Origin of the sequence: Gardnerella bivia (assembly GCF_049262715.1) — a bacterium.
GTDB classification, from domain to species: Bacteria; Actinomycetota; Actinomycetes; order Actinomycetales; family Bifidobacteriaceae; genus Bifidobacterium; species Bifidobacterium vaginale_A.
On sequence record NZ_CP058399.1, the window covers coordinates 115,343 to 346,028 of the forward strand.

General features: G+C 38.9%; 180 protein-coding genes, 7 tRNA genes, 4 pseudogenes and 3 riboswitches (2 of these 194 cut by a window edge). Of the genes and pseudogenes, 29 read left to right on the forward strand and 162 right to left on the reverse strand.

Annotation, left to right across the window (positions count from 1 at the left end; genetic code table 11):
• Both HXT27_RS00670 and HXT27_RS00675 read right to left on the reverse strand, forming a co-directional pair.
• On the reverse strand, positions 1–2,414 hold the 5' portion of the coding sequence (locus tag HXT27_RS00670) for a S9 family peptidase (RefSeq protein WP_103043549.1). 235 nt of this gene lie to the left of the window's left edge; 2,414 of the gene's 2,649 nt are visible here — the first part of the coding sequence; it begins with the start codon at positions 2,412–2,414; its stop codon lies beyond the left edge, outside the window.
• Positions 2,415–2,479: 65 nt separating this feature from the next.
• Positions 2,480–3,829 (reverse strand): sensor histidine kinase, encoded by a 1,350-nt coding sequence (locus tag HXT27_RS00675; RefSeq protein ID WP_103043504.1) that lies wholly within the window; start codon positions 3,827–3,829, stop codon positions 2,480–2,482.
• 202 nt (positions 3,830–4,031) lie between these two features.
• Between HXT27_RS00675 and phoU the strand changes: the two genes are divergently transcribed.
• Positions 4,032–4,712 carry a phosphate signaling complex protein PhoU gene (gene phoU / locus HXT27_RS00680; protein WP_103043503.1) on the forward strand — a complete coding sequence of 227 codons (681 nt, stop codon included), beginning with the start codon at positions 4,032–4,034 and terminating at the stop codon, positions 4,710–4,712.
• A gap of 100 nt (positions 4,713–4,812) precedes the next feature.
• On the opposite strand, the gene HXT27_RS00685 is transcribed toward phoU, so the two are convergent.
• Together HXT27_RS00685 and lysS are read right to left on the reverse strand one after the other, a co-directional pair.
• Positions 4,813–5,553, reverse strand: a complete 741-nt coding sequence (locus HXT27_RS00685; RefSeq protein ID WP_103043502.1) for a phosphoglyceromutase — start codon at positions 5,551–5,553, stop codon at positions 4,813–4,815.
• Between the two features lie 53 nt (positions 5,554–5,606).
• Positions 5,607–7,280, reverse strand: a complete 1,674-nt coding sequence (gene lysS, locus HXT27_RS00690) for a lysine--tRNA ligase (RefSeq protein WP_103043501.1) — start codon at positions 7,278–7,280, stop codon at positions 5,607–5,609.
• Between the two features lie 113 nt (positions 7,281–7,393).
• On the opposite strand from lysS, the gene HXT27_RS00695 reads away from it, so the two are divergent.
• Positions 7,394–7,467: transfer RNA gene (locus HXT27_RS00695), tRNA-Pro, on the forward strand.
• A gap of 177 nt (positions 7,468–7,644) precedes the next feature.
• On the opposite strand, the gene HXT27_RS00700 is transcribed toward HXT27_RS00695, so the two are convergent.
• From HXT27_RS00700 to HXT27_RS00775, 16 genes are all read right to left on the reverse strand, one after another.
• Positions 7,645–8,190: a low molecular weight protein-tyrosine-phosphatase gene (locus HXT27_RS00700; RefSeq protein ID WP_103043500.1), complete on the reverse strand. Its 546-nt coding sequence runs from the start codon at positions 8,188–8,190 to the stop codon at positions 7,645–7,647.
• 12 nt (positions 8,191–8,202) lie between these two features.
• The gene (locus tag HXT27_RS00705; protein WP_075523997.1) at positions 8,203–8,811 is read right to left on the reverse strand and encodes a dihydrofolate reductase; all 609 of its coding nucleotides are present in this window, start codon (positions 8,809–8,811) and stop codon (positions 8,203–8,205) included.
• A 47-nt stretch (positions 8,812–8,858) separates the two neighbouring features.
• Entirely contained in the window at positions 8,859–9,731 is an 873-nt protein-coding gene (locus HXT27_RS00710; RefSeq protein WP_103043499.1) for a thymidylate synthase, read from the reverse strand.
• Between the two features lie 605 nt (positions 9,732–10,336).
• Positions 10,337–11,335 (reverse strand): lipid II:glycine glycyltransferase FemX, encoded by a 999-nt coding sequence (locus HXT27_RS00715; RefSeq protein WP_075523563.1) that lies wholly within the window; start codon positions 11,333–11,335, stop codon positions 10,337–10,339.
• Between the two features lie 154 nt (positions 11,336–11,489).
• Positions 11,490–13,166 carry an energy-dependent translational throttle protein EttA gene (ettA, locus tag HXT27_RS00720; RefSeq protein WP_075523564.1) on the reverse strand — a complete coding sequence of 559 codons (1,677 nt, stop codon included), beginning with the start codon at positions 13,164–13,166 and terminating at the stop codon, positions 11,490–11,492.
• 353 nt (positions 13,167–13,519) lie between these two features.
• Complete coding sequence (locus HXT27_RS00725; protein WP_199172746.1) at positions 13,520–15,172, reverse strand: hypothetical protein; 1,653 nt, start codon at positions 15,170–15,172, stop codon at positions 13,520–13,522.
• A gap of 15 nt (positions 15,173–15,187) precedes the next feature.
• Entirely contained in the window at positions 15,188–16,114 is a 927-nt protein-coding gene (locus HXT27_RS00730; RefSeq protein ID WP_075523566.1) for an ABC transporter ATP-binding protein, read from the reverse strand.
• Positions 16,115–16,591: 477 nt separating this feature from the next.
• Positions 16,592–17,818 (reverse strand): glycosyltransferase family 2 protein, encoded by a 1,227-nt coding sequence (locus HXT27_RS00735; protein WP_103043497.1) that lies wholly within the window; start codon positions 17,816–17,818, stop codon positions 16,592–16,594.
• Positions 17,815–19,653, reverse strand: coding sequence for an AI-2E family transporter (locus tag HXT27_RS00740; RefSeq protein ID WP_103043496.1), 1,839 nt, complete (start codon positions 19,651–19,653; stop codon positions 17,815–17,817). The genes HXT27_RS00735 and HXT27_RS00740 overlap by 4 nt, the downstream gene beginning before the upstream one ends.
• A 548-nt stretch (positions 19,654–20,201) precedes the next feature.
• Positions 20,202–21,638: a type I glutamate--ammonia ligase gene (gene glnA / locus HXT27_RS00745; RefSeq protein WP_075523568.1), complete on the reverse strand. Its 1,437-nt coding sequence runs from the start codon at positions 21,636–21,638 to the stop codon at positions 20,202–20,204.
• Between the two features lie 234 nt (positions 21,639–21,872).
• Positions 21,873–23,639: a ribonuclease J gene (locus HXT27_RS00750; RefSeq protein WP_230955913.1), complete on the reverse strand. Its 1,767-nt coding sequence runs from the start codon at positions 23,637–23,639 to the stop codon at positions 21,873–21,875.
• A gap of 499 nt (positions 23,640–24,138) precedes the next feature.
• Positions 24,139–24,309: a hypothetical protein gene (locus HXT27_RS00755; protein ID WP_155642894.1), complete on the reverse strand. Its 171-nt coding sequence runs from the start codon at positions 24,307–24,309 to the stop codon at positions 24,139–24,141.
• 178 nt (positions 24,310–24,487) lie between these two features.
• The gene (locus tag HXT27_RS00760; protein WP_103043495.1) at positions 24,488–25,909 is read right to left on the reverse strand and encodes an MFS transporter; all 1,422 of its coding nucleotides are present in this window, start codon (positions 25,907–25,909) and stop codon (positions 24,488–24,490) included.
• 142 nt (positions 25,910–26,051) lie between these two features.
• Positions 26,052–26,741, reverse strand: a complete 690-nt coding sequence (locus HXT27_RS00765) for a GNAT family N-acetyltransferase (protein ID WP_075523571.1) — start codon at positions 26,739–26,741, stop codon at positions 26,052–26,054.
• Positions 26,742–27,007: 266 nt separating this feature from the next.
• Complete coding sequence (locus tag HXT27_RS00770; protein WP_422113165.1) at positions 27,008–31,774, reverse strand: UvrD-helicase domain-containing protein; 4,767 nt, start codon at positions 31,772–31,774, stop codon at positions 27,008–27,010.
• A gap of 9 nt (positions 31,775–31,783) precedes the next feature.
• Positions 31,784–37,231: a 3'-5' exonuclease gene (locus HXT27_RS00775; protein WP_103043493.1), complete on the reverse strand. Its 5,448-nt coding sequence runs from the start codon at positions 37,229–37,231 to the stop codon at positions 31,784–31,786.
• Between the two features lie 640 nt (positions 37,232–37,871).
• On the opposite strand from HXT27_RS00775, the gene HXT27_RS00780 reads away from it, so the two are divergent.
• The 3 genes from HXT27_RS00780 (at position 37,872) to HXT27_RS00790 (ending at position 41,872) form a co-directional block, all read left to right on the forward strand.
• Positions 37,872–38,561, forward strand: a complete 690-nt coding sequence (locus tag HXT27_RS00780) for a hypothetical protein (RefSeq protein WP_369803171.1) — start codon at positions 37,872–37,874, stop codon at positions 38,559–38,561.
• A gap of 29 nt (positions 38,562–38,590) precedes the next feature.
• Positions 38,591–38,682: riboswitch (TPP riboswitch) on the forward strand.
• Positions 38,670–40,196, forward strand: coding sequence for a hydroxyethylthiazole kinase (thiM, locus tag HXT27_RS00785; protein WP_075523574.1), 1,527 nt, complete (start codon positions 38,670–38,672; stop codon positions 40,194–40,196). (Overlaps the previous riboswitch by 13 nt.)
• A 5-nt stretch (positions 40,197–40,201) precedes the next feature.
• Positions 40,202–41,872: a bifunctional hydroxymethylpyrimidine kinase/phosphomethylpyrimidine kinase gene (locus tag HXT27_RS00790; RefSeq protein ID WP_082266267.1), complete on the forward strand. Its 1,671-nt coding sequence runs from the start codon at positions 40,202–40,204 to the stop codon at positions 41,870–41,872.
• A gap of 370 nt (positions 41,873–42,242) precedes the next feature.
• Here the strand turns inward: HXT27_RS00790 and HXT27_RS00795 are convergent, their stop codons facing one another.
• The 5 genes from HXT27_RS00795 to HXT27_RS00815 form a co-directional block, all read right to left on the reverse strand.
• Positions 42,243–43,259: a class C sortase gene (locus tag HXT27_RS00795; RefSeq protein WP_422113166.1), complete on the reverse strand. Its 1,017-nt coding sequence runs from the start codon at positions 43,257–43,259 to the stop codon at positions 42,243–42,245.
• Positions 43,260–43,305: 46 nt separating this feature from the next.
• Positions 43,306–43,378 (reverse strand) — tRNA-Arg (locus tag HXT27_RS00800).
• Between the two features lie 49 nt (positions 43,379–43,427).
• The gene (locus HXT27_RS00805; protein ID WP_075523575.1) at positions 43,428–44,945 is read right to left on the reverse strand and encodes a nitrate/sulfonate/bicarbonate ABC transporter ATP-binding protein; all 1,518 of its coding nucleotides are present in this window, start codon (positions 44,943–44,945) and stop codon (positions 43,428–43,430) included.
• An 80-nt stretch (positions 44,946–45,025) separates the two neighbouring features.
• Complete coding sequence (locus HXT27_RS00810; RefSeq protein ID WP_422113167.1) at positions 45,026–46,774, reverse strand: ABC transporter permease; 1,749 nt, start codon at positions 46,772–46,774, stop codon at positions 45,026–45,028.
• Between the two features lie 360 nt (positions 46,775–47,134).
• Positions 47,135–47,269 (reverse strand): hypothetical protein, encoded by a 135-nt coding sequence (locus tag HXT27_RS00815; protein WP_255408297.1) that lies wholly within the window; start codon positions 47,267–47,269, stop codon positions 47,135–47,137.
• 166 nt (positions 47,270–47,435) lie between these two features.
• Positions 47,436–47,593: riboswitch (M-box (ykoK) riboswitch) on the reverse strand.
• Between the two features lie 478 nt (positions 47,594–48,071).
• Between HXT27_RS00815 and HXT27_RS00820 the strand changes: the two genes are divergently transcribed.
• Complete coding sequence (locus HXT27_RS00820) at positions 48,072–50,834, forward strand: hypothetical protein (RefSeq protein ID WP_103043491.1); 2,763 nt, start codon at positions 48,072–48,074, stop codon at positions 50,832–50,834.
• A gap of 118 nt (positions 50,835–50,952) precedes the next feature.
• The gene (locus HXT27_RS00825; RefSeq protein ID WP_082266269.1) at positions 50,953–51,579 is read left to right on the forward strand and encodes an HNH endonuclease family protein; all 627 of its coding nucleotides are present in this window, start codon (positions 50,953–50,955) and stop codon (positions 51,577–51,579) included.
• A 148-nt stretch (positions 51,580–51,727) separates the two neighbouring features.
• Here HXT27_RS00825 and HXT27_RS00830 read toward each other — a convergent pair whose 3' ends face one another.
• From HXT27_RS00830 to HXT27_RS00880, 11 genes are all read right to left on the reverse strand, one after another.
• Entirely contained in the window at positions 51,728–53,968 is a 2,241-nt protein-coding gene (locus HXT27_RS00830; protein ID WP_422113168.1) for an ABC-F family ATP-binding cassette domain-containing protein, read from the reverse strand.
• A gap of 108 nt (positions 53,969–54,076) precedes the next feature.
• Positions 54,077–55,192, reverse strand: coding sequence for a LacI family DNA-binding transcriptional regulator (locus tag HXT27_RS00835; protein ID WP_422113169.1), 1,116 nt, complete (start codon positions 55,190–55,192; stop codon positions 54,077–54,079).
• 27 nt (positions 55,193–55,219) lie between these two features.
• Positions 55,220–56,044: a ribonuclease HII gene (locus tag HXT27_RS00840; RefSeq protein WP_075523580.1), complete on the reverse strand. Its 825-nt coding sequence runs from the start codon at positions 56,042–56,044 to the stop codon at positions 55,220–55,222.
• A 61-nt stretch (positions 56,045–56,105) separates the two neighbouring features.
• Positions 56,106–56,915, reverse strand: a complete 810-nt coding sequence (gene lepB / locus HXT27_RS00845) for a signal peptidase I (protein WP_103043488.1) — start codon at positions 56,913–56,915, stop codon at positions 56,106–56,108.
• Positions 56,916–57,127: 212 nt separating this feature from the next.
• Positions 57,128–57,493: a 50S ribosomal protein L19 gene (gene rplS / locus HXT27_RS00850; RefSeq protein WP_075523582.1), complete on the reverse strand. Its 366-nt coding sequence runs from the start codon at positions 57,491–57,493 to the stop codon at positions 57,128–57,130.
• A gap of 297 nt (positions 57,494–57,790) precedes the next feature.
• A complete protein-coding gene (locus tag HXT27_RS00855; protein WP_422113170.1) occupies positions 57,791–60,394 on the reverse strand; it encodes an ATP-binding cassette domain-containing protein in 2,604 nt (867 codons plus the stop codon).
• A gap of 25 nt (positions 60,395–60,419) precedes the next feature.
• On the reverse strand, positions 60,420–61,019 hold the full coding sequence (locus HXT27_RS00860; protein WP_103043486.1) for an ECF transporter S component: 600 nt from the start codon (positions 61,017–61,019) through the stop codon (positions 60,420–60,422).
• Between the two features lie 44 nt (positions 61,020–61,063).
• Positions 61,064–61,166, reverse strand: a riboswitch (TPP riboswitch).
• 161 nt (positions 61,167–61,327) lie between these two features.
• On the reverse strand, positions 61,328–62,695 hold the full coding sequence (locus HXT27_RS00865; protein ID WP_103043485.1) for a dipeptidase: 1,368 nt from the start codon (positions 62,693–62,695) through the stop codon (positions 61,328–61,330).
• 83 nt (positions 62,696–62,778) lie between these two features.
• Entirely contained in the window at positions 62,779–63,585 is an 807-nt protein-coding gene (locus HXT27_RS00870; protein ID WP_103043484.1) for a DUF4191 domain-containing protein, read from the reverse strand.
• A gap of 79 nt (positions 63,586–63,664) precedes the next feature.
• Positions 63,665–64,282 carry a DUF3043 domain-containing protein gene (locus HXT27_RS00875; protein ID WP_075523587.1) on the reverse strand — a complete coding sequence of 206 codons (618 nt, stop codon included), beginning with the start codon at positions 64,280–64,282 and terminating at the stop codon, positions 63,665–63,667.
• Between the two features lie 343 nt (positions 64,283–64,625).
• Positions 64,626–65,723, reverse strand: coding sequence for a hypothetical protein (locus HXT27_RS00880; protein WP_103043483.1), 1,098 nt, complete (start codon positions 65,721–65,723; stop codon positions 64,626–64,628).
• A gap of 554 nt (positions 65,724–66,277) precedes the next feature.
• On the opposite strand from HXT27_RS00880, the gene sufU reads away from it, so the two are divergent.
• Both sufU and HXT27_RS00890 read left to right on the forward strand, forming a co-directional pair.
• On the forward strand, positions 66,278–66,943 hold the full coding sequence (gene sufU, locus HXT27_RS00885) for a Fe-S cluster assembly sulfur transfer protein SufU (RefSeq protein WP_103043482.1): 666 nt from the start codon (positions 66,278–66,280) through the stop codon (positions 66,941–66,943).
• Between the two features lie 31 nt (positions 66,944–66,974).
• A complete protein-coding gene (locus HXT27_RS00890) occupies positions 66,975–67,436 on the forward strand; it encodes a metal-sulfur cluster assembly factor (RefSeq protein WP_103043481.1) in 462 nt (153 codons plus the stop codon).
• A 572-nt stretch (positions 67,437–68,008) separates the two neighbouring features.
• Here the strand turns inward: HXT27_RS00890 and HXT27_RS00895 are convergent.
• The 46 genes from HXT27_RS00895 to HXT27_RS01120 all read right to left on the reverse strand — a co-directional run bounded on the left by HXT27_RS00895 (position 68,009) and on the right by HXT27_RS01120 (position 108,549).
• Positions 68,009–69,358 (reverse strand): SufS family cysteine desulfurase, encoded by a 1,350-nt coding sequence (locus HXT27_RS00895; protein ID WP_199172754.1) that lies wholly within the window; start codon positions 69,356–69,358, stop codon positions 68,009–68,011.
• Positions 69,359–69,493: 135 nt separating this feature from the next.
• Positions 69,494–70,270: a Fe-S cluster assembly ATPase SufC gene (sufC, locus tag HXT27_RS00900; RefSeq protein WP_103043479.1), complete on the reverse strand. Its 777-nt coding sequence runs from the start codon at positions 70,268–70,270 to the stop codon at positions 69,494–69,496.
• A gap of 30 nt (positions 70,271–70,300) precedes the next feature.
• Positions 70,301–71,593, reverse strand: coding sequence for a Fe-S cluster assembly protein SufD (sufD, locus tag HXT27_RS00905; RefSeq protein WP_103043544.1), 1,293 nt, complete (start codon positions 71,591–71,593; stop codon positions 70,301–70,303).
• A gap of 59 nt (positions 71,594–71,652) precedes the next feature.
• Positions 71,653–73,167, reverse strand: coding sequence for a Fe-S cluster assembly protein SufB (sufB, locus tag HXT27_RS00910; RefSeq protein WP_103043478.1), 1,515 nt, complete (start codon positions 73,165–73,167; stop codon positions 71,653–71,655).
• A 403-nt stretch (positions 73,168–73,570) separates the two neighbouring features.
• Positions 73,571–74,383, reverse strand: coding sequence for a DeoR/GlpR family DNA-binding transcription regulator (locus HXT27_RS00915; RefSeq protein ID WP_103043543.1), 813 nt, complete (start codon positions 74,381–74,383; stop codon positions 73,571–73,573).
• 157 nt (positions 74,384–74,540) lie between these two features.
• Positions 74,541–75,734 carry a quinone-dependent dihydroorotate dehydrogenase gene (locus tag HXT27_RS00920; protein WP_103043477.1) on the reverse strand — a complete coding sequence of 398 codons (1,194 nt, stop codon included), beginning with the start codon at positions 75,732–75,734 and terminating at the stop codon, positions 74,541–74,543.
• Positions 75,735–75,773: 39 nt separating this feature from the next.
• Complete coding sequence (locus HXT27_RS00925; protein WP_103043476.1) at positions 75,774–78,122, reverse strand: transglycosylase domain-containing protein; 2,349 nt, start codon at positions 78,120–78,122, stop codon at positions 75,774–75,776.
• A 245-nt stretch (positions 78,123–78,367) separates the two neighbouring features.
• Positions 78,368–78,790: a 50S ribosomal protein L17 gene (gene rplQ, locus HXT27_RS00930; RefSeq protein WP_075523697.1), complete on the reverse strand. Its 423-nt coding sequence runs from the start codon at positions 78,788–78,790 to the stop codon at positions 78,368–78,370.
• A 79-nt stretch (positions 78,791–78,869) separates the two neighbouring features.
• The gene (locus HXT27_RS00935; protein WP_103043475.1) at positions 78,870–79,865 is read right to left on the reverse strand and encodes a DNA-directed RNA polymerase subunit alpha; all 996 of its coding nucleotides are present in this window, start codon (positions 79,863–79,865) and stop codon (positions 78,870–78,872) included.
• Between the two features lie 79 nt (positions 79,866–79,944).
• Positions 79,945–80,343, reverse strand: a complete 399-nt coding sequence (rpsK, locus tag HXT27_RS00940) for a 30S ribosomal protein S11 (RefSeq protein WP_075523699.1) — start codon at positions 80,341–80,343, stop codon at positions 79,945–79,947.
• An 84-nt stretch (positions 80,344–80,427) separates the two neighbouring features.
• Entirely contained in the window at positions 80,428–80,805 is a 378-nt protein-coding gene (gene rpsM, locus HXT27_RS00945; protein ID WP_075523700.1) for a 30S ribosomal protein S13, read from the reverse strand.
• A gap of 169 nt (positions 80,806–80,974) precedes the next feature.
• Positions 80,975–81,088 carry a 50S ribosomal protein L36 gene (gene rpmJ, locus HXT27_RS00950; RefSeq protein ID WP_082266282.1) on the reverse strand — a complete coding sequence of 38 codons (114 nt, stop codon included), beginning with the start codon at positions 81,086–81,088 and terminating at the stop codon, positions 80,975–80,977.
• 22 nt (positions 81,089–81,110) lie between these two features.
• Positions 81,111–81,329 carry a translation initiation factor IF-1 gene (infA, locus tag HXT27_RS00955; RefSeq protein ID WP_075523701.1) on the reverse strand — a complete coding sequence of 73 codons (219 nt, stop codon included), beginning with the start codon at positions 81,327–81,329 and terminating at the stop codon, positions 81,111–81,113.
• A gap of 127 nt (positions 81,330–81,456) precedes the next feature.
• Positions 81,457–82,017, reverse strand: a complete 561-nt coding sequence (locus HXT27_RS00960) for an adenylate kinase (protein WP_075523702.1) — start codon at positions 82,015–82,017, stop codon at positions 81,457–81,459.
• Between the two features lie 50 nt (positions 82,018–82,067).
• A complete protein-coding gene (gene secY, locus HXT27_RS00965) occupies positions 82,068–83,435 on the reverse strand; it encodes a preprotein translocase subunit SecY (RefSeq protein WP_103043474.1) in 1,368 nt (455 codons plus the stop codon).
• Between the two features lie 220 nt (positions 83,436–83,655).
• The gene (gene rplO / locus HXT27_RS00970; RefSeq protein ID WP_075523704.1) at positions 83,656–84,111 is read right to left on the reverse strand and encodes a 50S ribosomal protein L15; all 456 of its coding nucleotides are present in this window, start codon (positions 84,109–84,111) and stop codon (positions 83,656–83,658) included.
• A gap of 2 nt (positions 84,112–84,113) precedes the next feature.
• Complete coding sequence (gene rpmD / locus HXT27_RS00975) at positions 84,114–84,296, reverse strand: 50S ribosomal protein L30 (protein WP_075523705.1); 183 nt, start codon at positions 84,294–84,296, stop codon at positions 84,114–84,116.
• On the reverse strand, positions 84,296–85,024 hold the full coding sequence (gene rpsE, locus HXT27_RS00980) for a 30S ribosomal protein S5 (protein ID WP_075523706.1): 729 nt from the start codon (positions 85,022–85,024) through the stop codon (positions 84,296–84,298). The genes rpmD and rpsE overlap by 1 nt, the downstream gene beginning before the upstream one ends.
• The gene (gene rplR, locus HXT27_RS00985) at positions 85,021–85,392 is read right to left on the reverse strand and encodes a 50S ribosomal protein L18 (protein ID WP_075523707.1); all 372 of its coding nucleotides are present in this window, start codon (positions 85,390–85,392) and stop codon (positions 85,021–85,023) included. Before rplR ends, rpsE begins: the two co-directional genes overlap by 4 nt.
• 1 nt (position 85,393) lies before the next feature.
• A complete protein-coding gene (gene rplF, locus HXT27_RS00990; protein ID WP_075523708.1) occupies positions 85,394–85,933 on the reverse strand; it encodes a 50S ribosomal protein L6 in 540 nt (179 codons plus the stop codon).
• Positions 85,934–85,949: 16 nt separating this feature from the next.
• Complete coding sequence (gene rpsH / locus HXT27_RS00995) at positions 85,950–86,348, reverse strand: 30S ribosomal protein S8 (RefSeq protein ID WP_075523709.1); 399 nt, start codon at positions 86,346–86,348, stop codon at positions 85,950–85,952.
• A gap of 85 nt (positions 86,349–86,433) precedes the next feature.
• Positions 86,434–86,619 (reverse strand): type Z 30S ribosomal protein S14, encoded by a 186-nt coding sequence (locus tag HXT27_RS01000; protein ID WP_004114370.1) that lies wholly within the window; start codon positions 86,617–86,619, stop codon positions 86,434–86,436.
• Position 86,620: 1 nt separating this feature from the next.
• Positions 86,621–87,193 carry a 50S ribosomal protein L5 gene (rplE, locus tag HXT27_RS01005; RefSeq protein ID WP_075523710.1) on the reverse strand — a complete coding sequence of 191 codons (573 nt, stop codon included), beginning with the start codon at positions 87,191–87,193 and terminating at the stop codon, positions 86,621–86,623.
• The gene (rplX, locus tag HXT27_RS01010; protein ID WP_075523711.1) at positions 87,190–87,525 is read right to left on the reverse strand and encodes a 50S ribosomal protein L24; all 336 of its coding nucleotides are present in this window, start codon (positions 87,523–87,525) and stop codon (positions 87,190–87,192) included. The genes rplE and rplX overlap by 4 nt, the downstream gene beginning before the upstream one ends.
• Before the next feature lies 1 nt (position 87,526).
• Positions 87,527–87,895: a 50S ribosomal protein L14 gene (gene rplN / locus HXT27_RS01015; RefSeq protein WP_075523712.1), complete on the reverse strand. Its 369-nt coding sequence runs from the start codon at positions 87,893–87,895 to the stop codon at positions 87,527–87,529.
• Between the two features lie 92 nt (positions 87,896–87,987).
• Positions 87,988–88,254 (reverse strand): 30S ribosomal protein S17, encoded by a 267-nt coding sequence (gene rpsQ, locus HXT27_RS01020; protein WP_075523713.1) that lies wholly within the window; start codon positions 88,252–88,254, stop codon positions 87,988–87,990.
• A gap of 2 nt (positions 88,255–88,256) precedes the next feature.
• Positions 88,257–88,508, reverse strand: coding sequence for a 50S ribosomal protein L29 (rpmC, locus tag HXT27_RS01025; RefSeq protein ID WP_075523714.1), 252 nt, complete (start codon positions 88,506–88,508; stop codon positions 88,257–88,259).
• The gene (rplP, locus tag HXT27_RS01030) at positions 88,508–88,927 is read right to left on the reverse strand and encodes a 50S ribosomal protein L16 (RefSeq protein ID WP_075523715.1); all 420 of its coding nucleotides are present in this window, start codon (positions 88,925–88,927) and stop codon (positions 88,508–88,510) included. The genes rpmC and rplP overlap by 1 nt, the downstream gene beginning before the upstream one ends.
• Before the next feature lie 4 nt (positions 88,928–88,931).
• Positions 88,932–89,750, reverse strand: a complete 819-nt coding sequence (gene rpsC / locus HXT27_RS01035) for a 30S ribosomal protein S3 (protein WP_075523716.1) — start codon at positions 89,748–89,750, stop codon at positions 88,932–88,934.
• A gap of 2 nt (positions 89,751–89,752) precedes the next feature.
• Positions 89,753–90,112 carry a 50S ribosomal protein L22 gene (gene rplV, locus HXT27_RS01040; protein WP_004114358.1) on the reverse strand — a complete coding sequence of 120 codons (360 nt, stop codon included), beginning with the start codon at positions 90,110–90,112 and terminating at the stop codon, positions 89,753–89,755.
• Between the two features lie 15 nt (positions 90,113–90,127).
• On the reverse strand, positions 90,128–90,406 hold the full coding sequence (gene rpsS, locus HXT27_RS01045) for a 30S ribosomal protein S19 (RefSeq protein WP_004114357.1): 279 nt from the start codon (positions 90,404–90,406) through the stop codon (positions 90,128–90,130).
• 15 nt (positions 90,407–90,421) lie between these two features.
• Positions 90,422–91,252 (reverse strand): 50S ribosomal protein L2, encoded by an 831-nt coding sequence (gene rplB / locus HXT27_RS01050; protein WP_075523717.1) that lies wholly within the window; start codon positions 91,250–91,252, stop codon positions 90,422–90,424.
• A gap of 35 nt (positions 91,253–91,287) precedes the next feature.
• Positions 91,288–91,584: a 50S ribosomal protein L23 gene (gene rplW / locus HXT27_RS01055; RefSeq protein WP_075523718.1), complete on the reverse strand. Its 297-nt coding sequence runs from the start codon at positions 91,582–91,584 to the stop codon at positions 91,288–91,290.
• Positions 91,585–91,589: 5 nt separating this feature from the next.
• A complete protein-coding gene (gene rplD, locus HXT27_RS01060; protein ID WP_103043473.1) occupies positions 91,590–92,255 on the reverse strand; it encodes a 50S ribosomal protein L4 in 666 nt (221 codons plus the stop codon).
• Positions 92,256–92,260: 5 nt separating this feature from the next.
• A complete protein-coding gene (gene rplC / locus HXT27_RS01065) occupies positions 92,261–92,911 on the reverse strand; it encodes a 50S ribosomal protein L3 (RefSeq protein WP_075523720.1) in 651 nt (216 codons plus the stop codon).
• 16 nt (positions 92,912–92,927) lie between these two features.
• Positions 92,928–93,236 carry a 30S ribosomal protein S10 gene (rpsJ, locus tag HXT27_RS01070; protein WP_003808013.1) on the reverse strand — a complete coding sequence of 103 codons (309 nt, stop codon included), beginning with the start codon at positions 93,234–93,236 and terminating at the stop codon, positions 92,928–92,930.
• Positions 93,237–93,767: 531 nt separating this feature from the next.
• A complete protein-coding gene (adhE, locus tag HXT27_RS01075; RefSeq protein ID WP_103043542.1) occupies positions 93,768–96,542 on the reverse strand; it encodes a bifunctional acetaldehyde-CoA/alcohol dehydrogenase in 2,775 nt (924 codons plus the stop codon).
• A gap of 398 nt (positions 96,543–96,940) precedes the next feature.
• Complete coding sequence (gene rpsI / locus HXT27_RS01080; protein WP_075523721.1) at positions 96,941–97,429, reverse strand: 30S ribosomal protein S9; 489 nt, start codon at positions 97,427–97,429, stop codon at positions 96,941–96,943.
• Positions 97,430–97,449: 20 nt separating this feature from the next.
• Positions 97,450–97,899 carry a 50S ribosomal protein L13 gene (gene rplM / locus HXT27_RS01085; RefSeq protein WP_075523722.1) on the reverse strand — a complete coding sequence of 150 codons (450 nt, stop codon included), beginning with the start codon at positions 97,897–97,899 and terminating at the stop codon, positions 97,450–97,452.
• 390 nt (positions 97,900–98,289) lie between these two features.
• Positions 98,290–100,455 (reverse strand): 4-alpha-glucanotransferase, encoded by a 2,166-nt coding sequence (malQ, locus tag HXT27_RS01090; RefSeq protein ID WP_199172745.1) that lies wholly within the window; start codon positions 100,453–100,455, stop codon positions 98,290–98,292.
• 228 nt (positions 100,456–100,683) lie between these two features.
• A complete protein-coding gene (locus HXT27_RS01095; protein WP_103043541.1) occupies positions 100,684–101,301 on the reverse strand; it encodes an AbrB family transcriptional regulator in 618 nt (205 codons plus the stop codon).
• A 324-nt stretch (positions 101,302–101,625) separates the two neighbouring features.
• On the reverse strand, positions 101,626–102,267 hold the full coding sequence (locus HXT27_RS01100) for a YigZ family protein (protein ID WP_103043470.1): 642 nt from the start codon (positions 102,265–102,267) through the stop codon (positions 101,626–101,628).
• Positions 102,268–102,342: 75 nt separating this feature from the next.
• Complete coding sequence (locus HXT27_RS01105; protein WP_075523726.1) at positions 102,343–102,636, reverse strand: metal-sensitive transcriptional regulator; 294 nt, start codon at positions 102,634–102,636, stop codon at positions 102,343–102,345.
• Between the two features lie 475 nt (positions 102,637–103,111).
• Entirely contained in the window at positions 103,112–107,092 is a 3,981-nt protein-coding gene (locus HXT27_RS01110) for a hypothetical protein (protein WP_103043469.1), read from the reverse strand.
• Positions 107,093–107,432: 340 nt separating this feature from the next.
• Positions 107,433–107,519: transfer RNA gene (locus HXT27_RS01115), tRNA-Ser, on the reverse strand.
• A 97-nt stretch (positions 107,520–107,616) separates the two neighbouring features.
• On the reverse strand, positions 107,617–108,549 hold the full coding sequence (locus HXT27_RS01120) for an EamA family transporter (RefSeq protein WP_103043468.1): 933 nt from the start codon (positions 108,547–108,549) through the stop codon (positions 107,617–107,619).
• Between the two features lie 256 nt (positions 108,550–108,805).
• Between HXT27_RS01120 and dinB the strand changes: the two are divergent.
• A pseudogene (dinB, locus tag HXT27_RS01125) lies at positions 108,806–109,879 on the forward strand (DNA polymerase IV); the annotation flags it as partial.
• 623 nt (positions 109,880–110,502) lie between these two features.
• Here dinB and fdxA read toward each other — a convergent pair.
• The 6 genes from fdxA to HXT27_RS01155 all read right to left on the reverse strand — a co-directional run bounded on the left by fdxA (position 110,503) and on the right by HXT27_RS01155 (position 118,111).
• Positions 110,503–110,820: a ferredoxin gene (gene fdxA / locus HXT27_RS01130; protein WP_103043466.1), complete on the reverse strand. Its 318-nt coding sequence runs from the start codon at positions 110,818–110,820 to the stop codon at positions 110,503–110,505.
• A 192-nt stretch (positions 110,821–111,012) separates the two neighbouring features.
• A complete protein-coding gene (locus HXT27_RS01135) occupies positions 111,013–112,680 on the reverse strand; it encodes an APC family permease (protein ID WP_103043465.1) in 1,668 nt (555 codons plus the stop codon).
• Between the two features lie 603 nt (positions 112,681–113,283).
• Positions 113,284–114,174, reverse strand: coding sequence for a hypothetical protein (locus HXT27_RS01140; RefSeq protein WP_103043464.1), 891 nt, complete (start codon positions 114,172–114,174; stop codon positions 113,284–113,286).
• Between the two features lie 406 nt (positions 114,175–114,580).
• The gene (locus tag HXT27_RS01145; protein WP_422113171.1) at positions 114,581–115,963 is read right to left on the reverse strand and encodes an FAD-binding protein; all 1,383 of its coding nucleotides are present in this window, start codon (positions 115,961–115,963) and stop codon (positions 114,581–114,583) included.
• A gap of 259 nt (positions 115,964–116,222) precedes the next feature.
• Positions 116,223–116,516, reverse strand: coding sequence for a co-chaperone GroES (groES, locus tag HXT27_RS01150; protein ID WP_075523734.1), 294 nt, complete (start codon positions 116,514–116,516; stop codon positions 116,223–116,225).
• A gap of 158 nt (positions 116,517–116,674) precedes the next feature.
• Positions 116,675–118,111, reverse strand: coding sequence for a hypothetical protein (locus HXT27_RS01155; protein ID WP_422113172.1), 1,437 nt, complete (start codon positions 118,109–118,111; stop codon positions 116,675–116,677).
• Positions 118,112–118,611: 500 nt separating this feature from the next.
• Between HXT27_RS01155 and HXT27_RS01160 the strand changes: the two genes are divergently transcribed.
• Positions 118,612–118,788 (forward strand): FmdB family zinc ribbon protein, encoded by a 177-nt coding sequence (locus HXT27_RS01160; protein ID WP_082266286.1) that lies wholly within the window; start codon positions 118,612–118,614, stop codon positions 118,786–118,788.
• A 93-nt stretch (positions 118,789–118,881) separates the two neighbouring features.
• Here HXT27_RS01160 and HXT27_RS01165 read toward each other — a convergent pair whose 3' ends face one another.
• The gene (locus HXT27_RS01165; RefSeq protein WP_422113173.1) at positions 118,882–119,052 is read right to left on the reverse strand and encodes a hypothetical protein; all 171 of its coding nucleotides are present in this window, start codon (positions 119,050–119,052) and stop codon (positions 118,882–118,884) included.
• Positions 119,053–119,347: 295 nt separating this feature from the next.
• Between HXT27_RS01165 and HXT27_RS01170 the strand changes: the two genes are divergently transcribed.
• Positions 119,348–119,890, forward strand: coding sequence for an SAF domain-containing protein (locus HXT27_RS01170; protein ID WP_422113174.1), 543 nt, complete (start codon positions 119,348–119,350; stop codon positions 119,888–119,890).
• Between the two features lie 88 nt (positions 119,891–119,978).
• On the opposite strand, the gene HXT27_RS01175 is transcribed toward HXT27_RS01170, so the two are convergent.
• The 25 genes and pseudogenes from HXT27_RS01175 to HXT27_RS01295 all read right to left on the reverse strand — a co-directional run bounded on the left by HXT27_RS01175 (position 119,979) and on the right by HXT27_RS01295 (position 156,825).
• Positions 119,979–120,179, reverse strand: coding sequence for a hypothetical protein (locus HXT27_RS01175; RefSeq protein WP_422113175.1), 201 nt, complete (start codon positions 120,177–120,179; stop codon positions 119,979–119,981).
• A complete protein-coding gene (locus HXT27_RS01180; RefSeq protein ID WP_422113176.1) occupies positions 120,179–124,129 on the reverse strand; it encodes a helicase in 3,951 nt (1,316 codons plus the stop codon). Before HXT27_RS01180 ends, HXT27_RS01175 begins: the two co-directional genes overlap by 1 nt.
• Positions 124,095–125,564: an FHA domain-containing protein gene (locus tag HXT27_RS01185; RefSeq protein ID WP_422113177.1), complete on the reverse strand. Its 1,470-nt coding sequence runs from the start codon at positions 125,562–125,564 to the stop codon at positions 124,095–124,097. The genes HXT27_RS01180 and HXT27_RS01185 overlap by 35 nt, the downstream gene beginning before the upstream one ends.
• Positions 125,565–125,765: 201 nt before the next feature.
• Complete coding sequence (gene rpmB, locus HXT27_RS01190; RefSeq protein ID WP_075523740.1) at positions 125,766–125,960, reverse strand: 50S ribosomal protein L28; 195 nt, start codon at positions 125,958–125,960, stop codon at positions 125,766–125,768.
• 101 nt (positions 125,961–126,061) lie between these two features.
• Positions 126,062–128,773, reverse strand: a complete 2,712-nt coding sequence (gene fni / locus HXT27_RS01195) for a type 2 isopentenyl-diphosphate Delta-isomerase (protein ID WP_422113178.1) — start codon at positions 128,771–128,773, stop codon at positions 126,062–126,064.
• A 113-nt stretch (positions 128,774–128,886) separates the two neighbouring features.
• Positions 128,887–129,966, reverse strand: a complete 1,080-nt coding sequence (gene mvaD, locus HXT27_RS01200; RefSeq protein ID WP_103043459.1) for a diphosphomevalonate decarboxylase — start codon at positions 129,964–129,966, stop codon at positions 128,887–128,889.
• 219 nt (positions 129,967–130,185) lie between these two features.
• A complete protein-coding gene (gene mvk, locus HXT27_RS01205; RefSeq protein ID WP_297642921.1) occupies positions 130,186–131,319 on the reverse strand; it encodes a mevalonate kinase in 1,134 nt (377 codons plus the stop codon).
• Positions 131,320–131,774: 455 nt separating this feature from the next.
• A complete protein-coding gene (gene rplL, locus HXT27_RS01210) occupies positions 131,775–132,155 on the reverse strand; it encodes a 50S ribosomal protein L7/L12 (protein WP_075523744.1) in 381 nt (126 codons plus the stop codon).
• 98 nt (positions 132,156–132,253) lie between these two features.
• Positions 132,254–132,775, reverse strand: a complete 522-nt coding sequence (rplJ, locus tag HXT27_RS01215; RefSeq protein ID WP_075523745.1) for a 50S ribosomal protein L10 — start codon at positions 132,773–132,775, stop codon at positions 132,254–132,256.
• Positions 132,776–133,272: 497 nt separating this feature from the next.
• The gene (locus HXT27_RS01220; RefSeq protein WP_075523746.1) at positions 133,273–134,676 is read right to left on the reverse strand and encodes an NCS2 family permease; all 1,404 of its coding nucleotides are present in this window, start codon (positions 134,674–134,676) and stop codon (positions 133,273–133,275) included.
• Positions 134,677–134,999: 323 nt separating this feature from the next.
• Positions 135,000–138,257 carry a right-handed parallel beta-helix repeat-containing protein gene (locus HXT27_RS01225; protein ID WP_422113179.1) on the reverse strand — a complete coding sequence of 1,086 codons (3,258 nt, stop codon included), beginning with the start codon at positions 138,255–138,257 and terminating at the stop codon, positions 135,000–135,002.
• 1,131 nt (positions 138,258–139,388) lie between these two features.
• Entirely contained in the window at positions 139,389–140,168 is a 780-nt protein-coding gene (pstB, locus tag HXT27_RS01230; RefSeq protein ID WP_103043454.1) for a phosphate ABC transporter ATP-binding protein PstB, read from the reverse strand.
• A 122-nt stretch (positions 140,169–140,290) separates the two neighbouring features.
• Positions 140,291–141,376 carry a phosphate ABC transporter permease PstA gene (gene pstA, locus HXT27_RS01235; protein ID WP_369803170.1) on the reverse strand — a complete coding sequence of 362 codons (1,086 nt, stop codon included), beginning with the start codon at positions 141,374–141,376 and terminating at the stop codon, positions 140,291–140,293.
• Positions 141,377–141,421: 45 nt separating this feature from the next.
• Positions 141,422–142,402, reverse strand: a pseudogene (pstC, locus tag HXT27_RS01240) (phosphate ABC transporter permease subunit PstC); the annotation flags it as partial.
• An 83-nt stretch (positions 142,403–142,485) separates the two neighbouring features.
• Entirely contained in the window at positions 142,486–143,697 is a 1,212-nt protein-coding gene (locus tag HXT27_RS01245) for a phosphate ABC transporter substrate-binding protein PstS (RefSeq protein ID WP_369803164.1), read from the reverse strand.
• Positions 143,698–144,004: 307 nt separating this feature from the next.
• A complete protein-coding gene (gene mtnN, locus HXT27_RS01250) occupies positions 144,005–144,706 on the reverse strand; it encodes a 5'-methylthioadenosine/S-adenosylhomocysteine nucleosidase (protein WP_103043453.1) in 702 nt (233 codons plus the stop codon).
• 51 nt (positions 144,707–144,757) lie between these two features.
• Positions 144,758–145,939, reverse strand: a complete 1,182-nt coding sequence (locus tag HXT27_RS01255) for a 3-deoxy-7-phosphoheptulonate synthase (RefSeq protein WP_103043452.1) — start codon at positions 145,937–145,939, stop codon at positions 144,758–144,760.
• 485 nt (positions 145,940–146,424) lie between these two features.
• Positions 146,425–147,729, reverse strand: coding sequence for a C1 family peptidase (locus HXT27_RS01260; protein WP_369803169.1), 1,305 nt, complete (start codon positions 147,727–147,729; stop codon positions 146,425–146,427).
• Positions 147,730–147,944: 215 nt separating this feature from the next.
• On the reverse strand, positions 147,945–149,444 hold the full coding sequence (locus HXT27_RS01265; RefSeq protein WP_075523314.1) for a cell division protein: 1,500 nt from the start codon (positions 149,442–149,444) through the stop codon (positions 147,945–147,947).
• Between the two features lie 161 nt (positions 149,445–149,605).
• Entirely contained in the window at positions 149,606–150,277 is a 672-nt protein-coding gene (locus HXT27_RS01270; RefSeq protein WP_103043450.1) for a pyroglutamyl-peptidase I, read from the reverse strand.
• 12 nt (positions 150,278–150,289) lie between these two features.
• Positions 150,290–151,255, reverse strand: a complete 966-nt coding sequence (locus HXT27_RS01275; RefSeq protein WP_075523316.1) for a polyphenol oxidase family protein — start codon at positions 151,253–151,255, stop codon at positions 150,290–150,292.
• A 40-nt stretch (positions 151,256–151,295) separates the two neighbouring features.
• Positions 151,296–152,159: an aldo/keto reductase gene (locus HXT27_RS01280; RefSeq protein WP_199172742.1), complete on the reverse strand. Its 864-nt coding sequence runs from the start codon at positions 152,157–152,159 to the stop codon at positions 151,296–151,298.
• 177 nt (positions 152,160–152,336) lie between these two features.
• The gene (locus HXT27_RS01285) at positions 152,337–155,165 is read right to left on the reverse strand and encodes a polyribonucleotide nucleotidyltransferase (protein ID WP_103043449.1); all 2,829 of its coding nucleotides are present in this window, start codon (positions 155,163–155,165) and stop codon (positions 152,337–152,339) included.
• Between the two features lie 379 nt (positions 155,166–155,544).
• Positions 155,545–155,814, reverse strand: a complete 270-nt coding sequence (gene rpsO / locus HXT27_RS01290) for a 30S ribosomal protein S15 (RefSeq protein ID WP_004109774.1) — start codon at positions 155,812–155,814, stop codon at positions 155,545–155,547.
• 342 nt (positions 155,815–156,156) lie between these two features.
• Positions 156,157–156,825, reverse strand: a complete 669-nt coding sequence (locus HXT27_RS01295) for a teichoic acid transporter (RefSeq protein ID WP_103043448.1) — start codon at positions 156,823–156,825, stop codon at positions 156,157–156,159.
• A 300-nt stretch (positions 156,826–157,125) separates the two neighbouring features.
• Between HXT27_RS01295 and HXT27_RS01300 the strand changes: the two genes are divergently transcribed.
• Positions 157,126–157,806 carry a DedA family protein gene (locus HXT27_RS01300; protein WP_075523320.1) on the forward strand — a complete coding sequence of 227 codons (681 nt, stop codon included), beginning with the start codon at positions 157,126–157,128 and terminating at the stop codon, positions 157,804–157,806.
• A 93-nt stretch (positions 157,807–157,899) separates the two neighbouring features.
• A tRNA-Ala gene (locus HXT27_RS01305) sits at positions 157,900–157,972 on the forward strand.
• Positions 157,973–158,253: 281 nt separating this feature from the next.
• Here HXT27_RS01305 and rplA read toward each other — a convergent pair.
• From rplA to HXT27_RS01395, 18 genes are all read right to left on the reverse strand, one after another.
• Entirely contained in the window at positions 158,254–158,949 is a 696-nt protein-coding gene (rplA, locus tag HXT27_RS01310) for a 50S ribosomal protein L1 (RefSeq protein ID WP_075523803.1), read from the reverse strand.
• Positions 158,950–158,964: 15 nt separating this feature from the next.
• Positions 158,965–159,396 carry a 50S ribosomal protein L11 gene (gene rplK / locus HXT27_RS01315; RefSeq protein ID WP_004118588.1) on the reverse strand — a complete coding sequence of 144 codons (432 nt, stop codon included), beginning with the start codon at positions 159,394–159,396 and terminating at the stop codon, positions 158,965–158,967.
• A gap of 484 nt (positions 159,397–159,880) precedes the next feature.
• Entirely contained in the window at positions 159,881–160,732 is an 852-nt protein-coding gene (gene nusG / locus HXT27_RS01320) for a transcription termination/antitermination protein NusG (protein ID WP_103043446.1), read from the reverse strand.
• Between the two features lie 24 nt (positions 160,733–160,756).
• The gene (secE, locus tag HXT27_RS01325) at positions 160,757–160,984 is read right to left on the reverse strand and encodes a preprotein translocase subunit SecE (RefSeq protein ID WP_075523806.1); all 228 of its coding nucleotides are present in this window, start codon (positions 160,982–160,984) and stop codon (positions 160,757–160,759) included.
• Between the two features lie 37 nt (positions 160,985–161,021).
• Positions 161,022–161,097, reverse strand: a tRNA-Trp gene (locus tag HXT27_RS01330).
• Between the two features lie 139 nt (positions 161,098–161,236).
• A complete protein-coding gene (locus tag HXT27_RS01335) occupies positions 161,237–162,451 on the reverse strand; it encodes a pyridoxal phosphate-dependent aminotransferase (RefSeq protein WP_075523807.1) in 1,215 nt (404 codons plus the stop codon).
• Positions 162,452–162,611: 160 nt separating this feature from the next.
• Positions 162,612–163,763, reverse strand: a complete 1,152-nt coding sequence (gene proB / locus HXT27_RS01340; RefSeq protein WP_075523808.1) for a glutamate 5-kinase — start codon at positions 163,761–163,763, stop codon at positions 162,612–162,614.
• Between the two features lie 53 nt (positions 163,764–163,816).
• On the reverse strand, positions 163,817–165,481 hold the full coding sequence (gene obgE, locus HXT27_RS01345; RefSeq protein WP_075523809.1) for a GTPase ObgE: 1,665 nt from the start codon (positions 165,479–165,481) through the stop codon (positions 163,817–163,819).
• A 183-nt stretch (positions 165,482–165,664) separates the two neighbouring features.
• Positions 165,665–165,916: a 50S ribosomal protein L27 gene (gene rpmA / locus HXT27_RS01350; RefSeq protein ID WP_075523810.1), complete on the reverse strand. Its 252-nt coding sequence runs from the start codon at positions 165,914–165,916 to the stop codon at positions 165,665–165,667.
• 37 nt (positions 165,917–165,953) lie between these two features.
• Positions 165,954–166,262 (reverse strand): 50S ribosomal protein L21, encoded by a 309-nt coding sequence (gene rplU, locus HXT27_RS01355; protein ID WP_075523811.1) that lies wholly within the window; start codon positions 166,260–166,262, stop codon positions 165,954–165,956.
• 227 nt (positions 166,263–166,489) lie between these two features.
• Positions 166,490–170,638 carry an Rne/Rng family ribonuclease gene (locus HXT27_RS01360; RefSeq protein ID WP_369803163.1) on the reverse strand — a complete coding sequence of 1,383 codons (4,149 nt, stop codon included), beginning with the start codon at positions 170,636–170,638 and terminating at the stop codon, positions 166,490–166,492.
• Positions 170,639–171,061: 423 nt separating this feature from the next.
• Positions 171,062–171,733, reverse strand: coding sequence for a DUF4417 domain-containing protein (locus HXT27_RS01365; protein ID WP_103043445.1), 672 nt, complete (start codon positions 171,731–171,733; stop codon positions 171,062–171,064).
• Positions 171,726–172,058 (reverse strand): hypothetical protein, encoded by a 333-nt coding sequence (locus HXT27_RS01370; protein ID WP_103043444.1) that lies wholly within the window; start codon positions 172,056–172,058, stop codon positions 171,726–171,728. Before HXT27_RS01370 ends, HXT27_RS01365 begins: the two co-directional genes overlap by 8 nt.
• The gene (locus HXT27_RS01375) at positions 172,058–172,432 is read right to left on the reverse strand and encodes a hypothetical protein (RefSeq protein WP_103043443.1); all 375 of its coding nucleotides are present in this window, start codon (positions 172,430–172,432) and stop codon (positions 172,058–172,060) included. Before HXT27_RS01375 ends, HXT27_RS01370 begins: the two co-directional genes overlap by 1 nt.
• Positions 172,432–172,809, reverse strand: coding sequence for a hypothetical protein (locus tag HXT27_RS01380; protein WP_103043442.1), 378 nt, complete (start codon positions 172,807–172,809; stop codon positions 172,432–172,434). The genes HXT27_RS01375 and HXT27_RS01380 overlap by 1 nt, the downstream gene beginning before the upstream one ends.
• The gene (locus HXT27_RS01385; protein ID WP_103043441.1) at positions 172,809–173,294 is read right to left on the reverse strand and encodes an EndoU domain-containing protein; all 486 of its coding nucleotides are present in this window, start codon (positions 173,292–173,294) and stop codon (positions 172,809–172,811) included. Before HXT27_RS01385 ends, HXT27_RS01380 begins: the two co-directional genes overlap by 1 nt.
• Before the next feature lie 218 nt (positions 173,295–173,512).
• Positions 173,513–174,115 carry an ImmA/IrrE family metallo-endopeptidase gene (locus tag HXT27_RS01390; protein WP_103043440.1) on the reverse strand — a complete coding sequence of 201 codons (603 nt, stop codon included), beginning with the start codon at positions 174,113–174,115 and terminating at the stop codon, positions 173,513–173,515.
• Positions 174,108–174,428, reverse strand: a complete 321-nt coding sequence (locus tag HXT27_RS01395) for a helix-turn-helix domain-containing protein (RefSeq protein ID WP_103043439.1) — start codon at positions 174,426–174,428, stop codon at positions 174,108–174,110. The genes HXT27_RS01390 and HXT27_RS01395 overlap by 8 nt, the downstream gene beginning before the upstream one ends.
• A gap of 295 nt (positions 174,429–174,723) precedes the next feature.
• Here HXT27_RS01395 and HXT27_RS01400 point away from each other — a divergent pair, with 295 nt between their 5' ends.
• Complete coding sequence (locus HXT27_RS01400; protein WP_103043438.1) at positions 174,724–175,665, forward strand: AEC family transporter; 942 nt, start codon at positions 174,724–174,726, stop codon at positions 175,663–175,665.
• 183 nt (positions 175,666–175,848) lie between these two features.
• Here the strand turns inward: HXT27_RS01400 and HXT27_RS01405 are convergent.
• The 21 genes and pseudogenes from HXT27_RS01405 to HXT27_RS01505 form a co-directional block, all read right to left on the reverse strand.
• Positions 175,849–176,709: pseudogene (locus tag HXT27_RS01405) on the reverse strand (KilA-N domain-containing protein).
• A 316-nt stretch (positions 176,710–177,025) separates the two neighbouring features.
• The gene (locus tag HXT27_RS01410; RefSeq protein WP_103043437.1) at positions 177,026–178,462 is read right to left on the reverse strand and encodes a Maf family nucleotide pyrophosphatase; all 1,437 of its coding nucleotides are present in this window, start codon (positions 178,460–178,462) and stop codon (positions 177,026–177,028) included.
• A 30-nt stretch (positions 178,463–178,492) separates the two neighbouring features.
• Positions 178,493–179,449, reverse strand: a complete 957-nt coding sequence (gene thrB, locus HXT27_RS01415) for a homoserine kinase (protein WP_103043436.1) — start codon at positions 179,447–179,449, stop codon at positions 178,493–178,495.
• Between the two features lie 130 nt (positions 179,450–179,579).
• Complete coding sequence (locus tag HXT27_RS01420) at positions 179,580–180,923, reverse strand: homoserine dehydrogenase (RefSeq protein WP_103043435.1); 1,344 nt, start codon at positions 180,921–180,923, stop codon at positions 179,580–179,582.
• A 198-nt stretch (positions 180,924–181,121) separates the two neighbouring features.
• Positions 181,122–182,123, reverse strand: a complete 1,002-nt coding sequence (locus tag HXT27_RS01425; protein ID WP_082266313.1) for a CPBP family intramembrane glutamic endopeptidase — start codon at positions 182,121–182,123, stop codon at positions 181,122–181,124.
• Between the two features lie 71 nt (positions 182,124–182,194).
• On the reverse strand, positions 182,195–183,340 hold the full coding sequence (locus HXT27_RS01430; RefSeq protein ID WP_103043434.1) for a D-alanine--D-alanine ligase family protein: 1,146 nt from the start codon (positions 183,338–183,340) through the stop codon (positions 182,195–182,197).
• Positions 183,341–183,494: 154 nt separating this feature from the next.
• Positions 183,495–184,490: an NAD(P)H-dependent glycerol-3-phosphate dehydrogenase gene (locus HXT27_RS01435; protein WP_103043433.1), complete on the reverse strand. Its 996-nt coding sequence runs from the start codon at positions 184,488–184,490 to the stop codon at positions 183,495–183,497.
• Between the two features lie 203 nt (positions 184,491–184,693).
• Positions 184,694–185,578 (reverse strand): lysophospholipid acyltransferase family protein, encoded by an 885-nt coding sequence (locus HXT27_RS01440; RefSeq protein WP_075523819.1) that lies wholly within the window; start codon positions 185,576–185,578, stop codon positions 184,694–184,696.
• Between the two features lie 198 nt (positions 185,579–185,776).
• On the reverse strand, positions 185,777–186,646 hold the full coding sequence (locus HXT27_RS01445) for an anchored repeat-type ABC transporter permease subunit (RefSeq protein ID WP_075523820.1): 870 nt from the start codon (positions 186,644–186,646) through the stop codon (positions 185,777–185,779).
• The gene (locus HXT27_RS01450) at positions 186,647–187,510 is read right to left on the reverse strand and encodes an anchored repeat-type ABC transporter ATP-binding subunit (RefSeq protein WP_230955929.1); all 864 of its coding nucleotides are present in this window, start codon (positions 187,508–187,510) and stop codon (positions 186,647–186,649) included. It abuts the gene before it with no gap.
• Between the two features lie 36 nt (positions 187,511–187,546).
• On the reverse strand, positions 187,547–189,307 hold the full coding sequence (locus HXT27_RS01455; RefSeq protein ID WP_230955937.1) for an anchored repeat ABC transporter, substrate-binding protein: 1,761 nt from the start codon (positions 189,305–189,307) through the stop codon (positions 187,547–187,549).
• A gap of 106 nt (positions 189,308–189,413) precedes the next feature.
• A complete protein-coding gene (locus tag HXT27_RS01460) occupies positions 189,414–191,546 on the reverse strand; it encodes a choice-of-anchor M domain-containing protein (RefSeq protein WP_075523822.1) in 2,133 nt (710 codons plus the stop codon).
• 17 nt (positions 191,547–191,563) lie between these two features.
• Positions 191,564–192,718 carry a choice-of-anchor M domain-containing protein gene (locus HXT27_RS01465; protein ID WP_103043534.1) on the reverse strand — a complete coding sequence of 385 codons (1,155 nt, stop codon included), beginning with the start codon at positions 192,716–192,718 and terminating at the stop codon, positions 191,564–191,566.
• Between the two features lie 194 nt (positions 192,719–192,912).
• Positions 192,913–195,285, reverse strand: coding sequence for a choice-of-anchor M domain-containing protein (locus HXT27_RS01470; protein WP_103043432.1), 2,373 nt, complete (start codon positions 195,283–195,285; stop codon positions 192,913–192,915).
• A 319-nt stretch (positions 195,286–195,604) separates the two neighbouring features.
• Complete coding sequence (locus HXT27_RS01475) at positions 195,605–196,159, reverse strand: cysteine hydrolase family protein (RefSeq protein ID WP_422113180.1); 555 nt, start codon at positions 196,157–196,159, stop codon at positions 195,605–195,607.
• Between the two features lie 178 nt (positions 196,160–196,337).
• A tRNA-Gln gene (locus HXT27_RS01480) sits at positions 196,338–196,409 on the reverse strand.
• Between the two features lie 40 nt (positions 196,410–196,449).
• Positions 196,450–196,522, reverse strand: a tRNA-Glu gene (locus HXT27_RS01485).
• A gap of 307 nt (positions 196,523–196,829) precedes the next feature.
• The gene (gene gltX / locus HXT27_RS01490) at positions 196,830–198,392 is read right to left on the reverse strand and encodes a glutamate--tRNA ligase (protein ID WP_075523926.1); all 1,563 of its coding nucleotides are present in this window, start codon (positions 198,390–198,392) and stop codon (positions 196,830–196,832) included.
• A 104-nt stretch (positions 198,393–198,496) separates the two neighbouring features.
• Positions 198,497–199,447 carry a hypothetical protein gene (locus tag HXT27_RS01495; RefSeq protein WP_103043430.1) on the reverse strand — a complete coding sequence of 317 codons (951 nt, stop codon included), beginning with the start codon at positions 199,445–199,447 and terminating at the stop codon, positions 198,497–198,499.
• A gap of 178 nt (positions 199,448–199,625) precedes the next feature.
• A complete protein-coding gene (locus HXT27_RS01500) occupies positions 199,626–200,318 on the reverse strand; it encodes a histidine phosphatase family protein (protein WP_103043429.1) in 693 nt (230 codons plus the stop codon).
• Positions 200,319–200,323: 5 nt separating this feature from the next.
• On the reverse strand, positions 200,324–200,845 hold the full coding sequence (locus tag HXT27_RS01505; RefSeq protein ID WP_103043428.1) for a GtrA family protein: 522 nt from the start codon (positions 200,843–200,845) through the stop codon (positions 200,324–200,326).
• 80 nt (positions 200,846–200,925) lie between these two features.
• Between HXT27_RS01505 and HXT27_RS01510 the strand changes: the two genes are divergently transcribed.
• Entirely contained in the window at positions 200,926–201,273 is a 348-nt protein-coding gene (locus tag HXT27_RS01510) for a phenylpyruvate tautomerase MIF-related protein (protein ID WP_103043427.1), read from the forward strand.
• Positions 201,274–201,293: 20 nt separating this feature from the next.
• On the opposite strand, the gene brnQ is transcribed toward HXT27_RS01510, so the two are convergent.
• Entirely contained in the window at positions 201,294–202,778 is a 1,485-nt protein-coding gene (brnQ, locus tag HXT27_RS01515; RefSeq protein ID WP_296156697.1) for a branched-chain amino acid transport system II carrier protein, read from the reverse strand.
• A gap of 296 nt (positions 202,779–203,074) precedes the next feature.
• Complete coding sequence (argS, locus tag HXT27_RS01520) at positions 203,075–204,871, reverse strand: arginine--tRNA ligase (protein ID WP_103043425.1); 1,797 nt, start codon at positions 204,869–204,871, stop codon at positions 203,075–203,077.
• A gap of 112 nt (positions 204,872–204,983) precedes the next feature.
• On the opposite strand from argS, the gene relB reads away from it, so the two are divergent.
• Positions 204,984–205,226, forward strand: coding sequence for a type II toxin-antitoxin system RelB family antitoxin (gene relB / locus HXT27_RS01525; protein WP_075523830.1), 243 nt, complete (start codon positions 204,984–204,986; stop codon positions 205,224–205,226).
• A 106-nt stretch (positions 205,227–205,332) separates the two neighbouring features.
• On the opposite strand, the gene valS is transcribed toward relB, so the two are convergent.
• The 4 genes and pseudogenes from valS to HXT27_RS01545 form a co-directional block, all read right to left on the reverse strand.
• On the reverse strand, positions 205,333–208,095 hold the full coding sequence (gene valS, locus HXT27_RS01530; protein ID WP_422113181.1) for a valine--tRNA ligase: 2,763 nt from the start codon (positions 208,093–208,095) through the stop codon (positions 205,333–205,335).
• 57 nt (positions 208,096–208,152) lie between these two features.
• Positions 208,153–209,715, reverse strand: coding sequence for an ABC transporter substrate-binding protein (locus HXT27_RS01535; RefSeq protein WP_103043533.1), 1,563 nt, complete (start codon positions 209,713–209,715; stop codon positions 208,153–208,155).
• A gap of 300 nt (positions 209,716–210,015) precedes the next feature.
• Positions 210,016–210,624, reverse strand: a complete 609-nt coding sequence (gene nth, locus HXT27_RS01540) for an endonuclease III (protein WP_233186154.1) — start codon at positions 210,622–210,624, stop codon at positions 210,016–210,018.
• 415 nt (positions 210,625–211,039) lie between these two features.
• Positions 211,040–211,747, reverse strand: a pseudogene (locus tag HXT27_RS01545) (winged helix-turn-helix transcriptional regulator); the annotation flags it as partial.
• A 297-nt stretch (positions 211,748–212,044) separates the two neighbouring features.
• Here HXT27_RS01545 and HXT27_RS01550 point away from each other — a divergent pair.
• A complete protein-coding gene (locus HXT27_RS01550) occupies positions 212,045–212,779 on the forward strand; it encodes a beta-carotene 15,15'-monooxygenase (RefSeq protein ID WP_103043422.1) in 735 nt (244 codons plus the stop codon).
• Positions 212,780–212,931: 152 nt separating this feature from the next.
• Here HXT27_RS01550 and HXT27_RS01555 read toward each other — a convergent pair whose 3' ends face one another.
• A complete protein-coding gene (locus HXT27_RS01555; protein ID WP_075523834.1) occupies positions 212,932–213,426 on the reverse strand; it encodes an inorganic diphosphatase in 495 nt (164 codons plus the stop codon).
• A 301-nt stretch (positions 213,427–213,727) separates the two neighbouring features.
• Here HXT27_RS01555 and HXT27_RS01560 point away from each other — a divergent pair, with 301 nt between their 5' ends.
• From HXT27_RS01560 to pgl, 4 genes are all read left to right on the forward strand, one after another.
• Positions 213,728–216,322, forward strand: a complete 2,595-nt coding sequence (locus tag HXT27_RS01560) for an acyltransferase family protein (RefSeq protein ID WP_233186139.1) — start codon at positions 213,728–213,730, stop codon at positions 216,320–216,322.
• Positions 216,323–216,853: 531 nt separating this feature from the next.
• The gene (zwf, locus tag HXT27_RS01565; RefSeq protein ID WP_233186138.1) at positions 216,854–218,446 is read left to right on the forward strand and encodes a glucose-6-phosphate dehydrogenase; all 1,593 of its coding nucleotides are present in this window, start codon (positions 216,854–216,856) and stop codon (positions 218,444–218,446) included.
• A complete protein-coding gene (locus HXT27_RS01570) occupies positions 218,443–219,378 on the forward strand; it encodes a glucose-6-phosphate dehydrogenase assembly protein OpcA (RefSeq protein ID WP_103043421.1) in 936 nt (311 codons plus the stop codon). The genes zwf and HXT27_RS01570 overlap by 4 nt, the downstream gene beginning before the upstream one ends.
• Positions 219,379–219,504: 126 nt before the next feature.
• Entirely contained in the window at positions 219,505–220,326 is an 822-nt protein-coding gene (pgl, locus tag HXT27_RS01575; RefSeq protein WP_422113182.1) for a 6-phosphogluconolactonase, read from the forward strand.
• A 344-nt stretch (positions 220,327–220,670) separates the two neighbouring features.
• On the opposite strand, the gene gndA is transcribed toward pgl, so the two are convergent.
• Positions 220,671–222,131, reverse strand: coding sequence for an NADP-dependent phosphogluconate dehydrogenase (gene gndA, locus HXT27_RS01580; protein WP_422113183.1), 1,461 nt, complete (start codon positions 222,129–222,131; stop codon positions 220,671–220,673).
• A gap of 417 nt (positions 222,132–222,548) precedes the next feature.
• Between gndA and HXT27_RS01585 the strand changes: the two genes are divergently transcribed.
• From HXT27_RS01585 to nrdF, 4 genes are all read left to right on the forward strand, one after another.
• Positions 222,549–222,818 carry a glutaredoxin domain-containing protein gene (locus HXT27_RS01585; RefSeq protein WP_075523838.1) on the forward strand — a complete coding sequence of 90 codons (270 nt, stop codon included), beginning with the start codon at positions 222,549–222,551 and terminating at the stop codon, positions 222,816–222,818.
• Position 222,819: 1 nt separating this feature from the next.
• Entirely contained in the window at positions 222,820–223,320 is a 501-nt protein-coding gene (gene nrdI / locus HXT27_RS01590; RefSeq protein ID WP_075523839.1) for a class Ib ribonucleoside-diphosphate reductase assembly flavoprotein NrdI, read from the forward strand.
• A 117-nt stretch (positions 223,321–223,437) separates the two neighbouring features.
• Complete coding sequence (nrdE, locus tag HXT27_RS01595; protein WP_422113184.1) at positions 223,438–225,690, forward strand: class 1b ribonucleoside-diphosphate reductase subunit alpha; 2,253 nt, start codon at positions 223,438–223,440, stop codon at positions 225,688–225,690.
• Positions 225,691–225,848: 158 nt separating this feature from the next.
• The gene (gene nrdF / locus HXT27_RS01600; RefSeq protein WP_082266300.1) at positions 225,849–226,958 is read left to right on the forward strand and encodes a class 1b ribonucleoside-diphosphate reductase subunit beta; all 1,110 of its coding nucleotides are present in this window, start codon (positions 225,849–225,851) and stop codon (positions 226,956–226,958) included.
• A gap of 234 nt (positions 226,959–227,192) precedes the next feature.
• Here the strand turns inward: nrdF and HXT27_RS01605 are convergent, their stop codons facing one another.
• Entirely contained in the window at positions 227,193–228,443 is a 1,251-nt protein-coding gene (locus HXT27_RS01605) for an ATP-binding protein (protein WP_075523840.1), read from the reverse strand.
• A 247-nt stretch (positions 228,444–228,690) separates the two neighbouring features.
• On the opposite strand from HXT27_RS01605, the gene HXT27_RS01610 reads away from it, so the two are divergent.
• The 3 genes from HXT27_RS01610 to HXT27_RS01620 form a co-directional block, all read left to right on the forward strand.
• Complete coding sequence (locus HXT27_RS01610) at positions 228,691–228,960, forward strand: type II toxin-antitoxin system RelB/DinJ family antitoxin (RefSeq protein ID WP_075523841.1); 270 nt, start codon at positions 228,691–228,693, stop codon at positions 228,958–228,960.
• Positions 228,953–229,228 (forward strand): type II toxin-antitoxin system YafQ family toxin, encoded by a 276-nt coding sequence (locus HXT27_RS01615; protein ID WP_012913985.1) that lies wholly within the window; start codon positions 228,953–228,955, stop codon positions 229,226–229,228. Before HXT27_RS01610 ends, HXT27_RS01615 begins: the two co-directional genes overlap by 8 nt.
• 177 nt (positions 229,229–229,405) lie before the next feature.
• A protein-coding gene (locus HXT27_RS01620) for an ATP-binding protein (RefSeq protein WP_103043414.1) crosses the window boundary here: on the forward strand, positions 229,406–230,686 show its 5' portion. The gene runs 171 nt beyond the window's last position; the window shows 1,281 of its 1,452 coding nt (coding positions 1–1,281); its start codon is at positions 229,406–229,408; its stop codon lies off the right edge, out of view.

A 230,686-nucleotide genomic window follows, 5' to 3' on the forward strand; every position in this document is an offset into this window, starting at 1 on the left:
CCACAATTCTCACTCTTAGAATTACTTGAAAATTCAGGAATATTTTCGTAAGGAGAATAAGATTTCATATATTTATAATCTTCAACATTGTCTAAAGGATCTCCCCATTCATCCCATTCAGTTACAGTCAAAGGCAATGAAGTATCCAACATAGTTGTAAGAGAATCAACAAAAGGCACATCGGCTTCTATTCCAGAATAAAGATTAGGAGCCATATTTGCCACAGCTCCCATAAGAAGACCGCCAGCAGAACCTCCATTTGCAACAGTTTGTTCACAAGACGCATATCCTTGTTCTTGTAATGAATAAGTTGCATCAATAAAATCTTCAAAAGTATGCTTTTTATTACGTCGTCTACCTTGTTCATACCAAGCTCGACCCATTTCTCCACCGCCACGCACATGTACTTGCGCATACAAGACTCCGCGATCCAATAAACTTAATCTAGAAACACAAAACGCTGGATCTGAACTTATTTCATAAGCACCATAAGCAGTTATAAACATAGCGTTTGTATTAGCTACAGTATCGCGATTCCACACCAACGAAACAGGAACACGCTCACCATCTCTAGCAATAATCCAAACTCTGCGTTCAGCATAGCGATTCTCATCAAAATCGCCAAGAATTTTACCTTTTTTTAAAAGTCTATCTTCACCTGTTATTGGATTTAATTCACGCAATTGACCTAAAGTAGCATAACTAGAAAAAGCATAACGTAAACATGGAGCTTCGTAAGAGGGGTTTCCAACAGGGTAAATAGAATACAACCTATTAGCATTTACATCTTTTTGCGAGATTGTTTGAAGTTTTACTCTTGTTTGAAAACTAGAAGAATCTTTAGCAGAAGAGTTAGCAGAAGAATCTTTAACAGAAGAATTAGCATAACTTTCAGTTGAAGATTTATTGGAATCAAAGCATTCAGCGTCAAATGAAGAACACTCAGCAAAGTCAGAACACTCAGCAGAATCTAAAATATTATTTACACAAATTTCTCTAAAATTCCACGGTCTTGCGTCAAGAAAATCTTTAACAGCTTCAGCCTTAGACACAACAGCCAAATGAGGCAAGCCATTTGCACGATAAGTTATCAATGCATAATTTTTATACATAGATAATCCATCAATACTTAAACCTACGCATCCTTGCATAATACTTGGATTTTCAGCAACAAAATAAGGAGTGCTAATTGGCATATTAGAAGCATCATGAATGACTTCATCACCTTTTTCGCATCCGTAAGGAGATCCAGAAGCAATACAAACTCCATCTCCAATATCGTATGGCATATTCTTACAAATAATGTCAAAATTATTTGAGTAAGAATTATTTACAGGATTGCGCATATCAATAACATCAATCTCAAAATTAGGATTACGCGCATTATGGTTAATAATAACTAAAGGAATATCTTCACCATCTTCGCCACCATGCTCAAAACAAGCAAAAGATACATCGTACTCAACTCCATCAATAGGATTAACAACCATGCGAAAATCGTCTTCTGGAGAACTTAAAGGAGTTATAAGCACTTTAGAAGTAGTCTTGGAATCACTACAAATTACTACATACCTATCATCAAAACTAATAGATGCATTTACCCAAAATCGCTCGTCTAATTCCTCATAAACTTTTACATCACTACTTGTTGGTTCTCCTACTTTATGCCTGAAAACTTGATATGGACGCCATGCATCATCTAATCGCACATACCACACCCATTTTCCATCAGGAGAAAGAGATGCAGAAGAAATACCTTTCCAAGAATCATCTAATTGAGTATAAGTGACAGTTCTACGCTTTGAGGATGCAAATTCTTCAATGTGAAGATCGCGAATATAGTAGTCATATCGCTCGTCTCCATGAACATCTATTCCATAGAGCATGCGCATACCGTCTAAACTTACATCCATCCCACCTAGTCTAAAAAACGATGAATTAGTAATATTGGCTTCTAAATTTGCATCAAAAATAACTTCTTCATAATCTGTAGTTCCAGGTTCTGCTTTTTCATCAATTACAGGTGCAACCCAATCATCATCTTTAATAACTGGAATTCTGCACTGAATTGCATACTGACTCCCTTCACAAGTTCGCACATAATACCAATATCCATTCATTCGAGTTGGTACAGACATATCTGTTTCTTGTACTCTTGACTTCAATTCTTGAAATAATTTTTTACGCAATCCACTTAAATGCGCGACTTTAGACGAAGTGTACTTATTTTGAGCATCAATATATTTACGAACAACAGGATTATTACAATCCTTCATCCAAGCATAATTATCTATAAAAATATCACCATGATATTCACGTTTTTCTGGAATTTTTTCAGCCACAGGAGGATTAACAGAATTATTTTCATCACATTTGGCACTAGAGTCACAATCGCAAGTATTAAAAATATCCATATTTTCTTCCACTCTTAATCCCCAACAACTTAAACTTTCAATATTTTGACCTATAAAAGAGCATTTTACAATAAATCAGCACCAATCGGAGCTATAGGCAAAACAAAATTTACAGTTGTACCTTGATTAGGCTTACTCCACAAAGTAATCCAACCATTATGTGTTAATGCAACATGCTTCGCAATTGCCAACCCTAGACCAACACCGTCTTGACTATTATCGTTTTGATTACTAGAACGATAAAAACGTTCAAAAATACGCGATTGATCGCATAGCGGAATTCCAACACCGCAATCTACTACTTTAATAAGAGCATATTTTCCACTCCCTGACACAGATGTTTTAATAGAAACAACGCCATTCTTATGAGAATAAACAATAGCATTTTCGACTAATTTACGAATAGCAGTACAAATCTGATTTTCATAACCTAAAACTTTCAAAGAAGACTCAGATTGGACTCTAATTTTCACACAACAATTTGCAGCTAAAGAAACAACCTGATTTTTAACTTCATCAATAATATCTTTAACAGATAAAATACTTGAATCATTAGGATTTATAGGATCTTGAGCGCTGATTAAAAGCAACAAATCTTCTAACATATGTTCAAGACGCTTAGACGATTTATTTGCGAGCGCAGCTACATTTTTTATTTTCTCTTCGCTTACATCACTTACACGCTCAAATTGCAAAACTTTAGTCAAATTTGAAATCATGCGAGTAGAACTTATAAGCTGATCAGAAACATTAGATATAAAATCTTCACGAGTTTGAGCAAAACGATGAGCAGCACTAGTATCTTCAATAATTACAACAATCAAGCCATTTCCAATACTTCCAACCGTAACATTAAGCCAATTAGGTCTAGTTACTGTTGATAAAGCAGATGTTTTACAATTCTCACAATTATCTCTAGACTCATAAGAATCGTGATCTAAGCTAAAAACATCATCTTGAACATCAATATATCTGTCAGGAGTAGAAGTAACTAAATTAAAACGCTCACATGTTCCAGAAGAACGAACATTATTAACTGCACGTATTACTTTTGGCTCAACAATCGAATCATCATCAGCAACAACTCCAAGCATATAAGCTTCAAAGCTTGCACGAATCACATCATTTTCAGAATCAATTACAATAGTTGGAGAATTGAGCATAGCCAAAACTTTAGAAGCATCTTCGCTAATATCATCTGCGTTCGAGGAAGAATCATAAGGAATATTATTTAGATTTGCTTTAGAAAATCTAAAAGATTTTAATATAAAACACTTAAATCTAGAAAAAAATTGAATAATGCAATTAGAGAGGGGCAAAAACCAATCCGATATAAGCATAAACAAAGCTAACAAGACGCATACAACAACAACGCCAAATACTATAAACACAACAGTTGAAGAATCTTGAGGCATATTTTTATAATCTCATATTTCTCACGTTTTAGTAACACTAAATAAAATATATTGTAATTCTTGTATCTCAGTTAATAAAATCCTAAGACAAATTAGAAACTTTTAACAATTCACTCTAAAAAATCACAATCTTAGTTGTAAGCGTCACTTATAATTAGATAGAGCGCTTGCAAACAATTACGCGAACAAGAAAGGACACACCATGAGAGTGATTTTCAACGAAGAGATGAAAGCCGTGGCTAAAGACTTAGAACGCATGGCTGAGCTTGTAGCAAAAGCCATGAACGATTCTGGAAACGCGTTAGTTAAAGCAGATATAGATCTTGCACAAGAAGTCATAGACCAAGATATAAAACTTGATGCACTAGAAGATAGAGTAATTGACCAATGCTTAACTTTGCTTGCAAGACAAAATCCAGTTGCAACAGATTTGCGAGAAGTTGTAGCAACAATGCGACTAGCAACTACATTCGAACGCATGGGAGATCTAACAAGCCACGTAGCACAAATTACAAGACGAACTTGGCCTGATTCAGCAATACCTGAAGAAGCTAAAGATACTGTCACTTCGATGATCGATTTTCTGCACGTGCTTTCTGGACGACTAACAGATATGCTTTCAAAGCATGATGTCGAAATTGCAAATGCAATAATAGATAGTGACGATACACTTGATAAGTTGCACGAGAAGATTTTCTCAACTGTTGAAAGTGATTCTTGGCATGGAACGCGTAAACAACTTATTGATTTAGTTTTACTAAGCAGGTTTATTGAGCGTATTGGAGATCATTGCGTAGCTGCAGCAAGGCAAGTAGTGTTTATTGTTTCAGGTTTCGATCCGTCTAAGAAGCCAGAGCCAGATAAAGACACGATTGTTGAATAAAGAGTTAATTACTAAATAACTAAAATACAAGCAAAATACAAAAAAGTAGGTCTGCAAAGCTTGTTTTACAGACCTACTTTTTTAAAATAATAACAGACTATTACTTTTGACCTTGAGCAGCAACAGCAGCAGCGCCAGCAGCAGCAGCTTCTGGATCCAAGTATTCACCACGAGGCTTAATTGGCTTAAAGTTTTCATCCAACTCGTAAAGCAAAGGAATAGCTGTAGGAATATTAACCTTTGAAATCTCTTCCTCGCTCAAGCCATCAAGCATCTTAACAATAGCGCGCAAGCTATTGCCATGAGCTGCAATCATTACAGTCTTGCCTGACTTAAGTTCTGGAATAATATCGGACTCCCAATAAGGTGTCACTCGAGTTACAACATTTGCCAAAGCCTCAGTTTCTGGGACTGGCTCCCCTGCATAACGAGGATCATTAGATTGAGAATATTGATCGTTTGAATCAATCTCAGGAGGTGGAGTTGCGTAAGAACGACGCCAAATCATAAACTTCTCATCGCCATATTCTTGACGAATTGCAGACTTGTTCTTACCTTGCAAAGCACCATAGTGACGCTCATTCAAACGCCAGCTCCTGCGAACTGGAATCCAAAGGCGATCTGCTGCATCAAGAGCATAATTTGCTGTATTGATAGCTCTACGAAGCAAAGAAGTGAACACGATGTCTGGAAGAACATTCTTCTCTTTAAGAAGCTCGCCACCATGCTTAGCTTCCTCAACACCTTGCTCAGTCAGCGGTACATCAACCCAACCAGTAAACTGATTGGTTTTATTCCATGCGCTCTGACCATGTCGGAGCAATACTAATTTATATGTCATAATTACCTAGTCTATTCGTTTCGTACGACTACTTGCATTAAATTTTGCATCAACTAGCGCAATGGCTTTACAAGTGGGAATGTAATAGTTTCGCGAATAGTTGCACCAGTAAGCGCAATAAGCAAACGATCAATACCCATGCCCATTCCGCCTGCAGGAGGCATACCAACACCAAGAGCTTCAATGAAGTCCTCGTCAATATCCATTGCTTCAACATCTCCAGCCAAAGCATCCTTAGCTTGAGCAACAAAACGTTCTCGCTGAACAACAGGATCATTAAGCTCTGAATAGCCGGTTGCAAGTTCGAATCCACGAACATACAAATCCCACTTCTCAACCATTCCAGGCTTCGTACGATGACCCTTAACAAGCGGGCTTGTTTCAACTGGGAAGTCGCGCACAAATGTTGGCTCATAAAGCTTATCCTCGTAGAAATGCTCCCACAAGTGCTCAACCAACTTGCCGTGATTCTCAACTTCATCGCGCTCAACGCCGAGTTTATCTGCTAGTCTGCCTAAATGCTCAACAGAAGTTTCAGGAGTAATCTCTTCACCCAAAGCCTCGCTAAGCGAACCATACATTGTAATTTGCTTCCACTCGCCACCGAAATCATATTCTTCGCCGTTAAGCAAAGTAACTTTAGTAGATCCGAAAGCGTCAATCGCAGATTTTTGAATCAATTCTTTAGTAAGTTCTGCAATCGTATCGTATGTTCCATAAGCTTGATAAGCCTCAAGCATCGTAAACTCTGGAGCGTGAGTTGCATCCACACCTTCATTTCTAAAATCACGATTGATTTCGAACACTCGCTCAATGCCACCAACCAAGCAACGCTTCAAGAAAAGCTCAGGAGCAATTCTCAAATAAAGATCAATATCAAAAGCGTTCATATGAGTAGTAAATGGTCGAGCTGCAGCGCCACCATGAACAGTTTGCAACATTGGAGTTTCAACTTCCAAGAAGTCATGACTGTCGAAGGTGCGACGAAGAGAAGCAACAGCGCGAGAACGCTTGCGAACCATATCGCGAATCTTCTCATCTGCAATCATGCCAATATAAGGCTTACGTGTGCGAGTATCATCACTCAATTCCTTATGCAAAGCAGGAAGAGGTTGTAAAGCCTTAGCAGCAATCGCCCATTCGGTTACAAATACTGACAACTCGCCTGTTTTTGAAGAAATCACACGACCACGCACATACAAGTGATCGCCTAAATCAACTATCTGCTTGAAGCTTTTAATGGATTCATCGCCAATTTCCTTCTTAGAAACCATAGCCTGAATCGTAGTTCCATCTCCAGCAGAAAGTTTCACGAAACACAATCCACCTGCATTACGCAAGAAAAGAACACGACCTGCAATACCAACCTCGGTATCAGTTTCTTCGCCAGCTTGAAGCTTACCGTCAAACTGCTTACGAACATCATCAATAGTGTCCGTAACATTAAGATGAACTGGATAAGGCTGCACACCTTCCTTAAGCATCATCGCACGCTTAGCAACACGCATTTGCACTTGCTCAGGATGCGCAAGTGGACCAAATTCCTTGTTACTTGGGTCTATTGCTTCATCAAGCGTTGCACCTTCATCAACTCGCTTAGCAATTGCTTCATCTTGTGCAAGCAGCATCTCAGCGCGCTCAACGGTGCCCATTTCATTTGTGTTATCTGTTTCTTCGTCTTCTGCAGCGTTTTGTACGGCAGGCATTGCAGTATTCGTGTCAATCATAATCGTTAAGTGTAGTCAAAAGGGAATACAGCATGAAAATATAGAAATAAATTGTATGTGCCAACCTGTAACATTGCGGACGTTGTTGAAACATTCATATGATTTTTCAACATCGGGCTGTAGCGCAGTTTGGTAGCGCGCTTCGTTCGGGACGAAGAGGCCGCGGGTTCAAATCCCGCCAGCCCGACTTTTGTCATAAAGTTGGTATATCAACGTTTTTGGCTTGTTTTATCGTTCAAAAATAGGTCGAATATGCAACTAATGTGCAAATAACTCACATTTACACAACAAATAAATGAACTCTGCTTTATGTAAATAAACTAAAACAAATCAACACTTAAAACTAGCGATTTAACTACGAAACTTATTGACGAGTAATTTGGCTCTCCACCCAATCGACAATATAAGGAGCGCATTGTTCAACTTGATTCATAGCTACTTCAAACTCTAGAGGACCTCCGTACCACGGATCAGCTAAATCAAGAAGCATTTCACGCCCTGGGGCAGGCTTTTGAATAGATGGATCAAAAGAACGATACATATGCACAAGAGAACGCTTTTCAACTGGCAATAATCTAATCAACGAGCGCATATGCGAAGCTGTCATTGGCAAGAATAGGTTTGTTTCCGCGATCTCACTTGCATCAATACGGTGAGCAAAATGAGTTCTAGGCAAATTGTAACCACGCTTAATTAACTCTCTTTTAGCGCGATTATCAATAGGATTACCATATTCTTCATCGCTAACACCACTCGATTTAACAGCTACAACATCACCCAAACCTCTTAACTGAAACTCGTTTCGCAAAACAATCTCCGCCATAGGAGAACGACAAATATTACCTGTACAAACAGTCATAACAACATAAGGATTCTTAGCATCTACGTGAATTTTATTATCACAATTCATAATTCTGCCCCATTATCTAACTGGTTTATAAACCATAAATTTATATTTTGCGAAAACTTTCTTTCCATCGACTTTCATTTCAGAAGTAATCCACTCGCCTTCGCGATCAACCTTCCACAAACCTTCATCTACGAGATGCATAATATTTGGAGCAAAAGTATCAGCATTCACTCTAAAATCAATTTGTGTTACATAAGCAGCATCAACAATATTAGAGTTAATTATCTCCTTAAATATTGACCCTCCTCCAATAATCCAAATCGCTACACCGTCTTTAGGTAAATCAATGCAATTTGGATGATTCTTATCTTCAATCCATTGATAAGCATAAGAAATAGCATCATTTATACTCGTAAAACTTTTTGCTCCATCAGGCATAAAATCAGGATTTCTAGACACAATAATATTTTCACGTCCCGGAAGAGGACGGAATTTTTCTGGCATAGAATCCCATGTTCCACGACCCATAATCACAGGGCAACCAATTGTCATCTCCTTAAAATAGCGCAAATCCGGAGAAAGTCTCCAAGGCATACCACCATTTACTCCCATTGCACCAATGTTGCCTTCTAAATCTAGAGCTTGTCCCCAAATTAAACGTACTGGAATACCATTTAGCATAAAAACTCCTAGGCGACTCAAATTCGCTAAAAATCAACAAATAATAATCAAACAGCAACTGGCGCTTTAATAGTAGGATGATGCTTATAATCAACAACCTTAAAATCACTGTATTCGTAGTCAAAAATCGAAGAAGCCTTATGAATTTCAAGATGCGGATATTGATATGGAACGCGAGAAAGTTGTTCTAAAACCTGTTCAACATGATTATCGTAAATATGACAATCACCGCCAGTCCACACAAATTCTCCAGGCTTCAAACCTGCTTGCTGAGCCATCATCATAGTTAAAAGAGAATATGAAGCTATATTAAAAGGAACGCCAAGGAACATGTCACAAGAACGTTGATACAACTGACATGAAAGCTTTCCATCTGCAACATAAAATTGGAAAAGCGAGTGGCACGGAGGCAACGCCATATTCTCAACTTCAGCAGGATTCCAAGCGCTAACAATCATTCTACGAGAATCAGGATGATTTTTCATAAGATCTAAAACATTAGCAATCTGATCAATCGTGCGATTAGGATTTTCTTTAGTCGCAGCTGGCCAACTCCTCCACTGCACACCGTAAACAGGGCCTAAATCACCATTTTCATCAGCCCACTCATCCCAAATATGAACTCCATTTTCTTGAAGCCATCGCACATTACTTGAGCCTTTAAGAAACCAAAGTAATTCGTAAGCAAGACCTTTGAAAAACACTGTTTTCGTAGTAATAAGCGGAAAATATTCACTTATATCAAAACGAATTTGCTGTCCAAAAAGCGAAATTGTACCTGTACCAGTACGATCTGATTTTAACGTTCCTTCCATCAAGATTTTTCGCACTAAATCTTCATATGGAGTAGGTATATCTGATATTGGTTTTTGCGGTACACGCGCGCGAATTGCTGCAAGTTCATCTTTTGTTAAAGCCATAATGCCATTTTAACAAAATGCTAATAAATTTTAGAAGATAAAATTGTCAAAATTTTAATAAGACACTATCAAATTTACTAAAATATTTCTAATAAACATAAAAATTTTATTGTAAACAATTGTATACAATTGTTGATAAAATTTACTGTTTTTTGACTGTGTTTGTGAGGTGTGGGAATTACTTACCTCACAGGAGCTTCAACTTTTTACGCATGTTTAAATGTTGTTGCTTGTAGTAGTAAAAGTTAGATTTTAGATTACTTTAGTTTTATAAAGAGTTTGGATTAGGTGTAACTTTTTTAAATACCGTTTCGCTTTTTATTGTTCGTTAAGTAATTTCCACGCCTCACTAGTACACAATCTATACTTAACTTTCTTTGTAAATAATCCTATAGGATTATTTACATAAGTTATTGGAATTAAATATCAGCGAAGAATGCTTAACAATATTAAAAGTGGTGTTTTGCTAGAATACAACAGTTTTCATAACAAAACACCACAAAAGATGCGTATATCACTAAATGATTTCAAATTAAACTAAGCTAAATACACAAGCTGAAAAATACTAAACAAACCTAAACTCATAAAATAAATAACAAGTTCTGCTATCTACTTATGAATTTACTGTAAGCATCATCATCTAGCACAACATCCAATTCACCGATCCACATAGAAGGCTCATTAGACTTGCAGAATCCATACTTAAAGAAATAAAGCCCATCACTAATATCAAAAGAGTAAACTGCACCCATATTGAAATACTTCATGCCGAGTTCTTTACCCCATAGAATTAAATCCCAGATAGAAAGATACCCTGGGCTAACTTTGCCCTTCACACTCTCAGTGGCACCGTAAATATACCACATCATATCTTTGTAAGGAAAACCAATCATGCAAGAAATAGGTTCTCCTTCATACTCAGAAGTATAAATTCTAATATCTGGATATGCAGCTAATAACCTTTCAAAGTACTCTTTAGGTCTGTGCGTAATACCATGCCTATCTGCCATAATTTCTGTAAGCTTATAAAAAGTATCTATATCTTCTTGAGATCTTCCCCACCTGGAAGTAACACCAGCTTTTATTGAAGCACGTATATGTCTTCTAGTCATAGCGCTAAAGCCAGCCATTAAGTCTTCTTCAGACTTGCCTTCCATATTAAGAATCATATCGCAACGAGGATTAGAGAAAGAATGAGGATTTTCACCTTCACTTCTAAAAGTAAAACCTTCATCCCTATACTTTTTAACAAGATCTTGATCGTCTTTTACACAAGGATCCATTCTTAGAAGAAATGCATTATATTTTGCAAACAGAGGTTTTGCTTCATCAATAAGCTTTTTAGTAGTTTCAATATTATAAAAATCAGATACCGGACCTCTAGGAGCATAAAGAAACACTTTATTATCTACAGCTTTAATGCCAAGAACAGACATAGCTGCTGTAATTTTCCCATTCTCTTCAAGATAAACATACTCACTAATCCAATTGCTTTTAACTTTTGCCCACTGCATATCTTGAGTAGCATATCCAAATGGAGAGTTTTTTACAAAATCCTCATATTCTTGAACTTTAGCAGAATCGTTTTTATCAAGTATTGGCATTTATTCTCCTTTTTAGTTCAATACGTGATTTTAATACACACATCGAATCAATTAAGCGCTAAGCAATATGATTTAATTTCACAATGCCTAGCGCATAAAACTTAAGATTTTACGAAAAAATCAAACAAATTATAACGATTGAAAATCAAAAAAGTTATCTAGTAAGCTTCCTATGCAAGCGATGCGGACGAGCAGCTTCCTCACCCAAACGTGCAATCTTATTTTCTTCGTAAGCTTGGAAGTTACCTTCAAACCAATACCACTTAGCTGGATTATCGTCATCGCCTTCCCAAGCAAGAATATGCGTTGCAACACGGTCTAAGAACCAACGATCGTGAGAAACAACAACTGCACAACCAGGGAAATCAAGTAAAGCATTTTCTAAGCTTTCCAAAGTTTCAACATCCAAATCGTTAGTAGGCTCATCGAGAAGAAGTAAGTTTCCACCCTGCTTAAGCGTTAAAGCCAAGTTCAAACGATTACGTTCACCACCAGAAAGCACACCTGTAAGCTTCTGTTGATCCGAACCTTTAAATCCAAAGCTTGCAACGTATGCACGAGTAGGAATTTCAACGCCTGCAACTTCAATAAAATCAAGTCCGCCTGAAACAGCTTCCCACAAGTTCTTATTAGGATCCAATCCTGCACGATTCTGATCAACGTAAGAAATCTTCACAGTATCTCCAACTGTAAGCTCACCTCCAGAAAGTGGTTCTAAGCCAACAATCGTTTTGAAAAGCGTAGACTTTCCAACGCCGTTTGGACCAATCACGCCAACAATACCGTTACGAGGTAAAGTAAATGACAAGTCGTCAATAAGCACTCTATCGCCGAAAGCTTTGTGAATATGCTTTGCTTCCAAAACTTGTGAACCCAAACGTGGACCTGCTGGAATCTGAATCTCAGAGAAGTCAAGCTTCTTGGAATTACGTGCCTCTTGCTCCATCTGATCGTAACGTTCCAAACGAGCCTTGTTCTTAGCTTGGCGTGCCTTCGGCGAGCTACGAACCCAATCCAACTCATTCTTCAAACGTTTAGCAAGCTTAGCATCCTTAGCGCCTTGTATTTCCATACGCTTAGCTTTTGTTTCCAAATAAGTAGTGTAGTTACCTTTGTATGGGTAAAGCTGACCGCGATCCACCTCGCAAATCCATTCTGCTACGTTATCCATAAAGTAACGATCGTGCGTAACTGCAATAACAGCACCTTTATAGTTATGCAAGAACTGTTCAAGCCACAAAATAGACTCAGCATCTAAGTGATTCGTAGGCTCATCTAAAAGCAATAAATCAGGAGCTTCAAGAAGAAGCTTACACAATGCAACTCGACGTCTTTCACCACCAGAGCATACAGATACTGGAGAATCTGGATCAGGGCATTGCAAAGCATCCATTGCCTGCTCAAGCTGGGAATCCAAATCCCAACCGTTAGCAGCATCAATATCCGTTTGCAACTTTCCCATTTCTTCCATCAAAGCATCAAAATCAGCATCCGGATTAGCCATTTCTTCGCCAATTTGATTAAAGCGCGCCACTTTTTGCGCAATCTCACCAAACGCCATTTTAATGTTTTCGCCAACTGTTTTAGTTTCATCCAGCGGCGGCTCCTGTTGCAAAATTCCAACAGTGTAACCTGGAGTAATATAAGCCTCACCATTAGAAACATTCTCTAAGCCAGCCATAATTTTAAGCAGAGTAGATTTACCCATGCCATTAGGTCCAACTACACCAATTTTTGCACCTGGGAGGAAGCTTAAAGTAACATCGTCAAGAATTACGCGATCTCCATAAGACTTACGCGCTTTAATCATTTGATAAATAAACTCAGCCAAAGTAATATACCATCCTTAAAACGTTGGAATTCCAGCGTTTGCTACAGCTTTACGAAAAATATCGCTTTGAAGAAAGCGTACTAACTTCACGGTTGATTGTTCGCAAACTACTACAAAATCTACGCTAACAAACACCACAATTTACAAGTAAATTACGTGCAAATAAGTAAAATCGCAAGAAGCAGCAACAAAAGTACCGTTGGCTATTATCTCATGCGATAGATACATTAACACTCACAAATATTTAGTACATAAAAGCATTAACTATCAACAATCAACAAAATCAACAATACTTATTAAAAGCTGATTGTGATCAAAGCGATATCTATTAGCTTTTAGCAAGTTATATAAACCTACGCTGTAATCGAGTCGAATCTGTGTAAGTTTTCTACAATGCGAATTATGCGCTTGTCCATTACTTTGCCGCCAAGAATTACGCCAACAACCAGTACGATTGCACCGTTCACTACGAACATAATGCTTGCAATCCACAAAAGATTCGTGTTAATAGCCAAAAACGCCATAGCTGCAGCAATAGATGGAATCATGCATACTGCAGCAAGAAGCGCAAAACCTATTGGAGCAAAAGATCTAGCGCCAGCACTTCCTTGCGGCCTAGAAAATGGCTTTTCGATTGATGCTACAGGGTACATTGCTATGCACGAAGAAACTAAGCCAATGCCTATGTATGCAAAAGCTACTCCGATTGGAGAAAGAGTTTGGAACATAACTGCATTCACATTTTGCTGAACATTTGCTACGAAGAAAAGGAAAACGTAAACTCCTACTCCAAGAATTGCAAAATAAACAGCGCAAAGCACGGACCAAACTATTGCGTGCGCTAAGCGATCGTGCACGCCTTTTACGCCAATAATCGCGTGCATAGTAAAAGCTGTTCCATCGTATGCAATATTGTTTCCAACAACCATTCCCATAAGCATCGCAGCATATGTAAGCCATCCAGAAACGCCTATATCCTGTGCTATAGAACCAAATCCTTTAGTATTAAAACTAGTTCCTCCTGCAACTACCAGAATAAAAAGCGGCGCAATAAGCAAAAACAGTTGACGCATATCTCTTCTCATAACGCTAATAATTCGCGCAATAATTGCACCGACTGTGTTGTCTGGAACTGCTGCAAAGAAGCCAATTCCTTTAGTTTTAACAACTGTTTTTTGTTCACCGCGAAGTAGCTTCGGCTCTAATTTTGCGCAAAATACAGAGATTGCAAAGCAAGCAGCAATTGTTACAACGCAAATAAGGAAGCGAGTAGCAAGGGCAAGCCAATTTCCATTAATAGCATCGAGCGGCAAAGCCATAGCTGCACTTAATGGCGTAAAAGCAGATACTGCGCAGAAACTTGATCCGAACACAATTTCATTTGGTGAACTACCATGCCTGTTCATTGATGCAACAAAAATCATGTACGCTATAAAAATAGCAAAGTAAAAAATGTTTCTTGAATGCTTGTTTATTAAAATAGTGTCTAAAAGTTCAATAAGCATTTTGCTTAAAGACACGATTGTTGCAACGTAAAGCGGAGCCGCGATTACGCTTACTAAAACTGGCACAATTCCAAAGCTTCGGTACGCTAAAGACCACAAAACAAGCGCGATTGTGCTGCTTATAGAAAGCGCTCCAAAAAGAGAGCCAAGAAGCATACCAGCTTGCTGCTTTACGCAAGGAATGCCGTAAAGCGCAAAACTACGCGACTTTAGTGTTGTGTCACTTCCAAACATAAACAGGTTTATAAAAAGCGTAAAAATTGACACAATAGACGCAACCATTATTGGAAGAGCTTGGAATTCCTGCCAATTTTTAGTATCTGGAAGCATGCCTGGATCAAGATACTTTCCTGCTTCCCAGCCTGCAAAACCAAGAGCGCATATAAGCGCAAGTCCAAAAACAATTGCTATGCCAAAGCCGATTTTTTGCCAAATCGACTTTCGCATAACAGAAAAAGTAAGCGCCCAGCGAAGGCGAACCATTGTAAAAATCATAGACATTATGGCTCTCCTTATTTAAGCGTTGAAATTGGTCGAAGATGCAGAAGATTCAGGAGATACAGAAGGCGCAGAAGATGCAGGAGCGTTATTAGACTTGCCACCATTAAGCCAATCAATGCGCGCAGCCGCGTGACGTCCGCCAACAAGCTCCATGAATCGATCTTCAAGATCTTTGCCTTGAGCAACTTCCGCAAGAGTGCCAGCAGCTGCAACATGACCTTCGTTAATAATCGCCACGTGCGAGCACATTTTTTCAACTAATTCCATAACGTGCGAAGAAATAATCACCGTTCCGCCAGTAGAAACATACTCGGCTAAAATATCCTTCAAATTCGCGCTAGAAACAGGGTCTACTGCTTCAAAAGGCTCATCGAGCACAAGCACTCGAGGGCTATGAATCATTGCTGTTGCAAGGCAAATCTTCTTAGTCATACCAGTCGAATAGTCAGAAACAATAGTGTTTGCAGCTTCTGTTAAGTCAAAAGCTGAAAGCAAGTCATTTGCGCGCTTTACGGATTCCGCGCGACTCATATCGCGAAGCATGCCAGCGTAAGTTAAAAGCTGAAGTCCGGTAATCGTCTTAAAAATCTCGTCAGCTTGAGGCATTAAACCGATTGCGCGCTTAGCACTATTTACGTCACTCCAAACGTCATTGCCAAAAATCGAAGCCGAGCCAGAATCTGGCATAAGCAAGCCCGTAAGCATCTTAATCGTAGTAGTTTTACCAGCACCATTAGGACCAACTAAGCCGTAGAAAGACCCTGCTGGAATGCTCAACGAAAGATTATCTACAGCAACTTTCTTGCCAAAAGTCTTAACAAATCCGCGAATAGAAACCGCTGGAACTTCTGCACTATTATCACTCAAATCACTCGAATAAGTGTTTGCACCAAAAACTGGAACACTGCCAGACATATTTGCAGATGGAACAGAATCTACCATAGAAACCTCGCAATATACATATAAACGCACGCATTGCGCCACATTATTGCACAATCGCACGTTTACACCAAGGCTTCCATTATCTCATATCTTGCGTATAAACACACTACGAATTCGTTAGATTCGTCTCGTGCTTGAGACATTTGTAACGCTTTTTGGCTGATTTTAGTTATATTTGTCTCACTAGTGAGGCATTTGTAACGCTTTTATCCTAAACTCGTTATATTTGCATCATTGATGAGACAAATCTAACGAATCTGAGACAAAACGAAAAGGCAGGTCATCGTTAGCGCAGATTAGCTGCGCTATTCCTCGCGGCTATTAGTAGCTGCTCGGCTGATTTGGCATGTAAAGTCCACTGGACTTTACATTTAAGCCAAATCACGCTTTGAAGGAGCTTGAAATGCGTTATGCAATTTCAAGCTCAGTCAAAGCGCTTCTCGCGCTACGCTCCAAGCGCTCCGGCAGATTGGCGCGCTAATGTCCAGTGTGATGAATTGGCTTCCATTCACTTTTAGAGAAAACAGCTTGGAATGAAATCGGTACGTATGAAAGCATAAAGATTGGGAAACTTAGAGCATATGCGAACAACTCCTTACTAGTTGCTCCAAGCTTACGATGCTCTACAATAACAGTAAGCGAAACGAAAATCATCATACCAATAACACTGCTAAAAGTAGTAATAATGAAATTACTAACTGCTTCAACCTGACTCATCCAAGTCACGAATCCGCATGCAGCAAATATGAATCCTAAAATAAGTCGAATAATTGCAAGTACCATGAACGGGCAAAGAACAAGCGAAAAATCAACTGACGAAAAATCGCGCTCTTGAATACCATGCTTTATTAAAGCAGAACCATAATATCTAAATACTTGCAAAAAGCCTTTACTCCAGCGCAATCTCTGACGCCAACTTTGACTAAACGACACAGGTTGCTCGTCATAAAGCACAGCTGAACCACAATATCCAACGCGATCCCCATGAAGAATAGAATCCATTGTAAATTCAAGATCTTCCGTAAGAAGGTGGAACTTCCATCCACGGTTTCTATGCATAATCTCGCGAGAGAACATAAAACCAGTACCGCCAACATGGCAACTAGAGCCAAAAAGCATACGAGAATTATTAGTAAATCGCGATTCTCGTATAAACCATAATGCAGAACCAGAAGACACCCAATTATCTGAAAGATTAACTGAATTTCTATAACTTGTAAGTATTTGGAATCCAGCATGGAATCCTTTATTCATCTCTTCAAAGTAATGCTTATCTAAACGATTATCTGCATCGAACACAAAATAAGCGTCATATATTTGATCTTTTCCTTTTTCCATAATGTGATCAAGAAGGAAACTCAAAGCATATCCCTTACCAATATGCTTCTTATCAAATCTTTCTAACACATTACATCCAAGATCTCTGCCTACTTTAGCAGTGCTATCAGTACAATTATCTGCAACTAACCAAATATCTATAAAATCTTGATTGTATGTCTGCTCTTTAATTGAATTTATAAGATTGCCTATTACAGCTTCCTCATTACGAGCAGAAATCAATACAGCATAATGCTTATCCATAGGAGCATCTGGAAATTCAATTGGTTTTGCAACAAGCGAAGCTACAGCACATACAGCTTGATACAGCACATTCGCTACGCCAATTAGTATAACGAGTACGTCAAAAACAGATAATAATATCATTTCTTCCAGTTGCTCCGTGGATTGTTATGTGTAATATTTTTAACACTATCGCAAAAAGTAGATTTTTTAGCACGAGAACCGCTTATTTTACGAGAAGAATTTACTCCTGAACTATCTACAGGCGATTCGGTTTCTTCCATGTTGTCAATAGATGCATCGCCATTACTTTCATTATCACTTTCGCAACTACTCTCGTTATTATCTTCTCTACTATTTGAATCGTTATTATTGTCACTAGCTACATCATCGTTATTGCTTACTTTATTGCTTACACAATTATTTACTTCATCATTAATTGTATTGCTAACTCTATTAAGCATTTCTCGAGATATTACCATCGTAGATAATTCAACATCGTTAGAATCAACACTTTCATTAGAGTTTAGAAGATTTGACGAATTTGAATTTATATCATCTACAGATACAGAATTTTCTTCACTATTACCAGCATTACCAGCATTACCAGCACTACCAGCATTATTATACGTTATCGAATCATTACTAGAATCGTAAGCTTGCTTATACCAATAAAGCAAATCGTCATTCATAGTCACACGAGAAGTAGATCCTTTAAGCACGCGAGATACACTATCTCGAACAGGTTTAACTATGTTGTTTCCAATAGCTTCAGCACCTGTAACAACGATTGTTTTACGATCAGGCTTAGGATCTTGCATCAAAGGAGAATCAATAATCTCATATCTTTTCGTATAAACTTTGAAAATCGACTGAAGACTTGCACTAATAGGTAAAGCTAAGAAAGCTCCTAACGCGCCAAAAATTGCACCAAAAACTAAAACGGAAAGAAAAGCTATTGCAGGATTCAAATCCATAGTTTTTTCTGAAATTTTAGGAGAAATTACCATATTTTCAATCTGCTGATAGATTGTTACAAAAACTAAAGTAGCTAAAGCAGTACCAAATCCATTCGAACTCCAAGCGAATATAATTGGCAAAGCTCCACCTAAATACGTACCTATAGTTGGAACAAATTGTGAAACAATTCCACAGAATAACGAAAGCGGCAACCAATACGGAACTTTCATACAGATAAGAAATATTGCAGTTCCAACAGCATTTATTAGCGCAAGTATAATTCTTGAAAAAAGAAAACTCGAAATCTGTTCTTGAACAATCGACCAAATAAACACAAAACGACGCTGAGATTTAGGATTCAACCAGCAGCACAAACTACGGCGCATCTTAGGACCTGCAGCAGAAATATAATATGTGACCATAACTATAGTGAGTAAATCAAGCAAACTTGTAAACAAGCCCCAAGTAGTGTTAAGAGCAAAACCACCGAAATCAACAACCCATGAAGTTTGTATATTTTTCAATACTTCTACTATTAGTTGCTCAATATTAGGAAGTCTTACATGTGTTACATTTAATACTACTTTCGCAACTTGCTCATAAAGCTTAGGAAAACCACTAACCATAGAAATAGCCTGCTGAACAAACAAATTCCCAAAAAGACCTAAAAGTAAGCCAGCAGATACTATTAAACTGAATAATGTAACGCCTGCAGCAGCACCGCGTTTCCAACCATGTTTTACCAATTTAATTACTAGCGGTTCCATAGCTAGTGCAATGAACATTGAAACTACAACATCGAACACAACAAACGATATATTTGCCCACGCAAACCATATAAAAATAGCTATAAACGCAAATATTACAACATATAAAAGCGCACGAGATAGCCAATCAGGAGGTCTTCTATCATCGCCTTTTACAGGAAACAACGATGCTAAATCTAGTTTCTCACTACTAGCGTTTTGATCGCCACAATGATTTAGACGATTATCTAAATAAGATTTGCGATTACTCATAGGCTCTATTGTAATGGAATACACTATTTTGACCTAACTAGACACGACCTAACTAGACACGAATTATTAAAATACTTCTTAATATTTTTAATAAATGTGCTAAAAAACGAATTATAGTTTAATTTACAACGTATTCTTTGCTATTAGTTAGGCAGAGATTTAAGATTTTTCGCCCTGAATGAGATCTTTATTTCAATTTTTTATCGCGCACGCAGTAACACCTCAACACTTCGCTGGCGGGGAAGTCCACTGGACTTCCCCTCTGTGTCAGCTCACTCATCGAAGGAGCTTAAAGCGCACCATGCAGCTTTAATCTCAGTCGATTCGCAGCCCGATGGTGATTCATCGAATGAAGAAGAAAAATCGAAAAATCTCAGTGATTAACCGAAGACTAAAAGACTAAACATGCAAAGAGATCTCGGAGTTTCTCTTAGAGCAATGTAAAAATCTTGCGATGAGAGAAACTCCGAGAGCTCAGCAACAACAAATAGAATGATTCTGTAAAATTCTACTTTTCTAGCACGCTTAAAAGCAAAATTTATATAAAATCAGATGTGGAAGTAAAGCTCATACTCGAGAGGAGTTGGAGCTAAACGAGCCAAATCCATTTCACCATGCTTTAGATCAAGCCAAGTATCAATTAAATCACTTGTGAACACATCACCTTGTTGCAAGAAGTCATGATCTTCTTCCAAAGCTTGCAAAGCTTCACCAAGCGAAGAAGGAACTTGTTTAATACCTTCATGTTCCTCAGGAGGTAACTCATATAAATCTTTGTCGATTGGAGCTGGTGGCTCAATATGATTCATAATTCCATCTAAACCTGCCATAAGCTGTGCTGAGAAGGCTAAGAATGGATTGCAAGAAGGATCTGGAGCACGGAATTCAATGCGCTTAGCTGAAGGAGCTGTACCAGCTAGTGGAATTCGGATTGCAGCAGAACGATTACGAGCTGAGTAAACCAAATTCACAGGAGCTTCGTATCCTGGAACCAAACGGTGATAAGAGTTCAATGAAGGGTTAGTAAACGCTAACACAGAAGAAGCGTGCTTAATTAAGCCTCCAATATACCAACGAGCAATATCTGAAAGTTGAGCATAACCTGTTTCAGAGTAGAAAAGCGGCTTACCATCTTTCCACAAAGACTGATGGCAGTGCATTCCAGTACCATTATCTCCTGCAATTGGCTTTGGCATAAAGGTTGCAGCTTTACCAGCTAATGCAGCAGTTTCATGAACAACATACTTATACTTCATCAAATCATCGCCAGCATGCACAAGCGTGTTATAACGATAGTTGATTTCTTGCTGACCTGCACCGCCAACTTCGTGGTGAGATCTTTCAAGAATCAAGCCAACTTTTTGCAAATTGGCTACCATATCATCTCTCAAATCCTGATTGTGATCAATTGGTGGAACTGGGAAGTATCCGCGCTTGACGCGATTCTTAAATCCAATATTGTTACTTCCGTCATCTTCCGTATCAACTCCAGAATTCCAAGGAGCTTCGTTAGAATCAACTTCATAGAATGAGCATTGCATATCGTTAGCAAAACGCACTTTATCGAATATAAAGAATTCAGCTTCAGGTGCAAAACTTGCTGTATCTGCAATACCTGTTGATTTCAAATATGCTTCAGCTTTGAGAGCAACTTGACGAGGATCGCGCGAATATGGCTCATTCGTAACAGGATCAACAATCGAAAAAGCAACATTCAAAGTCTTATGCTTACGGAAAGGATCAATATAAGCAGTATCAACATCTGGGACTAAGTTCATATCAGATTCGTTAATAGCTTGGAATCCTTGCATTGAAGATCCATCAAAAGGCATACCGTCTGTGAAAGCTCCATGCAAGAATTCGCTAGCTGGAACAGTGAAATGCTGCTGTACGCCAATCAAATCAGTAAATCGCACGGATACGTATTCAATGCCTTCTTTTTTAATCAAAGCCTCGGCATCTTCTTTAGTTTGCAAAGTGGTCATGCCACAATCCTTTCATAAAATAGTCATTAAATAGTTTAGATGCCTGTACTATATTTTTGATTTCAACAACTCTACTATCACGTTACTTTTTTGTTTCATATTCCTGAAAATTTATTTTTATGTAATTTTTTATGTAATTTTTTACGCAATTTTTATTCTTATTTTTTTAACTTTACGTAACTTTGGTTTTATTACATGCATTTACATATAGGAATTATTAACAAACTATTTTATTTACTTAAGAAAATTATCTTTACAATCTTCTGACGCAACATCTGCAACAACAGGAACTATCATTGGCTTCCTACGCAAAGCGCGCGCAATCCAACCTCCAAGAACTCGTCTCATAATTTGTTGCAACTTATAAGTATCGCGCTCTCCATGAATCATAGCATCTTCTAATTGTTGAACTATTTGATGACGAATCTTTTCAAAATCAGACTCATCCTCAGCCATAGCATTAACAAAAATCTTTGGCCCGCTTACAACATCACTTTTGTTAGTATCTACTACAACAAAACTAGAAACAAAGCCTTCTGTACCAAGAATCCTACGCTTTTCAAGCTCTTCGTCTGTAAGCTCACCTACAGAATCGCCGTCAACATAAACATAACCGCATGGAACTGAACCAACTACAGCAGCGTTTCCATGATATAAATCAACCACGTCACCGTCTTCAGCTAGAACAACATTTTGCGGATCAACACCAGTTTTAACAGCAATCAAACCATTTGCAACTAAATGTCTATGTTCTCCGTGAATTGGCATAGCACACTTCGGTTTAACAATGTTATACAAATAAAGCAACTCACCTTCATTACAATGACCAGAAACATGAATTGCAGCATTATCTTTGTTAATAACACGAGCGCCCATCTGCACAAGTTTGTTAATAACCTTATAAACTTCATGCTCATTACCAGGTATAAGCGAACTTGCAAGAATTACAGTATCAAATTCATTAACTGTAATATCTCTATGGCTTCCGTCTGCAATTCGCCCAAGAGCAGCCATAGGCTCACCTTGAGAGCCTGTACACATGTAAACAAGCTTATCGTCTTGAATATCTTTAGCCTGTTTCAAATCAACAACAGTATTTTCCGGAATATGCAAATAGCCTAAATCTGCTGCAATAGACATATTACGAACCATAGAACGGCCAACAAAAACAACTTTTCTGCCGAATTTATGTGCAGCATCAACTACTTGTTGCACTCTATGAACATGGCTTGAGAAGCTTGCAACAATAATTTTTCGAGTAGCTTCAGAAAAAGCACGATCCAAAGCTGGTCCAATAGTAGTTTCAGGTTTAACAAATCCTGGAACTTCAGCATTCGTAGAATCAGCCATAAGCAAGTCAATACCTTGCTCACCTAAACGTCCAAACTCAACTAAATCAGTAATACGGTGATCTAGTGGGAGCTGATCCAGCTTAATATCACCAGTATCAATAATCGTACCGGCAGGAGTTTTAACACATACAGCAAGAGCATCTGGTATAGAATGCGTTACAGTAATAAATTCCAAATTAAAAGGTCCAATTTTAATTTTTTCTCGACCTTCAACTTGAATCATCTTAGGTTCTATTTTATGTTCATTGCATTTAGCTTCAACAAAAGCTAGAGTCAGCTTTGAACCAATCAATGTGATATCTGGACGCATTTTAAGCAAATATGGCACACCACCAATATGATCTTCATGACCATGCGTTAATACCAATGCTTCTACTTTATCTAAGCGATTTTGAATATAGTGAAAATCAGGTAGGATTAAATCAACACCAGGCTGCTCTTCTTCAGGGAACAAAACACCACAATCTATTAGCAGAATATGGCCGTTATACTCTATAACGTTCATATTGCGACCAATTTCACCGAGTCCGCCTAATGGAACAATTCGCATAGAACCTTTACGATATTTTGGCGGAGCAATTAAAGAGCCTTCACGCTGATCGTTTACAACAGGAGGAAGAATATTAGCTCGAGATGTTTTACTTTGCATACGCAATTTATTTTTATTGGATTTAGCACTTTCACTTTGCATAGATTTCTTATCTTTTTTCACTAACTTACTCGCATTTTTCTTATTTTTTGTCTTATTGCTTTCTTTCACAATTTGCGATTCAAGCTCAGCAACTGCTTTATTAGCTAATTCATCAACTTTAGCCTTACCAGTCGCAAATAAATCATTTACAGATGATTGCTCATCTGAAAGCATATAAGATTTCAATTGATTTTCTCACTTATCACTAAATGAAAATCCACATTATTTCTAGCTATCCAAAAGCAAATCGCCAAAACAAGTTTCCAACTCATAACCTTTTAACAACAAATCATGGCTTAAATTTTTGCATCATAACACTCACACACGCAATATTTACTAGAAATAAATAACTATTTTATAAAAAGTAAATAATTCTAAACGAGCGCTTCGTTAATGGATCAGCTCTATAAAACGTTATAAATTCCGGATTAACAAAAATATTGTATTAAGAACAAAACTAATGGCGATTTTTGAACCAGATTTCAACTCCAATACCAATAGCAACTATAACAATAGCGAAAATAAAAATACCAATAACTGCAGCTCCAGTTGTAACTAATGAAGACTGACCAGTTGAAAAGTTCGCTGCCGACAAAACCTGATCCACTAAATTATTATGCTCAAACATAATATACCCCCTGTTTATAAAACAGTATCAAATCCATTAAATCACACACATATGCTCACAATTAACAAATCTATATTTTGCGTGTGAACATATTCAAGCATGAATCTACACTTACATCTAATTATAAGCACAAATCAAATTTTGTTGCTCCAGATATTACAATGATTCCACAAAATTATTATTTTTGTTTTCTTCGCTTAAGAATTATCACAATAAACCATCCAAGAACAGCAAACGGAATAGCTACAAGAGTTGCAATCCAAGGAACAGACATTCCAACGTGTATATTCCAAGTATCAATAACCCAGCCAGCAACCATAGAACCGAGCGATGAACCGACAGCAGAAGCCGTAGGAAGCCATGAAAGACCTTCTGTAAGAGAATATTCTGGAATCGTTGCTTTAACAATCAAATTTGCTGTGGCAAAAATTGGAGATACGCATAATCCTGAAAGAACTTCAAAAATACTCAACACTAGCAAACGATCTAAATTGATACACATAAGAATGTATCCGAGAGTAAGCAAAGTTAGGAACACTATTAAATGAGACCAATTCGATCCGCGGAATTTATGAGATCCAAAAATCATCGCACCTACAAGCGAGCCACAAGCGAATAACGCAAGCTGCAAACCGATATGATCTTCTAAACCTTGAGATTTCAATGCTGCTGTAACAGAAAGATCGAAAGCACTAAAGCTCATGTTAAAAATCAAGAACATAACAAGTAACGGTATAATTCCTCTATAAAGCAATACGTTCTTAGTTTTTCTATTAGATTTAGAAGTATGTAATTGTTTTAAGCTCAATTTATCTATTAAACTGTTATTTTTACTATTAGCGTTCGCACTAGAATTGCCAATGGACGCAGCATTTCGAACATTATCAGGATTTGCATAAACATCTTTAACAGCTTCTCTTACATCTTCATCATATGAAGAAGCAGATTCTATTTGCACAACTTCCATAACAGTAGGCTGAGTATTACGCAAAGAAAAGAACCAAGAACCGCCGATTCCACTAGCTAGAACTGGAATAAATAATTGAGATACAGGATGTACAGAAGTAGCTAACCACGCAGAAAGAATAGGTCCAAAAATAAAAACTATTTCATCAATTCCTGATTCAAGTGCATATGCAACATTAAGTAAAGAATCATCCTTTTCTGAGCGCAATGTATATGCCCATCGAGTACGAACAAGAGCACCAAACGCGAATTGCGTAACACCCATAACAATTGCGAGCGCAAATAATAGAGTTAAAGGCACATGGAACAGAACTGCAATAGCAAATCCTAACATAGCAATGATTTGTACAGAAAGTGCTATTGTTCCAATCTTCTTTTGACCAAATCTATCAAAAAGTTTTGCATAAAGCGGTGTTACTGCAGCTTGAGCTAACACATATGATGCTGCCATAGCTCCAGCAACAGTCCAATTTTTATAAAGATTGTTTATAGCTAGAACTATTCCTAAACCCATCATTGACATCGGCAATCTCGCAAGAGCGCCAGATATACAGAACGACTTAACACCTTTATGCGCAAAAAGGCGCGCGTATTGTGTAGCCGCTGTAGGCTTCTTTTGCAATGATGACGACATACATTAAACTCCCAATATCAACTAAAATTGTTTTATGTTTTCAAATTAAATAATCAAGTAATTAAATAATTAAATAATCGAATACACTTTATTATTTTTATATTTTTATATTTTTCTATAACTTGTTTTATTTTCTTTTTCTTTAAGCGCGAGTATTAGAACGAGCTCTAGAACGAGAAGATTTAATTCTTGGTTCACCAGAATAAATAAACAAATCACTCACTAAATTTTTAACTCGTTCAGCATCTTTTGGATGATTTTGATGCATCCATTGTGCATCTCTTTTTAAGCCATGATAATCATAAAAACTCACATCACAAGCAGTATCTGTATGCAAATAATAACGGTTCACTCCGCGATGACGCAAGTGTTGCATAGTTCTAGACCACAATCCACCGCCTACTCCATGCCCACGAGCTGCAGGAGATACTAAAAAGAGTTCTAATTCAGCTTGAGTTAAATCATTTATGTGAGATTTTGCCTCTAGTTTAGTTTCAATAGAACGCATGCTTTTAGCGCTATCTAAAGCGTCAACATAATGAATATCATTTGAAGTGCCCATCAATAATTCCTGCTTATGCAACATTTTTGCAACTTCAGGAAATATTAAATCATCGCCAAATACGCGTGTTAGAAGCAATCCTAAGAATTTATCATTATCGCATGCAATAACGCTATGTGTACAAGGCGCTAAATAGTGCAATACGAATCTTTTTGAAAGTTCTTTAGATGCATCAGATCCAACAGAATCAGAAATCCCCCATGTACGTTCATACTCATCAACTACAGCATCGAGATCACCCAGATTCATTGGGCGAAATTCAACAGCCATTTTACATCCTCAACTTTTTCTTAATACGTTTCTTGGCAGAACGCTATTCGTATATTATTACACAGTTATTATTCATGAATATTACTTCTATTATGCATAAATTTTCTATTATAGAACAGGCTTCACAAGCAAATTTTATACATATTTACATATTATTCATACATTTTGCATGATTGAACCATACTCACTCACACAAATATCATTTACTTCTCAGAGTATCAAATACCCACTATGTATGCATATTTTAAAGATTTTTAAATTATTCTTTAAGATAATTCAGACCGAATCTGTTGCTCAGTTTTTAATAGAGCGTGAATTTCGCGAGATTCTTCATTCTCCTCACTTACATAATATAGAGTTGCGTTAATTTCATCGAGTTTTGCGGAAGTCAAAGCAGAAAGCATAAGACGATACCAATCTAATTGCACTAATTTTCTTTCTATTTCTTTTTTAACAGTAGGTTTTTTACCAGTCTTCCAATCAACTACAGTAAAACGTTTAGAAGTATCTTTAGGATTTAATCCGCCTAAGAAAACTGCATCCAAAATGCCATTTAATACACGAGGATTATTCCCATTTGATTCCAAAGCATAAGAAATAGGCAATTCTGCAGCCAAAGAAACTCTTTTAGCCCAACGAGATTTAACTAATCGAGTCTTCCAAATGTTCAATAAATCTTCTCTGTCGTCTAGTTTTAAGGAGCTAATATCGCAATTGACTAAATTAGTATTATTTTCATTGTTTAATGCAATATTTTTATTTGCTAACGAATCTGCTAACGAATTTGCTAAAGCTTGCTGAGAATCAGTTAAATTATTGCGCTCAGCTAAAGCACAAACTTTTGATTCAGAGACCAAGTGTGCAAATATTGAAAGTTGCACATCAATACGAGAAATCATACTATTTGAAAAATCATCATAAGAATCTAAAATCGCACTTGAGTTATAAGTAGATGAGTCAAACTCAGAAGAACTAGAAAAGTCATAAGACTTAGAAGACTCATCAGACACAGAAGACTCATTTTTTGCGAAATTACTCATCTCTAAATTGCCAGCATTTACAAAGCTTTCAGCCCATTCATGGAATTTCGTTCCCATATCTGAATTTATAGTAGAAACTGATGGAATAGGACGTATATACGCGAGCATACGCCTGTCAATATCTCTAGAATTACTTTTATTAGAAGAATTAGAAATTTTCGCACTACGTTGCAATGTAGTAATACTTAATGCTTTAGAATTATTTTTTTCAGAATCTTCAGCTTTTTGACGTACATATTCCGCAAGATCTTTATTAGAATTATAATTTTTTAATCCAAAATCTGAATCACTAATAAACATCTTTACTCTATTCGTAAGAGAAAGATTTTCTAGATTACAAGAATTAGAGCAAGAAGAATCAGAACTAGAATTCAAGTCAGAACTAGAGCACAAACTAGAATCACTAGAAGAATCACTAGAAGAATCACTAGACGAATCACTAGACGAATCACTAGACGAATCACTAGACGAATCATCTATATTACTTTTCATCAAACGAACAGACTCATTTAAAGTATCTTCTAAATCTTTGCTCAAAGTAATAGGCCATGGCAACACAATATTTCCAATAGATGCAGGCTGATTTGTACGCTCTTGCAAAACGTCAGCCAATTTAGAAGCATATTCACCAACAGCAATTCCAAAATTAGAACATGATTCATCGCATACTTCATCTTCTACATCAGCAGACTTCACATCATCTGACTGCATATCATCAGACTTAACATCATCTGACTTAACATCAGCAGACTTATTCAAAATAATCTTTTTATATTCACTAGTTTTATCATTAAAAGTATCAGATTTTAAATTCTCACAATCAGATTCCATATTATAAAGAGAATTTAAAGCTTCTTTCATAAAAACAGAAAGTTTCATATCAGACTTTGCGTCATCGCTAGCCATTTGTGTTGTTCGAGCACAAGTTAGCATAGTAGCAAATTGAGCACGAGTCATAGCAACATAAAGCAAATGCCTTTCTTCCATATGAAGTTGATTGCCACGTTCTTCAGATTGAGTCAAAATATCACAATTATTTCTATATATTTCTTTAGTATCATCAGACAAAAACTGATCAAGATCTACTCCGCTTTCAATAGCATCACTTTCATATACATACTTAGCTAAAGAACGCAAAGCAACACGGCGATTAGTTTTAATCTCATCATAAATTTTTTCTACGCTATCATATTTTTTCAATGACTCAAGAGGATGCATACCAGAACTCAAACTAGCATCGTGAGGAAAATGCGGTAAATTACCTGAATCAACTCGCAAAGGCACAGGTACAGACGATGCATATTCGATCGGAACATGCGCAGAAGACGCCAGCAAAGAAGAATCAAATATTAAATCAGCTCCACTGTTTTTAAGATTATCTATATATTCAACATCATCATCACTATCTAAAGCAAAACTAAGATTATCACCTTGACTACTAGGGAATTTTTTAGCATTAAGACCCACAACAGCAACTGCAGGCCATTGCAAACCTTTAGATTGATGAACTGTCATCATCACTACTTGAGCATTATCATCTTCTATAGAATCTGCAGAATCAAAATCATCACTTGATTCAATCCAAGACATAAGACCCTTTAAAGAAGGTTTTTGCCACTCACCCATCTCTTGAATATAAGTATCTGTAATAGAATTCAAAGAATCTAGTGTGGAATGCATAGCGTGCAATACGTTTTCACGGTTTATACAATCGTCTTTTATGCATGACGCAACAGCTGAATCAATATCCACATTCAACGCTTCAACTGCAACACGCATAACATCATTCAAAGAATTATTACAAGCACGAGTAACAGTTTGCAACATATCGCTTACTCGCCTAACAACAGCATAACCATGTTTACTTAATTTATTGTATAATTCACAAACAGTATTATTTGAATCACTTGACTTTTCGCTACTGCTATTATATTTTATTTCACTCTTGTTTTTATATTTAAAAGGATTTTCTGGAATATTTTGCATAAATATATCTGCTAAAAATACTCCATTATCAATGCTATTTTGTGAGGAAGTATTAGAGGAATTAGCACGCTGATTTTTCACAGCTTTAATCATTTCAGCTCCGCTAAGACCGCAAGGAAGCAATCCAGCTTGCACGTAAATATCGTATTTGTATTTAATATTTGCGTCATTCGCAATATTTGCAAGAGTTTTCAAATCTTTTGCAGACAATGAAAATCTTGGAGTTGCGAGCAATCGCATAAGAGAGGAAGAGCAACTGTGATCATTTACAACATTCAATAAAGCAAGAACGTCTTTTACACAAGGATCTTCTTTTGCTGACGAACAACCAACTACACTAACTTTTAAGCCAGCAGATCGTAAAGCATCTGCATACAAAGGCATAGACAACTTACTTCTAAATAATATTGCTACTCTAGGCTTTAACGGATTGCGATTTTCGTCTGCAGGAAATGGCGTTAAAGTAGGATCCGAAAATAGTTTTGCAAACCTAACTACAGCTTCAATTTCTTGATATTTAGTTGGCATTACTACAGCTGCTACTGTTCCTAAAGTAGCATTATCCATAGGTTTCAAAACTTCTACATCAACTTCACGATGTTCAACACTACTTTTATTTTGTAGTTCAGAATCACGCATAGGTTTCGTCAAATCATTAGCTAGTTTAAGAATAAGATGAGCATTTCTACGAGTAGTAGTTAAAGAACACTCAGATAAATTACTTTCTAAATCATTAACAGGATTTAAAGTATTAGCATCAGAGCTTAAATTTTTATCAATTTTAGATTTGAAAGAATTCTTAAAAGCAATAAAAGCGCCAGAACTAGCTCCACGAAAACCATAGATAGCTTGGAACGGATCTCCAACTGCAGTAATATAAGTTTCATTTTTATTTACAATACCATCTTTGCAAATATCAGTATTATTATTAAACAGCCTATTTATTAGCATCGATTGAGTAGTAGAAGTATCTTGATATTCATCTAACAAAACTTGCTTATATTGTTCTCTGTATTGGATTGCAATAGAAGGAAAATGCGTGACTAAACGATACGCTGCAATAGTAAAATCACTGAATTGTGCCATATTTGCCTTATGTTTAGCTTTATCGAAATCTAAAACTAAATCAAGTAAAATATTGCGCTTTTTTGCAGCACTAATAAGATTCATGCATTCTTCAACGCATGCATTTTCCCAATATTTTTCAAATTTATTACATGCTTTCTTAAAAAGCTCATTTTTTTCTTCAACTGACTTACTTTTAGCTTTACTATATTTAGGAATAGCAATATCACTACTAGAATTTTCTTCCAAAGTTTTATTTTCAACAATTTTATTCATAAACTGAAGAAAATCATTATTCCAAGCACGAATTTTATCAACAGCTTGAACAACGCTATCGCAAACATTACCTTGAGAATCGACACCAATCATTGAACAAGCAATATTTGAATAAAGACTTAAAACATCTTTACATAAAGAATTGAAGTTATATAACGAAATAACACTATCAGAAGAATACAAATCCAAGCTTGCACTATTTTTATCTAAATAATCTCCAACAACAGACTTAATCAACTCGTAAGCGCCAGCATTACTTAAAGGCATAACATTTTGACTAAAACCAATAAGTATTCCATATTTACGCACAATTGATTGGAAGAACGAATCATAAGTCATAACTTCTGGCTTTAAGAATGAATTTGACGAAGATTTACTTACAGCTGCAGAAACTCGAGATAACAACTCAGAGGCAGCTTTGTTAGTAAAAGTAAGACCAAGAATTGATTCGGGAGCAACACCTTGATTTATCAATGCAATTACTCGTTGAGTCATTGTGAAAGTTTTACCACTACCAGCTCCAGCAACAACAAGAATATTTGAGTCTGAAGGTGAATTTATAACACGCGATTGTTCGTCACTAAACACGATTTTTTCGCTTTTAACTTGCACATTTTCTTGCACATTTTCTTGCAATTTTTCGTTTAATACTTGTTCGCTCATCATATTCACCGCCTACTTAACATCATCACTAACAGAGTTGAGTTCACTATTTAACTTTTTTGCTTCTTCTATTGCACTTCTAACTTCATATACAGTGTCACTTTTACCAGAGCAAGAAGGACAAGTTGTTCCACACTTGCAATTAGCAATATGCTCTTTTTCAGGTTCGCGCTCAAATGATTCTACTAAGCATGCACTAGCAGCAAAAAATACTCTAGAAATCATCATAAGAGACCATTGAGCTTGAGATCCAAGATTTATAAAATCTTGCCAATCAGATTCATCAACATCTATAGGCTTCAAATCCACATATAAATCAGGTAAACAGTAAAGCCTATCAGCACTAGAGTACCCAGAACGCTTATCTATTTTATTTGTATTTAACTTATCTCCAGCAAATAACGCAGGCTGAGACATATTTTCAGCCATATTTCTGCTTTCAGCAGGATAATTTTTATTAACTACATGGAAAAGCATGCTGCCAGAAATATTACGTTTACGAGCCAAACTCAACACGTTTAACATTTCTTTATCTATAGGAGAATCTTTAGTTTTAGAATGATTATGATTTGATTGCAAAAATTCTTCTACTTCTTTCTCGTCAAAATACTCAAGCAAAGTTGCACGCGCAAATTCACAATCTGAACTAAAGAAATGCAAAGCCAATTGATAACAAACTAATTGCAAATCAGAAAAAACTTCTTTTTCTGATGGAACAATACCAGTTTTATAATCAATCAATCTTATTGACTCACTAGTTATTTGAGATTCAATATTTTCAGAGCTATTTTCAGAGCCATTTTCCGCACTATTACTGAGATTAGCTCTCGAACCAGTAAGAGCAGAAGAGTCATACGCAGCAGAGTCATACGCAGAGTCATTGTCATTTGCGCAAGATCTAACTTCCATTCGATCCATTCGACCAGAAAGTCGAACTAAAATATCTTCATTATTTTTCGTAGGCCATCCACCTACAAGGAATCCCATAATAGAACGAAGACTATTTAGTTTTTTAGACTCTTCAGGAGTCAAATTTGAACACAAATTCCCATTGCTATCAATACTTTTTCTAGGATTAAAATCAACACCCAAAGTCTTGTAATAAATTCGAGCTATATCTTCAAATCCAAAAGTAGCACGCAATTGACATTCATTATAAGAACGTTTTAAAGTACCAAAATAACCTAAAGCATAATGCCCTTTAGACTTTTTATCAATAGAATTGTCATATCCAATAACTCTACCTAAATCGTCTTTTAAAATATTTCTAGCACTATATGAGCCACTAGCAGATTCAACAAAATAATTCGCAATATCGTAAAGAGCTTTATCAACTTTTCTTTTATTAGTTAAATACATATAGCGACTGCGCACATTTTCATCAACAGAAGAAGTCTTTTCAATCTCTTCATAATATTTACGCATAGTATTAGCAATATGTTTTACTGCATTAACGTAATCTTCTTCACTTTTTTCATCATATCTTCCAATAAATTGTGGATAATTCTCACGTAAATAACGCGTATCTAATAAAGCTTCATTACTTGCCCAACAAGCTGTGTTGTGTATTAAAGTACCAAAACTCGCGCTTGTACTAGATTTTTGTGGGCCACTGAATTCATTTTCAAGCATAGCGCACACAGGACAATTCCATAAAGCATCAACTTTAGAAGGAGAAAGACTAATAATTCGTTTAGATGAAGATACATTTTTAGCTAACTTCGAATCATCACTTAAGCTCTCAGTTAAATCCTCAGATGACGAATCTAAAGATGACAAATCTAAAGATGACGAATCTAAAGACAACTCCTCAGATAACTCAGGCGCATCAGAAGAATCAGACGCAGAATCAGGCGCATCAGAATGTTTATTAACAAAATCCCAAGTTTCAAAATCTGCAGCTTTAACTCCATGATCTTTCAATAATTTCAAAGCACAAAGCGCATCATCAATCTTCTTCTTATCACAATTTTTAATAGCACACATCAGCTGAGCGCGAGCAACGCATACTAAAGATCTAGCATCTGTATCAATAGACGCTAATTTATGATCAATCGGCGTGTATAAAGCTGAACCATCATCATCACTCAAGAATTGAGAAGGCATATACCTGAACAAAAAATCAGATGGAACTAAATCATCATTACGAACTGCACTAATATACAATTGACTTTTTGCACGCGTTACTGCAACAAGAAAACTTCTCTGCTCACTTGTATAAACAGAAGTTTTAGAGTTTACAGATATACCAAAACTACTTTTCATATCAATAGAAAGCGGACGATTTAGCATTTTAGCAATTCGCTTATTTATAGTCATATCAACTAAAGATTCAGCGCCAAACATTGTATTACGAGCTTCAACATTCGGCCAAACATTTTGTTGAACTTGAGGAATCCATACTAATTTCCAACGCTTTCCAGCAGAACCAGCAGGAGTTGCGAGAGTTACAGCATCTGGCAAAGGAGCGATTCGAGCAAGAGAATCTGCCTGAATTTCTAAACCTCTAACTTGTTCAATGAACCTGTTAATAGCACCAGTAAGATTTCCGGTTATAGGCTTGTATTCAATAGCAGAAGACATGTTTTGTTCTGCCATATTAAACTCTTTTGCATACGAGAATAATCTCATAGCTGCATCCAAACGACTGTTCGCAATACGACCAGAATCATTATTTTGTAAAGAAATAATCTGCCATTTTTCAGCAACTGAACAAATATTCCATGCTTGCGAAAGCACATATTTTGGCTCCACTAAAGTAGGATTACATTTCATACTATTTGCCAAATTATAAATTAACTTACATGCATAAATAAGCGCCATATTGTGACTACTAGAAGGACTCATATTATGCAATAAAGTCAATAACGAAATCTTAGTAATTTTTCGCTTAGCTTTATTGTTAATGCAATACTCATCATTTAACGATTCGCATTCATCTTCATCGCTATTTATATTGCTATCATCTTTGATGCAAGAATTATTATCTAAAGAATCCGAATCATATAAGCTTTCGCATAATTCACATAAAATAAGCAAGTAACATAAATCTACACACTCAACAATATTTGAAGAATTATTGACATCTTTGGTTTTAGCATCATCTTTCGTATTAGACGCGTTCTGAGCAGAATTTTCAGCATTTTCAGAATTTTCAGCAGATTTTGCAGAATTTTGATCTACTTTTTCGAAAGAATTTTGATCTATATTTTGATTTGAATTTTCATCTGCATCCTGATTTGTTTCATCAATAATTCGATCATCAACAACATAATTTTCAGTATCTTCACTAGAATTACTGCACATTTTATCTTTTAGCAAATTAAATTCATCAAATATTTTTCGCAAAGGAGAAGAATCATAATCTGAATTTTTCTCTGAACTCAAAGACATCATTGAGTTAAGAGATGCCATAGATCTCATGACATTTTCTACGCTAGACATATTTGCAGGAATAGCATTATTTGAAGAATACGAAGAAATTCCTACATCATAAATATTACTATTTGCATTTTCGCTATATGCACTGTTATTCTTATGCTTCGTTCTCAAAGTGGATTTAGAAGAATCTTCACAATATTCGTTTTGAACTAAAGGACTATTTACAAAATCAATAATTCGGCAACGAACATATGACGCTAGTTCATGCAACGTAAGAGTACCAACAGATATTTCACGAGAGATATCGTCTAATCCACGAAGACTTAACTGAGCTAACTCAATCATTGCAAATAAACCTTGCACAAAAGGCTCATCCGATAACGTTCTTTTAACAGACGAATATCGCACAGGAACGCCATCACGCAATAATCTTTCACCAAAAAGCCTAACTGTATCGTTATCATGCGCGATTAACGCAATGTCACTCCACTTACAATTAGAATCCAAATGAGCACGTTTAATTTGCCAAACAATCATATCTAATTCTTCGCGCGGAGAATGATATATAGAGCCATAAGCATAAGAAGAAGACTTGGAAAGATTATTTGTGCTATCTACGCTATTGTCTTGCGCACGTAGTTTCCAAAGTCGCTTAGACAGTGGCATATCTGTAAACATAAGCGATGAAATAGAAGAATCAATATTGCGAGATAAAGATTCCAAATCTATAGGATTAGAGCGTATTTGCTTAGAAACAAAAGTTGAATTATCTACAATATTTTCAGATGATTCACTTGAATTATTGAACGCAGAAGACGCAGCAGATTCAGCAGACTCCGCAGATTCAGCAGACTCAGAAGACTCAGAAGACTGAGCTGACGAATTTGCAAAAGAGCTAGAACAATCTTCACTAATAATATCTTCACTAAGAATATCTTCAATAGAAATAGATTTAGCTCTCAAAGAACCATTACGAGCAGCTTCAACTACATAATCAGGATACGCTCCTCTAAATGATTGAACGGATTCATCAGGATTTGCAGTTAAAACCATACGAACGCCAACACTAGATAAAGTTTCAAGAAAATTGAATCCACCTAAAGTAACATCTTGAAAATCATCAACAACAACCATAGAAGGAATATGTGCATAACCTGATTTTATTTCAGTTAATTTTTTTACAGCTTTAGATGCTTCAACCATTAAGGTAGATGCATCATAACGCGCAGAATTTCCATATTCTTTACGCAACATATTTCTATAAGACGAACGCAATGCAAATCCAAGTTTCCATTGAACACTTAAACGTTCAACAAAGTCACGCGTGTTAAGAGCCGAATAATCACCATTAGTTAATTCTTCTAAAACACGCGATTCATCTTCTTTGCTAATTATTAACAATTCATCTAAGCGCGCAATAATATCTCTCAATTCGTGGATAAAAGCAGAACTGATAAACGTTTTATTCTTGTTATTATTACGCTCATTTAAGCTATATGAATTACTTGAATTATCGTTAGAAATATCATAATTCAATACAACTGTGTTCCATTGAGAATTATTAAAATATGTCTCAAATAATTTGCAAGTGTCACAACTGCCACTTTCACCTCTAAGAACATGCAATATATGTTCATAGACAACGCTTCTTAACAAAGAATCTTGTTCTGCTCCGTTAATAAGACGCGGAGAGGATTTATGATTTAATAAAGAAAAATCAGAAACAATTCGGAAAGCCAAAGCTGGCAAAGTTCCAACAGGTCTAGATTGGAATGATGCACCTAATTTATTGATGATTTCACTAGAATATTGGTCAGCAGATATGCGATTTTGCACACTCATGTAAACAGGACCATATGGATTATTTCTGCTACTAGAAGACTTTAGCGAAGAAGTTAAATTAGAATAATGCAACATCGCTTTAAAAGCAGCATCAATTGCAAAACGTGTTTTACCGCTATTTGGAGGTCCAAAAACAAGCAAAGTATTTGTAATAGAATCAGAAGAATTCGAACGATTAGATTCCAGTGGTACGCTAGAACACAACTTACCTTCAAACAATGCTTGTAATTGATTCATAGCTTACCCCACTGCATTTCGTTCAAATATAATTACAATCCACAATTATACGGTGAAATCACTCTAATAATAATCATTAAACTTTTTGCACAAAAAACATATGCTATTTTTGAATAATCCTATACAGATTAAAAAAATTTTTTATAGTTAAATAATTATTGGAGCTGACGAAAAATCTCGTAGCAAATAAAAATACACAAGAAAGCAACATAAGAGAATCATGATAAACGCTTAAGAAACATTAGAAACATGATAGAAAATAATCTAAGTTAAAGTAAAAAACTAAAAACAAAAGCATGCTAAAAGCTGAAAAATAGGCTATTTAGAAAAAGCGCTTAAAAAAAAAAACTTAAAAATTAAAAAATAAAAAAGATAATAAAAACAAACTAAAAGAGAAAGATAAGTGAAAATGAATATTGATGAATATAAAAAAGACTACGAAACAGAGTCAAAAGTAGCATTGCAAACGTCAGAAACATTAGAAACAACAGACTCAATAAACGCAACAGAAAACTTAAACTCAACAGACTCAACAAACTCAACAGACTCAATAAACGCAACAATTAAAGCGCTTACAACTCGCGATTACATTATCCGCTCAATCGTACGCGTAATAGCTATAGTCACATCTATATACGGAATGGCTGCATCATGGCAAGGCTGGCTATCTCTTTCATACTTCACAAATCTTTCTAACCTCATGATTTGCTTAGCTCTTGCAGGCTCATTCATTTGGGATACTTACAGCATATCTAATTGTAAAAACGATATAACATGCAAAATAAACACAGAAATAAGAGATGAAACTAAAACTTGGAAAGATACTAAAACTAACGCTTGGTACATTTTCAAATTTATGATGACAATTTCAATAGCAGTAACATTTACTCTTTACTTATGCTTCTTAGCTCCAACCAATAAATTAGGTTTTATAGGAGCATATATGAGCAATGGAGCAAGTAGCCTTTGCGTACATTTCATTACTCCACTTCTAGCAATATTAGACTTCATACTTTTCGACTACTTATTCCGCTCAAAACGTTATCATGTACTTTTTGCAACTATTCCACCACTCGCATACGTTGCTTTTTCTGTATTTTTAGGAAAAGTTGTTGGAGTAAGATGGGGTGAACACGCCATGATAGCTCCATATAACTTCTTGAATTATGGAGCTAAAGCAGGATGGTTTGGATTCGCTCCAGACACATTTAACGCCACAACTCTTGGCATAGGAGTCGCTTATTTATTGGTAATTTTCACTCTGATTTTTATTTGTCTTGGATTAGTTTTCTTAAGCGTTAAAGATTGTCGCGCTCGCAAAATGAAATAATAAAACGTCATAACACGCGGATATAGTCAAATAGAGGTTCGGGGTGCGCTTAGCGCTGAGATTATACCCGTTGAACCTGATCTAGGTAGTACTAGCGAAGGGAAAATCATGACAAAAACGTCGTGTTTTGACAATAACAAAAACAGTGAATTCTCTATTGAAGCTCGACAAAAGCAATTCATAGAAGATGTGAAATCATGCATTGAAGAAGTTAGAGCAAAGAATCCACTAACACATTGCGTAACTAATAATGTTGTTCAAGAAGTTACAGCTAATGTGCTTTTAGCAGCAGGAGCATCTCCTGCAATGGTAGTAGATCCTGACGAAGCAGAAGTGTTCCCTCAAATCGCGTCTGGCGTACTTGTAAATCTTGGAACATACCGTCCTGGAGATAGAGAATCTATGGAAGCAGCTATTCGCGGATCTGTAAAAGCACATACTCCATGGGTTTTTGATCCTGTTGCCGTTGGAGGATTAGGTCCACGCACACAATACGCTCGCGAAGCTGTAAAAAATCAGCCTGCAGTAATAAGAGGAAACGCGTCTGAAATATTAGGCTTAGCAGGTGAAGCAAGCGGCGGAAAAGGCGTAGATGCAGGCGATTCCGTAGATTCAGCAGTTTGTGCAGCAAAAAAGTTAGTTGCACTATATGGATCAATTGTGGCTATTTCTGGCGAAAAAGATGCAATTTACGGTCATGGTTGCTCAGCTCGAGTTGCCGGAGGCCATGAAATAATGACAAAAGTAGTTGGAACTGGATGCTCACTTGGTGCACTAGTAGCTGCATACGTTGGAGCTAATCGCGAGCGCCCATTTGCTGCTACAGTTGCAGCGCACGTACACGCAGCAGCAGCTGGAACTTGGGCATCGAAACGATCAACTTCTCCTGGAACTTTCCGCACACTATGGATGGATGCGCTTATGGATTTAAGCGCTGAAGAAATGCTGGAACTAACAGATATTGAATTCAATATTGACCCAGTCGACTGGTCACTTTACTTCATAACAGATCCTAATATGAGCGAACGCTCAGAAATTGACATCGCACTTGATTGTGTAGAAGGCGGATCTGGCGTAGTTCAATTGCGAGATAAATACGCAGATAGTGAAACTTTTAATAATAAAGCTCGCCAATTACGTCAAAAGTTAATTGCTAACGGTCATGGAAATGTTCCTATCTTCGTTGACGATCGCGTAGAATGCGCTAAAACATTAGGCTTTAACTTGCATATTGGTCAAACTGACATGCCATATATTGAAGCTCGCAAAACAATTCCAGCAGAGTGGATGGTAGGTCTTTCTATTGAAAATACAGAGCAAGTAGATTCTGTATATAACGAGTGCCTAAAAGAGAATATCCCTCTTCCTGACGTTATTGGAATTGGTCCTGTATGGGCTACTTCTACTAAACCAGATGCAGGTCCTGCACTAACGAATGAAGGCTTGGAAAAAATAGCAAAACGCGCTAAAGAACTTGGAATTAAATCAGTTGGAATAGGCGGAATAAACGAAAAAACTGTTTTTCCTATAAAAGACTCTTCAGTAGATGGATTATGCGTAGTATCTGCTTTGATGCGCGCAGAAAATCCTAAAGAAGAAGCAAATAAATTACATGCAATTATTAAGAAAGATTGATAACAATGACTGAAAATACAAACACTGCTCTATCTCTTGAAACAGCACGTCATTCATCTCTTCCACCATTGAATGAGCCAATTGTACCTAGAGTATTAAGCATTGCTGGAACTGATCCAACAGGTGGAGCTGGAATTCAAGCTGATTTGAAATCTATTATGGCTTCACACGGTTATGGAATGTGTGTAACAACAAATCTAGTAGCTCAAAATACTTGCGGAGTTAGAAATGTGTATACTCCACCTACAGATTTTTTGAAAGCGCAATTAGAAGCAGTATTCGATGATGTTGATATTGACGCTGTAAAAATCGGAATGTTAGGAGATACATCTTACATTAACTTAGTTCAAGAATGGCTAAAAAATCATCCTGTTCCAGTTATTGTTTTAGATCCAGTTATGGTTGCAACTTCAGGAGACAGACTTCTAGAAAAATCAGCTGAAGATGCTATGCGAAAGTTTGCATCACAAGCAGATATAATCACTCCAAACATTCCAGAATTAGCAGTGTTATGCGATAAGCAACCTGCTACTAATTTTGAAGAAGCATGCGATCAAGCTAGTAAGTGGGCATCAGAAAACAACACAATTGTTATTGTTAAAGGCGGACACTTAACAGATGCTGACGCTGGAAACACTGTAGTATTCCCAGACGGAAATACAATACATGTTCCATGCCCTCGCATAAACACTACTACTACTCACGGTACTGGCTGCTCACTTTCTTCATCACTTGCAACTCGCATAGGATTAGCATTATTAGAAGGCAAAAAGTTAAGTGACTATAGCACAGTATCAAACGCATTAGCTTGGACTACTCATTGGTTGAATGAAGCTATTAGATGCGGAGAATATTTGCATGTTGGAAAAGGTCATGGACCTGTAAATCATGCTGCTAGAAATTATCGCTTGGAGCTAGATTCTTCTGCTACACCTTGGGAACACATGAGAAGTCATAATTTCGATGGGTGCAGCCCAGAAACACTTATTGCTCCTGCTCACAGCACTCCACGCAAGCCAGTTCTAGAACCTTGTGGACGATGGACACAAGCATTATGGAACGCGAGCGCAGATGTAGATCACAATATTATGAACATGCCTTTTATTAAGGCTTTGTGTGATGGAAGTCTAGATAAAGATTTGTTTGCGTTCTACATAAACCAAGACGCAGAATATTTGAAGCGCTATTCGCGTGCTTTAGCTGCAGTAGCATCTAAGTCAACTGACAATGAAGCCAGAGTACATTGGGCTTCAGGATCTGCTTTATGTATTGAAGCTGAATCTCAATTACACACTAATTGGCTTGGTGGAATGGATATAAAAATGGATCCATCTTGCTCACCTGTAACGCTATCTTATGTAAATCATTTGCTAGCAAGAACTTCTGCAGATGATTATGTTATAGGTGCAGCTTCAGTATTGCCTTGCTATTGGTTATATGCTGAAGTTGGTCGTGCTTTGATTTCTGGAAATACTCCTGATAATCCTTATCACGATTGGATTAACATGTACTCTTCTGACGAATTTGAGGAAGGCGTAAAATCTGCTATCGGATTCGTAGAGCGTGCATTTGAAGAAGCAGGACCAAAAGATCGCGTTCTAGCAGCTCAAGCATATATGACTTCATGCATATATGAATATAACTTCTTTAATCAAGCTCATCGAGCATTAAGGTGATTTACTAATAAAATAGCAAACAGCTAAAATGGAAGTTAAAAATGAGTGCTATAGCACAAAATGATTAGCTAAAATAATGAGCTAAAAAAAAAATAAAATAACTAAAAACAGATAACTAAAAAATATTGTGGTGCAAACTTTAGGTCTCTAGAGCTTGCACCACAAATTTTAAATTGCACAAAAACAACAACTACGTATACTAAAAATAAGCTAAGTATATAGTTGCTAACGCAAAATTGCGTTAGTAGATACTTTAACATACTTTTAGACAAAACTTAACTTAATATTCCAAAAAATTAAACAAATAAAGAAAAATAAAGATGAATTTTATAAATTTCTTATCTTTATTTCTCCTCTTTATCTCTTTCGTTTATTTATTTATCTCTTTATCTCTTGATTTCTCTTTAGAATCAGATTTATCTTCTTTACGCTTCTTTTTCTTCACAGGGAAACCAGCCCATAATATATAACCAATAACAAGAAGAAGGCTTAAAATTGACCACACAATCCACCACGGGAAATGTGGAACATCAGGCTTTTTACCACGCAAAGCCTGATCCGACAAAGGCGTTGGAATAATACGCTCACCTGTTACCAAAATCCTTTGAGTGTTAATACCCAACGGCGTACACGTAATAAGCGTAACTAAATCTTTACCTGGAACAACAGCAATCTTCTTAGTTTCATCAGGATTTACAACAACTTTATCAATCACACGATAAGTAAGAATCTCATTAAAAACTTCAATTGTAAAAGTATCGCCTTTATTTACTTCATCTAGTCTTGTAAACATTTCTGCACTAGCAAGACCACGATGACCTGTAATCACTGATCTAGTATTAATTCCACCAACAGGCAACGAAGTACCGCGTAAATGTCCTAAACCTTTAAGCAAAGTATCGTCAGAAGTTCCATGATAAATTGGCAAATCGAGATCAATTTTTTTAATACGCAAACGAGCCATCAAACCGTCATCACTAGCTTTTAATTGGTCCCAATAATTTTGACTTTCATCTGACGTAGCCCCATGAGAAGTAGGAATATTAGTATTCGCTTCATAAATAGCACCAACTGAAAGTTTTTTATTATATTCATGCGCACGCTCAATCTGCTCATGCGGAGCTGGAATCGCATGCGTAACAAGTCTTGCGTATTCTGCAGCAACTTCAGACATATGATACTGGCTTAACCACATTGCAGCATGAGGATAAATAAGAGATGAGAAGGATGCAATCAAAAAAATAGCAGGGATAATTGAAGCCTTAGAAAACTTCCAACGATTGTTTTTATCAGAAGATTTAGTATCAGAAGACTTACCGGATTTATTTGATTTACAAGAATGCTTAACTGGCACTACGTTAAGATCAAAAAAGCGGAACAACCTCATAAGAACACGTCACCCTGACTGTAATTACTTTAAGAAAAACAATTAGTGGGCTTAATGGGATTCGAACCCACGACCTTCTGCTCCGGAGGCAGACGCTCTATCCACTGAGCTACAAGCCCGCAACCTGTGAAAGTATACATGTTGCTAGGGATTGAAACATCTTAAAAATTATCGAGATACGCCATCAAGAGGAGTTGTTTCAACTGTGCGAGTCAGCTCATCATCGTCAGCATCGTAATCAAATAATTCTCCATAACGACCCCAACTAATAGCAATATCAAATTGTTGACGAGCTAAAGCATCTGTATGCTTACTACGTAACAAATCTAAAATCAACTCACCGCGCAACTTGCCATTGCGATTTCGACTTAATGCTTGGTCAATTGCGTGTACTAGTGGAGCATGCTCAATAGCTAATCTTGCAAAAACTTGCTTACTATGCAAAATATCAGCATTATGCCACTCTTCTCCAGCTGGAGTAATAGTAATATGTCCGTTATCTGCAGTAATAAGATCGAGCATTGTTCCAGCATCTACTAGTGGGAACAAATCGTCAATTTCAAACGATAAATCAGCTGCCAAATCTGCTAAATCGATTCCTTCTGGCACTTCAGAAATCACATCAAGTAAACCTGCCATACCGCCAGGAGTTGCATTAGGCAAAAGATGCATTGCAACAGGCTCTTTAGTAGCTTCATTATCTTCAGAATCAACATTAGTTTCAGATTCAGCAACTACTTCTTGCTCATGATGTTTATCTACAAGCATATCTGCAATTGCTGCAGCTTCATTATCTTCAGAATCTTCATCTTCTACTTCTTGCGTTGCAACTTGATCTTCTACTGAATCAGAAGTATTTGATTCTTCAGAACTTTCTGGAGCTGAACCAGTAAGAATAGCATATAAATTATCTACCATTGCTTCAAATTCAGCACTGTGTTTATCACGCGGACGAGGCAAATCAACATCAACATCTGCAATCAAATGACCCGGATGAGATCCAAGAACCACAACACGATCTGCCATTTGAACAGCTTCTTCAATGTTATGAGTAACAATCAACACAGATTTAATATCTCTTTGTTCGCTAGACCACAACTTCAAAACTTCTTGGCGCAAGTTTTCAGCAGTAAGAACATCAAGAGCAGAAAATGGCTCATCCATAAATAATGCGTCTGGTCGAAGCACTAAAGCGCGCGCAATACCTACACGCTGACGCATTCCACCAGAAAGTTCTTTAGGATAAGCACTTTCAAAGCCATCCAAACCAATTGAATCTATAGCAGCTAAAGCTAATTCAGTACGCTTTTCTTTACTAACACCGCGAGCGCGTAATCCAAGCTCAACATTATCTTGAACTGTGAGCCATGGCATCAATGCGAAAGTCTGAAATACTATTGCAACTCCTGGATTTGGTCCAGTAAGCTCACGACCACGATAAGTAACATTACCTTCAGTAGGTTGAATAAGACCTGCCATAGTTCTTAAAAGAGTGGATTTTCCTGCTCCTGAACGACCTAATATAGCAACAATTTCGCCTTCTTTAAGAGTGAAGGAAATATCATGCAACACATGCTGAGTAGTGCCACTATCAGATGTAAAGCTTTGGCTAATATGTTTTGCATCTATAATATCGCTAGTAACGAGAGAACCATTTTTTAATGCATTTCTGTTTGTAGTAGTCATAATTTTTGCCGTTCTACTAAATAATTATTTAATTTGTTTACATTGAAGATTTATTAGCTCTAATTAACGAATAATCATATTTAATTTAATACGTACCGCTTTTCGGAAATACGTTGCAAAGGAGACCAAAATAGTCGATTACTCATTACTACAATCAAGCTCATTACAGCAACTCCAACTAATGTGCGAGCAGCATCACCATTTGTAGTAGCAGAAGTGATATACGCACCTAAACCAGAAGTTTGCATATGATGCTTGCCGTATTCAACTATTTCAGAAACAATCGAAGCATTCCAAGCACCACCAGCAGCAGTAATACCACCAGTGCACCAAGAACCGAAAATAGAAGGCAAAATCAAAGTTTTCCAACGCAATACTTGACTCAACCTAAAACTACGAGTCATCTCACGCAAATCGTCAGGAATAGCACTTGCACCAGCAATAACATTGAACAAAATGTACCACTGAGTACCTAGAGCCATTAAAATAATACTTCCAAAACCAAGATCAATATGCCAAGCCATAAACCACATCATCGCAAATGGGAATATGAAGTTTGCTGGGAAACTCGCCAATATTTGCACAATAGGTTGCATAATTCTAGAAATCTTAGGATTCATACCAATAAGCACACCTATAGGGACCCAAATCAGAGAACTGACGATAATCAAAGCAGCAACTCGCAAAAATGTAATTCCACCAAGCACTCCAGCTGTAATAAATTCATTTAATCCTGCTTTTGAATTAACAAAATAAAGCATTTGGAATACTCCAGCACAAATAAGCAAAATCATAACAATGCTGAAAACCCAATCGCCAAACTTACGCTGAGATGCACTATGAGGCCATTTTGCACCAGTTCTTCCAAATGGTCGTGTGATTTTTTCAAGAAACTCACGAAGTGGAGAAAACAGTTTGCTAACAATTTCATCTGCATGAGAATGACGAATAATTGTCAAAATCATACTTTTACGCTCTTCATCAGCTGCACTTTGAGTAATACGGAAACGCTCAGACCAAGCAGTAAGAGGTTTCCACAATAAGAAATCTATAGCAAGAACTACTACAACCATTGATGCAATAGCCCACCAAATATTGCCAAGCTTATTTTCTGCAGCTGATTGTGCAACAAAGCTACCGATACCAGGCAAAGCATAAGTGTTGTTATTAACAGAAATCATCTCCGATGCAGTTAGGAAGAACCATCCGCCTCCAACAGACATCATGCAATTCCAAAGTAAAGGAATCATTGAGTTAGGCATATCTAATACCCAGAATCTCTGCCAATGAGTTAATTGCAAAGATCTAACAGCTTCGTCTAATTCTTTAGGCTCACTAAGTAAAGAACGATGGAAAGAAAATGTCATATTCCACGCTTGGCTTGTAAAAATAGCAAAAACAGATGCAGCTTCTACACCCAACATTGACCCTGGGAAAATAACTAGCCAAATAGTTACAGTAGCCGAAAGAAAACCAAGTATTGGTACTGATTGCAAAATATCAAGCAAAGGTATTAAAACTTTGCCAAGTCTTCTACTACGAGCAGCAGCAAGACCATAGACAACAGTAAAAATCAACGATGCTATAAGTGCAAGAAACATGCGAAAAACAGATCTCAAAGTGTAATAAGGCAGATTTATTAAATCTGTAGACACTTTTGAAGGAATACCATAAGGCCCAATTGGCTGGTTTATGCGCTGAAGCAAATACGCTGTAACGCCAAATAAGGCAAATATTCCAATGCAAACGAGTATATCTGACACAAAGCGAGTGTTTGCATCTACTTGATTATTGGTGTCACTCTTATGCGACATAGTGAAAATTGTCATAAAGTCCTCGATTAAACACCGCATAAATATGATTTCATGCGAGGAACGTGCAATACATAAGCCGTATAACACCGTAAAAACAAGATGTAACGCGCGAAACTTTAAAAAGTTATTAGTAAAAATTTCATTAAATAAAATCAACTCTAAGTAAAATCTACAAATATAAAACAAAGCCCAAAGAAAAAAATTATGTACTCAATTTAGAAAATATTCATAAAGTTCTTATAAAAAACTTGCCTTATGCATTATTTTCTTGCTTTATGCACTATTTTTTCTTTATTATTTTATTTTTAAGCTTTACTTTACAACTTTATTTTAAATTTTCACTCGTAGCTTTTAATTGTATTCACACAATGCGCTTCAAATTATTTGATGGTGATTGCCGACTTTATTAAATTTAGAAGGAACATCCAGAGTACTACTTCCGACACTACTATCAGAGCCGTCACTCAGCTTTTCATTACTATGACTACTATTATCGCTACTGTCTTCCACGGCAAATCACCTCCTAAAACTCGTGCATTAAAGCAAACACATATTCATCATTGAACCGGGAGGAACGCAAGAAAACCAATGCTAAATCCATTAGCTCATTTTGCACTTCAAATCACACAAACTGTACTTAACACTTGTGTAATCAGCAATATGAGAGCCCAATAAATAAAGCACTCGTCGTTCAAGCTTCAGCTTCGCAGGGCGGTGGCGTTACATTAGTCGAAGCCTTGAAACGACAACGACTGTTGACCAACTTGCAGTGTCTCCACTGTGCTGCGGTAGCAACCCTTATCCCCGTGGTAGCCTTACCTACCGACCGAGGTAATTATAAAACGCCACACTATTCATGTCAACACAAAAACCTTACGAACTATATATTTCTTACACAAATTTTAGATTCACATTACGCATAAGAATTCCACCAAGACTTCACAGCAACAGTTCCTAAAAACTTCCACCAAAACTTCCACCAAAACTTCACAGCAATCTTTTCATTTTTTATTGAAATACAAATGTTTTAAATAAGCGCATTACACAGAAGAAAATCCCTAATTCACGGCGTGTCGAATGCATGCATTCAGCGTAATCTTGTATACGAATATTGAGTTGGATAATAGTATAAGCAATGAAGTATGACGCAACAATTTTTAAGCAAAAAACATGTTATAAACGTTGCTATCAACGAACTTCAAAAGTCCAATACTCGAACTTTTGAAATGGATGTTGAGCATCATTGTGTGAATTTTATAAACAAACGTAGCGAGTTAAAAGCGCTACTTATTATAAGAGAAAGGGCTGCCAGATGATAAATCGCTTCTTCGCTTTCGTGCCTGGAGTTAAACATTTAGTGGCATTAAAAGCAATATGCTTGAGCATTTCCTCTCTCTTAAATATCGGCTTAGTTTATGTGTTCGTAGGAATCTTATCTCCAGTTTTAAGACCAATACACACATCTCATCAATCATTGATAACAACAGTTGAATTAACATCTTATTTAGTTGCTTTCGTAGGAATTGCAGTTATTAAATACCTTATTTTAAGATGGTCATATAGCTTAGGCGGAGATATTAGCACTCATGTTGCAATGCGTTTAAGGCCTAAAATGCTACACGCAATTCTTTCGTTGAGAGCAATAAAAGACAACGATTCTCCGTACTCTTTCGGCAATTTGAATTATGATACTAAATCTTCAAAATCTATTTCAGTAAATAACGATGTAGTGAATATGCAATTCTGGTGCGGATTATTTGTACCTCAAGTATTTGCTTCCGTTGTTACGCCTTTAGTTATAAGCGTAGTGCTATTCTCTGTTAATCCATCTATTGCAGCTATATCTTTAATGACTGCAATATTTACTATCGCTACCTCATGTTGTGCTTTCTTCATAGACGTATCTTCAACAATACGATGCTTATGCGCATTCTTCGCTTATATTGCTGCAGCAGCAGCGATCATATCTACGATATGGATTTCTTCAATTCGCACAGTAGGATTACCTTCAGCTATGCTAACTATGCCATTACTTATGCTTAGCATAGAACCATTGCGTAGATGCGGAAGATACATGCATATGGCTAATTCAGCTAGAAGCTCATTCATAAGAATTTATTATCTGCTAAACAAATTCGCAAATTCTTCATCTTTAAATTCATTTACAGACGATTCAACTAAATTAACTTTGCCAGACGGAGCAAATAATCTTGTTTTACATGTAAGCGCAGATTTACAATCTGAGTCAAAAGATTCTAACGAAGGATCATATAATCTAGCTACGAAAGATTCTAAACTCAATTCAGATTATTCAGATTATTCAAATATGACTTTTGTAGCACGCGCAGGATCTCTTAATGTAATACCAGCTAAATTCAATGAAATTATGAAATCTAAAGTATTCTCTTGTGCAGGCTTTAGCACTGATACGCAAGTAGAATTGACTTATAACGATCGCTATGAATTAGACGATAGTTCAGATTACTCAAGCTATTCATCAAATAATTACAATAAAAATGATTCACCATTCGTAGAAGCTAAAACCTTTGACTTAGAGAAATCTTCTAGCATATCTCTTTGCGGAGCTAAACCTGGAGCACTAGCTGATTTAGTTAGCGTTGTAAGTAATAGAAGCCACCTTTTTGACGATACTTTAAGAGCAAATCTTCTTATGGCAGCGCCACTAGCGACTACTACGTCAATGTGGGAAGCTTTGCGCGAAGCTCGAATTGATGGAATGGTATATGCAGATTATGATGGCTTAGACTTACGAATTGATAGATTGAAGAATCTTTCTAAAGAAAATAATTCTAAAGCATGCATTATGCGAAAACTCGTTTTAGCGCGCGCAATTTTAAGACATACTCCTGTGTATATAGTTGACTTTTCAAATGATTATATGGACGAAAGCGAAGCTGCTAAAATCTGTGCAATATTGCGTAAATTAGCAAGAAAATCTATTGTAATCGCTCTAATGCCAGCTAGTGCACAAGAATATGGCGTTATAGATAAGAATTCAATACTAGATATTTCATTAAATAAATTAAATAAATTAGATAATAAGACTTCAGAAAATAAACCAGATAAAACTAAAGTAACGAATTCTTCATTTTCACAAATTTCTGCTGAAAATGCCACCAAATCAAGCATCTACAGATCTTCAGAAAATAATTCTGATGCAAGTTCTTTTGCAAGTCCTAATGCGAATGCTTATGTTACAAGTAGCTCATCGCAAGAAGCACAAGACGCGCAATCTTCGAATAAAGAAAGCAAAAGTTCTAGATTCGTATATTGGACACTTCGTTTACTAAAAGCTATTCTTTCTACTTTTGCAACAGCAATAAGCGTTTTCGCTGCTATTTTCATTCCTGTTTGCACAGTAGCTGCAATGTTTGCTATAGCTGGACGTTCTATTTTTGGATTTACTATGAAAGAGTGTTTGCAAGGCGCGTTAATTTGCATGTTCTTAAGGCTTATAACGTTAATTGCATCTTTCGCTGGAATCGATCTACATCACAGCCGTCAACGCAAAATCACTCTTACAATGACTTTAGGCTTAACAATTGCATCAATACCCGCATTCTTACTACTATGGTATTTCAACATTCAGCTGATGATAATATCCATTGTTGTTTACGTTTTAGCTGTTTTGCTTATACCTTGGTATCGTTTTATGCGCTCCCGCAAGATATTAAAGAGCATGAACAACCACATGCAAGCTGTTGAACGCGAAGTTAAAGATATAGAGCTTGGAATAGATGAAGTTCTTGCATTCCGTTTAGGTGAGCGTTGCGTAGACAATATGATTCAAACTATGGAACGTCTTGCAACACAACGTATGAGATTAGCTCGTAGACTTGGTGGAATGTGCTCGCTTATTATGTCGCTTTCACTTACAGGAATGATGGTAGGAATGATGGTAATTGCTCAAAATGTGCATCCAAATCCTGCAAATGTACCATCTTGGAGCACAGTTTACGCTGTTATGGCTGTGATTGTATTAGCTAGCTTATTGAAGCAAATGCTTGACGTAGTTTTGCGACGCACGCCTTGGGTGGTGAACGCAAGTGACTAGAAGATTTGCTAATTCTTCAAGTTTTTCTAAAAGCGAATCCTATACTAGAAAACGTTCATGGAAATCACTATTATGGCTAATTTTATTAGCTGCAATTATTGGAATCATAATAGGATTGATGCTACCTCATTTTAACAATAACGTAGCTCAAGTTACAGGATCTTATGAAGCATACGGTAGCGCTGCAGACGCATTGAAACAATTATCTGTAAAATCACCTCACAAAGGCGGGTACGAACGTCATATTTTCGGATATCGCACTACAGACGATGATGGAAATGGATGCGATGTACGAGATGACGTTCTAGCTCGTGATTTAATACACGTGCGTTTTACTTATGTAGGTTCATGCAAAGTAAAATCTGGGATATTACACGACCCTTACACAGGCCTAGAGATTAACTTTAAGCGCGGACGCAAAACAAGTTCTTTAGTACAAATAGATCATGTTGTAGCTCTAGAAAACGCATGGCAATCTGGAGCTTGGAAATGGGATTCTGCTAAACGACTACGCTTTGGAAACGACATGCTAAATCTTCTTGCAGTACAAGGAGATGCAAATCAAAAGAAAGGTTCTGCTTCAGCAGCTTATTGGCTACCTTCAAACAAATCATTTAGATGCTCATACGTTGCAAGGCAAATCGCAGTTAAGCGCAAGTATGATTTATCTGTAACTTCTATTGAAAAACAAGAAATGCTTTCAATTCTTCACACTTGCAACGCGCAGTCTTTACCAACCAAATAGAAGTATTTACAACTACCTAAATAGAAGAATTTATTAAATAAATAGAAATCTTTACATCTAAATAAATAGAAATATCTACAAACTAAATAGAAATTCATCTAGAAACACTAACAAAATTAGCTTTACAACACTAACAAAATCAGCTTTATTACTCAATCGACTCAGAAAGACTCATCCATTCTTCTTCTAGCGAATTTGATTCTTGCTCAAAGCTTTGCAATTCCTCGTTTAACTTTTGCAATCCAACAAAATCACTTGGATCATGACAAGCCATATTCGATTCAATATCTGCCTTTTGCGATTCAAGTTTAGCTAACTTTCGTTCAATAGCAGCAATTCGTCTTACAGCATCGTGATAAGCTTTGCCAGTTAATTTTTGAGAGCTTGAATCATTAGAATCTTTTGACAAATCAGAAGTTTTAGAAGAATTAGACGAATCAGACGAATCAGAAGTTTCAGCAAATAATCCTTGTGAAGCATCACTTTTAGAGCTTTCCAAATTCTTATTTGAAGATTGCAAATAAGAATTAGAAGGATTAGAAGAATTAGAAGGATTTTCTAAAGAAGACTTCGCATTTTTAAGCTGCAAACATTCAACAATTTGCAAATATTCATCTACTCCTCCAGGTAAATGACGAATTTTACCATCAATTAAAGCAAATTGCTGATCAGTTACTCGTTCAAGCAAATATCTATCGTGAGATACAACGATAAGAGTTCCAGGCCACGTATCAAGTAAATCTTCCATCACAGCCAACATATCAGTATCAAGATCATTTCCAGGCTCGTCCATAATTAGAACATTTGGCTCATCAAGAAGAATCAGCAATAATTGCATACGTCGTTTTTGACCGCCAGAAAGATCTCGAATAGGAGTCATCAACTGCTCAGGCTTAAAACCGAGCCTTTCCATCAATTGTCCGGGAGTTACTTCCTTGCCATCAATTACGTAACTTGGCTTGTATCTGCTTAAAACTTCTTTAACTTTGTATTTTCCAAGTTTTTCTAGCTCATCAAGCCTTTGCGAAAGCACAGCGAACTTCACTGTTTTTCCAATGTTTACATGACCTGAAGTAGGTTTTAACGAACCATCAATAATGCTTAATAATGTAGATTTTCCAGCGCCATTAGCACCTACTATTCCAAAACGATCTCCAGGCCCTATAAGCCAAGTAACATCATCAAGAATCATTCTGCCTGTTACAGTCTTTTGTATTGATGCACACGTTTCTAAATTATCTTCCAAATTATCTTCCAAAATGTCTTCTGAATTACTTTGAGAAGAATTTTTTGAAGTATTATCTATTGAAATAGTTACAGAACCATTATGCATAGGCTGATCAAAAGAAGAATGAACAATATCTACTTCATTCAAATTTGAGCAGGATGACGAAGAATCTACAGTATTAGAATCATCTCGCGAATTATTTTCTACTATGCTATTAGAAATATTTGTATCAATATTTGTATCAATATTTGCTAGTTTATGACTGTTTTCAAAAATTTGAGTCACATCAATTAAATCCACAACCTGCTTACCTAAACGCGAAGTTGCCATCTTCTTTAATTCAAGCGTATTACGCATTGGAGGAACGTCAGCAATCAATTCTCTAGCTTGTTTTACATGGAATTTTTGTTTAGTAGATCTAGCTCTTGCTCCTCTAGAAAGCCAAGCTAACTCTTTACGAGCTAAATTACGCCTACGATTCTCACGAACATCAGCCTGACGTTCTCTCTCAACACGCTGTAACATATATGCACTGTAACCACCTTCAAAAGGATCTATAGTGCCATCGTGAACTTCCCACATAGAGTTACAAACTTCGTCTAAAAACCATCTATCATGCGTAACTAAAAGCAATGCTCCAGTTGCAGGAGTCCAACGATGAAGTAAATGTTCAGCAAGCCAATGTATTGTTACAACATCCAAATGATTTGTAGGCTCATCTAAAGCGAGAATATCCCAATCATGAAGTAATAATCGCGCTAAATCAGCTCTTCTTCTCTGACCGCCTGAAAGAGTTCCAACTCGTGCTTCAAGATTTATTCCACCTAATAATGCTTCAACTATTTCACGAGATTTAGTATCCGCAGCCCACTCGTAATCTTCTCGATTTTCTAAAGCAGCTTCACGCACAGTTGCATTATCGTCTAGAGGATCTCGCTGATCCAACATTCCAAAAGTTAATCCACCGCGCCTAGTTACACGACCAGAATCAGGTAAAAGAGCGCCAGAAAGAAGACGTAATAACGTTGATTTTCCATCTCCATTACGCCCTACTATTCCAATGCGATCCCCTTCACATACACCTTGAGTTACATCTGTAAAAATCGTTTTAGTCGCAAATTCAAGAGATACTCGTTCTAATCCCAAATCATACGTAGGCATAATGCACAAATATAGCCGTAGACTTATACGAATTTATATATTATTGAAATACGCACTCATAGACACAAAAGCACTAACGCACACAAATTCAAAAATAAACAACAAAATTCATTTTATATAGTTTGGCTTCCCAAGAGATGCACGCAGCACAACACTTGCAGGATTCAATCCAACTCCATGAGCCATATCTGCAAATACAATCTCAGAACCTCCGTAAATAAGTCGCATCATTTCTCGCACAGCTAACGAGCCTATAGTTAAAGGCTCAATATTAACAGTTGTGAGAGGTGGAAATAAGTCACACATTCCACAATCATCGCCAAATCCTACTACGCTAACATCTGCAGGAACTTTAAATCCATGTTCATAAAGTGAACGAATCACGCCAATCGCCTGTAAATCGCTTGCTGCAACAATCACGCTTGGCAATTGCGCTCCTTCTACACCGCATTGCTCTATAACATGATTCATACGCGAATAACTTTCAGAAGACTTCCAAGACGTGCATTGCATAATTCTAGATCTCATTGAATTTGCTTGAGAAATTTTATTCCAAGCACTAAGACGAGTAGCAGCATCGCGCCACATTAAAGGACCAGCTACATACAAAGCATCCCTATGACCGCTAGAATTTACAACACTTACAACATCTGCCATAGCACGCCATTGATTAACTCCAATAAACGAGAATTTTGAAACGCTAGAAGATGAATTTTGTTTCAGTAAAGATCTTCCTTCGTGAATACTTACTGAACCATGCGTAGAAGTTAATATAACTCGAGGAATATTCGAACGAAGCTTACACGATGCAGAAAACATCGCATCTGTTGAAGCTATTATTATAAGCCCATCTATATTTTGCTCATCGAATCCTTTTACAATAAGATCTATATCGCTTTGAGTACACAAAACCTCATTAACCATACTTAAAGATAGGAAATATCCACGCGACTTAGAAGACGACTCAATCGCACTAACTATATCTTTAACGCCTAAAATCATTGATTCGCCAATAATAAGACCAATAGTATGCGATTTGCTTGTAACTAGCGCACGAGCAGCATTACTTGGACGATATTCTAATTTATCGATCACGTCCATAACTTTTACGCGAGTAGCTGCAGAAACATCTGGGGAATTATTTATGACTCTTGAAACAGTTTGATGACTCACTCCTGCAGCACGCGCTACATCTATCATAGAAACACGCTTATTATGCGCCACTTTTCCAGCTTTCTTTTTTAGTATAGATTATGAAAGATGCCAAGAAATCCTATGCAAATCACTAGCTCCGTATTTAGATATCGCTTCTCGATGTGCAGCAGATCCGTAACCTTTATTATGCGCCCAATCGTAAACAGCATATTTTTCTAAACCAGCATAATCTATCATCATATGATCTCTTGTAACTTTTGCAATAACTGACGCTGCAGCTACACTAGCACATTTACGATCCGCTTTTACTAAAGTGTTCACATCAATTGAAATAGGTAAAATAGGCGCATCAAAAGTATTAAAAACTTTATGTATATAATCGTATGGCCCATCTAAAATTACTGCCATTTTATTGTGTTTAACGATTTTATTTAACAAATTAGATTCAAATTCGTTAAGATTTTTATTTGCATTATTAGCATTATTGATACTATTTGCATTATTTGTACTATTTGTATTCGTAATGCTATTTATGTTCTTTGCATTATTTATATTCTTTATAAGATTTTCTTGAGCAGAGCCTATAGCTTTCAAAGCTGCAATTCCTAAAGAGTATTCAATTCCCCAATCATCTATTTCATGATTCGTACACGATCCAACTGAATATGCGCTACACCAATTTTTCAAAGGCTCATATAACGCTTCTCGCTTGCGTTCTGTAAGAAGTTTAGAATCCGCTAAACCTTCTGGCATAACGTTTTCTAGATTTATCTCACTAGCTCCAAGTATTGCAGCTCCAACCATCACAGGACCAGCTAAAGAGCCACGTCCAACTTCATCTATACCAATAACAAAATCGTATCCTTTAATTAAAAGATCGCGCTCATAATCTAACGAAGGAATTAAAGGTATTTTAGACATATCAAATCAAAAATAATTAAACAATAAAACTAAATTAAATAAACAAAATAATTAGACTTAATCATTTAGAGTAATTAGGGACTTTTTCAAAAGCATCATGATGTGAATCTAATAACCCAATGCGATTAAGCGGCCAGAAACGAGCAACAGCTACTCCCTCTATTTTTGAAATAGGAACTAAGCCGTCATCACCGTCATTCCTGTGATAACGCGAATCAGCAGAATTAGAGCGATTATCTCCTAAAACAAATACATGACCAGGTTTCACTTTTACTTTGAATGGAAAATCGCTAGGATCTACACCAGGCCGAATGTAAGAAGATTCCAACACTTCTACGCCGTTTACAACAATCGGCTCACCTTTACCTTTGCACTCAACAGTATCTCCAGGTAAACCAATTAAACGCTTAATAAGGTTTCCACGAGTTGAGCCAAGAATGCCAGCTTTATTTTGCGAGTCTTGACTTAACCAATTTGCAGGATCTTCAAAAACGACTATATCTCCGCGATGCAAAGAGAAAATCTTAGGAGTTAGCTTAGAAGTAATAACGTTATCTCCAATGTGAATTGTTTCTAGCATAGAACCTGAAGGGATTGTGTATGCTCCCAAAACGAACAAGCGTATAAGAACAATCAAAACTATTGGAGTAACATACCACGCGAGTATCTCACGCCATGAACTTTTTTCAGAACGATTACTATCTTTAGCATGCTTACCATTGCGAGAATCTTTAGTAGAATTTTTACGAGAACTTTCGTGCGCGCTCGCATCCTCCGCATCCTCATCTTGAGGAACAGGAGAAGGATCTATGCCATGCCCTGCAACTGTAACGATGTGATTATCGATTTCATCCATGTTGTCAGCAGTCATATAAATCCTTTGACATACTATTTAGCATTTTGCAAATACAATAAAAGCTCTAAAGCGCTACTAAATAAATCTTAAAGCGATACTCATAGCGCATAACACATTTGCACAATAAGACTTTTATAAGCAACGTTTACTGATCAATCACAATATAATCAATAAAAGTGATATCACAGTAAACGCTAACTCAACAAACAAATACGCTAAAGCAAGTATTACTTAGCAGAGTTATCTCTACGCTCAGCAATACGAGCAGCTTTACCACGCAAAGAACGCAAGTAGTAAAGCTTAGCGCGACGAACGCGACCACTACGAACCAGCTTAATCGAATCGATAGCTGGGGAATGAAGTGGGAAGCGACGCTCAACACCAGTACCAAAGCTTACTTTACGAACTACGAAAGTTTCACGTACACCTGCACCCTTACGAGCGATAACAACACCAGTAAAAGTCTGAATACGAGAATTGTTACCTTCCTGAATTTTCACGTTTACATCAACAGTGTCACCAGGACGGAAAGCTGGGATTTCTTCAGCAGACTTAAGATGCTTAGCATCAAATGCTTCTACAGCATTCACCATAATAATTCCTCCTCGCCACCGCGTATCGGCGTAAGCTACATCAAAAGTAAATCAACTAAATTGCGATTTTACTTTGACTAATCGTTCCCAAAAAGTTTGCTTTTCAGGGCTTCCATCTGCCAAATCTTAAATAAAGCAGGCTAGACTGATGATAAGCAAACTACGCGGCATCTACTTATCGAAAGCATACAGAACATAAATTTATGCATAATAATGGACATTTTCACAAGATATAAGCACAATACAAACGCAATAAGAACACTAAATAAACCTATACATAAAAATAGTAATTTACTTTTAATTACTTCCACCAAATAATGCGAACGAACCTGTGTATATAGAAACAGCTAATGAAATCAACGGAATAATCACACAAACAATTATTAAAATCCAATCAGAAACTTTTACTTTGCTAATTCTTGCATGAGATCTTGGATTAAATCCACCAAATCCTCTAGCTTCCATTGCTACAGCCAAAGTTGTAGAACGTCGAATTGAAAGAACAAGCAAAGCAAACATTTGAGGGAAAAATGCCTTTAACTTATTCCCATCTCCAATACCGCGAGATCGCCTAGAAGCACTTAAAGCTCGCCAATCATCTTGTAATACGTTAAACATTCTAATTCCAGCTAATCCGCCGTACACAAAACGATCAGAAAAATGCAATATTTGACTAAAAGCATCTGCTAAATCAGTTGCATCTATTCCTATCACAGTTACGATTGATGGAATTCCAATAGCCAAAATTCTTAAAAATGTTGCAAGAGCTAAAGATGAGGATCTGTCTGTAACATGAATCATTCCCCACTGAAACCAAGTGTTTCCACCAGATTTACCATAGAGTAAAACAGTAAGAGCAGACATTGGAGCGCCTATCCACACAGGCCAAGATAAGTAAGCAACTTTCCAAGGCGGAATTTTTATGCAAGCAAAAATAATGAACTCTAAGGCTAAAGCACAAGATGCAGAAACGCAATCAAGAGTGAAAAGCAATGGTATTGAACAAAGAAATGCGCCAATCATTCGATACACAGGATTCATAGATGCAAGTAACGGAGAATAGCTTGATTTCCTTGGATTTTCGGAACGCAAATTAACGTCACTCACACTAATTTTAGATGTATTACTTGCGCTTGAAGATAATTCATCTTTAAACGAATTATAGTCAGAATCAGAGTCAGAATCAGAGTTACGCGAGTCACAAGAACTATTTTCTGCACACAACTCAATCACGCGAGCGCCTAAAGCATTAACTAATTCTTTATCGTGAGTCACAACAATAATGCAAATTCCATCTTTATGAAGACTTTCAATTAAATTGATAATTTGCAACCATGTTTTGCGATCCTGACCAAAAGTAGGCTCATCTAAAATAATCACACTAGGAGCAGCAGCCAAAGACGCAGCAACTGTAAGTCTACGTTTTTCACCACCTGAAAGCGTGTAAGGATTTGAATCAGCATATTGAAGCAAGCTAAATCTTTTAAGTAAAGATTCGGCTTGCTTTCGAGCATCTTCATCGCTCATACCTGTTCTAAGTGGTCCGAGCATAACTTCTTGCAAAACAGTTCCACAAGCAAATTGATGCTCAGGATTTTGAAATACATACGAAATGCGCTTAGCTAATTGAGATGATTTCCATTTAATAGGATCAGTTCCATTAAGACCATTTGAAAGCTTATCGCTTGCAACAACACTTCCGCTTAAAGCAGGCAATAATCCTGCTAAAGTAAGCGATAACGTTGATTTTCCAGCTCCATTAGCTCCAACTAAAGCTGTAATTTGACCAGATTTGAACTCTAAGTTGATATGCTCTGCAATAGGTTTATCTGTATGACTTATAGACAAATCCTTAGTTGAAAGAATTACGTCACCATTTGCATTAGAAGAGTCATAATCTAATTTATAAGATATATCATCTGACTTTTTATAACGCGATGGCAACCAAATACCAAGATCTGTAAAATCTAAATCAGATCTATTAAAAACTTCATCAGGAGTTCCATCAGCTACTATAATTGTGCGAGCAAACGAGGAACGCGCAATATCATCATCGTGGACTTCTTCTAAAGATTCAGATTCTGAAATATCTTCATCTAAACCTAAGACCACAACCCTATCAATCATGTCAATCCACGGTTCAGCATGATGCTCAACAAGTAACATTGTTGAATGAGCAGAATCTAAAACATTTTTAACAGCTTTAACAACTTGATCGACTCCATTTGGGTCAAGATTTGCTGTAGGCTCATCTAAAAGCAAAATACTTGGCTTCATTGCCAACGCTCCAGCTAAAGCCAAACGCTGCTGCTGACCACCGCTTAAATGCGATGTTGAACGATGTAATTGTAAACCTTCCAATCCAACTTTTTTAAGGCTTTCATTGACTTGCTGCCAAATCAACTCGTGAGGAACGTTCATATTTTCTAGACCAAAAGCAACGTTATCTCCCAATCTTTGGAAAATTGCTTGAGAATCTGGATCTTGTAATACTAATCCAACTTTTCCTATAGCTTGACGAACAGGAATATCGTCAACATACACACAGCCTTCGCTTATTCCACCATCTTCATCTTCTACTGGAATCATTCCGTTTGATTCTTTTGATTCTTCAGATTCTTTAGATTTTTCAGAAGATAAAATAACGTTACTGCCTATAATTCCGGCAGCACCTGCAAGAATAGTGGATTTTCCTATGCCTGATGCTCCTAGAAGCAGAACTTTCTGCCCCGCTTCAATAGTGAGATTCAACCCACGAACGGCGAAATGTTTGCGAGTTGCATGACGATAACCCCAATTATCGAAACGTAGTTGAGCGTTACAAGAATCCGACGGAAGGAATGTTTCGGAATTCTTAATATCTTCTTCTCTTATAGCTTCTGCTTTAGAGTCATCAGGCATAGTAATCCTTTTATGGCAATGATATTTAACGACCGGATGCGAAGGAACTTAACGCGCCAGTTTCACGTATTCCCTTATATAAGAACCACATAAGAAGACCTGCAAACACTGCTCCTGAAACAGCGCTTGTAATAAGATACGTGATTCCGTAACTTCCTAATAAGTCAATACCTTGCAAGTTCTTAACAAAGCTAAATGCCCAAGAACCAACACCAGAAATAGCTCCAGCAAGAGTTGCATACCAAATATTCCAATGCTTATAAAGCAATACGAGGAATACGATTTCTGCACCAACACCCTGAACTACTGCAACAAGATACGTATCTAAAACGCCCCAAATATTACCCATGAAGCCTTCAATAACACCAGCAAGTACTTCAGCATAAAGAGCAGCGCCAGGCTTACGAACTATGATTGCAGCTAGAGGGCCTGCAAAAAGCCACAAGCCGTTAATTAAACCAGCCATTCCAGGAGTTATTGACTCAAGGAAATTCCAAGGTACTGTGCAAAAAGCTGAAACAACCCAATAAATTACAGCAGATACAACAGCTATTGCGGAAGCTACTGCAATATCAGCAACACGCCACCTTAAGCTTAACTTAGTAGAAATATTTTCTTCTGACATAATAGTGCCTTTCTTTCATGTGCTACAAAACGTAACACAACTTGAGGCACGGGAAACAGACCTCCGTGCGCCAGCATTATCTGGATTCACGTTCAAGCGGTTTTTCTCAGCTTTTCTCGTGTGAAAAAAGCACCCGTGTCCGTTGGAGAGTTTACGACATTGCGTAGACTCAATTAAAATTTATGCGATTTGCGTTTAATTTGACGATAAAATAACGCTTTAACTAATCAAACTACTTAGCAAATAAAATTTACTTAGCTTCATAAACATACTTAAGCAAAGTCAAACTTATTTAAAGATATCAAAACTTACTTAGCTAACCTGTCTAAAAGCAAAGCTTCAGTCACAATATTTGATTGCAATCCAGAAAGAGAAATAGACTCGTTCGGACTATGAGCGTTAGATTGAGGATCTTCTGGTCCTGTCACTAAAACTTGAGCTTTAGGGAAAATGCGCTGCAATTCTGGAATAAACGGAATAGAACCGCCTTCGCCTTTGTTAATAGGTTCAACACCAAAAGCATCTTTCATAGAAGCTAAAGCATCTTTAGTAGCAATAGCAGAAGGATCCATAGCCCATCCCATGCCATTATCTAAAGGCTCTACGCTAACTTCAGCTCCAAATGGAGCGTGAGATACTAAGAAATCACTTAAAGCTTTTTGAGCATCCTCCGGACGCTGGCAAGGAGCTGTTCTAAGAGAAAGACGCAAACGAGTTTCATGAGCAATAACATTAAAACTTTCTTCAACTGGATGAGCATCCATGCCAATTACTGTTAAGCTTGGTTTAGTCCACATTCTTGAAGCCAAAGATCCTGTGCCTGCAAGCTTATAAGAATCAACTACAGACGAATCAGCGCGAACTTGATTCTCGTCTAAATCACGTTGCAAACCACCAATTGGCTCTTGAGATTCAATTCCAGGAACAGCTAAATCGCCATCCTTGTTATAAAGCGAAGCAACAAGCATTGAAGCAAGCGTGTAAGCGTCTAAAATCGGACCGCCAAATTGCCCAGAATGAACTTGATGATGAAGAACTTTAACTTTAACATCTAACGTAGTATTTCCACGCAAGCTAGTTGTAAGGCTTGGGATATTTGCAGACCAATTACCAGAATCAGCTACAATAATCACATCTGAATCAAACTCATCTTTATGCGATTCAATGAACGGTATGAAGCTAGGAGAACCCATCTCCTCTTCGCCTTCAATAAATACTTTAATATTTACACACAGTTCATCGCTCAAAGCTTTTAGAGCACCATAGTGAATCGCGATTCCACCACCATCGTCTGCACTGCCACGCCCATACAAACGACCATCTATTTCAGTGCCTTTGAAAGGATCTGTGTTCCACTCGCTTTCATCTGGAACAGGCTGAACATCGTGATGAGCATAAAGTAACACTGTTGGAGCGCTAGGATCCACAATTCGAGAGCCAACTACTTCAAAAGCACCATCAGTTCCATCTGGATTTTTTGACTGTTCAACTCGAGCATCAACACCGACTTCACGCAAAACTTTAGCCACATACTCTGCAGAAACGCGCATATGTTCTCCAGTAATGCCTTTAGCAGAAACAGCACCTAAAGAAATCTTCTTATTTAACACACAAAGCACGTCATCGAAAACGTTTTTGACTCTCTCACGCACATCTTCAACTGCTAAAGTAGCCATGAATCCTCCAAAATCTATTTAAAAAATAATACACTAATGATTGCTAATAATTCTTGCAAGCTTTTCATAAAAAATAATTAAATTTACTTACCTCGCATAGCACGTCTGCTTATATGCTGTTTTTTAGTAGGATCTATGCCTTTAGGAATACCAAATCCGCTTTTGCTTTGCAAAGTGCTTAAACGATTGTTCACATTTGCAAGTTCTAGTTTAGTCATAAAGAATCTACGGCGTGGGTGAAGTTTCGCTAATAACACAAACTTATGATTAGTTTGCTGATAACTTTTTGCATGAAGTACTTTATCTCGCAAATCTTTAAGTTTTACTTCTTTTTCGCTTTCACCTACAACGAATTTATACACTGGAATTAAAGATCCTAATGTTATGTGCTTAATGCTTTGCTCTTGACGATTCATTGCGTTCATAACGCGTTCATAATTGCCTTCGCCAATAAGAAATATGCCATTATGACCTGTTCCGCGCCAAATTGCATCTTTAGTGCGAGGATCTACCCAAATCGGCTGCTGTGGGAATGAGAATCCGCCTTTATTTATAGATGAAAGTATGCCTATTGCAGCTCCAGATTTGCCTTCGAGTCGAGCATAGCCTACTTTATCTGCTCTCTTAGTTAGAACAATCGTAAAAAGTAAGAATCCAAGCATTATTGCTGTGATCATCATCATAATAAAAGTGACAATTGACCAATGCAACAAGAATCCAATAATTAAGCCTAAAACAACAGGAGCTAGGAATGCTAACGCAAGAAACCATGGCAACTGCTTATCATCACTGTGCGTATATTTATATATTCGTATGATTTGAGAAAAAATATTATTTCGCGAGCTTTTAGCTTTTGCTGATTTTGTGTTATCAGAATTATTTTTTGCCATGTGTAAATCCCTGATATTTGCGTGTTTTACTATTTAATCAATAATAACTATGTTTCAATACTAAACGAATAAAACTAAGTTATTTAGGCCAAACTCCGTGTTTCTTGTATCGAGGTTTCGGCAATCTCCAGCGGCGTAATTGTATTGCGCGACTCCAAGCATATGTGAAAGATCTAGAAGAACGGCTTACTGATTGCGGACCGTATTTGCTAATCAACTCTTTGCGAAGTCTTCTCCACATAATAAATACGTCTATTGCGCAAATAAGCAAATACACATAAAGCACAACTGTTAAAATAACGCTTATTATTCTCATGCTTACGAACGAGAAAGACATGATTATAACCATAAGAACAAGTGAAAATGGAATAAAATATTCGCCTATGTTTATTCTCGCATCAACGTAATCACGAATGTAAACACGCCAAGGCAATTGCTCATACTTCGGCATATGAGCTAAATCTCCAGAACGCATAGCTTCATACTCTGCATTTTCTTTTTCACGTATGCGTATGCGATTGCGGCGCGCGCTTTCTTCACGGTCAACAGGAACAATAGGACGCAACTTTTGCGCTTGCGACACATTTCTTTTAGGTGTAGGAGCGTTTTTTTGACGATTGTTTTTAAGTTGTTGCTTAGACTCGCTATTGCCATCGCGAGCTTCGGCGGATTTTTTGGCAAATGGATTCCATTTCATGTTTGCAGATTACCTAACAGACTAGACGCTTAAAACATAATACTGTTTAAACAAGTTGCAATAAAAAAGGCTTTTGGTTGAATACCCCTAGTAGTATTCAGCCAAAAGCCAACGCACTTAACTTTAAAAACCTATAACAATAGCCTTAACACTAGGAAGAAAAGAAAAACAGCAAACTAGTATTAAAAACAGTAAAGTTATAAAGAATTTAGTAAAACCAGCATGAGTTTCCCTACAAAACAACACGCCAAGCAGTTAAGTGCAAGAACAAAACTTAGGCTTAAACACTAGAAACTTAATATTTAAGCCTAAGTGATACACACAAAACTTTAAAAACTAAAGCTTAGTGACGAATCTTGCGAACAGCAGCGCCCATGCCAGCGAGCATAGCAGCAGCCAAAGCAGCGAATGCTACACCAACACCAGTCTTGCCGAGCTGCTTCTTGCCCTTACGACCCTTGGTGTTAATGTGAACGCCGTTCTTGCCTTTATCCTTAGAATTCTGCTTGTTTTGCTTGTTCTGCTTGTTCTGCTTGCCTGGCTTGTGACCGCTTGGAGTTACCTGGCTAGAAGCCAAACCAAGCTTGAAATCATCAGCATCAAGCTTAAGGAACTTTGGATCCTTCAAAACATCAGCATCATCACCAAGACCGTTATAAGCAGTCGCATAATCGCCATCAACGAAAGCGTTATATTCGTTCAAAGCTTTTGTGAAAGCAGCTTCAACAGCAGTAGACTTAGCATTAGCCTTATTAAGCTGAGCTTCAGCTACACTCTGAGCCTTAGTTAATTCCTTTACGCGCTTAGCATAAGCTGTAGTCTTCTTGAAATCCTCAGAAGCATTATCCTGGTAATCTTCCAAAGCACGGTCTGCAGCTTTCTTAGCTTTCTTAGCTTCTTCAACAGTCTTCTTGAAAGGAGCATACTTATCCCAAGCCTTATTCAAAGCAGTGCGCTTCTCACCAAGCTTCTTCTCAGCATCAGCAAAAGCCTTCTTAGCAGCTTCCTTAGCTTCCTTAGCACGCTGTTCCTTATATTCCTTAGTAGTAACAGCCTTAGCTTGTACCTTAGTCAACTCAGCGTCAGCAGCAGCCTTCTTAGCGACTAACTCTACATAAGCATAACCGCCCTGTACTTCAGATTGATCCTGAGTTTTAACTACTTTCTTTTCAGCAGCCTTTACTTCATAACCATCTTTAGCAGTGCCATCTTCCTTCAAAGCAGTAGCTACATCACCCTTGTAAGCATCTTTGCGAGCAGTCTCAGCTGCAGTAGCAGCAGCTTCAGCTTTAGCAAGTTCCTTCTCAAAGTCAGCGTTAGTGTACTCTTTAGCTTCTTCAGCAAAAGCTGGAGCAGTAGCAACTACTGGAGCAGCAAAAGCCATGCCGGCGAGCAAAGTAGCGCCAGCAGCAAAAGCGGCAATAGCCTTCTTATTTAACATAATATTTCCTTTCTTCTTCTCCACTACGCCATGTGACGTAATGAAAAACTAAATCACTTCTAAAAACTTTTAAATTAAGTTCTAGAAGTGCATCAGCAAGTTATAAACAAGTGATGTTTGCTTTTAAGATACCCCCCCCCGTTTGAAAAAGTCAAGAGCCAACCAACTATCACTTATCCACAATTTCAATAAAATAAACTAAAAAATAAAACTAAAACAAGCAAAACATCGTAAAAAATACAAAACACCAATGTTTTTATATTAAAAAATATGTTTTCAGGAATTTTCAAGAATTTTCAAGAATTTTCTCAGGAAACTTTAAGGAAACGCATTAAAGCATGCTAAAACCTTGCAAAATCAAGGATTTACACACACCAACGTTCAACACGCCCGGGCATATTCCTTCTCTAAAACCTGCAACCACCACTTCCACCACACCTCTTCCTCCACCATTCCCTCCACCTCTTCCACCACACACTGTCAACAAACACATAATTTATTGGTAAAATCAATGCGAGTTCATCAAAGTGTTTAAGCTAAATCAAGGAGCGCACATGTTTGATATAAGCGTCAAAGCAAACAGCGACAGTTTAGAAAGCATGTATCAAGAAGTAATTCTAGACGCTGCAAGAAACCCTCATGGAAAAACTCATTTTGACATCACAAACGCGCTTGAGCAAGCAGAACCACAAGAAACACAAGAAACACAAGAAACAGACGCTAAGAACTCCACTGAATTTAAAGAACAACAAACTTTAAAGTCAGAAATAAAACTAAACAATACTCACGAAAGTTGCAACATAAAAGAGCACACGCAATCAAAACAATCTTTAGGTCAATCGCATCAATTCAATCCAACTTGTGGAGATGAAGTGACTATGCGAGTAACACTATCTTACGAAAATGCTAATGAACAAAATCCAATAATTTCAAGCATAAAATGGGACGGCCACGGTTGCTCAATCTCACAAGCAAGCCTTTCAATGATGGTAGATCTAGTTGAAGGAAAATCCGTTGACGAAGCACTAAAACTCGCAAAGCTGTTCCACTGCCTTATGCAATCTAAAGGAGCAGGCTTAGCTGACGAAGATGAAGAAAACGCACTAGAAGACGCGATTGTTTTACAAGGTGTTTCACGGTATCCGATGAGAATAAAATGCGCGCTTTTAGCTTGGGAAGGCTTAAAAGACAGTATTGCAAAGGCTATGCAAGACTTATAGAATCTTATAAACAAGAAAAACAAGGAATATTATGGAAGAAAATCACGCGCAATCATCACTTAACGCTAAAAATATTGGTCGCGTTAAAGAAGAAGACATACTAGACGCTTTACATGACGTTGTAGACCCCGAACTAGGAATTGATGTAGTTGACTTAGGACTGGTTTACGGAATTGAACTTGATGAACTTGGGCGCGCGATTATAACAATGACGCTTACAACTCCTTCTTGTCCTCTTACTGATTTGATTGAAGATGAGTGCGCAAGCGCACTCGTTGGACTAGTTGACGAATTTAGAATCGACTGGACTTGGAAACCACGTTGGAGCGTTGAGGACATAAGCGAAGATGGTCGCGCTCAACTTGAAGCTCTAGGCTACAATCTCAGCAATTTGCAAGCCAACTTTGCGTTAGGCGCGAAATACAGTTCAAATCCTAATTTGCTTTACTCTGATTCACAAGAACCTTATGCTGGCATTCCGCCAACCGCATAAAATTTACTAAATTGCATAAACTGCAAGATTTAAGATTGTTGACACAGTAAATTACGTATAGATTGTGTACTAGTGAGGTGCGGAAAATACTTAACGAACAATAAAAAGCGAAACGGTATTAAAAAAAGTTACACCTAATCCAAACTCTTCACAAAACTAAAGTAAGCTAAAATCTACCTTTTACTACTACAAGCAACAACATTTAAATATGCGTAAAAAGTTGAAGCTCCTGTGAGGTAAGTATTTCCCACACCTCACAACAACAGTTAAAAAACAATTACGTAAAAATCTTATATCCCTGTTGACGAAGTAAGTTAAATACACATCATGCACTAGTGAAGTGCGGAAAATACTTAACGAACAATAAAAAGCGAAACGGTATTAAAGAAGTTACACCTAATCCAAACTCTTCACAAAACTAAAGTAAGTTAAAATCTAACTTTTACTACTACAAGCAACAACATTTAAACATGCGTAAAAAGTTGAAGCTCCTGTGAGGTAAGTATTTCCCACACCTCACAACAACAGTTAAAAAACAATAAGTTCCAAAAACAGATTCGATTATTTAAAAATCACACTCCAAAATAGTTACGAACTAAAGATACTGCTTTAACTAGCGCGCGAGCTTCATCAATAGTGTTGTAAACACCAACGGAAGCGCGATTAGACGCATACACGCCAAAATGCCTATGAATAGGCTGAGCACAATGATGCCCAACGCGAATTGCAATTCCTTGCGCATCCAAAAACTGCCCAACGTCATGAGGATGCACTCCATCAACTTCAAAAGAAACAGTTCCAATTCGATTATTCAAATCAATCGGTCCAAGAACACGAACTCCCGGGATATCTTTTAACTTCAGCAATTCTGCAGCAATCTCATTCTCATGTTTTGCAACACGATTCATATCTAGCGAACGAAGCCAATCTGCAGCAACTCCAGAAGCAACCATTTGCGCAACAGGCTGAGTTCCAGCTTCAAATCTGTAAGGAGCATCCATGTATTGCGCTGGTTTATTCAACCAAGCAAGCTCAACCATTGAACCACCAAAAGACGCAGGTGGAAGAGCTTGAAGTAAATCATGCTTTCCATACAAGAACCCAACTCCAGTAGGACCATACATTTTATGAGCGCTAAAAGCTGCAAAGTCAACATTTAACACATGGAAATCAACGGGAATGTGAGGCACAGATTGGCATGCATCGAGCACAAAAATCGCTCCAACTTCGTGAGCGCGCTTGCAAATCGGCGAAACGTCTGTAATTGCGCCAGTAACGTTACTAATATGCGTGACTGCAACTATTTTCGTGCGCGAGTCAATTATAGTTTTTAAATAATTTGAATCAGCTCGAACTCGTCCATCTTCCCTAACATCAATCCAACGAAGTTCAGCTCCAGTACGAAAAGCAAGCTCTTGAAAAGGCAAAAGTACAGAATGATGCTCTGCACGCGATACTACTATTACATCTCCTTCGTGAAGAGCGAAATTTTTGCGGAAATCAACAGAATTATCGAAATCAGCAGAATTATCACTGTCTTTTTTGTAAATTCTAGCTTTCACACTAGCGTTACCAATAGAAGTTGCAAGTAAATTCATCGCGCCCGTAGCGCCCGTAGTAACAACAATTTCTTCGCGCCCAGATTCAGCGCACGCTCCAACAAGTCGCGCAATTTTCGCGCGAGCATCTTCAAACGCAATCGTGCTTAAAGCTGCTAACTCGTGCGCTCCCCTATGAACAGATGCGTTAATAGTTTCGTAAAACTCGCTTTCAGCGTCTATTACAACTTGAGGTTTTTGTGCAGTTGCTGCAGAATCTAAGTAAATAAGCGGCTTTCCGTGCACAGTATCGTAAAGCGAATTGCCGTGAACTGTGCGGAGTAAAATCGGAAACTGTGCGCGCAAATCGCTAAATTCTCGCATAATATTTTCTTCAGTCATATTAAACCGCCAACTTTACGCTTTTCTTACGCTTTTTATACCAAACCATTAACGCTATTCTGAACGATTTCGTCATGAATATAGATAGACTAAAACTTAAAGCTTGCTTAAGAGCGCTTAAGCAAGTGCAGACTCAGTAGAACCTTCAGGCAAATACTTATCATAGCCTTCTTCTTCCAGCTCGTCTGCAAGCTCAGGTCCTGCAGTCTTCACAAAATGACCTTGAGCAAAAACATGCACAATATCTGGCTTAATATACTTAAGAATTCTCGTATAATGCGTAACCATCATAATACCCAAGCCAGTATTCTCTTTCGCTCTATTCACGCCCTCAGAAACAATACGAAGCGCATCAACGTCTAGACCAGAATCAGTTTCGTCCAAAATAGCAAATTTTGGCTTCAAAAGCTCTAGTTGCAAAACTTCTGCACGCTTCTTTTCACCGCCTGAAAATCCTTCATTAACTGAACGCGATGCAAATTTCGGATCCATACGAAGTTTTTTCATAGCATCGCTAAGTTCTTTCACCCAGCTTCTTAAAGATGGAGCAATACCGTCAACTTCTGTTTTTGCAGTGCGAAGAAAATTCGTCATAGAAACACCAGGTACTTCCACAGGGTATTGCATTGCAAGGAACAACCCAGCTTTTGCGCGCTCATCTGGAGTCATTTTCAAAATATCTTCACCGTCAAGCAAAACCTGACCGGAATCAACTTCATATTTCGGATGCCCCGCCAAAGTATAAGCAAGAGTAGACTTGCCGGATCCATTAGGACCCATAATTGCGTGAGTTTCTCCAGAATTAACAGTAAGATTTACACCTTTTAAGATTTGCTTTCTGCCTTCTTTTGTTTCTACAGACGCATACAAATCTTTAATTTCCAAAGTTGACATTATTTTCTCCTATTCTTCAGTTCTCGCAAGTTAGTTTTGTTCAGGATCATTTTGCTTAGAATCTACTGATTTAGCAGTATCCTCAGTTCGCGCAAGACGACGCTCAATCGCATTCATTAAATGATTTACAATTTCTGGAACACCAATTTCTTCAATCAACTCGTTAAAGAATCCACGCACTACTAGCTTTCTCGCTTCAATTTCACTGATTCCGCGCGATTGCAAATAGAAAAGCTCTTCATCGTCAAAACGACCAACAGAACTTGCATGACCAGCTCCAATAATATTTCCATTTTCAATCTCCAAATTCGGCTCAGAATCGGCGATTGCTCCAGGAGTCAAAACTAAATTACGATTCAATTCATACGAATCAGTACCAGGAGCTTCAGGCTTAATAAGCGCGTTTCCAACCCAAGTAGAATGTGCTCCTTTACCTTCTAAAGCACCCTTATACACTACCCTAGACTTACATTCCGGATAATTATGCACAACCATAGTGCGATGCTCAACATGCTCTCCAGGATCAACAAAATACATGCCAAGCATATTCAAATCACCTTGCTCGCCGCCAAAATCTTGATCCATACGAATACGAACAACATCTCCACCAAGAGTGACCATTGTGTGACGCAAAGACGCACCTAAACCTACGTGAATACGCTGATTTCCAACGTGTTTACTGCCCAAATCCCACTCTTGAATAAACGTTGTAGAAATATGAGAATGCTCACCAAGTATGATTTCTACGCCTTCAGCAAGTTTTGCACAGCCGGTATGTTCGATAATAATATCTGCGTTTGCACGAGAATCTGCTTCGATTACTAAATGCAGTGCGTCAAGCGTATTAACATTATTACCCTGAATTTTAAGTACGATTGGCTTTTTGATTTCGCCAGATACATGAAGAACATGCGCTTGTTTCGCTACATTCCAAGCAACTGCAGCAACTCGATCTGACGGCTTTAGATTTGTATGTGGAGCATCTTCCTTCTGTTTTACGCTTAAACTTACTTTACCAAATTCGCCAATATAATCATCGTCTAAATCAGCTCCACCAACGCCTTCAAGCTTTACTTGAAGACTATTAGACGGTTCAAAACACTCGAAAAACTCGGAAATTCGCTCTACTGGAGTATATCTCCAATCTTCCTGCTTACGCGTTGGAATCGCAAAATCATCCACGTTAAAAGATCTCACAGATTTATCTGCACTAGAAGGCATTGCTGCAGGGACAGCGTACGGATCTAGAGGATCCGCAACAGGAATTGCTATTTCTTTTTGATTCATGTTATTGCCCAAATTTTTAGTTAAATTTTCGCTCAAATTATTACCAACTTTATTACCAACTTCATTGCCCAAATTCTCGCCCAAATTATCACACATTATCCAACAGAACCTTCCATTTGCAATTCAACTAATCTATTAAGCTCAAGTGCATACTCCATTGGCAACTCGCGACTAATCGGCTCTACAAAGCCACGAACAATCATTCCCATAGCTTCTTTTTCTTCAAGCCCACGGCTCATCAAATAAAATAGCTGATCTTCAGAAACCTTGGAAACAGTGGCTTCATGAGCCATAGAAACGTCATCCTCACGAACATCAACATGAGGATACGTATCTGACCTTGAAAAATCATCAACAAGCAATGCGTCACACACAACAGAGGAACTAGATCCTTTAGCACCTTTAACAATCTTCACAAGACCACGGTAAGCAGAACGCCCACCACCACGCGAAATAGACTTAGCAACAATCGTAGAACTCGTGCGCGGAGCTAAATGAATCATTTTTGCGCCTGTATCTTGATATTGCCCACGACCTGCAAAACTCAAAGACATTGTTTCAGCTTTAGCATATGGTTCTGCAAGAATACAAGCAGGATACTTCATAGTAGCTTTAGATCCAATATTTCCGTCAACCCACTCCATTGTGCCACCTTCACGCACATAAGCGCGCTGAGTGACTAAATTATAAACATTATTCGACCAATTTTGAACAGTTGTGTAACGAACTCGAGCATGCTTTTCAACAATAATCTCAACATTTGCAGCATGAAGTGAATCCGTAGAATAAATTGGAGCAGTGCAACCCTCTACGTAATGAACGTAAGAACCTTCGTCTGCAATAATAAGCGTGCGTTCAAATTGCCCCATATTCGGCGTGTTAATGCGGAAATAAGCTTGAAGCGGAATATCAACATGAACGCCTTTTGGTACGTAAACAAATGATCCGCCACTCCAAGCAGCTGTGTTAAGAGCAGCAAACTTGTTGTCGTCAACTGGAATCACAGTTGCAAAATACTTTTTTACAAGCTCCGGATACTTTTGAACTGCTGTATCTGTATCTACGAAAATCACACCTTGAGATGCCAAATCTTCGCGAATCGAATTATAAATAACTTCAGATTCATATTGTGCAGCAACACCTGAAACTAAGCGCTTTTTCTCAGCTTCTGGAATACCCAAGCGATCATAAGTGTTACGAATATCCTCAGGCAAATCATCCCAAGTTTTCACTTGATCGTGAACAGGACGCACGTAGTACTTGAAATCATCTGCATCAAAACCGCTTAAATCAACACCCCAATCCGGCATAGGCTTTTGTAAAAAGGCGCGATATCCTTGCAAACGAAGATTAAGCATCCACTCGGGCTCGTTTTTATCTGCAGAAATCGCACGAACAACAGATTCATCAATACCCTTTTTTGCAGCCTCGCCGGCAGCATCAGAATCATGCCAACCGTAATTATATTCACCAAATTCAGCTACAATCTGCTCATCTTTACGAATCTTTTCTTCATTAACGCGAGCGCGATCAGCCACATACTGGCTCATTTCCACGTCTGCAGCTGTATTATTTGCTGTATTGTGAAAATCATTCGCATTAACGCACATAACGCCTCCAATAGCGCAATTCACTAAGGGTAAATGTAGTAAAAACACTTACCCTAACATCTATAAATTATCCCTAATATAAAGGTTACATCGAGAAAGCTCGCAGCGGTATAGAATGCATAACGCAAAACGTAATTTTTATCACAGTAACACTTAATGAAATAGCAAGAATGGAAAGATGGGATAGAGATATGGGAAATAAATAGGTGGGAAATAGCGAGAAGAAATGTATATAAAAAATAAATAGATGGGAAATAGCGAGAATGGAAATAGCAACAGGCGCATCTTCCTTGATACACCTGTTACGCATTAACAAATTAAATTATACTTACAACGCAATATTAAATTACGCTAAATCCACTATCTAGATTCACCAACTAGATTTACTATCTAGATTCACTATCTATATAGTAACAGAACGCGACTCTATCTCTTCTCTTGTAGGAGCAAGAACTAAATCTTTAACTAATTCACGAGTACGCAACTGACTACTAGGCTCTAAACCGTCATCTGTAATAACAACATCAACTTGATCAAATCGCGCAAAAAGCGAAAGAGAAGTACACTTCCACTTAGTATGATCAGTCAAAATAATAGTGCGATCCGCAATATCCATCAAAGCCATATCAGTAGCAGCTTCAAGCGAATTTGGCATAAGGAATCCACGCGGCAAAGAAACTGAATGAGTTCCCAAGAACACAGTATTAACGCGCAATGATGCCACAACTTTATCTGCAATAGGACCAACAAGCGAATTCGAACGCGTAATAACACCGCCAGTTACAATAACCTCAACATCCTTTGACTCGAGCGCTTGAACTAACTCCGCTACAGGAATTGAATTAGTTAAAATAGTAATTCCTGCAGCTTGACGCGACTCTAACAAATGCTGAGCAAACACATACGCTGTAGTGCCGCCACCAATAGCAATAACATCTCCAGGTTGCACATAATCCACTGCTTTACGCGCAATAGCATCCTTCAAGCCAATATCCATTTGAGATTTTACAGAAAATAAAGGCTCACTTAACAACGTATTAGTAGTTACAGCACCACCGTGTACGCGTTTAAGTAAACCCTTATCAGACAACTCGCTTATATCTCTACGTATAGTCATGGCACTTACTGCAAGTTCTTTAGATAAAGCAGTAATACGAACTGCACCGCGAGTACGCAGACGATTCAAAATCAAATGTTGACGCTGTGAAGAAATCATATTAACATTATCGCACACATATACGCAAAAAACAAACTCAATTGAGCGTTTCTATGTGCGAAGTGCAATGCAACGCACAAATAAAAGCAAATAAGAGAATCTACACGCAAAAAACGCACAAAATCGAACGTAATTAAAATACGATAATTAACTCGTCTTAAGCGTCAACACCAACAGCATCAGAAACATGCTCATAACCATCCGCTTTAAGCAATCTAGCTAAACCACGCTTAAGAACGCTAATCTGCTGAGGTCCTCTATACATAAGAGAAGAAATAAACATCACTAAATCAGATCCAGCACGAATCTTCTCATATGCTTGACGAGGAGTAGAAACTCCACCAACGCCAGCAATCGTAAAACGATCTCCAAAAGCAGCGCGAGTTTTGCGAATAAGCTCATTACTTGCTTTATAAGCAGGAGAACCAGAAATACCACCTTGCAAATCAGAAGGAATATTCAAACCTATGCGATTCTTACGTAAATTCGCAATAGTTACTCCATCAACTTTATGCTCGTTAAGAACATCTAAAAGCGACTTAAACTGCTCCCAGCCCCCCGGCAATTCCAAAGGCATTTTAACAAGCGTTGGCTGAGACCGCTCAACTTTATCTAACACTGTAAAAAGCTTATCCAATGCATCAGGATCACTAAAAGGCTCTCCAGCGCGAGTATTCGGGCACGAAATATTCACTTCAATCATCGAAGTGCGATCAGCTGCACGCTCAAGAGATATACGATAATCTTCAATTCCTTCGTCTAAATCGCCGACTAAATCGTCATTTGTACGCGCAATAGACACAGAAATCACCATAGAGCGCATGGAAGTAAACGCCTTTTCAGCGCGAGAAACAACAGCATCACAACCGTCATTACTTAAACCAGCATGCACAAGAATCGAATCATACTCAGGAAAACGGTGATACCAAGGCTTTTCATTACCTGCACAAGGACGCGATGTAGTAGATCCAACTGTTTCAAAACCAAATCCAGCATTATCTAGAACATACGTTAAATCACAATTTTTATCTAATCCAGCGCTTAAACCAAAAGGATTATCAAAATGCAATCCCATAACATCAGTTTCAAGCACAGGATCAGTGTAATTGAGAGTCGATCTTAAAAGCCACATTAGCAACTGGTTATTTTCGCAAGATTTGCACAACGCAATCATGCGATCGTGAGCTTCATCTGGAGGAATGTTAAAAACCATATGAGGCTTAATCACATGTTTATAAGCAAACGTAAACAAATCCGTTGCAGCCATATTAACCGCGTTCGCGAGCGCATTATTAGAAACGTATTTCTTAAGCGACTTTTTTGAGCCTGAAGCTGAATTTACAGTTGTCATACTCTAATATTAAAGCTCAACTCAAATAACAGCAAATTTTTAATCATTGCCTTCTTCGCCAGCATCTCCTGCGCCACCATCTCCGGCACCGCCTGTACCGCCGGCACCGCCAGTGGTAGTTTGCTCACCAGATTGAGATCCACTACGCGAATTGCGTTGCTCACGAGCAGCTTCACGCTGAGCATCTGCATCACGCTCAGCTTGACCCTCATCATCTTGCAACCTTCTATAACCTGAAGGCATAGAGCCACCAGCCATAAAATCAGGATCTGGCTGTCCGTAATCATTATCTTGCGGAATATTAGCTGCAGAAAGATAATCATTCATAAACGCTTTGAAAGCAGGCGCTGCAATAGTTACACCATACCAAGTACCACGGCGAACACCTTTAATAGTCGCTCCATTAAAGCTCTTAGGATGCTCAGCATTACCAATAGCAACGAAAGCAGCAACTTGATTAGGAACAAAACCACCTGTAAGCATATAAGTATCCTGGTTAGTACCAGTCTTAGCAAAAGTCTTACGACCATTAGCAAGCTGTGCAGGACGAGCTACACCACTAGGCTGAACAACACCTTGATTCATAGCAAAAGCTACAGTTTGCGCAACCTTCTTAGGAATTGCTTGATGGCAATGAGCGCTTGGAACACGCAAACGTTTTCCGCTTTTATCTACAACTCGCTTAATTGCAATAGGATCACACTGAACTCCATTAGCTCCAATAGTCGCATAAGCATTAGCCATAGTAAGTGGAGAAGCTTGAACAGAACCAATTAACATAGCCGGATTCATAGAGTTCTTAGAGAACACATCTTCCTGACCGTACGGAGAATTATGGTATCCAATAGTTCTAGCTGCTTCAGCAACAGCACACAATTTAATTTGAGAACCAATAGCAGCCTGAATAGTGTTATGAGAATGAACAAGACCCATTAAAGGAGTTTCAACACTGACATTTCCACCACCAGCATTATGAACAGACCAACGTCCTTGTCCACGATACCTTGCGCAAGAAAAATCTGAATTATTATACAAAGTGCTTGTATGCAAAGGCGTGTTTATTGATTTGCCTGCTAAAAGCCAAGCAACCATATTAAACGGTTTCCAAGTAGAACCAATCTGCCAGCCAAGACCGCCACCGTCACGTTCATCAACAGCATAGTTAATAGCAGTATGAGTTGGATCTAGCCTTGCAGCATCAGTTGCATCATAAATACGATTGCTACCAAATCCAAGAACTTCACCAGTACCAGGCTTAATAGCTGCAATCGAAACTTCAAATCCGCTTTTATCATTGACAGGAACAGTATCACGAGCTGTTTTCATAGCAGCTTCATTTGCTTTAATATCCATTGTGGAATAAATATCAAGTCCACCTTCGTTAAGCAACTTTTTACGTGCTAAAACGCTGCTACCAAACTCGCGAGAATTAAGAATTTTCTTAGTTACATAATCACAGAAGAACGCTGAGTCACCAGCAGCTTGACAACCAATGTGAGATATATTTCTTTGAATATTCAAAGTATCTTTAATAGGAGTTGCACAAGCTTTATCGTGCTCACTCTTGGAAATAAAACCTTGACGTAACATCAAATCCAAAACAGTATTACGCTGAGCTTGAGAAGCTTTTTGATTGCTTTCAATTGAAGGATCAAAACGTGAAGGATTCTTAGTAATAGCAGCAATAGTAGCAGATTGTACAAGATTAAGATCAGCAGCAGTAGTATTGAAATATCGTTTTGCTGCCATCTCAACGCCATACAAATTATTGCTACCAAATTGCGCTATATTTAAGTATCCTTGCAAAATTTCCAGCTTTGAGTACTTTTTCTCAATTTGGATAGCTATAAGCATTTCTCGCAACTTGCGAGCTATAGTTCCTTCAGACGCATGATATTCAGAAATAGGATCGTTATCGTCATGCGCTTTAATCATAAGAACATTTTTTACGTATTGCTGTGTGAGAGAAGATCCACCTTGCATACTTGAATGCCTAATAAAAGTTTGAACAAATGCGCGCATAACACCTTGCACATCTACACCTGAATGTTCAAAAAATCGGCGATCTTCACGAGCAACCATTGCTCGTTGCATGTATTTTGAAATTTTACGCAAAGGAACAACAGTACGATTTTGAGCATAAAATGTTGCAATTACAGTTTTACCGTCTGCAGCAAAAATACGCGATTTCTGAGGTAAAGCTGTAACGTCAAAATCTATTCCATCAACTCTAAGTGAAGGCACAACAGACTTCACTACGCTGTTCACGCTCATAACTCCAGGAACGAATAATATACTTAATGCACCACCGCCGCACACGCACAATAAAACGTACGTGAGGAACAGTGCTAATACACGATGAACAGTAAGTGAATTCTTTTTAGGCATGCGTACTATTCTAAAGGTTTCCCTCTACTTGATGAACATTTAAAGATTTATAAAACATTTATAAACTTGAACATTTAAATATTTTAAACTTGAACATTTAAATATTTATAAAAAAAAACGAGCCAGGAATAATCCTGACTCGTTTAAGTTAAATTTCGAGGTAATTATAAAAGATAATCATAAAACATAATTGCAAAAGCAACTAGAATCACAATATATCTAACTCACTATACCCCTGCGGCCTATTAAGCCTCTGCAGCCACCTTCGTTGCAGCTTCAGCTTCTTTAACGACTGCCTTCTTTGGGCTTACTGGCTCAACAACAAGCTCAATAATAGCCTGTGGAGCAGTATCGCCACGGCGAGGAGCAATCTTCACGATGCGGGTATATCCGCCTTCGCGTTGCTTCATCTGCTCAGCAATCGAAGTGAAGAGAGTGTGAACCACGGATTTATCGCGGATCACGCGCAACACGCGACGACGTGAATGCAAATCGCCACGCTTAGCGAATGTAACCAAACGCTCAGCAAGTGGACGAAGACGCTTTGCCTTTGGCAGAGTCGTCACAATACGACCGTGCTGGAAAAGGCTGGTCGCCATGTTGGCCAGCATCAGGCGCTCATGAGCTGGGCTAGAAGCCAGACGAGGGCCTTGTTTCGGTGTAGGCATTGTTACTCCTTATTGCCGTAATATTCAGGTGGGCATCAACCCGAACATCCGAACACTACGGCGATTGCAGGGATACTTCTTACTCGTCTTCAGGAGAGAAGAAAGTACCACCTTCGAGATTATTGGCGTCAAAGCCAATCGGTGAAGCCTTCAATGACAATCCCATGGATTGCAACTTTTCTTTCACTTCATCGATGGATTTCATGCCGAAATTACGAATATCGAGCAAATCCTGCTCAGTGTGAACAACCAATTCACCGACTGTATGAATACCTTCACGCTTTAAGCAATTGTAGCTACGTTGCGTAAGATTCAAATCTTCAATCGGGATAGCCATTTGGGAATCAGCTTCCTCAGTGGCAGGAGCTGGACCTACTTCTACACCTTCAGCCTCAACATTAAGCTCACGGCAAAGACCGAAAAGCTCAACTAAGGTTGAACCAGCGGATGCAACTGCATCACGTGGAGAAATAGCCGGCTTGGTTTCCACATCCAGGATGAGCTTATCGAAGTCCGTGCGCTGTTCCACGCGGGTAGCTTCGACCTTATAGCTCACCTTTAATACTGGTGAGTAGATCGAATCCACAGGAATGCGACCGATTTCGCTATTCTCCTGCTTATTCATCTGAGCTGGAACATAGCCACGGCCGCGCTCAACAGTAAACTCAATCTCAAGTTCACCATCTTCTGCGAGAGTAGCAATATGCATCTCAGGATTAGCAATAGTGACACCAGCCGGAGGAGTAATATCTCCAGCAGTTGCTTCACCTTTGCCATTCTTTCGAAGATACATAACTACTGGCTCGTCGTACTCACTAGTGAGCACAATACCTTTGATGTTCAGTAGGATTTCAGTGACATCCTCTTCAACACCTGGCAGAGTCGTAAACTCATGAAGAGCACCAGAAATACGTACCGATGTAACGGCAGCTCCTGGAATAGAGCTCAACAATGTACGACGCAGCGAATTGCCGAGCGTGTAGCCAAAACCTGGCTCCAACGGCTCAATAGTAAAGCGAGAACGCTGGGGATTCAGTGATTCCTCGGTAAGTGTCGGACGCTGTGCGATAAGCACTTTGGTATCCTTTCAGCTTCTGGTCGGTGGTGCACTCGCCGCCCATAAGCGGGTTGGATGGATGGATTCGTAAGAGTGCTCAGACGCGGCGACGCTTTGGTGGGCGTACGCCGTTATGCGCTTGCGGGGTGACGTCGGTAATAGAACCAACTTCGAGACCCGCGGATTGAAGGGAACGGATAGCGGTTTCACGACCGGAACCTGGACCCTTAACAAACACATCGACCTTCTTAAGGCCGTGCTCCATAGCCTTGCGAGCAGCAGCCTCAGCGGCCATACCTGCAGCGTAAGGAGTCGACTTACGGGAACCCTTAAAGCCGACATCACCACCGGAAGCCCATGAAAGGACTGCACCGGATGGATCGGTGATGGAGATAATCGTGTTATTAAATGTTGACTTAATATGCGCCTGCCCAACCGGTACCGACTTGCGGTCCCGGCGACGCGGCTTGCGCGAGGCTTGCTTTGCAGCTGCCATTGACCCTCGTTTCCTAATTACGAATGAGTTGGTAATGCCTAGGCGATGGAAATCAACCCGTGGCCTAGAGCCGACCACCGACTACTATCGGGTGGCCTTCTTCTTCCCGGCGACAGTACGCTTTGGACCCTTACGGGTGCGAGCATTAGTCTTAGTACGCTGACCACGCACAGGAAGACCCTTGCGATGACGCTGGCCTTGATAGCAGTTGATCTGAATCTTACGACGAATATCGGCGTCGATTTCACGACGCAAATCGCCCTCGATCTTGTAATTAGCTTCGAGATAATCACGCAAGGTGATCAATTGATCATCAGTAAGATCCTTGACGCGGGTATCCGGATTAACACCGGTCGCGGCAAGCGTTTCCTTAGCGCGAGTACGTCCTACACCAAAAATATAAGTGAGGGCGATCTCAATGCGCTTCTCATTGGGAATATCTACTCCGGCAAGACGTGCCATTGTAATTCCTTTACTGTTACGCAGGTCGTGCACCAAATCTTCCGCAATTACGGCCTGGGCCTGCGCACCCAGGGTTCAGTACTATATCGCAACTTTAACAGCTGAAACATTTGTTAGTACTGTGATTTAGTGCCTTTCTTATTTCTTTATTTCCGCGATGGGAATCTACTCAGCCCTGACGCTGCTTATGACGTGGGTTGGTGCAGATCACCATGACGCGGCGTTTGCGTTTGATCACACGGCAATTGTCGCAGATCTTTTTAACACTCGGGCTGACCTTCATGGTTTTCCTTTTTTCTTGTACCTTACTTGTATCGGTACGTAATACGCCCACGGTTCAAATCGTATGGACTCATTTCTAACACAACACGATCTTGCGGCAGAATACGAATATAATTCTTACGCATTTTGCCTGAGATTGTAGCGAGCACGATGTGTTCATTCTCAAGCTGCACGCGAAACATTGCATTTGGTAATGCTTCAACTACTCTGCCTTCGACTTCAATCACACCGTCTTTTGCCATGAGCCTCGTTCCGTTCCTTGGACATAATACTTTGCGCGTCCGAAGACACACCAATCTTTAATAATACAGCAAAAGCGCCCAATACGACACACGGCGTGTCGCACTAGGCGCAAATAATCAAATTAGTTCAGCTCAAAGATTGAATAATGCGATGACTAATATCACTCACATCACCAACGCCATCAACCTCAACTAATTGGCCACGACTATCGTAAATATCAAGCAATGGCGCTGTTTCACGCTCATAAGTTTCAAGACGCTTAGTAATCACTTCAGGAGTATCGTCAGAACGACCTTGCTCAACTGCACGCTTTTTCATACGCTCAAAAAGCACGTCACGCTCTGCTTCTAAAGCAATCACATGATCTAAAGGAGTACCAAGCTCTTCAAGCATAGAATCCAAAGCCTTAACTTGAGAAGCGTTACGAGGATACCCATCAAGAATCCAGCCATTCTTTGCATCATCTTGAGCCAAACGATCCTTAACAATGCTATTTGTAAGCTCATCAGGAACTAACTCGCCTTTATCAAGATATCCTTGAACTTTCTTTCCGAGCTCAGTTTGATTTTTAAGATTGTACCGGAAAATATCTCCAGTAGATATAGCAGGAATACCGTAATGTTCACTCAACAACGCAGCCTGAGTACCTTTGCCAACGCCTTGCGGTCCCATAATCAGCAATCGCATATAAATTCTCCTTAAATGTAACGCCTATATCAGGCATCACTAAATATTATTTACTCAGATACTTGCTCTTGAGAAACTTGTTTATTGTTCTGTGGCTTTTGCTCATCGTGATTAAACAAGAAACCAGCATACTGGAACTGCTCAGTCTGAGCTAATGCTTGACGTAATGTATCCAATCCAACGCCTGCAATAATCAGAATTGTAGTTCCACCGAATGGCAACTTAGTATTCAAATGCAAAGCCATAATCAATACAGTCGGAATCAAAGCAACAAACAGCAAGTAAATAGCTCCAACAGTATTCAATCTATTCATAACGTAGCTCAAATACTTACTAGTGGCACTACCTGCGCGAACACTTGGAATAAATCCGCCATATTCTTTCATATTGTCTGCAGTTTCATCTGGATTAAAAGTAATCTCAGTGTAGAAGAAGCAGAAGAATACAATCATCAAAGCATACAAAGCGATATACCAAACAGATGTTGTGTTTGCAAAATTAGCGTTAATCCATCTAACCCATTCTTTAGAAGGATCTGCGAATTGCGCTATAAGCGTAGGAACTGCGAGAATGGAAGACGCGAAGATTGGTGGTATAACGCCGCTCATGTTAATCTTCAAAGGAAGATACGTTGAAGATCCGCCATACATCTTTCGACCAATCATACGGCGAGTGTATTGAACAGGAATACGACGTTGTGCAAGTTCCACAAAATCAACGAAAACAAGAATAACAAGCAAGACTCCGGTAACAATACCAAACTTTACCCAATCGCCATCGCGACCGTTAGTACCCCATCCAATATTCCATAATTGAGGCAAGAATCCAGAGCAAATAGACATGAAGATTAAGACAGACATGCCTTGACCGATGCCTTTATCGGTTATAAGTTCTGCCATCCACATGATAAGACCTGTGCCGCCGGTCATAATAATAATCATGATTGGCAAATTACTTGCATCTGGAATAACACTACCCTGGCAACGACCACCGAACAAAGCTCCAGAACGCGCTGTAATCAAGATAGTAGTAGACTGCAAAACAGCTAAACCAACAGTTAGATAACGAGTATACTGAGTAAGCTTAGTTTCTCCAGACTGTCCTTCTTTATGCAAAGCTTCAAAGCGTGGAATTGCAACTCGCAATAACTGAATCACAATTGATGCAGTAATATATGGCATCACGCCTAAAGCAAAGATAGAAAGCTGCAAAAGAGAGCCACCAGAGAACAAATTGACTAAGCCAATGAAGTTCTCGCTAGAAGAAGCTAGATTTGTGGTACATTCACGTACTATCTTATAGTCCACACCCGGAATCGGGATGAACGAACCAATACGATAAATAATTATCATTGCGAAGACGAAAAGGATTTTATTCCTCAACTCCTTCGTCTTGAAGGCCTGGATTAACGTTTTCACCTGGGTCTTCCTCCCCTTTCGCGCGACTTCTAGACGCAAACCAGTTAAAAAACAAACTCTGTTGCAATAGTGTAACCTACGGTATCTACCGGCGCGCCGTTAAGAAAAATAGCTCGAAACGATTGCAAACAAATAGAATCTAAATAGCAGATAATCCCCCCAGCATAAGCCGGAGGGATTATCAAAAAATTTAAGTGACTAAAAATTAGTTTAGAACTAATTACTCTTCACTAACAGAGCCACCAGCAGCTTCAATCTTAGCTTTGGCGGATGCAGAAGCCTTTACACCTTTAAGATTCAAAGCAACAGTTAATTCACCATCGCCCAAAACCTTAACAGGATAGCCATCACGCACAGCGCCCTTGACTACCAAGTCTGCAACATTAACTTCGCCACCCTTTGGGAAAAGCTCAGCAAGAGCTGCAACGTTTACAACTTGGAATTCCTTCTTGAAAGGACTTCTGAAGCCACGAAGCTTAGGTAAACGCATGTAAAGTGGAAGCTGGCCACCTTCAAAGCCTGGACGAACTTGGTAACGCTTCTTCGTACCTTTATCGCCACGGCCAGAGGTTTTACCTTTTGAGCCTTCGCCACGACCAACACGAATGCGATCTTTATTAGCTCCTGGAGCTGGACGCAACGTGTGCATGTGCAACATTGGTTCTTCATTAGCCATAATCAGTCAACCTCCTCAACGCTTACAAGATGGCGCACAGCCATTACCAAGCCACGATTGACTGGAGTATCTTCACGAACTACGCTATGACCAATCTTATGAAGGCCAAGAGTACGCACATTCGCGCGCTGACGCTCGGTTGAATGAACCAAACCGTGCACCAGAGTGATCTTCAAATTAGACATCACTCACCATCCTTTGCAGCTTGAGCCTTTGCAGCTTGAGCATCTTCGCGAGCCTTGCGTGCTTCAGCGATGCCAGTAGCACGTTCGCGAAGCAAAGCATCAGGAGCAATCTCCTCAAGTGAAAGACCACGACGAGCAGAAATCTCTTCTGGCTCTTCAAGCTTCTTCAAAGCATCCACAGTTGCACGAACCACATTTACAGCGGTTGCAGAGCCCATGGACTTGGTGAGAATATCGGTGATGCCAGCGCATTCCATAACGGCACGCACAGCACCTCCAGCGATTACACCAGTACCAGGAGCAGCTGGACGAAGCAGAACAGTACCAGCAGCATCGTGACCGATCACTGGATGAGTGACGGTGCCACGAATACGTGGAACAGTAAACATATGCTTCTTAGCGTCTAGCTGACCTTTAGCAATTGCAGCTGGAACTTCGCGAGACTTACCGTAACCAACACCAACAGTGCCCTTACCATCGCCTACAACAACAAGTGCTGCAAAGCTGAAAGTACGACCACCTTTGTGGGTCTTTGAAACACGGTTAATAGTTACAACGCGATCTAAAAGCTCTTCACCGCGGTTTTCTTCACGACGGCTACGACGCTCACCACGCTTGCCCTCGCCCTTAGAACGGCGAGAACGGCGGTCATCATTGCGTTCCTCAGCGGATGCCTGAGTGTTCTGAGTTTCTTCAGCCACTTGGGTTTCCTTTTCGTTGTCGCTCACAGTGCCAGACCTCCCTGACGAGCGCCTTCAGCAACAGCTGCGACGCGACCATGATATTTATTACCGCCACGGTCGAAGACTACAGCGGTTATGCCCGCTTCCTTCGCCTTAGCCGCGATTAACTCGCCAACCTTAGTTGCAGCTTCAGTCTTAGTTCCGGTGAAACCGGCAAAATCAGAAGTCAAAGTGGAAGCACTTACTAAAGTAATACCTTTAGTGTCATCCACAATTTGAGCAACCATATGACGATTGGAACGAGAAACGACCAAACGAGGACGCTCCGATGTGCCGGAGATACGCTTACGAAGACGGGCGTGACGACGCAAACGCGCAACTTTCGTACCTTTACCGAAAATCTTGACGCTCATATCACTTACCAGCCTTTCCAGCCTTGCGCAGGATACGCTCATCTGAGTACTTGATGCCCTTACCCTTGTAAGGCTCAGGAGCGCGTAGCTTGCGAATATTTGCAGCAACCTGACCAACGACCTGCTTATCAGTGCCCTTGACGATTACTTGGTTGGGATTCGGCAACTCTAATTCGATGCCTTCAGGAGGTTCAATAGTAATCGTATGCGAATAACCGAGTGAGAACTCAACGCCCTTACCCTTCTTCGCTGCACGATAACCAGTACCAACAATATCCAAAGTCTTAGCGTAACCATCATGAACGCCCTTAACAATGGATGCAACGATTGCACGAGCCAAACCATGCTTTGCACGAGTTGGACGCAAATCGTCAGCTGGAGTTAATACAACCTGTCCATCAGCAACTTCAGCAGTAATGCCTTCTGGGATTACATAAGTATCAGAACCTTTAGCACCCTTAGCACTAAAAGCCTGACCATCAATTTTCACTTCCACGCCTTGAGGAATGTCGACGGGGAGCTTACCAATATGCGATGCCATTTTCAGCTCTCCTTTCTCACCATACGTAAGCGACGATTTCGCCGCCAATGCCTCTGTCGAGGCATTCCTTCTGGGTCAACAATCCCGAGCTGGTCGAGATAATTGCAATACCGAGACCACCAAGAGGCATTGGCAAAGAGTCTGACTTTGCGTAACGACGCAAGCCTGGCTTAGAAATGCGCTTAATGCCCTGGATGGAACGCTGACCATTGGAACCGTACTTCAACGTAATTTCCAAAGTCTGTCCAACCTTGGCTTCCTTAGCAGCAAAGTCTTTAATATAACCTTCGCGCTTCAGAATCTCGGCGATATTCGCCTTGAATTTGGAGTACGGCATATCAACTGTATCGTGCTTTGCCGCACTCGCATTACGCAGACGTGTCAACATATCTGCGATAGGATCTGTCATTGTCATGTGGGCTAACGCCCTTTCTCGCCGTGGTTTCCACCGCCAAATTTAAGACTTTTTGTCTAAAGCAGTGGACCTTCAGCGTCGATATTTACCAACTGGACTTCGTAACACCCGGCAGTTCACCGCGATGAGCCTTTTCACGAAGGCATACGCGGCACAAACCGAACTTGCGATACACTGAGTGGGGACGACCACAAACCTGGCAACGCGTATAAGCGCGTACCTTGAACTTCGGCTTAGCGGCCGCCTTGTTTTTCAGAGCGGTTTTTGCCATTTCAGTTCTCCTTGAATGGGAAGCCAAGATGCTTAAGCAAAGATTTAGCTTCCACATCGTCCTTGGTGGTGGTCACCACGGTGATGTCCATACCACGCTGATGATCAATCGAGTCAGGATCAATCTCATGGAACATTGACTGTTCTGTAAGACCAAAGTTGTAATTACCCTGACCGTCAAACTGGTTACCATTGATACCGCGGAAATCGCGAATACGAGGCAGAGCCAGAGTGAGAAGACGATCCAAGAACTCCCACATACGATCGCCGCGAAGAGTTACATAAGCACCAATAGCCTGTCCTTCACGCAAATGGAACTGCGCAACAGACTTCTTAGCCTTGGTGACTTTTGGCTTCTGACCGGTAATCAAAGTGAGATCTTTAATCGCTCCTTCGATAAGCTTTGAGTCACGAGCAGCTGCGCCAACGCCCATAGAAACGACGATCTTTTGCACGCGAGCAACTTGCATAGGATTTGTGTGGCCAAATTCCTTTTCCAAAGCTGGAACGATTTGATCATTATATTGCTGTTTTAAGCGCGGAGTTGCCGGTGCCTCAACTGTAGTATCGGTCATGCCAGCTCCTTTCCGGACTTCTTGGCGACACGCACGCGCACGGTTTTCACCTTGCCGTCACGAGCCTCTTGCTTGACGATCACGCCCACGCGGGTAGGCTGCTTAGTTTCTGGGTCAATAACCATCACATTAGAGCGATGTATTGGAGCTTCAACAGAAACAATGCCTGCCTGCTGACCCTGCTGGGTAGCACGGACATGCTTCTTAACAACCTGTACACCCTCTACAATAAGACGGTCCTCAGGAAGTACACGAAGTACTTTACCTTCTTTACCGCGATCCTTACCGCGAATGACCTTTACTTGGTCGCCGGACTTAATTTTGGCTACCATCTCAGATCACCTCCGGGGCGAGGGACACAATCTTCATGAAGCGCTTATCACGCAATTCACGACCGACTGGTCCAAAGATACGAGTGCCTTTTGGTTCACGGCCAGAGCCGAGAATGACGGCGGCGTTCTCGTCGAACTTAATATAGGAACCATCTATACGACGATGTTCCTTGACAGTACGGACGACGACAGCTTTAACTACGTCGCCTTTCTTAACCGACCCGCCAGGGATCGCGTCCTTGACGGAGGCGACGATGATGTCGCCGATGCCGGCATAGCGTCGCTTCGATCCACCGAGCACGCGGATGGCAAGTAATTCCTTAGCACCCGTGTTGTCGGCGACATGAAGCCGCGTTTCCTGCTGAATCATTGATTCTCCTTAGCCGAGCTGGTTCTCCCCACTCACCCGTGAATATTCATAAGAATAAACACGGGTGAAGTGCGGAGCCTTGCCGAACTTGTTTACTTGGCGCGCTCGATAATAGATTCGAGACGCCAGCACTTGGTCTTGCTCACGTGCCGAGTTTCCATAATACTCACGAGGTCGCCAACATGTGCCTCGTTGTGTTCATCATGGGCTTTGACCTTGCTGGTGGAACGAACAACCTTACCGTAAAGTGGGTGGGTTGAACGCTGTTCCAACTCGACAGTAATCGTCTTGTCCATGGCTTCGGACACGACGTAGCCGCGACGAACCTTGCGGAAGTTGCGCTCTTGGTTCTCAGCCATGCTTACTTCTCCTTGACCTCAGTCACGCTTGGCTCTTGGCTAATGCCGAGTTCACGCTCACGTAGGACAGTATACATCCTAGCAATGTCGTGCTTGACAGCCTTGAGGCGAGCGGTGTTTTCAAGTTGACCTGTTGCTGCTTGGAAGCGCAAGTTAAAAAGCTCTTCCTTTGACTTCTTCAAGAAGCCTTCAATTTCAGCATTGGTCTTCTCGTTCAAATTCTTGATGGTGTAGTCTGCAGTTCCGACTGGCATCAGATGTCACCGCCTTCACGCGCAATAACACGGCATTTCATAGGGAGCTTATCGATGGCGCGGCGCAAAGCCTCGCGAGCGATGTCCTCAGAAACACCACCGATTTCAAACATTACACGTCCTGGGTGGATATTTGCAATCCAGAATTCTGGAGCGCCCTTACCTGAACCCATTCGTGCACCAAGCGGATGCTTGGTCAATGGACGATCTGGGAAGACCGTAATCCACACACGACCGCCACGCTTAATGTAACGAGTCATGGCAATACGGGCTGCCTCGATCTGACGGTTAGTGATGTACGCCGGAGCAAGCGCCTGAATACCGAAATCACCAAAAGCAATTGCGGTACCACCCTTAGACATGCCGCTTCGGGTAGGACGGTGCTGCTTGCGATATTTTGTCCTCTTTGGGATAAGCATCTGCTCACTCCTTCGTTTCCGTTGCGGCAGGTGCTTCAGCAGCTACAGCTTCAGCTGGCTTTTCAGCCTGTGCTTCAGTCGCTTTCTGCTGGTTAGCAGAGCGAGAACCACGACGTGTGCGGCGTTCTCCACCACGACGTCCTTCACGCTTACCCTGCTGAGCCTGCTGCTCTTCGAACTCACGCTCAGTCATATCACCCTTGTAAATCCAGACTTTTACGCCAATACGGCCGTAAGTAGTCTTAGCTTCAAAGAAGCCGTAATCAATAAGGGCGCGAAGTGTCTGCAGTGGAACACGACCCTCACGGTAAAACTCAGAACGGCTCATTTCCGCGCCACCAAGGCGACCGGAAAGCTTAATACGGATACCTTTTGCACCAGCGCGCATAGCATCCTGCTGTGCCTTACGCATAGCACGACGGAATGTAACGCGGTTTGTCAACTGTTCCGCAATACCCTGAGCAACCAATTGAGCGTCGAGTGCAGCATTCTTCACTTCGAAGATATTAAGCTGTACTTGCTTGCCCGTGAGCTTCTCTAGCTTTGCACGAACGCGCTCAGCTTCTGCACCACGACGACCGATAACGATACCTGGACGAGCAGTGTGAATATCCACACGCACTCTGTCACGAGTACGCTCGATAACGATACGAGAAACTCCTGCACGTTCGAGATCATGGCTCATTTCCTTGCGAATCTTGTCATCCTCAAGAACGAAGTCACGGTAACGCTCGCCGGATTTAGTAGAATCGGAGAACCACTTAGAACGATGATTCTCGGTAATGCCCAGGCGATAGCCGAAAGGATTGATCTTCTGACCCATCTTTAGCGATCCCCTTCCTTAAGCGAGACGATAACAGTGATATGGCTTGTGCGCTTGTTAATGCGCGCAGCGCGACCTTGTGCACGAGCACGGAAACGCTTAAGCGTTACGCCCTCATCCACATAAGTTTCCTTGATGACCAAGTCCTGCTCACGGAATGGTTCTCCAGCTTTCTCAGCCTTAACGCGAGCATTAGCGATCGCGCTTTCAAGAACCTTACGCACCGGCAAAGATGCGTCCTGAGGAGCAAACTTCAAAATGGTAATAGCTTCGCTTGCACGCTTGCCTCGGATGAGGTCGACCATGCGGCGAGCCTTGCGCGGCGTCACGCGTACGTGACGAGCGATTGCTTTAGCTTCCATGTGTCCTACTCTCCTTTAGCGGCGTGCTTTCTTGTCGTCCTTCACATGACCTTTGAAAGTCTTGGTCGGGGCGAACTCACCGAGCTTATGACCAACCATTGCTTCGGTAACGAATACCGGCACATGCTTACGGCCATCATGTACAGCAAAGGTGTGTCCAATGAAATCAGGAGTGATCATCGAACGGCGAGACCACGTCTTAATAACGTTGTGAGTACCCTTGTCGTTTTGCTCGTCGACTTTTTTCTGTAAGTGGGCGTCGACGAAGGGGCCCTTCTTGATGCTACGAGTCATCTATTCGACACTCCCTTACTTACGGTTCTTACCATTAGGGCGACGACGAACAATCATCTTGTTCGAAGCCTTCTTTGGACGACGTGTACGAACCTCACCCTTACCCCATGGAGATACTGGTGGCTTACCACCACGAGTACGACCACCATGTGGATGGTCAACAGGGTTCATAGATTCGCCTCGTGTAATTGGTCTACGACCAAGCCAACGTGCACGGCCAGCTTTACCAAGCTCAACGTTAGCGTGATCGGAGTTACCGACTTCGCCAACCGTAGCGCGGCAACGAGCGTCCACGTTACGAATTTCGCCAGATGGCATACGTAACTGAGCGTAAGCACCATCTTTAGCTACGAGCTGAACGGCTGCACCAGCGGAACGGGCAATCTTTGCACCACCAAGTGGACGAAGTTCGATTGCGTGAACCACAGTACCTGTTGGGATGTTCTTCAAAGGCAGGTTGTTTCCTGGCTTAATATCAGCCTGAGCACCAGTCTCAATAACATCGCCTTGTGCGATACCTTCAGGAGCAATAATGTAACGCTTCTCACCGTCTGCATAGTGAAGCAGAGCGATACGAGCGGAGCGGTTAGGGTCATACTCAATATGAGCGACCTTTGCTGGAACGCCATCTTTATCCCAACGCTTAAAATCAATGAGACGATACTGACGCTTGTGACCACCACCGCGATGGCGAGAAGTCATGCGGCCGTAAGAGTTACGACCACCAGTTTTACTAAGTTTGCGTACCAACGATTTTTCAGGCGTAGAGCGCGTGATTTCGGAAAAGTCCGAAACCGATGCGTTACGACGGCCTGCAGTCGTCGGCTTATAAACGCGGATAGCCATAATATAGTCTTCCTTTAACTTTTCTCGGCTAGCCTTCAGTTACCAAAGATATCAATCGTCTGACCTGCAGCCACTGTGACAATAGCGCGCTTTTGATTCACACGACGACCGAAGCCTGTGCGAGAACGCTTGCGCTTGCCTGCGCGGTTCAAAGTGTTGACGTTTGTAACTTTGACTTTGAAGATTTCTTCAACAGCCTGCTTGATCTGAACTTTGTTTGCATCTGGAGCAACTACAAAAGTGTACTGTCCACGATCAGATGCAGCGTAACTTTTTTCAGAAACAACTGGCTTCAAAATGACGTCATGTGCTGGGTTATGGACTGCGACCATTTAAATCAGGCCTCCTTAACGACAGGCTCAGTCTTAGCAGCAACGAAGGAATCGAAACCTTCCTTGGTGAAGACTACATACTGAGCTGTGATGACATCATAGGTGTTGAGCTGATCAGCGAAGATCGGATGCACCGTTGGAATATTACGTACAGACATCCACTCATTGATGTTTTCACGAGAAAGCACAACAGTGGTGAATTGATTCTGCGTAACTGGTGTAAGTGCAGCAACAGCGCACTTAGTAGATGGAACATCTTTGATGCCTAAATCTACGATTGCAACGCGTGCAGCATTAGCGCGATCCGAAAGAGCATAACGAAGAGCAGCAGCCTTCATCTTCTTTGGAGTACGCTGATCATAGCTACGAGGAACTGGACCATGCACAACGCCACCATGTACCCACTGTGGAGCACGGATAGAACCTTGACGAGCGCGACCAGTACCCTTTTGTTTCCATGGCTTCTTACCACCACCGGAAACGTTAGCGCGATTCTTTACTGCATGAGTGCCCTGACGAGCTGCAGCGAGCTGTGCAATAACGACCTGGTGAACCAATGGGCCATGAGCTAAAACGTCTTCATTGGAGATACCGAAAATCTCGGCAGGAGCTTCAACAGTTCCGTTAGCTTTACCCTGGTTATCAGTGACGTTCAGAGTTACGTTTGCCATAATTATCAGGCTCCCTTCACTGCCGAACGGACGAGAACGATAGCGCCCTTAGGTCCTGGAATAGCACCCTTAATAGCGAGAATGCCGTTCTCGACATCCGAAGAAACGATGGTGAGGTTGAGCGCTGTAGAAGTCACATGACCCATGCGACCTGCCATACGCTTGCCCTTCAAAATACGGCTTGGAGTTGCACATGCACCCACAGAACCTGGGCGACGTTCATTCTTGTGCGAGCCGTGAGTACGGCGATAAGACTTGAAGCCCCAACGCTTAATAGTACCAGCGAAGCCCTTACCCTTGGTTGTGCCGGTAACATCCACTTCAGAACCTTCAGCAAAAAGCTCAGCGGTCAATTCTTGACCTGGCTTGTATTCTGCTGCATTATCTGTACGCACCTCAGCGAGATGACGACGTGGAGTAACACCAGCTTTAGCAAAGTGACCAGCCAATGGCTTAGTTACCTTTGTAGGATCAATCTGGCCATAACCGAGCTGAACAGCATTATAGCCATCAGTTTCTTCGGTCTTAACAGCAGTTACTACGTTAGTAGCAACTTCAACCAGAGTTACGGGGACAAAAAGGCCGTTTTCATCCCAAACCTGCGACATACCCAGCTTGCGACCGAGCAGTGCAGTGCGATTCTTATTCTGCGACATTATTTTCTCCCCCTTCCTACAGCTTAATCTCAATATTTACATCCGCAGGCAGGTCAATGTGCATCAAAGAATCCACAGCCTTTGGCGTTGGATCAACGATGTCAATAAGACGCTTATGAGTACGCATCTCGAAATGCTCGCGAGAATCCTTATATTTGTGAGGAGAACGGATAACAACAAATACGTTCTTCTCGGTCGGCAGAGGAACCGGACCCACCACTGTGGCGCCCGCGTTCGTCACCGTCTCGACGATTTTCTTCGCCGATTGGTCGATGACCTCATGGTCATAGGACTTAAGCCTGATGCGGATTTTCTGTCCCGCCATTGCCGTCCGCCCTTTCTAGCGATTCGTTTACTGTTTACCAACCTGTATTAAAGGACACCGGCGAGAATAGACACTTATAGCCATTCCACATCAGTGCGCAGCACCAAAAAGCCCAAAAAATGAACATTCTTGTTTCTGCGCTCGCTTTTTTTGATTCAATATGCGAGCCTAAAAAACAGGCAACTGTCTAATTAAACCATTCACTATGGATTAAGAAAAACCGGGCGTGTCGGTGATTTTCCTATAAAAAATGGCAAAAACTACACCTAGTGCAGCTCCTGCCATTTTTAACTAAATATGTAATTGTGTTAGTAACACTAACAAATTACTATGCTATAAAATTTTTAATTTTTGAAAAATACTACTTTAATTTTTAGAAATACTACTAAAGATCGAAATCCTTATAAATCTCTAAAATCTCCAAACACTATAAACGTCCTAATGTCCTAACGCCCTAACGCTTGAAAAGATACTCAAGTCTTAACGCTTCTCACGTTTTAACGCTTAAAACGCTATAAACTCCCTAGCATCTTAACGCTTCTCACGCTCCAAACGCATACGATGCCCTTCTTCTTGAGAAACACCATAATAAGCAGCAACAGCAATATCCTTCATATCTTCAATTTGCGGAATACGAGGATTTGCAGGAGCACATTGATCTTCATAAGCTCGCATACCAATATGGTCAAGCAAAGACCAATAATATTCTTCATCAACACCACAATCTTTGAAAGAAGAATCCATTCCAAGAAGATTATCGCGATAATTTTCAACAGCTTTCGCTAAGTTTTCAACACCCTCTTCAGGAGTCTTACCAGGATCAACCCCAATATTCTTAGCAAGTTGTTGATAACGCTCAACAGCAACATAACGATTATACTTTGGCCAGCTAGTAGGCTCCATAGGTATCTGACCATTATAACGAATCACATAAGGCAACAAAATTGCGTTAGTTCGACCGTGAGCCACGTGACATAAAGCACCGATCGTGTGAGCCATTGCATGGCACATTCCAAGGAAAGCTGAACCAAATGCCATTCCTGCCATAGTAGCAGCATTGTGCATCTTCTCTTGAGCTTCAATCTTACGCTCAGAATCTTCACAATTAACGGAATCATTTAGATTTTCCCAAATCAACTTTGCTGCATGCAAAGCCATAGCATCTGTAAAATCATTTGCATATACTGAAGCAAAAGCTTCCATAGAATGAGTCAAAGCATCAAATCCAGAATCACAAGCTAACTTACGAGGCTGAGTGCGAGCTAAAACAGGATCTACAATTGCAACAGACGGAGTCAATGCATAATCAGTAACAGGATACTTATACCCAGTTTTATGGTCTGTAATAACAGCGAATGGCGTAACTTCTGAACCAGTTCCAGAAGATGTAGGGATACAAATCAAGCAAGCCTTCTCTCCCAACGGTGGGATCTTGAAAGCACGCTTACGAATATCAAAGAATTTTTCACGCAAATCTGCGAAAGAAATCTCAGGATGCTCGTAAAGAAGCCACATAATTTTTGCAGCATCCATTGGAGAACCGCCGCCAACAGCAATAATCGTATCCGGCTGGAACTCTTCACGCATCATTTCTGCACCGCGCTCAACTGTTTCAACACTTGGCTCCGGCTCAACATAATCAATAATACGGAAAGTAACTCGATTAGATCTAGCGCGAAGCTGATCTATAATTTTATCCACAACACCAAGCTGTTCCATTACTTTGTCGCACACAATAACAGCACGCTCAATGCCATACATATCGCGCAAGTAGCGGACAGCATTAGGCTCAAAATATGTTTTAGCTGGAACTTTAAACCACTGCATGTTGTTATTCCTTCGTGCAATACGCTTTATATTTATAAGATCTACAGCCTGAACATTTCCAGAAACAGAATTTCCACCATAAGATCCGCATCCCAAAGTAAGAGATGGAGCAATTGAATTATAAATATCTCCAACTCCACCCAGAGATCCTGGAGAATTCCAAATAATTCTGCACGCATGCATGCGAACGCCATATTCTCGAGCAAGTTGTTGATTATTCGTATGAATCACAGCTGTATGACCTGCTCCATGTACAAGCATTTGCTCACACATCTTAAAGCCATGCTCTTTATTTTCAGATTTTAATATTGCGTGAACAGGAGCTAACTTTTCCATAGTTAAAGGCTCCATCTCGCCAACTTCTTTACACTCTGCAACAATAATTACAGCATCTTCAGGGATTTCAAAACCAGCCTCATGAGCAATATATTGAGGTGACTTTCCTGGAACAACAGAGTTAAGTTTCGGAGTATTTCCAGAATAAGAAGTGCATCCAAACATATATTTCTCTAATTTGGCTTTTTCTTCATCATTTACGAAATAAGCTTTACGGCGCTTAAGCTCTTTAACGAGCGAATCATAAATATCTTTATCTGCTATAATCGCCTGCTCAGTAGCACAAATCATTCCATAATCGAAATGCTTTGAAAGTACCAAATCATTTGCAGCGCGCGCAATATCAACATCGCTGTCAACATACGCTGGAGCATTACCAGCTCCAACTCCAAGCGCAGGCTTACCAGACGAATAAGCAGCTTTAACCATTCCCGGACCGCCTGTAGCTAGAATAGTTGCAATATCTGGATGCTTCATTAAAGCTCCAGTTGCTTCAATAGAAGGGTTTTCAATCCATTGAATGCAATTTTCAGGCGCTCCAGCAGCAACAGCAGCATCACGAACAATACGTGCAGCTTCAGAAGAACACTTCTGCGCAAAAGGATGGAATCCAAATATTATTGGGCAACGAGTTTTAAGTGCAATAAGGGACTTAAAAATTGCAGTTGACGTTGGGTTGGTTACTGGTGTAACACCTGCAACAATTCCTACAGGCTCAGCAATCTCGTCAATACCCATAACGTCATCTTCATTTATAATTCCAACAGTTTTTTGACCTGCTAAATAATGCGTTATATGCTCACAAGCAAAAATATTTTTAGTTGCTTTATCTTCTACTAAACCACGACCAGTTTCATCAACTGCCATTTTTGCCAAGAACAAATGCTTATTTAATGCAGCTACAGAGGCCTTTGCAACGATTCTATCTACTTGAGCTTGATTTAATTTCTCATATTCATCTAAAGCTTTCTTTGCTTTAACAACGAGATCATTTACTTCTTTTTCGGCGCTAAGAGTTTTATTATCCACAGTTTCCTGTTCCTCGCGTTTAGACTCTTCTTTTGAATTAACGCCATTATTACTAACATTTTTATCTGTGACAGCTTTATTCGTTGCCTCAGCCATTAGGTCCTCCTTGATCATCATATTCACAAACGTTCATACGACTTTTGTTATCTACAAAAGTGACATAGCTAACAATTTACTTGAGTTACTGTACTATTCGAATTTTGTAGCGAGTTGCGCTATTTATGATTGAGGATTATCATCTATTGTTCATTATTTGTTAATATTTGTTATTTATTTTGTGCGATTTTATGATGGATTTTCTAAAATGTTAGATTTATTCTATTTTTGCGAACTATTTATAACATTGCAATAATCGTGAATTGCCTATAATTAGCCCATAACTAGCCTATAATCATTCTTAATTTCGATTTATTATAAATCAATTACCTTTTTGCTCAAAAGCACACTAGCGCAGCAAAAAAACGGCCCCCAGACGAATCTGAGAGCCGAATAAAAATATATTTCCGCGAAACTTAACGCTTCGAGAACTGAGGTGCACGGCGTGCCTTGTGCAAACCAGCCTTCTTGCGCTCAACAACACGAGCGTCACGAGTCAAGAAGCCAGCTTTCTTCAAAGCAACACGATTTGCATCGCGATCAATAGCGTTCAATGCACGAGCTACACCCAAACGAATAGCACCAGCCTGACCAGTAGTACCGCCGCCGTCAACTAGAACGACAACGTCAAACTTTCCTTCAAGCTTAAGCAACACGATAGGAGAATTCACTTCACGCTGCAATAAGCGAGATGGGAAATACTCTTCCAACGTGCGCCCATTGATAGTCCACTTGCCAGTGCCAGGAACCAAACGAACACGAGCAACAGCCTCTTTACGACGACCAGTACCATATCCTGGCTCAATCGCAGAAGTACCAGTACCTGCACCAGAATTAGTTTCAGTGGTGTAGTTGGTCAGTTCTTCTTCGTTCTCGAGAACCGCGGAGTTGTTGTTATCTACCATAATCATATTCTCCTTACGATTCACTTAGCCTGCTGAGAAACCTTAGAGATCTCAAAGACCTGTGGTTTCTGTGATATGTGCGGATGTTCAGCACCAACGAATACACGAAGGCGATCGAGTTGCACTTTAGCAAGACGATTCTTTGGAAGCATGCCCTTGACTGCAGACATAATGATGCGCTTTGGATTTTTCTCCAAAAGCTCAGCATAGCTGTCGCGGCGAAGACCACCTGGACGACCAGAGTGGGAATAAAGTTCCTTGCTCAACTTGTTTCCAGTCAAAGCAATCTTCTCAGCGTTAATAATAATAACGTGATTGCCTGAATCAGCATGAGGGGCAAACGTAGGCTTATTTTTACCACGCAATAAAATGGCTACCTGAGTGGCCAAACGACCGAGCACCACATCAGTGGCGTCGACAATATACCAGTCATGAGTCAAATCTGCTGGTTTCGGTGTGAAAGTCTTCACAATCGTACCTTTTCTCTATTGTGTTTCGAGCTTCACTTTCATTAGATGAACGTAATTTATAACAATCACCTTGTGAAAGTTTATTGCTCATAATCCGTGGGCTCCCTGAAAGTCCTCGATGGCGAGTGGGAAAAGCGCTTTGAAGGACCCCTTAGGGAAACACAACAATCTGCAAGTATATCGCCAGCTAAAGACTATAACAAATCTTCTTGTTTAGAAGATATTTATAGACTATATCCAGCGCACATTTTGCACAAACTACAAATGTCATACTAAAAATTCATATATTCACATCCAAGTATTTAAGCACCCAAACACTTAAGCTCCAAAGCACCCAAGCGCCCAAGCACTTAAACACTTAATTTAATTTTATGATTCGTATACAAATTTTTAAGCATTCATGATTTTTGCAAGCGATTGCACTCTAGGCAAATCAAAAAGATTGTCTAGTGACACTGGATTTCCGTCACCATCTGCTAACGGAATACGCCAATTCGGATACTCATCACTTGTTCCAGGCTGATTTTGAGAACGACGCTCACCAGTAGCGTCCACAATTGAAGCAGCCAACAATCTAGATGGAGCAGCTTTCAAAGCACGATACAGCGCTTCAACAATATCTTGCTCATGTTCAGACTCATTCTCAGCAATCTTCTTATCTAAGAATCCACCTTCAATAAGCATCTTCAACATAGCATTATGCTCTGCAACAGCACCTGCACGGAAATCTTCTACAGATCCTGTAAGCAAATGCAAACGCTCACGAATATCAACATGCTCATAGCGCAAATATCCAGCTGCTGGCGGCAAATCATGAGTATTTACAGACGCTAGTGTCATCTCACGCCACTTACTTGGATTGCGGAACACGCCATCTCGAGCTTCAAACCATTCAACTGTGCAACCAAGCACAGCCTTTTTAGCTAAAACTTCAATTGCGTTAGAAGGAAGTACGCCAAGATCTTCACCGACTACTACTCCGCCAGCACGAGTCGCTTCTATAGCTAAAATACCAAGCATAATATCCGCGTCATAGTACACATAAGCACCATTCTTAGGCGTAGAATTTTCAGGAATCCACCACAAACGGAACAATCCTAAAATGTGATCTATTCGCACAGCACCTGCAGAAGCAAACATGCCGTGAACCATATCCCTGTAAACCTTGAATCCAGTACGCTCAAGCTCTAACGGATGCAAAGGTGGCTGAGACCAATTCTGACCATTCTGATTAAAGTAATCTGGTGGTGCACCTACGCAAGCGCCATGCGCAAAACGCTCTGGATTCCACCAAACTTCAGAACCTGCTGGATGCACTCCAACTGCCATATCAGACATAATTCCAATACGCATACCAGCTTTTCTAGCAGCAACTTGAGCATCATGCAATTGTGTGAAGGCAACCCACTCAAGCCAACGATAGAATTCTAAAGTATCTGGGAAACGCTCTGCTAAATCACGAATTTCTTTAGAATCTTTATTTAAGCAAGATTCCCAATCATCTTTACCTTTAGGAGCTCCCCACTTGTCGTAGCACAAGCACCAAGTCGCATAGCTCTCAAGTCGTTCGCCATAAGCACGCTTAAAATCTTCAAAATCTTTCGCGCGCGTTTCACTAAGCCCAGATTTGAAAATAATCCACAGTGCATGCATTTTTACACGCCACATTGAATCTCTGTCAATAATTTGCGAATCGTTATTTAACGGCTCTACTTGAGAATGCAATTGGCTAATAGTATTCTTATCTGACTCATCTAAAGAATCATACTCAGGAATACTTTCTGGATGTATATAAGTCACATTCAGCATCGATCTTGCAATAGGCAAATAAGGCGATGGAGTTAATGGAGCAACCGGCTCGCTCGCATGCAAAGGATTTACCAATACGAAATCAGCGCCAGTCTTTTCCTTAGCTTCAACCAGTAATTTAGCTAAATCTGCATAATCGCCAACACCCCAAGACTTAGAGGAGCGAATCGAATAAAGCTGAGCCATCCATCCCCAGATTTGCTTTCCATCAGATTCAATAGAATCTAACGTTTCAATGCGTTCTGGAGCGCTAATTAACGTAGACTCTTCCGTGCGATCAGCTACAGAGATTCTAAGAGTGTGATATCCCATAGGCAAATCAGCTGGAATCTTTAATAACGATGTAGCAACAAACGTACCATTCACAGGGAAAGCAACATCATTGTTATTAGGTTCGATTGATAATTCACTTTTATACTGTTCGCCATTTTCTAAGATAATTTGAGCAGTTGGATATTCTAAAATACCCGTATTTATTTTTACAGTGTCTTCTTTACCAACAATATGCAACACAGTTGGCGCAACAAGACGAGTATGACGTTCAGATAAAATATTCTTAATAGAAGTATCAATAGCTTCATCATCATGTGCGTCAACGCCTAAAGCATCTAGAACTGATTTCAATACGTCATCATCAGTATTATGCTCTACGCCGTCAGCGCCCACGAAATGAATACCAATACCCATCAACTCAGCAAGTTGAGTAAGAGGCAACACTGACACTTCTTCTTCTACTTTATTGTTCATATTTTCCATCGTTATCTGTGAGGAGAGTATTTACATCGCACTATTTTACAAAGCAACTTTTACAAATAGGTTACATTTTAAAATAGTTTGATTTTAAATTTTCAAATAAGTAACTTTTACAAATCGCAAAATAAGTAACTTCTACAAAACTACTTTTGTAATTTGCTTACATTTTTTACAATCTGACTATATTTTTAGATTTATTACATTGTTGCATTTTTATATTTATTACATTTTAGACTTGCAACGACTTTTTGCAGCTAAAGCAACGTCAATAGCTTTGTCATTACACAAATCTAAAAGCGTTTTTTGCGAAACACCAGGATTAAGAGCAACTGCCCTCCTAACCATTGCAGCTAGGACCACTGGCGCATCCTCAATAGACGAAACTCCAAGAGATGCAAGATAATCTAAAGTCGAAGCACTAACTCCTTCAGTTTGCGCACCTTCAAGCCTCATTTTCCACGATGCTTTAGGATTGCATAGAGCAGCATCACGGACTTTTGCACAAGTATCTTTAGTAAGACGACCAACTAACCAATTCTTCACATTATGATTTTGTGCAACAGCGAAACGCACTTCATCTGACTTATCTTCAGAAAGTTTTACCAAAATGTTTGGGAATGGCATTGTACTAGCTAATTTTATACGATCTTCTTCAGGCGTATTAGCATTCCCTGCAACAGCTTCAAGAAGTGCTGTTGCACGAGAAAAATCTGCTTGATTGCTTCGATCAGGCAATTGCCTAGTAGCAAACTCATGAAGCTCTTGCGAATTTTGCGAATGTCGAAGATGCTCATAAACTGCCGTCAATGGCTCGTAATCACTGCTATTAGTATTAGACATTGCATCTTTAGCAACAGCATCATCACTCTCATCGTCAACATGAGAATCCTTATTATCTAGCTTAGAATCCATTGTTATTCACCGCCTTTTATAAAACTAGAGCACAAATTATAAATTCATTAACTCAAGAATTCATTGTAACTTCATTAGCAAATCAGCCGATACTTCAACACGCTTAGCAATAGATATGTATAAATGAAACGCAAAAGAATGCTGTAACGAAATCCATGATGTAACGAAGTGCATTTCAAACACGAAACATACTGAAACACGAAACATAAACTAGAAAACTAATTCTAGAAAACTAATTCTAGAAAACTAACACTATGAAATACTATTAGCATCTCCTAGTTGTTCAAGTAAAATAGCATCAGAAAAAGCATTTCTCACACTTATCGCAAATTCTTCAATATTTTTCGTTGGAATCAGCATATTTATACGTATGAATTCACCATATTCTTCCCTCTCAACTACCCCATCATACTTGCTTAGAATATTCTTAAACATGCGCAATTGTTGATAAGAAATATTGCACATAACTCTTTTACATTCAACGATATCTCTAATATTCGCACAAGAAATCGCACTTGCAGCAGACCTAGAATAAGCTCTTATAAGTCCTCCAGATCCAAGTAAAATTCCGCCAAAATATCTTGTTACTGTTACAACAGTGTCAGTCAAATTAGAGGAACGAATAACATCAAGAATAGGTTTTCCTGCAGTTCCAGAAGGCTCACCATCGTCACTCATTCTTTCAGATAAGCATCCATTTTTATCTCCACATATAGCAGCATAAGCTACATGACGAGCTTTAGGATGTTGCATCCTCACAGATTGCACAAATAACATTGCTTCATCTAAATTAGATACATGACAAGCATTTGCTATAAATTCAGATTTCTTGTCTATCAAAGAATCATGAGCCGGAGATTGTGGCGTATCAATCACTGTGCGCATAATATTCATAAAATTTAAAAATCAGATTAAAAGTCGTGTTAAATTCTTAAAAAATATTTGTTTACACATTATAAAATAAAGTTTTCAAGATTTATCGTATTTCATTAGACGATCCACAACTTTAATAACTTCACTAGTTTTCTTATCTAATAGCTCTGCATTATCGCTATAAGACACATCTTCTAAACATTCGCTTATTTGAGCGCGAGCAACTAATACAGCTACAGATCTCAACGCTGCTGTTGTAGCTGAAAGTTGCATCAAAACATCAGTACAATATGCGTCATTTTCAATCATATTTTCTATAGCTTGAACCTGACCACAAATGCGATGCAAGCGAATCATCATTTTACTTTTGTCAATATTGTACTCGCTCATATAAGACTCCAACATTTAGTAAATGTGAAACAAATAAATGACATCTTCATAAGAAATCAACACAACATTTTCACCGTACCACTTTTTACTAGCTAAACCAAGACTTTTTATATAAGATACTTATAAACGAATTTATAAATATTCTTACACAACACCACAAAATAACAACAAATTTCCAACAAATACAAACAATTTTACATTAAAATACAACAGAATACTTATATAACACAACAAATTTTTCTATTATTTTAATGTAACAAATTATAAAATTATTTATTCATATCAATTCCTCTCTTATTTTCAAAAAGTATTTGAAAAACAATACTCTCTAGTAAATTAGTAAAATTTATGGAGTTTGCTCCTTCATATTGAAATAGCAAAACAATTGCTGCTAACGGATTTAATCCGACACAATATGATTCATATATGAAGAAGCAAACTCACACTCTATATAATTTTTATCTACAGATAAATATCAGCACATTTTATAATGACGCAATCTTAAGATTCTTCTCATATTTCTGCGCTTCTCATCTGCATTAAATTTGCTTAACAATAAAACTAAAGATAACATCAATACAGTTGACATCATAATCACAACAACGCTTAAAGACGAACCTGTATGAGCTAAAGAAGAATTACTCTTATCTAGTTCATTTTCATATGATGAATCGTCAGAATAAGCATCTTTATCATTAGATTTAAACGAAATCTGCTTAGTTTTATCTAAATTCTTCACTAATTTTGATTTTTCACTCGCTTCACCAAAAGAACTATTTTGCAATATAGAATTCAAAAGATGAATGTTACGACTAAACACATCTAATGAAGAATCAGTATCACTAATCTTATTTTCTTTCTTGTCTACATTGTTATTATGATCAACAATATTTGCAATATCTTTTACTGTTACAGTCTTACCTTTATCTTTATCTGAACCAATCACATTAACTGTTGTTGTAGAACCACCGTTATTTTCTGATGTAGATCCAGTATCCGTATTTTCAGATGACCCTTCACCTTTATTTCCTTCACCAGACTTTTTATCACCTTTAGAATCATGCACATCAGTTGAACCTGTAGTTTTATTAGGATCAGTTGTGTTAGCTTGCGGATTCTTCTTATCTTGACCCTTAGATCCACCATTCTCAGATCCATTATTCTTATTGTCACCTGTGCTCACAGATCCACCAGATGGATTAGTGCTTCCAGAAGAAGGATTATTTGTAGTTACTCCAGAAGAACCAGGCTTAACACCAGCATTTCCACCATTTACAGTGCTACCACTAGATGTATCTCCAGTACTTCCAGTTGCTCCACCAGTTGCACCTCCAGTTGCTCCACCAGTTGCACCTCCAGTTGTTCCACCAGTTGAATTACCAGTTCCAGTTGTAGAACCAGAAACAACACCAGTTCCACCAGTAGTCACACCACTAGAAGAACCTCCAGTATTCGTAGAACCAGAAACGCTTCCACTTCCACTTACAGAACCACTTCCGCTTGTAGAACCAGGCTTCGAAGGATTATTCTCTTTACCAGAAGGATTATTCACAACTGTTACGCTTCCAGAATCAGGATTATTCACAATTGTCACATTTCCAGATTCATGCTCTTTTTCTTTACTAGGATCATTATTTTCAGGCTTTTTAACATGAGGCTCTCCATTATTCCTACCTCGAACTATTGGTTTCCCACTTGAATCAAAAAGCTCTGCTTTCCAATAAACTAATCCTTCACGAGATGCGCGAGCTTGAGGACTTACAACAGTAATACTTCCACCTTTTTTAATATGTTCAACAGCTTCTTTAGGTATATTTACTCTACGATGATCGAGAATCACTGTATCAGAATCACTATGAGCACCATCAACTGCATCCCAAGCTGTAAATTCAACATAAGATCCTTCAGGCAAAGGTTCTGAAATGAACACTGTATCGCGAATTGGTTCTCCAACAGAGTGAGTTTTATTGTCTAACTTACTACCAATTTGATCAGAAACAACATGTACAGTTTCATTTTCTACGCCGAGAGCATGAGAAGCCAAAGGCTTACCTCTTGAATCATATAATTCTGCTTTCCAATAAACAGTAGCACCGTGCGAAACCGATACGCTTACAGAATCAACATCAATTTGAGTTTTTGAACTATTATCAGCTTGCTCATCAGTTATATTCACACGATTTTGCTTAACAATTCGCTCACCTTTATCTATCATCAATTGCTTAACTGTATCTGATTTGCTTTCTGAATTAGAATCAAGTGAAACAGTATTTACAACTTTATTATCTTTACTAGAACCATTAGGATTAGATCCAGATGAATTCGTACTCTCACTACCTTTTTGCACAGTAGGATCTACAACATTGGCATGAGAATACGCATTAAATAGCACATAACTTCCTCTTGGAACATTGCCAACGATGTGAGCAGTATCATGGAATTTCTCTCCTGCAACAATCATACTAGAACTCACATCAGTAGTAATAGAAGCAGGATTGAGTTCTTCTTGACTAACAGGTTCCACAAGCGTTCTATTCCAAACATCATCGTAATCAGATGTAAACGCTCTAGCTCTAGAAGATCCAGGGAAACTATATACAAATACATACCATCCAGAATTACTTATTTTATTTGCTTGAATGTTTATAATATCTTTAATAACTTCACCTGGTTTATTTTTATCCAACTCTTCAGCAGACCTAAATCTGATCTTTCCACCACCAATTGTGTAAACACCATTTTTAGCAGGAACTTCCCAATCAGCAATCAAATGATGATGGCTATCTTCTTTAGGTTCAGCTTTTTTAGATTCTCCTTCAGCTCCAGGGCGATACTTATCATTTGCGCCACGCACAAGATTATCACCGCCGTCACCAGCCCACCACACTCGTATGTGAGCTTTAGCGTCACTATTGAAACCATATTCTTCGTTGCCAGAAAAATCACCATAATCCTTAGGTAAACCGCCAACGCTAACAGTTCCAACAATATCTTCACCTAATCCAACAACATTCTGTTTTACAACAGAATCATGGAATATTTTTGCTTTACCTTGATGTACAGCAGAATATACAGATCCGCCAAGTCCATCAATATAATCACCTGTAAACCAATCTAATTTATTTTTATTTTCTTCATCGCTTTTCGCTGGATCTTTTTGATCGCTTAAAGATATCACCCAAACCCAAGATCCAAACATTCCAGCATCGTTCTCATCTACTTTATAGCGTGGTGCTTCATCCAACTCTTTAGATGTAAGATCACCATTAGCTTTCTTTGCAACAACCGCTATTTTTTGACGAGCATTAGTAAAGTTAGCTTCTGCTGCAGCAACCTGACGTAAAGATCCCGTCCCTCTTAATCTATTGACATAGTTAGATGCAGTTTCATCTTTTTCAGGCTTAAACTGTTTCAGAATGTTCTTGCTATCACCTACAAAGTAGTAGCCTTTTGCAAGCACATTCATACCTTCAATCCAATCATCAAAGCCTAAAGTAGACAAAGAAACATTATTTACAACTAAATCGCCAACATGCAATTCTTTTGTCAACATTTCAGAAGAAAGTTTTACAATAAGATGCTTTTGAACATCGAATTCAACAGATTTTTTTTCGACCCAGTTGTATCCACCATAACGAATTACATCTTGTCCTGAAGATTCCCATCTCTCTAAATAAGGCTCTTCAATATACACTTTGAAATTAGCTTTTCCATCGCCATCTGCTGTCCAAGGAAGCGATATCTCATCATCTTTAGAAGTACCTTCAAATGTTTGTGTATTACCGTAATCAAAATGAACAAGTTTATTCGTAGATTCAATCTTAAAATGAGCACCATCAACATAACGTGTTCCATAACGATTATTAAGAACAGCAACTTTCAAAACACCAGCTCTTTTACCGTTTGTGTAATGATTTTCTATTCTAATGTCTTCTGCTACTTTTTGCTCAGCATATTCCCACAAATTGTTTGCTTGCTTCATTAAATCTGAATTACTGATTTCAACAAAACCTAAACCTTTATATTTGTCCCATAAATCAGGGTTCACATCAAAACGATTATGTATTTCATAAGCTATACTTCCTTGAGTTTCAACACTCATGTCATTTCTATAGTATTGAATTAACTTTGCAATAGTAGTTGCATATCTTGTGTAACTTGGAACAGTTACCCACTTCCCGTCATACAATTTATAAGGACTACCAATTTCAATGCAATAAACAGGTTTATAATCGACTTTATCTATAACGCCAATAATACTTGCATTTTCTGAGACAGTTAAGCCATTATAAGATCCTGATTTAATTGTATAACTCGGATATTTATCATTAGCAAAAGCAGTTCTAAATCCCATAACACTAACTAAAATAAATGCAAATGCTACTAAGAGAGAACATAAATGAACCCACCTAGTATACACATTTATTGCATTCTTTCTTATACTATGCTTCCCCATAAGAAACTCCTTAACCCAACCCTTAAGCGATAGCACTCTACTATCACCTTGAGCAAAATTGCTCATGAAATAACTATGAACGCAAGATTTAAATATGTAAATAAAAAATCATCAATGTGGTCAGAAGTTCAAAACATATGAAAACTATAAAATCATTCACATAAGTTATACACATTTGCATGAAATTAGAAAATAATTAGAAAATAAGGGTTATTTCCCAAAATAATTAAATAAAATTTGTAAAAAATTGGACTATAGGTCTTTTAACCTATAACCGGACATTGCAAGGGTTTTCAGCACGAAAAAAGGGCTTCTAGCGATTGGCTAGAAACCCTAAACGCGGAGTCAGAGAGATTCGAACTCTCGAGCCGCTTGCGCAACTAACACCTTAGCAGGGTGCCCCTATCGGCCACTCAGGCATGACTCCAGTTGCTTTACCATTCGATAACGCAACGAGTTGCTACTATATCACCCCTTGCGGACTGTAAAAAGTCAACAACGACACACCAACATAATTTTTACCATCATGCAGGTTGGTGATCTCCAGAAAAAGTTATGAATACTGCAAACATAACCAATCCCATACCAATTACGTCAATCCACGTTGGTATTTCGCCAAAACCAATACCAACAATAGCTGCAATTGCAGGATACAATGCTTGCATAACTGAATATTTTGCTGATGTTACGCGCTTTAATAAAACTTGATCCAATAAAGTAGGGAAAAACGATGCGCAAGTAGCGATTACAATCATCAATGCTATAAGTTTCAATGCGCCAAACGATCCAATTGCCCAAGTTGCGCCCGGTTTAGGCCATATAACATGACAAACTGCAGGAATAGCCAAAACTGTTGATTGCAATAACCAACCTATTAAAGTAGCAACACTAACTCTATCAATTGCATTCTTGCCCTTAGCCATAGCTCGACCTGAAACAATATATAATCCCCACATTGAGCCACCTATGAGAATTGCAATCAAACCAGTAAGAAAATGAGGGCTAGAACCATCTTTCATAGACGTTACAGCGAGCAAAGTTATGCCACAAGCAGCAATAACAATTCCAATTCTTTCACGCCAAGTTCTTCCTGTTATAACAGCAACAAGCAGCGGACCAACGAATTCAATGGTGACAGCAACTCCAACAGCCATACAGCTTATTGCAACATAAAACATAGTGTTCATTAAAACTAGTGAGACACCTAACGCAACAACAATTCCCCACTGTTTTAAAGTTTTTGGCAGAAATTGCCGCTTTTTGCGAGAAAAAGGACGTCTCCAAGCAAGAAGAAACAGCGTCATAAAACCAACGCGATACCACACTGCATACAACGGATCCAATTGACTAAAAGCCACTTTTGCAACCGATGTTGCAACATAAACCATTGTTGCTTCAAAAATTATAATCAATATAACTGGCATGCGGTTAAGAAGGTTCACCAAGAATTGTTTCATACTGATAACAGTACACGAAGTTAATACTTATTTATTACACAAAACTTTGTTAAATGATTTTATTACATTCATATAGCAATGAATATAGCAATGAATATAGATTGAAACTTTCGAACAAATTGTAAGAACTTCGTAACAAAAAATTCTTTTTATAATATTAAAAAATTGAAAATCGTTAAATTCCCAACGAAATGACTTCAACACGCTGATAAAATAAAAAGATGCAATAATCGAACACTTGTTCTATCATTGCATTATGAGTACCGCACCAAGAGTATCTGCAGCAAAGCGTGATTGGGGGCACGACACCTCTAACTGCAACATACTTCATATTGATATGGATGCTTTTTATGCATCTATTGAGATTGCGCGGCACCCAGAACTGAAAGGAAAACCTGTAATAGTTGGGGATGGTCCACGTTCTGTAGTTTCAGCGGCAAGCTATGAAGCACGAGCGTACGGCGTTAATTCAGCAATGCCAACAGCTAAAGCACGTAGGCTATGTCCAGACGGCATTTTTCTTCCAGTTGACATGGAATATTATCAGTTTATTTCAAGCAGAATTTTTGACGAAATTTTCTGCAAGATTACTGATCAGATAGAGAAAGTTTCAATCGATGAATGTTATATGGACGTACATTCAGCAATGCTTCGCTGGAGTACGCCTATAGAAATAGGAAGGTGGATACGAAATGAAACTGAGAGCAGATTTCATTTAACTTGTTCAATAGGTATTGCGTCAAATAAGCTTATTGCAAAAATGGCTTCAACGAACGCAAAACCTGACGGAATGCTATTGATTCCTGAAAATCAAAATGCAAATTTTGTATCAATTATGCCTTTGAGAGCCATACCAGGAATTGGTTCATCAATATCTCGTTCATTAAAAGCATGGGGTATTAACGACATCTATTCTCTGCGCACGGTTAGCGAAGAAACTCTTCAGCGTATAACTGGTTCTTATAGTTCAGCGCACATGCTATATCAATCAGCACACGGAATTGACGAACGACAGATAGTCAATAATGCTACAGAAAAATCAATTGGTACAGAAAGAACTTTTGATTATGACACTACTGACATTGAAGAAGTAAGTAAACTTCTTAGATACTGTTGCAATGAAGTAGCAAGATCACTTAGAAAACACGAATTAGTGGCATATACAGTAACACTTAAGCTACGATTCGGTAATTTGCATTACGTGACTCGTTCGCGAACTATGCGAAACGCAACAGATGTTGCATATGAGTTATATAAGCAAGTAACAGAGCTACTTAATGCAATAAACCCACAAATAAAAAACACAGCATTTGACGCTACTGACGTTTCTCAACATGTACCTTCTTACTCGTCACGCGAAAAGAATAGTAGAGAAACTCAATATAAAGAAATTACGTCAAAAGAAAAAGAAGGAGAACAACTAAATGACTATAAAAGTGAAGATGAGCTGAAAAGCAAAAGAAATAAATCAAAAACGCGATTATTAAGTCCAATTCGGCTCGCGGGAGTAAGTGTTAGCAATTTGAGGAAGGGCAAGCACACCCCCATTCAGCCGTCAATAGACGACATATATGAAAAAGAAAACCGCGAGCCGACTTTTAATAACAACGCTCAAACAAGGGATAACTATGCCCACAGTTCCAATTTGAATAAAAATAAATCCACTAGAAAGGTATCAATAACATTACACAGCTCAACAAACGCCACAAATACAAGCAATACAGCAAGCACAAATAATGCTACAGATACAAGATGCAATTCTGATACGAAAAGCAATTACAATACAAATAATGCCACCAAAACATACGGCAAAACTGGTACAAGTTGCGCACGTAAAATAAGCAACTCAAATAAATTAACGCGAATAAGACGTGCAGAACAAGTACTTGACGAAGTTAAAGAAAAGTATGGAGAAAATATAGCAAACTTAGGAATATGAAAATACGAATGCTCTTACTTTCTAGGAGGGAGTTCAGACACACGTTGTTCATCCCAACCTGAAGCACCAGCATCAGTAGCTCCGCCTAAATCACCAAGCTTATTGAAATAATCAACAGCAGCATCACGATACCATTGCCATTCTTCAGGAACGTCATCTTCGTAAAAAATTGCTTCTACAGGGCAAACAGGCTCGCACGCACCGCAATCAACACACTCATTAGGGTTTATGTAAAGTGTTCGATCTCCCTCATAGATGCAATCAACAGGGCACTCATCAACACAAGCCTTATCTTTAACATCAACACAAGGTTCTGCTATAACATAAGCCATGAGTACTCCTTAATTGCAAACTGACAACAGCAAGCAAAACAACTAGCACGTAAAACAACTAATATAAGCGGTTGGCATCTTAATAAAGTTAAAATGCCAACCTTGCTATTATACCCCAGAAAACAAATGAAGGACTACAAAGACTCTCCGTAAAAAGTCAGCTCAGTATGCAAATCGCTTTGCTGACACTGCTTAGTCTTCTTCAATCTGCGAAGTTGGCTCAGGCTGCAAAGTCTGCTCACTTTGCGAAGTCTGCGAAGTTTGCGAAGTATGCAAAGTCTGCTCACTTTGCGAAGTCTGCTCACTTTGTAACTCATTTTGTGCAGAAATAGCATTCTTTGCAATAAGGCTTTCAACAGGAACACCCATCTTTTTAGCTAGTCTAATTTGCTTACCTAAGATGGAATGCTTATATGAGTATGCGAAGTAAACAACAAAACCTATAACAAGCCAAACAATAAATCTCACCCAAGTTAGCACAGAAAGGTTCAACATAAGCCACAAAGTAGAAATAGCAGCAATAATTGGAAGCCAAGGATTGCCCGGAACTTTGAAAGTACGATGCAAATCCGGTCTGCGCATACGCATAATTGGCACTCCTATAGAAACTAGCAAGAATGCAGACAGTGTACCAATATTAACCATGTCTGAAAGTATTGAAATATCTAATACAGAAGAAACTAATGCAACTACTACACCAGAAATAATTTGTATGGTTGCAGGAGTTCCATTCTTACCAACTTTAGAAAGTCCTCTAGGGAGCAAACCATCGCGACTTACTGCAAATATAATACGCGTAAGACCAAGCAATAGCACCATAACAACAGTAGTTAAACCTATTACAATTCCAAAAGATATGATTTTTGCAGCCCAAACAGCTCCAACAAATTTAAAACTCGAAGATAACGAAGGAGAATCAATTGAAGCAAGCTCACTATAAGGGACCATACCAGTTGTAACTATAGCAACCAAAATATAAAGAACTGTAACCAAAAGAAGACCAAGGCATATTCCAAGAGGTATGTTCTTATGAGGTTCTTTAGTTTCTTCAGCAGTAGTAGCAACAATGTCAAAACCAATAAACGCAAAGAAGACTAACGCAGCTCCGGAAAGAATACCAACAATACCATAAGTTTGTGGCTTCATTCCAGTAACCCACTGCCACAGAGGTTGCATAAACTCACCCTGCTCATGTATTCCCTTTACTTTAGACAAATCAGTTGCAGGAGGAATGAAAGGAGTAAAATTAGACGCTTTAATATAAAAGAAACCTACAACAACCACAAACAACACAATACCGATTTTCAATATTGTAAGAGCACCATCAAAACGAGCTGAAAGTTTAGTACCAATAACAAGCATGACCGTAAAGAAAATTACTATAACAGTTGGCGCAAAATCAAATTTAATAGAACCAAAGTTCACTGTTGTGCCAAAAGGAATCCCAAAAAGATTCATGAATTCGTTTAGATAAACACCCCAATATTTTGCAATAACAGATGATGCCATAAGCATCTCTAAAATCATATCCCAACCAATAATCCAAGCAATCAGCTCACCAACGGTAGTGTAAGTGAATGTGTAAGCAGAACCAGCTACAGGAATCATTGAAGCAAATTCCGCATAACACATTACAGCAGTTCCACATACAGCTGCAGCAATAATAAAACTGATAATAACTGAAGGACCTGCGTGGAATGCTGCAGCTTGCGCGCCTACAGAGAAAATGCCTGCTCCAACAGCCACAGCAACACCCATAACTGCTAAATCCCATGCGTTTAAAGTACGACGAAGGCGTCTTCCACCCTCCATTGTTTCAGCAAGCGTCTGCTCAACTGACTTCTTTCTCCAAATTTGCATAATTTTACCTTTACAAAAATTAACAAAACACTATTGGAATATGAAAAAACTTATGTAAATTTTACACATAAACCATATACATAACATGATTACATAAAATTTTTACTAAATTACACGAATAATAAAGATATAATTAGCAAAATCAGCATTTCAAAGCAAATTATTTAAAGAACCAAAGCCTAAAGATTCTATCCAAAACAACAACGATTCAGACAATAGATTAAGACCGCGATCAATGCTTGTAACCACGAAGAAAACCTAAGGAAGTAAAACACTGAAACAAGCACTGAAGTAAAAACCGAAACCTCAAAGATAAATAAACAAACCTAAACTTTTAACACTATTATTCGCGATTCTTTTACATGCTCTTATAACAAGAAAGGCCTACCGAAGTAGACCTTTCAAAATAATCAGTATCATCACCCGTCCCTAGCGGAAGACAACACTAATATAAACATTCAACACTAAAATCAACACGTTCTAAACGTTCACCAGTAAGAAAAGGTAAATGGCAAACCAACAAACATTTAAAACATGAATAATTAAAGCCGTTTCGCAACGAAAATATTACAAAACACGTTGAATGTTAAAACTATCTAATATTTAGTGACGGATCTTGCGAACAGCAGCGCCCATACCAGCGAGCATAGCTGCAGCCAAAGCAGCGAAAGCTACACCAACACCAGTCTTGCTGAGCTGCTTCTTGCCCTTATGACCCTTGGTGTTAATGTGAACGCCACCCTTGTTCGGCTTGCCTGGCTTACCTGGCTTGCCTGGCTTTGCTGGAGTCTTAGGAGTCTTAGGAGTCTTAGGAGTCTTAGGCTTCTTGCACTCAAGTTCAGCCAAATTATCGCGATCATCTTGCAATTCAGCATTACGATCGTTCAAAGCAGTCTTAGCATCTTCAACTTCGGCAGCTTTAGATTTGACGGTGTCATTCTGCGTATTATAGTCAGCCTGAGCGGCATTTAATTTCTGGAGTGTAGTATTCGCTTCAGGAGCATCTTCAGAACCATTTTCACCAAAGTATACTTTTTGAGCAGCTTTCTTAGCGTTCACAAGCGGAGTACGCTCTTTTACAACAGCAGCATCAGTATCAGTTAAATACTCTGCAAGTAATGCTTTATGCGTCTCGGTGTTTTTATCATCCTTTTCCTTCTTCTGCGCATAAGCTTCCTGAGCAGCCTTCAAAGCACCATCTGCTTTATCAAAAGCATCCTTAGCCTTCTTATTCTTGCTCTTAGCTTCAGCAAGAGCACGATCCCTCTTTTTAAGCTCAATCTTTTCTTTAGAAAGATCTTGCTCTGCTTTACGAAGTGTCTTCTTAGCGGTATTCACAGCCTCAAGATCAGAATCAATAGTTGTCTGAGCTGCAAGAAGCTCAGCAGCAGTAGCTGGTGTGCATTCTGCAGCAAAAGCTGGGGCAGACATAGCGAAGCCGGCGAGCAAAGTAGCGCCAGCAGCAAAAGCGGCAATAGCCTTCTTATTTAACATAATATTTCCTTTCTTCTTCTCCTCCGCACTAGGGTATGCGAAGAAAAATTTGCGCCACGATCAACATCACGTCAATCGCAGTATCGTCAGCCATAAACTAGGGTTAGCTAACGTTTGCTTTTAAGATACCCCCCCCCCGTTTGAAAAAGTCAAGAGCCAACCAACTAACACTTATCCACAATTTCAATAAAATAAACTAAAAAATAAAACTAAAACAAGCAAAACATCGTAAAAAATACAAAAACACCAATGTTTTTATATTAAAAAATATGTTTTCAGGAATTTTCAAGAATTTTCAAGAATTTTCTCAGGAAACTTTAAGGAAACGCATTAAAGCACGTTAAAACCTTGCAAAATCAAGGATTTTCACACACAAATACTCAACACGCCGAATGTGCAGAACAGCTCACATATCTATTTTTACGCCGATTACAACAGGCTCTGGAACTAATCGCACGTTAAACGAACGATACACGCCATCAATAATTGCGCGAGCGAGAGATGCAACATCTTCACAAGTAGCATTATGCCTATTAGTCAACGCAAGAGTATGAAGTGAAGATAATCCAGCATTACAAGATTTTCTCTCACCGGCACTCTTGCCATCACCAGCACACTCACCATTAGCACCAGCACCCTCACACTCACTCTCGCCAGCACCTAAGCCACCAGCGCCCTCACCAAGAGCACCCTCACCAAGAGCACCCTCAACATCACTAAGCTTAAATCCTTTATGGAATCCAGCATGATCTATAAGCCAAGCTGCAGATGTTTTCACACCCAAAGAACCATCTGGCAAAGTAGCATCAAATCTTGGAGCATCCTTCGGCAATCGCGAAGCATCATCAACACTTAAAATCGGATTCATAAAGAAACTACCGCAACTATGCCTGTCGCTATACAAATCATCCCCATCATGCCAAACTCCAGTCACATAATCCTCAGACTGTAACCGTAAAGCTTCACGAACTCCATCTACGCTTTTAGAACCACGCATCCAAACATTCTCATACCGCGTTGCATCTTCAAGCATTCCTTTAGAAGCTCGAACTCGCAAAACTTCCCTACGAATCACAGAAGTACTCATTCTCTCACCAAGACTCACATTAAGAGCATGAGCCAACTGACTATGAGATACAACGCCAGTTTCACTATGCTTTAAGCAAAAAGTCACAGATAGCACAACGTATCTAGGAGTAGGGAAAAACTCAGATTTTTTAGCGCTATTTACATGATCCTCATACATGCTTTGTTTTAGAAGAGAAGTGCGATACCCAAAATGCATATCTTCACAAGATAATTCACTAGTTATCTTATTTTTACGATCCCAAACTTCTACAGATTTAACACTTTGCGAAACTTCCTGACCATAAGCGCCAATATTTTGCACAACAGAAGCTCCAACTGTTCCAGGTATGCCAGATAATCCTTCAACGCCTTCTAAACCGAGAGAGATAACGTGAGATACAAAGTCATCCCAATTGCAACCAGCTTCTGCATTTACGTGAACAATATGCGAACCGGATTCATCAACACCATCTTCTGCTGGAGATGCCTCATCTTGCACGCTTATTGTTCTACGAGCGTCACGCACAACCACACCATTAAAAGGATTATCGCTGACTAACATATTAGAACCGCCGCCTATAACGCATAACGGCAAACCTTTTTCATCTGCATCTTCAACAGCTTCAATAACTGCTACTCTGCTCGTTGGCTGTATAAAATGCAATATTTCTCCACCAACACCAATGGTTGTTAAATCAGCAAAATTTGGTTGCATAGTCATATATGTTATGTTACTCGGTAGCATACTCGAAAATTTTCGCAACTCTAATTTTTCGCACAAAACAAGGTTATTTCCAAAAACAAACTACTAAATACGAACAAAACAAACTACTAGATACACACAAAACAAACTAGAAAATAAACCTAAAAAACTACTAGATAAAAATCACAAAAGCATACTCGAAAAAACAAAACGCTGAAAGCCTGAACACTCAGTCCAAAACTTCCAGCGTTATTTAATTTGCTATAAACAGCAAATCTCAGCCAAGAATAGCGAGAACGTCACGAGAAGAAACGATTAAGTAATCTTCACCCTCATAATGAACTTCAGTTCCGCCATACTTGGAGTAAAGAACCTTATCTCCCACTTTTACATCAACAGGAATTCGCTCACCTTTATCGTCACGGCGACCTGGGCCAACCGCAAGAACTTCACCCTGCTGAGGCTTTTCTTTAGCATTATCTGGAATATACAAGCCAGAAGCAGTCTGAGTTTCCGCCTGAGCCTGCTTTACAATAATCTTATCTTCCAACGGCGTGAGTTTAATCGACACTGTTGTCACCTCTTTCTTAAGAGAGATACTACATTTAGCGCAAACCGCATAAGACGAGGCTGACGATCACGTCTATAATCCATTTACGCACTATCTGCTATGATAGCGCAAATTTAGCACTCTGCCAACTTGAGTGCTAAAATTTTCAAAATTTAACTTCAATTCTGATTTCTACGAGCCAAGACTTCAAGCAAATCAGCGCTTCCAAGCGAATCCTCAGTTCGTTCAGGAGCTTCTACAACAACTTCATCACACGAATTGTTTTTAGAAGCAATAGAATCGCGATTAGGCTCAGAAGTATTTAAAAGATTTGCAACTTTTGATTCCACTGGAACAGCTTTAGCGACTTGCTTAGTTGACTTAATTTCCAAACTTTCTGGAGCATATGATTCTGAATTATTCGTGTTATTGGAATCATCTTTTTTAGAGCTTGAGCCAAGAGAGAACGAAATTAAATCATGCGATTTTAATGGCTCACTAGAAGAATCTACGCAAAGCGATGCTGTAGCTAAATCAAACACATCTAATCCGCGTGAAGCTCTTACAGTATTGATTTCATCAGTAAGATCCGAGTGAATTAAATCGCGAGAATTATTTGAATCAGATGAAGACTGCTCATTATTTTTAGAAACAGAAGAATCTACCGAATCTTGAACATCCTCAGCAGAAGCAGAATCAGCAGAAACACCAGAAACAGCAGGAGTAGAAACTCCATTTTCAAGATCAACATAATTTTCTGCAACTATTCCGCGACTCTCAAGAGCACGCTTTTTTTCTTGCATAGAACGATGTAAAGCAATACGGATTTCGCGCTTTTCCATAACAGAAGTAGCAACCGAATCATCCACATTGCAAGAATTTTCACTGCTATTTTCACTGATATTATCGTTACTATTTTCAACGTTGTTTTGTATATTTTCGCTAGTATTTTCTCTGCTATTTACGCTATTTTCACGTTCAAGCTCATAATTACTATCTACACAATCAGAATGCGCAAGTTCATTTTCATTATCATGCGCAAATTCCTCATACGAATCAGAGGCAGAAGCAGAAACAGAAGCAGAAGCAGAAGACGCAGCAGATTCGCCAATACCACGAGATTTTTTATAGACAGAAATCTCTCCACGCTTAACTCTAGATTCCCATTCTCTAGCAGCTTTTGAAGCTTTAATGCCGAAATATATCACTGTAGAAAATAGCGCGAAAGGAATAAGCGCAAATAAAGGCGAATATAAACCACTAAAACCAGTAAAAAGAACTACTAACGTGAGCACAAACAACAAAGACACGAGAATTCTACGTCGTCGTATTGAATCCCTACGCAATTGCCTTACTTTACGAATATGCTCTTGTGTAATCATCTTTATATTCTGCTTAGCAGGTTGCATACTAGCCCCTTCCGCAAATTTATTGGCATCATCACACATATGTGAATTAGTCCACTCATCTACTAGATGCAAAGATGACGAATACCTATCTTCACGATGCTCAAGCATAGTTTTCATGCTCTTAAGCGTCAGCTTTGGAAGCCATCCAAACAATAGAGCTATGACGATAATAACTAAAAGTAAAGTACTAATCGATTCATAACCCATAAGTACAAATATAAAGAGTCATTGGGATGTGCCGAAAAATCTTCAGATTTGGCGTGTCGCGATTTTATTAACAAATTAAATATTTATGTAATCGCTGACAATGTAATTTCTCATTCATCATCTACTAGTGAGGCGTGGAAAATACTTAACGAACAATAAAAAGCGAAACGGTGCTTGAAGAAGTTACACCTAATCCAAACTATTTGTAAAACTAAAGTAAGCTAAAATCTAACTTTTACTACTACAAGCAACAACATTTAAACATGCGTAAAAAGTTGAAGCTCCTGTGAGGTAAGCAATTCCCACACCTCACAAACACAACAAGAACAAAAAACAACAAAAGATTATATGTTTATTTACAATCACTGTCTAGGTCTGTACTAGGATATGTTGAGGAAGTACAGCTTTTATAACTGCATATTGATTCTGCATGTAAAGCGAAATGTTATTTAACACGAAGCTTTTTGATTGAATCAAAAAATAAACTTCGGAGGGTTCATTTGCCTACTTATCATTATCGTTGCAAGCAATGCGGATACGATTTTACAGAACAACAATCGTTCTCAGACGATCCTATTACGATTTGCCCAAAATGCGGCGAAGCAGAAGTGCGCAAAGTATTTTCCGCTCCACCAATCAATTTTAAAGGTAGTGGATTTTATAGAACCGATAAGTAATAAAGCGCACAAGTTAAGCGCATATTGCTAATAAGACTTTTACAACTGCGCATGCTTTTATAACATGCAAGTGCTTTTATAACATGCGCGTATTCAAACAGGCGGATATGTGTTGCGTGCTTTTGCGCCACAAGCATACGTTCTATCAGCACACGCGCGCTTTTTAATCACATGCGTTTTTGCACCACATGCGTTTTTTACAGCACATGCGCTCACTTCTACCACATGCGTTTCTAGAAGTATTGCGCGCACTTCTAACCACATGCGTTTCTAGAAGCATTGCTCGCAATTCTCCTCGCACGCGCACTTCTAACCACATGCGCTCACTTCTAACCACATAAGATTATTTTTCTTGAATTAGTGATTGTAATAGTTCATGATACAAATTATGATCCACTTACTTACTGATTTCATATCTAGAATGATTTCGCCAAAAGAAGCGCATGAGCGTTATGAGAGCGCGCTTATAAAAAGGCGTAATAAAAGATTTTTACGTAAAATACTCATTGTAATAAGTTCGTTTATATTAATGATGTTTTGTATATCTGCAATAAGTGCAATGCAAGAAACACAGAATATTATTATTGCAAGAAAATCTATTGCAATAGGAGAAAAAATAACCTCATCTCACGTTCAAAGTATTACTGTTCCAAAACACGAAGTTTTTCAGCAAGTACTTAGATCATACTCATCAGATTTGAATCTAACAGCTTTATGTAACATAAAATCTGGCATGCCAATACTCACTAACGAAATTAGCAAGTCGCCAAATATCCCTAAAGGATACACAACGATTGACGTAACTTTATCTAGCGCAAATCAAGCACTAAAACCTGGAGAAAATATCTCTATTGCATTCGCTAAATCGCCAAATGATATAAATAATACAAATAAAGATAATCACAAAGAAATCGAGAATAATAACAGTCAAACAACAAGTGAAAAGAGAGCAAATTTTACAGTTTTAAGAGATGTACTTGTTATTAAAACACCAGATAGCAAACATATTGCAACGCTTGCAATGAGAGCAAATGACGCGCTAGAACTTCTGAACGCTCAATCCGACACGCCAACAGGTGCAATAATAGCCATAAAACAATAAAAACAACGAGTTTCTTTAAGCTTAAACTAACGTTTAACAACAAAATATTAAAAAGTGTTACCAGCCCAAGAATATTACAAGTCAAACACTAATCAATATGCTCGTTAAATATTGCCCAATGAGGAGGTAATTGAGTCAAAATACGTTGATCATCATCTTCTGATTTCTGAATTGAATTCTGAAAATCATAAGGATCCAACTTTACGCCATCTATCTCAAACAACTCAGAACCTCGGCGAACCACGCGATTATGTTTACGCGGGGCACGCCGATTAGGATCATACGCCATTAACGCTCATCTCCATGCAACTCGCCAATACGAGATACAATGCGATCTACTTCTTTTTCAGGATTAACAAATGCTGCAACACTCCACACATTCATAACAACCCATCCAAGAGTTTCGAGATCTTGAATAAGCATGCGATGACGCTCTCTAGTAGATTGAATGCTCATGAATTGAGAATCATCAGTCAAAATAGCAATTTCATAAGGCTTATCTGGCAATCCCACAACAAGAGGAATCTTAATACCTGTATTTAATCCATAATTAGCGCAAACACGCAATCCCCTAGAACGAACTCGCTCAGCTAAATCAGCAAAAAGCACATTTTCATTGCGAGCTAACATTTCAACAGAAGATTCATGAGAATTCAAATCACCAGATTTTGAAAGCTCATCTTCCAATACGGATCGCGTAGATTTTGAGCTATTAGATTTTTCAGAGTCTGAAACAGAATCAGAGTCAGAGTCTGAAACAGAAGGTTCAGAATCAGAAGAATCAGACGATTCAGAAGGTTCAGAATCAGACGATACAGAAGAATCAGCACTAACTTCATTAGCTACTACAGAATCACCAGCACCATCAGCAGCTGCACCAACACCACTATCACCAGAAGAATCAGAATTCACAGAATTATCACTCAAATTCTCTGCCCAAATAAGCAAATTCTTAAGCAGCTTAGGACCATCTTGATGCAAACGCTCATCATCCATGTCTTTAGACGTAAAAGCACAAACAATATCTAGATTCCTGCGAGATAAAGCCAAAGAATCCAACAGCATGTTTTTACCGCCTTCAGCTTCCAACAAACCGAATTGTTGCAAAAGGCGACCGTGCGAAGTCTTTGCATAGCAGAACGAAAGAATAACATCAGTAGCGTAAGCTCCAACAGCCTCATTGACGCTAACTAATCGAACGTGACGCAAGAATCGCGCCATATTCTCATCCTTAAATGCTAAAGCTTTCAAATCAGCACCAAGACGTATACGGAATGCGTTAGTGAGCATCACAACTGCAAGAACATAACTAGAAGGAACAACAGTAAAAGTTTGAGCTCTTTGCTTAATCAACGACACAACTTCATCAATTTCTTTCTGGGAGCATTCAATCAACCCAGAAGACATAACAGGAACACCAGTTGCTTCAACTTGATGCAAACGCACTCTACCTTGCAATCGTTCTACAGGAATATCTTGATGAACCTCACCATAACCGTTAGACTCCAGGAACTTCGCCAAGAGTAAGGATCTGCGCAAAGCGTGAGATTTTATTCTAACCTGCGGCAATAAATCAACCAATTTCTTAAGGCATTGAGAGCTTATAGTAGATTTATGAGCGATAATAACAACATTTCGCGCTCTAACAAGCACAGACAATAATTCAAGATTCGAAATATGCTCTGCAGAATCAATTATTACAGTATCTGCAATAGGCTTAAACGGCAGTCTCATAGCTAAAGTCGAAGGCATGCCAATCATAATCGGCTTAGCACAAAGAACCAAATCAGCATAATCTCTTACCAAATTAGCGAAAGTCACACCAACACGATTACCTGCAAGCATAGTATGAAGTTGATTAGCTTCTTGAGTGTGAGCAAAAAGCAAATCACACAAATGCTTCATAGCTTCTTGTTGAACCATAGGCCCAATAGAACGCACGTGCTCAGTATCAACTTGCACAAATCTATCTGCCGCATCTTGCATAGCAGATCCATCTTGATGAGAAATAATTTCAGAAGAACGAACAATATCTTCAAAAACAGTAGTCCACCAAGCAAGTTGCAATTCGCCATCAAGAGCTTGACCTGTAATATGACGACGACGCAAATCTTCTACTAAATCACTTAATCCAGCTCTTCTAAAATCACGCTCTAAAACGCATCTACCAGGCAAAGTATCAAGAGATGTGCGATTATCGTGCAAAGAACGCAAACGCTCATCAAGCTTAGCAAAATCAGTATTTTCTAAATCTGCACCTTGACGAGTAGTAGCAAGAACAGAATCCAATGCAACAAGATTACGAGTTAGCATTTCTTGCGTATCAACAATATCGTCTAACTTAGGAGGCAAAACAGGCCATCCGCCATGAGGAACAAACAATCTCCACTGCGCTGCCTGTTGAGCAACAATCTTCAAAGCCTCATGCAAATCATCAACTTTTGCACCAACGCGTAGCAAATTACGCGCCTCTTTAACACGTCTTCTGCGTTCCCAGAATCCCATATCTGTTCCTTCAGATTTGCGCAAAGACTTAGGCTTACTTGCTTCAATCATAGATTCCAAATCGCGCTCAAAAATCTCAGGCTGGAAAACATCTAGAACACGCCGTAAATTCTTCAAAACTGTTATTTGACGCGCCCATTGTCTAGCAGTATTCGGAACAGGGAAACCACAATTTTGAACAGTTGTTTTAACTTGTTCACGAGTTGCAGGAAGTAATTTAGTTAATACATCAACAACTCTTTGATAAACATTAACAGCTTCACTTTCGTCAAAAACAGATGCACCAAACCATGGAGTATCTTCCGGAGTAATAGTAAATTCACCGAGTTTGTCTGCATCGTGAAGCTTATGCGCCCAAGATTCAAGATGCCCAGATAGCAAGCGAGCGCAATTAACATCAAATCTCACATGAGTTGAAGGCCTAGAAGGCAACATAGCTATTGCAGCAAGATTTTGTATAGTTTGATAAGCAGAAATACCCCAATGCTCATTATCTTTATGCAAATCTCCAAGATAACGAGTTAAACGAGCGCGAACACCAACAAGCTCATCTGCAACTTGTTCAAATCGCGATGATGCAACACTATGACGCACTCCTACAGCAGAAATGAGCTGAGAATCCACATGTTTAGCGATATGAGGATCAGACACATCTACAGCCAAAGACGAGATTTCATGAGCGCTTAAAGCGTGACGGAATCTACGTTGTTGTTCACTAACATTTGCAACATATAGAACTGAATGCCCAGCTAATACAGAACGAGATGCCACAGATGCAGCCAAAGTAGCAGAATCACATCCTGCATCAATATTCATAAAAACAGAAGTTCCAGATGCAGCCAAAGTAGCAGCATAACGGACTGTATTATCTACATCACCTACTTCAAACTCACTATGAGGATCTGCGTCAAAAGGTGTGTATTGCGGAGCGTTAAAAGCCTTAAGTTTGTTTATAGCGTCCTTATCTGAAAAAATCGCATCAATCATAGTGTTACCGACAACACCTGTTTTTAATGCTTCTATAATATGATCGCCTTCTGTTACAAATCTTGTACCAGCGTCTGTGAAACATCCAAGAACAATATCTCGCTCAATATCAAAATCAGGAAAAACGCTACGAGCTTGCTCACTTACAGCAGCAAATACAGCGGATGTTTCTGGAGTTCCACTTTCATAATTAGAACCATCAAAAAGAACCTCTTCACGAAGTTCCACTCCACGCTCACTTAGACGCTGAACCAAAGCATGATTTAATCGAACATTACCGGAAAAGTAGATAGACGCTACTGTTTCATCTTGAGAACTATCTCGAACTACACGAACAGGATAAGTCAACACAGGAACATGATTGCCATTGAAAGAAGCTACTCCAACAACAAGAGATAACTCTGAAACTCCGCTTTCATGCGCTTTATTATCTCGATCTTCACATACACGATTCAAATTGCGACCGGCAGCTCTTAATATTCCAGAATCTCTAAATAGTGCTTTCAACGTGACTTTTCCACTAGCAAAAAGTTGAGCAATTCCAGAAGGATGTGCATGAGTAAGCTCAAGCTTAGCTTGCAATTTAGTAATATCCTCTAGCGGAGAAGGAACTAGCTGCGATTGATAATCGTCACGCCATTTTTTAAGATCATTTATCAAAGCAACATTATGACGAGTTGCACCTGTTTCAAAAGATTCACCACTATTCATATCATTCACTCCCCATTGCTTTGCGGTATGAATCATATCCGCTATTTCTAGCTAAAGCTTCATCGACATCAGCGTTTGATTGAGCTGCAAGCCAAGCATACAAATCATCATAAAGATTCGTGTTCATAGCTAAATACGGCAACAATTCAGAATATTTTGCCATTTCAAATTGCTCAGAAAAATCTGAAGTTTGCTTCGCTTCATCCGATGTAAATCCGCCAGCTTCTATAACTTCATGATTAGAATCAAATTCACCTTGTGAAACTTTCTCAAAAACAGACCCAGGCTCGAATGCAGGCGTATATTCATCGTAAAAATCATTATTTGAGAATTGAGAAGATTGAGAAGAAGATGAATCATAAGACGATCCAACATTAGAATTAGCAAAAGAATCGTAATTTGATTCAGATTCACTAGTAGAAAGCTCATTATTCTCAAATTTTGCATTATCAGACGTTACAGAATCTGTATGCGAATCTTCTGATTCTACAGACTCAAAAATATCCTGATTTTGAACATTTTGCGCATTGTTTTCTTCTGAAATTTGATTATAAAGCTGCGTATTTTCTTGAGAATTTTCTTGAGAATTGTTTAGCGAATCACCTTGCAAATCGGATGATAAATCATCAGACAGCGAATCAGACAGCGAATCATCTTGCAAGTTCTCTTTACTATTTTCTTCACTATCAGCTGAATCTTTATCGGAAACACTATTTTCAGATTCGCTAACAGAACTATCAGAAGACGCATCAGATTGCTCAACATCAGATTGCTCAACAACAGATTGCTCAACAACAGAACTTTCTTGAGCGTCATCAAAAAGATTACGAGGCTCAACTTCTTCTTCTTTACGAAGAACTGGAATTTCTACTTCAACAGCATTAGCATTTGGAACATTTATATTTTCAGAGCTTAAAACTGAACCTTCATGATTCCAAGTAAGCTCTGGCTGCGAAACAGACTGAGCATGGAAAACACCAGTAGGCTCACCTGCACGCAAATCTAAAATTTGATCAACCGATAAATCAGAAACATCCGGTTCTTGGCGGTTATCGTCAGTAGCATAAGAGAAAAGATCTCTTACAGAATCATCTTCACTAGCATCTTCTTCAACATGCACAAAATCAATAGGAACATCACCAAATTGCATACGCATTATGCTGTTCGGAAGTTGAAAATCAATATCCGGCTCTAAACGCATTAAATTGCCATTATCCCCAACTAAGTAAGTGCCATTAGTTGAATGAAGATCGCGGATAGTTGCAACACCATTCTTGCTAACAATCAGCAACGCGTGACGCTTAGACATAGAACGCTTATTATCTACAATATCTATACGCTTAAAGCCATCATCTCTTAAAGGTCTAATAGGCTTACGACCAATCTCAACTGATTGACCTGCTCCAATTCGAGCTTGCTCTACGCCACCTACTGTAATCATCCAGCGTTGTACTGTTTGTTGACTGGCCACGCTAATGCTCCCTTCACAAAACACACTACCTTCTATTGTGTCATGCTTTGTGTATATTGCGAGATTCTATATAAAAATTTTGTGCTATAAGGCAAATTCTGTTCTATAAGACAGATTTTGTACTATAAGACAGAAATTTATATTTATATACAAAAAGAGCCCTGAACTTTTGCTCAGGGCATCTTACATTCTTTAAGCGACTCACGCCTCAACGCGCTGAACCTTTCCAGCCTTAATGCATTTCACGCACACGCGAAGACGAACATTCTCGCCATCAATAGTAGTGCGAACTGGCTGAAGATTCGGGCGGAAGGTGCGCTTATTGCGGATATGTGAATGCGACACAGAGAAACCGGTTTGCGGTCCCTTGCCACATACTGCGCAACGAGCTGACATGATGAACTCCCTAATTCTAGACTTGCAAGTCTTGCGTCGTTCAATCACACAAATACGCATAAACAGATAAGCGTGTATGAACGCACAACTACACAAGTATATCACTTGTCAAGACAACTATTCAAACTCTTATTAAATTCTAAAGAATCACCCTTTAAAATAAGCCTAGATTTAGAACGAATATCCGACACTTTTTGTGCGCCAAGCAATGCCATAATATTACGAATTTGCTCTATCCATTCAAAAATTCGCTGCTCTAATACTTCTTCACCACTATGCATAAGAATGTGCAAAAATTCTCCAGCAACTCCAACTGCTTGAGCACCTAACGCTAAAGCACGAATCACATCAAGAGGAGTACGCACTCCTCCACTTGCAAACACTTTTATACTTCCATTATTGCAATTCTCATATCTCATAACATCTAGCAAAGATTCAACAGTCGTAAGACCCCAAGAACTCAAATATCCATAATCGTTAGAATCCCTACGAGAATTTTCTATAGTTATAAAATTCGTGCCTCCACGTCCACCAATATCCACAAAGCGCACACCGAGATCATATAATCTACGAACATCTAAAGAAGTCATTCCGCAACCAGTTTCTTTAACAATCATAGGTATATTCGCTTTATTGCAAGCAATCGAAATATTTTTAATATTTAGCATCCAATCACTAAAATCACGATCGCCTTCAGGCATAACTAACTCTTGAGCAACATTAAGATGAACTTGTAAAGCATTAGCGTTAATCATTTCAATAGCACGCATAGCGTCAGACGCGCTAGTTCCAGCACCAACATTTGCAAACACAAAACCTTTAGGATTTTCATCACGAATAACACTAAAAGTATCTATAAGAGAAGGGTCTTTAAGAGCTGCACTCAAAGAGCCAGAAGACATAGGAATATTCGTTTTGCAAGAAACTCTAGCTAATTGAGCATTCACAGCTTTAGCTTCTTTGCTTCCGCCTGTAATTGCGTTAATATACAACGGAATTGGCGAGGAATATCCCCAAAAACTCACACTAGAATCCACGTTTTCTAGCGAAATGTTTGGCAAAGAAGTCGGCATAAAACTTATATCATCAAATCCAGCTTCAGAATTAGCTTTATATTGCTCGTCTGCAATAGCCAAATGCATATTTTTGCGATTTGAAGTTATTTGAGATTCTAAATTAGAAATGACATTTTTTATAGTAATACGAGAGGATTTTTTATTAGGCGAAGAATTAGACAAAGAGGATTTTTTATTACACAAATTAGACGATTCTAAATTACTAGAATTACGCGAATCCATTTTACTCGCATTACGTTTTGCAAAAGCTCCAGCAGTAATAGGATCACCTTCATGAGGTAAATGAATATCGTCAAAATCTATTTCTTCATGAATATACGAAATTTTCTTCTTATTACCTGTATTATATTGAGATAATTTTTCGCTAAATTCATAATGCAAAACTATGTTTTCTGAAGATTTTCCAGTACCGTTAATTTTAGCTACATTAAGATTTAGCGGCTTAATTCCATCTGATTTCCAAGTATCTTTAATATAAGAAATACCGTCTTTATTGTATGAACTAGCTAAAGCGATTCCACAATCGCCACCGCCAGCACCACTAGTTTTAGCAGCAGCACCAACAAACTTTGCTGTTTCAATCAAACTAGTTAGCATTGGAGTTTCAATAGTAGTTTGAGTTAAATCGCTCAAATCTCTCAAAAGTTGACGATTACATTCCAAACCATGCGAAAGACTTATTAAATCGCCGCTTTCAAGCACTTTCACAAGCCTTTGTACACAAGCTTCACTTAACAAACAAAAATCTTCATAAGTAAACAATTTTTGTGACACTCGATTTGATTTAACACTGCTAACTAACGAAGAACTCGAAGAAGGAATACCAGTCCAACCAACAAGTAATTTTAAAGATGGGTTTACATTCAAACGTTTTACTTCTAAACGTGGCCACTTTTTTCGCACAAGCTTATGAAAATCAAGATCCCCAGAATTCACCATCTCTATTTCAGCTTTAAGCCAATCGCGATAATACGCTCTATACATAATCCAACCGCCGTAAACACTAGCAGCCACATCTCCGCCACTTCCAGAACCTTCTACTAGAGCAGATGCAATCAATGCTAGCTTACAAATATCCGGAGTAGAAATATCTAAGTCATACCACTTACACAATGCACGAACTACAGCAACTGTAACTGCTGCTGAAGAACCCAATCCATATTTTCTGCCTGAACGCGAATCATCTAAATCACTAGAAATACGCACGTTATAACAATTATTTAAGGGCTTTTTATATTGTTCAAATGCAAATTTATCTACAACATTCATTGCAGAAAGCACATAAGAGTAAAATTGCGCATATTTTTCTTCTTCAACAAGAATATCTTTACCATTAAAAGAGCGCTTCCAATATAAAGTTTTGTATTTTGAATTTTTGTTGACTTTTTGCTGCAAGCGCTGAGAATCCAAAGATACACAAGAAGAATCAACACTTTCACCAGCAGAACCACAAGCAGAATCACCAGCAGAATCAACACTTTCAGAAACAGATGATATAGAACCGTATACTGTTGGAGAATCTAATTTATTAAAATCTTTTAATTCTGAATTAGATTTACTTAAAAACTTACTGGAATAATTCTTACCGTGTATATCTGTTATGCGCAAATCATCATCATCGATTGTTGCGCTCACATAGCGATTTACAGCTACTACAATTGCAGCAGCTCCATCTACAACTGCATATTCACCTGCAATATAAAGCTTTCCCGAAGCCATGTCTTGCACTTTGCTCATGATATCCCCATATCGTTTATATATGTCTAAAGCGCCTAAAATGAGTATTTCTACTATCTACATGATATTACTAGCATAAAATCCTACACACTCACTACACACTCACTACACACTCATTTTCTAACAAAAATACGTACTCCATCTCCAGGCAAAGCGACCATAATACGAATCGGTTTATTAGAAGACAAATTTGAATTATCTAAAACTTTAGAAATATGCGAGCGCAAATCATTTGCAACTTTCTCTGCTTCACTTTTAACAGTAAGAACTTTCACATTAGGACCAGCATCCATAGTTGCCCAAACAGGCAATCCTTTTGAACGCAAATTTTTTATAATTTCCAATACTTTATAACTATCTTCAGTGATGTAATTAACAGGAGGTACAGCATTATGCATTGTTTCATGCATGCCCATGAAATTTTTCTCTACTATGTTTCCTAAAGTTTCAATATCACTATTTTTTATAGCACAAATTGCGTTCTGAAAATCTTTTTCCGATTGCTTAATCCAAGGTATATAGGTTGGCGATGTTTTTACAGTTCTGCTCATTGCTTCTCGACTAGAAATTGGTTTAGGCGCAGAATCTAAAACTATTGCGATCATTGCTAATTGAAGATTTTCAGGCATTTGGATAGGCTCTGCATATGAAGATTCATCATCTTCTCCAGCATTCCAAATTGAAAGTCCTCCAAAAATAGATCTACATGCAGATCCAGAACCTCTTCGAGCAAGTTTAGATAATTCACGAGGACTTAAATTTAATCCCGCGGCATATGCTCCAGCTGCAGCTAATGCCGCAAATCCGGATGCACTAGATGCTAATCCTGCTGCAGTTGGAACGCTGTTATGAGATACAACATTAGCTTTTAGGGATATTCCAGCACGAGCACGTATAAGATCTAACATAGAAATTATGCGATTACGTACTTTATTCGACTTGCCACCAACAAGTGTTACACCGTCTAAAGAAATGTTATCTTCGGATAAATTCTCATCAAAACTAACTTGTGTTTCAGTTCCCCAATCTGCAAGTGTTAAAGATAGCGAAGAAGCATAAGGCAAAATCAACTCTTCATTACGCTTACCCCAATATTTAATGAGAGCAATATTTACATTTGCACAAGCGCGAGCGCAATTAGCATTCATTGAATCATCGTAAAATACTGACGGATTAACAATCACGCTTTGCATATACTCTCACTTTCACGACTTAACACACTCATGTTGTTATGCACTCATGCACAACTCAAGGAATTCACACGATCACGCGTTTACGCAATCACGCATTCATGCATTCACACACTCACACACAACTTAACATAACTAACGAATTCATGCACTCACACACAACTTAACACGCTAACATATCAATAACTTAGTCAAATAACGTATCAATATCTTATTAAATTATTATTTTCCGCTAATATCAACAATCCAAGTTTTTTTAGCTCCAGCAGATTTGAAAGCATCGCTAACTTTGTATGCGCAATCTTCAGAATCAGCAATCGCTATAACGCAACCTCCTCCTCCACCACCAGTTAATTTTGCGCCTAGCGCTCCGTTAGAATAAGCAGCATCAACTAAATCATTTAGCAAAGGAGTACTAATTCCAAGCTTATCTAAAATTCTATGAGCACGAATCATTTTTATTCCCACATTTTCGCTACTTCCATTTAACAAATCATCTTCGGCACTTAAAGCAATATCGCCTAATTCTTGCAAAAGAGAATTTACGAAAGTAGGATTTTCATCACGCTTTTTTCGTAAATCTTCCACAGTTACTCTAGTCATGCCTTTTAACCCAGAATCAGCGAGTACAATCCAAGCTCGCATATTTATATTCATATAATCAAATGATCCATTGCAATATTTCACAGGCAAAAGAGATGAAGTTGCAACAGCATCCAATCCAGAAGGTCGCCCGTGAGCTACACGCTCAGCTTGCTGAGTTAAAGAAAATAATTGCGACTGATTAGCGTCAATACCATAATAATCCAAAATAGCGCGGATAATTGCGCCAGCAGAAGCAGCAGAAGATCCTAATCCTCTTTCAGGTGGAAAATCTGATTCTGTCAATACATACAAGCGTTCCCCATCCCAGCCTGCAAAATCTAACGCGCAATGAATAGCAGTTCGAATAGAGGAAAATCTAGGAGGGATATTTCGCAATAATCCAGTAAATCCTAAAGCAGAAAAAACAATATTATCGTCAATATTAGTTTCGATACTAGTTTCAACGCTAAGAGAATTAGAGGAATTAAGAGAACTATGTAAGTTAGAGGAATTAAGAGAACTATGTGAATTTAAGGAAGTAGTCTTCGATTTTAACTCAAAAGATTTATCTAACTCAAAATTAAAAGTGCATTCATTAGAAACAGTGGCTCGCATACAAAGATTTCGCAAAGGCAATGCAACAGCAGGATATCCATACACAACTGAATGTTCACCAAAAAGTATTACTTTTGCGCATGTTTTTCCAACGCCAAAACGAGGAGTTACACAAGACTTACTAAAAGCATCATATGCATTTGACGCATGACAAATTGTTTCACACGCGCTACTCAACGCATAGCCTCCTACAAGCAAAGATTACAAACAACTTTTCTAATCTAATCTTCAACGAATTAAAAAACTACGATATTTCAAATAAGCTCACAACACATTCACAAAATATTTTTTATTTTTCGTTCGATTACTAATTTATGTTATGTTAGAAAATTGAACGAATAAAAATATGAATAAGAACTAATAAAAATGAATAAGAACTAATAAAAATCTGCTTATATGCCGAAAATACAAAATACAAAAAATATTTCAATCAAAAACTAGTGTATATATGCCAAAAACGGTGCTATTTTCGTTATTTTCTAAAACTTGTAAAACAGATTAAATTAAAAAACTAATATAAACTAAAAGGCGAAAGCAACAATAAAGTCACTTTCGCCTAAAAGCATTAGCTATTATTGCATTACGCAAATTTAGCCAAAATTTGCTATGAACTACTTAAGTTCTACAGTAGCGCCAGCCTCTTCGAGAGCAGCCTTAGCCTTATCAGCATCTTCCTTCTTAGCCTTCTCGAGAACAGCCTTTGGAGCACCGTCAACGAGAGCCTTAGCTTCAGCCAAACCAAGGTTGGTCAAAGCACGAACAGCCTTGATGACTGCAATCTTCTTATCGCCAACGGAAGCGAGAACGACATCAAACTCGTCCTTCTCTTCCTCAGCAGCGCCAGCAGCAGCTGGAGCAGCGGCAACAGCGGCTACAGGTGCAGCAGCTTCAACATCAAACTTCTCTTCAAAAGCCTTGACGAACTCGGAGAGCTCAACGAGGGTCATTTCACCAAAAGCTTCAAGAAGCTCTTCATTAGTGAGCTTAGCCATAATGGCTTCCTTTCTTACTTGGCCGATAGGCACACGTTGTGCCTTAAGCCATCAAATTTTTTATTATTATTTGACTCATGCAGCAAGCTGCAAGGGTATCACGCGGCCTTTTCCTGCTTTTCGCGCAAAGCGTCGATAGTACGCACAGCCTTTGTTGGCAAAGCGTTGAACAGGTAAGCGGCCTTGGACATAGTGCCCTTGAGCGCGCCGGCCATTTCGGAAAGCAACTGTGGGCGAGACTTCAAGTCTGCAAGCTGCTTTGCACCTTCGGCATCGTAAACGGTTCCATCTGCGAAACCGCCCTTGATAACGAGGGTCTTATTCTCTTTGGCAAAATCACGCAAAGTCTTAGCAGCCTCAATGAAATCACCTTTTACGAAAGTGATTGCAGTTGGACCGGCGAGAAGCTCGTCAAGACCTTCAATGCCCGCTTCCTTAGCAGCAATACGAGCAAGCGTGTTCTTAGCCACAGAGTAGGAAGTATCGCGGCCTAGCTTTTCACGCAAATCAGAAATCTGCGGAACTGTAAGCCCGCGGTACTCGGTGAGGTAGACAGCGTCTGCATTACGGAATAATCCAGTAAGCTCTGCAACTACCGCTTCCTTTTCGGGCCTCTTCATGGCGTTCCTTCCTAAATCGGCCGTCGATTTGAAAGAAACACATCAAGCTTAATCTAAACAGAGCAACAAAAAAGCTCTGCGCACTGGCAGAGCAACAAACAAAACACTAAAGCGTTTAAACTTTCGATTTACAATAAACAATTTGCAAATCATTGCTCAACCTGTGCTGGCATGACACATCAATTTCAGGAATCTCGCGATTCCACCAACGGTCTGTGGTTTACGTTGGGATAGTTTAATATGCATCTAAGACAATGTCAAGAAAATAGAAGAAAGTATTAAGCAAGTATCAAGAAAATAGAAGACAATATCAAGCGAATTTGCAGTAAATCTAAGAATAAATTTAGAAAAACAAAAATAAAAACAGAAATAGAAACAGAAAGAGGGCATGTAATCACACGCCCTCTAATTTTTCTTATGCTTGCGAACTAAATTCTTGAAGTTAAATTCTTGAAATTCAATTCACATTTACTTACATTTACAGCACAGCTACTTATTTACAGCACAGCGTTAGCAATAAAATCAAGCAAGAACAACAAAGAAACAATCCAAAGCATTGGATGAATTTCCTTAGCGCGCTTCTTGCAAGTCATCACTAAGCAGTACATAATGAATCCGGCTGCGATACCGTAAGAAATGTTGTAAGAAAATGCCATGAATACAGCTGCGAAGAATGCAGGAATTGCCTCGGAAATATCATCCCAAGCAATTTCCTTCAAAGAACTTGCCATCATGCATCCAACAACCACAAGCACACCAGCAGTTGCAGCAGCAGGTACAGCGGAAACAACTGGAGCAAGAACTATTGAAAGTGCAAAACAGATTGACACAACTACTGAAGTCAAACCTGTACGACCACCTGCACCAATACCTGCAGCAGACTCTACATAAGTAGTGGTGTTAGAAGTACCGAAGATTGCACCAACAGAAGTTGCAATGGAATCAGCAAACAAAGCGCGATCCATCTTGGAGCTAAATCCGGAGCCGTTTTCCAAAGCACGCTCGTCCGCTTCAGAGAAGATTCCAGTACGACGACCAGTACCAATGAAAGTACCCAAAGTGTCGAAAGTATCAGACATTGAGAAAGCAAAGATTGTTATTAAAACCAGCGGAATACGATCAGGACGTGAGAACAGAGTTGGGAATCCTTCGTTTGTAAATATTGCACAGAAAGTCTTAGGCAAATCATGGAAAGCGCCCATGATTGACACAGAGTTGTTCATAGTAGTCAAACCCATTGGAATACCAATGATAGCTGTAACAACAATGGAAATAAGCAAAGATCCGCGAACATTCAAAACAGTAAGAATAATTGCCAAAATCAAGCCAATAAGGAACAACCATAGAACTGGGTTCTTTAGAACAGCAAGACCTGGAATTGCAGGAGTTGCACCAAATTTAGATGCAATTGCTACAGCTTCTTTGTCTTTTGGAGTGAACTTAATCAAATCAACGTTCACCATGCCAACATAAGCCACGAATAAACCGATGCCACCGCCGATTGCGTGTTGTAACGAAGTCGGGATGGCACGAATAATCATTTTACGAATTTTAGTAACGGTAATAAGAATGTTAATTAAACCGCATAAGAACACCATACACATGGCATGCTGCCAACTAAAGCCTAAGCCTTTTACGACAGTGAACGTAAAGAACGCATTAAGACCCATACCAGCAGCTTGAGCGTAAGGCACGTTAGCAAACAGACCCATAACAAGCGTGCCAATAATAGCTGCAATAATTGTTGCTAAGAACACGCCACCCCATGGCATACCAGTTTCTTTTAATACATTTGGATTTACGATGATTATGTACGACATTGCGAAGAATGTAGTGAGACCTGCAGTGATCTCCGTTGGTACATTCGTGCCGTTTTCTTTGAGATGGAAGAACTTTTCCATAAACTCTCGGTTCCTTGGTTTACAAGCGCAAAAGACCATAAAAAGCGCGGCGAAGGCTCTTGAGCAATCGCGCACGCAATTACATTTGGGCATTCACGCAGAGGTTACTGCGACTCGCCGGCATAGCGAAGGCATCGCAAAATCTCACATAAAATTATGAAAATTGCGAAACCTTTGAACACCGAACGTCTTAGACAATACTCGTAAGTGCTGACCTAAGATTTGCTCGCGATTTTAGATTTTTATGTAAAAAAAAAAGGTCTTTGCATACAATAGCATGCAAAGACCAAATAAATTACAATACTTCTAAAATAAGCAACAGCCTACTTTTGAGAATTTCGCAAGAGCGCACCAGCATAAGCTAAAATGCTAGCAACAAAAACAGTTAAGAGCGCACTTACGCCAGTATTAGGTAACTTACTTACAACAGTATTAGGTAACTTATTAGACGAAACCTTACTTTCAACGGTAATATTCGTCCAACCAAGCTGATTACCATTCTCATCAATAAGAGCAACCGTATGCTTACCAGAATAACCAGCAGGGAACAATGCATCAAATTGAGGTTTGCCATTAAGCATATAAACCTTCACACGATCAGCTCCACTAGCGTCCTTAAGCAAACGAGGAGATGAATAAATATATGCATAAGCATACACAAAACCATCAGCCTTCAAATGAGAAATAAACTCCTCATTAGAAATATTCGCAATAACTCTATTGACAGCATTAGCGTACGCTACATTCTTCGCACCAATAGTAAGCTTACCTTTCAATTCAGGATTAAGACCATCAACACTAGAAGGAGCAAGAGCATTCACGGATGTAGGTGCTGGAGCAACAGGCTTAACAGGCTCAACCGGAGTAGAAGGATTTACTGGATCAGATTCATGTTTAGCTACACACTCAGAATCATGAACATCACTAGCTTCATCCACATACTCAAAAACAGGACTTACATGCAAAGACGGACGAGACATATCAGATTCAGCTGTTGCAACAACACGAATCCAATCACCGCGCTTTACATCCAATAAACCATGACTTTTAACAGCGTTAGCAAACTCTTGCGAAACTTTCAAAGACTCTGAGAGTTTAGCACTATACAAAACTTCATTGTTTATCATTAAAGACAATGTTATTGCTTTGCCATTATTGCCTTTCTGACGCAAATACGGCTCATTCTCTTTAATAGTAAAGCGAATCTTTCCGCTCTTTGGAGCAAGCCATGCAATTGCAACACCACCAGCACTACCAGGTGAATCACTTAGCAAGCCATGTATATCTTTTCTATTTTCAGGATAGTTACGATTTGGATAATCTATTCCAGGTCCATAATAACTGTCAAAAAGCCAGTTAGGATACTGCGGATCCTTAGATTTCAAATCCTCCCAAGTTCCACTGTCACCATCCTGTTTCTGACCATGCCAAATAGGTCCTTGATGATCATCTTGATATTCACGAACCCAATCCCAAGTCATCTTAGGCTTAATTACATAATCAATGAAAGCAGAATCAGAAGAATTATCTCCCTCAAGAGAAAATCGTACAATATCGCCTTCTAACACATTTGCAGAAGGTTTTAGTACAGAACCACTACGCAAAACTTGCATTTTAGTTTCGCTTCCAACTTTTATCATAGATAAAAGATCGCATACATTTGTAGTAAGCTTTTTACCTATAGGCACATAAATGGTCTTATTACCATTTTCATTACCTGTTTCAAAGTCAATATTTTTAATAGAAATAGCCTTAACGTCACTTTCAGCACAACCAATATCTGGGTTAGATACGATCTTAGATCCAAAGAAATCATGCTCAAAATTAAAACCATTAAGATCATGAATTACTGTACCGGAATTTATTGCTGGAGATCCCTTAGCAAGTAGATAATTAGCAAAAGCATTATTATCGCCTTGACGAGAATAAATTTTGCCATTCTTATTAAAATCTTTTATGCCAATTACGTTAGATTTGAATACTTTTCGAATATCATCTGCCTTCAAAGCTTTTGTATCGCTTCTAGGAGTTGATTCATAATTTATATACAAATTATTCTTATATACTTGTCGATTATTTCTATTCCATTGAGCATTTTTTGTTATAGCATTGCTAAGAGAACCGTTATTTTCATCAACGCTAGCAAAAATATTATTTTCCATAAGACCTGGGCCATTAGTTCGGTCCGTCAAAACTTTCACACCTTTACGCAATATAAACGTATTGTTGTAAATATGCGCAGTGCTATAAGTTGTTGGTAAATCAATTGCGCCATTATCTCCTACAGCAATGTTGTATCTGAATGTAGTGTTAATAGCAAAATAATTACAAACCATTAAAGTAGCAAAAGTATTATTTTGCGAATAGTTATATTGGTAAAGAGTGCCATCACCAAAATCAGCATCCCAAGGCTGACCATCACCATTACCGTGATCAGCGTTCAATGTTTCATAAGCTTCGTTATACTCAAACAATGCATTCTTGCATCTCCAAGGCCAAATAGCAGCAGCAGTTCTTCCAGAAGAAGTTAAATAATCTTGAGTGTTAATATGCTTAGCAACCTTAGAAGATACATTTCCTTTAACGAGTGGACGATCACAATACATTACTGTAATAGCATCACCACCAGCGCCATATACAAAATTATTTTCAATTACAACATTAGTTTGACCATATTTAGCAATTACAGAATCCTTAATAGCTCCACCAGCGCCATTAGAGTAATCAAAATCGTTATTCCAATTGCGTGAGTTATCAATATAATTCAAATACGAAGTGTAACCTACTGCGATACCCCATCTATCTACGTCTTCAACTCTATTATTTTTTATTGAAATATGATCAAAACGCGATACATGATTTTGTAAATATGCATCATCGGCTGCACTCTGACGATATTTTGGCAAATGAGCCATAAAATATATACCGCCATTTGCCATATGCTTGTTGTAAATATTGCCATCAACGTCATGAATATAGCAATTCTCAATACTGACATTACTCATAGTAGTACCATTTTCAGCAATACCAGCAATGCCAGTCCTATCCATACGATTTTGACTTCTATCTAATTTTGTACCGTCAGAATCAGCCTGCTCAGTCCATTTCCATGTTTTAACTGGATCATAAACATCCTTGTCGTCATTCGTGATTTCTAAATTCTTCACAGTAATATAAGAAGAATCCTTAATGAGAATAGTTGACGAAACATCACCCTTATGTTTATGAGGACTTCCACCAATTAGTGCTTTATAATCCTGATGCCACTGACTATCTTTTACACCGTTTGCAGCAATAAGCGGAGCAGGCTTAGATGGATCTCCATAATCCATAAAAGTTATAGGCTTATTTTCAGCACCAGATATATCCTTAATATGTAAAGATTGATTATTAAATTTAGAACCTCTTTTTAGAAGAATCTTATCTCCAGGCTTAAAATCCTTCATAATTTCATTTATTTTATTTAATGTTTTAAGAGGTTTATCAGCAGTAGTTCCTGTATTATTATCATTTCCTTCTTCACTAGAAACATAAAAGCTACGACCTACAACACCCCCCCCCCAACTCAGTTTCTTGACCAACTGCAATATTGGTGAAAAAAGTGCCTACAACACATGTACAACATACAGCAGCTAACGCTCGCTTTAGATTTATAACACTCATATTCTATAGTCCTTCTTCAATAGAAAAACAATTATTTACGTGACTCTATTGATCGATAATGAACGCCTTTACTCACATCTATCAATAGAATATTTTTTGAAGTTATATTTATGTAATTATTATTTTTTAATTGATATTGTTATACCGTATCTGCAAGCAACCTTGCCAACATAAACGGAATACTATTATATTAGTAAATATAATTAACAATTTCAGTTTAACTATAACATCACGATTTCTCTAATACAATATGAATTTATGCTTATTTTGTAAACAATCTTATAGATTTATTTACAGGATTTTCCTATCAAATGAGCTGAGCTCTCGGAGTTTCTCTCATCGCAAGATTTTTACATTGCTCTAAGAGAAACTCCTAGATCTCTTTGCATGTTTAGTCTTTTAACCTTCGGTTAATCACCGAGATTTTTCGATTTTTCTTCTTCATTCGATGAATCACCATCGGGCTGCGAATCGACTGAGATTAAAGCTGCATGGTGCGCTTTAAGCTCCTTCGATGAGTGAGCTGGCACAGAGGGGAAGTCCAGTGGACTTCCTCGCCAGCGAAGTGTCGAACTGTTAGTGCGTGCGCGATAAAAAATGGCACTAAAGATCTCATTCAGGGCGAAAAATCTTAAATCTCTGCCTAACTAATAGCAAAGCGCGTCTGGCAAATAAATTCACACATAAAATACTAGTGAGGGATGGGTGTTGCTTGGTCGAACAATATAAAAGTGGAGCGATTCTAAATAAACTACAACATAATCCAATCCTATTGGGAATAAAAATTTAAATTAAAAATCTAAAAACTAGTAACACAAGCATAATGACAATGTACCTCATAAAAGCGTAACGTCTGTGAGACAAGTAACAGCCATTACTCACTAGTATGTAGAAATACACACATATGGAAAAAACATGTGCGAAAAATCTTAAATCTCTGCCTAACTAATAGCAAAGAATACGTTGTAAACAATCCTATAGGTTCATTTACGGGATTTGCCTATCAAATGGGCTGAGCTCTCGGAGTTTCTCTTAGAGCAATGTAAAAATCACCCAAAACGACCGGAAATATAACGCTCAGCTTCAGCATTACGCGGATTATTAAACATAGTAGTCGTGTCTGCAAAATACTCTAAATGACCCGGCTTGCCAACAGCTTTCAAGTTAAAGAATGCTGTGTAATCAGCAACACGAGCAGCCTGCTGCATATTGTGAGTTACAATCACAATCGTGTAATCATTTTTAAGCTCGTTAATCAAATCTTCCACAGCTAGAGTAGAAATAGGATCCAGTGCGGAGCATGGCTCATCCATAAGCAATACTTGCGGATGCACAGCAACAGCTCTAGCAATGCAAAGTCGCTGCTGTTGACCACCAGAAAGACCAATACCAGGCTTATCTAAGCGATCCTTAACTTCATTCCATAAGTTCGCTCCACGCAAAGCCCATTCAACAAGATCATCAGCATCTTGCTTAGAAATTTTACGATTATTCAAGCGAACGCCAGCAAGAACATTTTCACGAATAGACATAGTTGGAAAAGGATTCGGGCGCTGAAAAACCATTCCAACATCTCTACGCACAGCTACAGGATCAACATCTTTAGCATATAAGTCACGTCCTTCAAGTAAGACCTGACCTTCTACGCGCGCTCCAGGAGTAATCTCATGCATTCTGTCAAGAGTTCGTAAAACAGTAGACTTTCCGCAGCCAGAAGGACCTATAAAAGCCGTAACTTTATTAGGCTCAATGCTTATGTTTACATCCTCTACAGCAAGAAAATCACCATAATAGATGTTCAAATTTTTCACATCAATCCGCTGACCCATTACGATCCTCGCTTTCTAAAAATTTGTTACGTCTTATTTAGTCTTGTTACGTCTTATTTCGTCTTCTGTATTTCTATTTTGCTCTATTTCAATCTAATCAATCTATTTTTCTCTATTTCAATCTATTTTGCTTTAACTGAAAACACTCGAGCAACTACCCTACCAATAATATTTAGCAATAACACGATCACAATCAAAGCTAGAGCAGCAGACCAAGCGCGTTCCATTGGAATAGTAGTTACGCATGAATCAGGAGCATTAGCTGGGCAATTCGCAGAAAGCTTTGAATACTCTTGATAAACATATACAGGCAAAGTAGTCATCTGACCTTCAAACAAATTAAAATTAGTTGATGCAATAAATCCAGAAGCCATCAAAAGTGGCGCTGTTTCACCAATTACACGCGCAACAGCTAAAATGCATCCTGATACAATTCCCGGCAACGCTGTACGCAAAACCACTTTAGTAATAGTACGTTGTTTTGTTACTCCTAAAGCTAACGAAGCTTCACGCAGATCATTAGGAACAATTTTTAGCATTTCCTGAGCAGACTTCACAACAGTTGGAATCATAAGAATAGAAAGTGCAACTGAACCTTCAAAACCATTTATAGTTCCAGGACCTAAAAGAATAGCAAACATAGAAAATGCAAATAAGCCTGCAACGATAGAAGGTATGCCGCTCATAACATCAACCATCAAGTTAATTATACGTGCAATTCTTCTCCCATTAGCATATTCAATCAAATAAACAGCACACATTAAGCCAATTGGAATTGAAATAACCATAGCACCAAGCGTTATTTCAAGCGTGCCAATAATAGCATGCAAAATTCCGCCATAACCGCCTGTGCCAGTTGCATTTCCACCAACTACATAAGTCATATTATGAGTCAAAAAATCTATGTTAAATCGTTTAATACCATGGATGATTGTTGTTAAAAGCAATGATGCCAAAGGAATAATTGCAACAATAAAAGATAGAAAAATCAACACATGCATCAAAAAATCTTTGCGCTTACGCGATGCAATATATGATCTAGTTGGGCTAAATTTATCAAAATCTATAACTGGGCTTGTTGAAGACGAAGAAACATCAGAAGAAACCGAAACAGAAGAAACTAAATCAGACGAAACAGACGAAACAGACGAAACAGACGAAACAGACGAAACAGACGAAGAAACTTGATTAGGTTTCTTTGATTTTATAGATTTAACAAACTTTTTAAATTTAGCAAATATATTTAGTCGATTCGCGCTAGTATTACCAGCAATTTTTCTAGCAACAAAATTTACAACAAACGAAATAACAAATAATACAAGACCTGTGCCAATTAACGCACTCACACCTAAACCATTTGCTTCAGGATATTGAGCTGCAATATTAGCAGCAATAGTCTGATTTTGAGATGCCTTGAAAATATTGATTCCGAAAGTAAATCCCGGAGAAAGAATCATCAAAACTGCCATTGTTTCACCAAGAGCACGTCCAAGACCTAGCATTGAAGCAGAAACAATACCAGATTTAGCAAACGGCAAAACTGCAAGCTTTATCATCTCCCACTTTGTAGCACCTAGCGCGAGCGCACCCTCTTGTTGCAAACGAGGAGCTTGTTGGAAAATATCGCGAGCCATAGAAGTTATAATTGGCAGAATCATTACTGCAAGCACAAGACTAACCGTTGCAGCACACCTAGAAGGATTTGCAACAGGACCAGCAAATAAAGGAATCCAAGACAAAAATCGCGAAATCCAATCCCAAAATGGGTACATAGCAGGAACAAGAACTAGCCCGCCCCATAAACCATAAATAACTGATGGTATTGCAGCCAATAAATCCACTACTGAGCTTAGAAAAGGAACGATTTTTTTAGGCGCGTAATGAGATATGAAAAGCGCAATACCAATAGCTACAAAGAATGCAAAGCATAAAGCAAGTGCAGACATTAAAACAGTTCCGAAGATGAGAGGAATCACATAACTTAAGAAGTTATGTGATTTCCCCCCAGTAAAATCCGCATAAACGCTAGAAAGTTGATTTCGATCTGCAAAAATCAAAGGAGTTGCACGAAATAGCAAGAATATAGCTACAGCTGCAAGTATCAACAAAATCAAAATACCGCAAATACAAGCAACATACTTAAATATGTGATCTAAAGTATGCATACTACGATTACGCGAAAAACCTTGCTTGTTTGAATCCGCATCCGCAACTACATTCATCGTAGAACTCACTCATGCTCCTTTTACAGATAATGTCTTAATAATATCAGACATGTTCTAGCTTTTTCAGCTATGTTCTAGCTTTATAACAATTATCATTTAATAGATTGAATTGATGCGTTTACTTTACCTACAATAGCTTGTGGAAGTGGCGCGCTACCAGATGCACTTCTGGCAGCATTCTGACCTTCATTGCTAACTACATAACTTAACCATGATTTCACAAACTTCGCTGTAGATTTGTCTTTGTACGCATTGCAAGCAATGTCATAAGACACAAGAAGTATAGGATAAGCTCCTTGCTTTTTAGTTAAATGATTTATTTTAACAACTACGCGATTTTTACCAAATGCTTCTGTATCTACATCAGAATCAGAAAGAGTAGCAGATGCTCCTTCAGCTGAAATCGCACTGTAAGTATCTGCAACTTTCACAGCAACTGTTCCTAATTTGCCTACTTGAGAGAAATCAGCGTATCCAATTGCTCCATCTGCCATACGTATTGTTGAAACTACTCCAGAAGTGCCTTTTGCTCCTTGACCTACGCTATTAGGCCAATTTTCAGAAAGGTCATATTTCCAATCATTTGGTGCTGCATCTTTTATGTAGCTTAAGAAATTCTGAGTTGTGCCAGACTTATCTGAACGATGTACAACAGTAATAGCTTTATTCGGAAGAGAAATATCTGGATTTTGAGATTTAATAGCATCATCATCCCAACTTGTGATTTTCCCATCGAAAATTTTAGCTATCGTAGAAGCATCCATGTTAATATGCTTGCCTGCATCTGAAACACCTTTTAGATTAAATGCTATTGCAATAGGAGATACATATACAGGCACATCGAAAGCAGTAGTTCCATTTGCACACACTGATTTAGATTGCTTTACTTCATCATTACTTAAGAATTTATCTGATCCAGCCCAAGCTGTAGCGCCAGTCATAAAAGTTGTAACTCCTGCGCCAGAACCAGTTGGATTATATGCGATTTTAGCTTCAGGATTTTTCGCTTGGAATCCTGCAATCCAAGCTTCCACAGCAACTTGTTGAGAGGATGCTCCAGATCCTTGGAAATTTCCAGAAATTTTAGTGTTAGTAGACCCGGATGCGGATGTGTTATCTGCAGGAACGTTATCTCCGCAAGCAGCGCACGTTGCGCACAAGCCAAATGTAAGCGCTGCTACAGCAGCAGCGCGAAACTTAAATATGCTTTTATTTGTACTTAATTTTGTAGTACTTAGCTTTGTAGTACTTAATTTTGTTGGAATTAACTTGATTATATTCATTTCGTTCATATTTTTACGCATATTCTTCTTTCCTTTCGCGAAGAATTGCCTTGCGCTCCACCACACTTTCGCGTTCCTATAGCCGTATTGCGAATTGAGCGCATTTTCTTAACTTACCCTATCTTTTTTTATTAACGCAATCATCATAAATAGGTGGGTTAAACCTAACCGGCAAAAATACGTATACTGCAAAAAGTGACGGCATTTAGCACTACGAATTTCAATACTTGCACAAGAAAGGAGTCGGCAACCAATACGGCGTGTCGAAAAGTTACTGGCGAACGTTTATATAACAATTAAAGCTATATATTTTCAATACGAACATAAATCACAAATTACGAATAATATTAACTGTAATTTTTGCAGCAGTATCTGCATATTCTGAAATATCAAAAGTATGGAAAGTTTCGTATTCTGTATCCGCGTTATCACTCATTGCTCGCACAATCAATGCTGGAACATCATTACGCGCTGCTACATGAAGTACAGCAGCTCCTTCCATTTCAACAGCATCTGCATGAGTTTTTTCAATTACTTCCGCAACTTTTGAAGGAGTATCAACAAAATATCCACCAGAAGCAATAGTTCCCGAAATATGCGTAATTCCCATTTTATTAAGCACTTGATTAGCTACTTGCAACAAATAATCATCAGAATGGAACTCGCTCGTAAAAGGTTTCCATTGACCTATCAAACGCATATCTGTATCTAAATATTTTAATGTTTGCCCAAGTACAACATCATTTGTATGTAAATTTTTATTAAGATTTCCAGCAATACCAGAAAAAATTACAGCTTGAGGATTATAAGTGTCAATAAGATATTGCACAGTTGCAGCAGCATTTACTAAACCCATTCCGCCAACAGTAGCAACCACATCAATTTTTCTTTGATTTACACTAAAAAGCTGCCCTTGAGATACATCAAGACTAGCAAAATTCTTATGAGTTACATCATTAAGTTCACTAGCGATATGTGAAATTTCCTCTTCTAAAGCGCAAACAACAGCAACTCTTTCGACATTATGCATAAAATTATTCCCTTTACATTGAGCTTGATGATTTTTCAACAAAATATTTGATTACAATTTACGGCGAGAAGATACAGATGAAGCAAGAGTATTAAGCAAAGCAGCAGTATCTTCCCAAGAAATACAACGATCAGTAATAGACTTGCCGTATTCAAGCTCACTAAGAGGAGCAGGATCTTGATTACCACCTTTTAAGAAACTCTCCATCATAACGCCTTTAATACCCTGCTCACCTTCAGCCAAACGCTTAGCAATCTCACGAACAACCTCAATTTGACGATGCTCATCCTTACCAGAATTTCCATGAGAACAATCAACCACAACACCGTTAGAAGCCATGCAACTTGTACCAAGCCTTAATCGAACAGATGCAACTGCAGCAGCAACGCAAGCAGCATCATAATTTGGACCTTTACTAGATCCACGTAAAACAACGTGACAATCAGGATTACCAAGAGTTTGAACAGCACAAGCCCTACCAAGATGGTCAATACCAAAGAAAGTATGACGCTGACTTGCAGCCAAACAACCATTTACAGCAGCAACAACTGATCCATCAGTAGCATTCTTAAAACCAACAGGCATAGAAAGACCACTAGCAAGCTGACGATGAATCTGCGACTCAGTATTCCTTGCACCTATTGCTCCCCAACTTACAGCATCAGCAATAAACTGTGGACTAGTTGGCTCTAAAAACTCCGTTGCTGCAGCCAAACCAGCATCCAAAACTCCAAGTAAAGTGCGGCGAGCTAAAAGCAAACCTTTATGAATATCGTGAGTGCCATCAATATCTGGATCGTTAATCAAACCCTTCCAACCAAGAGCCGTACGAGGCTTTTCAAAATACACTCGCATAACTATTAAAAGCTCATTTTCAAGCTTCTTACGAAGTTTAGATAAACGCTCAGCATAATCAAGCGCCGCCTTAGGATCATGCACAGAACAAGGTCCAACAATTACAAGCAAACGATCATCATCGCCATTCAAGCAGCTTCGAATCTCATCACGCGATTGAGCAACAATATCTTGTGCACATTTAGATAATGGCAATTCTCCAAGAACTTGTGCAGGAGTTGGCAACGGTTCAAGCTCTAGTACACGGCGGTTAATAATGCGATCTACACCAACTCTATCTTCCCAACGCATGAATTTAGTAGAATTAAATGGATCTTTCTCCTCTTCAACAGCCTTCTTAACAGCAAGTGCGTTACGTTTCTCAAAAGTAGATTCCATTTACAACCATCCTAATAAAAACCCACTCGGCATAGTCCGAGCTTGCGTTGTAAGTCCACCGACTTAATGTGGTCGGCACGCGTTTTAAGAACGCGTACCGCCGCGCTCACGCGAAAAGCACACCGTGCTTCTGCACTAAGCGGCTCAGAGCTTTAGAGTAACACGAAGCGCATTATGCAACTTCGCGTTAAGCCACTATGCTCGCGCGGTCTAAGCGCGCGAGCATTTTCGCCGCAGCGGAAGCACACCGTGCTTCTGCACTAAGCGGCTCAGAGCTTTGGAGTAGGCTAATTTCCCTATGAAATTAGCCTAAGCCAAAGCTCCCAACCAATACAACATCGCGAACCAAACCAAAACACCAACTTAATGTGGCCGGTACGCGTTTTAAGAACGCGTACCGGCGCGCTCACGCGAAAAGCACACCGTGCTTTTCACAATAGTGAGCGCGGCGCATTAGGTTAGCTTGAAATCCTAATGATTTCAAGCTATGCTAATGCGCCCATTGGATCCCATGCCGGTAAAACAATTGCTGGCTCTTGAAGTGCTTTGCGATATTCTTCCGGCAAAAGCGACTTAGGCACTGCAACTTCATACACATACTCACTAAACCAATCATCGCTCATAGTGAAGTAACCCTTATCCGCAATATCCGCTCCCCAAGAGTTCTCAACACGCCAACGGCGAGTAGTTGTTCCATCATCAGCAACATCAACGCCAGCAAAAGCCATAGCATGATTCATAGCAGAATCAGCAAAACGCACGCGCTCTTCCTTATTTAAATCAAAATCAACGCCATAAACACGATCATATTCAAATAAGTCAGTAGCCCAAGCACCATTAACGCGATCCATCATAGGATGGCAATCTGCACCAAACCAAACAGGAATACCCTGCTCAACAAGAATCTTCCTCACACAATCTTTCATAAATTGATTTGGAACATTCAAATACTCTGTAGCATCCCCACCAGCAACATTACCCAAGTGCTCAATAGCAATCTTCTTACCCTTAGGATGTTCTGCACGAGGATCGTCCACTAAGCACACATAATCCTCTAAACCAGCAGTAACATATTTCTTCCAAAACTCAACAGGAGTAATCTCGCCATCTCTATGGAAGTTTCCATCCTCATCAGTCCACTCCCAATCAAAACTCTTTGGTGGCTGACCTAAATGAATCGTCAAAATCCTATGCCCTGCTGCAACAGTATTTGAAATAATGTCATCAATATCAGCAGAATTTGCATACATATGCGCAACTGCAGTATGTAACAACTTACGCAACTGAGTATTCATAGAATCAGTGTCTTTAGAAGACTCAGTTTCTGGATACAAATCTTTAGGAACAGCGCCATACTTCTTATAGACGTTCATAGCCATAGTCCACTGACCGCCATCGCCCATAACATCGTGAAGCAAATGTTGCAACAAACGAGAATCATTTGGCTCGCCAGCACGCACAAGAGTAGCAACATCATTAAGGAAATAATTTACTCTTTCAAGCTTGTCATAATACATAGCGTAATTCTGAGAAAACTCAAAATCTTTAACTTTCAACGATTTCTTAGCAACAAAACGCGCAACATTCAAAGAACTAAACAACCAGCAACGACCAGAATGATCCTGATGCCTTGCATCTGCATTATCTACAATTGTTGAAAAACGGCGCTGCAAAAGACGAGATCTATCATAATTTAATGCAACTTTATCAATACCAGCAGCAGTAACACTGTTCATTGCCAAGCGATTCAAAGGATTATTATCAAAATCCTCACGCAAATCCTGTAACATCTCACTAGTTAAAGAAGTAAGAGCAACCAATTTCTAACCTTTCTAATTATCTAATTTTCTAACTATTTAATTATCTAAATTGTTTAATTGTTAAATTGTTTAATTGTTAAATTGTTTTCTTAAAAACACAAGTAAGCGCTAGCATAAAACAACATCAACCATATAAAGCTAATATCAACTAGCACTATAATGATCAGCCAGACTCAAGAGCAAACTTACTCTCGCGAATCTTCTGATTCAGATGATTCAGCTGATTCAGCAAGAGCAGCCTGAACCTCACGCTGAGCATCACGCCGAACTTCACGCTGAGCATCAGAGTCCACTTCAGCGTTCACACCAGAATTATGCACATCAGCTGAACCTTCTACAGAATCAGCCAAAGAATTACCTGCAGACTCATCTAAACTTTCAAAACTATCATTCAAATTCGTAGACTCATCATCAGAATTTTGCTGCTTTGAATCTCCAAAATCAAAACCTGCAAAAGCGTTAGTAAATAGCGAGCGCAATTCTGTAACACGCTGCGTAATAGTAGCTTCACGATGCTGCAATTGATTCAATCTAGCAGTCATGCCATCTAGCTCCTGCTGAGCAGCACCCCTACGCTCTTCAACTTGTTCAGTTGCTTCTTTCATAGCTTTTCTAACTATTTGTGCAGCTTGCTCATCTGCAGACTTATGAGTTTGAGCAGCATAATCATCTGCATCTTGATGAATAGATTTTGCACGAGCAATTAACGCATCAGCTTCTTCTTGCGCAGCTCTCTGCCGATCTTTCAAACCCAAAAGTAAAGCATCCACCTTTTTAGTTGCCTCATCTTGCTGTTGAGCAATATCAGCGCGAATCTGCTCAACTTCTGCACTAACTTGACTCATAGTCTTAGTTCGCTCTACTTGAGCCGCATCAGCAATTTCTTGTGCTTTAGCGCTAGCAGCATCAGTAATCTCTCCAGCTTTACGCTGAGCTTCAGCCATCATTTTTGAAGCACGCTCTCGCATATCAGCTAACTTTTTATTTGCTTCAGAAAGAGCAGTTTCAATTTGATCATTAGTTTCAGCTTTAGCGTGCGCAATCTCTTCATTTGCAGCTGAACGCTGTTGAGCTATTGCCTTAGCAGCCTCTGCTTTCATTTCAGCAATATTTCGCTCCTGCTGAGATAATTCAGAAGCCATCTTCTTATTATGTTCTTCTCGAGCATTATTTAATTCCAAAGTTGTTGAATCGCGTTGAGCGTCAACATCCCTTTGAGCAGAAGAACGAAGTCTTTCAGAATCCTCTTTAGCAGCGTTCAACATCTGTTCAGATTTTTTAGTCGCATTTGAAAGTAAAGTATCTGCTTTAGTTTGCGATTCCTGTAACAAATGCTCAGCATCTAATTTTGCATTATTTAATAAAGTTCCAGCTTGAGCACGAGCATTCTTTTTAATAGATGCAGCATCCTGTTTAGCACGCTCTAATAATTGAGCACTTGTTTGTTCTGCAGAAGCCAATAATTGCTGAGCATTAGCACCTAGAGAAGCAAAAGTACTACCATTTTTTGCACGCTTAACATTATTCTTTTCTTCTTGCAATTGTGCTTGAAGTTGCAAAATAGATTCATCACTAGAACGTACTTGTTCTCGCAAACGTGCTACCGTGCGCTCATAGTTTGCGATAGCTTTATTTACTTCTTCTTTGTCGTATCCGCGTAAAGCAACGGAAAATCGATCCACCATGGCATTCCTTTCACAAACCAACATAGCGCAACATGCTAAGCTGCGCACGCATATATCAGCACTAACGCTATCACTTACTAGCACAAAAGACTCGGGCGTGTCGCGCACTACGTATTTTAGAAAAATATCTTTTATTCTTCTCTGTATACATCTTCAATAAACTACTCAAGTAGCATGTTTAAAGACGAAGGTTTCAAATAATATTTCACAGCTTCACTTACAATATCTTGACCAGCTTTAATTTGCAATTGCAAAGGTAAACCATGACGAGCATCATGAGATGCAACAACAGGAGGAAAACTAACGAATCCAGCTAACAATTTCCTATCGTAATTATTAGTAGACCAGTTTAATAATCTGTAGAAAAGTGAATTACATACGTAAGTCCCAGCATCAGAACTTAAAGTAGATGCAATACCCTCACGAGCAAAATCATTCAAAATCATGCGCAATGGCAAACGAGTCCAATAAGCAGCTGGACCGTTCTCAACAATAGACATACGCTGAGGACGGCGATTATCAACATCAGGCATTTTTGTATCCATCATATTCGTTGCGCAACGCTCTAATTGCACTCCACGAGCAGAATGTTTTACACCTGTCGAAATCACAATATTCGCATTCTCTTTCTCGATTGTTTCTAATAATTCAGGCCAAGAATTAGCAAAACTTATTGGAAGCATCACAGACGTTACTTTTATATTCACATCACTTGAAATAGAAAATTGATCACTTTCCATTTTTGATAGCGCACTCGGGACTTCAAAAGAAGGATTTATTTCAAGATCCGCATAAGGCCCAAATCCAGAAATCACTATGTTTATTTGTTGCATAATTTTAGCCTTCTACTTGTCTTTGATTATAAGCGCAAGCAATCTTCCTTCGTGAGATTTGCCAGAAACAACTGCACGGCGATGAGAATACCAAAGCGGATTTTCAAAAGTGCAAAGAGGATTATCAAGAGTCTTCAATCTTTCTTCCAAAGAAGATCCTTCACAATCAGAATCACAAATTTCTTTTAATTCAACATCTTCAGATAAATATTTTGTTGCAGCGTCAACTCTAGGCAAAGAATCAACAATATTAGAAACACCAGCAAGAGCTAAATCTATACGTGCAGCTTCAGCAATATCAATACCAACTCCACCAAATCTAGTGCGTGAAACTGTTTGCGGATATCTACGCTCAAAATCGCGAGCAATATCATTGCCAACTTCATAACAATTTGCACAAATGCAAGGGCCTAAAACTGCTGTTATGCGCGCGAGATCAGCACCCTTTTTGCACATAGCATCAATAGTAGCCTCAAGCACACCAGCCATAAGACCTTTTCTTCCACAATGAGCTGCAGCAATCACACCAGCATAATCATCTGCAAGCAAAACAGGCAAACAATCTGCTGCAAACATACCTAAAGCTAGAGAACTTAAAGTAGAAACTTGTGCATCTGCATCAATTTTTAATTTTAAATCCGCAAAACCTGTAGCATCAAACCCATAATTCGTGTTAAACGAATTTATTATATTATCAGAATCAAAAACTTCTTTCCCATGAACTTGACTAACCAAACACAAGTCAGCTTGCAAAGTCCTGCGTAACGCAAAACGATTACTAAAAATAGCTTCAGGATTATCTCCGCCACGACCACCAAGATTTAATGACGCAAAATCACCTTCAGAAACACCACCCAATCGCGTTGTAAAAACAGCACGAGTGCGCTCACCTAAAACAATCGGAATAGTTACAGGAATTGGTATACCTTCATCGTCAACTTGAGCAATAGGCATACCAGTTACACTAGTTTCTTGCATTTTTCTGCTTTCTTTTAAGATAAATAAGCTAATTCTTCTATTAAGATAAATAAGCTAATTCTTCATCGCTTAATCGCAATTGCGAAGCTTTCAAACTATCCAAAATCGTTGCAGGACGATGCGCTCCCGGTATCACGAACACATGATTTCCTTTTGCAAGCTCCCATGCCAAAACAACCTGCTGATAACTTACTTTGTGAGCTTCACCAACTTTACGGAAAGGATCAAAAAGATGATCGTCATATGGATGACGAAATCCTCCTAAAGGACTCCAACAAACGAAAGCAATACCGAGTTTTTCGCAATATTTCAAAGTATCTTCATTTTCTAGATGAACTGGAGAATATTGATTTTGAACTGCAACAAGCTTTTTGCCAAGAATGCTGCGAGCAATATCAATTTGCTCAACAGACGCATTTGATATACCTATTTCTTTAGCAACTCCTTCATCTAAAAGCTGCTTCATAGCTTCAATTGACTCATTGTATGGAACACACGGATCTGGTCTATGAAAATAAAGTAAATCAATTGTATCTACGCCAAGAGCCATAGCAGATTCTTTAGCTCGAAGTATTAAATGTTCAGGATTACCATCTTTACCCCACGTTGGACGTCCTTCAGTGAAATTACGAAAATGTCCAACTTTCGTTGCAACTAAAATAGAAGATTTATCACCATTCCACGTGCTTAAAGCTTCGCGCACAAGTTTTTCACCAGTTTGCTCTTCTCCTCCTGAACAATAGTATGCCCATGCAGTATCAATATGCGTACAACCTGCATCAAGAGCAGCATGAATAGTTTCAATGCCCATATTGTGACCAAGATTATTTTCAATCGTAAGAGGCATCTCACCAAAACCAATAGCTGTTGTATTAAAAGAGCCTATTGCGCGATTCATAAGCATATCTGCACCCCATGTTTATAAATGATAAGTATTAGTTGTAATAATAATTGTAAGTAATAACTATTCGCGAAATAACAAATGCCTCCAAGCGCAAAAAGCTTGAAGGCATTTCATAACTTTAGATTTTAAAATCTAAAATTTTATAAGTTTTATGAGATTAGTCTTCGTTAAATGAGATTAGTCTTCATCAAACGGATCAAAATCGCGGCGCACTCTACGGCGCGGACGCTCAGTGCGATTCTCGCGAGATGAACGATATTCATCATAATGATTATCGTCAGCAGCATAGCGAGGATTGCGTTCTGGTGATCTACGATCCATTGAAACACGGCGATTCGTGCGATCAGAGCGATTTGCATAACGCGAATCACGATCTTCTTCGCGGTTATCACGACGATTGTCGCGATTATCACGATTATCTCTAGAATCACGGCTATCGCGCGCATCTCTAGAATCTAAATCATCATGATCCTCGCGAGGCGCGCGGCGGCGCGGACGATCCTCAAAATCGCTCTCATCATATCTACTATCGCGGCGACTATCTCGCGCATCTCTAGAATCACGATCATCATATCTACTATCACGATCGCTATAACGATTCTCACGATTTTCGCGATTCTCACGATCGTCTAAATCCTCGCGAGATACTCGGCGGCGCGGACGATCCTCGCGATCCTCACGATCCTCACGCGAAGCACGAGAACGAGTAGCGCGATAATCTCCACGAGAATCACCACGATTTTCGCGATCATCTCTAGATGAACGCCCACGATTCTCACGAGGAGACGGCGCAGAAGTTTCTTGATCCTCATAGCCTGGGATAGCCAAGGAAATCTTGCCGCGCTCATCTACGCTCTGCACTATAACCTCAACGTTATCGCCTTCTTTAAGCACATCTTCAACAGTGTCGATTCGAGAACCATTTGCCAAATTGCGAACTTGAGAAATATGCAATAATCCATCAGTTCCAGGAGTTAAATTAACAAACGCACCAAAACTTGTAGTTTTAACAACTTTACCTGTAAAGGTTTCACCAGCTTTTGGAATACGAGGGTTTGCAATAGAATCAATGATTTCTTTAGCTTTAGCAGCAGCTTCACCGCCTTCAGAAGAAATATAGACAGTACCATCATCTTCAATTGCAATCTCAGCGCCAGTTTCTTCCTGAATCTGGTTAATCATCTTACCCTTAGGGCCAATTACTTCGCCAATCTTATCAACAGGAATTGTTGTTGTAATAATACGAGGAGCAAATGGACTCATTTCTGCTGGGCAATCAATGCACTCGTTAATAACTTCAAGAATAGTTGCACGAGCTTCATGAGCTTGCTGTAAAGCAGAAGCCAAAATATCAGCTGGAATACCATCAAGCTTGGTATCAAGTTGCAAAGCAGTAATAAATTCAGAAGTACCAGCTACCTTGAAATCCATATCGCCAAAAGCATCTTCTGCACCCAAAATATCTGTTAATGTTTTGAAAATATGCTTTCCATCAACATCTCCAGAAACTAAGCCCATAGCAATACCTGCAACTGGAGCTTTCAAAGGAACTCCTGCAGCTAGTAAGGAAAGCGTGGAAGCGCAAACAGAACCCATAGACGTTGAACCATTAGATCCAATAGCCTCAGAAACCTGACGAATAGCGTATGGGAACTCATCACGAGTTGGAAGAACTGGAACTAAAGCCTTTTCTGCTAACGCACCATGACCAATTTCACGGCGCTTTGGAGAACCAACGCGACCAGTTTCACCAGTGGAATATGGAGGCATTTCATAATTATGCATGTATCGCTTGGTTTGTGGGCCAGAAAGCGCATCAACCTGCTGCTCCATCTTCAACATGTTCAAAGTAGTTACACCCAAAATCTGAGTTTCACCACGTTGGAATAATGCAGAACCATGAACGCGAGGTACGATATCAACTTCAGCACTAAGAGTACGAATATCACGTAAGCCGCGACCGTCAATACGATAATCTTGAGTTAAGATACGGCGGCGAACAATTTGACGTTGCAATTCCTTGAACGCATTGCCAAGTTCTTTTTCTTTCTCAGCATCATCCATATCAGTGAACTCTTCAGCAAGAGTTGTGCGAACGCCTTCCTTGATTTGCTCAATGCGCTCTTGACGAGGCAATTTTTCAGCAATAGAAAGAGCTTCGTCCAAATCTTTATGAGCAATCTCATCAATGCGAGAATAAAGCTCATCAGTATACTCTGGGAAAAGCTGGAATTCCTTAGTTTCCTTAGATGCAATACGCTTCAACTCATTTTGAGCATCGCAAATTACTTTAATAAAAGGCTTAGCAGCTTCCAAACCACCAGCAACAACTTCCTCATCAGGCTTAGTTTGACCTTCATCGTAAATCAAAGTCCAAGCGTTCTTACCGGCACCTGCTTCAATCATTGCAATAGCTACATCGCCATTTTCAATCACTCGACCTGCAACAACAATCTCGAAAACAGCACGCTCACGCTCACTCCAACGTGGGAACGCAACCCACTGACCGTCAATCAGCGCCAAACGAACACCAGAAACTGGACCTTCAAATGGCAAACCAGAAATCATAGTAGATGCAGATGCAGCATTCAATGCGATTACATCGTATGCATCGTCAGGATTTATTGCCAAAATTGTTTCAACAACCTGAACTTCATTACGTAGAGTATGTGGGAATAATGGACGCAATGGGCGATCTATAATCCTGCATGCCAAAGTTGCTTCATTTGAAGGACGTCCTTCACGGCGGAAGAAAGATCCTGGAATTTTGCCAGCAGCATACATCTTTTCTTCCACATCAACAGTTAGAGGGAAGAAATCATAGTTTTCTTTTGGACTAGATCCTGCAGTCGTCGTAGACAAAATCATGGAATCATCATCCAAATATGCCGCCACAGCTCCATCAGCTTGCTGTGCAAGGCGACCAGTTTCAAAGCGTAACGTACGCTTACCAAATGAACCATTATCAATAACGGCTTCTACAGCCTTAATTTCGGGACCCTCCACGGGTTCCTCCTTTTCTTTAACTTACCTAACCAACCAACATGCGTAGTAACATTGGCGACTTCGTATTGTTGCTATCTGTACAAATTTCACAATGCTTGAATATTATGCGCCAATATTTCGTAGTGTTTTTTGTTTCGGTTACTTCAATCATCCGTATTCAATTATGTTTTAAATCTTCAGTTATAAATCTTAAATATCCCCAAAATCACGAGTAATCACAAGTCATCGCGAATCATCACAAGTTATTTCATCTTATTCATCTTAACGAATTCACAAATTTTATCTTAACAAATCAAAAATCTTAACAAACGGAACAATACTAAACAAATCACAGAAATCAAATAAAAGACCCAGGCATAATAACACCTGGGTCACAAGACTATCGACGTAATCCGAGTCGCTCAATCAAAGAACGATAGCGATTGATGTCAACGCGCTTCAAGTAATCAAGAAGACGACGACGATCACCAACCATAAGCAACAAACCACGACGAGAATGATGATCGTGCTTGTGCTCTTTCAAATGCTCAGTGAGGTCAGCAATACGCTTGCTAAGCAAAGCAACCTGCACCTCTGGGGAACCCGTGTCACCCTCGTGCGTCGCGTATTCATTGATGATATTCTTCTTATCTTCAGCCGTTAATGCCACGGCGTCCTCCTTATAATCACTGCGCGGTGCTACAACCTTTGCTGTAGCGCTTGTGAATCCGCGGGCGTTACACGCCAAACCTCTATATTACAGACACGCTAGAACAAAAGTACAATGCAACATATAGAAAATATATATAAAATCTTATAAATTTAGTACCTAGATAAAACGAACTAAAACAAACTAAAACTATAAGTAATAAAGGTAAAGATAAACAAAAAGTAATAAAGCTAAACAAGCTACACAACACACGCATACGAAAGAATTACAAGAATCATATAATACAAATAAATTTACGAAAATACGATAAACACAAAACTTACGTATATGTAAGAATAAAACTTACATAGCAGTCATAAAACCGCCAAAAATTACTATTATTATTGCAATAACTTCAATAGTAAAGAACAGAATAAACGATGCCCAGCTTCGAGTAAATACATTCAATTTTGATTTTTTAGGAACAACTACAAGCAAGCCTACAAATAATATAGCAAACACAGCAACAGACAAACCTGCAGAAATAATTCCTAAATTAGCAGCATTAGCTAGTGAAGCTGCAGATCCATAGACAACATGAGTTGAATACCAAAAACTTAAACGCAATAAACACAATCCAGCAATAAACTGTTCAAATGCCAAAAATACAATCAGAGCGCATCTCCAAATCCATTGTTTTGGCTCAATAACAGCCATAGCTATGCAAGTAAATAAAGATACAGTTATAATCCACGAAATAAACAAAACTCCAATAGGAGAAAGAAAAGATGTATGATTTATAACCCAAGTTGTACTTTGAGCAGCGAGAGTTCGTCCAGCCCAATACGGAAAAATAATTGCAATAAGTAAAACAATTGCATACGACACAAAACTAACAGGATTCGCATTTTTTCGAGAAATATCCGCCATAGAAAGTTCGTCATCTGATTTTGATAAATCCACTGAACTGGAAATAGTATAATTTTCAGAATCAGACTTAGATTTTTCATCACTATTCACATCGGATTTCATGCTTCGCAAAACTCCTTTTGCATTTCCAACCCAAACTTACAAATATTTTACTTACATGTTTAGTTTTATTTTAATCATTTTATTTAACTAAACTCAAGATGTCGTTAAAATTAAACAACAACACATAACTAAAACAACAACACATAACTAAAACAGCACCACATAACTAAAACAACTTGAAAAACTAAAACAACTAAAACAGCTAAAACAACAAGTTGAAGCATTGCAATATAATTAGTAATCCGAGTTTATTGACAATGCAACGTTTATTCACCCGTTGCAGCCAACGACAGGATTTTTATGGGATTTATTCACTTTATTATCAACTTACTAAAAGATCCGCGCTCAGCAATAGCTGGATGGATTGCTATGGGCATAGCTCCAGCATTAGGATTGATATTCTTAGTTATTTTTATAGAAACAGGCGTAGTATTTTTCCCATTCTTACCAGGCGATTCGCTATTATTTGCATCCGGATTCTTCGCTGCTCCAGACGCGCAAACCGGTCACAGCGCGCTACCTTTGCCATTATTGCTTGCTGTTGTATGGCTTGCTCCAATTATTGGCGATCAATGCAATTATTTAATTGGTCACTTCTTCGGCAAAAAAATCATTGAATCAGGAATAGTTAAGGCTCTTACTCCTGAAAGAATTGAAAAAACAGAAAAAATGATAGATAAGTGGGGTCCTGCAGCAGTATTTTTAGGACGATTTTTCCCATTTATTCGTACGTTCATGCCTTTTATTTCGGGAATTTCTGGAATGAAGTGGACTCGTTTCACTCCATTTTCAGTTATAGGAGGCATAACATGGTCTTCACTATTTACATTATTAGGATATTTCTTCGGGAATATACCGTTTGTTCAAAATAATTTTGAACTAGTAATCGTTGCAATCTTGTTAATGTCGCTTATACCAACATTCATTGGATTATATAAAGCGCATGCAGCACGCAAAGCAAAGAAAAATCAAGAAAGTTAAAGCCAAAAACAACACTCCAATTCCACAAATCTGCTATAAATATTGTGCTTAAACTTACTTTGTAGTAGACTTGTCGAGTTGTCGTAAGACTTTGGGGCTATAGCTCAGTTGGTAGAGCGCTTCGTTCGCATCGAAGAGGTCGTGGTTTCGATTACCATTAGCTCCACGAAGCCCACTGCATTCATTCCACCGCAGTGGGCTTTTTGTTTTATATTTTGGTATATAGCAATACATTTTATTAGATTTTGGAAATAGACAAAAATAGGGTTATTTCGGGTTATTTCCCAAAATAGCTCCAAAAATATCTACAGAATAACACCAAAATATCCCAGATTTTATTAGATTTTGGAAAATAAAATGCGCACTGATTTCCCTAACGTACTTAAAGTACATATGAAAATCAATGCGCATAAAAGCTTTATAAGTCTTAAAACCTAAGCTTTAAAATCAGGCAGCAATACTTGCAATGTCGACTGGAACACCAGGAGCCATTGTAGATGTGATTGTAACCTTAGTGATATAACGACCCTTGATGGTGCTTGGCTTCAAACGACGAACTTCATCAGCAACAACCTTGAAGTTTTCTTCAAGAGCCTTAGCATCAAACGAACGCTTACCAAAGAGGAACGAAAGATTGCCTTGGCGATCAACGCGGAACTCAATCTTTCCACCCTTAATATCTGCAACAGCCTTTGCAACATCCATAGTCACAGTACCAGTCTTAGGATTTGGCATTAAGCTACGAGGACCGAGAACACGACCCAAGCGGCCAACCTTACCCATCATGTCTGGAGTTGCAACAACAGCATCGAAATCAAGGAAGCCTGCGGCAACCTTTTCGATAAGCTCGTCATCACCAACGATATCTGCACCAGCTTCTTGAGCTTCAGTAGCCTTTGGACCACGAGCAAATACTAAGACCTTAGCAGTCTTACCAGTGCCATTTGGTAAGTTTACAACACCACGAACCAACTGATCTGCTTTACGAGGATCAACGTTAAGACGCATAACAGCCTCAACGGATTCATCGAAAGCACGAGATGGCATGCTCTTTAACAAAGCAATAGCCTCAGCTGGAGTATAAAGATTATTACGGTCGATTTTCTCAGCCGCTTCACGATACTTCTTAGAACGCTTCACCATTTTCTCCACTCACTTTCAGTCGGTAACGGTAATACCCATCGAGCGAGCAGTGCCCGCGATAATCTTCATGCCAGCCTCAACGTCACGAGCTGAGAGATCAGGCATCTTGATTTCGGCGATTTCGCGCACCTGAGCCTTGGTCACAGAACCAACCTTGTGAGTCAAAGGATTCTCAGTGCCCTTCTGAATGCCGGCAGCCTTAAGCAATAAAGCAGCAGCTGGAGGAGTCTTCAGAATAAATGTGAAGGAACGATCTTCGTAAACAGTGATTTCAACTGGAACGATTTGACCCATCTTGTCCTTCGTCTGGTCATTATAGGCCTTGCAGAAGTCCATGATGTTCACGCCGTGAGAGCCTAAAGCAGGACCCAGTGGCGGCGCAGGATTTGCCTTACCAGCTTGGATCTCAAGCTTAATAAGAGCAGAAACTTTCTTTTTAGGAGCCATAATATGGTTCTTCTTTCTTCTAGCGGTTCAAACGGCACCTTAACACTATTTAAGCAGTTTTAAGGTATCCTCCCGCAACTTATATTGCTGTGCTGTGCTAGCGGATTACTCCTCCAGACACAAGCTTCACTATTATGCCACATCTTCGCGACACGCTGCATTACGACAGCTACATTACTACAGATACAACTATTTTTGCTCAACCAACAAAAGTTGGAAGTCTACTTCCAAGTTGGACACAAACTTAAGAAAGTTGCTATGCTTAATGATTTAGCAACAACATATTTTCGCATACATACTTATAGTGAAGCTGTATCTTAGTATTTACAACATACGCCATAGCGCAGTAAATAAACAAAACTGAGGTACGAATAACGCAGCACTTCAATCAAATAAACAAAACCGAAGTGCAAATTAACGCACCCCGGTTTGTGTTATAAAAACTTAATGCTATAGGCTCGAGATTTTTACTTAAGCTTTTGACTCAAACGATCGGCTCGACTTGATGGAAACCAAGTTCCACAGGAGTATCACGTCCAAAGATTGAAACCAAAACAGTAAGCTTTTGTGTAGTAGGCTCTACTTCTGAAACAACAGCAGCCATAGTTGCGAATGGTCCTTCAGTTACTGTTACTTGATCTCCAACCTTATAAGCAACTTCAAGAGTACGCTTACGAGCTGCAGCAGGCTTATCTCCAGCATTCTTCAAAGCTTCAGAAGCAATCATAGGAGCCATCATTGCAACTACCTCTTTGCGAGTAAGGCAAGCAGGATCTTTAGATGGACCAACAAATCCAGTAACACCTTCAGTTTCACGCACAATACGGCGAGCGTTCTCATCAGGCCACATACGAATTAACACATATCCAGGCACACGAACGCGAGTAATAACTTTCTTGCCCTTATCTGTATGCTTTTCAACTTCTTCCATAGGAACTTCAATCTGGAAAATTTTATCTTCCAAACCAAAATTCTGTACACGCGATTCAACATTAGCTTTTACGCGCTTTTCGTAACCTGAATACGTGTGAAGAACGTACCATTTACCTTCCAAAGTGCGCAAGGACTTGGAAAATTCTGCAACAGCACGAGCGCCAGCATCTGTAGGATCTTCAACATCTTCTACACTATGAGCATATTCTACAGACTCTTCCTCAGACTCTGTTGCTTCAGACTCTGAAGTAGCAGCATCTGAATCAACATGCTCAACAGGTGCATCTTCATTAGAAGTATCACTTGTTGGAGTATCAACAACGCTTTGAGTATTAACATCACCTGCATCAGCTGCAGATTCATCAACATCGTTAGAAGTTTCGAGATTTAACTCGTCAGTCATATTTGCACACCCTCAAAATCTAAATCAGCCGAATAGCCACATAACAGACTTGCCTAACCAGAAGTCCATGCATGTAACAAATAGCATTAAGAAAATCACAAAAACAAACACTGAAATTGACCAAGCAAACAACTCTTTACCGTGTGGCGCTACAACTTTGCGCGTTTCGTCAATAGTTTGCTTGACGAACATGCCAATGCGCATGAACAAATTTGGCTTAACTGTCTTGTTATCACCGTTTGCTTGAGCCATGCTGAATCCTTCGTTTGTAACTGATAATAATGAAAAGTGGCAGGGACGGCGGGACTCGAACCCACAACCTACGGTTTTGGAGACCGTTGCGCTACCAATTGCGCCACATCCCTAGGGGAACTCGCCTTATCATACACTAAAACATACGACTTGGCAAAACCACCAAATAGTTATGTTAGCGTAGGGGCACGATTTCGCGTAATTCCAACAGTATTAAGACATTTAGCAGAGTGTCGCTTAAATAAATATAAACTACTCTTCTATCCATTGCTTCATACGGTGCATGCCTTCAGCTAACTGCTCATCAGATAACGCACAAGAAAATCGCAAATACCCAGGAGCTCCAAATGCTTCACCTGGAACGGCAGCTACATGTGCTTCATCAAGAAGCATTTGAGCAAGGTTCGAAGAGGTGTGTGGAACTTCGTGATTTTTACCCAACTTACGTTCAAGCAATGATTCAACATTTGCAAAAGCATAAAAAGCTCCATGCGGAAGTGGGCATGTTACACCATCAATATTGTTTAACGCTTCAACAATAGCTTTTCTGCGATTGCTAAAAGATTCGCGCATAGTTGAAACTACGTCTAAAGATCCACCTACTGCTGCAATAGCAGCGCGTTGTGAAATATTAGAAACATTGGAAGTCATGTGACTTTGTAATTTCACAGCGCAAGCAGCAACATCTAGAGGAGCAACCATCCAACCTACTCGCCACCCCGGCATTGCGTAAGTTTTAGCAACACCATTCAAAATCAATAATTGTTCACGGATTTCTGGAACTTCAACGCCAATATAAGACGTTTTTACGCCATCATAATGTAAATGTTCATAAATTTCGTCAGATAAAACCCAAATATGATTTTTAAGCGCCCACTTTCCAATCGCGCGAATAGTTTCAGCACTCCAAATAGCGCCAGTAGGATTTGAAGGCGATGTAACAATAATAGCTTTAGTGCGAGGTGTGCGAGCTGCTTCAAGCGCATCAATATCTGGCTCAAAACCTCTATCTGCTCCAGACATCACAGCTACTGGAACTCCTCCTGCAAGCTTAACTGCTTCAGGATAACTAGTCCAATATGGAGAAGGAATAATAACTTCATCGCCATCATTAAGAAGAATTTGGCAAGCTTCATAAACAGCTTGCTTACCTCCATTAGTAACAACAATTTGATCTGGAGAAACATCGTATCCAGAATCTCGCTTTACTTTTTTAGCAATCGCTTCACGTAATTCAAGTAGACCTGCAGTAGCAGTATAACGATAATTTCTAGGATCTCTACACGCGTTTGCAGCAGCCTCAACAATGTAAGAAGGAGTAGGAAAATCTGGCTCACCTGCTCCAAAACTTACAACATCAATACCTGCAGCCTTCATTGCTTTTGCTTTACCATCTACTGCTAACGTTGCGCTAGGAGCTACTTTATTTATTCGATCGCTTAATATGCGCCAATTTTCTTCTACCATAGTTTACAGTGTAACCGTAAGGCGCGAAACGATAGAAGATAAACGATAAAAGATAAATAATAAGCGATAAGCGATAAGCAAAAAGCAAGTAAGAAAAAACTAGTAAGCAAAAAGCAATACTAAAAACTATTTAATACTAAAACCGGCGATTAGCTCACGATTATACAAGAACTAGATTGTCGCGATGCACTACAGGATGAGCATATTGACGTCCAAGCGAAGACGTCAACTCATCAGTGGTTAGTCCAATAATATCTGGCATTTCTTCTGAATCAAACGCAACTAATCCTTTGGCTAAATGATTACCTTGCTCATCGTCAATCCAAACAGGATCTGTTGCTGAAAATTCACCACGCACTCCAACAATACCGGCAGCTAAAAGACTTGCTCGTCCGCCTCTTAATGCTTTAGCAGCTCCAGAATCAACTATTAAAGTCCCATTAGGATTAGAAGCAAATCCAATCCACAATCTACGAGTAGACGAACGCGAATGAATTGGAGCAAAAGCAGTACCAACGCAATCACCCGATAATGCAGGACCAGCGTCACACGCACGCGTAAGAATAGTCGGAATTCCCGAAACAGCCGCTATATGAGCAGCTTCAAGCTTTGTAATCATCCCGCCAGTTCCAACGCCTGAAACACTTGAACCAACTTTTACTTTTTCAAGCGCGTGATTAACATCTTGCACAAAACTTATACGCTTAGCACTAGGCTCACTTGGAGGAGCAGTATATAAAGCATCTACATCAGTTAGTAAAACTAGAGCATCCGCTCTAACAATATTTGCAACTAAAGATGCTAACCTATCATTATCTCCAAAACGAATCTCATTACTTGAAAGAGCATCGTTCTCGTTGACAATAGGTACGATTCCAAGCTCTAGTAAACGCAACATAGTCCTCTGAGCATTACGATATCTAGACGGCGAAATCGTAACGTCTGCAGTAAGTAACATCTGCCCTACACGAATACCGAATTGAGAAAAAGCAGACTCATATTGAGCCATCAACAAACCTTGTCCAACAGAAGCTGTTGCCTGCTGAGTCGGCACATCCTTAGGACGTTCGCTAAAACCAAGCAAACCAAATCCTGCTGCAATCGCTCCAGAAGATACTAGCACTACTCTAGCACCCATCATCTGAGTATGACTGATTGCGCAAACGAGATTGCGCAAACGAGATACATCTAGATGACCGGTTTCATCCGTAAGAGAACTGGAACCAACTTTCACTACAATAGTTCTAGCTTCACGAATTGAACGCCGAACCCCTTCTTCGGTAAGCCCAATGTCGGAATTGTTACTAACCATAATAATTACCCCTTATATTATGCTATTGAACAAATTATCATGCCAAACGCTGCCTAATCTTCACCCCTGCCAAATAAACTGTTCTCATCGTGTTTATCATCGTCAACAGATGGATCTGCCCAATGCCCGGACTTGCGCTCAGCCATCATAGCGTTTCGAACTGCAGTCTTAGCGTCCATCATGTTGTGATAATCACGCCTACGCTCAGCATTTGTGCGTCTAGCTCCTCGAGGATCGTTAGCTTCAAGTCGCAAATCTTTTCCGCGAGCGCCCAAATTAGCTCCATCAAGCCCTTCTGCGCCAGCAGCAATACTTGGATCCCAATCAAAACTAACAGATCGCGCTCCACGACCTATGCGAATCTCATCTCCAGGACGAGCGCCAATCTTACGCAATTCATCTTCAACACCAAGTTTTGCTAAACGATCTGCCAGATATCCAACAGCTTCATCGTTATCAAAATTAGTTTGCACAACCCAACGCTCTGGTTTTGTGCCTGTAACACTAAACCAGAAATTGCCATGATTGTCTTCCTCGCGCTCAATAGAAAAATCAGCATTAGTTCCTCGACCATCATCACGACGCCTGCGTAATGCAGGTTCCATAAGAGGCTGAATCAGAACTCTTTCTTCTTCACGCTCTGCTTGCTCATTAGCAAGCTTTTCACGCGTTTGAGCAACTAATTTTCCAAGCGCAAATCCTAATTCTTTCAAACCTTCATGCGATGCAGTTGAAATCTCGAATACTTGCAAACCCATTGACTCAAATTCACTACGAACAAATTCAGCTAATTCTTTAGCTTCAGGAACATCAATCTTATTCAAAACTATAATTCGAACACGATCAGGTATAGGTATAGCTCCAAGGGGCAGATCGAGCTTATCAGAATATTTAGAAAGCTCACGTTCTAAAGCATGATAATCTGAAATTGGATCACGATCAGGCTCTAAAGTAGCACAATCTATTACATGCGCAATTATTTCTGTTCGCTCAATATGACGCAAGAATTCAAGACCTAATCCCTTACCTTCGCAAGCACCTGGAATTAAACCTGGAACGTCTGCAATCGTATATCTGTAATTTCCAAAACTTACAACACCAAGATTTGGAACTAAAGTAGTAAACGGATAATCTGCAATTTTTGGCTTAGCTGCACTAATTGAAGCAACTAAACTTGATTTTCCAGCTGAAGGGAATCCAACTAAAGCAACATCAGCAATTGACTTTAATTCTAAAATTAAATCGCGCTCTTCGCCTGGCTCTCCAAGAAGAGCAAATCCTGGAGCTCTACGAGTTTTATTAGCAAGAGCAGCATTACCAAGGCCGCCAGCACCACCTGCAGCAGCCACAAATCGCTCTCCTGCCTTATTAAGATCTGCTAAAACTTCACCAGTACGCTTAGGTCCAGCGCCAGAACGAGCAGCAAATACAACAGTCCCAACCGGAACAGGTAATATCAAATCTGCTCCTTGAGAACCATCTTTTGTGTCCCCTAATCCCATAGTGCCATTTTCTGCATTTCGATGAGGCATAAAACGGTAATCAAGTAGACTATTAGCATTACGATCTGCAACAAAAATAACAGATCCTCCGTTGCCACCGTTGCCACCGTTAGGACCAGCTAGTGGCTTATATTTTTCACGGCGTACACCTGCAGAGCCATTGCCACCATCGCCGCCTTTAACATGCACAGTCACACGATCTACAAAGTCACTCATACTCGCTACCTTACTCGATGCTTAACACTTAAAATCTTCACTGTTTTATTAACACTGTTTTATTAACAAGACAACTACTTATACAAACAACAAAACAAGAAAGTAAAAAGCCGCACCGAACTGGGTGCGGCTTAAACATTTTATGTCGACTTATTGTCGAATCTGCTTAGGCTTGAATATTACTCAGGCAGTTACTACGTCAACAACCTTACGATCGCGACGAACACCAAACTTCACATTGCCGTCCGCCAAAGCGTAAAGCGTGTGATCCTTGCCCAAAGCAACGTTCTGACCTGCGTGGAACTTAGTGCCGCGCTGGCGAACGATAATATTGCCAGCCACAACAGCTTCACCGCCGAACTTCTTAACGCCAAGATATTGCGCCTGCGAATCGCGACCGTTGCGCGAGCTAGACGCACCCTTCTTATGTGCCATCTTGCTGTCCTTTCAGGTTTATAACACCGTCAGTCAATCAGGCAATGGCCGTGATCTTGACGAGAGTCAACTTCTGACGATGACCCTTACGGCGAGCCACGCCAGTCTTATTCTTATATTTCATAATGCTGATCTTCGGACCTTTGGCTTCGTCATTAATGACTTCTGCCTTAACCGAAATCTTTGCAAGATCCTTTGAGCTAAGAGTTACCTTAGCACCGTCAACAACGAGCGCGACCGGGAATTCCACGGTATCGCCCTTCTTTGCATCGAGACGGTTGACGAGGATGGCATCTCCAACCTCAACCTTCTCCTGATGGCCACCGGCCTTCACAATCGCGTACATAATCTGTTCCTTGCTATCTGGAAAGCTTACTATTGCCCAGCACACAGCATTAAGCCTGCGGCCAGACACCGACTATCAAAAATACACCAACCTATGTACTAACGTCAAGCAGGTGTTTTTATAAGTCGAATTAGACAATATTCACTATTGTACTCATGGCATATACTTTATCTATTTAATTTTAAGTATTTGCAAAAATACAAATAAGAATATTACATAATTAACTTCTAGTCTGTAGAGTCAGTAGAATCTGTAGAGTCAGTAGAATCTGTTGAATCAGTAAAATCAGTAGAGTCTGAATATTCTACAGTTTCATTAGACTCAAGATTTTCATTAGACTCAAGATTTTCATTAGACTCCACAGAATCTGAAGATTCTATATAATTTGAATTGTCTAACACATGCTCTGAAGACTCAGTAGAATCTGCAGACTCAATTTCATGAGTTTCCGATCCGTTATCTAATTCCGTTCCACCTTCAACTTCAGATTTATCTTCTATTTCAGTCACAGGCTCAACTTCAGTTACAGGTTCAACTTCAGATTCACCCTCAACTTCATTGACCGATTCACCTTCAGAATGATCTAAATTCTCAATAGAAACATTTTCATCCTCAACAGAATCCGAAGAAACAACAGAATCCGAAGAAACAACAGAATCCGAATCACTCATTCCACTAGAGTCAGCAGACATACTCGCAGCAGCTGCAGCAATACGCGCAAGCTTAGCTCTAACATCTGCACTAGAACCTTTAGGCTTAACTACTGCAGACGAGGTCTCAGTAACAGTGCCATGACCATATTTATTCGTCTTAATAAAAGGATCTCCGCCTTTAAGCGCATAAGGATCAGCATATTCCGAAGAAACTGTTGGCTCATCATGTAATATGAATCCACGACCTTTACAAGTCGGACATTCCTCCGAGAAAGCTTCAACCAATCCCTGTCCCACACGCTTACGAGTCATTTGGACAAGACCAAGAGAAGTAACTTCAGCAACTTGATGCTTAGTTCGATCTCGAGCCAAACACTCAACAAGACGGCGCAAAACAAGATCGCGATTAGCTGGCATAACCATATCAACATAATCAATCATGACCATGCCACCAATATCACGCAAACGCAACTGTCGAGCAATTTCTTCAGACGCTTCCAAATTGCAGCGAGTAACTGTTTCTTCCAAAGACTTACCGCGACCAATAAATCTACCGGTATTAACATCAATAGTTGTCATAGCTTCCGTGCGATCTATAACAATAGACCCACCAGATGGCAAATAAACTTGACGCTCCATACCTTTACGTAGCTGACTATCAATCTGCCATTTATCGAAAACATCCTTGCCTTCATGGTCAGCAGGATCCCAATATTCAACCTTGCTTCTCAAATCCGGAGCCATCATCTCCAAATATTCATCAATTCTGTGATAGACACCTTCACCTTCAACAATCAACTTATTGAAATCATCGTTAAAAATATCTCGCACAACACGAATCGCAACATCAGGCTCACCTTGCAATAATTTAGGACGCTTACCATGCAAGAATTCCTCACGCTTTTCACTAATACGCTGCCATTGACGAATCAAAGACTCCAAATCCTTAGAAATCGCTTCCTCACTTGCGCCATCTGCAGCTGTGCGAATAATTACTCCCATATCTTTTGGAGCAATCTTAGACACAATTGAACGCAAACGAGAACGTTCGCGATCTGAAAGCTTACGGCTCACGCCAGTCATACCACCAGAAGGAACTAAGACTAAGAACCTTCCTGCAAGAGTTACTTGCGAAGTTAAACGCGCACCTTTATGACCAATAGGATCTTTAGTAACTTGAACAAGAACAGGATCACCAGACTTGAACGCCAACTCAATTAGTCGAGGCTGACCTTCAAGACGAGTCATATCCCAATTAACTTCGCCGGCATATAATACGCCATTCCTAGATTGGCCAATATCTACGAACGCAGCTTCCATACTTGGAAGTACATTTTGTACACGACCAAGATAAATATTGCCAACAGTAGCAACTTCTTGAATATCAGAAACATAGTGTTCAACAAGAATATTGTCTTCAATAACTGAAATTTGCGTATGACGATCTCGCTCACGCACAACCATCAAACGATCTACATTCTCACGGCGAGCAAGAAAATCCTGTTCCATAAGAAGATTTTGACGACTACGCTCACGACGATTATCACGGCGGCGCTGTCTTTTCGCTTCTAATCGAGTTGAACCTTCAATATCCGTAATCTCATCAATATACTGCTGCTTACGAGAACGGCGAATACTATTCCCAGAATCACCAGAAGATGAAAGCGCATTCGCATCATCAGAAGGTAAATTATCTGATCCATCAGAATTTGAAGAACTAGAGGACGAATCATCTGAAGATCTAGAAGGACGACGTCTACGCCTACGCCGAGTGTAAACAGCCTCTTCATCATCTTGAGCACGCAATTCTTCAGGATCAGGGATTAAATCACGATCCTCTTGAGAAACTTGAACGGCATCGATATCAATATTGTCATTATCTGAATCAATAAAACCGGATTCCGAATCATTTTCACTGTTGCTACTGTTGCTACGATTACCACTATTATTATTGCGATCTAATCTAGAAGGACGACGTCTACGCCTACGGCGAGTGTAAACAGCATCATCGTCACTATTTTCATACGAATCAACATCATCCTGTGAATCTGAATCTTCATCTGAACCAGAATAATCAGAATCATCATTCCTATCAGAATGACGGCGAGAAGAACTCGAGCGCTCAGATTTATTCATCAAATCACTAAGATCGATCGTATCTTCTACTTTAGAATCTATAGGACTATAAACAATATCGTCATATTCTAGATCCTCTTCAATCTGCTCAACTTCAGCAGCAGCTCTTCGCTCAGAAGCATTCAAACGGCGATTCTTACGAGAGCGTTTTACTGGAAGATCAGACTTCTTGGAAGATTCCTTGGAAGATTCTTTGGAAGATTCCTTAGAAGATATATCAAAAGATCCATCTAAAGATAAATCGTCAAAAATAACGCCATCTGAAGATTCATAATCTGAATCAGAATATTTTGAAGACTTACGATTAGCATTGCGGACATACCCGCGATTAGAATCGTCAACAGACTTTCTTCCAAATGAAACTTCATTATCAGCACTGTTATCTGTGCTGTTATAATCGCTGTTATCTATTTGAGAATCGAAACGCCCTCTTCGCCTACGGCGGCGCACAGTACGCTCATCATAAATATCGCGACTATCTAAATCATCTAAATTATCTCTATTTTCTCGACCAGTTTTATTATCACTAAAATCATCGATACTTTTAACTCTAGATTTAGACGCATTCCGCTTAAGGACGCCATAATTTACATCATTGCGCGCGTAATACGAGTCTTCAACACTGTCATCATACGCATAATCATCATTTTTACGTCTTCCACGCGAGCGCACGCGAATTGATTGCGTATCATCAATATTGTTATCATCGCGATTATTATCACTGCCGTAGTTAAAGTAATCATCAACAATTTCATCGCTGAAATCATTTGAACGAGTACGAGAAGTATTTTTTACTTCATAGCGATTTCTTGAAGAAGACTTTCCTTTAGATGAACGAACTCGCGAACCTTTTTCACGAGAAGTTTCACGGCTGTCTTCATTAGCATCGGAAGCATTATTTTTATGACGCTTATCAACCTTTTTGCGATGCTTCGTGCCTAAATTATCAGAATCATCACGCTCACTGCGCTCATCATTTCTCTCATCAAGACTTCTTTGAGGTAAAACAGGCTCTCTAAAAAGTAAAGAAGTAACATAGCGCACAGAAGTAGAAGAATCAGAGTCAGTTTCAGAAGCAGACATGGTTTCAGAAGAAGAATCAGTTTCAGACTTCGCATCAGACTTCGCATTAGACTTAGAATCAGACTTAGAATTCTTATTATCTGATACTTTAATTTCAAAATCAGAATCATCTACAGCACTATTTTCAGCATGCTTATGTTTATTTCTTTCACGCTTAGAAACAGGCTTAGAAACACGCTTAGAAGTGGATTCAACATTCTCTTTAGAATCAGACTTAGAATCAGACTTAGAATCAGAATCATTTTTGCTAGAAGAAATATCAGAAAGCGATTTATCTACATTATCGCCTTCAACACGCAAAGCCATTGACTTTCCAGCTTCTCCAGCAACTCTAACTACTCTACGGCCAGTACGACGTCTTCTCACTGACGATGAACCATCATTAGTTGACGAAACTACATTTACAACATGTTCAACTGAGCGCTCTGCAGAATTGGATTCTGCATACGCTTTACCATTTTCAGCTTCATTGATATTGAAGCTTTCTTCTGTTATCTCGGGCACAATGCTCCTAACGAAACGCTGCAATCGTTTCGTATTCCTGGCAGAGATGCGGCATACTTACGCCATCATTCTCAAGCTTTCAACAAAGTCTAGTTGCGCAACAGCGGACACCAAGCCTCACCAATACGCATGTGAGGGGATCGACGCCATTTCACGCTCTGGCAGATTGCAGTTCTGCCGGTATCTAGTATGCCATAGCGCACAGTCAAATTAAAATAATGTTCTGTTTCAACCCTAACTACATCTATCTAAAAATAAAATCACACATTAACTAAACAAACTAACAACATGTTGATGTAATTGAACCATGCAATTATTTGTAGGCATTATCGATAGTTTGCTTGCATCTGTTATTTTTTATCTTGATTAGGCAATTTTATTTTCATTAAAATGCCCCAGAATTCCCTGCATAATGAAACAAAATTATTTTTGCTTCATGCGTCTTGTCCAATCAGGATATTGCACAAACTCAGTTCTAGTTTCCAAGCCATGAAATATAGTATCCGGCATTGCGCCATACACAAGCACAACGCGCGGCTCCAACTCATCTAACATCGCAATCAAGCCTTCCCTAAAATATCGTTTAGATTCAGCTGACTTAATTTGCCCGTAAGTTCCAATTGAAACGATGCTATGTTTGTCTACGCCCTGAAAAGCGACTTTTTCTCCCAATAATTCATCGGTATACGTTCTCTCATCACCCCAACGAATATTAGGTATAACGTGAATTCCCTGCTTCCTTAAATAATAGCCAACTGCTCGATTCAAATAGATGCTTGCGATTTGCACGCAAAGCGGTGCATCAATGTAAAGAGAACAATCAGGCGAAATCACTCCAGGATATTGTTTTAACTCTTCAACATAATCTTCCGTATGCGTCAAAATATCTCTGAACTTAACATCATGTTCGTAAAAGCAAACAAAGTCTTGCTTATCACAGCTACGCTGCCTTTGTGAAAACGGTACAAGACCACTAGGAACAACAATCTCCTCTGGAGCATCAATATGCGGTATTTCAAATTTCCCATCGAATAATGCTGTTTCAATTAAAGAAACTCTAAAACCTTCATCTACAAGCGTTTCTTTGTTAGGCATCAGTATCCTCAAGAAAATACTCAGCGCACTCTACACAAAAGCCAATGTAATATTCTTTAGTTTCATCTGGGTATTTATTCATCAAATTTTTATAACACTCTACAAGTTCTCTGCTTCGTGTTTTTACAGCCAGGTCATCAATGATTTCGCAAATCCAAGCAAATTCATCTGCTGTACACTCATTTTTCAAATACGCAACTGTTGAAGGCACGTCTTCCGATAATACTTCTATTTCTTCTTTCCAACATTCCTCTACGCCAACGTAGTATTCGTCAACAGTGTTAATCCGTTTTTGAATTACCTCTTTAAACTTTTGTACATCCATTATTTCTTACCTCTTTTCTTACTCGGTTGATTTGAATCAGAAGATTCATCAGTATCCTCAAGAAAATCCTCAGCACACTCTATACAAAAATCTACGTGATATCTCTTAGCCTCTTCAGGAAATTTTGCCATCAAGCTTTTATAACATTCTACAAGTTCTCTGTTTCGTGTCTTTTCGGCCAGGTCCTCGATAATTTCACTAATCCAACTAAACTCATCTTCCGTGCACTCATTTTTTAAGTATTCGATAGTTGATGGTATATCTTCAGATAATATTTCAACTTCTTCCTTCCAACACATTTCTAGTCCATAATCGTATTCATCATGTGTCTCATCACGCTTTTTAATTACCTCTTTAAACTTTTGTACATCCATTATTTCTTACCTCTTTTCTTACTCGGTTGATTTGAATCAGAATCTTCAACGGTATCCTCTCCCAAGGCTGCTTCGGCATACTTCACACAGCCGGCAAAGTTAAATGTCTTAGCCATGTCAGGATATTTTTCCCCTAGATTCTTATAACATTCCACAATCTCTCTACTCTGTGTTTCAGCAGCCAGATCATCAATAATTTCGCAAATCCAAGCAAATTCATCTGCTGTACACTCATTTTTCAAATACGCAACTGTTGAAGGCACGTCTTCCGATAATACTTCTATTTCTTCTTTCCAACATTCCTCTACGCCAACGTAGTATTCGTCAACAGTGTTAATCCGTTTTTGAATTACCTCTTTAAACTTTTGTACATCCATTATTTCTTACCTCTTTTCTTACTCGGTTGATTTGAATCAGGAAAGATTGTGCCGATTTGACCGTGTGTTCGTATAACTCCCACACGCACGCCTTTCCAAGTACCAAATACAATAACCCCATCTCTCACATGCTTGTTTCCTTTTAAGTTAGCAACATGTTCACCCGCGTGCTTAATGTCCTTGGTGGTCCAACCGTCCGGAAACCAAGACTGATATATACCATCACGTTTCCTTTTGTTCCAATGCTTGGGCACATATCCAACTCTTACGCCATTGGGATATGTTTTCACGATATGATACTCAATGCCGTATTTATCCAGTTCTTTAAGTCCTGTCTGACCATGACCGCCGGATTTTAATCTGATTTGTTGCCCTTTATGTGGCTTAGTGTATGCTCCCTCGTTAGAATGAACAACAGCAAATTGACTTGCTGAACCGGCTGCTCCGCGCGTATTTAAAACTCGCCCGCTTTTAGTTGTTCCCATTTACTTCACCCTCCACCGTACGTATACGGTGAAGAGCTTTATTTATATTTAATTTCACCATATATCACGCCTTTCTACCTGTTTTTAAAACAGGTTTTATTTCCAACTTTTTTCTTGTAGTTACTTAGCAGGCGTGATAAAATGTTCATTGCTTAGATGGGTGTTTTATAACGCCTACATAAAACGCTTTTGAATTGCTCCAACAATTTAGAAGCGTTTTAATTTACTAGTTCGTTCACGTTTGTTCCCCCTTTTTCTGCCAATTCATACAACCGAAGTGATATCGGATCAATCTTTTTTATAAATTCTTTTTCATGACTAAATAATTTAAATCCGAGTTTCTTCTTACGACTTGCAATATTTGCGCTTGCATTGCACGCAGCTTCAAAACTTACACCGCAAAATGCTACAATCTCATTTGGTGATTCTATGCCCTTCAGCATGAGGTAGGCGGTTGGACACATGAAATGCCTTGCAAAATAATCAGCTAAATCATCTTTAGAATCATCTTCATCTTCGCAAATATAATGCCCAATCTCGTGAAATATAGAAAGACGGACTGCACCTTCTGATCCAAACGCATCGTTGTAATAAATCATTGGTGGATTTTCTTTAGACTCTTTAACAAAGAATGCATGATTCGATTTCTTTTGCAACAGCTTTTTAGCTTCATCGGAAAAAGCAGAATAGGGAACAAGAGCTATTTTCATCTTCCGACAAAGCTCTTTCGCATCAATCGGAAATTTATTGATGCCGTAATCATCGTATATTGAATAAATCAACTTATCCAATTCATCATATTCACTTCCGCTTCTATACATCCGCTCTACTCCCAAGAAGTAGTGCAATTAGCTCATTTTTTTCTTCAGCCGTAAGCTCTCCACCTTTTCTGGCAATAGCCGTAGATATTGTTTCATAAGCACTTGCTTCACTCTCTTCCCCATCGTCAAGAAGATATTCAGTTGCAACACCAAATGCTTTAGCAAAGTTCACAACAATATCAAGTCGTGGTCTACGCTCACTTCGAAGATACCTCGAAACCGAGCTTTCTGTAATACCGCTTAATTGCGATAACTGTTTTTGGTTAATACCTCTATCATTCATTAAGTTCTTAACCTTTTCTTGCCAGCTCATATCAGCTCCTCCTTTTACACTCGCAATTATATGTTGCAAATTGGCAATCGTCAATATCAAATTTAATATCTGTAAAATAGTGGCTTTCAGTAGTTAAATTCAGATCTTGATGAACCAACCTTAGCGGAAGCAACATCTAAGAAAATATCAACAACAAACCCAAAACAAAACAAGCCCAAGCTAAACCCAAAACAAAACAAGCCAAAACAAAACAACCGAATCAATCAAGCAAACTTATCTAAACAAAACAAAAACTAATTAAATAGCATCTCACACCAGAGATAGAATCATGACTATGGGCTTAATTAGCGCTATGCAAGGATTTTGCGTCATAGGAATCGTAATTGCAGCAGGATACATAACCGCTCGTATGCACATTGGCGGATCTCAAGCTCAAATGGTCCTAAATCGCGTGAGCTTTTTCATTTCCAGCCCTTGCCTAATGTTTGCAATTCTAGCAAAACAGCCAATCTTTGAGATTTTTCACTCGTCAATTTTTGTTGCATTCTTTTCTGCAATGATTGTTGGAATGATTTTTGTTGCATTAAATAGCATATTCTTCCATCTTCATGCATCAGATTGCACAATCGGAGCACTAAATTCTCTTTACCTTAATTCAAATAATATCGGCCTACCAATCGCCACATATATTCTTGGAAATCCTGCACTTGTAGCACCAATTCTAGTCATGCAACAAGCAGTGTTTACACCCATTGGCTTAACAGTTCTCGACATTACAACTACTGGCAAATGCTCTCTTAAGCGTATTGCTCAGCAGCCTTTAAAACAACCACTTTTAATTGGCTCACTTGGCGGAATTATTATTTCTGCAATTAGCGCTAAAATCGGATATTTTCCTGTACCAAATTTCCTTTACAATCCAATTAAGATGATTGGCGATTCTGCAGTTCCTATGATTCTTATGGCATTTGGAATGTCTCTTTACGGAAGTAAACCATTACAAAAAAATTCCAACAGAATTGCAATAGCAGCCGTTGCAATACTTAAAAACATTATTATGCCTATTATTGCTTTTATTCTCGCATACTTTGTAATGGGATTCCGCGGTGCGACTTTATACGCGTGCGTTGTGCTTGCAGCTCTTCCAACAGGACAAAACGTCTACAATTATGCAGCTAGATACAATGTTGGCTTAAGTTTTGCGCGTGACGGAATACTGTTATCAACAGTCACAAGCCCGATTTGTATAGCCGTGATTGCAGCCGTTTTGGGGTAACTAATTCTCGCGCATTCGTAGCATTTGCAACAAGAAATTTACCTTTCGCAAGTTGGAAGTCTACTTCCAAATTGAAGCTACCTTCGCGCAGCAAGCTCATCAAGACGCGCACTGAAGCCGTAGCGAGAGCGCTCGCAAATGCTGTAAATATAAGCATTAAGTACAGAATTGAAGTGATTAAACTCAATTTTTTAGCACGGCATCCAAACTCTTTATTCCAACGTTATTTAACTTTTCAAGCGACAAAATCTGCGTTCGCGCCAAATTTCTAAGCTCAACCATGCGATCAGCCTGCTGCAAACCCTTAGAAATTAAAACAGCGTTGTAACTTTCCATGTTCGACAACACCAAAAGCTCATTAATACTCGCTTCATCTCGAATGTTGCCTTTTGACTTAGGATTTGCATCTCGCCACTGCTTAGCAGTCTTGTTAAACAGAGCAACATTCAACAAATCCGCCTCACTTGCATACTTATACATCAACTGCTCAGGAGTCAAATCTTTCAACAAATACTCTTTAATAGCATCTGTATGAATCTTGTAATTAATCTTCGAAATCTCGCGGTTCAAATTCCAGTTCAGCGAAAGCCTTGAATTTTCATCGGATTTAAGCCTTTGATAGTCTTTGATAATATATAGCTCAAATTCTGCCGAAATCCAGGCTGCAAACTTAAATGCTATATCTTTATGAGCGTAAGTTCCACCACACTTACCAGATTTGGAAACTATGCCAATAGCATTTGTTGATTCTACCCATCTTTGAGGCGATAAAGTAAAAGAATTAGAACCAGCCTAGTTCTTAAAGGAGTCGAATTCGACCCCTTTAAAATTTGGATTGTTAATGCTCTCCCACAATCCCAAGAACTCAATAGTATTCTTCACTCTCAGCCAGTTTTTAACAACATCTTTAGGCTCTTCTTTGTTTTTATATCTCGCAATATCGGTTAAACTAACGTAATCATTCCTAAAATCTTCCGTATAAACCTGAATTGTAAAGCCTTTTGCATTAATAGTATCTTTTTTAATATTTGACATATTAGACATAAATTTCCCCCTAATTTTTACGCAAATTTACGCAATTAGTTGCTTTCTTTGATTTGTTTACTTTATTTCTATGCGCTTAACACAATCCCACTAAATCACAAGCAATACAAAATCAATCACAAGCCATAAAACATCTAAAAACTAGCAGAAAACTAGCATGCATCAGCGCATAAATATGATTTTATAAGATTCCACAGATAAAAAACAACAAAACGAAAGCAGCAATACTTTCGCAAGTTGGAAGTCTACTTCCAAGTTCAGTGCAAAACAACAAAAGTTGGAAGTCTACTTCCAAATTGAAGCTACCTTTGGGCAGCTACCTTCGCGCAGCAAGCTCATCAAGACGCGCGCGGAAAGACGGCCAATCAGTGCGCATCGCTGTAAGCAACTTTAACTTAGAAACATCGTCAATAGGAACCCATTTGATTTCCATACTCTCGTCATCGTGTGCACAAGGCTCAACTCGATGACCTGGCTTTTCAAACGCGAAAACAGTCGTATAACGCCAATTTCCGTGGTCTTCGCAATAAGCTCCAACAACATCAATATCTTCCGAAGTAATATTTGCTTCTTCAAAGGATTCACGAAGAGCGCCTTCTATTGCACTTTCACCATCGCAAATTGCTCCACCAGGAATACCCCAAGTACCACCTTCAGCACTCCAAAGAGCGCGATGCTGCATCACAACATGCGTCACACGACCAGTTTCATGATCTCTTCTAGCAAGCAACACTCCAGCGGCACCATTATAACCCCAATGTCTGCGACCACAATCGCATTGCACCCAGCCATCGCCTGGCTGATGAACATTTTCTTTAGGGACTTTAGTAGACGTAGGATTACTTTTCATGCCAACCTCTTCAAGAGTTTCCTTATTCCATAAATCATTGAACGCATAACCAAGCTCTTTCACCATTTCACGAAGAAGTGGCAAACTTATTCCAAGCACTCCATGAGGATCGCCTTTAATACTTTCAATAAAAGCACCACCAAATCCTTCTAAAGTAAAAGATCCTGCAACTTCTAAAGGCTCACCTGTTGCAACATACGCGCGAATTTCATCATCACTCATAGAAGAAAAAGTCACGCTTGCACAACTAGTTTTGCACACCATTCTTCCATCTTTAGCATCAATCAAACAATGACCAGTCCACAATTGCCCTGTTTTGCCACTCATTTGTTTGATTCTCTCAAATGCTACCTCTGGAGTATGCGGCTTTCCGTAACACTTTCCATCGAGTAAGAACATTGAATCGCAACCAACAATCAGAACACTGTTGCAATCGTTAGAAGATTTATTTAGATGCTCAAAATCATGAATATCGAACGACTTTGTAGGAACTCTAACACCTGAAAAATCACGAGTTTGCGATGTTTTAACATTATGCGTTACGTCTGATTTCTCGTCACTTTCTAAAGAGTTATTAGCATAAGATTCAGCAGATTCTGAATCTTTAGACTCACATTCCGCTTCAAGCGGATACCCCACAACCAAATCGCCAGTAGCACTTGCAGCTGCATCCGCCACGCGTTTATATGATTGATACACAGCTTGAGCTTTTGCTTTCGCTAAAATCGAAACTCGCTGTTCTACACTCAACTGCTCAACTTTAACGCAACGAGCATCCGCAGCATCACGCAAAACTGCTGGTTCATCTACTTCACTAACATGAATCACAGGAATCACGCCAGAAGAAGCCAAAACAGACCTACGTGCAGGCGACTTTGAAGCCAAAATCAACGCAACTGCCATACTTACTCTTCCTTTTATCTTTCACATAAATCATTCGCGAGTTATTGCAACACCAGTAGGATCGACCGGTACGTGAAGCACACGCCAATCATCGCGCAAAAGCCATGGCTGCGCGATTTTTTCGATTTGCATGTCTTCACTCGCACTACTTCCAACATAAAACACTATTGCACAAGAACCTGCTCCAGAAATCGTAGCTGCAAAACCAGCATCACGCAACGCTTTTACTAAATCCCAAGTTGGTTGCATAAGACTTGCACGATATTTCTGATGCAATGCATCTTGAGTTGACTCAAAAAGCAAATCACTTCTAGAAAGAGTTGTTTTTGCAAAAGAATCACTCAAATCTCCAAAAGCAACTGGGAGCAAAGAAGCGCGTGAAACATTAAAAATAGCGTCACCATATGGAACTTTTTCTGGAAGCGCTCGTCTAGCTTCTTCAGTTGAAAGAGTAAAGTTTGGAACAAAAATAGTTGAGCGAATATCACTTGAAACGTCATATCGAACAGTGTGAAATTCTTCGCAATTCTTCCAACTCATAGTCAAACCGCCAAAAACTGCAGGAGCTACATTATCTGGATGTCCTTCAATCTTAGAAGCGATTTCAAAAATCTTTTCACGATCAAGATCTCCTTCATGTGAAAAACTCCACGCTGCAGCTACTCCTGAAACAATTGCACTAGCAGAAGATCCCATTCCTCTCGCTTGAGGAATTTTATTATATGCTTCAAGAGTAAAGCTTAAGCGCGGAAGATTAAAAATTTCGCAAGCTTTGTAAAAAGTTGATACTACTAAATGCGTTTCATCTATTGGTAAAGTATCTTCACCTTCTCCATGAATTATCACACGCAAATTAGAAGAATCATCCAGAGTAAAAACTAATGAATCCGCGTAATCAAGCGCGATTCCTGCAGTATCAAACCCAGACCCCAAATTCGCACTAGTAGCAGGAACTCGAATAGATACACTTTTACAAATCGGCTTCATCTTTCTCCTCCACGTTTTTACTCTAGTTTTACACGTTTTTACGATTGGTTTACACGTTTTTACGATTGGTTTTCACTTATTGCGATTGTTTCACACGTTTTTGCGATTGTTTCACTCAATTACTCTAGCGTTACTCAATTACTCGTAAAACAAAAGGCTTTGAACAAACAACATCTAACTTTTGCAAATCAAAAACAATTGAATGTAAATCAGCTTCAGAACAATCTTTTACAAGAATTCTTAAATCGCCAGGACCGCCGATTCCGCATTGAGGGCAATCTTTTTCACCGTCATATTGTGCTTCACACGAAGAAGCCAAACGCTCAGAAACGACTCCATACTTTCTAAACACATCCATAACTTCATCGCAAAGCGCCAATGAAGTATCTTCCATATTGCAACGAATAACAAAATTCGCACGATTTTGCGCATCTGTTGACGGAATATACGAATTATATAAAGCAACAGGAGCACCCGAACACCTTCGAACAATATTCGTAACAGCACACACTAAATCTCCTAAAACAGCAGAAGCAGTTGGAGATCCACCAGCACCACGACCATAAAACATCAAATCATCTGCACCATCTGCTTTTACAAATACAGCATTAAAACTTCCATGAACAGACGCAAGAGGATGTTCTAAACTAACCAAAGCCGGATACACTTTGGCGCTTACAGCATTATTGCAACGCTCAACAGCTGCAAGAAGTTTAATAACACGATTTTCAAACTTAGCAGCTTTTATGTCGTTATAGGTAATAGAACTAATTCCCTCAACTTCAACGTTATCAATGCTAACGGGAGTTTGAAAAGCTAAAGTAGCTAAAATAGCAGCCTTATTTGCAGCGTCTAATCCTTCAATATCTCCTGTAGGATCTGCCTCAGCATAACCTTTTTCTTGAGCGTCACGTAAAGCTGTTTCAAAATCAAGACCTTTTACAGTCATTTCATCAAGAATATAGTTTGTAGTACCGTTTACAATTCCAAAGATTTTCGAAATACGATCCCCCATAAGAGATTCTCGTAAAGGACGAACAATAGGGATAGCTCCAGCAACTGCTGCCTCAAAATACAAATCAACGCCATGAGATGCAGCGCATTCATATAATTCAGGTCCAAAAGCAGCCAACATAGCTTTATTAGCAGTCACAACAGATTTTCCGTGTTCAAGAGCACTTTTTACAAAAGTATGAGCAGGTTCAAGTCCGCCAATAAGCTCAAGCACAACGTCAACATCGTCTTTTACACACAATGCTGCTGTATCTGTAGTTAGCAAATCTCGCTTAATCCAAGGAACATCAACATCTTCCGGATGTAAACATGCTACTCCTGCCAGTTCAATCACAGCTCCGGTTCTCGCAGTAAGCTCATCACTATTTTCAACAATCATTCTTGCTGTTTGTGAACCAACAGTCCCAGCGCCTAATAATGCAACGCGAATAGTTTTATTAGATGACTTATTGCTTAGCATATCTCTCTCCAATAGTAGTTTATTTTTGCGAGTTTTAATCCTTTGCGAGTTTTAATCCTTTGCTAAATGCTAATCCTATGTTATATACAGAATTATTTGCCAATTAACAAGTCATTTTCTAATTATCCTAATTATCCTAATTAACTGACTGTTCTCTAATCATGCAAATTAACAAATTATTCTCTAAAAGCAAAATCCCTATGAAAACAGCATTAACAAATTAAAAATTATAGAAACAGTCAAAAACGAAATTACTCCAACTGTTCCATAAAGAGATTTTCTACCAATCTTCTTAGGCATCTCCAAAGGAGCGTCAAAAAATACAAGATATTTACGTCTGCGAATTAGCAAAATTACGCCAATAACCAACATTGCAATCATAAACATGCTATACATACCAGCCAAAATTAAACCTGGTGGCAATTGCGACAATTCACTTTCTTTCATTTGATTTATGTCAATCATATTGCCATTTTTATCAACCAACTGTTTTTGCAACCACATTGCAATTACGCTACCTTGCAGATTCACAATCATGTGAAGAAATATATTGTATTGCAACTTAGAAGTGCGAACATACATGTATCCGAAAACTAAGCCAAGTCCAAAAGCATAGAAGAACTGGAATACGTTCATATGGAATAAAGCGAATGCGAGAGCAGAAAATACTATAGCTCTTTTTTCTCCATAAACTCTTAAACGATCTAATATTTGCTTTCTAAAAAGCCATTCTTCTACTATTGGCGCAAGAACAACAACAAACACAAAAGTTTCTAGGATATCCCCAGAAGCTATTGTATCTGAAACATGATTTTCTGCTTTTCCACCACTTAAAAGTTCTGCAAAAGCTATACCAGCAAAATTCCCAATGTACATAATTGGGATACTCACAGCAAAAAATCCACAAAATTGCGTAAAACTCATAGAGAATTTATAAGTTGTAACTTTAGGAATTTTACGCATAATAAGCAAAGCTACTGGAAGAGCAACTAAATATTGAGCAACGTCTGAAACAATTATTGTTTCAAGCGAATTACTTATTAATCCTTTAGGAATTACGCGAGAACAAAGCATGCCTAACGCATATGCAACCGAAATCCAAACTATGAGGAATAAGCATAACGATACACCAAGCATCCCTTGACGTTTGCGCGCCGTCAAATACACGTCACTTCTTTGCATATCTTGCATTTCTTGCATATCTTGCATACATGTTCCTTTTACTGTTATTTTGCATATATTTAAGTAATTACATTGAGATTGATTAACTATTATTCAATCACACCTTCGATAAGTTTCGTAATCAAATTACTGTAGCTTATTCCAGTTGCTTCCCAAGCTTTTGGATACATGGAGATTGGCGTAAATCCAGGCATCGTGTTGATTTCGTTAAGGATTACGCGCCCGTCTTTAGTTACGAAAGAATCCACGCGACTTAACCCGCGACCGTCTGCTGCTTTGAATGCTGCAAGTGCAGTTTTGCGAACACGCTCCAGCGTTTCAGCAGGCAAATTCGCCGGAACTTCCACGTGCGAAGCTGCAGAATCCATGTATTTGCTGTCAAAATCATAGAACTGGTCTTCGCCAGACTCGCGTTTATCTAAAACAACTTCTCCAGGCAAACTTGCTTTTGGCTCTTCGCCATCGCGCGCTGCAAGAACAGCACACTCAATTTCTCGCGCATCAATTCCTTGTTCTACCAATACTCGCCAATCATGCTTAGATGCTTCATAAACAGCATCAGCTAATGCATTAGCATCATCAATGGATTCGACTTTTGTTACACCAAAACTTGAGCCTGCACGACTTGGCTTTACAAAAAGAGGATATTCAAGCTTTGCTACATTAACTTGAGATATTATTTCTTGAGCATAATTCTCAAAATGATTTTCTGCGTCATTTACAAATTTTCGCGTATCCAGTGCAATACCTGGAGCTACATCAATTCCAGCAGCCTTAAAAAGCTGCTTTGCATAGTACTTATCCATGCAAGAAGCAGAAGCTAAAACTCCACAACCAACGTATGGAACTCGCATCATCTCAAGCAAACCCTGCAAAGTACCATCTTCTCCATTAGGACCATGAAGCACAGGGAAAACAGCATCAATATGACCTAAACTTGTCAACGTGCCGTCATTTTCACGCACTAAAAATCCATCTGCTCCCTTAGCTGGGTCTAGCACAACATCACGCGTGCTATCAGTTTTTGTAATCAGAGGGAGCTCTCCTTCTTCCATGCGGAAGTTGCGAGGATCTTGACCGCCTACAATCCACTCACCTTGTTTTGTTATAGCAACACGGACAATCTCGAATCGACTTTCATCAACTGCACTTAACACGCCAGCAGCTGATATACATGAGATCGAATGCTCGTCTGCTTTACCGCCGTACAAAAACATTACACGCTTTTTCGCCATTTTTTTCCTTTGAAAATCAGACTTTTTAAATTATTTAAGCTTAACTTTTCAACTATAAATTATTTAGTCCAAATTGTTTTAAGCATATATTATTTAAGTTTATTAAGCCACTCTTTTTATTTAAGATTAGTGAGTTAATTTTTCTAAAAGTACACTACTCTTCGCAAACATCGTCATCAAAAAGCATTGAAAGCATTTCTTGGCAAGAGATTCCTTCTTCCAGCACGCGAGCCATTGCACTTGCGAGTGGAGTTGCAACGCCCAAACGCTTACCCATTGCCACAACTGCGCTTGTAGTTGGCACGCCTTCCGCAACGCCATTACTAACAGCAGTTGCCTCTTCAACGCTCATTCCCTTACCAAGATTTGATCCAAAAGTGTAATTGCGGCTTAGAGGAGAACCACAAGTTGCAACTAAATCACCAAAGCCTGCAAGTCCTGCAAAAGTGCGAGAATCTGCGCCTTCCGCAACGCCCAATGCCGTCAACTCTGCAAGACCGCGCGTTTCAATCATAGCAGCCGTATTTTCGCCGTAACCTGCACCGCGAGCCATACCAACTGCGAGCGCAACAACGTTTTTAAGTGATCCGCACATTTCTACGCCGATTACATCTGTTGACACAAACGCTTTGAAGTAATCATTTGAACAAGCCTTTGCAACTATTTGCGCTTGCGACTTTTCTTCACACGCAACTACTGCTGCAGCAGGATGACGAGATGCTACTTCCTTACTCAAGTTTGGACCAGAAAGTGCAGCAAAACGATTACGCGGCAAATTCAACGCTTCGCACACAACTTCATCCATACGTTTTCCGGTTGTGCGCTCAATTCCTTTCATAAGAGAAACAACGATCGCATTTTGTGGAATCTTGCCTGCAAAATCAACCAACGCTACTCGCGCAAACTGTGCTGCAATTGCAACTACTACAATATCCGCATTTTCAACTGCCTCAACACGATCCCCAGTTGCAGTCATATTTTCTGGCAACTTTTCAACGCTTGGCAAGCGCACCGCGTTATGATGATGATCACGAATACCTTCAACGATTTCTGGCTCTATTGCCCACATCGTTACACGATTACCTGCGTCTGCAAGTACTTGTCCAAACGCAGTACCCCATGCACCAGCACCCAACACCGTAACGTTCATTATTTACGCCTCACCTTTCGGTTGTAAATCTTCGGCAAATATTTGTATTCTTGGCTTTTTAACGCACTATTTCATAATTCTACACACGACACTTTACGCATTAAAACACGAACTAAAACATGCATTAAGCTTCATACAAAAGCACGCATCAAAATTCACAATAACCATGCATAAAAACGCGAATCACGAATTAAAACGAGAAACTAATCTTCTTCAACTCTTTTCATAAGCTTGTAATCAAAGTATCCAGCTGGCGCTTTTTCTCCGCGAATCTCTTCCATAATTTGCGTCATACGCACTCGCACGCGTCTTGCAAGCTCTTCAGCTGCATCCATTGGAGGCATTTGACCCCAATTATCCATATCGTTAAGAAGATCAGAATAATCAAGCTGAGTATCATAACACATTACAACGTTTTTCTTAGGCCAAGGCCACCAATGGTTTATACTTGCAGCTCCCCAAACTACAGCACAAAATAGAGGAATTTGATGTCCAAGCCTTCTAGATGCTTCAAGAGCAATAATACCAATTCCCGGCTTCATGCTCATTGGCCATTTTTGAGGATCTCTTGTTAAAGTGCCTTCTGGCCAAATACTTAAAGGCCTTCCATTCGTTAGAATTTTGATTGATTCTTCTTCAATTTCGCGCGCTTTTCCGCTTCTTCTTGGCACAGGTTGCATGCCAACAAGTTGAAACCATTTGCCTAAGATCGGCCAACTCGCAAGCTCCGCTTTAGCCATATATCGAGGTCTGCGTCCTTGGTGGAATAGCGCTGTCATTGGTATAAAAACGTCAAACATAGTAACGTGCGTGCAAGCAGTTATAAATACGCCATCTTCTGGTACGTTCTCTAACCCCCACGCTTTTACTTTGCATCTAGAACGAAGTACGCGAGATGTTCCTTCAAGTAATCGTTCAGTTGCTTTTGGATTTTGAGCGTTTATTTCTGCGTATGCTACTTTGCGCTCGCCAGTTGGATAATAGTAAGTTGGATCAACTAAATTATGCTTTTTCGAAAGATACTCTACCTGCTCATCACTGAGTGGCTTAACTGCACTTCTCGGTGAAGGTTTTCCTTTTGATACCATACAACTATTGTGCAGCATGCTATAAACACACTATGACACTATGACACTATGAATTAAAAGCATATTTACGAAATACAATAAAAATATAATAAAATTTCTTATTATGTATTTTACTTTTATTACATAAACATGCGCTCATTTAATAGCGTAGTAAAATAAACTCATTTAATAGCGTAGTAAACAAACTAAAATTTCGACTTATTTATTTCGTATTCTGTTAGAAAAAACTTTTGAAATTAGACCGTGTTTAGGTGACGCAATCCAGGCGAGCACAAAGAAGACTGTTGCAACAAGCACAATCGTTCCACCAGTAGCAGTATCAAAACTCCACGAAATATACATTCCTAGAATAGATGAAACACAACCGATTACAGGAGCAAGAATCATCATTATAGACAATCTATCTGTGAGAAGACGAGCTGTTGCTGCAGGAGTAATAAGAAGAGCAAGCACAAGAACATTACCTATTATTTGCACAGAAACAACAACAGCAACTGCAACGATCACATAAAGCATCCCATCGAGCATAGAAACAGGCAAACCCATTGCGCGTGAAGTTTCGCGATCCATTGACACGCATACAAGTTCTTTATGGAATATAAACAGCAATGTAAGAATTATCAAACCTGTAATAAAAACGACAACAATATCTGAATCTGGAATACCAGTTATAGAGCCAAATAAGAATGATTCCAAAGATCCAGCGTATCCAGATGCTTTAGAAATAATCACAATTCCGAGAGCAAATGCTGAAACAAAGAATACGCCAATAAAAGAGTCCTCGCGCAACCGACGATTTTGACTGAAGATTGACACTATTAACGCTGTTGCAACTCCTGCAATTGCACCGCCTAAAAGCAAATTACCTTGCAAAACGAAGGCTATTGCAAGACCAGGAAAAACAGAATGCGCTACAGCATCTCCAATAAAAGCCATTCCGCGAAGAACTACATAACATCCAACAGCACCGCAAATTACGCTTGAAAGGCAAGCTACTATAAGTGCTTTTAGTAAAAACCATAAGTCTGGATTCGTTAAATCTTGAATAAATTCAATAGGCGTAAGCATTTACTTCTCCAATCCATTAAAAGTCTTACTATTTTCGTGCACGCAACTACCATCACACATCTCACTAGTATTTTCTTGGCTTTTAACGCGCTGTACTGCTTGAATAAGCGGATTATCTTTAGACACATGAAATGTTTTAACCCACTGATCTACACTTAATGATTTCGCAACTCCATCTCCCACAATACTTCCGTCAAAAAGTATGATTCTTGAGCAAGAGTTCATAGAACCAATAATGTCATGTGAACTCATCAAAATCGACTCGCCACAAGCGCATAAATCTGAAAACAACTTTGTAAGTAATTCTTGAGTTGGCATATCAAGACCAGTAAAAGGCTCATCAAGCAATAACAAACGCGGTTGTGATGCTAAAGCTCTAGCAACTAGAACACGCTGACGCTGACCTCCAGAAAGTTCTCCAATAGTACGATCTCGAAAATCTGCCATTCCAGTACGATCTAATGCATTAAGAGCTGCAATATAATCTTCTTTTCTAGCTCTTCGAGCGTATCCAATATGCCTAATTCGTCCCATCATTACTACATCAAAAGCCGAAAGAGGAAAATCCCACGCAATATCGTGACGTTGAGGAACATATCCAATATTTGATACTCGCTTAATATTTCGTTTGATAAAATTATCATCATTACTAAGTTCATGCGAACGAACTTCAAGATTACCTGCATGAGGAATCAATCCCATAATCGCGCGAAAAAGCGTAGTTTTACCAGCACCATTCGCACCAAGCAATCCCACGAATTCACCGCTTTTAATATTAAACGAAACGTCTTTTACAACTTCTCTACTTGCATAAGATACGCTTAGATTTTGCGCGCTAATCACAATGTTTTCACTATTTTTCATAAACTTCCCTACCATTTCAAAAATTAGTAATTAAATTCACTTCAAACAATTTGCTAAAGAATCCGCATTCGCACGCATCATATCTTCATAACTTCGAACATGCGAATCAAAAGCATCGCCATAAATTGGGCATACTTTAACTCGCGCTTCAGAAGCTAATTCTTTTAACACAGATGAGCGAGATATAAGATTTGGCTCTAGAAATACTGCAGGAATTTGTAAATCGCGTAAAATTTGCGAAAGCCTACGCCTATCTTGCACACTCGGCTCGCTAGAAGGATTTATTGTTACAAATCCAGCAATATTTACACCATAAGCCTTACCTAAGTAAGCAAAAGCATCGTGAGTTGTGACTAAGTTGCGGCGTTCTTTAGGTATTGACGCAACTTTTTTACGCATATAGGCATCAACATCAAGAAGCCTGTTAATATAGCGATCTGCATTAGCACGATATTTATTTGCATTTTTAGGATCTACTTCACACAATCTGTCAGCAATAGTTCGCACATATGCAATACCGTTTTTTACTGATTGCCACAAATGTGGATCAATATCTCCATGAACATGTTTACCTAAAACTGCTTGCGGAAGTTGATAAATTTTCTGTCTTGCGCTTCCAAGGAATCTATAACCTTGTTCTGCTGGAATTTCTTTAAGTGCATTAGTTGGAACTTCCACAACTACATCTTTAGGTTCATAATAAACACGCTTAGGTGCAGCAGACCGCTTCTCTTGCAAAGTATCAACTCTGTAAAGAAACCCACGTTTTGCTAAATCATAAGCTAAATCAGCATGACCTTTATTCAAAACTACTCGAGCTGAGCGTGTTTTCGCCAATTTTTGAGCGTTAATACCAACAGCAAATCGCATAGTGGTATTTCCTAAACTAGCAACTCTCTCATTTTGAGCATTCAACATGTCTGCATGAAAATCGAGCAAATACTCACCAGGCTTACTAAAAGCCCAACTTAAATGCGTGTGAGCATCTGCAGGCAAATCCACATGATCCTCATCGTTAATTCCATTTGCTGAGTTAATGTAAGTTTCAACGCTACCAAAAGTTCCAGTAAGATAAGCAAAAAGTGATCCAGGACCTTTTACTTTAGTAGCTGTTAAACGGATTCTATCTGATCTTCTCATAGTATATGCATTTGGTTTCAGCACAGTTGCACGACCCTGTTTTGTTACAGTAGAAGGCGCATTTGATTGAGAAGACTGATAAGACTGAGAAGATTGAGAAGATTGAGAAAACTTTTCACTCTTATTCAAACTTTTAAGCTGCTTTACTGATCCACTTGAGCTAGATACACTTGAGCTATTTCCACTTGAGCCAGCACCACTGTTATTATCCGAAACTTTAGAACTTTGCAATACATTAGAACTTTGAACAGCCATACGCTCCGTAGCAAGACCTAGCCAAATAGTATCCAACGACACATCTTCTACCATAGGAATAATATCTGCAGCATGCTTAACGCTTTCTTCTGCAAGCTGCACATTAGGCACACCTTTACGCAAATTCGCATCTAAAGCAGTAATCACGCCATGCTCCTCAAGCATCATGTAATTACTAAAAGCAACATCCGCATAAACAACATCTCGTATAGAACGCAAGCGAGGCTCATACGAGTGCGGATCTGCATTATCTGGAACTATAGAACTTACATTTGCAGCATCTCCGGCAACATTTGCAACCATATCTCTCAATACGCCAGTAGTTGTTACAACATTTATTCGACCATCTCTATGACCAGATTTTGAATAATTACTCACATTACTGCATGCTGAAAGTGGCATAATCATAGCTATAATCACAAAAAACACGCGTGCTTTTAAAGAAATCATAGCTTTAAATAGATCCACATAAAACAACTTCTTAATTGCCACTTCCAATACCACCAAACTAATTACCAAAGATCATACTAATAAAGCCGCTATTAAGACTAATAATCTTGTACTTGCGCAATACATATACGCCTAAATAGACTACTGCGCAAAGAGCAATAACACTGCCACTTAAAATAGAATAAGCGAGTAAAGTCTTATGCTTAAAGAAACCAATAATTCCACTATTTGAAGCATCATCAATCGATTCATCTTCAAACTTTGCATTATAAGCATTTTTATTATCTGATTTTCTCAAAGAAACAGTAGGCATTAACCCTTTTGACTTATCTGAAGATGAACGCAAAGATTTATCTAAACGTCTTCCAGAAGAAATACCTAAAGACCTTCCACTTCTAGCATTGATAACTCTATGCTCATTTCTAGCACTATTAGCGAAAGTAGCAACAGGTCTTATATCGTCTACTATATTTTCAGGTTCATGATTAGCTATAAGTGGCTTTACAAGTTCCTCTTCACCTTCATCTTCTTCAAGACTACCTTTTACAGAACATGAAATTGGCATTTTATTAGGATTAACACCAATAGCAAAATGGAATTTTTCTTTAGAAATTGAACCATTTGCTTTAACAGCGAAAGTCAAAGTATAATAACCAGCTTTAGAAAAATCCCAATTAGCATGCATATGCGTATTAGCAGGGATTTTATACCACTTCTTGGCACCTCTTTTACTAGAAAACATTTCACTAGGACGTTCACCTAAACTACCTTGCAACCATACGCGCACACTTCCAGGACCTTTTATAGCAGCTAAATACATAGTTGTAGAAGTATGAGGACTTAGATTTTGATTGTTAAATCCAACCCAAGGAACTCCATTTTTCTGCGTTTGCGGCAATCTCCAAACGTTATTTCTTTTAGATGATTGTCCAGCATAAAAAACTACTGTACGAGGATGTCGTATAACATGCTGTCCAGTGACATCTTCTTGAACAGCAAGAGAAAGCCCACTGTTTGAAGTATAAGAAGCTATATCCGCATGACCATTACTAATAACAAGAGCATTAAGCTTATGCTTTATATCTTTAAAAGTTAAGCATTTAGCTTTAACAGGCCGATTTTCTCTATCTTCATTATTGTTGAAATAGCCGCTTTCATCGTCAATCGATTCATCTTCAGATTCTGAATCGTCTTCACTCCCGTCTTCACTCTCGTCTTGAGAACCCTGTTCATCTTCGCTATCATCTTGCGAACCTTCGTCTTCGGTTTCAGACTCAGAATTATTATTCTCATCGTTATTATTTTCACTCGCGTTCGCGTTAGAATCGCTAGAATCACCAGAATCGCCAGAATCAGAATTATCGGAAGATTCAAAATCATATTCTGAATTTTCTTTAGCGCGCTTGAGATCCACTTCAAACGTGTAATCTTGCGTATCTTCAAGAGTATTACCATCAGAAGTAAAAGCTACAGCTTTAACTGTTAAAACATACACTCCAGGTGCTGTAAAAATCCAATCCATATGCACGTGAGCATTGCCATTCACACTGTATTCGCTTGGAAAATCAGTGCCATCAGTTCCAAGATGTTTTAGTGTTTTGTCATCATCTTTGCCAGCCATATAAACTGCGCCATTTTTAGGCATATTGGCTTTAACAAAACTGAAAGTCACACTTTTAATCTTAGAATTTTCACCCAAAGTTTCAGTAGAAACACCTGCATATAATTTACCTTCTTTCATTTGAGAAGGAAGATGATACACGTATTTCACATTCTGCTTTACGAAAGAAAATACTTTATTTTTTCTTTCGCGACTTTTCTTGCCAACAACAAATCGAACTAACGAGGAATTATATCGAATGCCATTTGCATCACTACCAGGAAAAGAATCACCTCTTGTTCCAAGCACAAGATTTCCGTTGACATCTTTATAAGTTGCAAAAACGTCAGTATGCCCTTTATTTACTCTGCAAATTTTTGCACTATTATTCGCACTTGGCTTCAAATCAGAATTTTTAAGCTGTGCAGCAACACAAGCTTTCTCATTAGACGACTGCAAATTTTCAGAATCATTCTGATCAGCAACTGCTGCGGGAATAACGCAAATAGATGCTGCAAAACTAGAAACTATAATTCCACTAAGAACTACACTAGATACTTTTTTAAGAATACTAAGAACTTTTTTAAACATGATTTAGCATCCTTCAATCATCTCGGCAATATTGACGTTTCTTGAATTTGCTCATCTATAGAAGAGTCAGAAGAAACTTCAGAAGAACTAGAAGAATCCACAGAACTGCTTGAATCCACAGTTTCACCAGAATTATTCGCACGAGCCATCAAGCGCTGCTCAATAGCAAGCTTTTTAGCTTTTTTAGTTTTAACTACAGCAATAACAAGGAAAATAATTACAATAATTAGCAAAAGAACAAAAGTAACAGTCACCATTTGAGCAATTACTAAAGAAGTATCGTCTTTTTTCTTATGTTTACGATTACGCTTACTACTATTATTTTTATTATCTTTTGAATAAGCTTCATCTGGCTCATTTATTCTATCGTCAGAATCATCTTCAGATTCATTCTCATCTGAATCCTCTTCACTTTCATTGTTATTTTGTGAAGAAGATTTTCCAGACGCGCTAGATGCAGCTAAAGCGTCTTGCGGATTAGTGTTTTCACCAACTGCAAAATTAAGCAAACGAGTATCACTTACCTTACGACCATTCTTTAATTTTCCTGAGAAAGTAAGCTTTACATGATACACACCAGGCTTAGAAAACACCCAATTAACATGCGTATGAGCATTAGTTTCAATCCAAGTATTTTGAGGATATCCTTTAGTGCTATCCCACAATTGTTGAGGATTATTATTCCCGTTTTCAAGATAAACATGCAATTTACCAGGACCACTAACGCCGTCAAGCGAAAGATTAGCTCCTCGATCAAGCTCGTTTAACACTCCACCTTCCTGAGTATTCCAACCAAGCCAAACAACATCTTGATTTTGCGTTTGAGGGATCACATAAAGCTTAGTTCCAGGCTTCTCACCAATAAACGCATAAGTAGAATCATCCGGCATAGGCACAATTGAGCTATTTCCTAAACGAAATACTACGTTTTCAGGATCTCTCCACACAGGGTCATCGCCTGTATCATCACGAATCTGAATTTTCCACTTTCCACCCGAAAGAGTTGGACCAAAATCAGCGTGCCCAGCTTGCATCATAACTGGCTGATTACTAGTAACAGCATGAGCTTCTTGGAAAAGAGGCGATGGCAACACGGACATCGAAATAATCATAAAAAGAATTGAAATAGCTGCTATGATTGATGTCATAACATAATGCTTTTTAGTATTCATAATTATCACCGTCTTTACGCTTTACAACTTGTTAATTTTTGATTATTTTGATTAACTTGTTAATTTTTGTTAATTCTTTGTTTTGCTATTTAATTGCTTTTCTTTAGTTTCTTACATCGCGCTTTACATTTTTGAACGCGTCATCGGCGCTTCAATTTAACTTTTTAGGGCGCTTACAGCCAAGATTGCAATTCCTATAAAACCTTCATCTTTGTCCTTATAAGATACATTCCCAATCCTGTTATTGTGCACAACCCAACTGAAGCTGTACCAGTAGCAACAGCTATAAATTTAGTTGCGTGACTTTCTGTATCACCATTAGAACCATATGAATCACTATCTTCCGAGCTTGACTCATACTCGTCTGAGTCAGATGAATTATTACTACCAGATTGACTTTCGTCACTATCAGCAAAATCATCACCTGAGCGCTTATGAGATTTACTATTCTTGTGCTTTGAATGTTTATAAGATTCCAAAGAAACTACTTTCTTTTTCTTATTCTTATGCGATTTTTTATAACTTCGATTCACAAGGCTTGCAAGAGTCTTCTTACCTTTAAGATTTTTTCCAAAACCTTTAAAGAAACGATTGGAATTATTGCCATTATTCGAAGAAATAAGTTGCACAGGATTATTACTAAAATGATTCGACTTATTTTGAGAATTCCGATTATTCCGGTTATTCTGATTATTTAAATTAAAGTCATTATCAAAATCTTCATCCTCATAATCTAATTCATCTAAATTATTATCGCCTTTGTGCTTTCTCTTATTATTTTTACGATTCCTATTGTTCTTTTTATTATATTTTTTACGATTGCGTTTCTTATTATGAGAATGCTCATCAGGATTTTCCTGTTGATTTTCATGATTATTTTCATGATTATTTTCTTTTTCAGAATTCTTCAAAAAAATTTGATAATCTGTAAAATCATTGAATTCTTCATTTCTGTACAATTCGCCATTTTCGAGAACAAGTGAAGATCTGATAATAGCTCCATCCATGCTTTTATCAATTTTCAAATTTAAGGTTTTACCTTCTTCTTTAGGTATGTACTTAAATTTTGTTTCTCCGTCTTTTTTAATAAGCCAAACATGCCTTTTTACTATAGAAGTAACTTGAACATCTGGATCTTGTTTTTTATCTTTAAGAACAGATACTCTAGGGCTATAAAGCACAGATTTAAGTTTTAAAGTATCTCCAACTTCAAGAGGCTTCATCTTACCAATTGCAGCAACTACAGGCCTTCCATCAGCACCATGATCATCTACTACAATTTTTACAGTATCTCTATCATCTCCAAAACCTAATCCCAACTCAAGTCCGCCACTTATCGTTGCATTAACAAGCATTCCATTTAATGCAGGCTCTGCTGGAATACTAAATGTTTCTTTAAGATCTGGATCTCTATCCCCTACTGGAAGATTGCTCTTAAAATCATATGAAAAATCAGGACCTTTTTCGTCTTCTCGAATATACGTCCAAGATGGCATCGTATCTTTTTTACCGCGTATTGATTTTGGCAAATACACAGAAAGAGTAACTTCTCCACCCGGCTCATACGAATGGTAATGCGGATGTGAACCAGTATTTCTCACGCCAACAATGCAAATATTGCTGTCATCATCCTTGCAATGAGTACTGCCAGACAACGATTCTTCAACAAATTTAGGATCTTTTGTTGGAGGAACGCGATTAGGATCCATCTGCAAAGTTTCTGTTTTACTTGAAACTGCATGTGTTTTATTAGCTTTTACTTCGAAAGTATACGTAGCATGCTTTGAAGTGAAAGTTTTGCCTGTTTTCTTATTTTTTACTATTGTGTAAGCACTAATTTTATAAGTTCCCGGCTTTGTAAAAACCCAATCAGCATGTTCATGGCCAACCATTGACTGATGTATAATGCCAGGCATTACGAATCGACTTCCAGATACACTTTCGTCATCTTTATCATGCGCTTCTAAAGATGACGCAAAAGTTTCATTATTATCATTTGTTTTTTGAGTCCAAGCAAGAACGCGTCCACCTTCAGGGCCAATAACTTTATCAATTACTATATCTGCACAGGCATCGCTAGTATCTTTAGCTCCTACAGAAAAACGAGAATTAGATGAATCCCAGCCAGGAAATACTTCGCTACTCTGCTTATTTCCCGAACCGTTCAAACGCCAATAGCCATCTGACGTATTAAAAGGTATATCTCCAGCATTTTTGTAAGGAAGATTTGAAGTATAAAATGACGAATCAGAAATAGTCATCGTCACATTTTTAGGAGAATAAATTACATTCCCATAGCTAAGACCCATTAACAGATCACTATTTGCGCTAGTTTGGAATGAATAAAAAGCGTCAACATGACCCGATTGAATTGCTGCTTTTTCTTCAGGAAGATACTGATCGCCCCTAACATCATCATTACCAACCCAAACATTCTGAGTATCATCAACATCAGCATATGCTAATACTGATGAGCCTAATCCAGATACGAGCATCGCAAATGCAAGAATGACTACGCTTGAAAAAGCAAACGCGCGCTTTAACGCAGCTTTCACTACATGAGCCATAATTATTATTTCACTCTCTACACTTAATATTCTTAGCTTTTATATACGCAATTTATTACGAATAAAGCAAAGATTTTTATAACGTTTATCCATAATAATAATGATTCTCATTAGTAGTCAAGCTGATTCGCATGGCGTGTCGCACAAAAAGGAAAACGAATAAAAAAACACATAGAAAAATAAAAATAATAAAATACAAAAACAGGGTTATTTCGAGTTACCCCCCCCCACAAAAAACAAAAATAAACAAACAAAAACGTCTGCAGAATAAGACTACAGACGTTAATTAAGCTATTGTTAAATTATAAATAAATAAAAACTAACCTTCCACAATGTCAGCATTAAGGCAAGTCTTAAAATGACGTAAAGCCCACTCGTGGCCCGTTGCATCGAAACTAGCAACAGCATCTTTATGAACAACGATTTTGAATCCAAGATTATAAGCATCCACAGCAGTATGCAACACGCAAATATCTGTGCAAACACCTACCAAATGCAACTCTTCAATATGACGTTCGCGCAATTTAATGAACAAATCAGTGCCATTAAACGCAGAATAGCGAGTTTTATGAATATAATACACGTTATTTTTATCTTTATTCTCCTCATAAAAATCACCAAGCGAACCATATAACTCTTGACCGTGCGTTCCAGCGATGTTATGAGGTGGGAAAATCTTGGTTTCAGGATGATATGGATCGTTCAAATGATGTGTATCAATTGCAAAAACAACAAACTCGCCAGAATCAGAAAATTCTTTCGAAATTTGAGTAATACGCTTTTCTAGCTTTTGAGCAGGCTCTCCAACAGTAAGTGAGCCATCGCTAGCTACGAAATCATTTGTGTAATCAATGTTAATAAGGGCTTTCTTCATACTAACTCCTTGTATGAAAGTTGCAAAACTAGTTGCAAATAACAAAGTTGCAAATAGCACGATTTCTTTATTTACAATATTCTATGATTTTATTTCAACTGATAGCCCAATTATCAACTCAATTGCTGGCTCAATTGTAATAAATAATATAAAAGCTCTCGACTAAGAGAGCTATTCGCTGGGGTACCTGGACTCGAACCAAGAATGGATGAACCAGAATCACCTGTGTTGCCAATTACACCATACCCCAATTGGCAGGCTTCGCGGCTATTAAGACCGTTCCGTCTTCGTACCCCCGACCGGATTTGAACCGGTGTTGGCGCCGTGAGAGGGCGTAGTCCTAGGCCGCTAGACGACGGGGGCTTTCATTTATATAAGCTACGCCTCTTGACGCAACAAATGACGAGTCTACAACATAACGCAACACTACGCAACAGCGGCGTGTCGAAAAAGCAAAAATAAAAAAGCAACAATAAAAAATAAAACAGTGCTTTGAATCCACTGAAACACAGTGAAACAAAGCACTGAAATAAAATAAATACGTGCGCAATGCAAAGAGCAATAAATCTTAGAAATAAATAAAAGAAATAAGTAAAGAAATAAATCTTACTTTATTTCAAAATAAACTTTATTTCAAAATAAACTCTTTACAAATACTCTTAAATCTTATTTACAAATGCTCACGCAAACCAGCTAAACGAGCTAAAGTCACATCCTTGCCAACGATTTCCATAGACTCAAAAAGTGGTGGAGAAACCCTGCGACCAGAAAGCGCTACTCGCACAGGTCCAAATGCAAGACGTGGCTTATAACCAGCTTCCTCAACAAGCTTTTTATTTAGCAACTCATGCAAAGAATCAGTATGCCAATCGGAAGAATCAACACACTTCAAGGAAGCGAGAGCCGCATCAAGGACCTCGCCAGCAGATTCCTTAAGCTGCTTACGAGCGTCATCATCTGGCTCAATGTAACCATCTTCACTTAGCAAGCTTGAAACCATACCAGCAACCTCACCAAGCAAACGAACGCGAGGCTGCACAAGAGGAGCAGCAGCGCTTAACACTTCACGTTCGCGATCAGTTAAAGCATCCCAATTATCTGCACTAACTACACCATCTTTGTATAAATATGGCACAGATCGATTCAAGAAATCTTGAGAATCAAGCATACGAATATGCTCAGCGTTAATGGAAATAGCTTTATCCAAATCAAAGTGTGCAGGATTTGCTTTCACATCTCTAACGTCAAACTTCTCAACCATTTCGTCCATAGTAAATACATCACGATCTGGAGCAATTGACCATCCAAGCAAAGCCAAATAATTAAGCAATCCTTCTGGAATAAAACCATTATCTCTATGCAAGAACAAGTTAGATTCAGGATCTCGCTTAGAAAGCTTCTTCTTACCTTCACCCATAACATAAGGCATATGACCATAAAGCGGCATTTCCTTAGCTATACCCATTTCCATAAGATAACGGTAAAGCACAATTTGGCGAGGAGTAGAACTTAAAATATCTTCTCCGCGCAAAATCACGTTTATATCCATTAACGCATCGTCAACAGGATTCGTAAGAGTATAAAGCGGATCACCGTTCGGGCGCACAATAACATAATCAGGAACAGATCCAGCCTTAAAAGTGATTTCACCACGAATTAAATCGTTAAAAGTAATGTCTTCATTCGGCATCTTTAAACGAAGAGCAGGCTTACGACCTTCTGCTCGGAAAGCTTGCTTCTGCTCTTCACTAAGATTACGATCATAGCCATCATAGCCAAATTCAGCAGGACGACCTGCAGCAATATTACGTTCCTTAATTTCTTCAGGAGTTGAGAATGATTCGTAAGCGTAACCAGCTTCAAAAAGCTTTTGCGCTACATCTTTATAAATTTCCATACGCTGTGATTGACGATATGGACCATCATTACCAGCTGCATCAATGCCCTCATCCCAATCAATATGAAGCCAACGGAGAGCATCTAAAATCTGCTGATAGCTTTCTTCACTATCACGCTCATTATCAGTATCTTCAATACGGAATAACAATGTACCATGAGTATGTCGCGCTTCAGCCCAATTAAACAGTGCAGTACGAACCATACCTACGTGAGGTGTACCTGTTGGAGAAGGGCAGAAACGAACACGCACATGCTCAGGCAATTGTGGCTTTTCGGATTTAGCTGCATTATTTGCAACGTTTTGAGTTTCCTCGATATCAGTCATAAGTTCCATTGTGCCCTGCATTGAGGACGTGCATAGCGCAAGCGCAGGCTTAGTACAACTTTCAACAAATGGCATGCATCGTAAGATTCGAAACTACTTAAAATATTACCTATTTAATCTAAAGCTTGAGTAGATTCTTTATTCCCTTCTATATGAGCAAACTTAGCTGCAAGAGCTTCACGAGATTTTCTATCATCTTCTTCTTTTGCAAGTTTTTTAGCAACTTCTGGATCCCAAAGCACATCTTCTCTATGCTTAGCCCACTCATCAATAAGAATAGGAGCAGCAAAATCAACTAACGTTGAAATATGTTCACTACTACGGACGCAATCAACAAGCTCAATCCATTGATTATCTTTGAACATCATTCGAGGTATTCCAACACACTCGCACACTTCGTTAATATATAAGAAAATAGGCAAAGTAGCGTCAATATCTTGTGTATCCGCTATTAGCGTTCTGAGAATACATAAAACAACAATTATTTTTTGCGATTCTGCGCAATCTTCATAATCACGCGCTTGTTGTTTTGCATATTCTATAGCATATTGCAAATCTTGAGAATTCCAATTTCCTTTTACTTGCAAGATATTAGCAACACTATTGATAGCATTGACATCTTCATCAATATGAGATTGAAGATTAAAGAAAATAGAATTTATTTCACTACTATTACTTTTATTATTTTCACGAATTCCTGCATCTGCATTACTTTCATGAATTCCTGCATCTGCATTTTCATAATTAGGCTCATAACAAGATTCCATTCCGTCATATGCATCAGCAACAGATAGCAGCGAATCAACTATTTCTTGAGGTCGTCCTGGAATTTCATCTGCACCCTCATATACAAATTCAGCATCCGGAACAGTAACATCAAGACCTGTAAGAATCCTAGAAATCATATGCATAGCTCGAACTTCGAGATTCTCAGCATACTTTGCATCATTATCTAAATAACGAGCTTCTACAAGCGGCCATAACGATTTTAATTCTAATGCACGTTGGGATGCGTCCTTAAGTAAATCTGATTTTTCACAATCCTGATTTTGAGAATTATGCATAATATAACGCTCCTTCGCATTATCACTTCAAATTACAAATACAAATTTTAATCTAAATTACTAAAATTTCGCACTTTTTTATATTATTTTTTATTTCTTTTTAGCACTTTTTACTGCTTTTTAGCACTTTTTATTTCACGTATTTTACTTCACTATTTCTCTATTTCGCTTTATTTCTCTATTTCGCAAACTTTTGAGGATCTACATACGAAATTGAAAGCACACGCATAGTTTCGCAATCATACGTGATTGAAGTAATAGACGCTAAAGCAGTTTTACGCAATAACATATTATGTTCTGGATGACCTGTTTCAAGCATGTGTCTGTAAGACCAAATTGGAGATTCATGAGTCACTGCAACAATTTGTTCTCCAGGGTGATTCTTAACTTGCTCGCGCGCAAAATCAGACACTCTTTTAGCTATACTTTTATAACTTTCTCCCCAACTTGGACGCCATAAATTCACAACAAGTTTCCAATTATTATTTTTCCACAATGCGCCTTCGCCAAATCCGATTCGCTTACCACGAAAATTATTTCCTGCTTCGATTAAACGATCATCTAATATAATGCTGCTTTGAAAAGATTTCACGCTATCTTTTACGTTATTAACTGAAACATACGCGCAATCAGGCATATTTAGCAACGCATTTTCTATTTCACGCGCTGTTTCACGAGTGCGATCTAGAGGAGAAGAATAAATTTTAGTAATACCACGAAACTGCACAGAATTAGCAATATAATTGCCTGTAACTCTAGCCATATTAAAGCCATGCTCAGAAAGATGAAATCCAGGAAGTCTTTCATACAATACATGATTCGGATTTTCAACTTCACCATGACGCACAAAATGAATTGTTGTAGATGTCATAATAATTATTCCCACCCTTTTGGAGTATTCTTCAAAGACCACATTCCTAATTTATGAGCAAAACTTGTATCTTCTTCAGCCACACCAGTATCGACATCTTTAGACTTTTGCGATTTAGTATCATCAAGAAGCCATTTGCGAATCACAAAATTCCATACAGCAACAACAACAGTTGCAACAAATTTTCCAATATTGGTTCTAAAGACATAAATCGTAGTTTTACACATAGATGCAGCCATTCCAAAAGTACTTGCCCAAATAATCACATCGTTTATAAGCAAACCAATAACTGCAGAAATAACAAAAATCAACAGCTCCATCCAACGAGCCATATCTTCGCGATGCTTAAAAACATATTTCATACTAGCAATGTAATTAAAAATAAGCGAAATAATAAATGAAATTGTTCCAGCAATCACATTGCTCACATTTACAAACATAAGCAAATTAAGTAAAGCAACATCAATAATCAGCGCAATAACGCCAACAATACCAAATTTCACAACTTGTTCAATAAGTTTCTTCATGTATTCCATTAAACACGCGGAGGCTAACAAAATACTATAATTATCTTGTATTACAAATTCATAAAGATAAAGGAAAGATTATGCCAGTCATTCATACTCACGTTTCAGTAAGCACAACTCAAGCACAACGCGAAGCATTAAAAGCAGCTTATGGAAAAGCCATCAGCGCAATTCCAGGAAAAAGCGAACATTGGCTTATGTGCCCATTCGAAGATAATATGCCAATTTACTTCGCAGGAGATAACTCTAAACCTGCTGCTTACATTGAAGTAAACGTTTTCGGATCTAGCGTACCAGGATCTGCTTGGGAAAAATTGACAGAGCAGATTATGGCAGCACTAAATCGCGAACTTGGAATTCCACAAGATCGCACATACATTCGCTACACTGCAACTAGCGACTGGGGCTGGAACGGAGGCAATTTCTGATACTAATACATACGCGAATTTTACACATTCACGTTGTTCTCATCAAAATCGTCATCACTCGCAACACTACCTTGAGCGCCAGGCGCAACAGAAGATTTCACAATTTCAGCCATAGCTTTATTATCATTTAGATAGCTGCACACTATACCTATAACAAAACCGAGTAAAGCAGGGAAAATCCACGCTAAGCCTTTATCGGAGAACGGCAACCATTCGCTAAATATTTTAAGAACAGGCTTGAGATTTATAGAAGTCTGTATCTTTTGTAAAGTATTGCAAAAATCATAAATTGCACCGATAAAAGTAAATCCAATAGTCCATGCAAAAACAATCCTACTGTCATTAAATAATCGACTACATAAAGATAGCAGGATAATAACAATTGCCAATGGATACAAGAACATTACAACAGGAACTGCATAATCAATAATTTTAGTCAGACCTAAGTTAGCGAGCGCAAACGATACAAGAGTAGACAAAATAGCCCAAACCAAGTAAGAAGGGCCTTTAGGAAAAAGCTTCGAGAAAGTTTCAGAAAAACTTGCTATTAAGCCAACTGCCGTTTTCAAACATGCGAGAGTAACAGTTGCAGCAAGCACATATAATCCAATTTGACCAAGGTAATATTCAGATACTTGAGCTAAAGTTATTCCACCATTTTTTGAAGGACTAAAAGTAATTCTGCTTTTCAAACCAACAGCAACGATAGCTATATAAATAACAGCCATAATAATACAACTAAATAAACCAGATCTAGCAGTATTTACAGCAACATCTTTAGAATCTTTTACGCCAAATTGACGCACAGTTTGTACAACAACAATGCCGAAAGCTAAGCTTGCCAAGGCATCCATTGTGTTATAACCATTTAAGAAACCAGTGAAAAATGACTGATTTAAATAATCCTGAGTAGGTGACGCATTTAAAGACGCACCACTAACAGGAGATAGCAATACAGTAAATACCAAAATTCCAAGGAAAACAAGAAAAATTGGAGTTAGAACTTTACCAATCCACGTAAGAATTCCACTCGGTTTCATTGCAAAGAAAAATGCTAAAGCAAAAAATACAGCAGAAAATGCTAACAAATATAACTGTGAATTATTGTCGTTAGGCACAATGCGTTCCAAGCCAACAGTATATGAAAGACTAGCGCATCTAGGAATTGCGAATAAAGGTCCAATAGTTAAATAAAGAAGACAAGTGAAGAATAATCCAAACCTTTTACCAGGCTTACTAGATAATTCAAATAATCCACTAACTCGACTCATAGCGAGAGCAGTAACGCCAAGTAGTGGCAATCCAACGCCCGTAATAATGAATCCTATAGCAGCTGGAACAGAATTTGTTCCTGCATTCGAACCGATAAACGCTGGGAAAATCAAATTTCCTGCGCCGAAGAACATGCCAAAAAGCATAACCGCCACATACGTGGATTCAATAATAGTCAAGTTCTTCTTTGTTGGAGCACTGTCTGTGCTGACACTTTGTGTTGTGACGCTCATGCTTACACCTCCTAATAGTGAAATTTTTGACACATATTATTTAATTCACAGCTAATTACAAAATCAGCGTTAAAAAATAATATTAGAGGTATCTTAATCATTCGCATGTACTTAGCAAATTAAACTCAGCAAATTAAACTCAACAAATTAAACTCAACAAATTAAACTCAACAAATTAAACTCAACAAATTAAAAATATAATTTTCAAAATAAAAAAGGCGCTAACATAAAAGTTAGCACCTTCAACTAAGAGAAAAACTAATCAAATATACCTAAACTAAATATAAAACGCTAAATCACATCTTTTCTGGAGCACAAACTCCTAACAAATCAAGACCTTCAGCTATTACAATACGAACTGCTTCATTAAGCTTTAAGCGAGCTGCAGCGCGAGCAGGCTCAGGACACTTTGCAATTCGAACTGCTTCGCGCTCTTCTTCTGGCAAACGATTTTCTGAATCAGTTAATTCCATTGGAACTACTCGCTCAAGGTTGTACCACTTGTGATAGCTTGCAGCCAAATCCTCAAGATAATGCGCAACTCTATGAGGAGCACGCATATCTCCAGCTTGAGCAAGAGATGCAGGCCATTGAGCCAAAGCAGCTAAAACTTCACCATCTGCATCAGTATTAAGCAAGCTCAAATCAGCACCATCTTGTGAAATTTGCGCATCTTTTGCATTTCGCGCAACATTACAACTACGAGCATGTGCATATTGCACGTAATACACAGGATTGTCGTTACTATGCGAAGCAAGCAAGTCTAAATCAATATCAACACTAGTGTTGTAATCCGTGCGAGCTAGAGAATAGCGAGAAGCATCAACACCAATAGCATCAACCAAGTCGTCAATCGTAATAACGTTTCCAGCGCGCTTACTCATGCGAACAGGCTTGCCGTCTTTCATAACGTTTACAAGCTGACCAATAAGAATTTGCATATTTTCGCCAGGATTATCGCCAAAAGCTGCACACATAGCCATCATTCGACCAATGTAACCATGATGATCTGCACCAAGCATGTAAATTGCAACATCTGCAGGATTCTTTTCGCGATTACGCTTGTTGCGATAGTACGCTATATCTGCAGCAAAATAAGCATAGTTTCCATCAGACTTTATAATCACACGATCCTTGTCGTCACCATGCTTAGTGGATTCAAACCATGTTGCTCCGTCTTTTTCAAAAATGTCTCCACGCTCACGCAAATCTGCAATAGCACGCTCAACTTCACCATCTTCATACAAGCTATTTTCATGGAACCAAACATCGAATTTCACACGAAAATCTCGCATAGATTTACGGATTTCATCAAACATCATTGGGACTGCACGCTTGCGGAATTCTTCTCTTTGTTCTGAATCACCTTCACCAAGTGGCAGACCTTCCGCGTCTTTTCCAAGATCAATTCGAGGTAAGGAAAGAACATCAACACCATCTGCGTTAGCTTCTTTTATAACAGCATCAGCAATTTCGTTAATATATGCGCCCTTGTATCCATCTGCAGGAGTTTCTTCACCGTGAGCAGCTGCAACAAGCGACTTTGCAAATCTATTTATTTGCTCACCATGATCGTTAAAGTAATATTCGCGTACAACTTTTGCGCCATTCGCTTGCAATACTCGAGCCATAGAATCACCCACAGCTGCCCAACGAGTTCCACCAATATGAATTGGACCAGTTGGATTTGCAGAAACAAACTCAAGATTCAAAGTTTTTCCACTCAAATGAGTGTTCTTACCAAAATTAGAACCTTGCTTTAATACTTCATCAACAATTGCTGCAGCGGAAGCTGAATCAAGAGTTATGTTAATAAATCCTGGACCTGCAACTTCTACGGATGCAATACCTTGCGCTTTAGTTAAACGCTGCGCAAAAAGCTCAGCCAAATCACGAGGCTTCATACCAGCTTTTTTAGCAAGTTGCATAGCAACATTCGTAGCCCAATCACCATGAGCACGATCTTTTGGACGCATAACTGCAAGACTGTTTGCATCAGGAATTAAATCTTGTGTTAAATTACCTGCAACACCATTTGCTACTAAATCTTTAGCAATTTTTTCAATAAGTTCACTTAAGCTTTCTGGATTCATGGTTTACAGTCTATCGTTACCATGCGATGCTTCGTGATTACAGTGTATTGGATTGCATTATTCTACATATAGTGTAATATATGTTTTACATGTTTTACAATGGAGATTAAAAATGGTCGCAACAATTACAGGATTAAGAGTACCCTCTAACGTTTTAGATCGTTATGATCAGCTCGCTAAAACCACTCACCGCACTCGTTCATTTTACATGAATCAAGCGCTAGAGGCTCAAATCGATGAACTTGAACATGAATATGGACTAATGGCAGATATTGAAGCATACAAACGTGGAGAATTAGAAACATCTCCACTCGATGATGTGGTGAAGCGCCTTGATTTGGAAGAAAATAAGTGATTATGCTTAAGTATTTAAATACACAAAAAGCGCTGGAGTCGAAGATTAGCTTCCAGCGCTTTTGTTTTGCAATTAATTATTTTCGATTATTTGCGACTACTTGCGATTACTTCTTTTTTGCAGGAGGTTCACCAAGTTCGCTTTGAGCAACAGAAACGTTTACGTTAGATGCATCAGATTCTGCAGAATTTTCAGCAGATTCAGTATCAGCAGCAACTGCAGCCTTAACAGCATCAAGCTTTACTTCTCCAGTAACGCGTCCCGCTTCCGCAACGTCATCCAAAGTGTCTTCAACAGCCTTGTAAGCATTTTCTGCAACATTCAAAGTTACTCTCAAAATAGGAGTCTTCATAGAAACTTTTGCTTCGGACTTAATCTTGCGCAAAGCAGCCAAAGCTTCACCTGCATAAGCCAAAGTGTCTGCAGAAACTCCGTTTGCAGCTTTCTCATAAGCATCAGCACACGGCCAGCTAGCGCGATGTACTGAGCCTTCGCCGTCATGCATCCAGCTCCACACTTCCTCAGTAGCATAAGGCAAGTAAGGAGCAAACAAGCGAGCCAAAGCGTCAAGTGCAAGACCAAGAGTTGTTCGAGCAGATTTTATAGCAGATTCACTTGGAACTCGTCCTGTAGATTCTGCAGTTCCATATGCGCGATTCTTTGCAAGCTCAATATAATCGTCACAGAACTCCCAGAAGAAGGTTTCAATCGCCTCTAAAGCCTTTGAATGCTCATAAGATTCAAGCGCGTCAGTTGACGTGCGAATAACTTCAGCAAGCTTTGCCATCACAGAGCGATCCAAAGTTTCAGTAACATCAGCAAAATTCCAGTCCGCGTTAGCAGACTCGAGAACCTGATGCTCATCATCTTCTCGACCAATCGCGAGCGCAAACTTAGTTGCATTCAAAAGCTTAATCGCCAGGCGTCTGCCAATCTTCATTTGACCTTCGTCATAAGTTGCATCCAAACCTAACTTCGCAGAAGTTGCCCAATATCGCACAGCATCTGCACCAAACTCTTCAATTGGCTTATTTGGCACAACAACGTTGCCTTTAGATTTAGACATCTTCTTGTGATCAGGATCTAGAATCCAACCAGAAAGCGCAGCATGTTTGAAAGGTAGGCAACCATTTTCAAGATGAGCACGATCAACAGTACTAAACAGCCATGTACGAATGATATCTTGACCTTGTGGACGCAAATCCATTGGGAAAGTCGCATTAAACAAAGCCTGATTTTCTTCGCCTGGCTCCTGCCAATGAGTCACAATTTGTGGAGTTAAGGAAGATGTAGCCCAAGTATCCATAATGTCTTGCTCAGCAGTAAAACCATTCGGCTGATCACGCTGAGATTCATCAAATCCTTCAGGAACATCAATAGTTGGATCAATTGGCAAACGATCTTCTGAAGGAGTCAAAGGATTAGCATAATCCACTTCCCCATTCTCGTTTATTGGATACCAAAGAGGGAACGGCACACCAAAGAAACGCTGACGAGAAATAAGCCAGTCGCCGTTCAAACCATGAACCCAATTCTCGTAGCGAACGCGCATAAAATCTGGATGGAAGTTAAGTTCCTTACCGCGCTCAATAAGCTCCGCGTTCAGCTTTTCGTCTGTTCCACCATTCTTTAAGTACCACTGACGAGAAGTGACGATTTCCAAAGGCTTATCGCCCTTTTCATAGAAGTTCGTCATACGCTTTGTTGGCTTTGGATCGCCTTCCATATCTCCAGCTGCTTGCAAAGCTTCAACAACTTCCTTGCGAGCAGAGAATGTGGTTTTGCCAGCGATCTTCTCGAACATTTCACGACCAGATTCGTCTGTAATCCAGTCAGGAGCCGTCATCACAATGCGACCATTGCGCTGAATAATAGGACGAGTTGGCAGATCCAAGTCACGCCACCACTCAACGTCAGTCACGTCACCAAAAGTGCAGCACATTGCAATGCCAGCACCCTTGTCCATTTGAGCAGCAGAATGCGCCAAAATTGGCACTTTCACTTTAAATAATGGTGAGTAAACTTCTTGACCAAAATATTTCTTATATCGCTCGTCATCTGGATTTGCAATCAAAGAAGTACAAGCAGCAAGCAATTCTGGACGCGTAGTTTCAATATAAATCGGAGTGCCATCTTCAAAGCGGAATGCAATCTTATGATAAAAACCTGGATACTCTCGTGATTCAAGCTCAGCTTGTGCAACTGCAGTCTGGAAAGTAACATCCCACAATCCTGGAGCATCTTTCTGATACGCTTCTCCACGAGCAAGATTGCGCAAGAATGCTTTTTGTGCAACTCTGCGAGGATGCTCTCCAATTGTGTGATAAGTTTGAGACCAATCAACAGAAAGACCAAGCCTACGCCATAAAGCTTCAAATAACTTTTCATCTTGAGAAGTTAAACGTTCACAAAGCTCAATAAAGTTTTGTCTACTTACAGGCACTTGATCTTTTGCATCAATCTTCTTGCCTTCAGTTCCTTCAAATGGCGGCTTAAAATCTGGATCATACTTTAACGATGTATCAACTCGCACACCATAATAATTTTGCACTCTACGCTCAGTTGGAAGACCGTTATCGTCCCAACCCATTGGGTAGAACACGTCAAAGCCTTTCATTCGCTTATAACGCGCAATCACGTCTGTATGCGTATATGAAAACACGTGACCTACATGCAAGTGGCCGCTTACAGTTGGAGGTGGGGTATCAATAGAATATACGGCCTTACGGTCGCGAGAATTATGAAATGCGTAAGTTTTGGCTTCTTCCCAATTGTTACGCCACTTATCTTCAAGACCATCAACGCCAACTTTATTAGGCAAAGGCGTTAAATGTGCATGTTTTACTACGTTATTAACCTGTTCGCTCATGAACTGAATATTAGAAACTCAGCGCGACAACACGTGAAAAACAAAATTTAATTAAGTCTATTTTTCATTCAAATCGCGCAAAGGAAGTAACTGATCCGTCATATTTTTAGGATATCCTTCAATATTTGATTTCACAGCAACAACACTATTTTTCGCATACAACCACTTAATAGGCGCATTTTCACTAAGATTTCTAGCATATTTCTTTATATTTGCTAAATATCCCGCAACATTAGGCGAACTAATAGCATTAGAGTACGCTTCTTGCGAATCATGCTTTTGGAACAAATAAGGCGAATCAATCCTCACAAACGTATCAATATCTAAAGTATGGTTTATAGACGATAACGCCATATCGTATTTGTGATCGCGAATACGATTTTCGATTTCACTCTGATCCAAAATTTGCAAGTCTACTTTTGCACGAGCACCAGAAGACACAGCATCAGCAATTTTTTTACCAAGATCAACTTTATTCTTGGGAACAAGCAAAACCATAGTTCTGTAATATCTAGGATAGAAATAACTAAAATGTTTTCTAGCTTGAACTTTATCGAATGGTAATACATTAGTTAAATCTTCATAACCAGGAGAAAGTGGGTCAATAGGACCTCCGACTTGAACTCCGCCATTCGCATCAGCATCAATAGCCCATTTAGAATCAATTGCATAACTTGCAGCAATACGAATCCAATTTTCATTAAAAACAGAATGTATATCGTTATTAAATGCAACAATCTGAACACGCGTGCTCTTACCTTTTACTAACGAAACTTGAGGAAGTGTTGATAGACGATTATTGTCAGCACCATCTAAAGGAATAGCCATCTGAATACTTCCGCTAGACATAGCATTAGTTAGAGAAGCATCATCCTTAAAATATTTCAAAATAATTCCACCTAATTTTGCGCGAGTACCCCAATACTTATTATTGCAACGCAAAACTAGAGAATCATCTTTTTTATAACTACTTACAACAAAAGGACCGCTGCCAAGCGCATTATTCGAATAATTTATAAGAGCACCTGTGTCATACACTATCCCAGCTCGTCCAGCTAGTCGTCTTAAAAGCAATGGATCCGGAGAATTTAACTCAATTTTCAAAGTGTATGCATCTGTATTATCAATAAGTTTAACATTTTCTAAAGCTTCATATCCAGGATATCTGCTAGTTATACCTTGCTTTAATGATTGCAAAACTGCCTTGGAGTCTAAAACAACACCATTAGAAAAAGTAACTCCATGACGCAAGTTAAACGTATATTTCAAGCCATCCGCTGAAACACTCCAAGATTTAGCTAATCCAGGTTTTAATTCATTATTTTCATCGCGATTAACTAATGTTTCATAAACATTCTCTAATAAAGCTTGTTGTAATTCATCACTATTATCATTACGAATATCTAAAGATTTTGGAGCTGTACGCAAACCTATGGTAACTGTTTTCCCGTCAATAGGCATAAACGAATCTATAGAAGATGGAATAATAGGTCTTCCGTTCATGACTTGCCAACCAAACCACATAAGAGCTAGCAAAATCAAAGAAACTAAAGAAAAAACAACCCACGGAATCCACATACGCCTACGTCTATGCCTACGAACTCGTGAATAAGCAACCATTTTTGACATACAGAACATTCTATACCAAATACAAAAATGAAACTAACTTTAGAATAGCTAATATTTAAATTATAAAAATTTACTATTAAATAATGTAAAACAATAAAATATTAAGATATTTCAGTTGTAAATTTATATTATTTAGCAATTTATCAGACTTTAATACTCACTCAGCATTTTGCAATATCTGAATTTTTGCAAGAAATCATACCAAATTAGCAAACTCGAGAAGTATTTCAAGCATGCAGTAAGAACATACGAAAACGCATACGAAAAGCACATACGTAGCAATTTATAAGCTCACCATTTTGCGCTAGGACAAGTAAATCTCAGAGGACATTCAAAACAGTGAGGATTACGCGCTGTACACACTGTTCTTCCATGCAAAATCAATCTATGTGAAACATTAGTCCATTCTTCAGGCGAGAAAAATGAAGTTATTTCACTCTCAATCTTTACTGGATTTACTTTAGAACTATTCCAATCTTTACGCCAATGCAATCTACCTGTAACTCTTATAACGTGAGTATCTACAGGAAATCCCGGAATACCAAACGCATTACCTAGAACAACATTTGCAGTTTTTCTACCGACTCCAGACAAAGACGTTAATTCTTTCATAGTATTTGGTACAACACCATTATATTTTTCTACTAATTGCATAGAAAGCGTAATAATATGTTGAGCTTTTACTCTATAAAAACCTAAAGAATGAATCAAATACTCCACTTTGCTAATCGAAGCTTTAGATAAAGAAAAAGCATCTGGAAATTCAGAAAACAAGTTTTTCGTAACTAAATTAACACGTTTATCTGTTGTTTGCGCACTTAAAACAGTTGCCACTAACAACTCGAAAGGATTCTTAAAATTCAATGCGCATTTAGGATACGGGATCTGTTCACACAGCAAAGCATATTCTTTATGAACGCGTTCATAAAGAGTTAAATTTTTTGCATAATCATCAGATAATTTGGATTCATTAGATTCATTAGGCTCAGTAGATTCGAAAGATTCACAAAACTCAGTAGATTCAGCAGATTTAAGCAACACAACAACTTCTTAGAAAATCAAACTTAGAAAATCAAACTTAATTTTCTCTTGCAGCTCTTGCAGCAATCCTAGAAACCATTGTGGATCTTCTATGAGCAGAAGATATTTCTTTTAATTCAGCAATCGCAGCTTCATCTATAGTATCGTCATCTAAATCATCTGAATCAGAAGAATCAATTGAAGAACCGCTAGCAGATCCTATTACAGAATCACTCATGCGAGAACTAGATACAACTAAATCCTCATCGCTGCCGTCAATATCAACAACAGCATCTTCAGGCGGATCAAATCTATAACCAACGTTTCTAACTGTACCAATCACGTGTTCATACTCGCCGCCTAGCTTTGCACGAAGACGGCGAATATGCACGTCAACAGTGCGCGTGCCACCGTAATAGTCATACCCCCAAACCTCTTGCAATAAGTGCGCTCGAGTAAATACACGGCGAGGATGCTGTACAAAATATTTAAGAAGTTCAAACTCTTTATAAGCCAAATCTATAGGTTGACCATGCAAAGTCACTGTGTAACCGCGAGTATCAACAACTAGCTCTCCAGCGTATATACAACCATCTCCAGAAATTTCAATATCTTCTGAAGACGATTCTTCTTTTATTGCTGCAGATTCCATAAAACGACTACGCTGTGCTACAAGTCGCAAACGACCTTCAACTTCTGCAGGAGAAGCACCTGTAAGAACTACATCTGCTACTCCCCAAGTAGCATTAACTACAGTGAATCCGCCTTCTGTCAAAATAAGAATAATTGGAGCTTTAACGCCAGAAACATGCAACAAATTGCATAAAGACTTCGCAGTAGCTAAATCATCTCTAGCGTCCATCAGAAGCACGGTTTGCTCAGGAATCCTAACGAAACTGGAAGAATCAAGAGGAAGTACTCGGACGCGATGAGAAAGCAAAGTGAGAGAAGGAAGCACCATGGCAGGCGAGACACAAGAAGTCATCAAAGTGATGTCTGTCATACACACCTCCAAAACCAAAAGGCTTACGCGCAAATCGCACTTACTAGAAGTGTAGCCCATAAGCGCGAAGATTACATAATTTTAGGATTACAGACAGTATTTTAACAAGTAAAATCATAAAACATAGGAAATTAAGGAAATTAAAATAGAAATATATAAAATTAAAAACAAAATAACATCAAATATCACAATAGATATATGCTATATATAATAAATATGTAGATTCCGCATAGAATTTCACGATTCATAAGAAGATAACTACACGTATATACGTCCTTCGAAGCCACAGGAGTGAGAATGAGTAGAACCACAAACGCGAAGAAAACAGCGAATGCGTATATAACAATTGCATTCACTCAAATTCTCACAGTGGCATTCATGTTTATAGCTGCAATCCTCCCATTCTCAACATTAACGTTAAAAGCATCAATATTAGTATGCTCACTTATATTGCTTGTTTTCTTTACACTGTGGCCTTTGCGCGGCGGAAAAACAGATTGCATAATAGCTCTTTTTGCTGGAATATCATCTATTTGGTGTGCATCACTTTCTTTAAGTGGAATGCTCCCTAGTAGCGTTATAGACAGTGAATCATCTGTTATTATGAACAAATTCATTGCAGCAATGCGCCCTTATGAAAGATGGGCTGTATCGTTTGCTCTTATACTTGTAACAGCTACTTTTGTAAGTTTCACTAGACAAATGCTAAGAAAAAAGCGCACAAATCTCGTACGAAATCTTTCACATACTCTTACAGCATGCGTTGCAACAGCAGCACTTCCAGGATGGCTTTTCTTACCTTCAATAATACGATTCATGCCATCTTTAAGAAATGTAATAGGCGGATACATAGTTACAGCTATTTGCATTTTTGGAATAATAGTATTTTCCGCAATGGCTTATATATGGCACAAAAACGAACAATACAATTCGAATTGCATAAAGCCAGAAGTAGGTATGGCTTTATTACCAATCATGCTTTCAGGAATGCTTATTTACGCAGCAGGATTAGGGATGCTATTAGTTGCATAAGAACATAAGAATAAGTGATGAAACAAATTAAGAATAAGTAATGCAACAAAAAGCAAATATAAAAGCAACTCACTAAATCAACTTAAAAAAAAATTTAAGACTATAAGCCTTTGACTTATAATCTTAAATTAAAATGAAGATACTTGATATACTTACTTTTCGCTTGCTTCAAGACGCTTACGAGCTTCAACGATTTCTTTTTCAGCCTGTTCTACACCAGCCCAGAAATCTCCAGGAAGTACTTCCTTGCCTGGCTCCAAAGCCTTGTATTGCTCAAAGAAATGCTTAATTTCAGCTTTATGATACTCACTTACATCATCAATATCTTTAATATCATCAAAACGAACGTCTGCAGGCACGCACAAAACTTTGTCATCTCCGCCAGCTTCATCAACCATGTGATACAAGCCAACTGCTCGGCACTCTACTACACAACCTGGGAACACGGAATTTGGAATCATAACAAGAGCGTCAAGTGGATCACCGTCTTCACCTAAAGTTCCATCGATGTAACCGTAATCATCTGGATATCCCATAGAAGTGAAAAGAGTACGATCCAAGAATACGCGACCAGTTTCATGATCTACTTCATATTTATTCTTAGAGCCACGTGGAATTTCCACAACAACGTTAAATGTTTCAGCCATTTTTCCTCCTTTAGCGCTGGCAATAATATTTTCCTTCCTACTTTACCGCGCGCTAAAGAGCACAAAATAAATATGAAAATTACTTGCACTAAAATAGATAAAATCTCATAAATTACTATAGAAAAATTTTGCGAAAAATAAACAAATATAACGCATAATTTCGGCATTATTACATACAATATTCGTACATAAAATTAAGACACGCTTAACTCTCAACAGTGTCTTAATACGTAGTTATTATCATTCTGATTTTATCAAAAATACTACTTTAATAAGAAGTACAACGAATCGAATTGCAGGCATGATGGCAAAAGAAAAAACAGGCATGAATCCTGTTATTCCTAATACAGATATCGCCTTTTTAAAACAAAACAATGCAACTGAAAAAGAAGGCAGACTTTCAGAAACCAACGTATTCACTGCTCGCAATAATAAACTTAATAATTCCATTGATGACTCTCATAACTATTCAATAAACACATCAAACAACTTGAACAGTAACTCGAATATCAACTCAAAAAATGGGTCAAAAATCGGCTCAGATAACAACACGCAAACTCACAATTCTTCAAAAAGAAATCCAGCAATTGATGGATTGCGCGCTTTAGCAATCATAGGAATAGTTGCATTCCATCTAAGACCAGCAATGTTACAAGGCGGATTCTTAGGAGTCACGCTATTTCTCGTGCTTGCAGGATATTTCAGCACAATAACGCTATTGCACTTATATAACAAAGATTTACACATACATTATTTCAAATATTTATGGAATCGAATTAGGAGAATTTGGCCTTCAACTTTAGGAATTATTGCATTAAGCGCACCATTCTTATGGCTATTTTCACCAAGCTTATTGCCAAAATTGCAATCAGACGCGCTTGGCGGCGCAGGATTCTTTAGCAATATGATGTATGTTCTACGTCATGTTTCTTACTTTGATCAAGCTGGATTACCTTCTCCTATTAAACATTTATGGTATCTTGGTCTTGTAATGCAAGCATTCGTAATATGGCCAGTTATATTACTAGCGCTTATTAAGTTTGTACGTTCAGCATTTATTCGCATAAATTTAACAATTCTTTTAACACTTGCTTCAACTGTCACAACTGCAATTATCAGCTTTATTTATGGCGATGGAATGACAATTGCACGCGTTTACTACTCTTTGGATACAAGAGGATCTGAATTCTTAATTGGCGCATTATTTGCCATGTATTCTACGTGGTTCTCTAAAGGCTCTATAAGAGGATTTATTGCAGATTCCTTCACGTTTATTTTCTCAAATAAAGAACGCAGAAAAGCACTTATTGACGCTCAAGAAAGTGTTTATAACGAAGGTCAATATTCATCTAAATCAGAAAACGATTTAGAAAGAGAATCCGCAAACGAATCAACTGAGAAATTTACAAACGAATCAATTGACGATAATAGCGAATCAAGCTACAAAACGTACAATTACGACTTAGAAAACAATATTCCTCAAGATTTACGTGCTGGTCTACAAATAGATCTTTGCGAACAACATGAAGAACAAAACTCAGATATTGATATTAAAGAGTTACCAAAAAACGTTTTCAGTTCAAAACCACATATACACACTTACGCTCCACTAGCATCGTGGATTCGTTCAATCATAGGAATATGCGCTGTAGTTATATTAATTTACGCATATGTTATGGAAGATGGCACAACTCCATGGCTTCCTTACGGAGGATACACACTAGTAGCATTGCTATGCGCAATAATGCTGTGGGCATGCTTGCAAAAAGATAATTTATGCTACAAAATTCTTGGATTCGAACCATTTGAATACCTTGGAAAACGCTCTTTCGCACTATATTTAGTTCATTTCCCTCTTTTTGAGATTCTTAATCCTGCAACGCGCACAAGCTTGGCATCATGGTGGGAACAGATACTACAATTCTTATTAGCAATTGCAATTTGCGAAGTATTCTATCGCATATTTGAAATGCCGCTAATTAAGCACAAATTCTCTCTGAAAGAAGCTAATACATTAGGCTCAATAGACTCAACTATGAGCACAAATAAAGTAACGTTCGCTATTCGAGATGTTTTCATAGTAGTTTGTGCAGCGATTACAGTTGCGCTAATTATATTGCCACTTAATTGGAAAGATATTGCAAAAGAAAGATCTTTGCAATTAAGACCTGAACTATCTGCAAACATAAGCAATATACAAAATAACGAAAAATCTAATGATTCAAACAAAGAGAAAAGCAATTCACAATCTAAAAATTTGAATAATCGACATAGCAACACAATTTTCAAAGGAAAGATTGAAAATATTAAAAAGATTTCTGGATTACCTCATCCAGCTAAACATAAAGTCCTTAATCCTATTGCAGAAAAAGTGCCAGAAAATCTGAATACTTCCAATATGGAAATAGATAAGAAAAAAGGAACTTGCTCTGCAAAGCTAACAATGGTTGGAGATTCAATTACTGAAGGAGCAAAACCTTATCTTCTCAAAGAATTGCCTAACGCATTCATAGATGGAAAAGTTAGCCGACAAATATATCACGGCGCAGACACTTATGAAAAAGATGCATCAGATGGGCATAAAGGAGATGTAGTTATTTACGCTCTTGGTACAAACGGATTGCCAAGAAACGACTCAGTACTCCAGCATATGGTAGACGTAGCCAAAGGTAAGCCAATCTACTTTGTAACAACTAGAGTTCCACAACCATGGCAAGATGCTACGAATTCCAGATTGCGTGATTTTGCTTCACGTAATCCTAATGTTGGAATTATCGATTGGCATGGGTTAAGCAATGGCCATTCAGAATATCTAACAGATGATGGCGTACACTTAACTCCAGTCGGAGGTCCACATTACGCTCGCATGATTCGTCTTGCAATATGCGGAGGATGATTGCGTAAATAAAACTATAGGTTTATTTACAGGATTTTCCTATCAAATGGGGCTGAGCTCTCGGAGTTTCTCTCATCGCAAGATTTTTACATTGCTCTAAGAGAAACTCCGAGATCTCTTTGCATGTTTAGTCTTTTAATCTTCGGTTAATCACTGAGATTTTTCGATTTTTCTTCTTCATTCGATGAATCACCATCGGGCTGCGAATCGACTGAGATTAAAGCTGCATAGCGCGCTTTAAGCTCCTTCGATGAGTGAGCTGGCACAGAGAGGAAGTCCAGTGGACTTCCCTGCCAGCGAAGTGTTGAGCTGTTACTGCGTGCGCGATAAAAAATTGCACTAAAAATCTCATTCAGGGCGAAAAATCTTAAATCTCTGCCTAACTAATAGCAAAGCATACTTTGTAAATAAACCTATACAAAAATTTAAAAATCAAATAAATGCATATTTAACTGCAAACTACAAGCTAAGTTTTGAGCAAAATCATAAAGCGCGTGTGAAAAATATCATCACAACATTACGATAGTGAATATGACTGAGTTGAGGACACAATGCAACAATACAGAATCTAATAACGATTCCGTAGATAAAGCATTAACATGGCATAATCCATTGCGAGATCCTAGAGATTTGCGATTAGCTCGCATCGCAGGCCCATGCAGTTTAGTAATTTTTGGTATTACAGGCGATTTAGCGCGCAAAAAACTTATGCCAGCAGTATACGATTTAGCTAATCGCGGACTTTTACCGCCAGGATTCGGACTTACTGGTTTTGCTAGACGCGATTGGACTGATGAACATTTCGTAAATTTTGTACGAGAAAATATTCAAGAACATTGTCGCACACCATTCCGCGAATCTACGTGGACAAATCTTGCGAAGGGAATACGATTTGTACGCGGAACTTTTGATGATTCACAAGCTTTTGAACGTTTAAGTAAAACAGTAAGCGAATTAGATAGAGATCGTGGAACTCGCGGAAATCATGCATTCTACATGTCTGTTCCACCATCTAGCTTCCCAGTAGTTGCAAAACAACTAGCAGCTTCCGGACTCTCTCATTCTTCTAATCACGCATGGAGAAGAGTGATAATCGAAAAACCATTCGGGCATGATTTAGCAAGCGCTAAAGAATTAGATCGCGTTGTATCGGAAGTTTTCGATCCTAATTCCGTGTTCAGAATCGACCATTATTTAGGAAAAGAAACTGTACAAAATCTTCTTGCATTTCGTTTTGCAAACTCAATGTATGAACCAATTTGGAATGCAAATTACGTTGATCACGTGCAAATAACAATGGCTGAAGATATCGGCATAGGTGGCAGAGCTGGATACTACGATGGTATTGGCGCTGCTAGAGATGTAATACAAAATCATTTACTCCAACTAATGGCATTAACAGCTATGGAAGAACCAGTTAGTTTCCGTGCAGGAGATTTAACTGCAGAAAAAACGAAAATATTATCCGCAATTCGACTTCCACAAGATTTAGCTACAAATACAGCTCGCGGACAATACTCTGCAGGATGGCAAGGATCATATAAAGCTGTTGGATATTTAGAAGAACAAGGAATCGATCCGAAAAGCACTACTGAAACATATGCAGCAGTGCGATTAGATGTTGACACTCGCAGATGGGCTGGAGTTCCATTCTACTTACGCACAGGCAAACGCTTAGGTAAAAGAGTTACAGAAATTGCTGTAATTTTCAAAAGAGCACCACATTTGCCTTTTGAATCTACTGCTGTACGTGAACTTGGAAGTAATGCAATTGTGATTCGCGTTCAGCCAGACGAAGGCGTAACTATGAGATTTGGAGCAAAAGTACCAGGCGGAACAGCTATGGAAGTACGCGATGTGTCTATGGACTTTAGCTATGGTCGTTCGTTTACTGAAAGCTCCCCTGAAGCTTATGAACGCCTAATTCTTGATGTACTTCTTGGAGAACCACCACTTTTCCCAACGACTAAAGAAGTTGAATTGAGCTGGAAAATTCTCGATCCTATTGAAGAATTCTGGAGCACTCTTGGAACACAGCCTCAACCATATCGAGCTGGAACTTGGGGACCTAAACAAGCAGATGATATGCTTGCTCGAGATAATCGACATTGGAGATTGCCATGATTATTGATCTTCCAGATACGAATACAAGCAAAATTGCGTCTAAAATAGACGAACTTCACGAAGAGCGAGGAGAATCCGCAACTGGACGTGTGCTCACTTTACTAATTGACACATCACTTAAAGAACTAGAACACGCTTTAGGTGCAGCAAACGCAGCAAGCAGAGAACATCCTTGCAGAGTTATTGCAATAGTTCGCGATTGGTCTAGTGAACACGCTGATGAACGAGGAGAAATTATACCAAATCTTGATGCTCAAGTACGTTTCGGCGCAGACGCTGGAGCTGGAGAAATAATTATCTTATACCCTCATAATGGTTTAGTTAGACACCCAGATACTCTTGTTATACCTTTGCTTGTTCCAGACGCTCCGATTGTTGCTTGGTGGCCAACTAATGCACCAGAAGATCCTGCACATGATTTACTTGGAGCTATGGCTAGTAGTCGAATTACTGACGCACAATACTCTGAAGACACTATTAAAACTGTGCAAAATTTGCGCAAAAACTGGTCAGCAAACGATGTAGATCTTTCTTGGACACGCCTTACTTTATGGCGAGCAATGTTGGCTTCTATGCTAGATCAGCCACCTCACTTGCCTATTTTGAAAGCAACCGTAACAGGACCTAATCACTATGTTCCTTTGCATTTGCTTAAGATGTGGCTAAAGATTACTTTGAATGTTCCTGTTGAAAGCATAGAAACACAAGACGCAAAAGCAATCACTTCTGTAACACTAGAGCGGGAAGATGGAGTATTGTCACTGATTCGACCAGACGGAAGCGATCAAGCAATGATTAGCTTGCCAGGACAAGCAGCACAACCAATTGCTCTTCCTATTCGCACTTTAGATGATTGCCTAAGTGAAGAATTACGAAGAATCGACCCAGATGAAATTTATGCTCAAATTGTTAAAGCAGACTGCAATAGATAGATCTAGATAAATCTAGATAGATAAACCGATCGATAGATAAATAAATAAATCAAAATAAAGTAAAATAAATCAATAAATCAATAAACATAAAGAAGAAAAAACAATATAAAGTAAACAAGGCAAACCATGACAGACGATGTTAAATTCTCTCATAATGCAATCGTATATGGATATGATAATCGTGAAATACTTGCAGCTGTTGCAGCACAACGATTAGTTACGATTATTATGGATTCACAAAATAATGTGCAAAATCTTAATAAACCATTCCATTTACTTCTTACAGGCGGAACTGACACTATTCGCATGTTCCGCATGTTAGCAAGCAATCCTCTTCTTCCTGCAATCAATTGGAATTTAGTTCATATTTGGTGGGCAGATGAACGCTTTGTATCTTACGATAGCGAAGATCGAAACGCGCTCAAAGCTCGCGAAACGCTTCTTAACTTGCTTACTTCTAACAAAGCTTTATCAGAATCTCATATTCACGAGATGCCTTCAGATGAACGCAGTGCGGAAGAAATCTCGAATGCAAGTGATGCTGAAAATGACGCTATTTTAGATTCTGCATCACGAGAATACGAAGATGAGATTGTTGGCTTATTAGGAGAAAAACCTGTTTTTGATTTAGCTGTGTTAGGCATGGGGCCTGACGCTCATATGGCATCCCTTTTCCCAGGATTGCCGCAAGTTAATAATCGCGAGCGCATTGTTGTTGGCGTAAACCACTCGCCTAAGAACCCGCCAATGCGATTGTCGCTTACTGTTCCAATATTGGCACGAAGTCGCAAGACTTGGTTTTTGACTGCTGGAGTCGAAAAAAGTGTTGCTTTAATGAATGTACTTTCTGAAAATGACAACCCAAAATATCCTGCGTCTTTCGCTAACGGAACAGACGAAATCTCTTGGATGACAACAGCAGAAACACTGCAAGCTGCAATTCAATAATCGCATAGATTTCACAACGCTTAGCGAAAATCTTAAAAAAGCAAATTATGTTGGCGCAATTGCGGAAATATCATGTTCGAAACATGGCGCAATTGGGAAAATTGACCCATAAAAACATGGCGCATTTGCGAAAATCTGCTTGACAAAACATGGCGCAATTGGGAAAATCTTTATAAAACTGGTGAAATATCAAGGAAAACTGCACTCAGCAACAATTGAACGAACCCAGCACAAATTTACAATCCAAGTTGTAAAAGGTACTATAAGGCAAAAAGAAAGCGTCACACGCAGAATAATAACGCATGTGACGCTTACGCAAGAATTATTTTTAGATTATATTTGTTTTAATCTTGCTTTACTTCTGGGCGATTAGGCTCTGCCCACAAAGTATGGAATACTCCTGGCTCATCAATACGACCGTAAGTGTGAGCGCCGAAGAAATCGCGCTGAGCCTGAATAAGTGATGCAGGCAAACGCTTGGAGCGCAAACCATCATAATAAGCTAGCAAGCTTGAGAATGCTGGCACAGGCACACCATGCTCAACAGCGCGAGAAATAACTCTACGCCAAGCAGATTGAGATCGCTCAATAGCTTCCTTAAAGTAAGGCGCAAAAAGTAATGAAACACTGGCTTGCCCAGACTCAAAGGCTTCAGAAACACGATTCAAGAATTGCGCTCGAATAATGCAGCCACCTCGCCAAATGCGAGCAACTGCAGCCTGATCAATCTTCCAATTGTGCTCAATCGCCGCTGCAGCAATCTCATCAAAACCTTGTGCGTAAGAAACAATCTTAGAAGCATACAAAGCTTGACGAATATCTTCAATAAAAGCTTTACGCTCATCATCATTAAAATCAAAATGCACGTCCGGACCAGTCAAATCTTGGCTTTGCGCAGCCTTTCGCAAGTCAACTTGACTTGAAAGTCCACGAGCAAACACAGCTTCAGCAATACCGGTAACAGGTATTCCGAGCGAAAGTGCAGATTGCACAGTCCAAGTACCAGTACCCTTCATTCCAGCGTGATCTACCATCATTTCAACCAAAGGCTTACCAGTTTTAGCATCTTTCTGGCGCAAAACATCAGCTGTAATTTCAATCAAATAAGAATCAAGCTCGCCTTTATTCCACTCACTAAATACGTCAGCAATATCGTCTGACTTCATGCATAAACCGCGAAGCATTAAATCGTAACTTTCAGCAATAAGTTGCATATCTGAATACTCAATGCCATTGTGAACCATCTTCACAAAATGACCAGCACCGTCAGTACCAATATGCGTTACACAAGGCTCACCTTCTGCAACAGCTGCAATCGACTTCAAAATAGGACCAAGAGTTTTCCAAGATTCCTCAGTGCCACCAGGCATCATAGAAGGTCCACGCAAAGCACCTTCTTCGCCACCAGAAACACCGCAACCAACATAATGAAGACCGCGAGCGCGAATGTCACGCTCTCTACGAATAGTGTCTTCAAAATAAGAATTTCCGCCGTCAACAATAATATCTCCAGGCTCCATAGCATTCGCAAGTTCTTCAATAACAGCATCAGTAGGAGCTCCAGCTTTTACCATAATTATTGCAGTACGTGGTCGTTTCAAGGATGCTACAAATTCTTCAACAGTTTTAGATGGAACGAATGCACCCTCACTTCCATGCTCGTTCATTAAAGTTTCAGTTCTAGAATAATGACGATTGTAAACAGCAACAGTATTGCCATGATGCGCAAGATTACGCGCTAAATTAGAACCCATAGCTGCCAAGCCAACAACGCCAATATTTGCTTTAGCTTGAATTTCCGTCATTTTGTACCTCTATCTTTTGATTATCTATGACTGTTTTATTGTTTTATGACTGTTTTATCTTTTAACACTTAACCAATCAAAATGCACGTTTTAAGTTTATCTACCTATGTGCACAAGATAAAGCATGTGCACAAGATAAAGCACATATTTAAAGATCTAACAGGAATCGCAATTTTGTGATAAAGATTACATTTTTAGTTTTGATAGAATAGCTCAAATTCCGCATAAATCTTATAAACACGCGCATTTACAAAAATTAAAAAATACTAAATATAGTGATTGACTACACAACACACCACTATAAATAGTGTTAATTGGTAGTAGACTGTTAAACCGTGCTCAGAAACAAAAGCACCAAAAGGAATCTTGAACCTAAAACTAAAAAACTCAAATACATGCAGCGAAGGGAGAAGAATCGTGACTATAACAGTTTTCACAAAGCCACATTGCCCACAATGTGATGCCACGAAACGTCAATTCACTAAACTTGGCGTAAATTTTGAAACAGTAGACTTAACTCAAAGCCCTTCAACATTAGATCAGTTGCGTGAAGCAGGATTTCGACAAGCGCCAGTAGTTATTACACCAGATTCGTCTTGGAGCGGATACCGCCCAGATTTAATTGCGCAAATTGCAGACAAACTCGAAAATTGCAATCAAGAATCAGAAAAAATCCAAGAAGCATAAAATGAGCGAGCAAGAAGAACAAGAAAACATCGCACAGCCAAGCGAGCCAGAAGCAAAAGCAAAAGGCGAATCAATTGGCGCAGTAGTGTATTTTTCATCAGTTTCCGAGAATACATTGCGATTTGTAAAAAATTGTGATTTCCCTAGCAGCAACGTAAACGTGTATCGCATACCACTTAGGCCGAAAGATCCAGAACTAAACGTGCGCGAACCATATGTGCTAATAGTACCAACTTATGGCGGAGGAAATATATCAAAAGCAATCCCAATACAAGTTCGTAAATTCTTAAATAACAGAGAAAATCGTTCTTTTATTAGAGGTGTAATTTCTTCCGGAAATACGAATTTCGCAGAAGCTTATTGTGCTGCAGGAAGCCAGATTGCAGGAAAGTGTGCAATTCCAAATATGTACTCGTTTGAATTAACAGGAACTCAAGAAGATATTGAAAAAGTAGCGAATGGAATACCTAAATTTTTAAAGCAATTAAAAGAAACGAAATAAGCAAGCAATAAATAAAAGCATCAAATAAATAAATAATAAAAAAAAAATAAAAATAAAAATAAAAAACAGCAGCGTTTAAAAAGTAAGCGCAACGCGTAAAAGAAAGGAATCAATCAAATGAATAGCACAGATCCGATGAGCGAATCTACTTCGCTTAATCTTGATCACACTGATACCGCAAGCATTGAATCCGATGGTAGCACAACTGGTAATAGCGCTAACAGCACAGCGCAGAGAATTCAAAACAGCCACGACTACCACGTTCTTAACGCTATGCTCGGTCTTTTTGATCCAGAAAAAGGCATTCAGTTTGATAAAGACAAGGAAGCAGAAAAGCTTTACATTTCGGATTATGTGCAAAAACATAGCATGAAATTTAATTCCACTCGTGAACGCTTGAATTATTTGATTGACAACTACTACTACAACGGCAATGTGTTCGGCAAGTACAGCGATGATTTCCTTAACAAGTTCTATGAGCATGCAGAATCTGCTCACCACACTTTTGGCACATTCTTAGGCGCTTTTAAGTTCTATACTTCATACGCTTTGAAAACTTTTGATGGCAAGCAGTATTTGGAAAACTTCGCTCAGCGAGCAGCTGCCGTTGCATTGGAACTTGCAGACGGTGATGAAAAAGCAGCACTGAACTATTTGGATGAGATGCTTTTAGGTCGCTTCCAACCAGCCACACCAACATTCCTAAATCTTGGTAAAGCTCAGCGCGGCGAGGCTGTAAGCTGTTTCCTTGTGCGCTTGGAAGATAACATGGAATCTATTGCTCGTGGAATTAACTCTGCTTTACAACTTTCTAAGCGCGGTGGCGGAGTGGCTCTGCTACTTACGAATTTGCGCGAACTTGGCGCTCCTATTAAGCGAATCGAGAATCAATCTAGCGGCGTTGTGCCTGTTATGAAACTTTTAGAAGATTCATTCTCTTACGCTAATCAGCTTGGCGCTCGTCAGGGAGCTGGAGCTGTATACATTAGCGCTCACCACCCAGATATTATGCGTTTCCTGGACACTAAGCGCGAGAACGCTGACGAGAAAATTCGTATCAAATCACTTTCTTTGGGCGTTGTAATTCCAGATATTACTTTTGAGCTCGCTAAGCGTAAAGAAAAGATGGCTTTATTTAGCCCTTACGATGTTGAACGCGAGTATGGTAAGCCTTTTGCAGACATTTCCGTTACTGAACATTATGATGAAATGGTTGCAAATCCTCGCATTCACAAGAAGTACATTGACGCTCGTGAATTCTTTATGACGCTTGCTGAGATTCAGTTTGAATCAGGCTACCCTTACATTTTGTTTGAAGATACTGTCAATCGCACGAATCCTATTGAAGGTCGCATTACTATGAGCAACTTGTGCTCTGAGATTTTACAAACTCAGGAAGCAAGCACTTATAACGCAGATTTGACTTACAGTCACGTAGGTCGCGATATTTCTTGCAATCTTGGATCGCTTAATATCGCTAAGGCGATGGATGGAAACTTGAGTGCAAGCGTTGAGCTTGCTGTGCGCGCACTCACTTCTGTCTCCGAGCGCACTTCGATTGATTCCGTTCCTTCAATTCGCCGTGGAAATGCTGAAGGCCACGCAATCGGCTTAGGTCAGATGAACTTGCACGGTTTCCTTGCTCGCGAACACATGCAATATGGCAGCGATGAAGCTCTTGACTTTACAGACATGTACTTTATGACAGTTGCTTACAACGCTTATAAAGCTTCTCACGCTTTGGCTGTGGAGCGCGGTCACGCTTTTGCAAGCTTTAAGACTAGCGCTTACGCTAAGCCTGCAGGCAAAGGCAACTACTTCGATAAGTACACTAACGGAAGCCGCTCGCTCGAACCTAAAACTCAAACAGTTCGTGATTTGTTTACTCGTTTTAACGTTGCAATTCCAACCGTCAGCGATTGGGAGCAGTTGCGCGATGAGATTTTGCGCGATGGCATTTACAACGAGTATTTGCAAGCTATTCCTCCAACTGGTTCTATCTCGTACATTAACCACTCAACGAGTTCGATTCACCCGATTGCTTCGCGCATTGAGATTCGTAAAGAGGGCAAAGTTGGTCGCGTCTACTACCCTGCAGCTTACATGACGAATGACAATATGCAATACTTCAAGGATGCTTACGAAATTGGTTGGAAGGCAATTATTGACACTTATGCGCAAGCAACTCAGCATGTGGATCAAGGATTGTCACTTACTTTGTTCTTCCCAGACACTACTACTACTCGCGATTTGAACAAAGCTCAAATTTACGCATGGCGTAAGGGTATTAAGACTCTTTACTACATTCGTATTCGCCAGAAAGCTTTAGAAGGTACGGAAATTGAGGGCTGCGTTAGCTGCACACTATAGTGCGTAGCGCAAAAATCTTTACGCTGTAAATCTATCTATGACAATAAATCTTAGAGCTATGAAGATTTACGCTGTAAATCTTAGCACCGTAAATCTTTAAAAGATTAAATCAAAACTTAAAAATTTTATAAAACGTAAACACAAAATCAGGAGTAATTATGACAGAACTCAGCCCAACCGAGCTCGCCCCAACTGCGCTCGACCCAACTGCGCTTAGAAGTAGCCTCGATAAGCCTTTTGGCACAAATCGCATAATCGCAGATGACGCTATGATGGCAGCTTCCATCACACCAGCTCAGTATCGCTACCATCACGGATCGCGCGTGCGCCCAGTTAATTGGAACAATATTATTGACGACAAGGATTTGGATGTTTGGAATCGCCTTATAGCTAACTTCTGGCTTCCTGAAAAAGTTCCTCTGAGCAATGATATTCCTTCTTGGCGCTCACTCACTGACCTTGAGCGTAAAACCACTACTCGCGTTTTTACAGGCTTGACTTTGCTTGATACCAGCCAGGCAACTATTGGTGAGCTTTGCCAGATTGAGCACGCTCGCACTGAGCATGAGCAGGCTATTTACACAAATATTGCTTTTATGCAATCAATTCACGCACGTTCCTACTCCTCTATTTTCTCTACTCTTTGCTCTAGCGAGGAGATTGACGAAGCTTACCGTTGGGCTGTTGGAAACGATGTTTTGCAGCAGCGCGTTACCACTGTGCTTTGCGAGTATGAAAGCGAAGATCCGCTTAAGCGTAAGATTGCTGCAACTATGCTTTCGTCACTTCTTCTTTACGCAGGATTCTATTTGCCACTTTACTTTGCTTCTCGCGGTAAGATGATGAATACTGCAGACATGATTCGCTTGATTTTGCGCGATAAAGCAATTCACGGCTATTATTCAGGATACAAGTTCCAGCGCGGTTTGGAACTTAGGAGCGAGCGAGATCAGAAGAATCTTGAAAAGTTCACTATGAACTTGCTCGACACTTTGTACGATTTGGAAGTTGAGTATTCTGGTCAGATTTACGAAGGATTTGACTTCCACGATGACGTTTTTGACTTCGTGCGCTATAACGCTAACAAGGCTTTGATGAACCTTGGATATCCAGCAAAATACAGCGAAGAAGAAACTCATGTAAGCCCGGAAATTCTCGCGGCTTTATCTCCTGCTGCAGACGAAAATCACGACTTCTTCTCTGGATCTGGCTCAAGCTACATTATGGGCAAGTCAGTTGAAACTGATGATGATGATTGGGATTTCTAGTCGCTAACCAGTAGTCGCTTAGTTGCTTAATTACTTCGTTAATTAGTTAATCAGTTAATCACTCAGGTTGCTTATGCACTTTTCATAAGCAACCTCTTTTTTATTTAATTATTTAAGAATATTTCCGTTTTGGAACTATTTTAAATATCCGCGTACTTATGGAGTTATCGTGGCAAAAATTGCAAAAATCGCAAAATCTGCCACGATAACGCACAGATTATTTATTCTAGTTTTCTAAAAAATCTGCTTATTTTTAATAAAATCTGCAATATTTACGTGCTTAATGCCGTTACGTTTTTGTATAAGTGAATCCATGGTCATAACATATTTTTCATAATTATCATGAATAGCTTCTAAAGCCCTATACTCGCGGTCTTCTGTTTGACGACTCAGCAAAATCGTATAAGCTACTTGCGCGTAAGAATAATCCATATCTGCATTGCGCAGAATGAAATCACACTCCAACTTTCCAATACGACCAACGCTTATAGAGTATCCAAAGCTTTTAGCGTATAAGTACACAATATTTTCCAAAGTAGGACCATAGTTTATGCGATTATCCGTATTGAGAGAGTAATAAAAACTTAAATCTGCTAAGTAATACTTCTTTTCTCCGCAAAGAGCACGTTTTGATTTCATGTCGAAACGTGGGCATTCATAAATGATTTTCGCATCCAAAAGAACACGAATATACCTTGCTAAAGTAGTACGACTTATAGCTAATCCATTCTTCTTTAAAGATTCGCACAAGCTATTGATACTAGTCGTAGCGCCAAAATTGTTAATAATATAGTTACGTACAGCTTCAAATGCTTGCGTATCTTTAATTTTTACTCGAGTTTTAATATCTTTATCAAAAATTTCTTTAATAACATTACTTACATACGTTCGCTTGTCACTCATATTATCTATGGCAATAGTACGAGGGAAACCACCTTCGAGAATATAATTATTAAGCTCTTTACTAATGTCGGAATCTACTGGTTTATCATAGAATTTTTTGAAATCTTCATACTCGTCAAAACTTAGCGGAAACATCTCAAATTCAAGATATCTTCCAGTTAATTTTGTTGCTAATTCACCACTTAGCAAATAGGAATTGGATCCCGTTATAAAAATAGAATATCCGCCTTCTTCTCGAAAGCCGTTTAATACTTCTTCAAATCCTTTAACATTTTGTATTTCATCTAGAAACACGTATTTTAAGCCACTAGTATTAGTAAGTTTTTCTATAAGAAAGTCAAGCTGATCGGCTGATTTTACGTTTCTGTATTCGCGTTTATCAAGATTTATATAAATAATATTAGATTCTGGAACTGGATTACTTCGTTCTTTAAGCTCATCAATAATTGTTCGCATAAGACTTGATTTGCCACATCTGCGAATTCCGGTAATCACTTTTATAAGATCGCTATCATCGTAAAACGCGCGAATTTTGCTAAGATACTTTTCGCGGCGATACAGTTTTTCTTGATTCACGGTCATAGCAAAATCCTTTTACAAGAGCCAAACGCCTTTTTCGTATTGGCGTATGAGTTATATTATATCGCAAAAACCGAGTTATCGTGGCAGTTTTTGCTAATTTTGCAATTTTTGCCACGATAACTTGTTATTTTGTAATAATTGTGTACACAATGGTGCTACTTTGGTATTACGTTGGGTGCTGTAGGTCTGTTATAATAAAGCAAAGCATGAATAACAAATTTATGATTTTGAGCTTAAAGGAAACGACATGACTTCTACAAAAACAGCTAGAACAGGCAGATTAAGTGTAAGAGTTAATCCAGAAATACGAGATAGTGCATCGCAAGTTCTTGAACATTATGGTCTTGATATGAGTTCAGCAGTCAACCTATTCTTGTATCAGATTGTAAATACGCAACGTTTCCCATTTTCACTTGAAAGTTCTACATATGAGCACGCTATTGATGAAGCTATGAAAGAAAAACCAATAGCTGCAGGCACTGTAGACGATTTTGCTGAGCTGATGCGCAATGCCTAAACCGCCATTTTATAGTCCAATCTATCTGCGAGATGTTAAGAAATATAAGCAGAAGCATTACGATATTGAGCAAGTAATCAATATTGTGAGACTTATTTGCAATGGTGCAGATTCTCGCGAGCTTGCAACTTATAGAGATCATATTCTTAAAGGCTCATACAAAGGCGTGCATGAATTGCATGTGTCTGCAGATGTTCTACTGTTGTATCAAGTTAAAGAAGATTGCATTATATTTCTACGCTTAGGATCTCACGACGACTTATTCTAGTTAGCAAAAACTGCCACGATAACGTGCGATTGCGTTGATTATATTGAAAAATAATATAATTTAGATTATTATAATTACGATTATAATAATCGCGATTATAATAACTTGAGTGCAATTTAGGCAGCTATAAGATGCACTGAAAAATATTGCAATTATCGGCATAGCAGCAGGTGGAATATGGTTTTTGTCGGCAGGAAAGACGAGTTACAGGTACTTGAAAAACTGTATGAAAACAGTAAGCACTCGTTCCAGATGGCAATAGTTTATGGTCGAAGACGAATAGGAAAAACTTCGCTTATTTCACAATTTTGTAAAAATAAGCACGCAATACTTTTTACTGCTCGCGAGCAAACTAATATTGAGAATTTGCGCGATTTCTCTCGCACTGTATATGATTTCTTCAATCTCCCCGCAACTACAGGATCATTTAACAATTGGAACGATGCTCTTGATTTTATTGCACAACAATCTAACAACGCAGATCAGAACGCTTCTCAATCTCCACTTATTCTAGTTTTCGATGAATTTCCTTACGCAGCTCAAGCAGATAAATCCTTAGCGTCAACATTCCAAATTGCGATAGATCATAAATTTAAGAATGCAAACATGACTCTTATTTTGTGTGGCAGTAACGAAGGATTCATGGAAAGTGAAGTGCTTGGTAAGAAGAGTCCGCTTTATGGAAGACGTACAGCGCAGGTTCGCTTGCAACCATTTAATCTTTTTGAAGCAGCTGAGCTTATGCCAAATAATGCTACTTGGGAAGATAAAATCAACTATTTTGCATCACTCGGAGGAACACCATACTATATTGAGCAGTTGGATGATAATTCTACGTTTGCGGAAAATCTTGAGCAATTATGCTTTAACATTTCAGGAATTTTGTACGCTGAACCAGACATGCTTATGCGCCAAGAATTGCGCGATCCTTCAACGTACAATAGTGTGCTAAATGCCCTCGCTACGGGATGCAATACTCCGACTTTAATATCGGATCGTATTGGATTGCCAGCTACATCAGTGAACGTGTATTTGAAAACATTAGAAGGACTTGGGCTGATTGAAAGAAATATTCCATTTGGCATGAATCCACTTAATTGTAAAAAAGGATCATGGCAGATTTGTGACCCATTTTTTGCGTATTGGTATAGGTTTGTTGCTCCTAATAAAGGATTGATTGAACGCGGACTTTCACACGCTGCCGCAAGTAGCGTTCTTGGTGGTGAGCATGAAGTGTTTAGTGCTTTTGTAGGTCAACAGTTTGAGAAAATGTGCGAACAGTGGATTGTGCACCAATGCAAAATTGGTGGAATGGACTTTTTGCCAACTAAGTTAGGTAAATGGTGGGGTGCCGATCCTTTTGCTCGTGAACAAACTGATATCGATATTGTTGCGCAAGACGATATTAACAAGCAACTTCTTATTGCAGAATGTAAGTGGCGTAATAATCTCAACGAA

Excerpts from the sequence above, each read along its gene's own strand:
- HXT27_RS00675 (WP_103043504.1), bottom strand. The coding sequence starts at position 3,829 with ATGCCTCAAGATTCTTCAACTGTTGTGTTTATAGTATTTGGCGTTGTT.
- phoU (WP_103043503.1), top strand. The coding sequence starts at position 4,032 with ATGAGAGTGATTTTCAACGAAGAGATGAAAGCCGTGGCTAAAGACTTA.
- HXT27_RS00685 (WP_103043502.1), bottom strand. The coding sequence starts at position 5,553 with ATGACATATAAATTAGTATTGCTCCGACATGGTCAGAGCGCATGGAAT.
- lysS (WP_103043501.1), bottom strand. The coding sequence starts at position 7,280 with ATGATTGACACGAATACTGCAATGCCTGCCGTACAAAACGCTGCAGAA.
- HXT27_RS00700 (WP_103043500.1), bottom strand. The coding sequence starts at position 8,190 with ATGAATTGTGATAATAAAATTCACGTAGATGCTAAGAATCCTTATGTT.
- HXT27_RS00705 (WP_075523997.1), bottom strand. The coding sequence starts at position 8,811 with ATGCTAAATGGTATTCCAGTACGTTTAATTTGGGGACAAGCTCTAGAT.
- HXT27_RS00710 (WP_103043499.1), bottom strand. The coding sequence starts at position 9,731 with ATGGCTTTAACAAAAGATGAACTTGCAGCAATTCGCGCGCGTGTACCG.
- HXT27_RS00715 (WP_075523563.1), bottom strand. The coding sequence starts at position 11,335 with ATGCCAATACTTGATAAAAACGATTCTGCTAAAGTTCAAGAATATGAG.
- HXT27_RS00725 (WP_199172746.1), bottom strand. The coding sequence starts at position 15,172 with ATGTCTATGATTTTTACAATGGTTCGCCTTCGCTGGGCGCTTACTTTT.
- HXT27_RS00730 (WP_075523566.1), bottom strand. The coding sequence starts at position 16,114 with ATGGTAGATTCTGTTCCATCTGCAAATATGTCTGGCAGTGTTCCAGTT.
- HXT27_RS00735 (WP_103043497.1), bottom strand. The coding sequence starts at position 17,818 with ATGATATTATTATCTGTTTTTGACGTACTCGTTATACTAATTGGCGTA.
- HXT27_RS00740 (WP_103043496.1), bottom strand. The coding sequence starts at position 19,653 with ATGAGTAATCGCAAATCTTATTTAGATAATCGTCTAAATCATTGTGGC.
- glnA (WP_075523568.1), bottom strand. The coding sequence starts at position 21,638 with ATGACCACTTTGCAAACTAAAGAAGATGCCGAGGCTTTGATTAAAAAA.
- HXT27_RS00750 (WP_230955913.1), bottom strand. The coding sequence starts at position 23,639 with ATGCAAAGTAAAACATCTCGAGCTAATATTCTTCCTCCTGTTGTAAAC.
- HXT27_RS00755 (WP_155642894.1), bottom strand. The coding sequence starts at position 24,309 with ATGTTTGAGCATAATAATTTAGTGGATCAGGTTTTGTCGGCAGCGAAC.
- HXT27_RS00760 (WP_103043495.1), bottom strand. The coding sequence starts at position 25,909 with ATGTCGTCATCATTGCAAAAGAAGCCTACAGCGGCTACACAATACGCG.
- HXT27_RS00765 (WP_075523571.1), bottom strand. The coding sequence starts at position 26,741 with ATGGCTGTTGAATTTCGCCCAATGAATCTGGGTGATCTCGATGCTGTA.
- HXT27_RS00770 (WP_422113165.1), bottom strand. The coding sequence starts at position 31,774 with ATGATGAGCGAACAAGTATTAAACGAAAAATTGCAAGAAAATGTGCAA.
- HXT27_RS00775 (WP_103043493.1), bottom strand. The coding sequence starts at position 37,231 with ATGAATCAATTACAAGCATTGTTTGAAGGTAAGTTGTGTTCTAGCGTA.
- HXT27_RS00780 (WP_369803171.1), top strand. The coding sequence starts at position 37,872 with ATGGCTGCATCATGGCAAGGCTGGCTATCTCTTTCATACTTCACAAAT.
- thiM (WP_075523574.1), top strand. The coding sequence starts at position 38,670 with ATGACAAAAACGTCGTGTTTTGACAATAACAAAAACAGTGAATTCTCT.
- HXT27_RS00790 (WP_082266267.1), top strand. The coding sequence starts at position 40,202 with ATGACTGAAAATACAAACACTGCTCTATCTCTTGAAACAGCACGTCAT.
- HXT27_RS00795 (WP_422113166.1), bottom strand. The coding sequence starts at position 43,259 with ATGAGGTTGTTCCGCTTTTTTGATCTTAACGTAGTGCCAGTTAAGCAT.
- HXT27_RS00805 (WP_075523575.1), bottom strand. The coding sequence starts at position 44,945 with ATGACTACTACAAACAGAAATGCATTAAAAAATGGTTCTCTCGTTACT.
- HXT27_RS00810 (WP_422113167.1), bottom strand. The coding sequence starts at position 46,774 with ATGACAATTTTCACTATGTCGCATAAGAGTGACACCAATAATCAAGTA.
- HXT27_RS00820 (WP_103043491.1), top strand. The coding sequence starts at position 48,072 with ATGATAAATCGCTTCTTCGCTTTCGTGCCTGGAGTTAAACATTTAGTG.
- HXT27_RS00825 (WP_082266269.1), top strand. The coding sequence starts at position 50,953 with ATGCTACCTCATTTTAACAATAACGTAGCTCAAGTTACAGGATCTTAT.
- HXT27_RS00830 (WP_422113168.1), bottom strand. The coding sequence starts at position 53,968 with ATGCCTACGTATGATTTGGGATTAGAACGAGTATCTCTTGAATTTGCG.
- HXT27_RS00840 (WP_075523580.1), bottom strand. The coding sequence starts at position 56,044 with ATGTCTAAAATACCTTTAATTCCTTCGTTAGATTATGAGCGCGATCTT.
- lepB (WP_103043488.1), bottom strand. The coding sequence starts at position 56,915 with ATGACTGCTGACAACATGGATGAAATCGATAATCACATCGTTACAGTT.
- rplS (WP_075523582.1), bottom strand. The coding sequence starts at position 57,493 with ATGGTGAATGCTGTAGAAGCATTTGATGCTAAGCATCTTAAGTCTGCT.
- HXT27_RS00855 (WP_422113170.1), bottom strand. The coding sequence starts at position 60,394 with ATGCCTGATGACTCTAAAGCAGAAGCTATAAGAGAAGAAGATATTAAG.
- HXT27_RS00860 (WP_103043486.1), bottom strand. The coding sequence starts at position 61,019 with ATGTCAGAAGAAAATATTTCTACTAAGTTAAGCTTAAGGTGGCGTGTT.
- HXT27_RS00865 (WP_103043485.1), bottom strand. The coding sequence starts at position 62,695 with ATGGCTACTTTAGCAGTTGAAGATGTGCGTGAGAGAGTCAAAAACGTT.
- HXT27_RS00870 (WP_103043484.1), bottom strand. The coding sequence starts at position 63,585 with ATGGCAAAAAATAATTCTGATAACACAAAATCAGCAAAAGCTAAAAGC.
- HXT27_RS00875 (WP_075523587.1), bottom strand. The coding sequence starts at position 64,282 with ATGAAATGGAATCCATTTGCCAAAAAATCCGCCGAAGCTCGCGATGGC.
- HXT27_RS00880 (WP_103043483.1), bottom strand. The coding sequence starts at position 65,723 with ATGTTAAATAAGAAGGCTATTGCCGCTTTTGCTGCTGGCGCTACTTTG.
- sufU (WP_103043482.1), top strand. The coding sequence starts at position 66,278 with ATGTTTGATATAAGCGTCAAAGCAAACAGCGACAGTTTAGAAAGCATG.
- HXT27_RS00890 (WP_103043481.1), top strand. The coding sequence starts at position 66,975 with ATGGAAGAAAATCACGCGCAATCATCACTTAACGCTAAAAATATTGGT.
- HXT27_RS00895 (WP_199172754.1), bottom strand. The coding sequence starts at position 69,358 with ATGCGAGAATTTAGCGATTTGCGCGCACAGTTTCCGATTTTACTCCGC.
- sufC (WP_103043479.1), bottom strand. The coding sequence starts at position 70,270 with ATGTCAACTTTGGAAATTAAAGATTTGTATGCGTCTGTAGAAACAAAA.
- sufB (WP_103043478.1), bottom strand. The coding sequence starts at position 73,167 with ATGTGCGTTAATGCGAATGATTTTCACAATACAGCAAATAATACAGCT.
- HXT27_RS00915 (WP_103043543.1), bottom strand. The coding sequence starts at position 74,383 with ATGATTTCTTCACAGCGTCAACATTTGATTTTGAATCGTCTGCGTACT.
- HXT27_RS00920 (WP_103043477.1), bottom strand. The coding sequence starts at position 75,734 with ATGACAACTGTAAATTCAGCTTCAGGCTCAAAAAAGTCGCTTAAGAAA.
- HXT27_RS00925 (WP_103043476.1), bottom strand. The coding sequence starts at position 78,122 with ATGCCTAAAAAGAATTCACTTACTGTTCATCGTGTATTAGCACTGTTC.
- rplQ (WP_075523697.1), bottom strand. The coding sequence starts at position 78,790 with ATGCCTACACCGAAACAAGGCCCTCGTCTGGCTTCTAGCCCAGCTCAT.
- rpsK (WP_075523699.1), bottom strand. The coding sequence starts at position 80,343 with ATGGCAGCTGCAAAGCAAGCCTCGCGCAAGCCGCGTCGCCGGGACCGC.
- rpsM (WP_075523700.1), bottom strand. The coding sequence starts at position 80,805 with ATGGCACGTCTTGCCGGAGTAGATATTCCCAATGAGAAGCGCATTGAG.
- rpmJ (WP_082266282.1), bottom strand. The coding sequence starts at position 81,088 with ATGAAGGTCAGCCCGAGTGTTAAAAAGATCTGCGACAATTGCCGTGTG.
- infA (WP_075523701.1), bottom strand. The coding sequence starts at position 81,329 with ATGGCAAAAGACGGTGTGATTGAAGTCGAAGGCAGAGTAGTTGAAGCA.
- HXT27_RS00960 (WP_075523702.1), bottom strand. The coding sequence starts at position 82,017 with ATGCGATTGCTGATTATGGGACCGCAAGGCGTTGGCAAAGGTACTCAG.
- rplO (WP_075523704.1), bottom strand. The coding sequence starts at position 84,111 with ATGGCTAATGAAGAACCAATGTTGCACATGCACACGTTGCGTCCAGCT.
- rpmD (WP_075523705.1), bottom strand. The coding sequence starts at position 84,296 with ATGTCTAATTTGAAGATCACTCTGGTGCACGGTTTGGTTCATTCAACC.
- rplR (WP_075523707.1), bottom strand. The coding sequence starts at position 85,392 with ATGAGCGTCAAGATTTTCGGTAAAGGTACGAAAGTTGCGCGTTTGCGT.
- rplF (WP_075523708.1), bottom strand. The coding sequence starts at position 85,933 with ATGGCATCGCATATTGGTAAGCTCCCCGTCGACATTCCTCAAGGCGTG.
- rpsH (WP_075523709.1), bottom strand. The coding sequence starts at position 86,348 with ATGACAATGACAGATCCTATCGCAGATATGTTGACACGTCTGCGTAAT.
- HXT27_RS01000 (WP_004114370.1), bottom strand. The coding sequence starts at position 86,619 with ATGGCAAAAACCGCTCTGAAAAACAAGGCGGCCGCTAAGCCGAAGTTC.
- rplE (WP_075523710.1), bottom strand. The coding sequence starts at position 87,193 with ATGACCGATACTACAGTTGAGGCACCGGCAACTCCGCGCTTAAAACAG.
- rplX (WP_075523711.1), bottom strand. The coding sequence starts at position 87,525 with ATGGTAGCCAAAATTAAGTCCGGCGACCAAGTAAAGGTCATTCGCGGT.
- rplN (WP_075523712.1), bottom strand. The coding sequence starts at position 87,895 with ATGATTCAGCAGGAAACGCGGCTTCATGTCGCCGACAACACGGGTGCT.
- rpsQ (WP_075523713.1), bottom strand. The coding sequence starts at position 88,254 with ATGGCTGAGAACCAAGAGCGCAACTTCCGCAAGGTTCGTCGCGGCTAC.
- rpmC (WP_075523714.1), bottom strand. The coding sequence starts at position 88,508 with ATGCCAGTCGGAACTGCAGACTACACCATCAAGAATTTGAACGAGAAG.
- rplP (WP_075523715.1), bottom strand. The coding sequence starts at position 88,927 with ATGCTTATCCCAAAGAGGACAAAATATCGCAAGCAGCACCGTCCTACC.
- rpsC (WP_075523716.1), bottom strand. The coding sequence starts at position 89,750 with ATGGGTCAGAAGATCAATCCTTTCGGCTATCGCCTGGGCATTACCGAG.
- rplV (WP_004114358.1), bottom strand. The coding sequence starts at position 90,112 with ATGGAAGCTAAAGCAATCGCTCGTCACGTACGCGTGACGCCGCGCAAG.
- rpsS (WP_004114357.1), bottom strand. The coding sequence starts at position 90,406 with ATGACTCGTAGCATCAAGAAGGGCCCCTTCGTCGACGCCCACTTACAG.
- rplB (WP_075523717.1), bottom strand. The coding sequence starts at position 91,252 with ATGGCTATCCGCGTTTATAAGCCGACGACTGCAGGCCGTCGTAACGCA.
- rplW (WP_075523718.1), bottom strand. The coding sequence starts at position 91,584 with ATGGTCGCAGTCCATAACCCAGCACATGACGTCATTTTGAAGCCAGTT.
- rplD (WP_103043473.1), bottom strand. The coding sequence starts at position 92,255 with ATGGCAAACGTAACTCTGAACGTCACTGATAACCAGGGTAAAGCTAAC.
- rplC (WP_075523720.1), bottom strand. The coding sequence starts at position 92,911 with ATGTCGCAGAATAAGAATCGCACTGCACTGCTCGGTCGCAAGCTGGGT.
- rpsJ (WP_003808013.1), bottom strand. The coding sequence starts at position 93,236 with ATGGCGGGACAGAAAATCCGCATCAGGCTTAAGTCCTATGACCATGAG.
- adhE (WP_103043542.1), bottom strand. The coding sequence starts at position 96,542 with ATGATCAAGGAGGACCTAATGGCTGAGGCAACGAATAAAGCTGTCACA.
- rpsI (WP_075523721.1), bottom strand. The coding sequence starts at position 97,429 with ATGGTAGATAACAACAACTCCGCGGTTCTCGAGAACGAAGAAGAACTG.
- malQ (WP_199172745.1), bottom strand. The coding sequence starts at position 100,455 with ATGAACAATAAAGTAGAAGAAGAAGTGTCAGTGTTGCCTCTTACTCAA.
- HXT27_RS01095 (WP_103043541.1), bottom strand. The coding sequence starts at position 101,301 with ATGTCTAATACTAATAGCAGTGATTACGAGCCATTGACGGCAGTTTAT.
- HXT27_RS01100 (WP_103043470.1), bottom strand. The coding sequence starts at position 102,267 with ATGAATATTATGCGCACAGTGATTGATACGCCACAATCTCCGGCTCAT.
- HXT27_RS01105 (WP_075523726.1), bottom strand. The coding sequence starts at position 102,636 with ATGAGCGAGTACAATATTGACAAAAGTAAAATGATGATTCGCTTGCAT.
- HXT27_RS01110 (WP_103043469.1), bottom strand. The coding sequence starts at position 107,092 with ATGGGGAAGCATAGTATAAGAAAGAATGCAATAAATGTGTATACTAGG.
- HXT27_RS01120 (WP_103043468.1), bottom strand. The coding sequence starts at position 108,549 with ATGAAACAATTCTTGGTGAACCTTCTTAACCGCATGCCAGTTATATTG.
- fdxA (WP_103043466.1), bottom strand. The coding sequence starts at position 110,820 with ATGGCTTATGTTATAGCAGAACCTTGTGTTGATGTTAAAGATAAGGCT.
- HXT27_RS01135 (WP_103043465.1), bottom strand. The coding sequence starts at position 112,680 with ATGCAAATTTGGAGAAAGAAGTCAGTTGAGCAGACGCTTGCTGAAACA.
- HXT27_RS01140 (WP_103043464.1), bottom strand. The coding sequence starts at position 114,174 with ATGTTAAATAAGAAGGCTATTGCCGCTTTTGCTGCTGGCGCTACTTTG.
- HXT27_RS01145 (WP_422113171.1), bottom strand. The coding sequence starts at position 115,963 with ATGACTATGCAACCAAATTTTGCTGATTTAACAACCATTGGTGTTGGT.
- HXT27_RS01155 (WP_422113172.1), bottom strand. The coding sequence starts at position 118,111 with ATGGGTTATGAATCGATTAGTACTTTACTTTTAGTTATTATCGTCATA.
- HXT27_RS01165 (WP_422113173.1), bottom strand. The coding sequence starts at position 119,052 with ATGTGGTTAGAAGTGCGCGCAATACTTCTAGAAACGCATGTGGTAGAA.
- HXT27_RS01170 (WP_422113174.1), top strand. The coding sequence starts at position 119,348 with ATGCAAGAAACACAGAATATTATTATTGCAAGAAAATCTATTGCAATA.
- HXT27_RS01175 (WP_422113175.1), bottom strand. The coding sequence starts at position 120,179 with ATGGCGTATGATCCTAATCGGCGTGCCCCGCGTAAACATAATCGCGTG.
- HXT27_RS01180 (WP_422113176.1), bottom strand. The coding sequence starts at position 124,129 with ATGATTCATACCGCAAAGCAATGGGGAGTGAATGATATGAATAGTGGT.
- rpmB (WP_075523740.1), bottom strand. The coding sequence starts at position 125,960 with ATGTCAGCTCGTTGCGCAGTATGTGGCAAGGGACCGCAAACCGGTTTC.
- fni (WP_422113178.1), bottom strand. The coding sequence starts at position 128,773 with ATGAGCAAAGTGCAAGACATGGCTTCGGGAAAGCTTTATATTGCAGGT.
- mvaD (WP_103043459.1), bottom strand. The coding sequence starts at position 129,966 with ATGCAAAGCGTGATTGTTAATCCGTCAGTATTTTACGATGATTCAATG.
- rplL (WP_075523744.1), bottom strand. The coding sequence starts at position 132,155 with ATGGCTAAGCTCACTAATGAAGAGCTTCTTGAAGCTTTTGGTGAAATG.
- rplJ (WP_075523745.1), bottom strand. The coding sequence starts at position 132,775 with ATGAAGAGGCCCGAAAAGGAAGCGGTAGTTGCAGAGCTTACTGGATTA.
- HXT27_RS01220 (WP_075523746.1), bottom strand. The coding sequence starts at position 134,676 with ATGGAAAAGTTCTTCCATCTCAAAGAAAACGGCACGAATGTACCAACG.
- pstB (WP_103043454.1), bottom strand. The coding sequence starts at position 140,168 with ATGGGTCAGCGGATTGATGTGAAAAATTTGAACATCTATTATGGTGAT.
- HXT27_RS01245 (WP_369803164.1), bottom strand. The coding sequence starts at position 143,697 with ATGCGTAAAAATATGAACGAAATGAATATAATCAAGTTAATTCCAACA.
- mtnN (WP_103043453.1), bottom strand. The coding sequence starts at position 144,706 with ATGCATAATGTCGAAAGAGTTGCTGTTGTTTGCGCTTTAGAAGAGGAA.
- HXT27_RS01255 (WP_103043452.1), bottom strand. The coding sequence starts at position 145,939 with ATGGAATCTACTTTTGAGAAACGTAACGCACTTGCTGTTAAGAAGGCT.
- HXT27_RS01260 (WP_369803169.1), bottom strand. The coding sequence starts at position 147,729 with ATGTTACAGGATTTGCGTGAGGATTTTGATAATAATCCTTTGAATCGC.
- HXT27_RS01265 (WP_075523314.1), bottom strand. The coding sequence starts at position 149,444 with ATGGTGGATCGATTTTCCGTTGCTTTACGCGGATACGACAAAGAAGAA.
- HXT27_RS01270 (WP_103043450.1), bottom strand. The coding sequence starts at position 150,277 with ATGCAACAAATAAACATAGTGATTTCTGGATTTGGGCCTTATGCGGAT.
- HXT27_RS01275 (WP_075523316.1), bottom strand. The coding sequence starts at position 151,255 with ATGCAAGAAACTAGTGTAACTGGTATGCCTATTGCTCAAGTTGACGAT.
- HXT27_RS01280 (WP_199172742.1), bottom strand. The coding sequence starts at position 152,159 with ATGCTTATGAATCGCGCAATAGGCTCTTTTAATACAACAGCTATTGGT.
- HXT27_RS01295 (WP_103043448.1), bottom strand. The coding sequence starts at position 156,825 with ATGAAATCCGATGTGAATAGTGATGAAAAATCTAAGTCTGATTCTGAA.
- HXT27_RS01300 (WP_075523320.1), top strand. The coding sequence starts at position 157,126 with ATGGGATTTATTCACTTTATTATCAACTTACTAAAAGATCCGCGCTCA.
- rplA (WP_075523803.1), bottom strand. The coding sequence starts at position 158,949 with ATGGTGAAGCGTTCTAAGAAGTATCGTGAAGCGGCTGAGAAAATCGAC.
- rplK (WP_004118588.1), bottom strand. The coding sequence starts at position 159,396 with ATGGCTCCTAAAAAGAAAGTTTCTGCTCTTATTAAGCTTGAGATCCAA.
- nusG (WP_103043446.1), bottom strand. The coding sequence starts at position 160,732 with ATGACTGACGAGTTAAATCTCGAAACTTCTAACGATGTTGATGAATCT.
- secE (WP_075523806.1), bottom strand. The coding sequence starts at position 160,984 with ATGGCTCAAGCAAACGGTGATAACAAGACAGTTAAGCCAAATTTGTTC.
- HXT27_RS01335 (WP_075523807.1), bottom strand. The coding sequence starts at position 162,451 with ATGGTAGAAGAAAATTGGCGCATATTAAGCGATCGAATAAATAAAGTA.
- proB (WP_075523808.1), bottom strand. The coding sequence starts at position 163,763 with ATGGTTAGTAACAATTCCGACATTGGGCTTACCGAAGAAGGGGTTCGG.
- obgE (WP_075523809.1), bottom strand. The coding sequence starts at position 165,481 with ATGAGTGACTTTGTAGATCGTGTGACTGTGCATGTTAAAGGCGGCGAT.
- rpmA (WP_075523810.1), bottom strand. The coding sequence starts at position 165,916 with ATGGCACATAAGAAGGGTGCGTCTAGCTCGCGCAACGGTCGCGATTCG.
- rplU (WP_075523811.1), bottom strand. The coding sequence starts at position 166,262 with ATGTACGCGATTGTGAAGGCCGGTGGCCATCAGGAGAAGGTTGAGGTT.
- HXT27_RS01365 (WP_103043445.1), bottom strand. The coding sequence starts at position 171,733 with ATGCCTAACAAAGAAACGCTTGTAGATGAAGGTTTTAGAGTTTCTTTA.
- HXT27_RS01370 (WP_103043444.1), bottom strand. The coding sequence starts at position 172,058 with ATGGATGTACAAAAGTTTAAAGAGGTAATTCAAAAACGGATTAACACT.
- HXT27_RS01375 (WP_103043443.1), bottom strand. The coding sequence starts at position 172,432 with ATGGATGTACAAAAGTTTAAAGAGGTAATTAAAAAGCGTGATGAGACA.
- HXT27_RS01380 (WP_103043442.1), bottom strand. The coding sequence starts at position 172,809 with ATGGATGTACAAAAGTTTAAAGAGGTAATTCAAAAACGGATTAACACT.
- HXT27_RS01385 (WP_103043441.1), bottom strand. The coding sequence starts at position 173,294 with ATGGGAACAACTAAAAGCGGGCGAGTTTTAAATACGCGCGGAGCAGCC.
- HXT27_RS01390 (WP_103043440.1), bottom strand. The coding sequence starts at position 174,115 with ATGTATAGAAGCGGAAGTGAATATGATGAATTGGATAAGTTGATTTAT.
- HXT27_RS01395 (WP_103043439.1), bottom strand. The coding sequence starts at position 174,428 with ATGAGCTGGCAAGAAAAGGTTAAGAACTTAATGAATGATAGAGGTATT.
- HXT27_RS01400 (WP_103043438.1), top strand. The coding sequence starts at position 174,724 with ATGGGCTTAATTAGCGCTATGCAAGGATTTTGCGTCATAGGAATCGTA.
- HXT27_RS01410 (WP_103043437.1), bottom strand. The coding sequence starts at position 178,462 with ATGGCAGTTGCGTTGATTTTGGCTTCAAAGTCGCCTGCACGTAGGTCT.
- thrB (WP_103043436.1), bottom strand. The coding sequence starts at position 179,449 with ATGAAGCCGATTTGTAAAAGTGTATCTATTCGAGTTCCTGCTACTAGT.
- HXT27_RS01420 (WP_103043435.1), bottom strand. The coding sequence starts at position 180,923 with ATGCTAAGCAATAAGTCATCTAATAAAACTATTCGCGTTGCATTATTA.
- HXT27_RS01425 (WP_082266313.1), bottom strand. The coding sequence starts at position 182,123 with ATGCAAGAAATGCAAGATATGCAAAGAAGTGACGTGTATTTGACGGCG.
- HXT27_RS01430 (WP_103043434.1), bottom strand. The coding sequence starts at position 183,340 with ATGGCGAAAAAGCGTGTAATGTTTTTGTACGGCGGTAAAGCAGACGAG.
- HXT27_RS01435 (WP_103043433.1), bottom strand. The coding sequence starts at position 184,490 with ATGAACGTTACGGTGTTGGGTGCTGGTGCATGGGGTACTGCGTTTGGA.
- HXT27_RS01440 (WP_075523819.1), bottom strand. The coding sequence starts at position 185,578 with ATGGTATCAAAAGGAAAACCTTCACCGAGAAGTGCAGTTAAGCCACTC.
- HXT27_RS01445 (WP_075523820.1), bottom strand. The coding sequence starts at position 186,646 with ATGCTTACGCCTATTGAATTTATTCAAGATTTAACGAATCCAGACTTA.
- HXT27_RS01450 (WP_230955929.1), bottom strand. The coding sequence starts at position 187,510 with ATGAAAAATAGTGAAAACATTGTGATTAGCGCGCAAAATCTAAGCGTA.
- HXT27_RS01455 (WP_230955937.1), bottom strand. The coding sequence starts at position 189,307 with ATGCCACTTTCAGCATGCAGTAATGTGAGTAATTATTCAAAATCTGGT.
- HXT27_RS01460 (WP_075523822.1), bottom strand. The coding sequence starts at position 191,546 with ATGTTTAAAAAAGTTCTTAGTATTCTTAAAAAAGTATCTAGTGTAGTT.
- HXT27_RS01465 (WP_103043534.1), bottom strand. The coding sequence starts at position 192,718 with ATGAATACTAAAAAGCATTATGTTATGACATCAATCATAGCAGCTATT.
- HXT27_RS01470 (WP_103043432.1), bottom strand. The coding sequence starts at position 195,285 with ATGGCTCATGTAGTGAAAGCTGCGTTAAAGCGCGCGTTTGCTTTTTCA.
- HXT27_RS01475 (WP_422113180.1), bottom strand. The coding sequence starts at position 196,159 with ATGAAGAAAGCCCTTATTAACATTGATTACACAAATGATTTCGTAGCT.
- gltX (WP_075523926.1), bottom strand. The coding sequence starts at position 198,392 with ATGGAACTTATGACTGATATCGAGGAAACTCAAAACGTTGCAAATAAT.
- HXT27_RS01495 (WP_103043430.1), bottom strand. The coding sequence starts at position 199,447 with ATGCATAATTCTCAAAATCAGGATTGTGAAAAATCAGATTTACTTAAG.
- HXT27_RS01500 (WP_103043429.1), bottom strand. The coding sequence starts at position 200,318 with ATGACATCTACAACAATTCATTTTGTGCGTCATGGTGAAGTTGAAAAT.
- HXT27_RS01505 (WP_103043428.1), bottom strand. The coding sequence starts at position 200,845 with ATGAAGAAACTTATTGAACAAGTTGTGAAATTTGGTATTGTTGGCGTT.
- HXT27_RS01510 (WP_103043427.1), top strand. The coding sequence starts at position 200,926 with ATGCCAGTCATTCATACTCACGTTTCAGTAAGCACAACTCAAGCACAA.
- brnQ (WP_296156697.1), bottom strand. The coding sequence starts at position 202,778 with ATGAGCGTCACAACACAAAGTGTCAGCACAGACAGTGCTCCAACAAAG.
- argS (WP_103043425.1), bottom strand. The coding sequence starts at position 204,871 with ATGAATCCAGAAAGCTTAAGTGAACTTATTGAAAAAATTGCTAAAGAT.
- relB (WP_075523830.1), top strand. The coding sequence starts at position 204,984 with ATGGTCGCAACAATTACAGGATTAAGAGTACCCTCTAACGTTTTAGAT.
- valS (WP_422113181.1), bottom strand. The coding sequence starts at position 208,095 with ATGAGCGAACAGGTTAATAACGTAGTAAAACATGCACATTTAACGCCT.
- HXT27_RS01535 (WP_103043533.1), bottom strand. The coding sequence starts at position 209,715 with ATGGTTGCTTATTCACGAGTTCGTAGGCATAGACGTAGGCGTATGTGG.
- HXT27_RS01550 (WP_103043422.1), top strand. The coding sequence starts at position 212,045 with ATGAGTAGAACCACAAACGCGAAGAAAACAGCGAATGCGTATATAACA.
- HXT27_RS01555 (WP_075523834.1), bottom strand. The coding sequence starts at position 213,426 with ATGGCTGAAACATTTAACGTTGTTGTGGAAATTCCACGTGGCTCTAAG.
- HXT27_RS01560 (WP_233186139.1), top strand. The coding sequence starts at position 213,728 with ATGATGGCAAAAGAAAAAACAGGCATGAATCCTGTTATTCCTAATACA.
- zwf (WP_233186138.1), top strand. The coding sequence starts at position 216,854 with ATGACTGAGTTGAGGACACAATGCAACAATACAGAATCTAATAACGAT.
- HXT27_RS01570 (WP_103043421.1), top strand. The coding sequence starts at position 218,443 with ATGATTATTGATCTTCCAGATACGAATACAAGCAAAATTGCGTCTAAA.
- pgl (WP_422113182.1), top strand. The coding sequence starts at position 219,505 with ATGACAGACGATGTTAAATTCTCTCATAATGCAATCGTATATGGATAT.
- gndA (WP_422113183.1), bottom strand. The coding sequence starts at position 222,131 with ATGACGGAAATTCAAGCTAAAGCAAATATTGGCGTTGTTGGCTTGGCA.
- nrdI (WP_075523839.1), top strand. The coding sequence starts at position 222,820 with ATGAGCGAGCAAGAAGAACAAGAAAACATCGCACAGCCAAGCGAGCCA.
- nrdE (WP_422113184.1), top strand. The coding sequence starts at position 223,438 with ATGAATAGCACAGATCCGATGAGCGAATCTACTTCGCTTAATCTTGAT.
- nrdF (WP_082266300.1), top strand. The coding sequence starts at position 225,849 with ATGACAGAACTCAGCCCAACCGAGCTCGCCCCAACTGCGCTCGACCCA.
- HXT27_RS01605 (WP_075523840.1), bottom strand. The coding sequence starts at position 228,443 with ATGACCGTGAATCAAGAAAAACTGTATCGCCGCGAAAAGTATCTTAGC.
- HXT27_RS01610 (WP_075523841.1), top strand. The coding sequence starts at position 228,691 with ATGACTTCTACAAAAACAGCTAGAACAGGCAGATTAAGTGTAAGAGTT.
- HXT27_RS01615 (WP_012913985.1), top strand. The coding sequence starts at position 228,953 with ATGCCTAAACCGCCATTTTATAGTCCAATCTATCTGCGAGATGTTAAG.